The sequence below is a fragment of the Amycolatopsis camponoti genome (assembly GCF_902497555.1).
Taxonomy (GTDB): Bacteria; Actinomycetota; Actinomycetes; order Mycobacteriales; family Pseudonocardiaceae; genus Amycolatopsis; species Amycolatopsis camponoti.
Map to the genome: position 1 here is coordinate 3,061,282 of NZ_CABVGP010000002.1, position 230,686 is coordinate 3,291,967.

The window sequence follows — 230,686 nt, forward strand, 5'->3', positions numbered from 1 at the left end:
CAGAGGGAATCATGACCGACCACACGCAGCCATGGACCGGATCGACCGGCGCACGGACGCCGTCCCCGCCGGAGCGGGCCGTCGCCCGGTCACGGCGGGTCGGCTGGATCTGGTTCGCCGCGGCGATCACCGTCCTGGCCGGACTGTTCAACGTCGTGGAGGGACTGGTCGCGCTGTTCGACCGGGACTACTACGTGCTCGGCCCGTCCGGGCTGCTCGTCTTCACCTTGAACGGCTGGGGCTGGATCCACCTGATCGTCGGTGGCCTCGCCGTGCTGGCGGGCATCGCGCTGTCCACCGGCGCGCAGTGGGCGCGGGTCGTCACTATCGCGCTCGCCGGCTTCAACGCACTGGCGCAGCTGACTTTCCTGTCCGCCTACCCGTACTGGGGCATCGTCGTGATCGCCCTCGACGTCCTCGTGATCTGGGCCGTCATCGTGCACGGCGACGAATCCACCTACGAAATCTGGTGATCCGGGAGACGCGGCCGCGTCTCACCGGCCGGTGATCAGTACAGTCGTGGCCTCCGTCCGGCGTCGAACGCGAGGACCGGGGGCGATTCTCCCGACGGCCGAGAGGTTGACGTGCTCGTGCGAACGACGACCCGGTTCCGGCCGGTCCCCGGTGGCAAGGTCACGGTGCCGCGGCTGCCGGGGACCTTCGTCCCCCGACCCCGGCTGGGGGCGCTGTTCGACCGCGCCACCGTCCGGCCGGTCACGGTGGTCCGCGCCCCGGCCGGGGCCGGCAAGACCACGGCGCTGGCGAGCTGGGCCGGCGACGGCCGCACCGTCGCCTGGGTGTCGCTGGACGAGAACGACAACGACGAACCCCGGTTGTGGGCGGGGATCCTGTGCGCGCTGCGCCGCTGTCCCGCGGTGGCCGGGAAGAGCGCGGTGCACCGGCTTTCCCCGCCGTCGCCCGGGCGGCGGCGCGGTTTCCTGGCGGACCTGGACGACGCGCTCACCGGCCTGAGCCGTCCGGTGCGGCTGGTCCTGGACGACCTGCAGGAGATCTCCCACCCGGACGCGCTGGAGGCGCTCGCGGCCCTCGTGCACCGGGTGCCGTCCGGTGTCCGGCTGGTGCTGGTCACCCGCGTCGAGCCGCGGCTGCGGCTGGCCCGGCTGCACGTGGAGGGCGTCCTGTCCCGGGTGGACGCGGCCGAACTCCGGTTCACCACCAAGGAGACGACGGTCCTGCTGCGGGCCACCGGGGCCACGGTGGGCGACGACCGCGTCCGGGAGCTCACCGAGCGCACGGCGGGCTGGGCCGCCGCCCTCGGCTGGGCCGCCGTGTCCGTACGCGAAGCGGGGGACGCGGACGCGCTCGTCGCCTCCGTCACCGGGGACGAGCGCGCCGTGGCCAAGTTCTTCGCCGAAGAAGTGCTGTCGCGGCTGCCCGCGGCGACGTCGGATCTCCTGCTGTGCCTCAGTGTCTGCGACGCCGTGAGCGCGACGCTCGCCGTCCGCTTGTCCGGCCGCGTGGACGCCGGGGCGCGGCTGGACGAGCTCGAGCGCGCGCTGGGTCTCGTCGCGCGCACGCCGGCCGACACCTACCGGCTTCCGCCGCTGCTGCGGGGTTTCCTGCGTGCCGAGCTGGCCCGGCGGGACCCGGCGCGGGTGCTGCGGCTGCACGGGACCGCCGCGGCGTGGTTCGCCGGCGAAGGCCGGTTCGGGGAGGCACTCCGGCACGCCGTGGCGGGCCGTGACCGGCAGCGCGTCCTTTCCCTCGCGCGGGAGCACGCCGTGCGCCAGGCCCAGGCCGGTGACGGCGAGCCGGTGCGCGTCGCGCTCACCCACCTGGGCCCCGCGGCCGTCGCGGCGAGCCCGTCGCTGCGGCTGGCGTCGGCGCTGGAAAACATCCAGCGCGGGGACCTCGCCGGTGCCGCGGCCGACCTGGCGGGGGAGGCGCCGGGTGACGACCGGTGGCCCCTCGCCGTCCGTCATCTCGCGGTGGTGACCGGCGAGCGCCCGCCGGAGACCGCGGAGGCCGTGCCGTCCCCGGACTTCGACGCCTGGGCGAACCTCGACCTCGCCTGGCGGTCACTGCACCGCGGGGCCCGCCGGCACGCCGTCACCCGGGCGCGGGAAGCCCTGCGCCTGGCTCACGACGAGCGGCTCGACCACCTCGTGCTCCACAGCCGGCTGGCGCTGGCCGTCGCGACCGCCCTCCACGGCGAGCACCCGGCGATGCGGCGCGCCTGCACGGGCGCGCTGGCCGTCGCGCGCCGGCACGGCTGGCGCCGGTCCCCGGGCGTGGCCGAGTGCCACCTCCTGCTGGCCTACGACGACCTGATGCGCGCCGAGCCCATCGCCGCGGCCCGGGAGCTGGCCCAGGCGACGTCGGCGGAAGTGCCCGGGGGCCCGCCGCTGCTGGGACCGCTCCGCGAGTTCTTCGAGGGCATGGTGCGCTTCGACGACGGCGACCGGGGCGCGGGCTCGCAGGGCATGCGCGCGGCCCGGCACCGGCTCGCCCTCGCCGAACTGCCCCCCGAGGTCGTCGGGGTGTGCGCGGTCGCGGAGTACCACGCGGCTCTCGTCCTCGGCGAAGGGCTGCACGCCGCGGAGGTGCTCGCCTGGGTGCACGAGCGGCTGCCCGGCAGCGGCGAGCTGGCCCTCCTGCGGGTCCGGGCCCACCTCGCCGCCGACGAACCCGATGCGGCGGAAGCGGTTCTGCGGGAAACCGCCTCGGCGAAAGCGGTGCTGCCCGCGACGCCGGTCGACCGGTGCCTGGCCGAAACCGCGCTCGCACTGCGTTCGCACCGGCGGACCAAGGCACTCCACGCCCTCGACCGCGCGCTCGCCCTCGCCCGCCCGAACGGCCTCGTGCGGCCGTTCGCGCTCGCCGAACCGCGGGTCGGGCACCTGCTGATCGACCACTCGGGCGGCTTCGGCTCGCTGGACCGGTTCGCGCAGGCGGTCCGTGGCCGGCTCGTCCCGCGGACCCGGTCCAGCGGCCTGACCGACCGCGAGCAGGTGGTGCTGCGGCGCCTGCCTTCCCAGCGTTCGCTGGACGAAATCGCGTCCGACCTCACCGTGTCGGTCAACACCGTGAAGACGCACGTGCGGGCCATCTACGGCAAGCTCGGCGTGAACAACCGGCGCTCCGCCGTCGTCGTCGCCCGCCAGAACGGCTTGACCTGACAGTCATTCGTCGTCGCGGCGAGGCGCGGACAGCAGCGCGTCGGCCCAGCGGGCCCGCGGGTCGACGTCCACGAGCAGCGCCTTGGCCAGCAGGGTCGCCGGCACGGCGAGGACCGCGCCGAGCGGGCCCAGCAGCCAGGTCCAGAACACGAGCGCCAGTACCGTGACCAAAGTGGACAGACCGACCGAGCCGGCCACGAACCGCGGCTGGATCAGCGACTGCACCACGAAGTTCAGGCCGGCGTACACGACGAGCACCACGAGCAGGGAGCGCCAGCCGCCGTCGAGCAGGGCGATGAACGCGGGGGGCGCCACCCCGATCACGAACCCCACGTTGGGAACGTAGTTGGTGACGAACGCGAGCAGCCCCCACAGCACCGCGCCCGGGATCCCGAGCAGGGCGAGGGCGGTCGTGTCGAGCGCCGCGACGAGCCCGCCGAACACGGTCGTCACGAGCAGGTACCGGCGCGTGCCGGCCGCGAAACCCCGCAGGGAAGCCGAAATCCACGGCCGGTCGCGGGCGATCCGGCCGAGGCGTTGCCCCGCCCAGGCCGTTTCGGCACTGAGGAACAGCAGGAGGGCGAGCAAGAACGCCAGGTTGGTCACCAGGCCGCCGACCCCGGCGAGCAGGGAACCGGCCAGGCCGACCAGTTTCCCGGCGTCGACGGACGAGAGCATCGCGCGCAGCTGCGGTTCGCCGACGCCGAACCGGCCGAGCACGCCCAGCCCGTCGTGCAGCAGCTCGTCGAGCCGCCCGGCGTAGTGGGGGACCAGAGCCGACAGCTGCGCGACGGAGACCACGATGACGAGGAAGAAGACGAGCAGGACCGCGTAGACGGCGGCCGCCAGCACGGCGACGGTCAGCCAGCGCGGAAGTCCCTTGCGCCGCAACCAGGTCCGGATCGGATCGAGGGTGATGACGACGACGAGGGCGAGGAAGACGGGGCCGGCGAACCAGGCGACGGCCTGCACGCCGGCGAGCACGACCACCGCGGCGGCGGCGCCCAGCAGCACGACGAGCGCGCGGGGCGGGGAGCTGCCGCCGGTACCGAGGTCGTCTTCGGGCGGCCACGGTACCGGCGGCAGGTGCCCACCCGCGCCGAAGCGATCGGCGAACCCCCGGAAGGGGTGCCGGGGGGAGCGACGCCCCCGCCGCTCGCCGGCCGCGGCCCGGTTTCGCCGGGGCAAGCGGAACCGGTGGGCCGGGAAGTCGGTGAGCGAAGCTCGCACCATGCGGATCCTCCGGAATCAGGCGGCCGTGTCACGGTCGCCGATCCGGGAGGCTCGCGCGTCACCCGGCACGGGCGAGACCCGGTGCGGGACAAAAAGGTGTGGCTCGGTGCGGCTGACGCCTGGAGGGTGAGCCGCTGGGTCGCCGTGTCGACCTGCTCGGTCGATTCGACCTCGACGCCGAGGTGATCCATCACCGTCTCCTGGCCCGATCCGGGACGAGATCGACCGCCGGGTCCGCGAACTCCTCCGGGAGCTGACCGCGGTCTGAACCGCGATGCTTCAGGAAAGCGTCTCGGCGGTGGCGGTCAGGACCGCGCGGCCGAGGATGTGGCCCGCCATCGTGAAGCCGAGGACGGCCGGGGTCGCGTCGGCCGGGACGCCGATCGAGGCGACCGCGAGGGCGTGCACCACGACGAAGTAGCGGTGCGGTCCGTGCCCGGCGGGCGGGGCGGCGCCCAGGTAGTGCGGCACGCGGGCGTCGTTGGGCAGCTGGAAAGCGCCTTCCGGCAGGCCGGAGCCGGTGGCGTCGCCGGCGCCCTCGGGCAGCTCGGCGACGGTGGCGGGGATGTCGGCGACCGCCCAGTGCCAGAACCCGGAGCCGGTGGGGGCGTCGGGGTCGTAGACGGTGACGGCGTAGCTCCGGGTGCCTTCCGGTGCGCCGCTCCAGGACAGCTGCGGCGAGAGGTCCTTGCCTCCCGGGACTCCCGAAGACCACTGCTCGAGGGGCCAGGCGGCGCCGTCGGCGACCGAGGTGCTGGTGACGGCGAAGGCGGCCGCCTCCGGGAGACGGGCGAACGGGTCGTTGACGGTCATCTGAGGTTCCTTCCAAGGAGTGACGTCATCGACGATAGCACAGATAATCGATTATCTGAGTCAACATCTATGCTGTGCCCATGGCTCAGATGCTGTCGGAGCAGGTCTACGCACACCTGCGGGACGCGATCATGCGCGGCGACTACGCGCCCGGCGAGGCGCTCAAGCCCCAGGACCTCGCCCGGGACCAGGGTGTGAGCCTGGCCGTCGTGCGCGAGGCGCTCGTGCGGGTGGTCGGCGAGGGCCTGGCCGACCGGCTGCCGAACCGCGGCTTCGCCGTCCCGGCGTTCTCCGACCGGCGCTGGCAGGAGATCACGGAGGCGCGCCGGACCGTCGAACCGGTCGTGCTGCGCCTTTCCGTCGAGCGCGGCGACGTCGACTGGGAGGCTCGCGTGCGGGCCGCGCACCACCGCCTGGCCCGCACCGAGCCGTACGCGCCGGGCGAGGGTGAGTACTACAGCGGTGCTTGGTCCGAGGCGCACCGGACGTTCCACCGCACCCTGCTGGAGGGGTGCGGCAACGCCGCCCTGCTCGAGACCTTCGATCGGATGTGGGCCGCGAGCGAGCTGGCTCGCCGGTGGTCTTCGCAGCGGGCGCCCGAACGGGACGCCGTCGGTGAGCATCGCGGCCTGGAGGAGGCGGCTCTGGACCGTGACGCCGACTCCGCGGCGGCACTGCTCGTCCGGCACCTCACTCTGACCGCGGCGGCCCTGGAGAGCTGAATTCGCCCCGGCGACCGAGACGAGGCAGGGGCTCAGTCGGCCGGTGTCAGCGGCGGCCGGACGGGTCGGGTGCCCACGTGGCCACCGGGCCGCGCTGGCGCGGTGCGGGTCCGGACGTGTCGTCCGAGGGCGCCGGGGTGTACACCGGCTGGCGGAACAGGTTGCCGTACCGGCTTTCCTGGGGCGCGGTGAGCGCTCCGGGGCGGGGTTCTTCGGCGATGGGGTGGCTGAACAGCGAACTGTCCATTGTGGAAGCGGTAATGGGGGGTCCTTTCGAGGACGCCACGGGAAGCGGCGTGGTTCCGGCGCCGGTCACGGCCGCTCACCATCAGGGTGCTCGCGTGCCGCAACCGGATCCTTCGGGCCGGGCGACTTCTCCGTCGTGGAAATCCGACGGGGTGGAAGGGGGCCGAGGACGGCGCGGGTTCTCCGACTCGCGCACGAAATGCTCTCGGGCACCACCCAGCGTACACGACGTCTTCGCGGAGTGTGTTATGACTGGCACCTAGCAAAGGGGCCACTGTGCACCAGCTCACTCTCGGCGTCATCGCGCGTTCACGGAAAGAGAACGAACGGCGGTTGCCGATCCACCCGCACCACCTCGACCGGATCGACGCCGATCTCCGGCAGTCCATCTACCTCGAACACGGCTACGGCGAACCCTTCGGCGTGCCCGATGAACGCTTGGCGGCCGACGTCGCCGGGCTGCGCACGTGCGAGCAGCTCATCGCCGAATGCGACGTCGTCCTGCTGGCCAAGCCGTTGCACGAAGACGTTGCCGAGCTGCGGTCCGGCCAGGTGCTGTGGGGCTGGCCGCACTGCGTGCAGGACGTCGAGCTGACCCAGCTGGCCATCGACCGGAAGCTGACGGTCATCGCGTTCGAGGCGATGAACCACTGGCGGCGCGACGGTTCGTTCGGCTTGCACGTCTTCCACAAGAACAACGAGCTGGCCGGGTACTGCTCGGTGTTGCACGCGCTGCAGCTGGTCGGGTCGACCGGCGACTACGGCCGCCGCCTGCGGGCCGTGGTGATCGGCTTCGGCGCGACCGCGCGCGGCTCGGTGACCGCGCTGAACGCCCACGGGATCCACGACGTCGACGTCCTGACCGCGCGCGGTCTCAGCGCGGTCGGCTCGCCGATCCACTCCGCGACGATGGTGCACATCGACCACGACGCGAACAACCCGGGCGACCTGCGCCGCAGCCACGCGATCACCGACCACGGCCGGGTCCCGCTCGCCGGGTTCCTCGCCGAGCACGACATCGTCGTCAACTGCGTGCTGCAGAACACCGCCGAGCCGCTGACGTTCCTGATCGAGGAGGACCTCGCCGCGTTCACGCCCGGCAGCCTCGTCGTCGACGTCTCCTGCGACGAAGGCATGGGCTTCAGCTGGGCCCGGCCCACGACGTTCACCGAGCCGACGTTCCCGATCGGCGACGGCCTCACCTACTACGGCGTCGATCACAGCCCGTCGTACCTGTGGAACTCGGCGACCTGGGAGATCAGCGAAGCCCTGCTGCCGCACCTGCGGGCAGTCCTTTCCGGACCGTCCACATGGGACGAAAACGAGACGGTCCGGCGCGCGGTGGAGATCCGCGACGGCACGATCGCCAACCCCGCGATCCTGTCCTTCCAGGACCGCGCACCGGAGTACCCGCACCCGCGCCGCTGAGCGTCCACGTCGTCCACCGTCCGTCGCGGCCGAGAGGGAAGAGAGACCACGCCGGACGGCGGGACGACGTTTATCCGTTGTGACCAATACGACTTCGCCTCAGCCGGGCTGCGGGGCCAAGCGTGGTGTGGTCATGAATCCGAGAACCAGAGTTCTTGTCGTCCTGATGTTCGCGTTGTCGGTGGTGCTGGCGGGTGTCACGCCGGCGCCGGCGGCCCCGGCCCAGACTGTGGAGCTGGCGGCGCCGGCCGGCAGTGGTCTTCCGCCGTATGTCGCGGTGATCAAGCCGGTGTCGGCTGAGCGGCTGGGGTCGAGCTGGCATGAGGGGTGTCCGGTCGGTCCGGATCAGTTGCGGTTGGTGAGCTTGCCGTTCGTGGGGTTCGACGGTGGGGTGCACCGGGGTGAGCTGGTCGTGAACGCCGATCGTGCGGTCGAGGTGGCGCGGGTGTTCGCGGATCTGTATTTCGGGCGGTTCCCGATCGAGCGGATGGAGACGGTGGAGAAGTACGACTCCGACGATGATGCGTCGATGGCGGCGAACAACACGTCGGCGTTCAACTGCCGGGCGATCACGGGGGGTACGGCGTGGTCGAATCACTCGTATGGGCGGGCGATCGACGTGGACACGGTGCAGAATCCGTACATTTCCGGTAGGGGTGCGGTGTATCCGCCCAATGGTGCGCCGTATGTCGATCGGTCGCAGGCGTTGCCGGGGATGATCCACGCGGGTGATGTGGCGGAGCGGGCGTTCACGACGCGGGGTTGGACGTGGGGTGGGTCTTGGGACACCCCGATCGATTACCAGCACTTCGAGAAGCCCTGACACCAGCGGCCGACGCGCCCGGGATCGCCGGCGGCGGTTCCGGGCGTGGTGTCCGCGCGGGTGGGGGCCGCCGTGTCAGACTGCCCGGCGATGCACACCCCAGCCGATCTCGCCGACCTGCTCGAATGTGAACACCGCAGCGTCCTGAAGCAGGCCGCGGACCTGCCCGGCGCGCCTCGTCCCGTGCACGATCCGGCCGCCGGACGGCGGGGCCGCGCGTCCGCCCGGGTGATGCTCGCCCGCCTGCGCGCCGAAGGCCGTGACGTCTTCGAGATCGACACCCGGGACCCCGTCGCCGCCGCCGAGACCACCGCCGCGGCGCTGTGGTCGGGCGCGGCGGTGATCCACCAGGCCGTCCTCCACGACGAGGACTTCTCCGGCGTCGCGGACTTCCTGATCCAGGACGGCGAAGGCCGCTACGAGGTCCATGACGCGGAGCCGGCCCGGCAGGCGAAACCCGCGGCCGTGGTCCGGCTGGTCGCGTTCGCGGACGCGCTGCGGCGGGCCGGCTGGCCGACCGGTCCGCACGTGCACCTGCGGCTGGGCGACGGCGGCACCCGGACGCTGCGGGTCGAGGACTTCCGGCCCCTGGTCGAGCGGCTGCGCGCCCGGCTGCGCGACCGTCCGACGGTGCTGCCGGTGCCGCTGTGGGCCGACGAACGCCCGGCCTGCGCCGGCTGCGGGTACGCCCGCCACTGCGCGTCGGCCCGCGAAGCCGACCGCGATCTCCTGCTCGTGGCCGGGATGCGCGGCGACCAGCGCCGCAAGCTGACCGCGGCCGGGCTGGGCACCATCGAGGCACTCGCGGCGGCGGCACCCGGCGACCGGCCGCGGGACCTCTCCGCCACCGCGTTCACGACGCTGCGGGCGCAGGCCGCGCTGCAGGTGCGGCAGGACACCACCGGCGAGGTCAGCTACGAGATCGTCGACCCCGACGCCCTGGCGGCCCTGCCGGAGCCCGCGCCGGGCGACGTCTTCGCCGATCTCGCGGGTGATCCGCACGCGCTGGCCGGCGAAGGGCTGGAGTTCCTCTTCGGCGCGCTCACCCCGGGCGGCGACCGGCGGTTCACCCCGTTCTGGGCGCACAGCCGCGCCGAGGAGAAGCGGGCCTTCGAGGAGTTCGTGGACTTCGCCGCCGCGCGGGTCGCCGAGCACCCCGGCTCGCACGTCTACCACTACGGGCCGTACGAGGTCACCGCGATCAAGCGGCTCGCCGCCGTGCACGGGACCCGCGAGGAGACCGTCGACCAGCTGCTGCGCGGGGGCGCGCTGGTGGACCTGCACACGGTGGTCCGCAAGGCGTTGCGCGTTTCGCAGCGGTCCTACTCGATCCGGCACCTCGAGCCGCTCTACCGTCCCGGCACCCGCGAGGGCGACGTCAAGACCGCGCTGTCGGACGTGGAGGCCTACGAGGAGTACCTGGTGCTCGCGCGGTCGGCGGAGCCCGGCCGGGCCGAGGAGGTCCTGCGCGGCATCGCCGGGGACAGCGAGGAGGACTGCGTCTCGGCACTGCGGCTGGTCGAGTTCCTCCACCAGGTCCGGGCGGACGCCGGCATCGAGCTCGCGGCGCCGGCCGAGGAGTCCGCCGAAGACGCGCTGCTGCGCGCGGCGGAGGAGGACGTCGCCGCCGAGCGCCGGGCCGAACGCGCCGAGCGGCTGGCCGCGCTGGTCGACCCGCTGCTCGACGGGCTGCCGGACGACCCGGCCGAGTTCACCGGCGACGAGCGGGCCCGCGCGCTGCTGGCGGCGGCGGTCGGCTACCACCGCCGCGAGACCAACCCCGCGTGGTGGGAGTACTTCCGCCAGCTGGCCGCCCCGCTCGGCGACCTCGAGGTCGACACCTCGTGCACCGTGCCGGTTTCGCTGGAGGCGGGGGAGTGGGTCCCGCCGGCCGGGCGCGTCCGCACCGCGAAGCGGACCCTGGTCCTGGCGTGCGACCCGGACCGGCCGCACCCGTTCGCGCCGGGCGACGAGGTGCGGCTGCGCTACGCCGGAACCACGCGGGACGCCAAGGTCGCGGCCGCGTCGGCGGTGGAGCTGACCCTGGAGGAGAGCTGCCCGCCCGACGCGACCACCGCCGACCGGCCGGTCGCGGTGCTGCCCGGCAGCCCCGTGCGGCCCTCGCCCAAGGACGAGGCGGTCGCCGACCTCGCGCAGCTGGTCGGCGACGCCCTCCCGGCGCTGCCGCGGCACCCCGGCGTCGACCTGCTCCGGCGGACCTCGCCGCGGCTGCGCGGCGGGGCGGACCTGCCGGAGCCGGGGGCGGACCTGATCGCCGCGGTGATCGACGCGGTCGAAGCCCTCGACGGCTCGACGCTCGCGGTCCAGGGGCCGCCGGGGGCGGGCAAGACGTTCCTGGCCGGCAAGCTGATCGCCCGCCTCGTGCGGGCCGGGCGCACCGTCGCCGTCACCTCCACCAGCCACAAGGCCGTGGAGAACGTGCTGAGTGCGGCGAAGAAGAGCGCGCCGGAGCTGCCCTGCGCCAAGCGCGCGAAGCGGACCCCGGACCCGGCCGCGCCGTGGGAGCAGCCGAAGAGCAACCCGGCGCTGGTGAAGTGGCGGGAGGAGCACGACACCGGGCACCTGGTCGGCGGTACGGCGTGGACGTTCGCCAACGCCGCGGTTCGCGAAGAGCCGTTCGACCTGCTGATCATCGACGAGGCCGGCCAGTTCGCCCTGGCCGACGCGCTGGCGGTGTCGATGTGCGCGAAGAACCTGCTGCTGCTGGGCGACCCGCAGCAGCTCCCGCAGGTGGTGCAGGGAACCCACCCGGCGGGCGCGGAGGCGTCGGCGCTGGGTCACCTGATCGGCGAGGCCGACATCATGCCGGCGGCGCTGGGCTACTTCCTCGACGAGACGCGGCGCATGCATCCCGCGGTGTGCGAGCCGGTGTCGAACCTGTCCTACGCCGGGCGCCTGCACGCCCACCCGTCGGCCGCCGAGCGTGCTCTCGAGGACGTCCCCGCCGGGCTCTACCTGGCCGAGGTCGACCACCACGGCAACACGACCCGCTCGGTGGAGGAGGCCGCGGCGGTCGTCGACATCGTCGCTTCGCTGGTCGGTCGCCGGTGGACGGACCATGCCTCCGGCCGCCCGCTGGCCGACACCGACATCGTCGTGGTGGCCCCGTACAACCTGCAGGCGCGGACGGTGACGCGAGCGCTGGCGGACGCCGGTTTCCCGGGCGTGCGGGTGGGCACGGTCGACCGCTTCCAGGGCCAGGAGGCCCCGGTGGTGATCACGACCATGACCTCGTCCTCGGCGGTCGACCTGCCCCGTGGCCTCGACTTCCTGTTGTCCCGCAACCGCTTGAACGTCGCGTTGTCGCGGGCCCAGGTCCTGGCGGTCCTGGTGTGCTCGCCCAGGCTGGTGGAGGCGGACATCCGCACGGTGGAGCAGATGCGGCTGGTGGCGGGCATGATCGGCTTGCTGGCCGGGGCCCGGCCGTGGCCTGGTGATCTCCCGCCCGCCGGACAATGACCGGGCGCCCCGGTGCTCAGCCGGCGGCGGTCAGGGTGCGCAGCTGCTGGAACGACTGCCGAATCGCGTCGCGCAGGTCGAGGTCGTCGTCGGCGGCCCACCGTTCGAACGCGACCCGGTGCACCGCGGCGCCGGCTTCGGCGGCCAAGACCGCTTCGGTGTCGTCGACGCCCCGACGTCGAAGCCCGTCCGCGAGAGCGGCCGACATGTGGGCGAGCTTGATCAGTTCCCGTTCGCGGAGGTCGGCGTTGGCCATGATCACCGCGTGCCGCTGCCGCGCGCGCTCACGATCCTGCCCGACCAGGTCGGCCGCGGCGTCCAGCGCGGCCGCGACGACCGCCAGTGTCGACGCCGTGGCGGGCGCGGCTTCCAAGGCGGCCAGCGACTTCTCCGCCATCTCGCCCGCTTTGTCGAAGAGGACCTCGCGCTTGTCGGCGAAGTAGCGGAAGAAGGTCCGGGCGGTCACGCCGGCGCGGTCGGCGATGTCGGCCACCATGGTCTGGTCGAAGCCGTGTTCGAGGTACAGGGTCGACCGCACCGAATCCCGGTCCGGCCCCGACGTTCATGGTGTTCGCGACCCTTCGAGACGACACGGACTTCGCCGAGTTCGCCGCGCTGAGAGACGCCGAGCAGAAGCAGCTGGAAGTCCTGCGCGCGGAGGGCAAGATCGGCGCCCACTACGTTTCCCCGCCCGGCGCGCGACGTTCGTCGAGGTCATCGCCGCCGACGAGCAGCAGGTCGCGCAGACGCCGGCGACGCTGCCGTTCGCCCGGTTCTTCGACGCCGAGGTCTACCCGACCACGCCTCCGGACGCGGCCGAGGCCGCCCACCGGGCGCGCTCGTGAGCCCGCGGGCTCACCGGCGCACGAGTTCGCGGCCCAGGTCGTCCCGCAGGTGGACCTCGATGAACACCCGCAGGTAGCGGTCCTTCGCCAGCTCATCGAAGGCGTCCACCAGGGACCGGTCCGGTTCGCCGGTCAGGTGCACGATGCGCCAGAGGTTGAGCGGAGCGTCCTCCGGGCCGGCGACGGAGTGCTCGACGTCGAAGATCGGCTGGCCGGCGCCGGCGGTGAAGACGCGGCCGTCCGGCGCTTCGAAGCGTTCGGCGCCGATGAAGAACGCCCGCCGGTTCTCGTGGTCGAGGCGCACGTGCTCGATGATCGTGGCGAACCGGGCGGGGTCGGCCCACCGGCACTGGTCCGACACGCGCGTGAAGTCCTCGAAACGGCCGTGGCGCACGCTCGGGAACTTCTCGGCGCTGCCGGCCTTCACGACCGTCGGGATGTACTTGTCCGGCGCCGCGGCCTTGCGGACCTCCATGTCCCACAGCTGCGCGCCGGTGTAGGCGAACGGCGGCCGCACGTCGTACCGCTCGCGCAGGACGTCGTTCACCGGGATCGCCGGCAGCTCGACCGAAGTCGTTTCCGGCGCCGCCCACGCCTGCTCGAAGATCTCTTCGTGGTTCACGCCTTCTCCTGTCCGGCAACGGTTTCGTGGATCCATGCGGTGACTTCCGCCCAGACCGGGTGGTCCGGCCGGACGACGTCGAAGTGGGTGCCGCCCTCGACCTCGACGTAGCGGGCGGACCCGCCCTCGGCGGTGACCTTCCCGGTGTAGCGACGGCTCCACTCGGCGGGCACGGCTTCGTCGGCGGTGCCGTGCACGGCGAGGACCGGGACACCCGCGCCCGCCAGTTCCAGCGGGGAGGTCCAGGCGTAGTGCCCGGCCACCAGCAGCGGCACGATCCCTTCGCCGACGGCCTCCGCGACTCCCGCCCACGCTTCGGGGCGCGCGGGCTCGGGGGCGTCCTTCGGGGGCTCGGCGTCCGGGTTGGCCAGGACCTTCCCGAAGCCGGCCGCGTCGGCCGCTTTCAGGTCGAGCGCGCCGGCCAGCGACACCAGGCCGATCGGCGTGATCTTCGGGCGGGCACCGGGAGCCTCGGGCGGAAGCGCGCCGCGGTGGGCGGCCCACGCGGCGAGGTGCCCGCCCGCGGAGTGCCCGAGGAGCACGACGCGGGCGGTGTCGAGCGCCGGGTCCATGCCGTCGAGGGCGTCGACGGCCGCGGCGACGTCGAGGAAGGTGCCCGGCCAGCCGCCGCCGGGCTCGCCGATCCGGCGGTACTCGACGTTCCACACCGCGTAGCCCCGGGCGACGAGGGTCGTCGGCGACGCCGGTGATCTGGCGGCGGTCCCAGACGGCCGTCCAGTAACCCCCGTGGATGAGGGCCACGACGGGGAACGGGCCGTCGCCCTCGGGCAGGTACAGCTCGCCGACCTGCGACGGCTCGGGACCGTAGGCGACGGTGCGGACCCGGCGGGGGCCGTCTTCGGCGTCGTCGTAGCGCACGCCGCGTTCGGCGCCGACGAGGCCGCCGATCGTGGCGAAGAAGGCCGCGATCGCGGGCCGGTTCCCGCCCTTGGCCTTCGACTCGTCCCACGCGGCGTCGTCGGCCCACTCGACGAAGTCCAGCCACGTCCGCTCGTCGAGGCGGACCAGACGGGCGGCGAGGAAGCCACGCCGGTCCTCGCGGAACGCCGCCACCATGCCCGGCCGGGCGGCCAGCATCGCCGCGGTGTTCTCCGGTGCCACGGTGAAGGTGGTCAGCTCGATGACCGACATCGTCAGCTCCTCGTGCTCGGTCGATTGGTCCAGATTCATGATAGTCACAAATCATGACTAAATCTGCCGCTGTGGCCCGCGACACGCTAGGTTCGGCGTGTCCCTGACGCCTGCCCGGACGGAGATTCCGATGCCCACCATCACGACCCCCGACGGTGTGGAGATCTTCTACAAGGACTGGGGAACGGGTCAGCCGATCGTCTTCAGCCACGGCTGGCCGCTGACCTCCGACGACTGGGACACCCAGATGCTGTTCTTCGCCGGGCAGGGCTACCGCGTCATCGCCCACGACCGGCGGGGCCACGGCCGCTCGTCCGACGTCGCCGACGGCCACGACATGGACCACTACGCGGACGACCTGGCCGCGCTGACCGCCCACCTCGACCTGCGCGACGCGGTCCACATCGGACACTCGACCGGCGGCGGCGAGGTCGTGCACTACCTCGGCCGGCACGGCGAGGACCGGGTCGCCAAGGCCGCCATCCTCGCCGCGGTCCCGCCGCTGATGGTGCAGACCGACGCCAACCCGGGTGGCCTGCCCCGGAGCGTCTTCGACGACCTGCAGGCCCAGCTGCTGGCGAACCGGTCCGAGTTCTACCTGTCGCTGGCGGCCGGCCCGTTCTACGGCTACAACCGGCCCGGCGCCGAGCCGTCCGAGGCGATCATCCGCAACTGGTGGCGCCAGGGCATGATGGGCGGCGCGAAGGCGCACTACGACGGCGTCGTCGCGTTCTCCCAGACCGACTTCACCGCCGACCTCGAGAAGATCACCGTGCCGGTGCTGGTCATGCACGGCGACGACGACCAGATCGTCCCGTACGCCGACTCGGCGCCGCTGTCGGCGAAGCTCCTGCGCAACGGCACGCTCAAGACGTACGCGGGCTTCCCGCACGGCATGCCGACCACCCACGCGGACACCGTCAACGCCGACCTGCTGGAGTTCATCCGGTCTTGATCACGCGGAACGCGCGCGGCGACCGTCAGAGCAGCCCGGCGGTGGCCGCGTGCGCGGCGGCCGCCGCTCGCGACGACACCCCGAGCTTGCCGCGGATGTTCGACACGTGGCGGTGCGCCGTGTGGGCGCTGATCCCGAGCCGGCGGGCGATCTCCTGGTCGCTCAACCCTTGCGCGACCAGGCGCAGCACGTCGAGCTCGCGTTCGGAGAGCTCGGGGCGCGTCGAGTCCGCCCGGCGGGCTCGACGCCCGGCGCCGAGGAACTCCCGCACCGGGCGGACGAGCGACTCCACGTCCCCGCGCCACGGCAGGTGGTCGGTTCCGTCGAGCGGGACGAAGCCGGCGCCCGGTATGCGGGCGGCGACGTCCTGGCCCAGGGTGAACGGGATCGCGCGGTCGTCGCGGCGGTGCAGCACGAGGGTCGGGACCTCGATCGCGCTCAGCCGGTCCCGGACGTCGAACTCGTACACGGCTGCGAGCGAGCGCACCGCTTTCTCCGGGGTCAGGCCGGCGCGCTGGAACCGGACGAAGTCGTCGCGCTCGGCCGCGGTCGCGGTCGGCAGGAACAGGTCGGCGAGGATGCGGGAGCCCACGCCCCAATGCCGTCCGACGAGCGCCAGCAAGGAATCCCGCGCTTCCGCCGGGGCGATCCCGGCGCCGCGGGCGTAGCTGCCGTACAGGACGAGCCGCTCCACGCGGTCCGGGTGGGCCGCCGCGTACGCCATCGCGGCGCAGCCCCCCGACGAACCGCCGAACAGGCTCACCTTCTCGCCGGTCGCGTCGACGACGGCGCTCAGCGCGGCCACCTCGTCGGCGAGCGAGGTGACCAGCGGCCCGGCGGGGTCGGACATGCCGACGCCGGGCCGGTCGTAGCGGACGAGCGTGAACCGGTCGCCGAGCAGCCCGGCGAACCGCCGGAACAACGGGTCCCGCCAGTCCAGCTCGAGGTGCCCGCTCCACCAGCCGCCGACGACGAGGGGCGGGCCCTCGCCCACGGTGGCCCAGGCGATCGCGCGATCGTCCGGGCCACCGGTGAACCGCACGACTTGGTCCTGCCCCGGCATTCCCCGAGCGTAAGCGGTTTCGCGGGCCGGTGTGGCCGGTTCGGGCCAGTGCCCGGAATGGCACGAGCGGGTGATGCGGCGGGCGGGCCGTGGCTGGTGTGCTGTGGCCCATCGGCGGTGCGAAGGAGGCTCGATGACCGGAGGGGACAGCGTGGGGGTACGGGACGGGTTCGGGGAACGGTTCGGGGCGGCGCTGTACGAACCGTTCCTGCGCCGGGGGGAGCGGCTGGGGCTGGCCGGGCGGCGCGCGGAGCTGCTGCGGCGCGTGCACGGGCAGGTGGTCGAGATCGGCGCGGGGACCGGTCTCAACGTCCGGCACTACCCGCTGGCGGCCGAGGTCGTGCTGACCGAGCCCGTCCCGGCGATGTACCGGCGTCTCGAAAAGAGCGTCCGGGGCCGGGCCGGGATGCGGCCGGTGCGGGCGTCCGCCGACGCGCTGCCGATGGCGGACGCCAGCGTCGACACGGTCGTGTCGACGCTGGTCCTCTGCACGGTGCCCGACGTCGATCGCGTGCTGGCCGAGCTGGTGCGGGTACTGCGGCCCGGCGGGCGGCTGCTGTTCTGCGAGCACGTCCGCGCCGAGGACCCGAAGCTCGCGCGGAGGCAGGCGCGGTTCGCGGGGCCGTGGGCGGCGTTCGCGCAGGGCTGCCGGTGCGACCGCGACACCGTCGCGCTCGTCAAGCAGCGGTTCGACATCGAGGACCTGAGCACGGCGCACTGGCGCGGGATGCCTTCGGTGGTCCACCCGCTGATCATCGGGACGGCGACGCCCGCCCGGTGAAGCCGGGCAGACCCGGTGACGCCGACCGCGTGATCGCGATGGCCCGGACCGCCGCCGACCCCGCCGACCTCGCCGACCTCTCCGGCCTCCGAACGGGCGGCGCGGCTCCGGCGAACTAGTGTGGTGGGCATGGCACGGCATGAGGTAGCCCGCCGTGGATGAGCGGACCGCGACGGAGCTGATCGAGCGGGCCCGGGCCGAGACGGCGCGCTTGGCGGAGGCGCTGGCGAGGCAACGGGACGAGATCGTCGCGGCATCGGAGTTCACCAGCGCCGACGACGAGCACGACCCGGAAGGCGCGACGATCGCCTTCGAGCGGGCGCAGGTCCAGGCGCTGCTGCGGCAGGCCCAGGACGAGCTGGCAGCGCTCGCCCAGGCCGCCGACCGGGTGCGCGCGGGAACCTACGAGGTGTGCGAGCGCTGCGGCGGCCCGATCGCCGAGGGCCGGCTGATGGCCCTCCCGGCGACGCGGAGGTGCATCACGTGCGCTGACCGGAGGTGACGGCGACAGCCGCGGTCGGCCGATCGTCGACGCTGGTGGCCGTGGACGTGCGTCACCCGCGCGAACCGCAGGTGACGCCGTCAGCCGGGACCCTCGCCGGTGGGGGAGGGCGCGCCGAGCATGCGGGCGGCCAGCTCGGCGTACGACTCGCCGAGAGCCTCAGGTGAGTCCGCGCCGTCGAGGCGGTACCAGCGGACCAGGTCGATGCCGAGCGACAGGATCGCGCGCACCGCGCGGTCGATGTCGGGCACGTCGAAGACGCCCTCCCGGGCTCCGCGTTCCACCGCCGTCCGCAGCATCGCCGAGAACCGCTGGCGGAGGTCGAGAACCTCGCCGAGGTGCTCCGGGGCGAGCGCCGCCAGCTCGTACTGGCAGACCCTCGCCACGGTGTGGTGGCGGGCGTGCCACGACACGTGCCCGGCGACCAGCCGCCGGACGTGGCTCCGGGCGTCGCCGTCGTCCTGCTGGGCCGCCAGCACCGCGAGCGCGCGCTCGTGACCGGTGCGCGCGATGTGGAACAGCACCGCCTCCTTCGAGGCGAAGTGCACGTACAGCGAACCGGGACTGAGGCCGACGACGGCCGTGATGTCGCGGGTCGTGGTGGCGTGGAAACCCTTGCGGGCGAAGCACTGCACGGCCGAGGACAGCAGCGCGCGGGCCACCGGGGAGGTGTGCTCACCCCAGAACTCGCCGGGGATCGACTCGGGGCCGAGGTCGGTCGTCAGCTCCATCGCGGCCGCCACCGGATATCTCCCGCCGCCGCGACGGCGCTCTGTCCCTGACATCCCGGACCCCTCCCGATGCCGGACTTGACACGTCCCGGCCCCGCGGTCATGGTAACTGGGCGCTCAGTCAGTGAAAGGGTGAGGCCGGGATGGGACGAGCACAACCCACCGTGGTGGTCGAGGGCTTCTCCTACCTCGAATGCCCGAGGTGGCACGACGGCCGGCTCTGGGTGTCGGACTTCTACACCGAGCGGGTCGTGGCGATCGACGGCCGCGGCGGCACCGAAGTCGTCGCCGAGGTCCCGGGGCAGCCGTCCGGGCTCGGCTTCCTGCCCGACGGGCGCCTGCTCGTCGTGTCGATGCGCGACCACCGCGTCCTCGTGCGCGACGGATCGGGGCGGCTGACCGAGCACGCCGACCTGTCCGGCGTGGTGTCCGGGGTGCTCAACGACATGGTCGTCGACGACCGCGGCCGCGCCTGGGTCGGCAACTTCGGCTTCGACCTCATGGGCGGCGCGCCTCTGCGCTACACCACGCTCACCCGCGTCGACCCCGACGGGAGCGTCTCCGTCGCCGCCGAGGACCTCGGGTTCCCCAACGGCATGGTGATCCTGCCCGGCGGCGTACTGGTCGTCGCCGAGACCTTCGCCGGGCGGCTGACCGCTTTCGACATCGGCGCGGACGGCGAGCTGAGCGGGCGCCGTGTCTGGGCGCAGTTCGGCGAGACGCCGCGGACCGACGACGTCGGCGAGGCGGTGCAGCGCCTCGAAGTGGCCCCCGACGGCATCTGCGCCGACGCCGAAGGCGCGATCTGGGTGGCCGACGCCGTCCACAACCGCGTCCTCCGGGTCGAGGAGGGCGGCCGGATCCTCGACGAGGTCGACGCCGGCACCGGGGTCTTCGCCTGCATGCTCGGCGGCGACGACGGGCGGACGCTGTTCCTCTGCGCCGCACCGTCCTTCGCCGAGCACGAACGCCGTCCGGTGCGCGAAGCCCAGCTCCTCGCGGTCGACGTCGAGGTCCCGCACGCCGGCCTGCCCTGATCCGCCGAGCCGAACGGAGGACCTCATGGAGGTCTCCTGCGCTTTCCCGACGGCACTGGACTCGCCGGAAAACATCGTCGTGGCCGAAGAACTGGGCTACGCGCGGGCGTGGGTCTACGACACGCCGCAGCAGAGTCCCGACGTGTGGATGACCCTCGCGCTGGCCGCCGAACGGACCGAGCGGATCGGGCTCGCCCCCGGCGTGCTGGTGCCCAGCCTGCGGCACCCGATGGTCAACGCGGCGGCGACCGCTACCCTCGCCGCGCTGGCACCCGGCCGCGTCGCGGTCTCCTTCGGCACCGGGTTCACCGGCCGCCGCGCCATGGGGTACCGCGCGATCCCGTGGTCCTACATGGAGTCCTACATCCGGGCCTACCGCGGTCTCCTGCGGGGCGACGTCGTCGAGTGGGAAGGGGCGCGGATGCAGATGCTGCACCCCGGCGGGCACGCGCCGGCCCGGCCCGTCGACGTCCCCGTCCTGATCGGGGCGCTGGGCCCGAAGGGGCACCGGGTGGCCAAGGAGCTCGGCGACGGGCTGTACGTCACGCTGCAGCTGCCCGAGTTCGCGACCGAGTACTCGTGGGTGCCCTACCTCGTCTGGGGCACGGTCCTCGACGAAGAAGAGACCACCGACACCGAGCACGCGCGCCAGGCCGCCGGACCCGGCTGGGCCCTGGCCTACCACGGCGCGTACGAGTTCGGCGGCCCCGACGCCGTGCGCGCGCTCCCGGGCGGTCCGGAGTGGATGGACGTCGTGGAGCGGACGCCGCCGGAGCGGCGGCATCTGGCGGTCCACACCGGGCACTGCGTGGAGCTGGGGGAGGCCGACCAGGCGGCCTGGAACGCCGGCGGCCACCGCATGGTGCGGGACGTGACGATGAGCGGAACGCGCGAGCAGATCCGGCAGCGGCTGGACGAAGCCGCCGCCCGGGGCGTCACGGAAATCGTGTTCCAGCCCTGCGGGCCCGACATCCGGGGCGAGCTGGAGCGATTCTTCGACGCCGCGAAGAGCTAGCTAAGCGGCGTTGTACCGGCGCGCCGCGGGGGTTTCTTCGAGGGTGACCCGGCCGAGGTGGGCCAGGACGTCCAAGTGGGCCTCGATCTCCATGACCGCGGACAGCTGGTGTTCCAGCTGCAGCGCGTCGAGCTGCCTGCGGTGCCGGGTCCACGGCAGCCGCCGCGCGACCTCGTAGGCCGTCGTCGCGCCGGCCACCAGCAGCTCGTTGACTTCGTCGAGCCGCTCGCGGTGGTGGTCGAGCAGCTCCCGCACGCGCGCGTGGGTACTCGGGCCGACCGCGCCGTGGGCCGGCAGCAGAACCTGGTCCGGCCGGCCGAGCAGGAGCTTCAGGGACGAGATGTACGAGCGCAGCGGCGTCGGCTCGGGCGCGACTTCGAAGCCCAGCGACGGCGTGATCCTCGGCAGCACGTGGTCGCCGGCGAACAGCACGCCGGCCGGGGAGTGGGCGTAGACGACGTGCCCGCGCGTGTGGCCCGGGGTCGCGATCGCCTCCAGCTCGCCGGCGGCCAGCGGGATCCGGTCGCCGTCGCGGAGCCAGCCGTCGGGTGGGCCGTAGGGCGTCTCGGCGCCGGACATGTCGATCGCGAGCACCCGCTCGGCCAGCTCGTCCGCGCCGCAGCGGGCCAGCAGCTCCGGGTGGTTGGGAAACGGGTTGGTGGTGTCGAAGCCGTCGATGCTGAACCGCTCGTTCTCACCGATCAGCAGCCGGACGCCCAGCGGCTCACGCCACGCGAAGGCCTGCGTGTAGTGGTCCCAGTGGTGGTGCGTCGCGAGGCAGGTCCGCACGTCGCCGAGCCGGTGGCCCAGCTCGGCCAGCGCCGCCGTGACGGCGTGCTCGTTGGCGGGGCTCGCCCAGCCCGGGTCGATCAGCACCAGGCCGTCCGGGCCTTCGAGCACGTAGGCGTTCACCGTGGACAGGCCGGCGATCGGCAGCGGCAACGGGATGCGGTGGATGCCGGGCGCGACCGCGTGCGCCCCGGGCGTGGTCCAGTCGTCCGGCTGGTCGATCGCGTTCGCGGGCATGCGCCTGTCCTGGTCGGTTGTGAAGCGTACGCAATGACTTTAGTGGCTGATCCCGCCCGCGCACCTGTGACATATCTCGTCGGGAATCGCCCGGTCAGGGTGCGTCGTAGCGCGGGACGACGGCGAACACCTCGAGGTCGCCGGGCGCGCCCTTCGCGCGGAACTTGCGCCGCCGCCGGACGGTGAACCGGGCGGTGTCGACCTTCGCCAGCACGTCGCCGGTGACGAGGACTTCGCCGCCGGCCGCCGCGTCGGCGACCCGGGCCGCGATGTTCACGTCGACCCCGAAGTAGTCGCGCCCGACCTTGCGCGGGTGCCCGGTGTGCAGGCCCGCCCGCAGCCGGGGCCGGTAGCCGCCTAGATCGATCGCGCTGACCGCGCCACACGTCTCGTACGCCGCCTCGACCGCGGCCGCCGGATCGCCGAAGACGGCCATCAAGCCGTCGCCGAGGCCCTTGACGACCCGGCCGCGGTGGCGGGCGATCGTCGCCTCGCTCGCGGTCGACACGGCGCGCAGCAGCTCGAGCGCCCGCGCGTCGCCGACGTCGAGGGCCCAGCTGGAGAAGCCGACCAGGTCGGTGAACACGATCGTCGTCTCGCCGGTGTCGCCGTCGCGGCCCTGGGCGACGGCCTGCCAGACCTGGACGGCCGCGAGCCCGAGCTCACGCATCGCGCTGGGCTGCTCGGCCTTCGCTTCGGCCAGCAGCCGGGCGACCCGGTCCGACGGGTGGCCCGCGGTCGTCGACAGCGCGTCACCGAGGTCGCGGTCGCCGGGGATCAGGCGCCGCACCGCCCGCGCGGAGCGCACCAGGCCCGGGCGCTGGTCGGCCGCCCGCAGCCGGTCGACGAAGCGGGACACCTTCCGGGCACGGTCCGGCCGGTCGTCGTGGCTGTCGGTCACCGGCCGCATGCTACCGGCCGGTGTGGACCACGGACCCGCGAAGGCAACGCGGGTCACGTGCCCGGTGGAGCGTCCACAGTGGAGGAACCCGCCGGCTCCCGAACCGGCGGCGGGTATCGAGCGGGGACGGTCCGCGAGACCGGACATTCCGCGGAGAATGCCGGGCGGCCGGAAGCCCGGCCGCCGGGAGGGCATCCCAGCGGTGTCCCACGGGGGTGGCGTTCCCGCTGGTCCGGTGGGGTGGGACTGTCCCGGCGTCCCGAGTCGGGCGCCGACCCGAGACCGGCCGGGCGACCACTGCCAGCCTCCTCGCCATGCGAAAACTCGCTCTGGCCGTCGCGGCGCTGCTGGTGTTCCCCACCGCGTCCGCGGTCGCGGCCGAACCCGTCGCGGTGTGCGGACACACCACCGCCCAGCCCACCCTGAAGCAAGGGTCTTCCGGCGCCGAAGTCGCCGAGGCCCAGTGCGAACTGAACCTGGCCACCAAGGCCAGCCGGTACACGCCGATCGGCGCGGACGGCTCCTTCGGCCCGGCCACCGACGCCCGCGTGCGCGTGTTCCAGCGGTGCGCCGCGCTGAGCGTGGACGGCCAGATCGGGCCGAACACCTGGGCCGCGCTGAACTCGTGGTCCGCGCGGCCCCGGAAGTGCGCCACCCAGGGCACCTCCGACGCCGCGCAGAGCGTGGTGTGCGGTCTGTCCACCGCCCGCCCGACCCTGCAGAGCGGGTCCACCGGCGTGGACGTCAAGGAACTCCAGTGCCGGTTGAACCTCGCCATGGAGCCGGGCCACTACCCGCCGCTGACGGTCGACGGCAACTTCGGCGACGGCACCCGGAACCGGGTGATCCAGTTCCAGCACTGCGTCAACGCCAGTGCCGACGGCGTCGCCGGGCCCACGACCTGGGCGAAGGTGACCGATTGGTCCAGCCGCAACACCTACTGCACCCCGCCGAAGCCCGCCGGGCACCCGATCGACGGCGTGGACACGGCGAAGTACCAGCACCCCGGGGGTGCGCCGATCAACTGGGGCGCGGTGAAGGCGTCCGGGGTCGAATTCGCGACCGTCAAGGCGACCCGCGGCCTCAACACGACCGACGAGTACCTGGCCACGGACCTGCCCGCCGCGCGTAACGCCGGCCTGGCCGTCGGGCCGTACCACTTCTACACGGGTACCGCGGCCAACACCGGCGGGGCGCAGGCCGACCGGTTCATCGCCGCGGTGAAGGCCACCGGGTACACCGGCAAGCGCGCCGGCGACCTGCCGCCCGTGTTCGACCTGGAGTGGAAGGACGACGGCTCCGGCGGCTGCCCGCCCTTCGTCACCGTCGCCGACGCCAAGGCCTGGCTGGACAAGGTGCAGGCGGCGTTCGGCCGGACCCCGATCATCTACACCCAGAAGTCGTTCCTGGACGCGTGCCTGGGCGGCACCACGGCGCTCGCCGCGTACCCGATGCAGCTCGCCGACTACCGCCAGTCCGTCACGCAGCCGGCGCTGCCCGCCGGGTCGAAGACCTGGCTGATGTGGCAGTACACCGACGCGGCCATCCCCGACGGCATCCCCGCGCCCGCGACCGGGGACGTCTTCAACGGCACCCAGGCCGCTCTCGACCAGCTCGCCAACCGCTGAATCCCCGCTAGGAAAGGACGACAATGAGTCTCCCCATGAGCCGCCGCACGATGCTCCGCGGCGCGGTGGTGGTCGGCGCGGCCGCGGCGGTCAGCCCGCTGCTGCTGTCGGGCACCGCCCAGGCGTACACGTGGTCGCGCACCCTCGTGCAGGGCAACACGGGCGCCGACGTCACCGAACTCCAGATCCGCGTCGCCGGCTGGGCGGCCGACTCGGCCAGCCACAGCCGGGTTTCGATCGACGGCGAGTTCGGCCCCGGCACGGCGGCCGCGGTCCGCCGGTTCCAGGCGGCTTACGGCCTCGGGGCCGACGGCGAGGTCGGCCCGGCCACCCAGTCCGCGCTCAACGCGCTGGAGCAGAGCGACGGGTCCACCGCGCACTTCAACTTCAGCGAGTTCACCGACCGGGTGAGCGGCACCTTCAACGGCGGCAAGGTCAGCGCGGCCACCGCCAAGGAGAACGCCCGCCGCTGCATGTACAAGCTGGAGGCCGTGCGCAAGAAGCTCGGGAACAAGCCGATCACGGTGAACTCCGGGTTCCGCAGCATCGCGCACAACGCCGAGATCGGCGGCGCCAGCGACAGCATGCACATGTACGGCACCGCCGCCGACCTGGACGTGCCGGGCGTGGCCAACAAGACCGTCTACCAGAAGGCCGAGACCAGCGGGTTCTCCGGCCTGGAGACCTACAACACCGACCACCAGCACGTGGACAGCCGGGCCGACCTCGGCCGCGCGTGGTGGTGGGAGAACGGGACGGTCTGACTGGCGACTGGGGGTCTGACGCCGGAAACCCCGCCCTCGGGGGTTTCCGGCGTCAGCCATTCCCGGACAGTGCCGCGAAGCCCGCGCCCTCGGCCCCATTCCCCGGGGCCGCCACCTCGGAGGGCGCGGGCTTCGCCCTCAGTGCGACAGCGGGTTCTCCAGCGCCGCCGAGCAGGACGGCCAGTCGTGGAAGTCGTGGTGCGCGCTCCACAGGCGGTGCGCCGCGTCGATGTTCCAGGCCGGGTCGAACGCCTGCCGCGGCGTGCCGCCGAGGTCCAGCAGTCGGGCGTCGGAGATCTGGAAGACGCCCCAGTTGCGGCTGCCGTTCGTGTTCGGCAGCACCCACAGCGGATCGAGGAACGAGGCGCAGCGGGCGATCGCGACCGCGGTGTCCGGCGCTTCGGTGAACACGGCCCGGACCCGCTGTTCCACCTGGTCCGCCGACCAGCCCGCCAGACTCGTCCGGTGGTCGTAGAGCGCGGTCTTGGTGGCCTCGTCGACGACGCCGCGCGCGGGCAGGCCGGCCAGCACCTGGAACGCGGTGACCCGGCGCAGCGTCTCCGGGCCGAACGAGCCGTCGACCGAGAGCCGCCCCTGGGCCGAGACCAGCAGGTTCTGCACTTCGGTGACGCATTCGTCGTGCTGGCCCATGCTCACCGGCGGCTGGCAGCCGGGGGAGAACAGCACCCGGTCGGCGTACCGGCCGGGTGCCTGCTCGGACCCGTCGGCGGTGACCCAGACCAGGCCGCCGGCCAGCAGGGCCACGGTCGCGACGGCCACGGCGTACCAGCGCCGTCGTGGCGACCGGGCGACGTCTTCGCCGGTCGTCCCCGGGGTCTCGGCGTGCTCCGGCGGCGCCTCGTCGACCCGGCCGGCGTCGGCCAGTGCCCACAGCTGGTGCAGCTCGCGCAGTTCCTCCGCGGACGCGCCGCAGACCTTGGCGAACGAGTGGACCACGCGGTAGTCGGCGGGCACGCTCTTGCCCGAGCAGTACCGGTGCAGGCTGGAGCCGCTGGCCCCGGCCAGCCGGCCCAGACGTTCGTAGCCTTGCCCGCTGCGGTCCTTCAACATGCGCAGATAGGCGGCGAACTTGTCCATGTGCGGTGTCACGGTGACGGGACCACCTCGCTCCGGGCAGCGGATGAGGGACGGAAGTTAACACCGTCCCGCCCCCAGCCGGGCGGAAACCGACGGATTGCTCCACTCGGCGGCTCACGGCCCGGCCGAGTGGTGGCAACGTGCCGTCACACCAACGCTTCCCGGCGGCACCGGGGTGCGGTGGTCTCCGGTCAGCGGCGGCCGGTGGCGAGGATGACGAGGAACTGGCCGCCGCCCGGCTCGACGGCGGCGGTCACCGGCAGGTCCGGTACCAGCCGGGAGAACCGGTCCACCAGCCAGTCCGCCGCCTCCTGGGCGTCCTGGCGGGTCGGGGAGCGCGCCACCATCTCGCGGCCGCCCTTGCGCTCCAGCCTGCCGGCCACGGTGATCAGCGGCGCGGGTTCGACGACGTGCAGGCGGTCCGGCCAGGCGATGACCACCTTGACCGCGCCCTTGCGGGTGTTGCAGCCGCGGTGCGCCAGCCGCTCGGCGACCTTGGCCTTCCGGTCGGCGGTCCGGCTGTCGACGCTGGGTCCGCGCGGGTCGTTCACCGACATGCCGGGGTCGACCGGCTCGTCGCACACCCAGCACCGCCAGCCGTCGCGTTCGGCCACGTCATCGAGGAGGCTCACCCGGGCAAACTAGCCTGCCCGGGCGCCGGCGCCGTCCCCGGGCACGGTGATCCACGGAACACACGCGTGCGTCCGGGAGTTGTGCGTGGCATGAGCCAACTCGTGGACCGCACGATCACCGCCCTCCGCTCCGAGCACGACACCCTCGCCGCCCTCGTCCGCACCCTCACCGACGACCAGCTCGCCGTCACGAGTGGCGCGTCGGAATGGACCGTCGCCCAGGCCCTTTCCCACCTCGGCAGCGGTGCCGAGATCGGCCGTGCGCCGATCGCGCGGGCCGCCGGCGAGACCGTGGCGGCCGAAGACAACCAGACGATCTGGGCCCGCTGGGACGGGTCCACCCCGCGCGCGCAGGCCGAGGGCTTCCTGGAGCACAACGGCCGCTGGCTCGAAACGGTCGAGGCGTTCACGCCCGAGCAGCGTTCGTCGCTGACCGTCGACCTCGGCTTCCTGCCGGAGCCGGTCCCGCTGGCGACCGCCGTGGGCATGCGCCTGTCCGAGGTGGCCAACCACTCGTGGGACGTGCGCGTGGCGTTCGACCCGGACGCCGGGGTGGACGCCGGCTCGGCCGCGGTGCTCGTCGACCTCCTGGCCGGGCCGGTCGGGTTCATGCTGGGCTTCCTCGCCAAGCCGGCCGAGCTCGAGAAGCCGGTGTCCCTCGCGACCCCGGGCGGCGGCCTGGTGATCGACGACGGCGTCACCGTGGTGGACCACCTCGAGGCGCCGTCCGCGACGTTCACCGGGCCGGCGGAAGCGCTGGTCCGGTTGATCAGCGGCCGGCTCAAGGCGCCGTACGACCAGGGTGTCACCGTCGAGGGCAGCGTCTCGCTCGACGACCTGCGCCGGGTGTTCCCCGGTTTCTGACCGGCCCGGCGATCCCTTCCGGGTGATTCCCGGCGCGCCACGGGAATGGGGCAGCGGTCAGGACAGCGCATCCGCCTTGCGAAGGAGCACCGAGCGTTCGCGCTCGTTGGTGCACAACCGGGCCGCCAGCTCCAGCTCGGTGCGTGCCTCCGGGTGCCGGCCGAGGCGGGTCAGCAGCTCGCCTCGCACCGTCGGGACCAGGTGCGACCCCGGGAGCCGGTCCGCGGCGATCAGCTCGTCCACGATCGCCAGGCCGTGCTCCGGACCCGACGCCATCGCCACCGCGACCGCCCGGTTGAGCTCGACCACGGGCGAGGGCGCCACCCGGCCGAGTGCCTCGTACAGCACCACGATCCGGTCCCAGGCGGTCGCCTCGACCGAGGGTGCCGACGCGTGGACGGCCGCGATCGCGGCCTGCAGGCCGTACGGGCCGAGGCCGCGAGGCGACGCCTTGGCCAGCGCGGCCAGCCCGCGGTGGATCGCCGAGAAGTCCCAGCGGCGCCGGTCCTGGTCCTCGAGCAGGACCGGCGCGCCGTCCGGGCCCGTCCGGGCCGGGAAGCGCGCGGCCGTCAGCTCGCACAACGCGAGCAGGCCGTGCACCTCCGGCTCGTCCGGCTGCAACGCGGCCAGCGTGCGGGCCAGCCGGATCGCCTCGTACGCGACGTCGGGGCGCAGCAGCCGGTCGCCCGAGGTGGCCGTCGACCCCTCGGTGAAGATCACGTAGAGGACGCTGAGCACGCCGCCCAGCCGCTCCCGGCGCTCGCCGGCCGCCGGCAGCTCGAACGGCACCCCGGCCGCCGCGATCGTCTTCTTGCCCCGGGTGATGCGAGCCTGCACCGTCGGCACGGGCACGAGGAACGCGCGTGCGATCTCCTCGCTCGACAGGCCGGCGACCACCCGCAGGGTCAGCGCCACCCGGACCTCGGGGGAGAGCACCGGGTGGCAGCTGATGAACATCAGGGCCAGGACGTCGTCGTCGATCCGGTCGGGGTCGGCTTCCGCGCGGGCCTCGGCCTCCGGGCCGGCCGCCAGCAGGGCGTAACGGTCCTGGAGGGCGGTCCGGCGGCGGATCGCGTCGATCGCCCGCCGCCGGGCGGTGGCCCGCAGCCAGCCGGCCGGGTTGGCCGGCGCGGTGACCGGCCACGACACCAGCGCCTCGGCCACCGCCTCCTGGGCCGCGTCCTCGGCCAGCCCGAAGTCGCCGGTGAACCGGGTCAGCGCGGCGACGATCCGCGCCGACTCGATCCGCCAGACGGCCTCGACATCGGCGGTGTCCATCAGCCCCGCTCGGGCATCTCGTCGTCGCCGGCCACGCGGCGGACCTCGATCTTGGACCCGCGGACGGCCGGCATCCGCTTGGCCCACTCGACCGCTTCCTCCTTCGAGGCGACGTCGAGCATGAAGTAGCCCCCGAACAGCTCCTTGGTCTCCCCGTACGGCCCGTCGGTGACCACCGGGGTCTCGGCGCCGAAGTCGACCACGACGCCGCGGCTCGGCAGGTCCAGCCCCTCGGCGGCGAGGAGGACACCGGCCTTGAGCATCTCTTCGATGTACTCGCGGGTCGCCGCCATCGACTCCTCGATGGCGTCCAGCATCGCCGCGTTCGAGTGGTCGGTGCCCCGCATGATCAGCATGTACTTCGACATCGTGTTCTCCTCGTCCGCGTGGCCGCCTCTCGGCCTTCGCCCCCTTGTGTCGAACGGGCGGCGCCCGGATCAACACGGCGGCGGAAAACTTTTTCGCCGCGGCGCTGCCGGGTCTCGCTCACCCGAGTTCGCCGAGCAGCCGGCGCGCGGCCTCGGCCGCTCCGTCGGTGCGCATCGCGGCGCCCAGCGCCGCCGCCCGGGCCCGGGTCTCGGGGGCGAGCGCCGTGTCGAACGCGGCGCTCAGGGACTCGACGGTCGCCGTCGGGCCGTCGAGGGCCGCGCCGACTTCGCGCGCCGCCACCTGCCCGGCCCAGTACGGGTTGTCCGCCAGGCGGATGGGGACCACCACCTGCGGGACGCCCGCCCGGGCGGCCGTCTGCGTCGTGCCCGCGCCGCCGTGGTGGACCACCGCGGCCAGCCTGCCGAACAGGCGCTGGTGGTTGACGTCGCCGATGGCGAAGCAGTCGGCCACGTCGAGGTCCGCCCAGCCGCGGGAGACGAGGACGCGGTGACCGCGGGCCCGGGCGGCCTCGACGGCCCAGCGGGCGATGTCCGGCGACGGGCGGATGCTGCCGAAGCCCACGTAGACCGGCGGCGCGCCGGCGTCCAGGAACGCCACCAGCTCGGCCGGCAGCGGGCGCTCGTCCTCCTGGGTCCACGCCCCGGTCTGGACCACTTCGAGGCCCGGGGTCGCCGGCCACGGGCCCAGCACCGGGTCCGCGGCCAGCCACGGCCGCTCGGAGTAGACGTGGCCGCGCACGTCGTCCACCGGCGGCAGGCCGAGCGCGGCCCGGTGGCCGTTGAGCGGCTCGCGGAACTGCTCGTTGACCCGGTGGGCGTCCCGCTCCCAGCGCGTCCCGTTGTCGGCGTCCGCCGGCTCCGGCCAGCCCGGCCGCGGGGGCGGCGCGTGGTGCGGCGACGGCAGGTTGACCGCCGCATAGGTCACGTACACGTAGCGGATGCCCGCGGCTTCGGCCACGGACCGCGCGGCGACCTGTGCGAGACCGGCGGCCACCAGCGCGTCGCATCCGGCGGCCGCCGCGGGGAAGACGTCGAACTGCGTGTCGAGCAGCTCGGTCCGGTACCGGGCCAGCTCGGCCGCCGACGGCGGAGCCGTCGCGCGCATCAACGCCCGCACCGGCGGCCCGACCGGCACCGGCTCGATCCCGAGGCCGCCCAGCCGGTCCGCGAACTCTTCGTCCGGTGGGACGCACATCCGCACGTCCGCGCCGAGCGCCCGCAGCCGCACCGCGAGGGCCACCAGCGGATCGACGTCGCCCCGTGTCCCGTACGTCGACAGCAGCACTCGCATTCGCGCCCTCTTCGTTCTCTTCGCAGACGTTTCGGCCGTGCCGCGGGGAGTCTAGCGGCCGCCCCGGTGATCGACTGCCTCTCGCGCCGACCCGTCTTCGGTGACTACTGTCAAGGGGCATAAGGGCTCCTGACCGTCAACAGAACTTGAGGGCCACTCGATGCCTGTTTCGTCCGCCCCCACGCCCGATGTTTCGATCATCCTGCCCTGTGCCGGACTGGGAACGCGTTTCGGAGCGCCGTACGCGAAGGAACTGCATTGCCTGGCGCCCGGGGTCACCATCCTGGACCGCAGCCTGGAAGCCGTCGTCGAGCTGGTGAAGAGCGGGCTCACCGTGCGCGTGGTCGTCGTGTTCGGGCCGCACAAGCTGGACACCGTGAAGTACCTCGCGCGCTACGCCGGGACTTTTCAGCTGGTCTTCGTCTACCAGGACGACGCGTCCGAGCCGGGGCTCGACGGGGCGATCCGGTGCGCCTTGCCCATGACGCGGGGACCGGTGGCCCTCGTGCTACCTGACATCGTTGTCAGCGGGGTGGGCAGCCTGCTCGACGCCCTGCGCCAGACCGAGGTGGCGGGCTGGAGCGTGGTGGCCACCGAGGAGTCGGATCCCGGCACGCTGCGGCAGATGGGCGCGCTGAGCGTGGCCGTCTCGCCGGATGCGGTCGTGACCGTCGCGGCGGCCGCGGAAAAGCCGGCGGATCCTTCGGGCTACAACGCGCTTTGGGGCATGGTGGCGGTCGCCGAGGACCAGGCCCACCGGCTGCCGGATGTGGCGCGGAGGGACGCGGACAGCCCGCTCGCCGGCGCCGTCGCCCTCATGGTGAAGCGGATCGTCAACTACAACACCACCGACGGCTGATCGTCCACAATGGACTTTGCGAGGAGAAGCATGCTCGACGACGTGATGACGGCGCTCGACACGGTCCTGCCCCGGCTGGCCGCGGTCACCGGCACCCCCGGGGTCGCCGTCGCGGTGGCGACGAGCGACGAGCTGCGGACGGCCGCGACCGGGTTCGCCGACCTGGCCGCGAGGACGCCGATGACCGCCGGGACGCCGGCGCCGGCGGGCTCGCTCACCAAGCCCGTCACGGGATTGGCCTTCATGCAGCTGGCCGAGGCGGGCGCGCTCGGCCTGGACACGCTCGTCGACCAGGTGCTGCCCACCGGGCTGCGCGGTCCCGGCGCGGCGCCCGTCACCACCGCCATGCTGGCCGCCCACGAGGCCGGCTACTACAGCGACATCGTCACCGCCACGGCGCACACGGCGCCGGCCGAGCCGGTCCTCGACTACGTCCGGCGCCGCCACGAGATCGGGCGCGCCGTGGAGTACGGCGGGGTGCTGCCGCTGGTGACGGCGCCGGGGTCGTACTCCTATTCGAGCTTCGGCGTCGGGGTGCTGGGCGGCGTGGTCGAGCACGTGACCGGCGAACCGTACGGTGCCCGCGTCCACCGGGAAGTGTTCGCCCCGGCCGGAATGACGGACACGAGCATCGACGACGGCACGCGGAACCCGTGGGCTCCGGGCACCGGCGGCGCGACCGGGTACCTGGCATTCGGCGACTGGTGCCTGCCGAGCCCGCCTCTGCGCACCTCGGCGTACCCGGGGGTCGGGATGTACACGAGCGCCACGGATTTCGCGCGGTTGCTGCAATCGTTGCTGCGCACCGCCCGGGGCGACCGCGGGCTGGTCGGGCCGGAGTCGCTCGCGGCGATGGTGACCCCGCGGACGGCGCGCCCGAGCCCGCACGGCGTCCGGTCGTTCTCCGGCCTGACGCTCGAGCTCGCCGACCCGGACCTGGGCGACGACTGGTGGTGGGGGCACACGGCGGCGTTCCCGTGGGGATTCTGGTGGGAGGCGCGGGTGTGGCCGCACCGCGACCTGGCCGCGGTCGCGGTGGGCAACCGGTGGGACATGGCCCGGTTCCACAACCCGGCGACGCGCAGCGCACCGGGCCTGGCCGTCGAGTGGGCCGGCCGCTGGGCGGCGTCCGGCGCCCCGGCGAAGCTGCCGGACATGGACGGCCGGCCCCGCTGGACCGGCCCCCGGCCGACCCCGGAGAGCTCACGCTGGATGGGGGTGCTGACCGGCGAACGCACCCACGGCCTGCTCGCCGTGGCCGACCCGCTGCCGGTGAAGACGCTGACCGAGGGAGCGCGATCTCTGGGGGATGGGGATGCGGGTGGCTGGGACCCGGAGGCGTTCGCCCGCGGGGTCTCGCAGGCACGGGCGGTGGCCCCGGACCCGGCGGCGCTCGGGGCGCTGGGCCGCGAACTGGGCCCGGCGGCGGCGCTGTGGATGCTGGAGTGCGGAGCCTCGAGCGCGGACGTGACCATGCCGGTGGGCTTCTACGCCCACGCACCACGGTGAATCAGGGCCGAAGGCGGCCAGCCCGGCATCCCGATGTGGCGTTGGTGCGTAGGGCGCCGCATCGGGTGCTCGGGCCGGGACAGGGCGGAGCGGCGGGAAAGCGCGTGACCGGCCGGCCTCAGCGCAGCCGCACCTCCACCGCGACCCGGTGCCGCCCCCGAGGCAACCGCACCCATTCCGGCTCCGCCACCGGCCGCACGTCGGGAAAGCGGTCGAACAAACCCCGCAACGCCACCTCGGCCTCCACCTTCGCCAAGGCCACCCCCAGGCAGAAGTGCGGCCCCCAGCCGAATCCCACGCTGCCCTCGCGGCCGCCGTGCTCGGCTTGCCAGCGGATGTCCGCCTGGTGCGGGTGGGTGAACTGGGCCGGGTCGCGGTTGGCCGCTCCCAGTACCGCCTGGACCGCGTCGCCCGCGCTGATCTTCACCCCGCCCACCTCCAGATCCGTTGCGGCGTAACGGAGCCGGGCCAGCTGGACCGGGCCGTCGGTGCGGACCAGCTCGCGGACCGCCGCCGGCCACAGCTCCGGCTCCTCGCGCAGCAGCTCCCGCTGGGCGGGGTCGCGCATCAGCGCGAGGGCCCCGTTCGACAGCATGTGCGCCATCGTCTCGTGCCCGGCGAGGACCAGGAACACCACGAGCGCCACCGCGTCGACGTCGGTCAGGTCGTCCTGGGCGACGACCTGGCTGAGCAGGTCCTCCCGCGGCTCGGCCCGGCGGCGGTCGACCAGCGCATGACAGTAGGCGAACATCTCGCCCAGCGTCGGCGTGATCCGCGCCGGGTCGCCTTCGACGAGCACCTTGCCCCAGCGCCACCAGTCCGCCCAGTCCGCTTCGGGCACTCCGACCAGCTCGCACACCACCGCCATGGCCAGGGGGTAGGCGTACTCGTCGATCAGGTTCACCGTGCCCGGCGCCGCGCCGAGGTCGTCGAGCAGGCCGTCGACGATCTCCCGCACCCGGGGGCGCAACGCTTCGACCCGAGACGCGCCGAAGGCGTGGCTGATGCTGCGGCGCAGCCGGGTGTGCTCGGCGCCGTCGAGGCTCAGCAGGCTCGCCCGCAGGTACGGCAGGTGCTCCGGCGGCGTGCCCAGCGCGAGGAACGCCTCCTCCTGCGTCTGCGCGCCCTGCCCCGGCAGGCCGGTGGGATCGTTGCGCACGGCCGGATCCGACAGCACCGCGCGGACGGAGGCGCTCCCGGTCACCAGCCAGCCTTCCTCGCCGTTCGGCAGCCGGGCCCGGCAGACCGGCGATTCGGCGAGGATGCGGTCGTAGCCGCGCATCGGGTCGTCGAGGACGGCCGGATCACGCAGGTCCACCACGGGTTCGGACGACATGGATCTCCTGTCAGCCTTTGAGCGGGCCGCCGTTGATGGCGACGCGGTGGCCGAAGCGGGTGTACGGGTAGTAGTCGTACGTCGCGTGGTGCTGGACGCAGCGGTTGTCCCAGAACACCAGCGTGTTCGGCTCCCACCGCACCCGGCACGCCAGCATCGGCCGGTTCGGCACGACCGAGAACAGCAGGTCGAGCACCGCCTGGCTCTCGTCCGCCGACAGCTGGGGGATGCGCGAGGTGTAAGCCGGGTTGACGTACAGCAGCGGCCGGTCGGTTTCCGGGTGCCGCACCACCACCGGGTGCTCGCTGACCGGCGGCTCGTACCCCTCGGGGATCTTGTGGCCGCGGAAGGCGTGCGCGCCGTCGTGGATCGCGGTCAGCCCGGTCAGCAGTTCCTTCAGCTTCGGCGAAAGCATGTCGTACGCGAGGTGCATGTTCGCGAAGAGCGTGTCGCCGCCGCTGCCCGGCTCGGGCATCCGCGTGATGTGCAGCATCGAGCCCAGCGACGGCTCGGCGTCGGCGGTGCCGTCGGCGTGCCAGCCGTTGCCGAACACGGTCGCCGACTCGGGGGCGGTCGCGACCTCGAGGATGTACGGGTTGCCGTGCTCGGGCGGCGGGTTCACCGGCCGCAGCTCGCCAAAGCTCGCGGCCAGGCGCTGGTGGTCGTCCGGCGTGATGTCCTGGTCGCGGAACACCAGCACGTGGTGGTCCAGGAAGGCCGTCTTCAGCTCGGTGAGCTGCTCCTCGGTCAGCTCCCGGGTCAGGTCGAGGCCGGTGACCTCGGCGCCGATCACCGGGGTGAGCCCCCGCACCGCCAGTGTCCGGTGGTCGCGCGCCGGTCGCGTCGTGATCCGCTTGACGGCGTCGAGTTCGTACTGCTCCATGGTTTCCTTTCCTCCCGTGGGTCTCACAGTCCGATGGCCGCGGCCACCGCGGTGACGTGCGGTGCGCGCACGATGCCGTAGTGGGTCGCCGGCAGTTCGTGCCACTGGCTCGGTTCGGGCAGGAGCGCCCGCCAGCCGCCGCGGTCGGCGACCGGCAGGCCGGGTTCGGGTTCGGCGGCGAGCCAGACGTGGCTGGGTGTCGCGCGCAGGTGCGGCAGTTCGTGCCCGGCCATGCTGCGCAGGTTGGCCCGGCACGCGCGGGCGAGCCGCCGGGCGTGCTCGCCCGCGGCACCGCCGGAGGCACCCAGCTCGCGTTCGAACACCGTTTCCAGCTGCGCGTCGCTGTAGTCCGCGGCGCTCGCGCCGGGTGGCGGCGGGTCGATGAGGTGCAGCGCCCGCACCGGCTGTCCGGCCGTCTCGGCCTCGGCGGCCATGCCGGCCGCCACCCAGGCGCCGAACGACCAGCCGGCCAGCTGCCGGGTGTGGCCGGGGAACCGCGCTCGCAGGGCCGCGTGGTAGCGCCGGGCCCGGTCCGCCACCGGCCAGCCGGGCGGTTCCGGCCGGCTCAGCGCGGGGTCCGCGATCACGCAGACGCCGAGTTCGGGCGCCAGGGCCTCGACGAGCGGGCGGTACGCGTGGACGTCCCCGCCGACGGGGTGCACGAGGCACACGACTTCCCGGCCGGCCCCTTCACGCCAGACCTGCACCACCACTTCGCCGGTGTCGGCGGCTTCGGACAGCTTCGCCAGCAACGCGGCCATCGTCACCTCCGGGCCGAGCCAGGCGAGGTCGAGGTCGACGCCGAAGAGGCGTTTCACCGAGTCGACGACGTCCAGCAGCGTCAGTGAGTCGGCGCCCAGGTCGTAGAGCGGCACGTCCGGGTCGAGCTCGGCGACGCCCAGCAGGGCACGCACTTCCTCGGCCAGCTGGGCTTCGGCGTTCTCGGCCGGTTGCGCGGTGCCGGTCGTGGTGTCGCGCTGGTGGAACTCGCGGGCGGCTTCGAGCCCGGTCGTCGCGACCAGCAGCTGCGGCAGCCCGGAGTCCAGCGCGCGGGCGAAGGTGCGGCGGCCTTCGTCGACGCTCAGGCCGACCGCCAGGTGCGCCTGGTGCCGGGCGTCGGTTTCCAGGGCGGTGACGGCCATGCCGCTGTCGCGCCAGACGTCCCAGCCGATGGAGAGCCGGGCGGTCGGGCCGTCGCGGTGGGCGAGTGCGTCGAGGAACCCGTTGGCGGCGGCGTAGTCGAGCTGGCCGGTGCCGCCGAACTGCGCGGACAGCGACGAGCAGTAGACGGCGAACGCGGGCCGGTGGCGTTCGACGAGCCGCTCGGTGAGGAGGGCGCCGGCGAGCTTGACGGACTGGGTGTCTTCGCCGCGGGTCGCGATGAGGCCGCCGCCGGGGGTGCCGGCCGCGTGCACGATCCCGGCGAGGGGCGCGCCGATGCGGGCGTCGACCTCGTCGGCGGTGATCTTCGTGAGGTCGGCGGCGAGGAGGTCGACGCGGTCGGCCCACGGCTTGAGCGCTTCGGGCAGGTGGGGCTCGCGTGCGAGCAGGACGACCCGGCCGGTGGTGCGGGTCAGCAGCTCCGCGGCGACGGCGGTGCCGATGCCGCCGGTGCCGCCGAGGACCAAGTGGGTCCCGTCGGTGGCCACCGGCTCGCCGGCCGGGACCGGTGCGCTGTCCTGCGTCCACCAGAACCCGGCCCGCAGGGCGACGCGCTCGGGCGGGGGCGGGCCGGTGAGCAGGCCGGCGAGGGGATTCAGGTCGGGGCCGGGCAGGTCGACCCAGTGGCCGGGCACGCCGGTTTCCTGCGGGCCGACGGCGGTGATCCCGGCGAGCAGCCCGGCTTCGGGCCGCGTGACGGCGGTGTTCGCGGGCGCGGCCCCGGCGGACACCCACCACGTCCGGAGTGGACGGTCGTGGCCGGCCCGCAGGAGAGCGGCCGGGGTGTCGACGCACGCTCGGCGCGCGTCGTCGAGGGACGCTTCGGTGACCGGCCCGGTGATGCCGAGGGGGAGGGTGTGGAGCCAGTCGATTTCGGTGTGGGGCAGGGCATCGAGGACTTGGCGCAGGTCCGCGGGGTCGGCGGGGTCGGCTTCGAAGGTGTCGGGGCCGAGGCGGGCGAACGCCGCTGCCGCGTGCACGCGCACGACGCGCGGGTAGACGGCGTCGAGGGCGGGTGCGGTGAGCGGGCCCTCGCCGGAGATGACGAGGACGCGGTCGGTCGGGGTGGTGGCGACGGTGGCGGTGGTGGCCCGGCGGTGGCGGACCCAGGTGGGCTGGTGCAGCCACTCGCTTTCGGGTCGCCGCGTGACGGAGTCGCGACGAGGGAACCCGAACTCCCGGACGGCGAAGGCGGGCGGCGGAAAGTCCCACGGCGCGGGGGCGGGGGACTGGCCCCAGTCCACGGAGGCGCCGCTCAACCAGGCGGCCGCCATTTCGGCGGCCCCAGAGACGGAGCTTTCACGCGAGAGTGCGGAATCGGCGGCTGCGTTTTCGCGGAGAGGTGCCACCGGGCCGGGGGCGGCGCTCTCCCGTGAAAGTGCGGTAGCGGGGGTGGCGTAGCCGCGGCGCGGTGCCGCGGAGCCGGGGCTTTCCCGTGAAAGCTCCGCGTCGGGGATCTCCTGTGGCTCGGCCGTGCGCAGCCACCCGACCGCCGCGGCCGCGTCCTCGCACGCTGCCGCCATGCGCCAGCGTTCCTCCGGGCGGCCCGACTGCAGGTGCCGGAGTACGTCCACATAGGACGATGGCCGCGCCGTCAGGTACTCCGCCACCCGGGCCGCCTCCCGGCGCAAAGCCGAGGCGCTGCGGGCCGAAAGCACCAGGCACCGCGCCGGTTCCGGGCGCGACGGCGGCATCGGGCGGACCGACTCCAGCACGACGTGGGCGTTCGTCCCGCCGATGCCGAAGCTGCTCACCCCGGCCACCCGCGGCCCCGCCGGCCACGGCTCGGCCCGCGTCGGCACCCGGAACGGCCCCAGGTCCAGCGCCGGGTTGGGCGCGCGGAAGTCGACTGTCGGCGGGAGGACGCCGTGGTGGACCGCCAGCGTCGCGCGGATCAGGCCGACCACCCCCGCCGCCGCGCCCAGGTGGCCGATCTGGCTCTTCACCGAAGAAAGCGCGCACGCGACGACGTCGGGCATCGCCTCGCGCAACGCCGCCACCTCGATCGGGTCGCCCAGCCGCGTCCCGGTTCCGTGCGTCTCGACGTACCCGACGTCGGCACCCGTGCGACCGGCTCGCCGCAGCGCCGCCTGGACGGCCGAGCGCTGCCCGGCCGGGGACGGCGCGCTGTACCCCTGCTTCACCGCGCCGTCGTTGGTCAGCGCCGAGCCCGTGAGCACCGAGTACACCGTGTCGCCGTCACGACGCGCCGCCGAGAGCCGCTTCAGCACCACCACGCCGACGCCGCTGCCGCCCACCGTGCCGTCCGCGTCGTCGCTGAACGGGCGGCAGTGCCCGTCCGCCGAGAAGATGTGCTGCGGCCGGTACCGGTACCCCTCGGCGAGGGTGACGTCGACGAGCACCCCGCCCGCCAGCATCACGTCCGCCTCGCCGCCGCGCAGCATCCCGGCGGCCTGGTGGACGGCGACCAGCGAGCTGGAGCACGCCGTCTGGGTCGTCAGCGCCGGGCCGGTCAGGTCGAGGTGGTAGGCGACCTTCGTGGCCAGGAAGTCCTTCTCGTGGTGCAGGGCGAGCTGGAAGCCGTCCGGCAGCGCGGCCGGGTCCGCCTCGCGCAGCATCTGCTGGAAGTACGTGTTCTCCCCGCAGCCCGCGATCAGCCCGACGCGGCCCGTCGCCCCGCCGGCGTGGGCCAGCGCTTCGACGCACGCCATCAGCAGCTGCCGCTGCTGCGGGTCCATCAGCGCCGCGTCGCGGTGGCTGATCCCGAAGTGCTCCGGGTCGAAGTCCAGGGGCCCGGCCAGGAGACTGCGCGCGCCGACCAGGCCGTCGGCGGCCGGGAACTCTTCGATGCCCCGGCGGCCGGTGACGACCAGGTCCCAGAACGCCGCCAGGTCCGGCGCGCCGGGCAGCCGGACGGCCATGCCGACGACGGCCACCGGCTCGTCGGCCGCCGCCTCGGCGGAAGCGCGCGCCGGGGCCGGGCCGCTTTCGAGGTGCCGCGTCAGGTCCCGGAGCGTGACGTGCTCGAAGAGGTCCGCCACGGTGAACCGGTACCCGGCTTCGGCGCAGCGCAGGTGGAACCGCATCAGCGACAACGAGCTGGCGCCGGCGGCGAAGAACGTCTCCTCCGGCCCGATCGGCGTGCCGGTCACCTCCTCGAACAGCGCCGCCAGCTCGCTCGAGGGACGCGTGGACGTCCGCAGCAGATCCTCGCCCGGCGTCGCGGAAACCGCGTCCCGGTCGAGCTTCCCGCTCGGCGTGCGCGGCAGGGCGGCGACGACGCGGAAGCGGTCGACCCGCGCGTGCGGCGGCAGCAGCGGCACGAGGTGCTCGCTCAGCTCCGCGGCGGCCGGCGTCCGGCGGCATTCGAGGAACGCGGTCAGGCGGTCGCCTTCGGCCGCGACGACCGCGTTGACGACGTCGGGGTGCCGCAGCAGCGCCGCCTCGACCTGCCCCAGCTCCAGCCGGTGCCCGCTGAGCTTGACCTGCCGGTCGGCCCGGCCGTCGAAGTGCAGCAGCCCGGCGCGGTCGAAGTGCGCGAGGTCGCCGCTGCGGTAGTACAGCTCGGGCAGTTCGGCGAACTTCTCCGGCGCCGCTTCGCCCAGGTAGCAGCGGTTCGCCGCGAGACCGCCGATGAGCAGCTCGCCGACCTGGCCCGGCGGCAGGGGCGCGCCCGCGGCGTCGGCGACCCGCAGCACCGCGTTCGCCACCGGACGGCCGATGGCGGGCCGGTCCGGCCAGTCCGCGGGATCGCCGTCGAGGGTCAACGCGCTGACGACGTGGGTTTCGGTCGGGCCGTAGTGGTTGTGCAGGCGCGCGCCGGGCAGCCCGGCGAACCAGCGGCGGATCGCCGGCGTGCACACCAGCTGCTCGCCGGCGGTGATCACGTCCCGCAGCCGGGACGGGTACCGGCCGAGCCGGACGCCGTGCTCGGCGAGCAGCTGCAGGGCGACGTACGGCAGGAAGATCCGTTCGATGCCGGCGGTTTCCAGCTGCGCCAGCAGCGCGGGGACGTCGTGGCGCCATTCCGGGCGGACCAGGTGGAGCCGGCCGCCGCCGCACAGCGTCGTGAAGATCTCCTGGAACGACACGTCGAACGACAGCATCGAGAACTGCTGGGTCGCCGCGGGCGGTGCGGCCTGCCACTGCAGCAGGTTGGCCAGGGTGCGGTCCGGGACGCGCACGCCCTTGGGCACGCCGGTCGAGCCCGAGGTGAACAGCGTGTAGAGCGGCCGTCCGGCGTGCCGGGCCGGGACGTCCGGCACCGCGCCGTCGGAAAGCGTGACGAACCGCCGCTCGATGTCCGCGCCGAACGTTTCCCCCGGCGCGAGCAGGACGCAGCGCGGCCGGACGCGGTCGAGCATGGCGTGCAGCAGTTCCGGCGGGTACGCGGGGTCCAGGGGGACGGCGGTGATGTTCAGCCGGGCCAGGGCGAGGAGCGCGACGACGTGCTCGGCCGACGGCCGGAAGTACAGCGCGATGTCCGTGGCGTCCGCGGGCAGGGTGGCCGCGAGCCGGGCCGCGTGCGCGTCCAGCTCGGCGTAGGTCAGTGTCGTGTCACCGATGAGCGCCGGGGCGCCGGGCGTCCGCGCGACCTGACGCGCGAACCCGTCCGCGATGGTCTCCCACGTCAGGTCCGCGGCGGCACCCCGGCCGTGGTCGCGGTGGTCCGGAATCCGGGCGTCGCCTTGCAGGGCGCGGTCGAAGACTTCGCCGAGGGCGGTCGCCTCGGCTTCGGTGAAGTGGCCTTCGCCGTATTCCCACAGGCAGTCGAAGCCGTCGGCGCGTTCCACCACCGACAGCGTGAGCGCGCACTTCGCCTCGGCCGCCTCGATCCACTGTGGACTGAACGAGCAGCCGGGCCGCCGCAGCGCCCCGAAGTCGGTGTTCTCCAGGACGAACAGGTAGTCGAAGGCCGCGTAGCCGGGGTCGAGGTCGGCGAACGCGACGTCCTGGTGATCCAGCGCGGCACCCGACGCTTCGCCGAGCCGGCGGAGCTGGGCGCCGAGGTCTTCGTCCGGGTCCACGGTCAGCGGCAGCCGCACGGTGTTGGCGAACATGCCGACACTGTCTTCGAACGCCCGCACCGGCCGGTTCGCCACCGGCGCGGCGATCCGGGGCCGAGCCCGCCCGGTCACCGCGTACAGGCTCCACGCGAACACGCCGAGCAGGAGCTGGAACCGGGTCAAGCCCAGGTCACCGGCCCACTCGTCGACGCGCTCGCGTCCGATGCGGGTGGTGTGCAGCCGGCCGGCCGGGGAAGCTTCGCCGAGCGGCTCGGCGTCGTCGGTGCGGTCGGTCAGCAGGTCGCGGTAGCGGGGGGAGGCGAACCACCGGGACTGCCACGCGGCGAAGTCGAGCGGCGTGTGCGCCTCCGGCCGCGGCGAGGCGCCGGACAGCTCGCGGAACAGGATGTTCAACGACCAGCCGTCGACCGCGATGTGGTGCAGGCACAGCAAGAACGTGCCGTCGGCCCGCCAGGCCGCGCGCAGCATCCGGCCCGACGCGAGATCGAAGGGCGCGGTGAAGAAGTCGTCGCCCGGCTCGGTCCACGGGTCGTACGGCGCCTTCGCGACCTGCCGCAAGCCGCCGGGGGTGGCTTCGAACGCGGTGCGCAGCGCCGGGTGCCGCTCCACCAGAGTGCGCACGTCCCGGCGCAGCGCCTCGACGTCAGGTGCGCCGGAGACCTCGAACGCGAGCGGCACGTGGTAGGCCGTGGAGGCCGGGTTCCGTTGCTGCAGCAGCCAAAGCCGCTGCTGTTCGCTGGTGGCCGGTGCCGTGGTCGCGGTCGTCGGTGGGCCCGGCTCCGGGTACGCCGCCCGCCCGGCCGCGGAGACGGCGGCGGCGAGATCGGCGAACGTCCCGCGCTGGACGACCGAAGGCGCGAGGTCCGCGCCCCAGCGTTCGCGGATCGCGAACCGCAGCCGCAACGCCTTGAGCGAGTCGCCCCCGGACCGCAGCCACGTGTCGCCGGGATGCAGGCCCGGGACGGCGAGCGTCTCGGACACGACGTCCAGGACTTCGCGCTCCCACTCGGTCGCCTCACCACCGGTCTCCGGCCGCCACGGCGCGAACCCACCGGCCAGCAGCGCGGCTTCGTCGACCTTCCCGTTGGCGTTGCGGGGCAGCTCGCCGACGCGGAACACGTGCTGCGGCCGCATGTAGGCCGGCACGGTCTCGCCCAGGTGCGCTTCGAACGCGTCGAAGGACAGGTCGCCCGCCACGATGAAGGCGAGCAGCTCGGCCGTGGCCACGTGCCGCACGGCCACGTGGACCTGCCGGATCTCCGGGTGCGCGAGGAGCCGCTGCTCCAGCTCGCCCGGCTCGATCCGGAACCCGCGGACCTTCACCTGCCGGTCGGTCCGCCCGGCGTAGGCGAAGCGCCCGCCCGGCAGCACGCGGACCAGGTCACCGGTGCGGTAGAACCGCGCGCGGCCCTCGTCGAGCCACGGCAGCCGGACGAACCGCTGCCCGGTCTCCGCGGGCAGGCCGCGGTAGCCGAGCGCGACGCCGGCGCCCGACAGGTACAGCTCGGCCAGCTCACCTTCGGCGGCCACGCGCTCGTCCGCCGTCACCGCGACCGCGCCGGTGCCGGGCAGCGGGCGGCCGATCGGCACGACGTCGCCGTCGAAGCCGCGCGGAATGGCGTAGCTGAGCGCGAACGTCGTCGTCTCGGTCGGGCCGTAGCCGTTCTGCAGCCGCGTCGGCGCGTCCGGGTTGGCCCGGTACCAGCGGCGGATCACCGGCGCGTTGAGCTGCTCACCGCCGATGACGACCCGCCGCACGGTGGCGAAGCTGTCCGGCACGGTCTCGGCGACCGCGTTGAACAGCGTCGCGGTGACGAACATCGTGTCGACGCGCTCGCGGACCAGTGCGTCGGCGAACGCCCGCGGGTCGCGGACCGTGTCGTCGTCGAGGATCACGCAGGTGCCGCCGGTGAGCAGCGGGACCCACACCTCGAAGCTGATCGCGTCGAACGCGGGGTTGGCCAGGCAGGCGTACCGCGTGCCGTGGTCGAGCCAGCCGGGCTCGGCGAGCCGCAGGACACCGGCGTCACGCACCTCGACGCCCTTGGGCCGGCCGGTCGTGCCGGAGGTGTAGAAGAGGAACGACGCCGGCGCGGGTTCGGCGGGCACCCCCGCCCCGGCGGTTCCGGACAGCAGCTCGGCCGGCGTGACGCCGGGCCCGTCGTCGCTGACGACGGCGGCCGCGCCCGCGTCGGCGAGGATGACGTCGCGGCGCGCGGGCGGGCTTTGGCGGTCGAGCGGCACGACCTGGCCGCCGAGGCGCAGCACGCCCAGCATGACCTGGACCAGCTCCGCCGAGCGCGGCAGGCCGACGGCGACCGCGTCACCGGGGCGAACACCCCGGCGCGACAACGATTCCGCGACGGTGGCGGCGCCCGCGTTCAGCTCGGCGTAGGTGAGCAGCCGGGCCCCGTCGGACACGGCGACGGCGTCGGGGTGCCGCAGCGCCCGGTCGTGGACGCGGCGGGCGATCGAGGTCATCGGGCCGCCAGCTCGGCGCTGATCAGCTTGGCGACCAGCGGCAGGGCGTCGCTTTCGAGCATGTCCCAGTGCCCGCAGTCCGCCGGGACCACCTCGAACTCGCCGCGGGCGCGGCGGCGCCAGAACTCCACCGAAGCGGACACTGTGCCGGGGTCCGCGCCGTCGCCGACGGCCTGCACGAACACGACCCGCGCCGCCGTCCCGCCGGGATCGTGCTCGCGCGCGGTCAGCCGGTTGTGGTTGTACGTGCGGTGGTAGCGCTCGATCTGCGCGTCGTCGATCCCCGGGTACATCCCGTTGAAGCGCACCAGCTTCTCGCGGAACTCGGCCACCGGCACCGGCTCGATCGCCGCCTTCGCGGCCGGGTCGTCGGTGGGGGTGGTGTCGAGCAGGACGACGCTGACGCGCGGGTGGTGCTCCGCGAGCCGGCGGCCCATCTCGTGGGCGACCAGGCCGCCGTACGAAAGTCCACAAAGGACCAACGCTTCATCGGCACGCGGGTCCACGAGCCGCAAGTACTCCTCGGCCATCGCCTCGACGCTCGGCAGCGGCTCCTCGCCGGCGTTGAGCCCGGGGGACTGGATCCCGAGGACACCGGCGTCCTCGGGCAGCAGGGCGCTGAGCGGCAGGTAGCAGAACGCGGTCCCGCCGGCCGGGTGGACGCAGACGACGCGGGCCGCGCCGGTGCCGCGGCGGAACTCGATCAGGCTGCCACCTTCCGGCGGGCGGTCCGTGCGCAGGAGCGCGGCCTGCGCCTCGATGGTCGGGTGGAGGATGACGTCCCGGATCGGCAGCTCGCGGCCGAGCTCCGAGCCGATGGCGTGGGCCAGCTTGATCGCCGAGATCGAGGTGCCGCCGACGTCGAAGAAGTCGTCGGAGACGCCGATCGCGGTGTGCAGCAACAAGGTTCGCCAGATCCGCAGCAGGGCCAGCTCGACGTGGTCGCGCGGGGCGGCGGTGTTGACCGGGTCGTTCGACGCGCCGGCCCGGGCGTGCGCCAGGACGGCGTCGCGGTCGAGCTTGCCGCTGCGGCTCAACGGGAGCCGGTCGAACTCGGCGAACACGGACGGGATCATGTAGTCCGGCAGCCGGCCGGCCAGCGCCGCGCGCCACTCGTGCGGGGTCCGGCCACCGCCGCCCGCGACGCCGGCGACGAGCCGGGGCTCGCCCTCGCGATCGACCAGCACGGCGGCCTCCCGGACACCGGGCACGGCCAGCAGCGCGGCCGCCACCTCGCCGGGTTCGATGCGGAACCCGCGCAGCTTGATCTGGTCGTCGCGGCGCCCGGCGTACTCGGCTTCGCCGCCGGGCAGCCACCGGGCCAGGTCACCGGTGCGGTACATCCTTTCGCCGGCCGCGAACGGGTCCGCCACGAACCGCTCGGCGGTCAGGCCCGGCCGGTGCAGGTACCCGCGGGCCAGGCAGTCGCCGGCCAGGAAGACCTCGCCCACCACGCCCGGCGGCACCGGGCGCAGCCGCTCGTCCAGGAGGTACAGCCGCGAGCCGGGCAGCGGCCGCCCGATCGGCGCCGGACGTTCGGACGGCCGGGGGCCGAAGTGCGCGGTGGCGTAGAGCGTGGCCTCGGTCGGTCCGTAGCCGAAGCAGATCCGCAGGCCGGGCAGCGCCGCTTCGAACCGCGCGAGGGCGGCGTCGGGCAGCGGTTCGACGCCGGTGAGGACCTGCCGCAGCGCGAGCCCGGCCACCCGGGCGGGGTCTTCGTCGATCCACCGGACGTAGGCGGGCGGCAGGAACGCCTGGACGACACGGTGTTCCCGCAGCCAGGCCATCAGCGCCGCGGGGTCGGGCCGGACGTCCTCGGGCACGACGTGCAGCACGGCGCCGGTGGTCAGGGGGAGCAGCAGTTCGTGCACCGAGGCGTCGAAGCCGATGCTCGACCACGCCGACGTCGCTTCGCCGGGCGTCGCGCCGAAGCGGTCGAGCCACTGGTCGAACAGGGCGAGGACGCTGTGGTGGGTCACGGCGACGCCCTTCGGGCGCCCGGTCGACCCCGACGTGTAGATGACGTACGCCGTCTCGCCGGAGCCGGTCGTGACCGGGGTGCGGGCCTCGTCGCCTTCGGTTTCGAGAGCCGCGATGTCGTCGGCCAAGATCAGTACCGGCCGCGCGTCCTCGACCATCGCCGCGCGCCGGGCGGCGGGCTGCGCCGGGTCGAGCGGGAGGTAGGCGGCGCCGGTCTTCAGCACACCCAGCACGGCGACGACCAGCTCGGCCGACCGTCCACTGAGGACGGCCACGACCCCGCCCGGCCCGGCCCCGCGGGTCCGCAGGGCGTTCGCCAGCTTCGTGCTGCGGCGGTCCAGCTCGCCGTAGGTGAGGGTCCGGCCGTCGCACACGAGCGCGGCGGCGTCCGGGGTGGCGTCGGCGTGGCCGGTGAAGCGCTCGACGAGCCCGCCGGGACGCCGGTTCGGCCGGGGTCCGGTGCTCCAGGCGGTGAGGATCTCGTGGCGTTCGGCGTCGTCGAGCAGTTCGTAGCTCGCGATGTCCGCGTCCGGGCGGGTGGCCAGCTGGTCGAGCAGCCGGACGAGGTACCGGCCGTACCGCTCGGCGGTCGCGTGGTCGAAGAGGGCGACGGCGTAGTCGAGGTGCCCGGTGACGCCGTCGTGCTCGTCGGCGAGGCCGAGGGCGAGGTCGAACTTCGCGGGGGCGTGCTCGACCTCGAGGGGTTCCGCCGCCACACCCGGCAGTTCCAGGAGGTCGTGCTGGGTCGGCACCCAGGCGAACATCGTCTGGAACAGCGGCGTGTGCGCCGGGCTGCGCGGCGGGTTCACCAGCTCGACGACCCGCTCGAACGGCAGCTCGACGTGCTCGATCGCGCCCCGCAGGGCCGCCCGGACCTGCTTGAGCAGGACGGCGCCGGTCCGCGGACCCGGCAATTCGGCGCGCACGGCCAGGGTGTTGACGAAGAAGCCGATCGTGTCGGGGTACTCGCCGCCGGCGCCGCGGTTGGCGGTGGGGACGCCGACAACGATGTCAGTTTGCGCGGAAAGGCGGGACAACAGGATGAACCAGCAGGTCAGGATGGTGGAGTAGAGCGTGACGCCGTGCTCGCGGGCCACCGCCTTCAGCCTCGCGGTGAGGTCCGGCCCGAGGGAGACCGGCACCCGGGCGCCGCGGTGGTCCTGCCGGGCGGGGCGCGGGCGGTCGGCGGGCAGCTCCAGCACCGGCGGCACACCGTCGAGCCGGTCCTGCCAGTACGCCTCGTGGGGCGCCGGGCCGGCACCGGTCAGCCAGTCCTGTTGCGCCCGGGCGTGTTCGCGGTAGGGCCGCGCCGGCGGCAGGTCCGCCGGTTCGCCGCTCACTTGAGCGGCGTAGAGCATGCCCAGCTCGCGCAGCAGCAGGCTGCGGGACCAGCCGTCGAAGACGACGTGGTGGATGGTGATCAGCAGGACGTGGTCCTCGTCGCCGTCCGCCAGCAGCCGGGCCCGGGCCAGCGGCGCACGGGACAGGTCGAACGGCTCGAACGGGTCGGTGCGCCGCAGCTCGGCCGCTTCGCCCGGCCGGCCGGCGACATCGGTGAAGCCACAGGGAAAGCCGTGACCGGCGGGTTCGACGATCTGCACGGGCGCGCCGTCTTCGACGACGATCCGGGTGCGCAGGGCTTCGTGACGGTCGGCGAGCGCGTCGAAGGCCCTTCGCAGCGCCTCGCGATCCAGCGGGCCCCGCAGGGTGAAAGCCATGGTCTCGTTGTAGGCCGGTCCGGCCCCGTCCAGCTGGGAGACGGTCCAAAGGCGCTGCTGACCGGACGACAGCGGTGCGGACACTCGCATCGAGGGCATGCCTTTCCGGGCGTGGCGGGCGAACCGGTACCGCGGTGTGCCGTCGCAGCCGAGGTCGGGGAAACGCTCTCTGTCTGTCCGGACAGTTAACACCACACCATCGGGTGAGGACGAGGGGTGACGGAAGTTTGCCCGGAAGTCCCCGCGGTGGCAGCCGCGAGGGCCGGCGTCAGATCTTGCGGTACCGGCTTTCGAACAGGGCGAACACCCCGAAGACCGCGATCCCGGCGGCCAGCGCCAGGAGGAGGAACTGCCCGTACGGCTGGACCGCGAGCGTCCGGAGCGCGGGGTCCAGGCCGCCGGCCTTGGCGGGGTCGTACTCGACGGCGGCGACGACGAACATCGCGCCCACGGTGCCGTAGGCGACCGCCATCGCGCACCAGCCGACCTGGCCGAGCCGCTCCGTCGACCGCCGCACCGCCGGGGACGCCCCGCCGAAGTCGAGGTCGTGGACGAACTTCTTCCGGAGCCCGCGGTAGCCGAGGAACGCGGCCACGGCGATCACGGCGCCGCCGGCCGTGATCACCGCGGCGGCGCCCCAGGGTTCGGCCAGCACCGTGGCGACGATCGAGCCGGCCTTGCCGGAGCCGCCGGTCGCGGTCTTCGCGGCGCTGTAGGTGACGAGGCCGTACAGGACGACCTCGACGCCGCTGGTCGCCCGCCGCACCCACCGCCGTCGCGATGGGGCGTGCCGGTGGCCCGCGATCGCCTCCGTGAGCTGCCACAGCGCCAGCACGCCGGTGCCGGCGGCGATCAGCCAGAGCAGCCACGCACCACCGCCCGAGGCGACGATCTGCAGGGCGCCGGCCTTGTCGGCCTTTTCGTTGTCGCCCAGCGCGACCTGCGCCGCCAGCCACGCGACGACGAGGTGGACGAAGGCGTAGCAGGTCAGGCCGATTCGGGCGAACAGGCTGAATCTTCTGATGTCGGGCACCCGGGAATCCTGGTCCACTCCGGCCCGCTTGGCCAGGGCCGAGCCGGGGGGAGGGGTGCCGGGTCTGTCACAAGAAGCCCGCGGACCGGCCGGTACGACCCTCCGGTCAGCCGTGACGCCGCAAAGTCGGGCGGCGCCGGGTCTGCCACGAGAAGCCGCGGACCCGCCGGTCAGTCAGCGACGCCGACAAGTCGTACGGCGCCGGACACGATCAGCGGCGCGTCCGACCCGCCGCCCTCCCGGGGCTCGAACCGGCCGACGGCGAACCTCGGCGAGGAGGCCGGCGGCCGGGCGGCACCCTGCCCGGCCGGCCCCGGCGCGGGCTCATTTTCCCGCCTGCGGCCCGATCATCGAGTTCACGTCGATCGACCTCGGGATGGCGCCGAGCTGCAGCAGCAGGTCCGGGACCCGTTGCAGGCGCCGCGAATCCAGCGTCGAGCCGTAGCCCGGCAGGGTGAGCAGCTTGGCGGTGTCCTCGTCGATCTTCGCGAACCGCACCAGCAGCGGCTCGACCTGGGCGCGGTCGTTCAGGGCTTCGTGGGTGCCCTTCTGCATCGCGCGCTGGAACGCGGCCAGCGTCTTCGGGTTGTCGTGCACCCACTTCCTCGTCGCGCCGTAGCCGGTCAGCGGGAAGTCCTGGGTCGCCCCGGTGTTGATGTCGATCACCGGGATCGCGCCCGCCGTCTTGGCGGCCTGCGTGATGTACGGCTCCGGCAGGTACGCGGCGTCCGCGTCGCCCTGCTGCAGCGCCGCGGCGATGTTCGGCAGCGGGATCAGCACCCATTTCACCTTGCTGAAATCCACGCCGTGATCTTGCATCACCGAGCGGGTGAGGAGATCCGAAGCGGTGTTCTTGGCCGTGATGGCGATCTTCTTGTCCGCCAGGTCGTAGACGGTCTTCACCGGGGAATTCGGAACCGTGACGATCGCATTGGACTTGGCGTTGACCGAGGTCGCGTCGGCGACCAGCTGCATGTCGGCGGCGCCGGTGCTCTTCGCGGTGAAGAACGGGGGGTAGGTCGAGAACGCGATGTCGGCTTCGCCGGAGATCGACTTCGTCAGCGACGCCTGGCCGCTGGCGGCGATGACGGAGTCGACGCTGAGGCCTTCGGCCTTGAAGTAGCCGTTGTCCTGGGCCAGCCAGAACGGCGCGAGGTCCGTGGTGGGCAGGATCGAGACCTTCAGCGTGGTCTTCTCCAGACCACCGCCGCCGGCTGGAGAACTCGTGCTGGCCGAACCCAGTGCGCCGCAGCCGGTGACGGCCAGGAGGGCGGTGACGGCGAGGGCGGCTTGACGAGCGCGAACACGGCCACCGCCGCTGGTGATTCCAAACAAGACCTTGCTCCTCGAAGGAGATGACGGTTGATCTACCGATCGAGGGAAGATCCGTGAATCATTCCCCGGTTCCTGTCAAGCAGGCCACTGTAGGCACCCCCAGATCGGTTGACAATGCAAGATGCACAGTGCAAGGGGGTTTTCACCAGAATGGCGGCACGAATACCTGATCGACGATCTTGGTTCACTCGCTTGATCGTGCCGAATTCTGCGGATCGGTGCGGTCGGAAGAGGGATTGCTGCCGAATCCGGGTGGCGCGGCGGCCGGGATCGCGGATTCGACGGCACTGGTCCGATCGGGGACGGAGGGCGCCCAGTTTGCGATTAATCGCAAAACCCGCGCGCATCCGGTGTGGACAGTTGTGCGGGCCCGGCGCGTCGTGGTCGGCGCTTCGGAGATCGGATTCGGAAACCGGCCGGTCGCGCACCTCGCCGGCCTGCGGAAAACGTGGCCCGGCGGGCACCGGGCAATGCAAAAGACATTTGATCGACGCTCGCGTGCCCGGCGCCCGCGGGCCCTGGCGAATTCATCTCATCGAAATCAAATGGTTGCCATCGTTGTTGCGTTCGGCACGGTATAATCGTCGGCTTGAGCCAATTGTGGGGACGCTCGCGGAGGGGTCGGCGAGGTGGTCGCGGCGGCACTGTCGAAATCTTCGAACGGCTCCGCCGTGGACGCGAAACGGCCGCAGCCGGGGAAGTGACCCGGCTGCGGCCGCGGGGGCGGATACCCTCAGTTGTACCCCATTTCGTCGGGTGAAACCCGGATCTCCCCGCTTTTGTCCGGGCTGGGGACGCTGATGGACTTCGAAACCGTGCTGGCGCTGCCCGCGGCGGCCGCCGCGGAAGCACCCGGGATGCTGACAGTGAAGACGCTCAACGCGACCGCGGCGCCCAGGGCGGCCGCTCGATGAACCCGCATCATTCCTCCGGTGGTCGATCGTGCACGAATGACTGTTCGGGATGGCGGACCTTTTGTGGTGCCGGAGCGACCGGCGGCCGGCGGGCAGATGATGCCCTGTCAATGCCGGGTGGTGGAATCACGCTGTGATCACAGAACGGGAAAATTCATCGAAATGGACGGTTTCCGGAGGGGCTGCGGCTGCCGATCCGGGCTGCCCAAGCATACCTCTTGTTGGGTAACGTTTTTCCTTCTATTATCGCCGGTGTGCGACCGCTCACGGACGGTTCCGAGCTTCTGGTCGGTCGGGATGACGAGCTGTCCCGGCTGGCCGCCTGGATTCGTGAAGCGGTCCAGGGCCGTGGCCGCGCGGTGCTGGTGGACGGCGAGCCGGGCATCGGAAAGTCCGCACTGGTCCGCGCTTCCGTCGCCGTGGCCGAGGAGGCCGGCTGCCAGGTGTTTTGGGGAGCCGGTGACGAGCTCGGGCAGGCGCTGCCGCTGCTGCCGCTCCTGGACGCCCTGCGGATCGCGCCGGTGACACGGGATCCCCGTCGTGACGCCATCGCCGAGCTGCTGGGCGGCGAAGCCGTCGCGGGCAAGGGTGCCGACCTAGCCGCCGCGGCCGCCGAGCAGCTGATCGCGCTGGTGGACGAGCTCTGCCAGGCCGGCCCGGCCGTGCTGGTCGTCGACGAGCTGCAGTGGGCCGATCGCACGACGGTCGCGGTGTGGGCCCGGATCGCCCGCTCGGTCCGGCGGCTTCCGCTGCTCCTGGTCGGGGTGCTGCGTCCGGTGCCGCGCCGCGACGACCTCCGGTCGCTGTTCCGGGTCGTCCCCCCGGCCGAGCGGCTGCGCCTGGGCCGGCTGGCGGAGCCGGCGGCCCTCGAGCTGGTGGCGGAGCTGGCCGGCGGCAGACCCGGCACCCGGCTGGAGGAGCTCGCCGCCGGCGCCGCCGGGAACCCGTTGTACCTCACCGAACTACTCGACGCGCTGTCCCGGAGCTCGTGCGTGGAAGTCGACCCGGCGGGCGTCGCGGAGCTGACCGGCACGGCCACGCCGGACTCCCTGCCGGAGGCGATCGCGGACCGGCTGGGCTTCCTGTCCGAGGCGGCGCGGACCGTGCTGCGGGCGGCGGCGCTGCTCGGGGACGGCTTCTCGGTCGCGGACCTGGTGACCGTGACGAACAGCTCGCTCGCCGACCTGATGCCCGCCCTCGACGAGGCCCGTGCCGCCGGCGTGCTGGTCGCGGCCGGGGACGACCTCGCGTTCCGGCACACGCTGATCCGCCGGGCGTTGTACGACGAGATGCCGACGGCGGTCCGGATCGCCTGGCACCAGTCCGCCGCCTGGGCGTTGGCCGAGGCGCGCGCGCCGGTGGAGCGGGTCGCGCGGCAGCTGCTGCCCATGGTGTCCACAACGGACAGTCGCGTGCCGGTGCCCGCCTGGGCCGTGAAGTGGCTGCTCGACGTGGCCACGCCGCTGATCGGCCAGGCTCCCGTGGCCGCCGTCGCGCTCCTGCGCCGGGCGGTGCGGGACGCCCCGCTCGACGACGCCGTGACCGGCGCGCTGGCCTGCCGGCTGGCCGACGCGTACTACCGGGTGGGCAACGTCGCCCAGGCCGAGCGGATCGCCTGCCGCGCACTGGACCGCGTCCGCGACCCCGACGTGGTCGTCGACCTGCACACGACGGTCGTGCAGTGCCACGGGATGACCGGCCGCTCCGCGGAGTCCCTCGCCACGCTGAACGAAGCCTTGGAGCAACCGGGCCTGGAAGCCCGGCACCGGGCCAGGCTGCTGGTGCTCATCGCGCGCACGCACCGCGACCTCGGCGAGGTCGACACCGCGGGCCGGGTCGCCACCGCGGCGCTGGCGGAGCTCGGCGCGGTCGAAGACCGCTGGGCGACCGGGTGGGCGCTGCACGTGCTGAGCCTGGTCGCGATGATGCGCGGCGACTGGACGGGCGCCCTACCGCTGTTCGAGCGCGCGATGGTCATCGTGCGGGGCGACCCGGCGCTGATCGACCTCACCCTGCTGCTGCGCATCAACCAGTCGGTCACCTTCGGCGCGCTCGACCGCTACACCGACGCGCTCGCCGCGGCCGGGCGGGCGCGGGAGCTGGCCGACCGCACCGGCAGTGCCGTGCGGCTGAACCAGGTCCAGAGCGCGCTCGGGCAGCTGCTGCTGGGGGCCGGCCGGTGGGACGACGCGCTGGCCGAGGTCGACGTCGTCCCGGACGAGCGCAAGGACCCGAGCGTGGTGTGCTGCGACCACGGCGTCGCCGCGATCATCCACTTCCACCGCGGCGAGACGGCGGCGGCGCTCAAGCACCTCGAAATCGCGGAGCCGTACTCGGAGCGCATCGGCGACCGGGTCGTGGAGCCCCTGGTGCGGGCCCGCTGCCTCGCCTTCGAGCACGCCGGCGTGCCCGAGCAGGCGCTCAGCGTGCTGACCGACGTGCTGACCGGCGAAGACGCGGGGGAGGACCTCCTGGGCGACGCCGCGCGGCTGGCCACGGCGATCGGCGACCGGGGAACGGCCGCGGAGATCGAGGCCAGGGCCCGGGCGATCGCCGACGGCTCCACAGTGCCGCACCGGCTGGCGCTGGCCCTGTACTGCCGCGGTCTGCTCGAGCAGGACCCGACGGCGTTGCTGCGAGCCGCCGACGGCTACCGCGACGCGGGCCGGCCGCTGTCCCGCGCCAAGGCGCTGGAAGCGGCCGCGTTCGCCTTCGCGAGCGCCGAGGCCGAAGACCGCGGCCCGGCGCGGGCTGCCTTCACCCACGCCGTCGACCTCTACGCGGAGCTGGACGCGCAGTGGGACGTGGCGAGGCTGCGCGCCCAGTTCCGGGTGTTCGGCATCCGGCGCGGCCCGACGGCGAAGCACCGGCAGGCCACGCACGGCTGGGACAGCCTGACCCCGACCGAGGGCAAGATCGCCGCGCTCGTGGTGGAAGGCCTGTCGAACCCGCAGATCGGGGGCCGCCTCTACCTGTCCCCGCGCACGGTCGGCACGCACGTGTCGCACATCCTGACCAAGCTCGGGGTGAACTCGCGCATCGACATCGCGCGGGAAGCCGGCCGCAACCAGACCGCCTCGGGCTGAGCCCGGGGCGGTCCGGTGTCCTAAGTGGATGGTCAGGCGGCCTCCGGCGCGCTGTCGTGGGGAAGCACGGTGAGAGCGCGCGGCACCGGCGCCGCCGGCGTCCGGCGCGTCACCGCGAGGTGCCCGCTGACGACCTGGCCGAGCAGGATCGCCAGCACCAGCAGCAACGGCGTCCGCCAGGTGCCGGTGAACGTGTGCAGCCACCCGCAGGCCAGCACCCCGAACCCGGCGATGACGTAGCCGACGCCCTGGACCACCGCGGACAGGGCGAGTGAGCTGCCCTTGCTGCGCAACGAGATCGTCGTCAGCCCGAACGCGAGCGCTCCCATGCCCGTGCCGGTCGCCGCCGCCCACAGCCAGGGCGCGGCCGCCGGGGCGAGGAGCAGGCCGGCGACGCCGATGACGTTGGGCACGGCCAGCGTGACGACGAGCAGGGTCTGGTTGCGCCACCGGCGGGTCCAGCCGGGGACGAGCCACATCATGGGCAGCCCCATGGCCATCGACAGCGCGAGGCACGCACCCGCGGTCGCCGCCGGGACTCCCGCGCTGCGCAGGATGCCCGGGAGCCAGCCCATGACCAGGAACGTCACCGTCGAGATGAGCCCGAAGTGGATGGTCAGGGCGGAGGCGGGCACCCATCCGGAGGCTGCTCGCGGCGACACGAACTCGCCGGGGGTGCGCCGCCACACCTGCTGGGCCAGCAGGGCCACGACCGCCCAGAGGCCGAGGCCGATCCGCCACGAGGACGACAGCACCACCGCGGGCGTGACCAGGGCGCCGGCGGTACTGCCGAGCCCGAGTCCGAGGGTGAAGGCGGCGGACCCGTTGGCCAGCAGCGGGAGCATGGTGCCGAGCACGGCGATGGCCAGGCACGCGAGCGCGGTCCCGACCAGGAGGGGTATCGAGCCGCCGAGCACCCGGCCGGCCAGTGACAGCACCAGTCCGAGGAGGGCGACGGTGACGGTCCGGTGCGTGCCCAGGCGGCCGCACAGCCACGGTGTCGCCCAGCCGCCGAGGCCGATCGCCCACAGGGGCAGCGCGACGAGCACGGCGGCGACGAGGGCACTGGCGACGGAGATGTCCGGGAGGGCCGCACCCAGGCTGGTCACGGCCGGTCTCAAGTTGATGGCGAGGACGAAAATCACGGCCGTGGAGACGGTCGTAGCACGGAACATCGCTCCTCCTCGGGGGTGGAGGTCCGGAGCGGCGTACTCCGTAGAGCAATGTTTCTTGACACATGTAAAGCAGACATCCGTCACCTGACGGATGTACGAAGTTCCGTTGCGACGCAACGGTTGTGAGGAGTTTCGGGCGCCCGGCGAATGGGCGTGCATCGGCACGGCCGGACGAAGCTCCCACCCGGGAGTGGTGTGGTTAAAACACGCTGGATCGCCGGGATCAGTGGAAGATTCCACCCTCTCTTCCGCCCGGAACGCGCACTTAGAGTGACACGCGCACCGAGCGCCGGGCCCCGTCTCCGGGGCCGGACCCGCCGACCGAAAGAGCCGAACCATGCCTGAACAAGCGCGCGTCCCCGGAGCCGCTCGCGGAGGCGACGCCGTGCACGGGCTGATGCAGCCGCGGCCGCTCACGATCGCGCACATCCTCGACCGCGCGGAGCGGCTTTTCGCGCACAAGCCCGTCGTGACGGCCGGTTCCGAGCGGCTCACCTACGCCGACGTGGCCGCCGACGCCCGGCGCCTCGCCACCGCGCTGGACACCCTCGGTGTCCCGCCCGGCGCCCGGGTCGCCACCTTCGCGAGCAACAGCCGGCGCCACCTGGAGCTCTACCTCGCGGTACCGGCCACCAAGCGGGTGCTGCACTCGATCAACATCCGGCTGCCGGCGGAGCACCTCGAGTACATCGTGAACCACGCCGAGGACGACGTCGTGTTCGTCGATCGCGGGCTGCTGCCGCGCATCTGGCCCAGCGTCGACCGGCTGCCGCCGGTGCGGCACTGGGTGGTCCTGCCCGACGGCACCGACACCGCGATCCCGGCGGACCCCCGGATCTCCCACTACGACGAGCTGATCGCCGCGGCCGAGCCGTTCGCGGGCCCGTTCGAGGACGCGTTCACGCTCGCGGACGAGAACCTGGCCTCCGGGCTGTGCTACACGTCCGGGACGACCGGGCCGCCGAAGGGCGTGCTCTACAGTCACCGCTCGACGGTCCTGCACTGCCTGGGCACGCTGGCCGCCGGTCTCATCGGCCTGAGCGAGAGCGACGTCGTGCTGCCGATCGTGCCCATGTTCCACGCCAGTGCCTGGGGCCTGCCCTACGGCGCGATGATGGCGGGCGCCGCCCTGGTCCTGCCCGGCGCGTCGGCGGACCCGGACCACCTGCTGCGGCTGATGGCGGCCGAGCGGGTGACCGTCGCCGGGGCCGTGCCCACCGTCTGGACGAGCCTGGCCCCGCGGCTGGCGGCGTACGACCTGAGCGCCACGCGGTTCCTGCTCGGTGGCGGCTCCGCCGTCCCGCCGGCGCTGTCGGAGACCTACCGCACCGCGATCGGCGTGCCCATCACCCATTCCTGGGGGATGACGGAGGTCAGCCCCGTCGGCGTCATCGGGGGCACGCGCACCCAGCACCGGGACGCGAGCGAGGCGGAACAGCTGGCGGTGCGGGCCGCCCAGGGCCAGCCACTGCCGCTGGTGAACGTGCGGGTCGTCGACGTCGAGACGGGCCAGGAGCTGCCGCGCGACGGCGAGGCCGTCGGCGAGCTGCAGGTGGCCGGCCCGTGGGTGGCGGGTGCCTACTACCGCGTGGACTCCGAAAGCAGCTTCACCGGCGACGGCTGGCTGCGCACCGGAGACCTGGCCACCCTCGACGCCGAGGGCTACCTGCGGCTCGTGGACCGGATGAAGGACCTGATCAAGTCCGGTGGCGAGTGGATCTCGTCGGTCGAACTGGAAGGCGCCATCGCCTCCCACCCCGACGTCGTCGAGGTCGCCGTGATCGCCCGGCCGGACCCGCGGTGGATGGAACGCCCCGTCGCGTACGTCGCCCTGCGCGAAGGCAGCGCGGCGACGGCCGAGGACCTCCTGCGGCACATCACGCCGATGGTCGCCAAGTGGTGGCTGCCCGACGAGTTCGTCTTCCTGGCCACGCTGCCCAAGACGGGCACCGGCAAGCTCTCGAAGATCGCCCTGCGGGACTCGGCGCGGATCGCCTGAGGCGCTTCACGATCGCGTGCTCGCCCGCAGCTGGTGCAGCCGGAGCCCGAGCCGCAGCTCCAGGTCGTTCTCGCGCCGCCAGTCGAGGCCGAGGACGGTACCGGCCCGGTCCAGCCGCTTGAGCAGGGTGTTGACGTGCAGGTGCAACGCCCGGGCCGTCGCCGCGACGTTCGCGTGGTGGACGTAGTAGGCGCTCAGGGTGTCGACGAGGCCGGTGCCCCGCCGCCGGTCGTAGTCGAGGAGCGCACCGATGGAGCCGGCGAGGAAGCCGTCGAGCTCGCCGGCCCGTTCGGGGTCGAAGACCATGGCGTACAGCGCGTACCGGCGCGTGGTGGTGCCCAGGTCGGTGTGCCCGAGCGCGCGCACCACCGCGCCGCAGCGCCCGGCGAGGGAGAAGGCGCGGGACCAGTCGTGGTCGACCGCCCGTTCCCCGATGACGACGAGCGGGCCGCCCAGGGTGCGTCGCAGTCCACTGTGGACTTCCTCGGCGGTCCGCTCGTCGTCCCCGCCCGGGAGGACCAGCGTGGCCCGGCCCAGGTGCTCGCCCGCCAGTCCGCCGCGGTTCCGGGCGATGTCGTGCAGGTGGCGCGCGAGGTCGGTCGCCGCGACGGTGGGGGAGTCCGCGACGAGGACCAGGTCCAGGCCGTCGACGTCGATGTTGCGGGCCCGGGCGCGGGCGCGCTGCGCCGTGCTGATCCCGGGCCCGCCGACCATGAGCTCGGTCAGCAGCTCGCCGCTCAGCCGCTCGCCGGCGTCGGCGACGGCCCGCTCCTTGAGGATGAGCAGCCCGAGGATGTGGGTGGCGCGCTCGACGGTGCGCAGGTCCATCGCGTCCGGGACGTCCTGGCCGTCGGCGGGTTTCCGGTTCCAGGCCAGCGCGCCGAGGTAGCTGTCGCCCGCCTGGATCGCGGCGACGCTGAGGGCGGCGCCGTCGGCACCGGCCGCGAAGGTGCAGCGGCCCGAGCGCCGCGCGTCCTCGACGGCGCCGGAAAGGGCGGCCTCCGACGGGCCCGGGCACGGGTTCGACGCCGAGTCCCGGCGGGCGACCGCGGCGCCGGTGTGGTCGAGCAGCGTGACGCTCCCGCCGAGCTGGTCGGCGAGGAGCTGCGCGACGTCGCCCGGTGTCCCGCCGCCCAGCACGGCACCGGTCAGTGCTTCGTGGATCGCTTGCGCCCGTTCGCTCTTCCGGTACGCGACCTGGAGTTCCTGCAGCGCGGTCCGGCTCTCCTCGTAGAGCCGGGCGTTGTCGAGGGCCACCGCGGCGTGATCGGCGAACGCGTTCAGCAGCGCGATTTCGTCGGCCTGGAACGACCGCTCTGAGCGGTCCGCGGCGAACAGGGCGCCCACCGCTTCGCCCCGGATGACCAGCGGCACCCCGAGCAGCGCGACGAGCTCCTCGGTCGTGACCAGGCGGTCGAAGTCGGGATCGTGCTCGATCAGGGTCGACGCGGCGTAGTCGCGCACCCAGTGCGGGCTCCGGGAGGCCAGCACCTTGCCGCCCAGCCCCACCCTCGTCGGGATGGCCGCCGCGAGGAAGGTGGGGGAGACCGTGCCTTCCGCCGCGCGGGCCGACAGCCTGCCGTCGGCGCCGACCAGCGAGAGGTACGTGAAGTCCGTGCCGATCAGGTCGTGGGCGTGGTGGACGATCGACTGCAGGACCTCGTCGAGGCCGCCCAGCGCGGTGAGCGACTTGACGGTCGCGTACAACGACGCCAGTTCCCGCTGCCGGCGTGTCTCCGCCGTACCGGATCCGTTGGCCACAGTGCTCTCCAGGTTCGGATTCGGGTGGACGAAAGCGCCACCGATTCGGGGGCAGGAGTGGGTGGTCCACACCTCAACCCCAGCGTAACGGGCGCCCTAACATGACCGCCATCACCGGGCTGCGCTCAACGACGAAGGCGGCATCCATGACAGTTCCCCTCACCCAACCCGAAGGACAGCCCGGCCACGCCGACGCCGGTTCGTCCCCGGTTCGGCGCCGGGCCTTCCGCAAGCTGCTGGCCGCGGGGCTCGTCGGCAGTTCGATCGAGTGGTACGACTTCTTCCTCTACGGCACCGCGGCCGCCCTGGTGTTCCCGAAGGTGTTCTTCCCGCACTCCTCGGCGCTGACCGGGACCCTGCTCGCCTTCAGCACGTTCTGGGCGGGCTTCGTCGCCCGGCCGGTCGGCGGGGTGCTCGCCGGGCACCTCGGCGACAAGTACGGGCGCAAGCCGGTCGTCGTCGCCTGCCTGGCGGTGATGGGGGCCGCGACCTTCCTGATCGGCTGCCTGCCCACGGCGGCGTCGGTCGGAGCGCTGGCCCCGACGCTGCTGGTCATCCTGCGCTTCATCCAGGGGCTCGCGACCGGCGGTCAGTGGGGCGGCATCGTGCTCCTGCTCACCGAATCCGCCGGGCCCAAGCGACGCGGCTTCGCCGGGACGTTCGGCCAGACCAGCGTTCCGGTCGCCGTGATCCTGTCGAACCTGATCTTCGTGGCGGCCAGCGGCCTGATGCCGGACGCCGCGTTCCTCAGCTGGGGCTGGCGGATCCCGTTCCTGCTCAGCGTCGTGATGTTCTCGGTGGTCCTCTACATCCAGGCCAAGGTCGAGGACACGCCGGAGTTCCGCGAGCTGCAACGGGAAGCGAAGTCCGACGGCCCGGCGGTCCGGGCTCCGCTGGCGCAGGTCCTGCGCAGCAAGTGGGGCACCATCCTGCTCGGCTGCGGGCTCCTGTCCGCCACCAACAGCCTGTTCTACGTCAGCATCTCCGGGCTGTTGAGCTACGGCACCGGTTCTCTGGGGCTCAAGCGCAATTCCCTGCTCGCGGTCGTGCTGCTCGCGTCCGTGGCGATGCTCGTGGTCATCCCGTGGTCCGGCCACCTCTCGGACAAGGTGGGCCGCCGGCCGCTGATCCTGATCGGCGGTCTGGGCGTCGCGGTGTGGGCCTTCCCGTACTTCGGGCTCGTCGGCACCGCCTCGCTGCCGCTGATCTTCGTCGCGGTGACGGTGGGTTTCATCTTCCAGACCCTCACCTACGGCCCGATCGCGAGCTTCCTCGGCGAGCTCTTCGCACCGGGCGTCCGCTACTCCGGCGCGTCGCTGGCCTACCAGCTGTCCGCGATCATCGTCAGTGGCGGCACGCCGTTCCTGATGACCGCCCTCATCGCGGGGACCGGGAACACCCTGGCGGTCGCCGGCTACATCACGCTGATGGGGCTGGTCACCTTCGCCAGCGCGTGGTTCCTGCCGGAGACGAACCCCGCCGAGGTCCGTGCCGATCCGCACGCCGTCCCCGGCACGCACCTCTACTCGGCGAAATGAGGCAGGAGTGAAAAGGACAACGCGCCGGCTGGCCCTGCCGGTGATGACGCTCCTGGTGGCGACCGCGGTGGCCGGGCCGGCGTCGGCGACGACGACGGCGGTGCCGGGGTGCGCCGCGCTGAACCAGCTGAAGATCCCCGCGTCGGTGATGAGCCTGCCGACGACCGGCGGCCGGGTCACGGCGGCGGTGGACACGACCGCCGTCGTCAGCGGCAAGACGATCCGGTTCTGCCAGGTCGACGCCGACCTCTTCCCCGTCGACCCCGCCGCGCCGTCCATCAAGATGCGCCTCGACCTGCCGTCGGAGTGGAACCACCGTGCGCTGATGTTCGGTGGCGGCGGCTACAACGGCACGATTCCCGATCCGGCGTCGAACGTGCCGTTCGGCCCGGCCGACCAGCCGGTGCCGCTGGCCCGGGGGTACGCGACGTTCGCGAGCGACTCCGGCCACCAGCAGAACCCGGCGTCCCCGCCGTCACTGGACGGGTCGTTCGGCGCGAACGACGAGGCCCTGGTGAACTTCGCGGCCGGCGACGCCCTCAAGAAGACCCTCGACGCGAGCCGGTTCCTCATCCGGCGCGGTTACGCGGCTTCGCCCGCGGAGGTGTTCTTCTCCGGCGGGTCGACCGGCGGCCGCGAAGCTCTCAACGTCGCCCAGCGGTGGCCGACGGCGTTCGACGGGGTGATCTCGGCCTTTCCGGCCTGGAACAACATGGCCGAGATCCTCGACCTGGGGTACCTGGTGCAGGTTCTTTCGCGCCCGGGCGCGTTTCCCGGGGTGGACAAGCAGACGTTGCTCTACACCAGCGTCATCTCCGCGTGCGACGGGCTGGACGGCCTCCGGGACCAGGTCGTCTCGAACCCGGGTGCGTGCCACTTCGATCCTCGTTCGCTCCGCTGTCCGGGCGGCGCCGACACCGGCCCGGCGTGTCTGTCGGATCCGCAGATCGGGGCGGTGACCGCCATGTCGTCGCCGTTCCGGTGGCCGTACCGGATCGCCAGCGGCGAAACGCAGTACCCGGGCTTCCCGTTCCTGTCGGGGGCGGACATGCGGACGCCGTTCCTCGGCTTCGGCACCACGGCACCGGCCAATCCCATGCCGGTCACGAGCGGCTACGGGATGCAGTACTGGGACCAGTGGGTCAAGTACTTCCTGACCAGGGACCCGCAGTACAACTCGCTCGACGTGGATCCCCGGCACCCGGGGAAGTGGCTCGACCGGATCAGCGCACTGTCCACAATAGAGGACCGGAACAACGCGGACCTGGGCCCGTTCGCCCGGGCCGGCGGCAAGCTGATCCTGCTCCACGGAGCTGCGGACGAGCTGGTCTCGCCGTACTCGACGACGGACTACTACCAGCGGGTGCGCGAGACGGTGGGCCCGCGGGCGACCGACGCCTTCCTGCGGTACTACGTCGTGCCCGGAGCGAACCACGCGAACTTCGGCACCCCGGCGGTGGCCGCGGCGTGGGATTCGCTCTCGGCGCTGGAGCGCTGGGTCGACCGGGGGCAGCCGCCGGCGAACCCGGTCGTGACGGACCTCAGCCACGCTCGCACCCGGCCGCTCTGCGCGTACCCGGAGTGGCCCCGGTACCGCGCCGGCGATCCGAACCTGGCCTCGAGTTTCGTCTGCACGCGCTGAGCGCGTTGCGTGGGCGGCCTTCCGGTGAGGAGGGCCGCCCGCGTCAGGGGCTCGCTCGGCGGGGTCCGGACCGGGCTTCGCCTGCGCGTACTGAAACCGGTGCGCGGGCGGCCTTCCGGCGAGGGAGGCCGCCCGCTCACTCCGCGGCTTCGACGTCCGCCTGCTCGTCGGTGATCGAGTCGAGGATCTCCGCCGCGATCGCGCGGGCCGCCGGCCTCAGTTCCTTGCTCAGCGCGTAGAACAGCTCCTGCGCCGGCTCGGCGGGCCAGTCCGCCGGCAGGTGCTCGCGGGGCAGCCGGGGGTCGTCGCGGATGGTCTGCAGCCAGTCGGACTCCAGGAGCAGGTCGCGGGCCAGGCTGTCCGGTGCCTGGGACTCCGGGTCCTGCCAGCGCGCCAGGAACGCCCGGTAGCGCGCGGCCAGGCCGTGGGTGTCCCAGGCCTCCCGGACGATCCCGGCGACCTCGGTGGGCGGCAGTGCCCGGGCCTGGAACACCTTCACGTGGGCGTCCGCGCCGAGGCCGTCGAGCAACGGGACCGGGTCGACCTCGCCCGGGGCGATCCACAGGCCGCCCTGCAAGCTCCCGAAGCCGGCCCACAGCAGTCTCGACCGCAGGGCGTGCCGCTGGCGCTGCCACGACTCGGGCATCGAAAAACCCAGCAGCGTCCAGGTGCCGTCCCACTGCCGGTTGACCGCGCCGGCCCGCCAGATGCGCAGCTCGCCGTCGTGCAGGATCGCGCGCGACCGCTCGGTGAGGCCGAAGTAGACGTGCCGCCCGCGGCGCGCCCGGTGCAGCAGGCCGCGCCGGGCCATGCGGCTCAGCGTGGACCGGGTGGCGTGCTCGGAGACGCCGACGCGCTCGAGCACGTCGAGCACACTCGCGGTGGCGACGTGGATCCGGCGGTCGAGGACGTGGCCGCCGAAGAACGTGAGCAGCAGCGTCTGCGGACGCGGGGTGTCGGCGCCGATGCCCTCGGCGGCGGAGACGGCCGGATCACTCACGCCGCGAGCATAAGCCCCCACCTGATGTTGGGCAGTGTCTTGACGGTGGTCACCAAAGTGCTTAACGTTCCTCGCGGCGTGACGTGGGTCACGTGGGGTCGGCGACGAGGCAGGATGCGATGGCGGACAACCTCCGATCGCGGGCGCAGCTGCGCCGCGCGGTGCTCTCCAGCTACTTCGGCAGCGTGATCGAGTACTACGACTTCCTCCTCTACGCGACCGCGTCGGCGGTGGTGTTCAACAAGGTCTTCTTCTCGAACCTGGATCCGGTGCTCGGCACGGTCGCCAGCCTCGGCACGTTCACCACCGGCTACCTGGCGCGGCCGATCGGCGGGATCGTCTTCGGGCACTTCGGCGATCTGCTGGGGCGCAAGCGGATGCTCGTGATCACGATGTCGATGATGGGCATCGCGAGCACGCTGATCGGCGTCCTGCCGACCTACGCGCAGATCGGCGTGTGGGCGCCGGTGCTGCTGATCGTGCTGCGCGTGCTGCAGGGCATCGCCGTCGGCGGCGAGTGGGGCGGCGCGGTGCTGATGTCGGCCGAGCACGCGACCAGCCGTCGCGGCCTGTGGGCGAGCTTCACCAACGCCGGCGCGCCCAGCGGGATGGTGGTCTCCACGCTGCTGCTCACCTTGATGGGCGCGGTTACGACCGACGAACAGTTCCTCGCGTGGGGCTGGCGGGTGCCGTTCCTGCTCAGCGTCGTGCTGCTGGCCATCGGCCTGTTCATCCGGCTGAAGGTCGACGAGACCCCGGTGTTCGCCGCGGCCGACCGCTCCGCCGGGGCGCCGCTGCTGGAGGTGCTGCGCCGCCACCCGAAGAACCTGCTCCTGGCCATCGGCGTGGGTTTCGGCGCGTTCGTCGCCCAGGGCACGCTCACCACGTACGTCCTTTCCTACGCCGTCCACGCGGGATTCACCCGCCAGACCGTGCTCAACGCGATCACGGTGTCCTCGGTCGGCGCGGTGGCCGGCATCATCGGCTTCTCGGCGCTGTCCGACCGCGTCGGGCGGCGTCCCGTCGTCATCGCCGGGGCGCTGGCCACCGGCGTCGTCGGCTTCCTGTTGTTCCCGCTGATCGACAGCGGTTCGGCCGGGCTGCTGACGCTGGCCCTCGTGCTGGGGCAGTCGATCGCGCACCCGGCGATGTACGGGCCGCTGGCCGCGCTGTACACGGAGCTGTTCGCCACCCGCACCCGCTACACGGGCGCGTCCCTCGGCTACCAGATCGCCGGGCTCGGCGCGGGGATCGGCCCGGTGGTGTTCGCGGCCGTGGCCGGTTCGGGCACGGGGGTGATCTCCGCGGTGATCGCGGCCTGCTGCCTCGTCACGGTGCTGTGCGTGCTCGTGCTGCGCGAAAGTCACCAAGTCGACCTGGCGGACCCGGCCGGGGTACCGGCCGGGAGCGCGTGATGGCGGTTCGGATTACAGTCGGGTCTGTTGCGCGGCACCGCCCGCCGCCTCCGAGCGAAGGAGTTCGCATGCAAGGCGTAGACCCCTCGGTGCCGCCCAGTGGCACGGGCTGTGCGGACTGCGACGCCGCGGACCCGCAGGGCTGGTGGTTCCACCTTCGCCGGTGCGGCGAGTGCGGCCACATCGGGTGCTGCGACTCCTCGCCCGGTCAGCACGCGAGCGCCCACGCGGCGGCCGCGGGGCACCGTTTCGTGCGCAGCTTCGAGCCCGGCGAAGAGTGGTTCTGGGACTACGGCGAGCAGGCGATGTACGAGTCCGGCCCGGAGCTCGCCGCCCCGGCGCACCGCCCGCTCACCCAGACCGCGCCGGGGCCGGCCGAACGGGTCCCGGAGGATTGGCCGCAGCGCCTGCACCGGTGACCGGGCGTCCCGGTCAGCCGGTGTTGTCGGCGTAGTTCACCGTGACGTTCTTGAAGCCGAGCGACTGCAGCAGGCCGACCAGCATCGCCTTGGTGTTCCGTTCCGCGTCGGCGATCAGCGTGCTCTTCGCGGCCGCGCCCTCGATCTGCTTCTGGGCGAGCTGGTAGAGCGCCTGCTGCGAGTTCGGGTTCCCGCTGAGGAAGTCGTTGATCCGGGTGAACAGGCCCTGCTGCTGCGCGTAGACGTAGGACTCCTTGGTGTCCAGGGTCGCCGGCTCGAGCTGGGCGTGCGCCAACGTGATCGTGGCGGACAGGCGGTCGTCGGAGACCTGGACCGCGTTGCCCTTCAGCCGCGAAAAGTCCACGTAGGCGTTGTCCGTGCCGACACCGATGAACAGCGTGTCGCTGCCCGCGAGGAAGCTGGGCAGGATCGAGCTGGTCTTGATGTCCACGACCACCTGGAACGACCCGCTCGCCGCCTCGTAGCGCGACAGCTCGACGATCGACTGCAGCAGCACCGGACCGGAGCGCTCCTCGGTCTTTTCGGCGAACGGGTTGCGCAGCTGGGGTAACAGGTGAACCGCCGACGCGACGAGTACCGCCACGGCCAAAAGAACCACTGCCGCCGCGATCGCGACCAGTCGTCTGCCCCATGCGCCCATGGCGGGAAGGTTACCCACTCCGCTGCGCGGTCAAGCGGGCGCGGCGGTACCGTGATCGGCCTACGTGGTCGGACCTCCGAGAAGGGGAAGCTTCGTGCGCAAGTCCGTGTGGCTGTGGGTCCTGCTGGTCATCCTCGCCATCCTGGTGCTCGGACTGATCTTCGGCGGCTATCGCAAGGGTGAGAAGCTCGGTGCGCCCGATGTCCACAGTGGACATTCGGATTCGGTTGTCCTGCCGCACAGTTCCGGCGGCGTTCGGCTCTCGCCTCGCTGAACGTCCTCGGTCAGCGAGGCGCGGAATCCGGGAACGGGCCGTCGCCGAGGATGCCGGAGCGGTCGGGCACGCCGGCGGCGACGCGCATCCGGGCGAACTCGACGGCCAGCGCCCGGGGCGGGAAGTGGGCGTTGAGGCCGCTGGGGTTGGGCACGACCCACACGCGCGCGCCGCCGATCGTCGCGTCCTGCGGGCCGAGCCGGGCGCGCGGGAGCCCGAACGCCGCCCGGTAGCCGGTGACGCCCAGCATCGCCAGCCACCGCGGCCGGATCGCCCCGACGCGTTCGGCCAGGTCCCGGCCGCCCGCGACGAGCTCGTCGCGCGACAGCTGCGCGGCACGGGCCGTCGGCCGGCGCACGATGCTGGTGATGCCCAGCCCCCAGCCCAGCAGGAGCCGTTCCTCCTCCGCGCGCAGCTGCCGGGGCGTGAACCCCGCGCGGTGCAGCGCGGGCCAGAACCGGTTGCCCGGCGTGTGGAAGCTGTGCCCGGCCGCCGCCGACGTCAAGCCGGGGTTGATGCCGACGAACACCACACGCAGGTCTTCGTCGAGCACGTCCGGCAGGACGGCGGTGTCCGGAACGGTCACCGGGCGGTGCCCGGCGCGGCGCTCACGGGGTGAGGTCCATCATGTCGTCGTCCTTGATGTTCTTGAGCGACGGCGGGTCGAGGTCGCCGCGCTCGAGGGCCGCCCAGTCTTCGGCGGTCGGGTTCTTGTAGAAGCCGCCGTAGCCCGGCCATTCGCCGGTGCGCGCCGCGTCGCGCGCGCCGTGCATCTCGGCCGCGTCCCACTTGTCGATCGGCTTGGTGGTCACGTGGTCGGTGCCGGGCACCGTGTGGCCGCCCGCCGGGGTGGCGGCGCCGGCCTGCGGGTTGTACCGCATGCCCTCGCCGCTGGAGTGCATGTCGTCGACCATCTTGTGGTACGAGTCGTCGGCGATGTCCAGCCGCTTCTGCTCGTCGTCGTAGGCCTTCCGGTCCGGGTGGTTCGGGTCGGCCTTGATGGCGTCGCGCCGATCCTGTTCGGCCTTCGCCGCGTCCGCGGTGTCCTTGTCGTACAGCGGGTGGTCCTCGTGGTGGACGTGGTTCTTGTCGTTCCCGTGGTAGACCTGGTCCGAGAAGCTGTGGGTGGCGTCGTTCCCGTCCACGTTCTTGTGGAAGCCCTGCTGGTGCCCGTAACCGAGCTGGTTGAGCTGGACCGCGGTGCTCGGGTCGTTGGCCTCGATGGCGTTGCGCTGCGCGTTCCGGTACGAGCCGAGGCGGTCGTTGTAACCGAGGCTGTCGTCGTCCTTCGTCTTGGGCGCGTCCCGGACGTCGCCCTTGGTGAAGCCTGATTCGTGGTTGGCGCCGCCCTTGCCCGTGCCCGGGTGGTACCGGTGGTTGGCGTAGTCCTCGTAGTACGCGTTGGCGTTGTTCTCCAGCGGTTTGCTGTCCTTGTCCTTGCGCGAGCCCTTGGCGGCGCCGTTGTCGGCCAGGATGTCGTAACCGGCGGCGTGCTCGGACTGGTGCGTCTTGTCCCCGTCGATCTTGTAGTCGTGCTTGTCGTCGAGGCGCTTGCGCTCGGCGTTCCGGTCGCCGTAGGTGCCTTCCGGGTACTTGCGCTTGCTCGTCGACGGCCCGGAGTTCCCCCGGGCGTAGGGGTGCGCCTGGGCCTTGGCGGCCGCGGCCGCACAGGGCGTGGTCCGCGTCGGGCCCAGGCCGAGCGGGTCGGTCATCGCGGTCGGGTTGCCGACGTAGGCCAGCGAGTCCGGCGACGGGGTCAGGCCCAGCGGGTCGTGGGAGAGGAACCGCCCGGTCTCGGGATCGTAGTAGCGGTACCGGTTGTAGTGCAGCCCGGTCTCGGGGTCGTGGTACTGGCCCGGGAACCGCAGCGGGGTGCTCGCCGTGCCACCGGCCGAGACCCGCGGGCCCCACAACGCCGTGTGCAGGTGACCGGCCAGGGCCCCGGTGTCGTCGACCAGCTCCGCGGGCGCCCCGACCAGGTCGGGGACGATCGCGTGGAACCGGTCCCCGCCGCCCGCGCCGAGGACGCGTTCGGTCTGCGTGAGCGCCAGCGGTGAGCCGGGCGCGTACTCCCACACCGTGGCGACCGGCGGCCGGCCCGGTCCACTGTGGACCTGCTCGGCCGGTACCTGCCCGTCCCAGGCGAACTCGACCTGCTCGGCGACTCCGCCGGTCGCGTCCAGGCGCTGCTTGGCGACCCGGCGGCCGAACGGGTCGTAGCGGTAGCGCCACACCGCGCCGTCCGGCGTGCGCACGCCGAGCAGCCGGTTTTCCGCGCTCCACTCGTAGGTCCAGCGCTGCCCGCCGCGCTCGCGCGCGACGACGCGGCCTTCCCCGTCGTGGCGGTAGGCGGTGGGGCCCGCGGCGGTGAGCAGGGTGCCGGTGTAGGTGCGGGGCCCGCCGGCCTGGGGCGCGCCGGACCAGCCGGCCCCGGTGACGGCGCCGGTCACGTCGTAGTCGTAGTTCTCCTGCCACCGCGGGCCGCGCACGGCACGGACCCGTCCGGCGGCGTCGACATCGAGGGTGCGCTGTCCGGAGATCAGGTCGGTGACGCCGGCGAGGTAGCCGTCGGGCAGGTAGCCGTATTCGCGCCGCTGCACGGTTTCCGCGCCGCGGAGCACCGTCTGCGCCGACAGCTGCCCGGTGGGCGTCCAGTCCTGGCGCAGCTCGGCCACCGGCCCGGCGCCGCCCTGCAGGCTGCGCACGGTTTCCCGGCCCGCGGCGTCGTAGCCGAACCGCAGCGTGCGCCCGGCGGTGGCCAGCACGGTCGGGCGGGCGGCGACGTCGTAGCCGACCACCGACTCCGCGCCCGAGGGCGTCCGGCGGCCGACGCGGCGGCCGAGCGCGTCGTACCGGGAGTGCACGACCCGGCCGTTGATCGACTCGGACAGCACGCGGCCGAGCGCGTCGTAGGTGAACCGGACCTCGGTGTGCGCGTTGGCCGCCGTGAGCATCCGGTCGGCCTCGTCGTAGGTGAACACGACGACCTCGTCGGCGCTGCTGCGCCGCACGACCCGGCCCACGCTGTCCCGTTCGAAGGTGATGGTCTGCCCGGCGCCGTTGGTGCGGAGCACCAGCCGCCCCGCGGCGTCGTAGCCGTAGCGCAGGACGCGCCCGTTGTAGTCGGTCTCGCCGATCTTCCGGCCCGCCGCGTCGTACTCGTAGCGCCACACCAGGCCGCGCTCGTTGGTGACCGAGGTGAGCCGCAGTTCGGTGTCGTAGCCGTACTTCAGCGTGCCGCCGTCCGGCGCCCGCTCGCTGACCGGCACGTCGAACTGGGCGTACTCGATGCGGCTGACGCCGCCGCGCGCGTCGGTGCGCTCCTCGAAGCTGCCGCGCGCCGTCGACGCGAACCGCTCGACCGCGCCGTCGGCGTCGCGCGTCTGCACGGGGTTGCCGGCGGCGTCGCGGACCACGGTGCTGGTGTTGCCCGCCGGGTCGGTCTCGCTGGTGATGTTGCCGAGCGCGTCGTAGCCGTAGCGCCACACGGCGCCGTCCGGCTCGGTGACGAGCAGGGGGAGCCCGGCGGCGTTGGACTGGATCCGGGTGACTCCGCCGAGGGCGTCGGTCACCGAGTCCACGGTGCCGGTGAAGGGATCGTAGGTGTAGGAGGTCGCCGCGCCGGCCGGGTCGACGGTGCGGGCGAGGCTGCCGCGACGGTCGTATTCGTACCGCCACACGCCGCCGTCCGGACCGGTGACCGCGACGGGCCGGTGCCGCTCGTCGTAGGCGTAGACGACGCGGCCGCCGTCGGGCCGCGTCACCGCGACGAGGTTGCCGATCTCGTCGTAGTCCCAGCGCGTGACGTGGCCGAGCTCGTCGGTCTCGGCGACGACACGCCCGAAGCGGTCCCGCTCGGCGCTGGTGCTGTTGCCCAGCGCGTCGGTCTGCCCGATCACCCGCATCCGCTCGTCCAGCCGGTAGCGGGTGACGGCGCCGAGCGAGTCGGTGACGGTCGTGAGGCCGGGCTCGTAGGCCAGCGCGGTGTTCAGGTAGCCGCCGGTGCCCTGGGCGCGCACGCAGCGCCCCTGGGAGTCGTAGCCGTAGCCGTACCAGCGGCCGTTGACGTCGTCCCAGCGCGTCAGCCTGCCGTCGGCGTCGTAGGTGAACTTCTGCGGGGTGCCGACGGCGTCGACGAACTCGACCAGCCGGCGCGCGGAGTCGTAGCTGTATTCGGCCAGCGGGACCGGCGCACCCGCGGTGCGCAACGCCGTGACCAGGCCGTCGGCGCTGTCGATCTCGACGCGGTAGCCGCCGGAGTGCTCGATCGCCACCGGGACGCCGTCGCGGTGGCGCAGCACGATCCGGTTGCCCGCGCCGTCCACGACCGCGCGCAGCGGCAGCGTGGTTTCGCCGCGAGGGGCGGCGAAGTAGCGCATGCGGTCGGACTGCGGGTCGGCGACGATGAAGCCGTGGCGGACCCGGCGCAGCGCCAGGTACGGACCGCTCTCCGGCACCACGGCCTCGACCCCGCGCGGGACCGGGTAGCGCAGCAGCGTGCCGTCGGACAGGGCCAGGTGCAGCCCGTCCGGCTCCACCTCGAGCCGCTCGTCCAGGGTCGAGGCCCACGTCGGGCCGAACAGCCGGCCCGCCCGGTAGGTCGACAGGTGCGTCCGCTCGATGACGAGCGGCAGCGCGCCGGGCAGCGAGACGTCCTCCTGCACCAGCATCACGGCGCCGGTCGCGACGTCGATCGGGTCGCCGCAGTCGGTCTTGTCCTTCGTCTGGGTGGTGTGCTCGTCGGGTTTGGCGTTGTTGTCCTTGATCCGGGACCCGTCGCCCTTGGGGTCGCCCTTCGGCGTACCCGAGGGCGTGGTGTTCCCGTCCGGGCCCTTCGACGCCGGTGGGGGCGTGGGGTCGGGGCTCTTCGGCGTGTCGTCCGGGCCCTTCGACGCGGGGGGCGGGTCGGTCTTCGGCGGCGCGTCCGCACCCGACGCGTGGGTGCCGTCGCCGTCGCCCTTGGCTCCCGACGGCGTGGTGTTCCCGTCGCCGCCCTTCGGCGTCGGCGGCGGGTCGGTCTTCGGCGGCGGCGCGTCCGGCCCGCCCTTGCCCTTGGGGCCGCCCAGGTCCTTGGGGTTGCCCTTGATGTCGATGCTCTTCGGGGGCGGCGCGGCCTTGCCCGGCTTGATGTTCTTCAACGCCTTGGCCGCGTCACCGAAGAGGTCGCCGGCGCGCTTGAGCAGCGGGACCAGCGCCTTCAACGCGGTGACCAGCCGCTTGACCAGGTCGGCGATCTTGGACGCGGTCTTCGCGACGGCGCCGATGACCTGCGGGACGACCCAGGTGAGGCCGATGCCGAGGGTGAAGATCACCTGCAGTGCCCAGCTGATCAGGTGCCCGATCAGCTCGGCGATGATGTCGCGCACCAGTGCCCGGACCGCGGCGACGACTTCACCGGCGGTCTTGACGCCGCTGGAGGCGCCTTCGCAGCCCTTTTGCGCGGTTTCGAGCAGGGTGACGGTGTCTTGGGCGCGCTGGCGGTAGGTGTCGCCGGCGTTCCCGGTCCAGGACGCGGTGTCGGCCTTGACCATCGCGGTCAGGTCTTCCCCGACACTGCCCAGTTCGGTGGCGACGTTCTTCCAGGTCTCGGATTGGGCGGCGATCTCGTCGGCGTTGCCGGTGAGGCCGTTGAGAGCTTCCTTCAAGGGGCCGACGTGCTCCATCAGCCAGGCGACCCCGGCGGCGAGGATCGCCCCGAACGGGTCCATGGCCATGGAGAGGGCGTCCAGGGCGGTGCCGACGGCGCCCATCGCGACCGACGCCCAGTCGCCGCTCTCGATCGCGGACTTCAGATCGGCCGCGGACTCCAGCAGGGAGATCCCCGAGTACGCCGTCGTCGAATCCTTCGTCTCCGCGACCAACGGGTTGCTCACGTGCCGACCGTCCCCTCCACCTGCTGTGTGCCCACGTCTGAAGTTAACAAGCGGTGTCCACGAGGTGCTCGCGAACCCCGGGGAATGCCTTTTCAACCAGCCGATCGTGCCCTCGGGCCGGCGACGTCACAGTCGCCAGGACCGGCTTCGTCAGCGGCCGAGCAGGCGGGCGCTTTCCTCGGCGCGCCGCAGCGCGGCCAGCAACGCGGCCCGGCCCGTGTGGTCGATGTCCTCGGTGAGCGCGCCGGCGGCGGCTTCCCCGCCCCGCTGGAGCTTCTCGACCAGGTCGCGGTGGACCGCGGCCAGGCGCGCGGCGTCGAAGTCCGGCCGGACGAAGGTGAGCAGCAGCCGGACCTCGTCCTCGCACCGCTCGTAGCCGTCCAGGAGGTGCCGGTTGCCCGCGGCCGCGACGATCGACCGGTGGATGGCGCTGTGCGCGCCGGTCAGCTCGCGCCACGGCGGGCTCGGTGCCTGCCGGGCCAGTGCCTCGAGCCGCTCCACCTCGGTCAGCACGGGGCCGAGGTCGGCGCCCGCGGCCAGGGCCATGCGCAGGGCGCCGAGCTCCAGGACCTTGCGGTAGTCGAAGACCTCGTCGATGCGCCGCTTGCTCAGGGGCGCGACGACCGCACCCCGGTTGCGCTCGTGGGTCACCAGGCCGCGTTCGACGAGCAGCCGCAGCCCCGAACGGATCGTGTGCCGGCCGACGTCGAAGCGTTCCGCCAGGTCCTCTTCGCGGAACCGGGTGCCGACCGGGTGGACGCCGTCCAGCAGCTCGTCCCGCAGCGCCCTCGCGACCCGCTCCGGCGCGGTCTGCGCACCGGCCGGGTCGGTCACGGTTCCCCTCGCTTCACCGGCCGGACGATACAGGGAGAGATTGTGCTACAAAACGACCTGGTCGGCCGGCTGCCGCGCGCCGGTCCGCTCCGCGCCGACCCCGGCCGCCACGACGAACAGCACGCCGGCCGCCGCGCCGGGGTTCGGGACCTGGCGGAGCACGACGAACCCGATCGTCAGGGCGATGGCCGGTTCCAGGCTCATCAGCGTCCCGAACGCCGAGGTGTTCAGCCGTCGCAGCGCGAGCATCTCCAGGCTGAACGGGACCACCGGCAGCAGGATCGCGAGCCCGAGGCCGACGAGCAGCAGTTCCCCGGTCAGGTGCCCGAACACCCCGGGCCCGTAGGCGAGCGTCGCCACGATCCCGGCCACCGGCATCGACACGGCGAGCCCGCGCACGCCCGCCACCTCGTCGCCCACCCGTTGCGTCAGCAGGATGTACGCCGCCCAGCACACCGCGGACGCGAGTGCGTAGCCGACGCCGACCAGGTCGGCGCCCCCTCGCCACGGTTCGGTCAGCAGGACGACGCCGATCGCGGCGAGCACGGGCCACAGCCGCTTGCCGCCGCGGCCCCGCGTCACGGCGACGGTGAGCGGGCCGAGGAACTCCAGCGCGCTGGCCGTGCCGAGCGGCAGGCGGGCGACGGCCTCCATGAACAGCATGGTCATCCCCGCCGTGACCACGCCCAGCCCGCAGCAGGCCAGGAAGGTGGCCCGCCGGAACGACGACGGCCGGGGCCGGACGACGACGAGCAGCAGCACGCCGGCCCACGCCAGCCGGAGCCACGCCGCGCCCTCGGGACCGATGCGGTCGAACAGGCCGACGGACACGGCGAGCCCGAGCTGGACGCAGAGCATGGCGGCGACCGCGAAGGCCGCGCCGGTTCGGGTGGAGGAGAGCACGGACCCAGCAAAACCGACCCAGACCGTTCGTGTCCACGTGCCAATCGTGGATGTATTGTTCACGAATCATGGACACTCGTCGGTTGCGGTTCCTCCTGGAGCTGTCCCGTCACGGCTCGATGCGCGCGGTGGCCGACGTGCTCGGCACCACGACGTCGACGGTCTCGCAGCAGATCGCCGTGCTGGCGAAGGAAACCGGTGCGCCGCTGCTCGAGCCGGACGGCCGCCGCGTGCGGCTCACCCCCGCCGGGCGGCGCCTGGCCGAGCACGCCGTGACGATCCTCGCCGCCGTGGAGGCCGCTCGCGCCGACCTCGACCCCGGCGCAGAACCGGCCGGCACGGTGCGCGTCGCCGGGTTCGCGACGGCCGTGCGGCGCTCCCTGCTCCCGGCGGCCACCGCGCTCGCCGACCACCACCCGCGCGTGGACCTGCGGATCAGCGAGTACGAACCGCACGAGGCCTTCGCCGCGCTGCTGGCCGACGACATCGACCTCGCCCTGACCTACGACTACGACCTCGCCCCGGCCGTCACGGACCCCGCGATCACCGTGAGTCCACTGTGGACGGCACGGTGGGGCCTCGCCGTCCCGGCGGCCGACGCGGCCCGTGCGCGGGGCGAGAACACCGGCGCGGTCTTCGAGGCGTTCCGCGACCACGACTGGATCGTCAACTCCCGCAACAGCGCCGACGAGGACGTGATCCGCAGGCTGGCCTCGACAGCGCGCTTCACCCCGCGCATCACGCACCGCGCGGACAGCCTGGAGCTGGTCGAGGACCTCATCGCGACCGGCCCGGCACCCGCCGTCGGCCTGCTGCCGTCCGGCCGCGCCCTGCGCTCCGGGGTCGCGCTGCTCCCGCTGGCGGGCCCGGACGTGCGGCAGCGCGCCTTCGCGTGCACCCGTCGCGGGCGCGAGGTGTGGCCGCCGCTCGCACTCGTTCTCGGGCTCCTGGCTCGCTGAACCGCGGCCGGATGGTCCGGCACCCGAAGGGATCCGGGTGCGCTGCGTCCGTGACCGCGGTCAGTCCTGGCGCCGGGGCCGCAGCGCGGAGGGCTCGCCCCGCTCGAGCGCGGCGACGTGCTCGGCAAGGGTGAACGTCTCGCCGAGGGTCGCTCCGGCGTCGAGCCGTGCGATGACCGCGTTCTCGGCCTGCTTGATCGCGAGCGCTCCGTCGAGGAGATCGCCGATCCGGTCCGGGGCCACGACGATGAGGCCTTCGCCGTCGGCGAGGACGAGGTCGCCGGGGTTCACCGTGACGCCACCGCAGGTGACCGGCACCTGCAGTTCGCCGAGCTTCGCCGACGTTCCGGACAGCGGAGTCACGAAACGGCTGTACAGCGGGAGCTCGCAGCGGCCGACGTAGGCCATGTCCCGGTAGCCGCCGTCCACGACGATGCCGCCGAGGGACCGGGCCAGGGCGCCGCGGGCGAACAGCTCGCCGCCGAGGGCGATCTCGCGCGCGCCACCGTCGACGACGATCACGTCGCCGGCCGAGGCCGATTCGACGGCTTGGAGCACGCCGAGGAAGTCGTCGCGGCACCGGACCGTGAAGGCGGGCCCGAAGATCCGCGACCGGGCGGACCGGGCGCGGATCGCGCTGTGCACCACCCTGGTCGTCTTGTCGACATCGCAGAGGGCGGTCGTGTCCACCGCGAGGAACTTCTGGGCGAGCTCGTCGTTCACCGGCATTTTCGCGATGCTACTGGCGATCCGCCGTGAGGTCCGCGCGCGGCTTCGCCTACCCGGGAAGGAGAACCGCCCGGCCGCTGACCTGTCCGGCTCGCAGCCGCGCGAAGGCTTCGACCGCCGCGCCGAGCGGGAACTGCTCCGTCTCCACCCGGACGCTGCCCGCCCGGGCCAGGGCGATCACCTCGCGCAGCTCGCGGCCGCTGCCCCAGAACGGGAGCGAGACCGACGCGCCCGGGGGGAGGGGACCCGGCTTGGTGACGGTGAGCTTCCCGCCGCCGCTGCCGACGATCGCCAGCGCACCGCCGGGACGCAGGACTCCCGCGGCGAGGGACAGCGTCGGGTCGCTGCCGACGAAGTCGAGCACCGCGTCGGCGCCGCCGGTTTCGCGCCGCAGGACGGTCGCGGTGTCGGTCCTCGTCAGCAGGGTCCGGTGGGCACCGGAGCGGTCGGCGAGAGCCAGTGCGGCTTCGCGGACGTCGACGGCGAACACCCGGGCCCGCGTGGTGGCGCGCAGGATCTGGATCGCCACGTGCCCGAGCCCGCCGACGCCGATGACCACGACGGCGGCGTCGTCCGCCAGCTTCAGCCCGGCCACCGCGTGGTAAGGCGTGAGCCCCGCGTCGGTCAGCGGAGCCGCCTGGGCGGCGTCGAGATCGCCGATCGGCACCAGGTGGCGGGCGTGCGGGACGAGCACGTACCGCGCCATGCCGCCGTCGCGGCCGAGGCCCGCCCCCGACCACGGCAGCTCCGCGCGCCGGTCGCAGTAGTTGTCCTCGCCCGCGGCGCAGCGCCGGCAGGCGCCGCACCCCCAGGGCCCGTACACGGCGACCCGGTCGCCGACCGCGAGACCCTCGGCCGCGAAATCGCCGGCCGCGACGTGCCCGGCGATCTCGTGCCCGAGGGTGAACGGCGGCCGGTAGGGGAGCGCGCCCGGTGCGGCGTCGAGGACGTGCAGGTCGGAGTGGCAGATCCCGGCCGCTTCGACGCGGATCAGCACCTCGGTGCCGGTCGGTTCGGGCACTTCGGCGTCGACGAGTGACGGCGGGTCGCCCCACGCCGTGAGGCGCAGGGCCGGGGTCTTGCGCACCGGGCTCACAACGCCGACCATACAGAAATGAACTCAGTTCAGGAAGCAGGGTGGGCGGACAAGGTGGTGCTCGTGACGGGCGCCGGATCGGGGATCGGGGCCGCGGTGGCGCGGAAGCTGGCCGGTGCACGGCAGCTCGTGCTCGCCGACCGGGACGTCGCGGCGGCGGAGCGGGTCGCCGCGCCGCTGGCCGGCGCGCGAGCGGCCGAAGTGGACGTCTCGGACCCGGATCGCGTCGACTGGCTGGTGGCCGGGATCGAGCGCGACCACGGCGGTCTCGACGTCGTCGTGCACGCGGCCGGCGTCGACGATCCTCAGGCGAAGCAGTGGATCGCGGACGCGTGGGAGGCCGGGCGGCCGCCGGAGGTGACCGCGGCGCTGGACGTCCGGTCCTGGCGGCGGGTCATGGGCGTGAACCTCGACGGCACGTTCCACGTCCTGCGCGCCGCGGTCCGAGTCATGGTGCCGCGCCGCGCGGGTGCCGTGGTCGTCGTCGGGTCGTCGTCCGCGTTCGACGCCCCCGTGGGCTATCCCCATTACTCCGCCTCGAAAGCCGGGGTGCACGCGTTCGCGCAGGCGGTGGCGAAAGAGGTCATCCCGTTCGGCGTGCGGGTCAACGTCGTGGCGCCCGGGCCGACGGAGACCGGGATGGCCGCGCGGACGCCCGACGCCCTTCGCCGCGCTTTCGCCGAGTCCGGCGGCGGGGCGTACGCGACGCCCGAAGAGATCGCCGACGTGGCTCTGTTCCTGGCCGGGAAAAAGCGGCCAACCTGGCCGGTTCGGTGGTACTGGCCAACGGTGGCCGCTTCACCGCCTGACGGGCTTGTCAGCGGCGGAGTCGGCCGCTACTGTCACCTGAACTGAGTTCACTTCGTCCTCAAGGGAGAGGGTAGACGTGGATCAATTCCTGCTCGTGCTCGTCAGCGGGATCGCCAGTGGCGCGATCTACGGCCTGATGGGCCTCGGCCTGGTGATCGTCTACCGGGCCACGGACGTCGTGAACTTCGCGCTCGCCAGCCTCGCGACCCTGGGCCTGTACGCCGCGATCACGTTCCACGACAACGGCGCCGCGGTCATCGTCGGCGTCCTCGGCGCGGTCGTGGTGACCGTCGTCGCCGGGCTGCTGGTCCGCGAGGTGGTGATCCGGCCGCTCGGCCAGGGCCGGCTGTTCGCCGCGCTCGTGGTGACCATGGGCGTCGCGCTCATCGGCGAAAGCGTGATCAGCTCGGTCTGGGGCACCCAGCCCAAGTCGTTCCCCAGCATCGTCGACGGCACCGTGCGCGCGGGCGACCTCGCGATCCCGGCGCAGAGCCTGCTGACCATCGCGGTGGCCGGGGTGGCGATGGGCCTGGTCGCGTTCCTGTTCGGCCGGACCACCACCGGCTCGGCGATGCGCGCGGTCGCGGAGTCAGCCGACACCGCGCAGGTCGTCGGCATCAGCGCGCAGCGGATCGCGCGCCTGGCGTGGGCGCTGGGCCTCGGCCTCGGCGCGCTCGCCGCGTGCCTCTACGCCCCGAAGGTCGGCCTGGCGCCGGCCGTGCTGTCCGCACCGCTGTTCCGGGCCTTCGCCGGCATCTTCCTGGGCGGGCTCAACAGCATGTACGGCGCGGTCGTCGGCGGCCTGGTCGTCGGGGTGCTGGAGAACCTCGGCGCGAGCTACGTCTCGGCGAGCTTCCGCGACACCTTCGTCTTCACGTTCACCGTCCTCGTGCTGCTGATCCGGCCCCAGGGCCTGTTCGGCACGCGCACTTTCCAACGGGTTTGAGGTACGCCATGACCTTCCTCGGCTCCCGGGCCGCCCGGGCCCTGCTCGGGCCTCTCGCCGCGGTCGCGCTGATCGTGGTGCTGAACTCCGGCGCGATCCCGCCCTACCAGGCGTATTCGGTCGCGCTGGCCGCCGTCTACACGATCGTCGTGCTGTCCGTCGGCCTCCTCGCGGGCTGGTCCGGCGTCTGGTCGGTCGGGCACCCGGCGTTCTTCGCGGTCGGCGCGTACTTCGCCGCCTACGGCAGCGGCCACGGCTGGTCCCTGGAGACGATCGTCGTCGGCACCGTCGTGTCCAGCGCCGTGCTCGGCGGCTTCCTCGGGTACGCGGGCGCCCGGTTCTCGACGCTCTACATCGCCTTGCTCACCCTCGCGTTCAGCCTGGTGTCGCTGGAGGTCATCAACCGCTGGACCGACGTCACCGGCGGCGACCAGGGCGTCCCGGTGTCGCCCGTGGACACCGTCGCCGGCGTGCTGCCCAGCGGGGGAGCGGAAGCGCAGACGCTCGCCGTCGGCGCCGCCGGGGTGTGCCTCGCGATCGCCGTCCTGGCCAAGGGTTCCGCGCTGCGGATGCGCCTGGTGGCGGCGAAGTCGCACCCGCTGGTCGCGCAGTCGATCGGGATCGCGCCCGAGGCCCAGTCGGCGCTCGCGTTCGCCGTGAGCGCCGCGTTCACCGGGTTCGCCGGAGTGCTGCTGGGCCTGCTCGGCGGGTTCGTCAGCCCCGACCCGTTCTCGCTCAACCTCGGCATCTCGCTCATCTCCTCGTGCGTGCTCGGCGGGGTCGGCAGCGTGCTCGGCGCCGTCGTCGGCGGCGGGTACCTCGCCTGGTCGCCCACGCTGGCCTCGTCCGTCGGGCTGCCCCAGCCGGTGGTCCAGGGCCTGGTCCTGATCGCCGCACTGATCTTCCTGCCGAGCGGGGTGGTGCCGTCTCTCGGCAAGCTCGCCCGGAAGTTCGCCCGGCCGCCGCGTCCCGTCCCGGCCACCGTGCCGGAACCCGGGCCGGGGCACCGGGAACCCGCCGGGACGCCGTTGCTGACCTTGACGGACGTGTCCGTGCGCTTCGGCGGCTTGAAGGCCTTGGAGGGCGCGTCGCTCTCGGTCCGGCGGGGCGAGGTGCTCGCGGTGATCGGCCCGAACGGTGCCGGCAAGACCACGCTGATGAACGTCCTTTCCGGACTCACCGGCGGCGGCAAGGTGAGCGGTGGCGCGGAGTACGACGGCAAGCAGCTGCTCACCACCCGGGCCACCGCCCGGCGGCGGCTCGGGATCGGCCGCACCTTCCAGCACGCGGAGACGTTCGGCGAGCTGACCGTCCTGGAGAACGTCCTGTGCACGCACCGCCGGATCACGCCCCGGCACCGCCGGGTCGCCGGCGAGCTGCTCGCCCGCGTCGGCCTGACCGACGTCGCCGGCCGGTACCCGGCGGAGCTGCCGTTCGGGCTGCAGAAGCGGCTGGACCTCGCCCGGGCGATGGCCGAGGAGCCCGCGCTGCTCGTCCTGGACGAACCGTTCGGCGGCTTGGACGCCGACGAGCGCGCGACCGCGGCCCGGCAGATCGAGCGCCTGCGCGACGGCGGCGCCGCGGTGCTGGTCATCGACCACGTGCTGGACGACCTCTTCGCCGTCGCCGACCGGGTCGTCGCCTTCGACTTCGGCCGGCCGATCGGCGAAGGACCGCCGGCGGAGGTGCTGCGCGACAGCGCGGTGCAGGCGTCGTACCTCGGCACGACGACCACGCGAGCCGCGCTGCCCGCCCGCGCCGCCGGCAGCCCGGTCGTGGTCCGGCTGGCCGGCGTCGAACACCACTACGGCGGGGTCGCGGCGCTGCGCGGCATCGACCTGGACGTCCACGAGGGCGCCGTCCTCGGGATCGTCGGCGCGAACGGCGCGGGCAAGAGCACCCTCGGCCGGATCCTGCACGGCTCGCTGCGGCCGTCGGGCGGGACGCGCGAGGCGAGCGCCACCGGCGTCCGCGCGGTGCGCACCAGCCTCGTCCCGGAGGGCCGCGCCCTGTTCAAAACCCTTTCCCTGCGCGAAAACCTCGAAGTCGCCGCGTACTCCGTGGGCCTGAAAGGTGCGGCGCTGCGGGCGAAGCTCGACGAGACGGCCGAGTGGCTGCCGCCCCGGCTGCGCGACCGGCTGTCGGTCCAGGCCGCCGGGCTCAGCGGCGGCGAGCAGCAGATGCTCGCCATCGCCCGCGCCCTGATGGCCGGCCCGGACGTCCTCATCGTCGACGAACCGGCGCTCGGGCTCGCGCCGGCGCTGGTCGACGAGGTGTACGCGCGCCTCGGCGAGCTGGCCGAGGGCGGGCTGACCGTCGTCCTGCTGGAACAGCTGCTGAGCCGCGCGATGGCGACCTGCCACGACGTGGTCGTGCTGCACGAAGGAGTCGTTGCGGCGCACGGCCCGGCGGCCGATCCCGCGTTCGCGACGCGGGCCGAGTCCGCCTACTTCGGCGGCGAGCACGCGGTCGCACTGGGCGTGCGTGACGTGACGACGCTGGAGGCGTGATGCTGATCGATCCGGCCTTGTTGACCGAGACCGCGGAGCAGCGCGAACTCCGGGCCGTGACCAGGGACTTCTTCGCCACGCATGGGAGCGACGACGCGCTGGGGAAACGCATGGCCGGGGAGCTGGGGGTCCAGGGGCTCGCGATTCCCGAGGCACGCGGCGGCGCCGGGTACTCGTTCGCCGACCTGGCCGTGGTGCTGGAGGAGGCCGGACGCGCGTTGTGCGCTCCGGGGCTGTTGCCGACGGTCGTCCTCGCCGCCCACACGCTGCTGCTCTGCGGGGACGAGCGCTACCTGCCCGGCATCGCCGACGGCACCCTGAGCGCCGCTGTCGCCTTCGACGGCGACGTCCAGGCCCGCAACGGAACGCTGTCGGGTTCGGCGGACTTCGTCCTCGACGGCGCGGACGCGGACCTGGTCCTGGTCCGCGCGGGGGACCGGCTGTACGCCTGCGAGGCCGTGTCCGGAACGCCGTTGCGGGTGCTCGACGAAACTCGGCCGCAGGCGCGGCTCGAGTTCCGGGACACGCCGGCCACGCCGATCGGGACGGCGGACGTCGTGCCGCGGGTGCTCGACATCGGGCGGACCGCGCTCGCCGCCGAACAGCTCGGCGGCATCGGGCACGCCCTCGACGCCACGGTGTCCTATGTGGAGCGACGCAGGCAGTTCGGCCGTCCGATCGGGTCGTTCCAGGCGGTCAAGCACCGGCTGGCGACGCTCCTGGTGGAGTACGAGGCCGCGCGTTCGGCCGCGGCGTACGCCGTCGCCTGCGTCGCGACCGAGTCGCCGGAGCTGCCGGTGGCGGCCGCGGCGGCCGCCACGGTGTGCACCGGCGCGTACCGGCTGGCGGTCGCCGAATACGTCCAGCTGCACGGCGGAACCGGCTTCACCTGGGAGCACCCGGCCCACCGGTACGTCCGGCGCGCCCGGGCGGACGAGGTGCTGTTCGGCACGCCCCAGGACCACCGCGCGCGCCTCGCCGTCGCATTGGGACTTTAGCCACCCGGACGCCGGTTGACAGCGGCCGCGTCCGACCTATTCAATCAAACTGAAGTCAGTTCAGTTAGGAGAACGAGATGGCCGTGGAAGACGAGATCCAGTTCGAGCGCGACGGGAACGTGGCGCGGGTCTGGCTGAACCGCCCGTGGAAGAAGAACTGCGTCACCGTGCCGATCCTGGAACGGCTCGACGAGATCATCACCGAGGTCGACAAGGACCCGGACCTGCGCGTGCTGGTCCTGCGCGGCCGCGGGGGCACGTTCTGCTCCGGCTTCGACCTCGACAGCCTGCAGGCCGAGTACATCGGCAGCTCGACGGCGATGGAGGTGGCCGTCATCTCCGCGAAGATCTGCGACCGCCTGTACTCGATGAACACGCCGTCGGTCGCGGTCCTCGAGGGCTACGTGACCGCCGGCGGGTTCGAGCTGATGATCTCCTGCGACTTCGCGATCGCCTCGGACGACGCCAAGATCGGCGACTTCCACATGCGCCGCGGGCTCTTCGGCGGCGCCGGTCCGATCTACCGGGTGCCGCGGATGATCGGCATCCGCAAGACCAAGGAGCTGATGCTCACGGGCAAGCTGCTCTCCGGCGTCGAAGCCGCGGACTTCAACCTGATCAACAAGTCCGCTCCCGCGGAGCGGCTGGACGAGACGGTCGAGGAGTTCATCGGGCAGCTCACCGACAAGAGCCCGTTCCAGATGCGCATCACCAAGATGACCATCGACCGCAGCCTCGACGCCGACACGCAGTCGCTGATGGTCATGGAGCACCTCGCGGTGGGCGTGACGCTGAACTCCGACGACGCGGCCGAAGGCGTCGCCGCGTTCCTGGAGAAGCGCGAACCCAAGTGGACGGGGCGCTGAGCGATGGTTCCGACGGGGGTGACTCTGCCCGCCGAGGGCGTGCTGTGGACCTGGACCGTGCAACGGTTCGCGCCCAAGTCGCCCCCGTACGTCCCGCCCGGCGACGGCTTCCGGCCGTTCGCGCTCGGGTACGTCGAGCTGGACGGCGGCCCGCGCGTGGCCGCCGTGCTCGACGTCCCCGAGACGGGTGTCCATATCGGAATGCGCCTGCGCGTCGAAGAGACGACGGGTGTCCCGCACGCCAAGCCGGTCGAGGAGGAGCAGTGACCGACGACGTCCTGATCTGCGGCGCCGCCCGCACCCCGTTCGGGCGCTCCGGGCGGTCCGGCCGGGAGCACGCCGTCGCCGCCGCGACGGCCGCGCTGGCCGACGCGGGGATCCCGTGGTCCCGGGTCGGCGCCGCGTTCGGCGGCAGCGACGCCGCCGGGCTCGCCGACACCCTGGTCGCCGACCTCGGACTGACCGGGATTCCGTTCGTCAACGTCAAGAACGGCTGCGCCACCGGCGGCAGCGCGCTCGTCTCGGCGGTCAACGCGATCCGCGGCGGGATGGCCGACGTCGTCCTCGCGGTCGGCTTCGACAAGCACCCGCGGGGCGCGTTCGACCCGCGGCCGGAGGACTGGGGCCTCGACGACGCCTACGGGCGTGACGGCCTCATGGTGACCACGCAGTTCTTCGGCATGAAGATCCGGCGGTACGCGCACGACTTCGGCATCACGCCGCGGACGCTGGCGCTGGTGGCGGAGAAGGCGTACCGCAACGGCAGCCTGACCCCGGAAGCCTGGCGCCGCCAGGAGATCAGCGCCGACGAGGTCCTCGCCTCGGGCCTGGTCAACGACCCGCTGACCCGCTTCATGTTCTGTTCTCCGGGGGAGGGCGCGGCGGCGCTGGTCCTGTGCTCTCCTTCGGTCCCCACCCGCGACGCGGTCACGCTGCGGTCGGCGGTCGTGCGGACCCGCCGGCGTGGCTCGTTCGAGGTGTTCAGCCCGTCGATCGACGCGGGTGAGCCCACCAGCGTCAGCCGGGACGCGGCCACGGCGGCGTTCGAGGGGGCCGGCCTCGGACCGTCCGAAGTGGACGTCGCCCAGCTGCAGGACACCGAAAGCGGCGCCGAGGTCATGCACCTCGCCGAATGCGGGTTCTGCGAGGACGGCGAGCAGGAGAAGCTGATCGCCTCCGGGGCGACGGAGATCGGCGGGACGCTGCCGGTCAACACCGACGGCGGCTGCATCGCCAACGGCGAGCCGATCGGGGCGTCCGGGCTGCGGCAGGTCTACGAGGTCGTCCAGCAGCTGCGCGGCCGGGCCGGCGCGCGGCAGGTGCCGGGCGGGCCGCGGATCGGGTTCACCCACGTCTACGGCGCTCCCGGGGTCAGCGCGTGCACGGTGCTGGCCCGATGACCGGGCCGGCGGAGTTCCGTGCCGAAGCGCGCGCCTGGCTGTCCACTGTGGCCGATCCGCGGACCTCGGCGACCTGGGGGACGGGCGACGACTCGGTGGCGGTGTTCGAGAACTGGACCGAAGACGAGGAACGCGCGCACACCGCACGCGGCCAGGACTGGGAACGCACCCGGTTCGACGCGGGCTGGGGCGCGCTGGGCCGCGCGCCGGAGTCCGGCGGTCGCGGGCTGCCCGCGTTCTACGAACAGCTCTACCGGGCCGAGGAAGCCGCGTTCGACGTCCCGCGCCGCAGCGAGATCTTCCCGGTCACCCAGCACCTCGTCGCCCCCGCGATCGAGATCTGGGGCACCGAAGCGCAGAAACAGCGCTGGCTGCGGCCGATGCTGCGGACCGACGAACTGGCCTGCCAGCTGTTCTCGGAAACCGAGGCCGGGTCCGACCTGGCCGCCGTCCGGACGAAAGCGGTCCGCCGCGGCGACGAGTGGGTGCTCGACGGCCACAAGGTGTGGACGTCCGGGGCCCGCGTCGCGACGTGGGGTGTCGCGGTGTGCCGCACCGACCCCGAGGCACCCAAGCACGCCGGGATCACGGTGTTCCTGGTGCGCATGGACGCGCCGGGGGTCACCGTGCGGCCGATCCGGCAGATGACCGGCGGCGCGAGCTTCAACGAGGTCTACCTCGACGGCGTCGTCGTGCCGGACACCGACCGCCTCGGCCCGGTCGGCCAGGGCTGGAAGGTGACGCTCAGCGTGCTGGCCGCCGAGCGCCTGGATTCGGGCTCGCTCGGCCTGGACAACGCCGACCGCGCGATCGAGCTGGCCCGGCACAGTCCCCTGTCCGACGTCGAGCGGCAGCAGACCGCCGACCTGTTCGTGCGCACGCTCGTCCAGCGGCTCATCGGCCTGCGCGTCACCGCGGCGCTGGCCGCGGGGCGGGAGCCCGGGGCGGAGGCCTCGGTCGGGAAGCTCTACGCCACCGAGACGATGCGGCGGACCAGCGACCTCGTCGTGCAGCTGCTCGGGCCGCGGCTGGTCGCGGACACCGGCGAGTGGGGCACCTTCGCCTGGACCGAGCACCTGCTCGGCGCGCCCGGCTACAGCATCGCCGGCGGGTCGGACGAGATCCAGCGGACCATCCTCGCCGAGCGCGTGCTCGGCCTGCCGAAGGAGCCGTCCCGGTGAGCCTGGCCGATCAGGTCCGCGAACGCCTCGGCGGTGAGCCGGTGGTCCTGCCGGGCGGGCACTCCGGGCTGACGTACACGGTCGAGGACAAGTACGTCGTCAAAGCGGTGCCGCCGGGGCAGAAACCGGTGGGCCGCAACGACGTCCTGCGCCAGGCGCGGGTGCTTGGTGCTCTCGCGGGCTCGGCCGTGCCGGTGCCGCGCGTGATCGTCGCGGACGAGACGTGGTTCGCCATGGAGTTCGCCGCCGGCGAGGCGATCGAGCCGGTCCTCGACGAGCACACCCTCGCCCCGGAGCTGGCCCGCACCCGGATGCTCGAGGCGGCCCGTCTCCTGCGGCTGCTGCACGACGCCGGACCGGTGCCCGGCGAGCCACCCGCCACCGCCGCGGGTGAGCTGGAACGCTGGAGCCGCACCATGCACGCCGTCCCGGCCGAACTCCGGCCGGGCGCCGAGGACCTCCTGCGGCTGCTCGCCGAGAACGTGCCGGACGACCTGCCACCCGTGCTGGTGCACGGCGACTTCCGGCTCGGGAACGTGCTGTTCGCCGGAGACCGCGCCACCGCCGTCGTGGACTGGGAAATCTGGAGCACCGGCGATCCCCGCACCGACCTCGGCTGGTTCCTGCTCTTCGCCGACCACCGCAACTTCCCGGCTTTGGGCACCCCGGTGCCGGGCCTGCCGAGCGAGGCCGAACTCCTCGACGTCTACGGCGAGCCCCTGCCGGACATGGCGTGGTTCCGGGCGCTCGGGCGGATGAAGATGGCCGCGATCATGGGCCACAACCTGCGCCGCCATCGCGAAGGCAAGCACCACGACCCGGACCAGGAGCGGCTGCCGCCGACCATCGCCGCGATGATCCGGTCCGCCGCGGACATTCTGAGGAGCTGACCATGGATTTCGCGTTTTCGGCCCGCGCCACCGAACTGCAGGACCGCCTGAAGTCCTTTATGGACACGCACGTCCTCCCGGCCGAGCCGGTGTACGACCGGCAGCTCGCCGAGGCGGACGACCCCCACGCGCTGCCACCGGTCATGGTGGAACTCAAGGAGAAGGCCCGCGCCGAAGGACTGTGGAATCTCTTCCTCTCCCACGGCGGCTGGGGCGCCGGGCTGACCAACCTCGAGTACGCCCCGCTGGCCGAGCTGATGGGCCGCTCGATCATCGGCAACGAGGTGTTCAACTGCTCCGCCCCGGACACCGGAAACATGGAGCTGCTGTCCCTCTTCGGCACCGCCGAGCAGCAGGAACAGTGGCTGAAACCGTTGCTGGACGCCCGGATCCGGTCGTGCTTCGCGATGACCGAGCCCGACGTCGCCAGCTCCGACGCACGCAACATCCGCACCCGCATCACCCGCGACGGCGACCACTACGTCGTCGACGGCCGCAAGTGGTACACCTCCGGCATCCTCGATCCCGACTGCGCGCTCATCATCCTGATGGGCGTCAGCGACCCCTCCGCGCCGACCTACCGGCAGCAGAGCATGGTGCTGATCCCGCGCGACGCTCCCGGCGTCACCGTGCTGCGCGACCTGCCGATGTTCGGCTACACCGACCGCCTCGGCCACGGTGAGGTGCTGTTCGAGAACGTCCGCGTACCCGCGGCGAACCTGCTCGGCGGCGAGGGCGAGGGATTCGCGCTCGCCCAGGGGCGGCTCGGCCCCGGCCGGATGCACTACGCGATGCGCGCGGTCGGATTCGCCGAACGCGCGTTGCAGCTTTTGTGCGAGCGGACGCTCTCGCGCGTCGCGTTCGGCGGGCCGCTCGCCGACCAGGGCGTCGTGCGGGAGTGGATCGCGCGCAGCCGGATCGAAATCGAACAGCTGCGGCTGCTCGTGCTCAAGTCGGCCTGGCTGATGGACACCGTCGGCAACGCCGCCGCCCGGCTGGAAGTCGCCGCGATCAAGGTCGCCGCGCTCGACGTCGCGCACCGCGTCGTCGACCGGGCGGTGCAGGCCCACGGCGCGGCGGGGGTCAGCGACGACACCGTGCTGGCCCGGCTGTTCTCGATCACCCGCGCGCTGAAGATCGCCGACGGCCCCGACGAGGTCCACCTGCGCACGGTCGCGCGGCAGGAACTGGCCCGGTACAAGGAGAAGGCGCAATGAAGGTTCTCGACGGACAGGTCGCCGTGATCACCGGCGGTTCGCGAGGCATCGGCCTCGGCATCGCGAAGGCGTTCCGCGCCGCCGGGGCACACATCGTCATCGCGGCGCGCAAGGCCGACGGGCTCCGGGATGCCCGCGCGGAGCTGCTCCGCGGCGAAGGCACCGGGGACGTCCTGGACGTCGTCGCCAACGCCGGCGAACCCGAGCAGGCCGAGCGCTGCGTCGCCGACACGATGGTCCACTTCGGACGCGTCGACGTCCTGGTGAACAACGCGGCGACCAACCCGTACATGGGTGACCTGCTCGAGCTGGACCTGCCGCGCGCCGAGAAGACCGTTCGGGTCAACCAGTACGGCATGATCGCCTGGAGCCGCGCGGCCTGGCACGCCTGGATGAGCGAGCACGGCGGCACGATCGTCAACATCGCTTCGGTGGGCGGGCTGATCGTCGACCCGCAGATCGGCTACTACAACGCCACCAAGGCCGCGATGCTGCTGATGACCCGGCAGCTCGCCTACGAACTAGGCCCGAAGGTCCGCGTCAACGCGATCGCCCCCGGCGTGATCAAGACCGAGCTGGCCCGCGCCGTGTGGGAGGCGCGCGAGCCGGTCCTCACCGCCAAGCTGCCGCTGCGCCGGCTCGGCACCACCGAGGACGTCGGCAACGCGGCGCTGTTCCTCGCGAGCGAGGCGTCGTCGTGGATGACCGGGCAGGCCCTGGTCCTGGACGGCGGCGCGACCGCCCTCCCGATCGCCGTGGACGCCTGATGTTCTCCCTGGCCGGCAAGACGGCGGTGGTGACCGGGGCGTCGTCCGGGCTGGGTGCGCGGTTCGCGTCGGTGCTGGCGGAGGCGGGCGCGACCGTGTTCGCCGCCGCGCGCCGGGCCGACCGGCTGGCGGCTCTCGGCCCCGGTATCCACGCGGTGACCTGCGACGTCTCGGTCGCCGCGGACCGGGTGCGGCTGGCCGAGACCGCGGGCCGCATCGACGTCCTCGTCAACAACGCGGGCGTGCCGGGGGAGCAGCGCGCCGAGAAGGAGAGCGCGGACGACTTCGCCGCCGTGCTCGCGGTGAACCTGGTCGCGCCGTTCCACCTGTCCCGGCTGATGGCCGCGAGCGGCGACGGCGGCAGCATCGTCAACGTCGCGTCGATCCTCGGGCTCGTGTCGGCCGCGCCACTGGGCGGAGCGAGCTACGCCGCGTCCAAGGCCGGGCTGATCGGGCTCACCCGGGAGCTGGCCGGGCAGTGGGGTGCCGGCGGCGTCCGCGTCAACGCGCTGGCGCCGGGCTGGTTCCGCTCGGAGATGACCGAGGACCTGTTCGCCGACGAGCGTTCGCGGCGCTGGGTGGAGCGCAACACGATGCTCGGCCGCGGCGGCGACCCCGGCGAGCTCGACGGCGCGCTGCTGTTCCTCGCCTCCGACGCGTCCTCGTACTACACCGGCCAGGTCATGGTGGTCGACGGCGGCTGGACCGCGCGGTGAGCGTGCTCCTGACCGTCGAGGACGGGGTGGCGCACGTCCGGCTGACCCGCGGCCGGGGCAACCCCATCGACCTCGCGACCGCGGAGGGTCTCCTGAAAGCGGCCCGGCGGTGCGGGCCGAACGTCCGCGCGGTGCTGCTCACGGCGGCGGGCCCGGCGTTCTGCGTGGGTGGCGACCTGCGGGAGTTCGCGGCGGCCGGCGACCTCCGCGCCCACCTGGACCGGGTCACCGGCGCCCTGCACGACGCCCTCCGCGTCTTCGCGGGGCTCGACGCCCCGGTGGTCGCCGCCGTGCGGGGCGCGGTCGCGGGCGCCGGGCTCGGGCTCGTCGGGGCCGCCGACCTGGTGGTCGCCGCGGAAGACGCCACCTTCGTGGCGGCCTACACGAGGATCGGCTACACGCCCGACGCGGGCGTCACGTGGTCGCTGCCCAGGCTCGTCGGGCCGCGCCTCGCGCTCGACCTGCTGCTGACGAACCGGCGCCTGTCCGCGGCCGAGGCCCGGTTCGCCGGCCTGGTCACCAGCGTCGTCCCGGACGCGGACCGCACGGCGGCCGAGCTCGCCCGGCAGCTGGCCGGGACCGCGTCCGGTGTCACCAAGCGCCTGGTCCGGCAAGGGCTGTCGGCGTCGTTCGACCGTCAGCTGGACGACGAAGCCCGGGCCATCGCCGAGGCGGCGGTCTCCCCGGAGGGCCGCGCCGGTGTCGCGGCGTTCCTCGGCCAGGCGTTGTGACATGAATTCAGGTGAGGATTACGCTTGGGACTCGCACGGTGACGCGGACGAGAGGACAGGCCATGACGGGGGCGAGGCTCGTGGAACCCGACGAGGGGCCCCGGTCCAAGCGCGGCGCCATCCTGGCCGCGGCGATCGAGTACTTCGGCGAGACGGGCTACGAGGCCACCAAGTGGTCGGCCGTGGCCGGCCGCGTCGGGATCGGGCAGACCGCGCTCTACCACTACTTCGAGTCGAAGGCGCACTGCCTGCTGACCATCATGCGGCTGGAGCTGCAGCGTTCGCGCGACCAGTTCGTCGAAGCGACCGAGGGGGAGACCGACCCGGTGGCGGCGCTGCGGGCCGCGGTGGGCGCGGCGTTCGCGGTGTCCGAGGCCGAGATCCTCCAGATGCGGATCCTGCAGAACAACATGGTGCTGCTGGCCGGGCCCCGCGCGTCCAAGCGCGAGGAGACCGAGCGCCGGGCGGCGCGCGAGCTGGTGCAGAGCATCGAGCGCGACTGGACCCGGCTGCTGACCCAGGGCATGTCGCAGGGCGCGTTCCCGGTGCGGGACGCGCACACGCTGGCGCTGGCCCTGCTGGGGCTGATCGTCAGCGTCTGGCGGTGGTACCGGCCGACCGGGTCGACGCCGCTGGACGAGGTGCGGGAGCTCATCGAGGGCTGCTGCCTCCGCATGGTCACCGAATAATCCCGGCCGGCAGCAGCGGCCCCGGATCGGCACCGTTTTTCCGCCGACCCTCCATTTCGGATAGTTCTCCGCGTCCCTTGTCCGTCCGGGACCCGGCAGCTAAAGTCAAACTGAACTGAACTCAGGTTGCTAGGAGCAGTCATGCGCCTCCGCTCGACGCCCGTCAAAGTTGCCAGCGTCGCCGCGACCCTGATTCTCGCCGCCACAGCCTGCGCGAGCGCGAACTCGGCCGGAGCGAACGACAAAGAGATCACCATCGGAGCGTGGTACCCGCTTTCCGGCGCGGTCAGCGCCTCCGGCGTCCCGCAGCGCGCCGGCGCGGACGCCTACTTCAAGATGATCAACGACCGCGGCGGGATCAACGGCCGCAAGGTCAACTGGATCGTCAAGGACAACGCGTTCGACCCGCAGCAGACCGTCCAGATCGCCCGCGAGCTGATCGGCCAGGACAAGGTCTCGGCCATCGTCGCGGCCAACGGCACCTCGCAGGCCGAAGCCGCGTTCCCGTTCGTGCTCCAGCAGTCGAAGGTGCCGATCCTCAACGAGCTCGGCGGCCTCGACTCCTGGTACACCCCGCCGCGCCCGAACCTGTTCGGCACGCAGACCCTCTACGAGGACCAGGCCGCCGCGCTCGGCGACTGGGTCGCCAAGGACGGCCGCAAGAACGTCGTCGTGGTGCACAGCGACCCCGCCGCCTTCGTCAAGGTCGCCCAGGCCGCCCAAAGCGTCGCCAAGAAGGCCGACCCGGCGATGAACGTCGGCCTGCAGCCGGTCAAGTTCCAGTCCACCGACTACAGCCCGGTCGTCAGCCAGGTGAAGGGGAAGGCGCCGGACGCCGTCATCCTGATCCTCGCCTCGCCCGAAGCGGCCGCGTTCATGAAGGAAGCGAAGCTCCAGGGCCTCGCCGCGCCGACCTACAGCTACGCCCCGGTCGCCGCGCAGTCCACGCTCACCCTGGCCGGCGCCGCCGCCGAGGGCGCCCGTGCCGTCCAGCTCGTCAAGTCCCCCAACGACGACGACCCGGCGGTGAAGGAGTTCCGCGACGCCATGGCGAAGTACGAGCCCGGCCAGCCCGCCGACTTCATCGCGCTCTGGGGCTGGGCGGGGGCGAAGGTGTTCGCCCAGATCGCGCAGACCATCCCGGGCCCGGTGACGTCCGAAGCACTGGCGAAAGCCTACGAACAGGCCAAGAACATCGATCCCGGCGTCGCCCCCGTGATGAGCTTCGGCCCGGACCGCCACATGGGCACGCGAGACGTGCAGAAGGTCGTCGTCAAGAACGGCAAGTGGACCTCCGAAGGGGACTTCTACACCCCGCCCGCCCGCTGAACCACCGCCGACCGCTCAAGGGAGAGTGACCGTGGCGTTGCGTGAGTACCTGTCCTTCATGGACGAAGATCCGGCCAAGGCCCTCGAGCTGATGGAGCCGGACCTGCGGTTCCTGATCGCGCTGCCCTCCGGCGAGGTCGCCGGGACGTCCAAAGCGGACTTCGCCGCGTACCTCGGGAACCGGAACGCCGTGGACCGCGTGCACGAAGTCCTCCGCTACTGCGCCGACGGCGACACCGAGATGGTGTACGGCGTCGTCACCGAAGCGGGTGAACCGGTCGGCGCCTTCCACTCGGCCGCGGTCGTCTCGCCGAACGGCCTCCTGGCCCGGTACCAGTCGTTCTTCAGCACGACGTTCGCACTGGTCGACTGGCCGGAGGGAACGTGACGATGACCGAGGACTTCGACGTCGTCGTGCTCGGCGCCGGTCTGGCCGGGCTGTCCGCGGCCGTCACGGCGGCCACCGGCGGCGCGCGCACGCTGGTCGTGGAACGCGCGCCGATGATCGGGGGCTCCGCGGCGATCTCCGGCGGGTACGTCTGGGCCATCGAGGACGAGCCCGCGCTGCGCCGCGAAGACCCCGGCCCGCACCAGCGCCACGGCATGCTGGTCGTCGAGGGCTACGACGACGCGATCGCGTGGCTCTCCGGCTTCGCACCGCCCCTGACCGGGGTGGAACGGGCGCTGGCCGGGCGCGGGCACAAGTTCGACATGCCGGTGCTGCTCGCCCACCTGACCCGGGCCCTGACCGCGGCCGGCGGCCAGGTCGTCGCCGACACCCGGACCGAGACGCTGACCCGCGACGACCGCGGCTACCTGGTCGGCGTGACGACGCCGGCGGGAGAGCGGCGGATCGCCGCGCGGTCCGTCGTCCTCGCGACCGGCGGCCGGCAGGCCGACCCGGACGTCCGGGCCGCGCTCGTCGGCGGCGGGTTCGTCCCGCCACTGCGCGGCAACACCTGGTCCCGCGGCACCGGCGCGTCCCTCGCCGCCGGGCTCGGCGCGTCGGTCAACACCGCCAACACCGGCTTCTACGGCCACCTGTTCGCCGACGGCGTCGAGCCCCTCAGCCCGGTCGACCACATCGCCTTCGCGCTCTACCACAGCGACCACGGCATCCTGCTCGACCCCGCGGGCCACCGGTTCGCCGACGAGACCCGCGGCGACCACAACAACGCCATGGCCCTCGCCGCCCACGGCGGCCGCGGCCTGCTGCTGTGGTCCGAAGCCGTCCAACACGCCGCCGCCGAGACGCCGTTCATCCCCGGCAGCCCCCGCCTCGACCGCTGGGCGTTCTCCCGCGACCGCGGCGGCCACGTCGGCGTCGCCGACCACATCGACGCCCTGCCGGTGTCGTTGGACCTCGAAGCCCGCGCCCGCCTCGGCGACGGCCGCGTCTTCCACGCCGACGTCGTCCCCGCGATCACCTTCACCTTCGGCGGCGTCCAAGCCGACACCGACGGCACCGCGCTCGACACCACCGGCACCCCCCTCGAAGGCCTCTACCCGGCCGGCGCCGACCTGTCCGATGTGTATAACGAGGGTTACGGCGGCGGTCTGTGCCTCGCTGTGGTGTCCGGCCGCCGGGCCGGACGGCTGGCGGCCCGTCGAATCAGTAAGGAGGCCCACCGTGTCTGAAGCGCCGTTCCTGACGAAGTGGTTCGAGATCATGGACAGCGACACGCCGTCGCGGATCCTGGACCTCATCGACGACGACTTCACGTTCTCCATCCTGTTCTCCACCGACGGCCGCGCGACCGATTTCGCGGGTGGCCGCGAGGCGATGGAGGGCTACCTCGCCCAGCGCGAGAAGAACACGCTCACGCACCACCCCCTCGCGGTGAGCTCGACCGGGTCCGCCGAGTTCTACCTCGGCGAAGTCCGCCGCGCCGGGGAGGTCGTCGCCAACTACGTGGCCGCCGGGCAGGTCGGCGCGTCCGGGCGGCTCGAACGCCTGATCATCGGACGCTCGCCCGGCGTCCGCTTCGAGGGAGGTGCCGATGTTCACCCTGGTGCTGCTGGCCGCTAAGCCGCCGGACTGGACCCACGAGCGGTTCATCACGTGGTGGCGGACCGACCACGCCGAGCTCACCTACCGGCTGCCGGGCCTGCGGTCGTGGCGGCACACCGAGGTCGAGGCCGCGCTCGAACCGCGCTCGGAGGGCTGGGACGGCGTCTCGGTCCTCGGCTTCGACAGCGAGGAGGACCTGCGGAAGGCCTTGGCCAGCCCGGAATGGGCCGAAGCCGTGGCCCAGGTCGGCGACATGCGCGGGCGCCGGATCGCCGTCCTCGGCACCGAACGGGAGATGTTCGCCGGATGAAGGACGTCGTCCAGAGCTTCCGGAAGCGCGCCGAGCAGGCGGACTTCGTCGCCGTCGTCGACGACAGCGGTGAGCACACCGCGCGCCGGCTGCTCGCCGACGCCGAAGCCCTCGCCGAGGTCCTCGGCCCGCGTGCCACGGCGCTCGTCCAGGCCGACAACACCTGGCGCACGGTCGTCGCCGCCCTGGCCACGGGCCTGACCGGCGGTGTCCTCGCCGTGGTCAACCGGCACACGACCCGCGCCGAGTTCGCGGCGGCGTGCGACGACATCCGGCCGGACGTCGTCGTCGCCGAACCGTCCGCTGTGGACGAATGGGACTTCCCCGGCGCCGCCCGGACCGTGCTCGGCGGCTGGGTCGCCCGGTCCACTGTGGACCGGGAAGATCCGGCGCGGTGGAACGGCGGCGTGTTCATCGGCCTCACCTCCGGTTCGACCGGGCGGGCGAAGGGCGTGGTCCAGTCCGAAGCGGCGTTGCACTACGCCTGCGCCTGCACGATCGAGATCAACGGGCTCCGGCCCGGTGACGCCGTCGCGGCGATCGTGCCGCTCTCCTCGACCGCCGCGTTCTGCTTCGGCGTCTACTGCTCCCTGGTTCTCGGCGGCCCGCTGGTCCTCACCGCGAAGTGGGACCCGCCCGCGGTGCTGGCGAGGCTCGCGGAGACCGAAGCCCGCTGGACGATGTGCGTCCCGACGATGGCCCTCCAGCTGGCGGCGGCCGGGGCGGCGCCGGGCGTCCGGTCGATCACCGTCGGCGGCGGGCCGATGGACCAGCTCGCGCTGACGCGGGCCGAGACCGCGCTCGAGACGAAGATCCTGCGCGTGTTCGGGATGTCCGAATGCCTCGGCCACACCTCACCGTCTCCGGCCGAGCCCGCCGGGATCCGGCTGGGCCACGACGGCCGCCCGTTCCCCGGCACCGAGGTCCGGGCCGTGTCGCCGGAAGGGGACGTGCTCGGGCCCGGCGAGACCGGACGCGCGCAGGTGCGCGGGCCGTCGCTGTTCCTCGGGTACGCCCGCCGCGGCCGCGTCGAGGCGCCGGAGCTGACCGATGACGGGTTCTTCCCGACCGGCGACCTCGTGGTGTCCGACGTGGACGGACTGATCACGATCATGGGCCGCGAGAAGGACGTCATCATCCGCGGCGGCCGCAACATCGACGTCACCGAGATCGAGCGGGCGGTCGCCGGGTACGAGCGGCTGGCGCACGCGTGCGTGGTGCCGGTCCGCGACGACGTCCTGGGGGAGCGCGTCGCGCTGCTCGCCGTCTCCCGCGACGGTTCCCCCGTCGAGCTGGCGGATGTGACCGGCTACCTGCGCGCCGCCGGGCTGTCCAAGACGAAGTGGCCGGAGTTCGTGTACCTGGTGGACGCGCTGCCGCAGACGAAGGTCGGCAAGCTCGACCGCGCGGGCGCGCGCGAGGTCGCCGAGGGCCGGCACACGGGGGTTTCATGAGTCTCGACCGCGGCAAGTGGGCCACCGGCGGGCCGGAGACGGTCGCGCCGGGCGTCCACCGGATCCCGCTGCCCCTGCCCAACGACGGGCTGCGCGCGATCAACGTCTACGCGCTCGAAGAGGCGGACGGGCTGGTCCTCATCGACGCGGGCTGGTCGATCCCGGAGTCCCTCGCGGTGCTTGCGGAGTCCCTGGCCGGGCTGGGGCACCGGCTCGACGAGATCACCGACGTCTACGTCACCCACATCCACCGCGACCACTACACGCAGGCGGCCGAGCTCCGCCACCGGTTCGGGACGCGCGTGCACCTCGGCGCGGGGGAACGGCCGGGGCTCGAGCTGCTGACCAGGTTGCGCACGGACGTCCCGGTGACCTCCCTGGACGTCCTCCGCCGCGGCGGCGCGGCCGACCTGGCCGAGCGGATGGCTTCGGCGTACGGGGAGTTCGACCCGGCCGGCTGGGAGCCGCCGGACCACTGGCTCGACGCGGGCGTGGTGGCCCTGCGGCACCCGCTGCGGGTGGTGCCGACGCCGGGCCACACGCGCGGGCACGTCGTGTACCTCGACGAACGCCGGGGGCTGCTGTTCTCCGGCGACCACGTGCTGCCGCACATCACGCCGTCGATCGGGTTCGAGCTGGGCGAGCCGGGCCTCCCGCTCGGCGACTACCTCGACTCGCTGGCCCTGATGACGGCGTTCCCGGACACCCGGCTGCTGCCCGCGCACGGCCCGGTCGCGGCGAGCACGCACACGCGCGTCGACGAATTGCTGGCCCACCACGACAAGCGGCTCGCCGAGACCGAGGACGCCCTGGCCGCCGGGGCCACGGACGGGCACGCCGTCGCCACCCGGCTGGGCTGGACCCGCCGCTCGATCCCGTTCGGCGACCTGAACGACTTCAACCGGATGCTCGCGGTCAACGAGACGGTCGCTCATCTGGATGTGCTGGTTGCGCGTGGTCGGGTTGCTGTGTTCGAAGCGGGTGGTGTGGCGCGGTATTCCCCGGTGGCGTGATCGTGGAGTGGCTTGCGGCAGGGGATGCTCGCGGTCAACGGCCGGCGACCCGATCCTGGTCAACTACAGCGCCGTCGGCCGCGACCCGGAGCTGCACGAAGACCGGCCGGAGACGTTCGACCTCGCCCGCGAGGACAAGCAGCACCTCTCGTTCGGCCACGGGCCGCACTTCTGCCTCGGCGCCGGCATCGCGCGCGCGGTCGCGACGATCGGCCTGTCCACCCTGTTCGAGCGGTTCCCGGAGCTGAACCTGGCGGTGGAGCGCGACGAGCTCCAGCCGCTGCCGACGTTCATCATGAACGGCCACCGCGCCCTCCCGGTCCGCCTGGCCGCGGCGGCTCAGGCGGCCGACGCCGCCTGACGTCCCCGTCCCGAGTGCCCCGGCGCCCCCGAGCGCCGGGGCACTTCCACGTTCCCGGCTGGACGACACGCGTACTCAGCCGGACGACACGATTCCGTTGCCGTGTCGTCCAGCCAGGTACGCGTGTCGTCCAGCGGGGTACGCGTGTCGTCCGGCTGGGGACGAGACGGTCGCTCATCTGGACGTGTTGGTGGCGCGTGGCCGGGCCGCCGTCTCTGAAGCGGGTGGGGTGGCGCGGTATTCCCCGGCGGCCTGACCGCGGGGTAGCTTGCGGCATGGCCGACGTCGAAGACCTCGCCGGGATGCTGGTGGCCATCGCGGCGGGCGATCGCGCGCTCGTCCGGGCCGCACTCGACGCCGCACCGTCGTTGGTGACCTCGCGCTTGGCGCGCCAGGACGAGTTCTTCATCGCCGAGTGCGCTGCCCAGGTCTACGAAGGTGCCACCGCGCTGCACGCCGCGGCGTTCGCCTACGACGTCGAGACCGCGCGGGAACTGGTCTCGCGCGGCGCCGCCGTCCGGGCCCGTGATCGCCGGGGCGCCGAACCCCTGCACGCGGCGGCGAGCGGGGTGCCCGGCGCACCCCACTGGAACCCGGTGAGCCAGGCGGCGGTCATCGAGTACCTCGTCGACGCGGGCGCCGATCCCGACGCCGCCGCTCTGGGCCGGGTCACGCCCCTGCACCGAGCCGTCCGGAACCGCTGCTCGGCGGCGGTCGGGGCGCTCCTGCGCGCGGGCGCGGACCCGCGCTCGCCCACCGGCCGCGGCTCGACAGCGTCCGATCTCGCACGCCGGCCGACCGGCCGCGGCGGTGCCGGGTCCGCGGCGGCCAAGCTCGAACAGCGGATCATCCTCAGCCTCCTCGGGGAAGCCACGGCCTGACGTCAGCGAGCCGTCCAGCCGCCGTCCACGTACAGCTCCGAGCCCGTCACGAAACTCGCGTCTTCGGAGGCGAGGAACGCCACCGCGCCCGCGACCTCGTCCGTGCGGCCGAGGCGGCCCAGCGGGGTGCCGTCGACCATCGCCGTGTGGCGGGGCGTGCCCTCCCACAGCTTCCGGGAGAGCGGGGTCTCGATGAACCCCGGGTGGACCGAATTGACGCGCACTCCGCGCCCGCCCCAGTGCAGGGCCGCGTTCTTGGTCATCAGCCGGACCGCGCCTTTCGCGGCGTGGTAGGAGAAGTGCGTCCCGAACCCGCCGACCGTGCCGAAGATCGACGCGATGTTGACGATCGAGCCGCCGCCCGCGCGCTCGATCGCCGCGCCCGCGTGCTTCATCCCCAGCCAGACTCCGCGCTGGCTGACCGCGATGACCTTCTCCCAGCTTTCCAGGGTTTCCGTCTCGACCGTCGCGGGCTCGCCGATGCCGGCGTTGTTCACCAGGATCGTCAGCCGGTCCAGTTGCGCCACCGTCTCCTGCCAGGCCGCTTCCGACGTGACGTCGAGGGCCAGGCCGAGCGCGTCGGGCAGCTCCGCCGCCAGGGCTTCGCACCGCGAAGCGTCGACGTCGGTGACGACGACCCGCGCGCCTTCGTCGGCCAGCCGGCGCGTGATCGCTTCGCCGATGCCGCCCGTCGCGCCGGTGACGAGCGCGACCTTCCCGGACAACCGCATGAATCCTCCTAGGTGAGCAGGGCGAGGCCGGCGTCGATCAGCCGGGGCACGGCCGGGCCGACTTCGTCGTAACCGCCGCCGACCGTCCGGCCCGCTCGGTGGCGGGCGTGGATGCCTTCGGCGATGACGGCGAGCTTGAACCAGCCGAGGGCCTGGTAGAACGGCAGTTCCGTGAGGTCGCGGCCGGACGCGCGGGCGTACTGCCCGGCGAGGTCCGCCGCGGCGGGGAAGCCGGGGTGCGCGGTCGGGACGTGCCGGACGCCGAGCACGGGCGCCACCCGCGGGTCCCAGTACACGAGCAGCAGCCCGAGGTCGGTCAGCGGATCACCGAGCGCCGCCATCTCCCAGTCGACGATCGCCGCGATCCGGCCGGGCTCGCCCGGCGCGAGGATCGTGTTGTCCCACCGGTAATCGCCGTGCACGAGTGCGGCGCCGCTCTCCGTCGGCGCGGCCTTGACGAGCCGCTCGTGCAGGTCGTCGACTGTGGACAGGGTACGCGTGGCGACCCGGTCCCACTGGCCTCGCCAGCGCCGGAGCTGGCGGCCGAGGAAGCCCTCGGGGCGGCCGAACCCGCCAAGGCCGATCTCGGCGGGGACGAGTGCGTGCAGCTTCACCAGCTCGTCGACGAGGGCTGTCGTGTACCGGCGGACGTCGATCTCCGGCAAGGCCGCGCCGTCGCGCAGCACCGGTCCGTCCACATGCGACACGACGGTGAAGGACGCCCCGAGCACGGCGGGGTCCTCGCACGAGACGACCGTGCGGGGGACCGGGACGTCGGTGGGGCCGAGCGCCGCCATCACGCGGAACTCGCGGCCGACGTCGTGCGCGGTCGGGGTCAGGGGCCCGAGCGGCGGGCGGCGCAGCACCCAGCGGTGGGTCCCGTCGGAGACGGCGTAGGTCAGGTTCGATCGGCCGCCGTGGATCAGCTCGACCGCCAGCTCGCCGCCGAACCCGGGGATCTCCCGCTCGAAGTAGTGCCGCAGGGCGTCGATGTTCATCGGAGAGCCGCGCGGGCCTTGGACGCGCGCCGGGCGATCGCCCACCGGTGCGTCTCCGACGGGCCGTCGTAGATGCGGAACGGCCGCACCTCCCGGTACAGCCGCGAAAGCGGCGCGTCCGCCGAGATCCCGAGCGCGCCGCAGATCTGGACCGCGCGGTCGACCACCCGGTGCACGACCTCGGACACGAACGTCTTGGCGATCGACGTCTCCTGGGCGCCGGGGCGCCCCTGGTCGAGCTCCCAGCAGGCCCGCCACAGCAGCGCCCGCGCCGCTTCGATGTCGATCTCGGAGTCGGCGATCAGCTGCTGCACCATGCCGAGCTCGTCGAGCGGGCGGCCGAACGCCGAGCGGACGGCGGCGCGATCGAGGGCGACGTCCCGCGCCCGGCGCGCCACGCCCAGCCAGCGCATGCAGTGGGTGAGCCGCGCGGGCCCGAGCCGCACCTGCGCGTAGGCGAAGCCGCGGTCGACTTCGCCGAGGACGGCGTCGTCCCCCACCACGCAGCCGTCGAAGAGGACTTCGCTGTGGCCGCCGAACAGGCCTTCGTCGAGGGTCGTGATGTTCCGGACGATCTTCAGGCCCGGGTTTCCGGCGTCGACGAGGAACATCGTCGCGCCGCCGGCGTCGCCGGGCACGCCGCTGGTGCGGGCCATGCAGATCGCGAACGCGGCCCCGTCGGCGCCGCTGATGAACCACTTCCGGCCGTCGATCCGCCAGCCGCCGGGCACGCGAACCGCCGTCGTGGCGAGGGCCCGGGGGTCCGAGCCGGCGCCGGGGGCCGGTTCGGTCATGGCGAAGCAGGACCGGATCTCGCCGGCGGCCAGCGGGGCGAGGTAGCGGTGCTGCTGGCGCTCGTCGGCGACTTCGGCCAGCAGGTGCATGTTCCCCTCGTCGGGCGCGGCGATGTTCAGCGCGAGCGGGCCGAGCAGGGAGTACCCGGCCGCCTCGAACACCACGGCCTGGCCGCGCAGGTCCAGCCCCGCACCGCCCCACCGCGGCGCGACGTGCGGTGCGAAGACCCCGGCGTCGCGGGCCGCCCGCTGCAGCCGCTGCCGGAGTGGCTCCGGGCCGTCGTGCAGCACGCCGTCGCAGGCCTGCTCTTCGGGAATGACGACGTCCCGGACGAACTCCCGGACGCGCTCGGCGAACCGGGCGGTGTTCTCGTCGACGGCGAAGTCGATCGGCATCGGACCTCCGTGGCTAATGACTGTTAGCCATGAGAACGCCCGCTCCGAGCAGAAGTCAAGACAATGTGGCTAATCGGCGTTAGCCTGTTGGCATGAAGGAGGAACGTCCCCATCGCCCCGGCGACGTCGCGGCCGGGCTGCCGGCCGACCGGGCCGCGGCCATCCGCCTGGCCGCGCTGCGGCTGTTCGCCGCGCAGGGTTACCGCGCGACGACGATGGCCGACATCGGCGCCGCGGTCGGCATCCGGGGGCCCAGCCTGTACAAGCACGTGTCGGGCAAGCAGGTGCTGCTCGCGGAGCTCATGCTCGGCACGATGGAGACGCTGCTCGCGATGCACGCCGAGGCGGTCGACGGCGTCACCGACGTGCCGGAACGGCTCCGCCGGGCGGTGGAGGCCCACGTCCGCTACCACGCCCGCCACCGGCTCGAAGCGTTCGTCGGCAACCGCGAGATCGGCAGCCTCGAACAACCGGCCCGCATCCTCCGCCTGCGCAGTACGTACGAGCGCGGGTTCCGCGAGCTCATCGAACGAGGGCTGGCGGAGGGCGTCTTCACGGTCCGGTCGGCGCGGCTCGCGTCGTACTCGATCCTCGACATGGGCATGGGGGTCGCGAACTGGTTCCACGACAGCGGCGAGTTCTCGGTCGACCAGCTCGCGTACCAGTACGGCGACCTGGCCCTGCGCATCGTCGGCCGGGCCGGCTAGGCGTCGCGAGGGAGCCGCCGAGAACGGGCGGTGGGCGGCTTCCTCACGCCGCCGCCCGGAGGCCGAAGCACCCGCGGCGGTCCCGGTGGTGGGCGCGACCCCCAACGACGCGCCCGCCACCGGGTCGCCCCGGCATTCCCCCTCTTTCGCCGTGCCCCTAGGGTTCCCGATGCCGTCCTCGTTTCGTCCTCGCGCCGGCATCCACGGCTTCACCTGCGCGTTCCGGAGCCCGGCGGTGGGCGCTAGCCTGGGACACGAGGGGGGATGCGATGAGGTTCCGGATTCTCGGGACGCTGGAAGTGCGGGCGTACGGGGACCGGGTCACCCTCGCGAGCCCGCGCCAGCAGCGCGCGCTCGCCGCCCTGCTGCTCAACCCCAACTCCGTCGTGCCGGTCGAGCGCATGATCGACGCGCTCTGGGAAGACGAGCCGCCGGCGACGGCCGTGAAGCAGGTGCGCAACTGCGTTTCCGCTCTGCGGAGCCGGCTCGGCGAGACCGGCGGGATGATCGTCACCGACGGTCCCGGGTACCGCCTGCAGACCGATGGCGACGACCTCGACTCGCTCCGGTTCCGCCGGCACGTCGCGGCCGCGCGGGGACTCGCCGGGCAGGCGAAGCTCGTCGACGCCGTCGAAGAGATCCGCGCCGCGCTCGCCCTCTGGCGCGGCCCCGCGCTCGACGGCCTGCGGACGACCACCCTGGCCGGCCGGGCCGCGGTGCTCGACGAACAGCGCGCCGACGCCGTGGAGCTCGGTGCCGAATGGCGGCTGCGGCTCGGCGAAACGGGTGAGGTCGTCCGTGAGCTGACCGAATTCTGCGGCGAGCACCCGATGCGCGAGCTGTCCCACCTGCTCCTGATGCGCGCTCTCGCGAAAGAAGGCCGCTACGCCGAGGCCTCGACGGTGTTCCACGGCCTGCGCCGGCGGCTGGCCGACGAGCTCGGCGTCGACCCGAACCCCGACCTGCGCCGGCTCCACGAGCAGATCCTCGCCGAGGCCACCCCGAGCGACCTCGATCCCGAGCCGGCGGAGCCGTCGCCGGAGCGCCACCACCTCGACCGCGCGGTCACCGAGCTGGCCGAAGCCGTCACGTGGCAGTGGCGCGCCGAAGCCGAGCTGCGGTCGCTGCACCGGCCGCAGCCGATCGTCCTGCGCTGGTCGGCGGTCGCGCGGCCGGGAAGGCCGGTGGCGCGCGGCGTCCTCGACGACATCGCCGAGACGTTCGCCGCGCTGCCCGTGCGGCAGCTGGTCGTGCTCGGCGACCCCGGCTCCGGCAAGTCGGTGCTCGCCCTGATGCTGACGCTGGAACTGCTGCGCACCCGCGCCCCGGGCACCCCGGTCCCGGTCCTGCTTTCGCTGGCCTCCTGGGATCCGCGCCGCGAGCACCTCGACCGGTGGCTGGCGAACCAGCTCGCCGACAACCACCCGGCGCTGCTCAACGCCCGGGAGTACGGGCCCGGCGCCCCCACCCGGCTGGTCCTCGGCGGCCACGTCGTCCCGGTCCTCGACGGCCTCGACGAGATGCCGACCGACCTGCGCGCCGCGGCGCTCGACGCACTGGACCAGACCATGGCGGTCGGCCGCTCGCTGGTGCTGACCTCCCGGTCGGCCGAGTACGAGCAGGTCACCAGCGAAGCCGGCCCGGTGCTGGGCGCCGCCACCGTGGTGCGGCTCGAACCCGTCGCCCGGCAGGAGGCGATCACCTACCTCTCCGCGCGGGGCAGCGATCGCTGGCTCCCCGTGGCCGAGCGGCTGCGCCGGGAGCCGGACACGGCCCTGGGCAAGGTGCTGCGGACGCCGTTGATGGTCGACCTCGCGCGGATCGGCTACGGCCGTCCGGGCGCGGATCCCGCGGAGCTGCTCGCGGCCGGAGACGCGGGCGCCCTCGAAGGGCAGCTGCTCGACTCGTTCGTCCCCAACGCCTACGCACAGGTGCCGCAGCCGCCGGGGCGGAACCCGAAGACCAGCCCGACCGGGCGGTACACGGCCGAGCAGGCGACCCGCTGGCTGGGCTTCCTGGCCCGGCACCTCGAGCGGGCGCGCAGCCGCGACCTGGCCTGGTGGCAGCTCTACCGGGCGGTGCCCGCCGGGACCCGGTCGGCCCTGATCGGCACGCTGATCGCGCTGTTCTTCGTCGTCACCGGCTGGGTGGACGACGGACCGGCGCTGGCCGCGATCTACGGCCTCTCGTTCGGCGGCGCCGGCTACCTGACCCACCGCTTCGGGCGCGCGTCCGAGCCGCTGCGCACCGAACTGCGCTTCGCCGGCGCCACCGGGAAGTTCGCCGGCCGCTTCGCGATCGGTGCCGTCGTGGGTGTCCTGCTCGGCCTGGGCTGGTCGCTGGCCACCGGCCTGGTCGTGGTCCTGGCCGTCGTGTTCGGATGCGTGTTCGCGGTGCACGTGTGGCTCGCGAAACCGGTCGACGCCAGCCGCGTGTCGAGCCCCGCGACGATCCTGCGCAACGAACGGACCGGGGCGATCGCGCTGTCGGTCTCGTTCCTGGTGTCGCTGGGGCTGTTCGACGGGATGGCGTTCGCGTTCACCGCGAACACGCGGTTCCTGCCGGTGCTGGACGGCCGGTACGACGTGGCGCTGGGCATCGCCGGCGGGGTGGCGGGCGCGGCGTTCGGGTGGTTCATGGCCCGCGGTGTCGCCGCCGTCTGCTACGGCCTCGCGGGCGTGATCGCCGGCGGCCAGGTGTTCCCACCGGCACCGAACTCCCTGCTGCCGATCGTGGTCGGGGTGTGCTTCGGCGGCGGCATCGGCCTGGCGGTCCTCGTGACGCGCGCGTGGGGCAACTACTTCGTCCACCACGTCTGGCTCGCCGCGACCGGCCGCCTTCCCTGGCGGCTCATGCACTTCCTCGACGACGCCCACCGCCGCGGCGTCCTCCGCCAGGCCGGCGGCGTCTACCAGTTCCGCCACGCCCGCGTCCAGGAGCGGCTGGCCGAGATCAGCCACGACGAGCAGGAGGTTCGATGACCGGCGAGGAGATCGTGCTGGGTCCGCTGCCGAAGGGGATCACGCCGGCGGGGGAAGGCAAGGTGTGGAACGTCCTCGGCCACACCTACTCCCTCAAAGCGGCGAGCGAGTCGAGCTTCGCGTTCGAGACGCTCGACCCGCCCGGCACCGGTGTCCCACCGCACGTGCACCCGACCCAGGACGAGCACATCCACATCCTCGAGGGCGTGTTCACCCTCTACCTCGACGGCGAGTGGACGACCGCCGGCCCCGGCGACACCGTGCGGATGCCGAGGGGCCTCCCGCACGCCTACTACAACCGCAGCGAAGGCATCACCCGCGGGCTGTTCTGGGTGAGCCCGGCCGGGCGGCTTGCGCAGCTCTTCGACAAGCTGCACGACCTCGAGGACCCGGCGGAGGTCGTCCGGCTGTCGGCGCTGCACGACGTCGACTTCCTGCCGCCCGGTGCGGTCGAAGGCGCCTGAGGCTGCGGTCGTGAGTGAGAAACTGGGTTAGAATACTGTTTCTCACTCACGACCCGGCCGTGGGGGAGAGGATGCCGGCCACCCCGCGGACCGTGCGGGTGCGGTAGAGGTCGGCCACCGCCAGGTCGCCGAGGCCGGCCTTGCGGATGCCGTCGACGATCGTGAAGGCCAGCAACGAGTTGCCGCCGGTGAGGAACAGGTCGTCGTCGAGGGCGATCGGGCGGCCGAGGGCACCCGCCCACAGCTCGCCGACCCGGAGCTGCAGCTCGGTCGCTTCGGCGGCGTCGGCGAGACCGAGGTCCGCCCCGGCGGCCCGGGGTTCCGGCAGGCGGGCCGGGTCGAGCTTCCCGTTGGCGTTCACCGGCAGGCCGTCCAGCTCGGTCAGCGTGTCCGGCACCAGGTATCCGGGCAGCTGCTCCCGGAGCCGCCGGTCGAGGGCGGGCAGGTCGAGCCCGGTGCCGGCGACGTAACCGTCCAGCCGTTCCGCACCCGCGCCCGTGCCGCGCGAGCGCACGACGACGGCCGCCGCGCGGACGCCCGGCTCGGCCAGCAGCACCGCGCGGATCTCGCCGAGCTCGACGCGGTGGCCGCGGATCTTGACCTGGTCGTCGAGCCGGCCCAGGTACTCCAGCTCGCCGTCGGGCAGCACGCGGCCGCGATCGCCGGTGCGGTACCAGCGCGCGCCCGGCTCGCCGAGGAACCGGGCCGCGGTCAGCTCGGGCCGCCGGTGGTAGCCGTCGACGATGCCGGCGCCGCCGAGCAGGATTTCGCCCGGCACCCCCGGGGGCACGCGGCGGCCCCGGTCGTCGACCACGTCGACCCGCCAGCCGGGCACGGCGCGCCCGACCGAACGGCTGCCCGCCGCGGCGGCCTCGCGCGTCACCGGGTGCCACGTGCACGCGACCGTCGTCTCGGTGATCCCGTACATGTTGATCACGCGGCACCGCCGCTCCGGGTACCGCCCGAACCACTTGAGCATCAGCTCCATGTCGAGCGGCTCGCCGCTGAAGATGAGCCAGCGCACGGAAAGCCGCTCGGCGCGGTCGGCGTCGACCGCCGCCAGCTGCGTGAACACCGACGGGGTCTGGTTGAGCACGGTGACGGCCTGCGCGGACAGCAGGTCGTGCAGGGCACGCGCGTCGCGGGCGGTCTCCGCGGGCACGATGACCAGCCGGCCGCCGGTGGTCAGGCAGCCGAAGATCTCCCACACCGAGAAGTCCCAGGAGTAGGTGTGGAACAACGCCCAGCTGTCGGCGCGGCCGAAGCCGAACCCGAACACCCGGGTCGCGTCGAGCAGGCTGCAGATCTGCCGGTGCGCCACCACCACGCCCTTCGGCTTCCCGGTGGAGCCCGAGGTGTAGATCAGGTACGCGCCGTCGTTCGCGGTCCCGGCCGTCAGGAACGGCTCCGCCCGGTCCGTCCACACGCCGTCGTCGACGACGAGCGTGGGCGTCCCCAGGTCGAGAGGGGAGTCCGCGAGGACGAGCGACACCTCGGCGTCTTCGGCGATCTGCCGCAGCCGGGCGGGCGGGTTCTCCGGGGCCAGCGGGACGTAGGCGGCGCCCGTCTTCAGCACGGCGAACATCGCGGCGATCAGCAGGGGCGACCGGGCGAAGCTCAGGCCGACGCGGCTGCCCGGGCCGCAGCCGCGGGCGGCGAGCCGGGCGGCGAGGACGTCGGCCGCGTGGCCCAGTTCCCGGTAGGACACCGAGCGGTCCCCGGCCGTGACGGCCGTCGCGTGCGGGTGCGCCAGTACCTGGCGCTGGATCAGCTCGTGGAGCGTGTGTTCGCCGTCGAGCCAGTCCGGGACGGCTTCGCCGGGCAGCACCGGCTCGGGGTGCTCGCCGGTGGTCAGGTCGGCGGTGCCGATCGCGGCGCCGGGCGTCCGGGCGAACAGGTCCAGCAGGACGCCAACGCCGTGCAGCAGCCAGCGCGCCGCGGTCTCGTGGACGTGCTCGCGGCGGAAGCGGCAACGCAGGCGCCGCGGATCGGCCGGGTCGAGGTCGAGCACCAGCGGGAAGTCCCCACCGGCGACGCCGATCGCCATCGGCGCCGGCCCGTCGTCGGCCGCGGCGCCGACGAAGAGCTTCGCGCGGTAACGGGAAGCGGGCAGGTCCTCGTCCACCGGGAGGATCCAGGTCCGCGGCCGGTCCGCGTCCGGAAGGGCGATCCGCGGGGTTTCGGCGGAGAACCGGGCCAGCACCGCGGCGGTGGCGGCGGCGAGTGTCCGCACGTCCGTGGCACTCCCCGCGGGGAGGGGCGCACTGACCTCGGCGGGTCCGGATCCGGCCGGGCCGAAGGACATCCAGTCGCTCATCGCGCTCCTTCCCTTGCCGTGACGGCGAACCGCGTCGCGAGCAGGTCCAGCAGCGCGCCCGGGTCCGGCAGGAAGTACATGTGCTCGCCGGGCAGCTCGGCGACGTCGAAGCTCTCGCTGGTGATCCGCTCCCAGCCGGCCAGGTCGGCGCGGGACACGAGGGGGTCGTCCGCGCCGCGGACCGCGAGCACCGGTACCGGCAGGCGGGTGCCGGCGGGGGCCAGGTACGCCTCGCGGGCCAGCAGGTCCGCGCGCAGCGGCGGCAGCAGGATCTCCCGCAGCTCGGGCTGGGCCAGCGCGGGGTGGGCGTAGCCGATCAGCCGCTCGACGGCGGCGACGAACTCCTCGCCCTCCAGCCCGCGCAGGCCGAGATCCAGCGGGGTCACCGGATCCGGTGCGCCGCTGACGACCAGCCCGGCCAACCGGAACTCGCCCGACGCCGCGATCGCGCGGGCCGTCTCGAACGCGACGGCGGCGCCCGAGCTGTGGCCGAACAGGACGATCTCCTCGCCGACCGCGGCGGTGCGCCGGATCTGCCCGAGCGCGTGCGCGGCCGCGGCGGCGACGTCCTCGTGCGGCGGGAGGCCGAACTGCTCCTCGCGGCCGGCCAGCTGCACCGGCCGGATCTCGATTTCCGCGTCGCCGGGCGGCGTCCAGGAACGGTAGACGCTCGCGCCGGCACCGGCGAAGGGACAGCAGTAGAACTTCATGCTCACCAGACCATCCTCGTACGGGGCAGCGATGCGTTTTCCGACGTTAGTGCGGACCCCGGTGGCACCTTGCCAGTGTCAGTCCCGAATTTCGCGGGACGAGCATTCTGCCAGGACGCCGACTTCTAACCTGGCCGCAGTAAACAGAATGCCCCGCAAAAGGATTGCGCCGTTTTTCCGCTGCCGTGGCCGAGTTTCGAAGGAAAGGGAATTGTCGACGTGAAGCTGCTGGAACAGCCGGCCCCGGTGGGCACCAGGTTCGAAGCGTACGGACCGAGCAAGCTCGACGAAATCCTGAAGAGGTTCCCCGTCCCGGAAGGGCTCGCGGAGACCATCCGGCTCTTCTCCCTCGTGCTGCCGTTCCGCGTGAACGAGTACGTCCTGACCGAGCTGATCGACTGGGCGAACGTCCCGGCGGACCCGATCTTCCAGCTGGTCTTCCCCCAGGACGGGATGCTGTCGAAGGAAGATGAGCACGATCTGGCCCGCGCGGCCACCGGGCCCGGCCGGCGCGCCGAGCTGCCCGCGGTGGTGCGGCGGATCCGGCAGCGCCTCAACCCGCACCCGTCGGGGCAGCTGGAGCTCAACGTGCCCACGCTGGACGGCGACGAGCTGGGCGGGCTGCAGCACAAGTACCGCCACACGGTGCTCTACTTCCCCCAGCAGGGCCAGACCTGCCACACCTACTGCACGTACTGCTTCCGCTGGGCGCAGTTCGTGGGCGAGAAGGACCTGCGGTTCGCGGTGAAGGAGGCCGACCGGCTGGTCGAGTACCTGCGGGCCCACCCGGAGGTCACCGACGTGCTGGTCACCGGCGGCGACCCGATGGTGATGTCCGCCGAGCGGCTGCGGGTGCACCTCGAGCCGCTGCTGGCGATCCCCACGGTCCGCACGATCCGGATCGGCACCAAGTCCGTCGCCTACTGGCCGCAGCGCTTCGTGACCGACGCCGACGCGGACGCCGTGCTGCGGCTCTACGAGGACGTCGTCGCCTCCGGGCGCACGCTTTCGGTGATGGCGCACTACAGCCACGAGCGCGAGCTGGCCACGGACGTCTCCCGCCAGGCGGTCAAGCGGATCCTGGCCACCGGCGCGCGGGTGTACTGCCAGTCGCCGCTGATCGCGCACGTCAACGACGACGCCGACGCGCTGGCCGGGCTCTGGAGCACCGAGCTGGCCCTGGGCGCGGTGCCGTACTACATGTTCGTCGCCCGGGACACCGGCCCGCACGACTACTTCAAGGTCCCGCTCGCCCGCGCCCACGAGCTGTTTTCCGCGGCCTACGGCCAGCTGCCCGGGCTCGCCCGCACGATCCGGGGGCCGGTGATGTCGGCGACGCCGGGCAAGGTCGTCGTCGACGGCACGGTCGAGCTCGGCGGGGAGCGCCTGTTCCAGCTGCGGTTCCTCCAGGCCCGGCGGCCGGGATTGACCGGGCGGCCGTTCTTCGCGCGGTACACACCGGAGGCCGCCTGGCTCGACGAGCTGGAGCTGCTCCCGGATACGCCGCGGGACATCGCGGAGGCGGTCCGGTCTCAGCACCTGGTGGGGGGCGGGGGTTCGGCGAGTCCGCTCCCGGTGGACCTCGGGCTGGTCGCGGACACCCGAGGAGGCGTTCGATGACCGCCGCGCACGCTGTCTCGCCCAACCTCGCGCTGGACGAGGCCGTCAACCGCCGGCATGCGGCCGGGCAGCCGCTGATCCACCTCGGGTTCGGCGAGTCCCGGCTGCCCCTGCCGGACTTCCTCGCCGAGCGGCTGCTCGCCGGAGCGCGGCGGACCGCCTACGGGCCGGTCGCCGGTGCGGAGGACAGCCGCGCGGCCGCGGCGGGCTACTTCACGCGCCGGGGCCTGCTGACCGAAGCGGAACAGATCGTGCTGGCCCCCGGGAGCAAGCCGCTGCTGCTCGCGCTGATGGCCGCGGTCGACGGCGCGGTCGTGCTGTCGCAGCCCTGCTGGGTGACCTACGCCCCGCAGGCGCGGCTGTTCGGCCGCCCGGTGCTCGAGGTGCCCATCCCGGCCGGCTGCGGCGGCGTGCCCGACCCCGACCTGCTGCCCGGCGCGCTGCGGGCCTTCCGCGCGGCCGGCGGGCGCCCCCGGATGCTGCTGCTGACGCTGCCGGACAACCCCACCGGCACCCACGCCCCGCCGGACGTCGTGCGGCGGCTGTGCGAGATCGCCGAGGCCGAAGACCTGCTGATCGTCTCCGACGAGATCTACCGCGACATCCTGCACGACCCGGCGGACCCGTACGCGAGCCCGGCCGAGTTCGCCCCGGAGCGCACGGTGGTGACGTCCGGGCTCAGCAAGAGCCTCGCGCTCGGCGGCTGGCGGATCGGGTTCGCCCGGTTCCCGGCCACCGCCGAAGGCCGGGCGCTGCGCTCGACCGTGCTGGGGCTGGCCAGCGAGATCTGGTCCACCCTGGCCGGCCCGATGCAGGAGGTCGCGTGCCTCGCGCTCGCCGAGCCGCCCGAGGTGACCGCCCACCTGCGGGCCAGCACGCGGCTGCACGGCGCCGTGGCGGACGCGGTGCACCGGATCGTCACCCAGGCGGGCGCCGTCTGCCGGCCGCCCACGGGCGGTTTCTACGTGTACCCGGACTTCGAGCCGGTGCGGGACGTGCTGGCCGCTAAGGGGATCACGGGGTCGGCGGCGCTGCAGGAGCACCTGATCGACCGGCTGGGGGTCGCGGTGCTGGGCGGTGAGCACCTGGGCGACGATCCCGGCGCGCTGCGGTTCCGCGCCGCGACGAGCATGCTGTACGGCGCCGACGACGCCGAGCGCTGGGCCGCGTTGCGGTCGCCGTCGCCGCTCACGCTGCCGCACATCGCCGAGACCCTCGAGTCGCTGCGTGCGGCGTTCACCCGCTTGACCAGCTGAATCTCATAACGAACCCGTCAAGGCCATCTTAGGGGCGTCGTCAGCCCTTAAGATGGCCTTAACGTAGGTAAAAGGGATTGTGTCTTCCGTCGATGACCGGTCTTGTCAACCGCCGGACGGGAATCGAGGAGAACATCTAAACTCGCCGACCGTACCGTTCGGTGGGTGCGGTCACCGTACGGTCACCCGCAGTGCCACAGGATTAGGTCGCACTCACCCGTTCGTGTTGACGCTGATGACCGCCCGTTCCTAGGGTGAGTCCTGACGGTGGTGCGGCCGGTACCCGGCCCCGAAGCCACCGGATCCCGCAGCGCCCGACGACGAACCGGTGGTTTTCCCATGCCCGAAATCCAGGTCCACGACTCGGTGACCGACTCCCGTTTCTCCCCCGACCGCGAAAAGGAAATCGGGGGCGAATACCAAAGAATGTTCTCGTCCTTCTTGGAGAATTCGGACGTCTCTTCGGTGATCCTCGACGACCGGCTCCGGGTGGTCGCGGCGAACCGGGAGCTGCTGGCCCTCTTCGGCCGGAGCGCGGCCGAGGTCTGCCGCGCGGATCTACCCGGCCTGCTGCACCCGTTCGTCTCCGAGCGCGTGCAACGCCGCCTCACGCGGCTGGTGCGGGAGGGGGAGCGCGGGTTCCGCGAGCGGTTCACCCCGCTGGTGCCCGCGGCGGGCGCACTGCCGGTGACCCTGATCGCCGCGGCCCTGCCCGGACGGCGCCCGGCCGCGGCGGCGGCGCTCCTGCTGTTCCTGCCGGACCGCGTCCAGCGCCGGGGAATCGACCCGGCCGGCCGCCACCGTGCGATGAGCGAGATCGAGACGCAGATCCTGCAGGGCGTCGCGGCCGGCGCGAGCACGGCGGAACTGGCCCGCCGGCTGTACCTGTCCCGGCAGGGCGTGGAGTACCACATCCACCGGATGATGCGGTTCCTCAAGGTGAAGAACCGGACGGAGCTGGTGTCCCGTGCCTATGTCGCGGGGTTGCTGGCTCCGGATGTGTGGCCGCCGCAGGTGCTGCCGGGTTTGGCGGCCGCGGGTCAGGCTGTGGCGTCGGCGCGGTAGGGCGGCGCCAGGGCCCGGGCAGCCGGCCGGTGGTCAGGCCGCCGTGCCCGCCCGGTAGATCCGCGTCCCGGCGGGAATCGCCACCGCCAGTATCGCCGCCAGTACCACGAGCGCGATCAACGTCGCGTTCCGCTGGGGGAAGCCTGCCCCCGCGGTCACCAGATCCGGGTTGCCCCACAGGCGGCGGCACGCGGCCACCACCGAGCTGACCGGGTTCCACGCGGACACCGTCGCGAGCCAGCCCGGCAGGCCGCGCAGCGGGACGAACGCGTTCGACACGAACGAACCGACCACCATGACCAACGCGGCGATCGCGCTGATCGCCTCGGCGCCGCTCGTCGTGAGCCCGATCAGCGCGCCGAGCCAGAGCATCGCGTACGCGAACAACAGCAACAGCCCGAAGCCGGCCAGGCCGGGCAGCAGTCCACTGTGGATGCGCCAGCCGATGGTGTACGCGATCGCCGTCGTGGCCCCGATTCCGGCCGCCGCCAGCGCGAGGTCCGAGAGCGTGTGGCCGAGCAGCACCGCCGAGCGGGGGATCGGCAGCGAACGGAAGCGGTCGGCGAGCCCGCCGGCCAGGTCGTCGGCGATGCCGAGGCCGCTGGTGGCCACCAGGGTCAGGCCCACCTGCGCGGCGACCCCGGCGGTCAGGTAGTCCACGTACGGTGCGCCGCCGGGCAGGGTGATCGAGCCGTCGAAGAGGAAGCCGAGCACCAGCACCAGGCTGATCGGCATGAGCAGGACACCGACGATCTTGGCCGGCGACCGGACCGTCGCGCGCAACCGGCGTCCGGTCAAGGCCGCGACGTCGCTGAGGAGCGTGTTCATACCGCCTCCGAAGTGCGAGTGAGAGCGAAGAAGACGTCGTCGAGCGACGGGCGGCGCAACGCGAACTCCTGCACGGCGATCCCGTTCGCGTGGAGTTTTCCCGCCACCGCGGCGATTCCCGCCGTTCCGTCGGGGACGGGCGCGCTCAGCTTGCCGTCGGCGACCTCGACGGATCCGGCGACCGAAGCGAGGATTTCCCGGGCTTCACCCGTGCGCGAAGGATCGGTGACGGAGACCTCCAGCCATTCGCCGCCGACATCGCGCTTGAGCTGCTCCGGGCTGCCCTCGGCGACGACCTTCCCGGCGTCGATGACGACTACGCGGTCGGCCAGCTTGTCGGCTTCTTCGAGGTACTGCGTGGTGAGCAGCACGGTGGTGCCGGCCGCCGCCTGCTCGCGGATCGCCGCCCAGAGCACGGCCCGGCTGGCCGGGTCCAGCCCGGTCGTCGGCTCGTCGAGGAAGACGACCGGCGGGCGGGAGATCAGGCAGCTCGCGAGGTCGAGCCGGCGCCGCATGCCGCCGGAGTACGTCCGGACCTGCCGGTCGCCGGCGTCGGTGAGGTCGAACTGCGCCAGCAGCTCGCGGGCGCGGGACTTCGCGGCCGAGCGTCCGATGTGGAGCAACGTGCCCAGCAGCACCAGGTTCTCCCGGCCGGTCAGCCGGTCGTCGACGGCGGCGTACTGCCCGGTCAGCCCGATCCGGGTGCGCACCTCGGCCTGCTCCCGCACCACGTCGAGCCCGGCGACGAACGCCCGCCCGGAGTCCGGGACGAGCAGGGTCGACAGGATCCGCACGGTGGTGGTCTTGCCCGCCCCGTTGCGCCCCAGCACGCCCAGCACCGTGCCCGCCGGCACGTGCAGGTCCACCCCGCGCAACGCTTGATGACTGCCGTACCGTTTGGTCAGACCTTCGGTTTCGATTGCTGCGGTCACTCCTCGGCCTTTCTCTTCCGGCGACGGCGCGGGCCCCATTCCAGCAGTGCGCCCGTTTGCCGCCCGCCAGCAGTGGTGGCGGATTGCCAGTGGCGGCGCGGCTAGCGTCATTCCGGCAAGCCACCCCAGTGCCCGGGAACCGGGTGAGAATCGGAGGGAAGAAATGCCGGAGCGGAACGAAATTCCTCCATTCGCGGTCATTTCCGGCCGGCAGGTGTCGAACGTACTGGCCGGCAACGAGAAGAAGGTCGTCGACCTCGTCGAGGCGGCCTACCGGCTGCACGGCGCCGGGAACACGGTCAACCCGCCGTCCTACTTCCTGCGGTTCCCGGACCGCCCGGACTCCCGCATCATCGCACTGCCCGCCTCGCTCGGCGGGGATGACGGGGTGGACGGTCTCAAGTGGATTTCCAGCTTCCCCGGCAACGTGAAGAACGGGATCCCGCGGGCGTCGGCGGTGCTGATCCTCAACGACCCGGCCACCGGATATCCCATAGCCTGCCTGGAAAGCTCCATCATCAGCGCCGCGCGCACCGCCGCTTCGGCCGCGCTCGCCGCGGCGGTGCTGAGCACGGTCCGCGGCCGCCCGCGCCGCGTCGGGTTCGTCGGGACCGGCCTGATCGCCCGCTTCATCCACACCTACCTGCAGGCGACCGGCTGGGAGTTCGACGAGATCGGCGTCCACGACCTGCACGCCGGATCGGCCGACGGGTTCCGCGACTACCTCGAAGGCACCGGCACCACCGCGCGGGTCACCGGCCACGGTGACGCCGAGAGCCTGATCCGCGCCAGCGACCTGGTCGTGTTCGCCACGGTCGCCGCCGAACCGTACGTCACCGACGTCGACTGGTTCGCCCACGACCCGCTGGTGCTCAACATCTCGCTGCGCGACATCGCCCCGGAGATCGTGCTGGTGTCCACCAACGTCGTCGACGACGTCGACCACTGCCTCAAGGCGAACACGTCGCCGCACCTGGCCGAGCAGCTGACCGGCGACCGGGGCTTCCTGTCCGGCACGCTGTTCGACGTGCTGACCGGCCGCCTCGAACCGCGGGCCGGCCGGCCGCTGATCTTCTCGCCGTTCGGCCTCGGAGTCCTCGATCTCGCGGTGGCGAAGTACGTGTACGACGAAACCGCGGCGGCGGGCGAGCTCCCGGTGGTCGACGGCTTCTTCCACGAGTTGGACCGGCACCGGCCCCCGGCCCGCTGACCCGGACCGCGGCGAACCCGCCCGGCCGATTCTCTCCCGCACGAATAGGGGTTGTGCGTGCCCATCATCTCGGCTCCGCAGGAATACAACGAAGACAACCTGTACGTGGATCTCCGGCCGGCCTTCGGGCAGGCCCTGTACCTCAAGTGCGAGGCGTTCAACTTCGCCGGCTCGGTGAAGCTGAAGGCGGCGCTGGAGATGATCACGAGCGCGGAGCGGCGAGGCCTGCTCACGCCCGGTTCGACGCTGGTGGAATCCTCCTCGGGCAACCTCGGGGTCGCGCTGAGCATGATCGCCGCCGACCGCGGTTACGGCTTCGTCTGCGTGACCGACGCGCGCTGCAACGAGGCGACCCGCCGGATGATGGAAGCCTTCGGCGCCCGGGTGCACGTCGTCACCGAGCCGATCCCGGACGGCGGGTTCCTCGGCGCGCGCATCGCCCACGTGCGGATGCTGTGCGCGCAGAACGGGTTCGTCTGGCTGAACCAGTACGCGAACCGGGACAACTGGATGGCGCACTACCTCACCACCGCGCCCGCCATCGCCCGGCAGTTCCCCGGCATCGACGTGCTGTTCGTCGGCGCGGGCACCACCGGGACGCTGATGGGGTGCGCCCGGTACTTCCGCACCGCCCGCCGGGCGCCGCGGATCGTGGCCGTGGACGTCGAAGGGTCGGTGACCTTCGGCCGGGCGCCCGCGCGCCGGCTGATCCCGGGGCTGGGCACCAGTGTCCGCCCGGGCATCCTGAACGAGTCCTTTGTAGACGAAGTCGTGCACGTGTCCGAGCCGGACGCGGTACGCCGCTGCCGGGAGCTGGCCGGGCGGGGCTTCCTGTTCGGCGGGTCCACCGGCACGGTCATCGCGGGCGCGCTGGCCTGGCTCGACGCGAACACCGGGACCTCGCCGGTCACGGCGGTCGCCATCGCGCCGGACTTCGGGGAGCGCTACCTCGCCACCGTCTACGACGACGCGTGGGTGCGCGAATCCTACTGGCCCGCATACGAACCGGCGTACGAAGACGGCCGGCTGTCCGAACTGAACGCCGCGCACTGACCGGGAGAACGTCAGCATGTCGCAGAACGCATCCGGAGCCGCCCTGCCGCTGTCGGCCGCGCAGCTCGAAGTCTGGTACGCCCAGCAGCTCGACCCGGGCAACCCGATCTGGAACATCGCCGAGTACTACGAGATCGACGGCCCACTGCGCGAGGACGTCTTCACCGACGCGGTGCGCCGCGCGGTGACCGAGGCGGAGTGCCTGCGGGTCCGGTTCCACGCCGAGGGCGACACCGTGCGCCAGGTCGTCGAGCCGCTGACCGGGTCGCCGCTGACGGTGCTGGACTTCGCGGCCGAGCCGGACGCGCTGGAGTGGATGCGGGCCGACGTGCGCCGGCCGGTGGACCCGGCCGACCCGGACGCGGCGTTGTACACGATGGCCCTGCTCCGGCTGGGCGAGGAGAAGCACTACTTCTACACGCGGGCACACCACGTCCTGTGGGACGGCTTCAGCGAAGCGGTGTTCGCCCGGCGCGTCGCCGTGATCTACACCGCGCTCTTGGAAGGCGGCGACCCGGCCGAAGGCGCGTTCGAGCCGCTTTCGGTCCTGCTCGCCGACGAACAGTCCTATCTGGACTCGAAGCAGGCCGAGCGCGACCGCGAGTTCTGGGCCGGCCGGCTCCCGGAGACCCCGGAGCTCACCACCGTGGCGAGCCGTCCGGTGGTCCCCGCGGACGGCTTCCTCCGCCGCGGCGCGACGCTGGACGCGACCGCCGCCGCGGCCCTGCGCGCACTGGCGTGGGAAGACCGGGCGGCGTGGCCGACGTTCGTGATCGCCGCGATGGGCGCGTACCTGCAGCGGCTGACCGGCGGCCCCGAGGTCGTCCTCTCGCTGCCGGTGACCGCCCGCACCACCGACACGACCCGCGCGATCCCCGGCATGCGCGCCAACGTGCTGCCGCTGCCCCTGGCCATCCGCCCGGCGATGACCCGCGGCGAGCTGCTCGGCCACGTCGGCAAGGAGGTCCGCCGGACGCTGAAGCACCAGCGCCACCGCGGCCGCGAAGTGCGGGGCCTGATCGGCCTGCCGCCCACCGACACCCGGCCGTTCGGGCCGGAGCTGAACGTCGCGTCCTTCGTGGAGCAGCTGCGGTTCGGCTCGTGCCCCGGCCGCACGCACAACCTGTCCACCGCGCCGAACGACGACCTCTCCATCACCGTCTACGACACCGAAGACGGCGAGCTCGGCGTCCTCTTCGACGGCAACCCGAAGCTGTACACCGAAGCCGACCTCGACCGGCTCGCCCACCGGTTCCTCGGCTACCTCCGCGACCTGGGCGGCTGGCCGGCCGACCGGCCCCTCGGCGGGATCGACGTGCTCGACCCGGCCGAGCGCGAGCTGCTGGCCCGGTGGACCGGCACCAGCGGCGCACCGGAATTCACCGGCGTCGTCGAGCGGGTCGACGCGATCGCCGCCGCCCGGCCCGACGCGGTCGCGGTGGTCGACGACGCCGGTGAGACCACCTACGCGGACCTGGGCGGCCGCGCGGCCGCCATCGCCCGGCAATTGCGGGACCGCGGGCTGGCGAAGGGCGATCGCGTCGGCATCCTCGACGGGCCCGGCTCCGGGTTCATCGCGGCGATGCTCGGCGTCTGGGCGGCGGGCGGCGCCTACGTCCCCCTCGACACGCGCGCCCCGGCCGCGCGCACGGCCCAGCTGATCGCCGAAAGCGGGGCCACGGCGGTGATCGCGGCCCCCGGGCACCGGGAGGCCGCCGCCGCGCTCGGCGTGGACCCGGTCGTGCCCGGGGGCGCCGTCGCCGGCCGCCTGCTCGACGCGGCGGTGCCCACCGAGGCCGACGACCTCGCCTACGTCCTGTTCACCTCCGGCTCCACCGGCACGCCCAAGGGTGCGATGGTCACCCACGGCGGGCTGGTCAACCACCTCCAGGCCAAGGTCGACGACCTCGGCCTGCGCGACGACGACGTCGTGGTGCAGAACGCGCCGCTGTCGTTCGACATCTCGATCTGGCAGATGATCTGCGCCCTGGTCCTCGGCGGCCGTGTGCGGGTGGTCGGCCGGGAGGTCGCCGGCGACCCGGCGGCGCTGTTCGGCGTCACCGCACTGGAGACCGTCACGATCCTCGAGGTCGTGCCCTCGCTGCTGCGGGCCGCGCTCGACTCCTGGGACGACGGTGCCCCGGTCCCGGCCCTGCCGGAGCTGCGCGAGCTGGTCGTGACCGGCGAGCCGCTGCCCCCGGACCTGTGCCGCCGCTGGTTCTCGCGGTTCGCCGGGATCCCGATGGTCAACGCCTACGGGCCGACCGAGTGCGCCGACGACGTCACGCACGCGCTGCTCACCGCCGGCAGCCCGCTCGACGGGCCGCTGGTGCCGATCGGGCACGCCGTGCGCAACACCCGGCTCTACGTGCTCGGCGACGGCCTGCGCCCGGTCCCGCCCGGCGTCCCGGGAGAGCTGTACGTCGCCGGGCACGGCGTCGGCCGCGGCTACCTGGCCGACCCCGGCCGCACCGCCACGACGTTCCTGCCGGACCCGTTCCAGCCCGGCTCGGGCGCGCGGATGTACCGCACCGGTGACGTCGTGCGCCACCGGGAAGACGGGCAGCTGGAGTTCCTCCGCCGCCGCGACCGCCAGGTCAAGATCCGCGGGCACCGCATCGAGATCGGCGAGGTCGAGGTCGCGCTGCGCGGGCTGCCCGGCGTCACCGACGCCGTGGTCGTCGTGGGCACCGACCCGGCCGGCCAGAAGCGGCTCGTCGGCTACGTCGTCGGCGACGGCGACCCCGAGCAGTGGCGAGCCGCGACGGCCGGACGTCTCCCGGCGCACCTGGTGCCGTCGGTCTTCGAAGCGCTGCCGGCGCTCCCGCTCACGCCGAACGGCAAGGTCGACCTCAAGGCGCTGCCGGAGCCTCGCGTGGACACCGGCGCCGACGTCCGCGCCCCGCGGACCGCGAACGAAGAGCTCGTCACCACGGCGTTCGCCGAGGTCCTCGACGTGGCGCGGGTCGGCGTCGACGACAGCTTCTTCGACCTCGGCGGGCACTCCCTGCTCGGCACCCGGCTGATCGGGAAGCTGCGCCGGGCCACCGGGATCGAGCTTTCCCTCAAGGACCTGTTCGGCGCCCCGAAGGCCGCCGACCTGGCCGCGCTGCTCGACGGCCCGCTCCGGCCCCGGCCCCCGCTCGAGCGCGCGGAGCGGCCGGCGCGCATCCCGCTTTCGCCCGCCCAGCAACGGTTGTGGTTCCTCGACCGGATGGAAGGCCCGAGCGGCACCTACAACGTGCCCGCGGTGACGCGGCTGTCCGGCGACCTCGACCGCGACGCCCTCGAGCAGGCGGTCTGGGACCTCATCGCCCGCCACGAGACCCTGCGCACGGTCTTCCCCGACGACGGCGGCGAACCCCGTCAGGTGGTCCTCGCCCCCGATGCCGCCCGGCCGCCGCTGGTCCTCGTCGAGACCACCGAGGACGACCTCGCCGAAGACCTGGCCGAGGCGGGCGCGCACGTCTTCGACCTGGCGACCGAGATCCCGGTGTGTCCGACGCTGTTCGAGCTGGCCGAGCGCGAGCACGTCCTGCTCGTGGTGGTGCACCACATCGCCGCCGACGGCTGGTCGGCCGCCCCGCTGGCCCGCGACCTGAGCGCCGCCTACAACGCCCGTAAGCACGGGCAGGCGCCGGACTGGACGCCCTTGGAAGTCCAGTACGCCGACTACACGAGCTGGCAGACCGAACTGCTCGGCGCCGACGACGACCCGGGCAGCCTCGCGAACGAGCAGATCGAGTACTGGCGGGCCGAGCTTGTCGGGCTGACCACCGACCTCAACCTCCCGCTCGACCGGCCGCGGCCGGAGAACCGGACGCCACAGGGGGACACGCTCCACTTCCCGCTCGACGCGGGGCTGCACGCGGGCGTCATCGAGCTGGCCAGGACGTGCGGGGCCACGCCGTTCATGGTCGTGCAGGCCGCGCTCGCGACGCTGCTGTCCCGGATCGGCGGCAGTACGGACATCGCGCTCGTCAGCCCGGTCGCCGGACGCACCGAGCCGGTGCTCGACCCGCTGGTCGGGCTGTTCCTCAACACCGTGCTGCTGCGGACCGACCTGTCCGGGGACCCGAGCTTCCGCGCGCTGCTGGCCCGGGTGCGCGAGACCGACCTCGCCGCCTACGCGCACCAGGACGTCCCGTTCGAGCGGCTGATGGAGACCGTCCGGCCGGCCCGCTCCGGCGGCGCGAAGACGATGTTCGAGGTCATCCTGACCTTCCAGAACAACGAGCGGCCCGAGGTCGCGATGGACGGGCTGACCGGCGACTTCGCGCTGGCCACGAACGGCACCGCGAAGTTCGACCTGTCGTTCGACTTCGTCGAGGACTTCGGCGCCGACGGCACCCCGGCCGGGATGACCCTCGGCCTGGAGTACAGCACCGACCTGTTCTTCGAAGACACCGTCCGCCTGCTCGGCGAGCGCTTCCTGGCCGTGCTCGCTTCGGCCGTCGCCGATCCCGGGCAGCCGCTGTCCACTGTGGACCTGCTGGCCGCGGGGGAGCGCGAGACGCTGCTCGGGGACTGGAGCAAGCGCGCGGCCGGGGTACCGGAGCTGCTGGCCGGACTGCCGGTCGCCGTTCCCGCCCGGCCGCGTGTCTACCTGCTGGACGACCACCTCCGTCTCGTCCCGCCCGGCGTGCCGGGGTGGTGGTACGTCGCGTCGGCCCGGCCGATGACGACCACGGACACAAACCCCGTCCCGCTCGCCACGACCCTGGTGCCCAGCCCGTTCGGCAAGCCCGGCACGCGGATGGCCGCGACCGGCCGCCGCGGCCGGTGGAGCCGCTACGGCGAGCCTGAGGTGCTCGAACCGGCCCAGCCGGAGACGCCCGAGCCCGAGGTCGTCGGCCCGCGCTCCCAGGAGCCGCGCAACCCGGCCGAAGAGACGCTGTGCCGGCTCTTCGCCGAGGTGCTCGGCCGCGAGAGCGTCGGCATCGACGACAACTTCTTCGAGTGCGGCGGGCATTCGCTGCTCGTCACCAAGCTGGTCGGCCGGATCGAGGCCGTCCTGCACGCCGGGCTGACCATCCGCGAGGTCTTCGAGAACCAGACACCGGCGCAGCTCGCGGCCCGCCTCGGCGACACGAGCACCCGCCCGGCGCTGACCGCGGGCCCGCGTCCCGGCCGCGTGCCGCTGTCGTTCTCGCAGCAGCGGTTGTGGTTCCTCAACCAGTTCGAGGGGCCGGGCGCCACCTACAACATCCCGATCGCCCTGCGCCTGAGCGGGAAGCTCGACGTCGAAGCGATGCGGGCCGCGCTGCGGGACCTCGTCGAGCGGCACGAGGTGCTGCGCACGGTGTACCCGCAGGTCGACGGCGAAGGCGTGCAGCTCGTGCTGGCCGCGACCGAAGCGGAGCCGGACCTGCCGGTCGTCACCACCGGTCCCGACCGGATGGACGAGGTGCTGCGCGAGGCCGCGCGCACCGCGTTCGACGTGACGCGGGACGTGCCGCTGCGCCCGACGCTGTTCGCCGTCGCCCCGGACGAGCACGTGCTCCTGCTGGTGCTGCACCACATCGCCGGCGACGGCTGGTCGGCCGCCCCGCTGGCGCGCGACCTCGCGCGGGCCTACGCCCGCCGGCTCGACGGCCTGGCCCCGGACTGGGCGGCGCTGCCGGTGCAGTACGCGGACTACGCGCTGTGGCAGCGCGACCTGCTGGGCGACGCCGGCGACCCGGAAAGCCTGCAGGCGCGCCAGCTCGCGTACTGGAGCGAAGCGCTCGACGGCCTGCCCGGCGAGCTGCCGCTGCCGGTCGACCGGCAGCGCCCGGCGACCTCGACCTACCGCGGCGACATCGTCCCCTTTACCCTCGACGCGGACCTGCACGCCCGGCTCGACCGGCTGGCCGCCGAGACGGGCTCGACGGTGTTCATGGTGCTGCAGGCCGCCGTCGCCGCGGTGCTCGGCAAGTACGGCGCGGGCGACGACATCCCGCTCGGCACCCTGGTCGCGGGCCGCACCGACGCCGCGCTGGCCGACCTGGCCGGGTTCTTCGTCAACACGCTCGTGCTGCGCGTCGACCTCGCCGGCGACCCGGCGTTCCGGGAGCTGCTGGGCCGGGTCCGGGAGACCGACCTCGCCGGGTACGGCCACCAGGACGTCCCGTTCGAACGGCTCGTCGAGGTGCTCAACCCGCCGCGCGTGCGGGCTCGCCACCCGCTGTTCCAGGTCGCGATCACGTTGCACAGCAACGAAACCCCGCACGTGGAGCTGCCCGGCCTGACCCTGGGTGGCGAGCTGGTGCCGACCGGCACCGCCGACCTGGACCTGCACTTCGAGTTCGCCGAAGAGCGGACCGACGGCAACGCCTGCGCCGGTGTTCTTTCGCTGATCAAGTACAGCGCCGACCTCTTCGACCGCGAGACGGTGCAACGGCTGGCCGACGGGCTCGTGCGGTTCCTCGACCGCGCGCTCGCCGGGCCGGAGCTGCCGCTCAGTCAGGTCGGGGTGCTCAGCCCGGCCGAGGAACACCGGCTGCTCGTCGAGTGGAACGACACCGAGCGTCCGCTCGACTGGACCGACGTCGTCGCCCGGGTGCGCGAGTTCGCCGGGCGCTTCCCGGAGCGGATCGCGGTCGGCGACGAGCACGGCGAAACGACGTACGCGGACCTCGTCCGCCGGGCCAACGCCGTGACCACCCGGCTGCGGGACGCCGGGGCCGCGACCGGTTCGCTGGTCGCGCTGCTGGCCGAGCCGGGCGCCGGGTACGTCGCGGCGGTGCTCGGGGTCCTCGGCGCCGGCTGCGCCTACCTGCCGCTGGACGCCGCCGCGCCGGTCGTCCGGAACGCCGGCCTGCTGACCGAAAGCGCGCCGGTCGTCCTGCTGGCGGATCCGTCCCACGGGGTGCTCGCCGCCGAACTGGCCGGGGACGTCCCGGTCCTGACGCTCGACGGCGAAACCGCCGACGGCGCGCCGCTGTCCGGCGACGAGCTCGACTTGGCATACGTGCTGTACACGTCCGGGTCGACCGGCCGGCCCAAGGGCGCCATGGTGGCGCGCCGCGGCATGGCCAACCACCTGCTCGCCAAGGTCGAGGACCTCGGGCTCGGCGAGCGGGACGTGGTCGTGCACAACGCGCCGGTCACCTTCGACATCTCGGTCTGGCAGATGCTCGCGCCACTCGTCGCGGGCGGGCGGGTCCAGGTGACCGGACGTGAGTCGGCACGCGATCCCCGTGCCCTGTTCGCCACGGTGGCCGAGCACGGCGTCACCGTCCTGGAGATCGTGCCCTCCCTGCTGGCCGCCACCCTCGATGCCTGGGAGATCGAGGGTGGCGCACCGGCCCTGCCGGACCTGCGGCTGCTGGTCGTGACCGGGGAGGCGCTGCCGCCGCGATCCTGCGAACGCTGGCTCGCCCGGTTCCCCGGCGTCCCGCTGGTCAACGCCTACGGGCCCACGGAGTGCTCGGACGACGTCACGCACGCCGTGCTCACGACCGCGCCGGAGGGCTCGCGGACGCCGATCGGCTCGCCGCTGCGCAACACCGCGCTCTACGTCCTCGACGACCACCTGCGGCCGGTCCCGGCCGGGGTGCCGGGCGAGCTGTACGTCGGCGGGCTCGGCGTCGGCCGCGGTTACCTGGCCGATCCCGTGCGCACCGCCGCGACCTTCGTGCCGGACCCGTTCCGGCCGGGTACAGGGGAGCGGATGTACCGCACCGGCGACCTCGTCGTGCTGCGCGCCGACGACCGGCTGGAGTTCCTGCACCGCCGCGACGACCAGGTCAAGATCCGCGGCAACCGCATCGAGCTGGGCGAGATCGAGGCCGCGCTGCGGGCGCAGCCCGAGATTCGCGACGCGGTCGTGCAGCCCCATGGCGACGAGCTGGCCGCCTACGTCGTGCTCCACAGCGCGCTCCCCGACGACGAGCTGCGCGGACGGCTCGCCCGCGCCGTGCCCGGCTACATGGTGCCGGGGGCGTACGTCCGGCTGGAGACGCTTCCGCTGACCCCGAACGGCAAGGTCGACCGCAAGGCGCTGGTGCCGCCGAGCACCGGCGCGGCGGAACCCGGCCGGGCCCCGGAAACCGAGCGCGAACGACGGCTGCAGGCCCTCTTCGCCGAGGTGCTGCGCCGCGACGTCGGCGTGACGGACGACTTCTTCGCCCACGGCGGGCATTCGCTGCTGGCCACCCGGCTGGCCAGCCGGATCCGCACCGAGCTGGACGCCGAGGTGTCGGTCCAGGACCTCTTCGACCACCCGACGGCCGCCGGGCTCGCCGGCCGGCTGGACCGGGCACGGACCCGGGCCGCGTTGGTGGCCCGGCCGCGCCCCGGCGTGCTTCCGCTGTCGTTCGCGCAGCAGCGGCTGTGGTTCCTGAGCCGGTTCGAGGAGCAGAGCGCGGCGTACACGCTGTCCGTCGCGGTGAAGCTCACGGGACGCGTCGACACCGAGGCGCTCGCCGCCGCTTTCGACGACGTCGTCGCGCGGCACGAGAGCCTGCGGACGGTCTTCCCCGACCACGACGGCGTGCCGTACCAGGAGATCATCGAGGCGACGGGGTTGTGCACCGCCGCCGAGGTCACCGCGGGCGAGCTGGACGACGCCGTGCGCGCCACCACCCGCCGCGGGTTCGACCTGGCCGTGGAGCCGCCGGTACGGGCCACCCTGCTCAGCACCGGCGAGCGGTCGCACGTGCTGGTCGTCGTCCTGCACCACATCGCCGCCGACGGCTGGTCGTTCGGGCCGCTGACCCGCGACCTCTCCCACGCCTACGCCGAACGGCGGGCCGGGCGGGTGCCGGAGTGGGTGCCGCTGCCCGTGCAGTACGCGGACTTCGCCCTGTGGCAACGGGATCTGCTCGGTGCCGAGGACGACCCGGACAGCCTCGCCGCGCGGCAGCTGGACCACTGGCGCACCGCACTGGCCGGGCTCCCGGACCAGCTGGAGCTGCCCACCGACCACCCCCGGCCCGCCGTGGCCGACGGGCGCGGCGACCGCGTGTACTTCGAGCTGGACCCCGACCTGCGGGCCGGACTAGAACGGCTCGCCGCCGACGCCGGGGTCAGCGTGTTCATGGTGCTGCAGGCCGGGCTCGCCACGCTGCTCGCGAAACTGGGCGCCGGGGAGGACATCCCGCTGGGCACCCCGGTCGCCGGGCGCACCGACGACGCGCTGGACGACTTGGTCGGCGTCTTCCTCAACACCCTCGTGCTGCGCACCGACCTCGCCGGCGACCCGACCGTCACCGAGCTGCTCGCCCGGATCCGCGCGACCGACCTGGCCGCCTACGCCCACCAGGACCTGCCGTTCGAGCGGCTGGTCGACGTCCTCAACCCGGCCCGCTCGCAGGCCAGGACGCCGCTGTTCGGCGTGCTGCTGGTGCTGCACAACAACGCCGGGGCGAGCCTCGAACTGTCCGAAGTGGACGCCGAGGTGCTGCCGGAGGGCACCGGAACCGCGCGCTACGACCTGTCGTTCGAGTTCACCGAGCACGACGGCGGGTTCGGCGGGTTCGTCGAATACCGCACCGAGCTGTTCGAAGCCGCGACCGTGACGCGGATGGCGCACCGCCTGAGCACCGTGCTGCGGGCGATGGCGACGGACCCGGGGAAGCGGCTGGGCGCGATCGACGTGCTCGACGCCGGGGAACGCGAGCGGATCCTGGTGGCCCGCAACGACACCCCGCGCGAGCTGTCCCGGACGGCCCTGTCCGACCGGCTGCGGCAGACCGCCCGGCGGGCCTGGGACACCGTCGCGCTGGTCGCCGGCGACACCGAACTCACCTACGGCGAGCTGGACGCCCGGGCGAACGGGCTGGCCCGGCGGCTCCTCGAGCACGGCGCCGGTCCGGAGTCGGTGGTGGCGCTGCTCCTGCCGCGCTCGGCGGACCTGGTCGTCGCACTGCTCGCGGTGCTGCGGACCGGGGCCGCGTACCTGCCGATCGACCCCGGCTACCCGGCCGAGCGGGTCGCCTTCATGCTCGAAGACGCGGCTCCGGCGGTGGTCGTCACCACCCCGGGCACCGAGACGGGCAGCGCACCGCGAGTGCTGCTCGACGACGCCGTTCCGGCGGAGTCCTACCCCACTCCGCCGGACGGCGTCGTCACCCGGCCGGAAGACGCCGCGTACATCCTGTACACGTCGGGGTCCACCGGCCGCCCCAAGGGCGTCGTCGTCCCCGCCGGCGCGCTGGCGAACCTGCTGGACGACATGGTGACCCGCACCGGGATCACCGCGGCGGACCGCTTCCTGGCCGTCACCACGCCCGGGTTCGACATCGCCAACCTGGAGATCCTGGTGCCGCTGCTCGCCGGGGCGCGGCTGGTCGTCGCGGCCCGCGACGACGTCGGCGACCCGGCGGCGCTCGGCGCGCTGATCGTCCACACGGGAGCGACGATCATGCAGGCGACGCCGACGTTGTGGCAGGAGCTGGCCGAGACCGCGCCGGGCGCACTGAGCGGGCTGCGGGCGCTGATCGGCGGCGAGGCGGTCGGCCGGGCGCTGGCCGACCGGCTGGACGAGGTCACCGCGGGCGTCACCAACGTGTACGGCCCCACCGAGACGACGATCTGGTCGACCGCGGCGGACCTGACCGCCGCGCGCGGCCGCCCGGGCGCGCCGACCATCGGCGTGCCGCTGGCCAACACGCGCGTCTACGTGCTCGACGCCGGGCTGCGGCCGGTGCCGGACGGCGTCCCCGGCGAGCTGTACATCGCCGGCGCCGGGCTCGCCCGGGGCTACCTCAACCGCCCTGGCCTCACCGCGCAGCGGTTCGTCGCCGACCCGTTCGGCGCGCCGGGCACGCGGATGTACCGCACCGGCGACCTCGTGCGCTGGGGCACCGACGGGCAGCTCGACTACGTCGGCCGGACCGACCACCAGGTGAAGCTTCGTGGGTTCCGCATCGAGCTCGGCGAGATCGAGACCGCGCTCCTGGCCGTGCCGGGGGTCGGCCGGGCGACGGTGCTCGTGCGTGAGGACGTCCCGGGCGACCGGCGGCTGGCCGCGTACGTCGTCGGCGAAGGCATCGAACCGGCGGACGTGCGCGCCCGGCTGGGCCGGACGCTGCCGGACTACATGGTCCCCGCCGCGGTCGTCGTCCTGGAGCGGTTCCCGTCGACCGCCAACGGGAAGCTCGACCGCGCGGCGCTGCCCGCGCCGTCGGTCGCGGCCACCGCGGGCCACGACCGGCTGCGGACCCCGGCCGAAGACCTGCTGTGCACGGCGTTCGCCGAGATCCTCGGCGTGCCGGAGGTCGGCCTGCACGACGACTTCTTCGCCATGGGCGGCCATTCGCTGCTGGCGACGCGGCTGCTGAGCCGGGTGCGCGAGCGCGTGACCGGCGGCCTCGGCATCCGGGACCTGTTCGACCACCCCACGCCCGCGCGGCTGGCCCGGCGGATCGAGGCCGGCGCCGGCGGGACGTCCTTCGACGTCCTGCTCCCGCTGCGCCGGGAAGGGACCCGGGAGCCGCTGTTCTGCGTCCACCCGGCCGGCTGCGTCAGCTGGTCTTACCACGGGCTCGCCGCGCACCTGGCCGACCGGCCGCTGCACGGCCTGCAGGCCCGCGGGATCGTGGACGACGCCACCCTGCCCGCCGACGTCGGCGCGATGGCGGCCGACTACCTGGCGGAGATCCGGCGGGTCCGGCCGCACGGGCCCTACCACCTGCTGGGCTGGTCGTTCGGCGGCGTGGTCGCGCACGAGATCGCCTGCCTGCTGCAGGACGCGGGCGAGGAGGTCGCGCTGCTGGTGAGCCTGGACAGCGCGCCGGGCAGCGACGATCCCCTGCCGGACGACGAGGAGCTGGCGGCGATCGTGCTGCGGTTCTTCGGCTACGACGGCGACGAGGAACCCGCGCGCGGCCCCGACTTCGCCGGCCTGCGTGAGCTGTTCGCGCGGGAAGCCAACCCCCTGGGCGAACTGACCGCGGAGCAGCTGAAGCGGTGCTTCGCCGCCTGGCGCAACAACCTGAAGCTGCAGGCGGAGTTCGTGCCGCGCACCTACCGCGGCACCCTGCTGCACTTCGCCGCGGCGGCCGAGGCGGACAACCGCACCGCCGCGGCCTGGACGTCCCATGTGGACGGTGCCATCACCGTGACCGGCCTCGACGCCGGGCACGACGCCATGACCGGAGCCGAGCCGCTGCGGCGGGTCGGCGAGGCGATCGAAAAGTACCTCGCGAACGAAAGGAGCGATCGGTGACCAACCCCTTCGACGACGAGACGGGCACCTTCCACGTGGTCGTCAACGCCGAAGGCCAGCACGCCCTCTGGCCCGTTTTCGCCGACCTGCCCGAAGGGTGGGACCGCGTGCACGGCCCGGAGACCCGCGCGGCCTGCCTCGCCTACGTCGAGGAGAACTGGCGGGACCTGCGTCCGCGCAGCCTCGCCGCCAAGCACGCCGAATGACCCCCGCACCGCGAACGAAGGAAGAACGAAGATGACCAGTACCGAAACCTCCACGCGCACCGCCCGGATCAAGGAGATCGTCTGCGACGTCCTGGAGATCGACGAGGACGAGATGACCCCGACCAGCCTCTTCATCGACGACCACGGCGCCGACTCGCTGCTGGCGATCGAGATCCTCGCGTTGCTGGAGAAGGAGTTCAAGGTGACCATCGAGCAGGCCGAGCTGCCGCGGATGGTGAACCTGACCGCCGTCCACGAAGTGGTCGCAGAGAGCGCGGGCTGGTGACCGGCCACCGGGTGGTGCTCACCGGGCTCGGCGCGCTGTCGAGCATCGGCCTCGGCGCCACCGAGTTCGCGGCCGGCCTGCGGGCCGGGCGCAGCGGCGCCCGGGACATCACCGCGTTCGACACCACCGGCTTCGAGCACTCCCGCGGCTGCGAGGTGCGCGGGTTCGAACCCGGCGACTGGATCCGGAACCTGCCGGTGGAGTCGCTGGGCCGGGCCACCCGGTTCGCGGTGGCGGCGGCCCGGATGGCCCTGGACGACGCCGGCCTGGCGCCCGAGGACCTGCGGTCCCGGCGCGGGATGGTCGCGGTCGGCACCACCGACGGCGAGTCGAACGAGCTGGACGAGCTCGCCGCGGCGGGGATCGCCGGCGGGCCGGAGTCGCTGACGCCGCAGCAGGTCCGGCGGGTGCCGCCGAGCCGGCTCTCCACGGCGATCGCCCGGGAGCTGGAGCTGGGCGACGTCGAGGCGACCACCATCGCCACGGCGTGTTCGGCGGGCAACTACGCGCTCGGGTACGGCTTCGACGCGGTCAAGGCGGGCGAAGCGGAGTTCGCGCTGTGCGGCGGCGCCGACGCCATCTGCCGCAAGACCTTCGCCGGGTTCTACCGGCTGGGCACGATCGCGCCGGACAACTGCCGCCCGTTCGACGTCGGCCGCAAGGGCATCCTCACCGGCGAGGGGGCCGGCGTGCTCCTGCTGGAGACGCTGGACTCCGCGCTCGCCCGCGGCGCCCGGATCCACGCCGAGGTACTGGGGTACGGCCTGAACTGCGACGCCTACCACCAGGTGGCGCCCAACCAGGACGGCGTCGCGCAGTGCATGCGGCTGGCCCTCGAGGACGCCGGGCTCGACCCGGCCCAGGTCGACCTCGTCTCCGCGCACGGCACGGGCACGAAGGCCAACGACGTCACCGAATGCGGCGCCATCCACGACGTCTTCGGCGCCGACGCCCCGCGCACGGTGTCGCTCAAGTCCATGCTCGGCCACACCATGGGGGCGGCCAGCGCGCTCGCCGCGATCGCGGGTGCGCTGGCGATCCGCGAAGGCTTCGTGTTCCCGACCATCAACCACGTCGAGACCGACCCGGAGTGCGCGGTCGACTGCGTGCCCAACCACGCCGTCGACGCCGAGATCGACGTCGTGCAGAACAACGGGATGGCGTTCGGCGGCAACAACGCGAGCGTCGTCCTCGGCCGCTACCCGGCACTGGCCGGGTCCGGCCGCGCAGCCTAGTGAGGGAGTGAGCAGATGAGCGCAACGGCGACCGGCGCGGTGATCACCGCGTGGTCCGCGGTGTCGCCCTTCGGGATCGACCGCAAGCATTTCCTGGACGGGCTGCGCACCGGCGAGCCCGCCCGGCACACCGAGCCGGCCGAGGGCGGCGTGCCCGGCGAACGCGGCCACGCCGTCCCGGACTTCGACGTCCGGGAAGTGCTGGGCCGCAAGGGAACCCGCGCGATGGACCGGGTGACGGCACTGGCGGTCACCGCGGTGGGGCAGGTCTTCGACGCCGGGGCCGCGCCCGGCGGCACCGGGCTCGTGCTCGCCACGAGCGGGAGCACGCAGAGCATGATGGACTTCACGCGGTCGTCGCTGCTCGGGGACAAGCCCTACCACGTCGACCCGGCCCGCATGCCCAACACGGTGATGAACTGCGCCGCGGGCCGCTGCGCGATCTGGTACGGCCTCAACGGGCCGAACGTCACCCTGGCCAGCGGCCGCGTTTCGGGCTTGTCCGCGTTCCGCTACGCGACCCGGCTGATCGCCCGCGGGCGAGCGGACACGGTGCTGGTCGGTGGGGCCGAGGAGTGCTCCGGCGACCGGTCGTGGCTCGACTTCCACAGCCGCGACGGCGAACCGGCGCCCCGGCCGCTCGGCGAGGGTGCCTGCATGGTGCTGCTGGAGCGGGCCGGGTCCGCGGCCGCGGGCCGGCCGCGGGTCCTCGCGATCACCTCCCGGGTCTTCGCGGCCGACGACTCGCGCGCAGCCTTGCGAGACTGCGTGCTCGCGGCATTGGACGAAGCCGGCGTCGCCCCGGCGGCGGTGGACGTGGTCGTGCCCTCCGGGGCGGGCGGCCGGACCGGCGCGCAGGAGAGCGAAGTCCTGGACACGGTGTTCGGCGCGGGCCGGCGGCTCGACGTCGGCGCGCTGATCGGGGACACCGGTGCCGCCTCGGCGTGCTTCGGGGTGGCGGCCGCGCTCGGCGAGGCCGAGACGGGCGCGCGGGTCGCGGTGGTGACCTCGGCCGACGCCGATGGTTCCGTCGCCTGCGGTGTCTTCCGGCTGGCGGGGGACGAGCGTTGACCGGCTCGGCGAGCCCGGTCCGGGGGACGGTGGAGGTGCTGGAGAGCGGCGCGCACGCGGACGGCGGCTGGCGCTCGAAGGCCCGGTTCGGGGTCCGCGAGATCGAACCGGTCTTCGCGGGCCACTACCCGGGACTCCCGCTGTTCCCGGGCGTCTGCCTGGTCGAGTGCGTGCATCAAGGCGCGGTCGCGGCCCGGCCGCCGGGCGCCGGGGACCTGCGGCTGGCGGAACTGGGGTCCGCCCGCTTCGTCTCCGCCGTCGTCCCGGGTGACGTGCTCGAGCTGGCGCTGGACTGGAAGCGGGAGGACGGCGGCTGGCGCGTCTCGGCGAAGATCGGCACCGCGCGGGGCCGGGCGGCGACCGTCCGGCTGCACTACGCGGAGGACGCGGCGTGATCGGCGGCGCGGGCGTGCGGGAGCTGCTGCCGCACCGGTACCCGATCCTGCTGGTGGACCGGGTCGTCGAGCTGGAACCGGGGGAGCGGGTGGTCACGGTCAAGGCCGTGACCGCGAACGAGCCGTGGTACGCGACCCTCGGCGAGGACGTCACCGAGGACCAGCTCGCCTACCCGGACGTGCTGCTCGTCGAGTCCTTCGCGCAGTCGGCCGGGGTGCTCGGCGTCACCGGCGGCGCGTCCGGCGCCGGGCGGGTGACGCTGATCGGCGCGGTCGCCGGCGTCCGGTTCCACGGCAAGGTGTTCCCCGGCGACCTGGTGGAGCACCGGCTGCACGTGGTCCGCGTGTTCGACGACAGCGCGATCGTCGCCGGCGAAAGCACGGCGGACGGGCGCCCGGTGCTCAGCGTGGAGCGCATGACGCTGGCGTTCCGGCCCGAGGCGGACCTGGACACGATCGAGGACAACGGGACGGGAGAGGGATGAGCGAGGAAACGGACGCCGCCCCGCGGGTGGCCCTGGTCAGCGGCGGGTCGCGGGGGATCGGCGCGGCCGTGGTCCGGCGGCTGGCCGAGGACGGCTGGGACGTCGGGTTCTGCTATCGCTCGGACGAACGGGCGGCGACCGAGGTGGAGAAGCTGGCCGGCGAGTCCGGCGTACGCGCCCTGGGGGTGCGCGTCGACGTCGGCAGGCCGGCCGAGGTGCGGGACTGGGTGGACCGCGTCGAGGGCGAGCTGGGCCCGGTCGGGGTGGTGGTCACCTCGGCCGGGATCACCCGCGACCAGCCCCTCGCCCTGATGACCGACGACCAGTGGAACGACGTCGTCCACACGAATCTCGACGGCGTTTACCACGTCTGCCGTCCGGCGGTCTTCGCGATGATGAAACGGCGTGCGGGCTGCGTCGTGAACCTGTCGTCGGTTTCGGGGGTGTACGGGAACGCGACGCAGACGAACTATTCGGCGAGCAAGGCCGGGATCATCGGGTTCACCAAGGCGCTGGCCAAGGAGGTCGGCCGGTACGGCATCCGGGCCAACGCCGTGGCGCCGGGGATCATCGACACCGAGATGACGCGGGTGATGACGGAGTCCGCCCGCGAGAAGATGCTGAAGGCCATTCCGCTGCGGCGGTTCGGAACGGCGGACGAGGTGGCCGACCTGGTTTCCTTCCTCGCTTCGCCGCGCGCGGCCTACGTCACCGGTTCCGTTTTCCAGATCGACGGTGGAATCACCGTCTGAGTGCGAAGGAGTCCGTTCATGGCGCGCAGGAACGCGCAACCGCGGTGGTATTTCTCCCTGCGGAGCCCGTATTCGTGGTTCTGTTACCGGGAACTGCTGGAAACCGAGCCGGCGGTGCTGCACGCCGCGGAGTGGATCCCGGTCTGGGAACCGGATCCGCTCTCGGAGCGGATGCTCGCCGAGCGCGGGATCGAGCTGCCGGTGGTGCCGATGTCCCGGGCCAAGAACTTCTACATCCTGCAGGACACCCGGCGGCTCGCGAAGGAACGGGGCCTGCCGATGATCTGGCCGGTCGACCGGGCACCGGTGTGGGAGGTCGCGCACCTGGCCTACCTCGCGGCGACCGACGAGGGCATGGGGCGTCCGTTCCTCGACCGCGTCTGCGCGGCGCGCTGGGAACGCGGGGAAGACATCTCCGACCCGGCGGTGATCGGCGCGATCGCCGCGGGGCTCGGGCTCGACCCGGCCCGCTGTGCCGGGGCGGCCGGCGACGAGCGGCTGCGGGAGCGGGGGATCGACGTCCTCGCCCGGGTGGCCGACGACGGCGTCTTCGGCGTGCCGATGTTCGTCCTGGGACGCGAGAAGTTCTGGGGCACCGACCGGCTCGGCCGGTTCCTCGACGCGTGGCGGGCCCGCACCGCCACCACGCCCGCCACCACAACCGCGGAATCGGGCTCGGATGAGCGGCGGGAATTCGCCGAACTGGCCCGGGCCGTCTCGGATGGTGGACACGCGGGCGGTTGCGGATAGCCGAAAGTTGATACGGTGAGCCGAAAGTTGATAACCGGACAAAAGCCGGTGCACCGTTCAGCGGTATACGTGCGGGTGGGGTGGTTTACCGGTCGGGTGACCGGAAAGTGAAAGGCGAAAGAATTTCAAATACATTTCCTGCCCGTCCGGGACAGGCTTCTTGCCCGTGATTACCCGGCTTCCCCTGAATCGCCCGTGCAGCCCCTTGTCCGCATGACGGCCGTGTGATTTCTTGGACCTCGATCACGGACTGTCGCAGCGGACCCACCCAGCGGAGCGATCTCCGTCGTCCGGGTGGGCTCGCCGAGCGGAAACGGTAGGTGGCCCTTGTCTTCCCGGACCCCGTTCCCCCCACCGCCGGCCAGGCTGGTGGGGCGTCGGAGAGAGCTCGCCCGTTTCACCGCGAGCAGGCGGCGGGCCGAGGACGGTGACGGCCACGCGCTGCTCGTGCGCGGCCCGGCGGGGATCGGCAAGACCAGCCTCCTCGCCGCGGCGCTGCACGACGCGGCGGCGGACCTGCCGGAGCCGGGCCGGATCCTGACCGCCGCGGGGACGCGGAAGGACGCGAACACCGCCTACGGCGTCGTGCGGGACCTGTTCGCGCCCTTGGCACCGGAGGAGTCCTTGCTGCAGGGCAGCGCCCGGTTCGCCCGGCACGCGCTGAGCACGGACGCGGCGGCCTCGGCGCCCGCCGTGAGCTCCTTCGCCGTGCAGCACGGGCTGTACTGGCTGGCCGCGTCGCTCGCGACCCCGGGACCGCTCGTCCTGGTCGTCGACGACGTCCAGTGGTGCGACGAAAGTTCACTGCGCTGGCTGGAGTACCTGGTGCGCCGGGCCGGGGACCTCCCGCTGCTCGTGGTGCTGGCGCAGCGGAGCGGGACGGCGGCCGACGGTACTCTCGCCGAGATCGCGGGGGCGCACGACACGCGGACCCTCGACCTCGGCCCGCTGCCGCTCGACGCGGTGGCCGAGCTGATCCCGGAACCCCTGGCCACGCCGGACGGCCTGTTCGCCCGCACGTGCCTCGCCGAGACCGGCGGGAACCCGTTGCTGCTGCGGCGGATGCTCGGCGAGCTCTCCCGCGCGCGGACCGGCGACGAGCCGGTGTCGCTGTCGTCGGTCGCCGGTTCGGGCCGCGCCGTCCTGGCGACCTCGACCCTCGACCGGCTCTCGGCGCCCACCCGCGCCGTCGCCATGGCCGTCGCGGTGCTCGGGAACGACGAACCGGACCTGCTCGCGAAGCTCGCGGAGGTACCCGGCGCCGTCGTGTCGGCGGCCCTGGAGACGTTGCAGGCGCACGAGATTCTGCTCGACGGCACCCGGGAGTTCGTGCACGAGCTGGTCCGGGCCGCGATCCTCGACGCCGGGGGCGCCGGCGAGCCCGCGCGGTGGCGCCGCCGCGCCGCCCGGCTGCTCAGCGACGCGGGCCGGCCGGCCGAGGAGGTGGCGGGGCACCTGCTCCTGCTGCCGGAGCTCGACGAGGAGTGGATGGCCGGCATCATGCGGGAGGCGGCGAAGAGCGCCACCGGCCGCGGCGCGCCCGGCACCGCCGCGCGGTACCTGAAGCGGGCACTGGCCTTCCACCCGCACGACGTCGGCCTGCTGCTGGAGCTGGCGGCCGCGCTGGCGCCGGCGGAACCGTTCGCGGCGTTCGAGCTGCTGGAGCGGGCGCGGGTGCTGGCCACGGACGTGCGGGAGCGGGCGCGGATCGCCGTCCGGCTCGGCATGGTCGCCCTGGCCGTCCAGCGCGCGCCGGAGGCGGTGACCGTGCTGCGCGACGTCGCCGGCGAGCTGGACACCCGGCTCGGCGAACCGCGGTCCGTGGCCGACGCGGGACTGCGCACGCTCGTCGAGTCGATGGCGCTGATCACCGGGCTCGACGAGAAGGGCACGGTGCCCGCCGCGCTCGCCCGCGTCCGCGAGCAGCCCACCCCGGCCGGGGACGATCCGGCCGAGTGCCAGCTGCTCGGGATGCGGGCGGCGGCGCGGGCGCTGGAAGGCGATTCGGCGGCGACGGTGGCCGCGGAGGCGACCCGGGCGCTGCGCGTCGACCCGGCCGGGCTGGGTGGCTGGGCGGCGCTGGGGGCGGGGCTGGCGCTCCAGCTCGCCGACGAGCTGAAACCCGCGCAGGACGCGCTGGGCCGGCTGATCGAGCACGCGAGCGGCGCCGGGGACGCGTGGACGTACTGTCTCGCGCAGTGCACGCGCGCGATGTTCTGGCACTGGGCGGGCGACCTGACCGAGGCCGGGGCGGACGCGCAGGTCAGCTTCGACCTGGCCCACCAGGAGTCCTGGGGCGAGACGACCACGATGCCGCGGATCGCGCTGGCGACGGTGCTGGTCCCGCGCGGCGACGCGGCCCGTGCCGAGGAGCTGCTCGACGGCATCACCCGTCCCCGCCTCGACCGCTTCGCGCTGGAGTACCACTGGTACCTGATGGCGCGGGCCCAGGCGCGCGCGGCCCTCGGTGACTCGGACGGCGCGCTGCGGCACTTGCGTACGTGCGGCGAGAGCCTGGCCGGCGCGGGGATGGCGAACCCGGTCTTCGCGCCGTGGTGGCTGGAAGGCGCGTGCCTGCTGGCCGACCTTGGTCGCCTTTCGGAGGGCCGGGAACTGGCCGAGCACGGCCAGTCGCTGGCCGCGCGGTGGGGCACACCCCGGGCGGTGGGTATGGGTTTGCTGGCGGCCGGTGTCACGACGGACGGCGACCGGGGAGTCGAGCTGCTCACCGAGGCGGCGCGAATCTTCGAGGGCGGCCCGGGTCCGCGCGAGCACCAGCGCGCGGAGTACTCGCTGGGCCGGGCGTTGCTGGCCCGCGACGACCGCCGGGGCGCGCGAGAGCACCTGCGCCGCGCGGCCGACGGCTGCACCCGCACGGGCGACCGGCACCTGCTCGACGCGGCCCGCGCGGCCCTCCTCGCGGCGGGCGGCCGCCCGGGCCCCCAGGGAGGATCGGCCCTGGACACGCTGACCGGCAGCGAGCGCCGAGTGGCCGAGCTGGCCGCCGGCGGCGACGGCAACCGCGCGATAGCGGAGGCACTGTTCGTCACGGTGCGCACGGTGGAGATGCACTTGACGAGCGTGTACAAGAAGCTGAACGTGGGAGGCCGCGCCGATTTGGCGGCGGAGCTGAACCGGCGGGACGCCCGATGAGGGACGGCGGAAGAGGTTTCGCGGTAGCGACAGCGGAAGCCGCGTCGGCGGGCGGCGGGGGTGCTGCGGCCGCGATCCGCGCCGCCGGTCGCCGGGAGAACCTCTGTCCTAAGTGGACTCGAGCACGGCGGGCCGCGGGATGACCGTGCTCGCCGGGACCTCCGGGACCGCACTGCTCGCCGAGCGGGTCAGCGAAACCGCGCTGCTCACCGGCCTGCTCACCGACCTCGAACAAGGCCACTCCGGGATCGCCGTCGTCACCGGCCTGCCCGGCACCGGCCGCACCAGCCTGCTCTCACTGCTCGCCGCCCAGGGTGCCGGCCGGCCGATCCAAGTACTCAGCGCTCGTGGCTCGCTGACCGAGTCGGCGCTGCGGTTCGGCGTCGTCTCGCAGCTGGCCTCCGCGCTGCCCGATCGGGCGCTCGGGCGCGCCCTGGGTGAGCTGCTCGCCGCCGGGGCTCCCGGTGATCCCGGCTCTCCCGAGCTGTGGCACCCCTTCGTCGAGGCCGCCCGCCGCCGGCCCGTGCTGCTCCTGCTCGATGACGCCCACCTGATGGACGACAGCTCCAAAGCCTGGCTCGGCGCGCTGCTCCGGCGGCTGTGGCAGGTGCCGCTGCTGGTCGTCATCACGGGGGCGGGTGTCGTCCTGCCGTTCTTCGACCAGGAGACCGCGGAACCCTGGCAGCTGTCCGGGCTCAACTGGCACGCCACCCACGTCGTCCGGCTGCGCCCGCTGAGCCGGTCCGGGGTCGCCGAGGTCGTCCGCGCCCACGGGGCCGGGCCCGGTGGCGAAGACTTCGTCACCGAGCTGCACGCGGCCACCGGCGGCAACCCCGCACTGGTCCGCGTGGTGCTCGACCACTGCCGGACCGACCCGGAGCCCGGCGCGCGGCCGGACCGGCTGGCCGCGGACGCGCGCCGCGACCAGATGCTCGGGTTGCTCGGCCGGCTGCCCGACGACCTGCGGCGGCTGCTGCGCGCGTTCGTCGTCGCCGGGCACGTGCTCACCCCGGAACAGCTCGGCCCGCTCGCGGGCCGTCAGACGCTGCCGCCCGCACGGGCCTGGCGCGTGCTCGTCGGGATCGGGCTCGTGCCGGGCCGCGGGCGGTGCGCCGACCCGGGGATCGCGACCTGGGTCCTGGCCGGTATGACCCGCGCCGACCGGGCCGAGCTCTACGGAGCCGCCGCCGAACTCGCGCACCGGTGCGCTTTGCCGGAGGAGGACGTCGCCCGGCTGCTGCTCGGTGCCGGCCCGGCCGGGACCCGGTGGGCGCTCGACGCCCTCCTCGCCGCGGCGAGGAGCGTCGCCGGCCAGGCCGGGGAAGCGGCCCCGTACTACCGTCGCGCGCTGCTCGAACCGCTCGCGGACACCACCCGGGCGCAGCTCACGCTGGAGCTGGCGGCCGCCGACGGCGCGGCCCCGCACACCGGGGAGGTGCGGCTCGCCCGCGCGGCGCTGACGCCGACCGCCGGCCCGCTGCTGGGCGAACGGCTGGCCGCGGCGGACCTGCTCGTCACGCGCTGCGCCCCGGAACGGGCGGCCGGCCTGCTCAACGGGCTCGCCCCGGGGACCGCGACGCCGGATCTCGGCTCCCTGGCCGCGTTGCACTGGCTCGCCACCGATTCGCCGGACGGGGTCCCGGCACTCGGGATCCCGCCGGCGGCCTACGCCGAGGACCGCCTCGACCCCGACCGCGCGGGCGCCGCGGCCTGGCTCACCGCGACCCGGGGCACGGACCCGCGGCGGGCGCGGAAGCTGGCCAGGATCGCGCTTTCGCCGGTCCGGGGCGACACCCGCCTCTACGCGCCGAGGATCGCCGCCGCGTGGACGCTCATGGCCACCGACGACCCCCTGGAAGCGGCGGAGGCCCTCGACGGCGTGCTCGCCGACGCGCGCCGCCGGGGATCGCGGGCCGCGGCCGCGCTGGCCCTGCTCACCCGCGGCCGGCTGAGCCTGCGCCGCGGGCGCGTCCCGGCCGCCGAGGCCGACGCCGAGGCCGCGGTCGAGGGCTACCCGCTCACCCGGTGGCCGCCGCCGATGGCCCGGGCCTGGCTGGCCCTGCAGATCCTGCTCGGCCTGGCCCGCGGCGACCGCGACGCGGCGGAGCGGGCGGCCGCGACCCCGACGCGGGGGACCGCGGCCCGCCGGGGCCGCCACCACCTGGACACGCAGCTGCTGTTCGCCCGCGGCCTGCTCGACTGGACCGGGCAGCGCCCGCGGGCCGCGCTGCACCACTTCCAGGAGTGCGGCCGGATCCTGCTGAGCCGGGGGTGGGTCAACCCGGCGCTGGTGCCCTGGCGGTCGCTCGCCGGCGTCGCCCAGCGCGACCTGGGCCACCCGGAAGCCGCGGAAGAACTGGTCACGGCCGAGTGGGAGCTGGCCAGGGCGTGGGGAACCCGGACCGCGACCGGGCTGACCCACCTGTTCGCGGGCATCGCCCTGCCCGCGGGGAGCGCGTCGTTCCGGCTCACCCGCGCCGTCGAGGCGCTGCGGGACTCGCCGGAGCGGATCTGGTACGTCACCGCGGTGCTCCGGCTCGCCGAGGCGCAGCTCGACGCCGGCCAGCCGGCCGGGGTGTCCGGCCTGCTGCACGAGGCCGGGCGCCTGGCGAAGGCCTACCGGCTCGACGCCCAGTCGGCACGGGTGCGCGAGCTGACGGCCCGGCTGGCCGCGCAGCCCCGCCCGGCGGGCTCGGCCCAGCGCGCGGATCGCAAGCGGCAGGCCCTGTCGGAGACCTCGGCGCAGGTCGTCGACATGGTGGTGCAGGGGCTGCCGAACGCGGAGATCGCGCGGCGGCTGGCGGTCGGCAAGCGGGCGGTCGAGGTGCGGCTCACCCGGATCTACCGGCACTTCGGCGTCGCCGGGCGCGCCGAGCTGCGGGCGTTGTTCGCGTTGGAGGACGGGGAGTTCGGGACGCCATGCTGATCGAGCGCGACGCCGAGCTGGCGGTGCTGGCCGACCTGCTGGACGCCGGCGGCCGGGGAACCGGCTCGCTGGCGGTGATCGGCGGACGGCTCGGCTGCGGCCGCTCGGCGCTCCTGCACGCCGCGGCCGGGCTCGCCGGGAAGAAGGGGACGCGCGTGCTGCGCGCGTCCGCCGCCCCGACCGAACGCCGCTTCCCGCACGGGGTGGCCCGGCAGCTGCTGGAACCGCTGGTGGCCGAGGGCCGGGACCTGCCGGCCGAGCTGAGCCTGGTCAGCCCGCCCGAGGCGGCGGCTCTCGCGGTGGGACGGCACGCTCTCCTGCACCGGCTGTGGGTGCTGGTCGCCGAAGTCGCCGCGGACCGGCCGGTCGCGCTGCTCGTGGACGACCTGCAGTGGTCCGACGCCGAGTCGCTGGGCTGGCTGGCCCACCTCGTCAACCGGCTGCGGGCGATGCCGCTGGTGGTCGTGGCGACCGTGCTCGACGGCGACGCCGGTGCCGACCGCCCGGTGGTCGGCGACCTGGTGCGCGCGGCGGCCGTGGTCCTGCAGCCCGGGCCGTTGTCCCCGGCGGGGACGCGGGCGTTCCTCGAACGCCACTGCGGTGAACCGGCCGGCGACCGTCTCGCCGCGGCGTGCCGCGAGGTCACCGGCGGCAGCCCGATGTTCCTGGGGGCGCTGGCGGACGCGATGCTCGCCGAGGACCTCCGCCCGGCCGACGGGCAGCTCGCCGAGGTGCTGGCGCTGCGGCCGACCGGCCCGTCCCACCATATCGCCCGCTGCCTGCGCGCCCAGCCGTCCCGGGTGGCGGAGCTGGCGCGGGCGCTGACGTCGTTCGGCGAGCCCGGCGACGCCGCGGCGCTCGGGCGGCTGAGCGGGCTGGACCCGGCGGACCTCGAAGAGGCCGCCGGAGCGTTGCGGCGCCTGGGTTTGCTGGCCGCGGACGGGGTCCGGTTCGCCGGAGCCCGGATCGCCGAAGCCGTCGCGGGCACCATGACCGTGTCCGAACAGGACGAGCTGCGGCTGCGCGCGGCCGAGGTGCTCTACACCGACGGCGCGCCCCTGGAGCGCATCGCCCGGGAACTGCTCGCGACGACCGCCGAACCGGCGCCGTGGGGGACCGAGGTGCTGCGGGGCGCGGCCGCCGCCGCGGCCGACCGGGGCGAGGCCGAGCAGGCGGCCCGGTACCTGCGGCACGCCCTGCTGTACACGACGTCCGAGCGCGGCGTGCTGCTCGCGGACCTCGTCGCGGCCGAACGCGGACGCGACCCCGGCGCCACCACCCGGCACCTCCAGCAAGCGCTTCCCCTGCTGCGGACCGCGGCCGAGCGGGCGGACCTGCTCTGCCGCGTCCCCGCCCTCGCGACCGCGCGCAGCCGCGAGGAAACCGAGCTGCTGCGCGGCACGCTCGTCGAACTGGCCGCGAACGGCGGCGAGGAGGACCTCCGGGCGCGGCTGGAAGCGCGCCTTTGGTTGCACGGGCAGGACAACGCGAGCACGTTCACGGCGGCGGCGGACCGGCTGCGCCGGCTCGGCCCGGACCCGGCACCGGCGGGGCCGGGGCAGCGCGAGCTGGTGGTCGCCCTGCTGCACGCGGCCACGCAAGCCGAGACGGTGCCGCGGCGGGCGGCCGCCGATCTCGCCCACCGGGTCCTGGGCCGGGAACCCGGCGGTCCCGCGCAGATGTTCACCGTGCTGCCGCTGGTGACCGCGGTGCTGGTGGCCGCCGACGCCACCGAAGGCCTGGAGTCGTGGTTGCTGGCGGCCGCGCAGCCCGGCGCGGACGAGCCCGGGCTGGCGGCGCTGCAGGCGTGGACGAACCAGGCGAAGCTGTGGGCCGCGACGGGCAGCCCGGTGCGGGCCAGGGACCGCGCGCTCGAGGCGCTCGAACACGCCGCGCCGGACTGGTCCGCGGTGGTCACCGACTGCGTCGTCCTGCTGGCGCGCCTGGCGATCGAGCTGCGGGACGACGAACTGGCGCTGCGGGCCCGCCAAGCCGCCGCCGACGCGCGGCTGGCACCGTGGGAGCTGTCGATGGTGCACGGCGCGGTGGCGGTGACGGCCGGGGACCTGCCCACGGCGATCGAGTACGTCGAGGACTACGGCCGTCAGGTGAGCCGGGCCGGGCGGACGAACGTGGCGTGGTACCCGTGGCGCCTGCTGGCCGCGACCCTGCACAGCCGCGCCGGCCGGCGCGGGCCCGCCGCGGAGCTGGTCGAGCGGGAGTACGAGCACGCGCAGCGCTGGGGCGCCCCGGCGGCGCTCGGCCGGGCGTTGCGGGCCCGGGCGGCACTGGCGGCCGGGCCACCGGGGATCCGGCTGCTGCACGAGTCGGTGGCGGCCCTGGCGACGTCGGGGGACCGGCTGGAGCTGGCCAAGTCGCTGATCGCCCTGGGCAGGCGCCCCGGCGTCCCCGACGCGGACGACCACCTCCGCCGCGGCCGCCGGCTGCGCTTGCTGTGCGACCTCCCCGACCCGGCGCCGGGCGAGAACCCGCCCGGCCGCGCGTTCGCGAGCGACCCGGCGTTGACGACGACCGAGCAGCGCATCGTGGAGCGCGTGGCCCGCGGCGGCCGGAACCGCGACATCGCGGCCGAGCTGGGGGTGACGACGCGAGCGGTGGAGAAGCACTTGACGAGCGCGTACCGGAAGCTGCGCATCAAGGGCCGGGCCGAGCTGGTGAGGGGTACGGCGCCGGCTCCCGACCACCACGATCTGGCGGATCCCCGCGCGGGGTGACTGGGGGTGTCGTGAGTGGGAAACAGGGTTCTGGTCCTGTTTCCCACTCACGACCCCGGGTCAGAGCAGGGCGAACTTCTGGGCCGCGGAGCTGTTGCAGTCCCAGATCTGCAGCCGCGTCCCGTTGCCCGTCGCGCCGTTCGGCGAGTCGAGGCAGCGGCCGGACTGGGGGTTGCGCAGGGAGCCGTCGGCTTGCTGGGTCCACCCCTGGCCGCCGACGCCGTTGCAGTCCCACAGCTCGACCTGGGCGCCGTTCGCCGTGCCGTTGCCGACGACGTCCAGGCACCGGCCCAGCGTCCGCAGCGCGCCGCCGGACAGGTGGAACCAGTGCTGGTCCACCGCGAACGACTGGCAGTCCCACAGCTGCACGGCCGTCCCGTTCACGCCGTGGTCGTCGCCGGCCACGTCGACGCACTTGCCGCCCGGGCCGGTGATCGGGCCGCCGCCGGTGACCGAAAACTTCTGGGCCGCCGAGCTGTTGCAGTCCCAGATCTGCAGCCGGGTGCCGTTGGCGGTGGCGCCGTTCGGCGAGTCCACGCACCGGCCGGACTGCGGGTTGCGCAGCGAGCCGTCGGCCTGCTGCACCCACTTCTGGCCGCCCACGCCGTTGCAGTCCCAGAGTTCCAGCAGCGCGCCGCCCGCCGTGCCGTTGCCGACGACGTCGAGGCACCGGCCCAAAGTGGACAGTGACGAGTCCGCGTTGTGCGCCCAGTGCTGGTCGGAGGCGTTCGCCTGGCAGTCCCACAGCTGCACGGCGGTGCCGTTGCCACCGGTGTCGTCGCCCGCGACGTCGAGGCACTTGCCGCCGGGGCCGGAAACCGTGGCCGCGTAAGGCGGTGTGCCGGTCGACCCGGCATACCCGACGGAGACCACATTGGCCTGGACGGCGTCGTCCGCCGCGTCGGTCGGGTAGCCGGCGGTCATCACGCCCTCGAAGAACGAGCCGATGGACGCGTTGCTGTTGTCGCCGCCGGTGCCGAGCACGATCGAGCCCTCCTGGTGCATCGGCGTGTACCCGCCCGAGGGCAGCGCGCCGTTGTACCAGGTGGTCAGGCCGCCGCTCTGGGAGTTGCCGCCCTTGAGCGCGAACGTGGTCTGGCCGTTGTTCTTCAGCAGCGCCGTGACGAACGGCGTCGCGTTGCCGCGGTTGGCCGTGTTGGAGCGGTTCCCTTGGAACAGCCCGTTTTCGAGGTCGCCCGCCACCCACGGGCCGATCCCGGTGCACGGCGGGAAGTAGCAGGTGGTGCCGAGGTTGACGGCGTCCATGTGGCCGTTGCCGGTGTCGGCGATCTGCGCCTCGACGTTGCCGTAGTCGAAGCAGCAGCCACCGTTGACGTGCGTGCCGCTGGCGACCATGTACATGCCTTCGGGCTGGCCGTTGACCGCGACACCCGCGCCGACGTAGTGCCGGTACCCGGTGCCGGGGGAGACGTAGACGCCGTAGACCTTGTGCCCGCCCGCGGTGACCGGCAGCGCGGACGCGATCGCGGCGACGTCCTGTCCGCCCGCGGTGCCCGGGCCTTCGACCGTGAGGTCGTTGTGGCGGGGGGACTGGTCGTAGATCACCGTGATGGTGCACGTCGTCCCGGCGCAGAAGGAGTCCTGCGCGGCGGCATTGGCGTACCCGCCGGTGGCGAGCAGGCCGATGTTCGTTTCGGCGCGGTCGGAAGCGCGCTGCACGCGGTAGAGGTTGCCGGCGTAGGCCGAATAAAGGGCACGGGTGGTGCTGTGCGCGGCGACGCACTGGGTGCCGGCGGAGCCGTAGATGTCGCACGGCAGGGAGCCGGCGGCCTGGGAGGCGGTGCTCAGGCCGAGCATCGTCGCGAGGACGAGCAGGGCCGTGGTGAGGGTGGCGAGGATTTTTCGACCGCGGGGCACGGGAACCTCACTCTCGAAGCCGCAGGCGGCGACCTGCGCGGATTTTTACAACGTTGTATTTCCGGGAGAGAAGGGGGATGCGGGAGTGCGAATGGGGATGTGGGGAGGGTATGGCCGGGTTCTCGGCCGTGTCAACCGTGCACGTGCGAATGGTCCAGTCCACTACGGTGCAAGGGTTCGAAACGGGTGCGAACCGTTTCTCACAAAAGGATTTCCCGGGCAAATCCGGCGCCGCCGCGGATCAGGTCGGCATCGCCGGGAAGGACACGGCCGCTGCCGGGCCGAGGCTGGTCGGGCGCCGGCGGCCGGGCGCGCAGCCGCGCCGCCGCCGGCCGGATCGCCAGGTACCCGCACCGGCCGGGCAACGTCGCGGACGGCGGCGGTGTCGGTCGCGCGCTCGTCGCCGGGGACTCCGGTGAACAACGCGGGCCGGCTGCCGACCCCGGCCGAGCTGACCGTCCTTCAGAGCCAGGTCACGACCTGCACCTGCGCCGGCCTCAGCCAGCGGACGCGGTCGATGTTCACGACCGGGCTGAGCTTGCCTTCCTTGTCGCTGACGCGATCGGTGTGCGCGAAGAGCTCCTCGGTGGCCGCGTCGGCCGGCCAGACGGCCACGGCGGTCGCGTCGCCGAGATCGACGGCGGGCACGCTTCCCCCGGCCACCTGGACGTCCACGGACCGCACGTCCTTCGTGGCCGGCCGGCCGACGACGTTGCGGATGGTGATCCGCGGCGGCATCCGGAGCACGAGGAACCGGTACGAGCGAGCGTCGGTTCGTTTCCACTTCGTGGCGTCGATCGGCCCGTTGACACCGTTGGTGTCGAAGCCGCCCCACTCCTTGAACTGCACCTTCTGGAAGCCGATCCGGCTGATGTCGGCGAACCGCGCGAGCGCGACCTTCTCGAAGGGTGTCGCGACCACCGACGGCGAGGGCGTGACGAGAGGGTCGATCCACACGAACTCGTACGTGGATTCGCCGAACCTCGGCGTGCTGTTCCACCGCGCTTCCGTCTCCGACCTGGTGTAGCCGCGCTGCCAGCTCAAACTTTCGAACCTCGCGCTCGCCGTGCTGCCCTCGAGCCCGGCGCCGCCGCCGCTGAACCGGAGCGCCACGAGGAAGCCCAGGGTCGGGTTCTCCTGCTGTTCTTTGGCCAGTTCCGGTTCCCTCGCCGCGAACTGCTCCTGGATCCGCCGGGCGTTGCCCCGCTCGATGAGCGAGTTCAGGGCCACGCTCGCGCCGAGGATCACCAGCGCCGCTCCGGCGCCCGCTCGCTTGGCGAGCGACGTCTGCCCGCCGCCCCCCGCGCCGGCTCCCGGCGGCGCCTGCCCACCGGCTATCGGACCGCCGCCGCCACCGGATCCGCTTACGGTCAGCGTGGCGACGCGCCGGAAGTAGCGCACGGGGATCTTCTCGACGGTGCCGAATTCGGAGTAGCTCTTTCGCGTTCCCATGTCACGGAAGTTCTTTTCGAAGTACTGCTGGTCGATCGTGAGCTCGTACTTGTAGCGGAGGTTCGCGGTGACCGGAGCACCGGTGTGGTCCGCCGCGTCCTGCTGGGAGACGCCCTGGTCGTAGTCCGTCAGGCGCGGGTAGCCGGGTGGGGAGCTGAACGTTTCCCGGTTTTCGAGGTCGCCGTAGTGGTAGAGCCGCACGGTGCCGGTGGTACCGGGGTGCCCGCCCAGCACCGGAGGCGCCGGCGGAGCTTCCGGCGGGTCGCCGTTCGGGGCGCGCTGGATGGCGAGCGCGCCCTGACGTCGCTGCTGGACGACGTGGGCGAGTTCGTGCGCGACGAGGGCGCGGCCGGCCGGGGTGCCCGGCTGGTACCGGCCCGCCGCGAACGTGATGTCGTCACCGACCGTGTACGCCGCCGCGGACATCGACCGGGCCGCCGCGTCGGCGGCCGGCCCGGTGTGGATCCGGACCGGGCCGAAGTCCGGCCCCGGGCCGGGTCCGCCCGGGGCCGACGTGACGTGGTTCGCGACGGCGGTCGCCTCCCGCTCCCCGGCGTCGCCGGGCTCGCTGACCGTCGCCGCGCCCGTCCCGGCGGAGATGCCGTCCGCCACGCCGGCGAACGACTGCTCCATGGTCCGGCGGACGTCGTCCGGCAACGGCGTCCCACCGTCGTGCACAGCGGCTACCGCGGCGTTGCCCACGGCCCTGCGCAGAGCACCCGGGTGATCCGGCGCGGACGCCCTTCGCGGCGCGCGCTCCGGTTTCGCGGCTTCCGTCGCGCGTTGCCGTTCCGCTGGTTCCCGTTGCGACGAGCCCATCGTCTCCTCCTCCGGTTCCCCGGCCGGCCTGCCGGGGCCCGCTTCCGCTCGTCGACGAGGACGGCCGCGCGACGCTGCGGCTGCCGGAGTGGCGGGAGCCGCCCTGGGTGTCACGCTGGCACGGGCCGTCGACAATCCGTCGACAGTCGTCGACCGCTCCTCGGCACCACGGCCGCGACCAGCGGCGCTCCCCGGGGCCGGACGACCCACGCAGTAGGCTGAAGCGAATGAGCGCGGCATCCGGCACGGAGCACTCGATGGTCGAAACCCGGCACCAGACCCGGCTGCTCACCCTGCTGCGGGACGAGGGCCCGATGTCACGGGTCGAGCTGGGGGAGCGGCTGGAGCTGCCGCGGGCCCGGGTCGGAGCCGAGGTGACCCGGCTGGCGGAGGTCGGGCTCGTCGAGACCGCCGGGCCGTCGGCCAGCCGCGGCGGGCGGCGTTCGACGCTGGTCCGGCTCGCGGGCGACCTGCGGGTGCTCTCGGTGGACGTCGGCGCGACGTCGGTCGGTGTGGCGGTCACCGACGCATCGTGTGAGGTGCTCGCGCACGCCGTCGAGGACTGCGACGTCCGGCAGGGGCCGCACCCGGTGCTGCGGCGGGTCGCCGAGCTCGCGGCGAAGATCCGGGACGAGGCGCCCGGCCGGCTGGTCGCGGCGGGCATCGGGCTGCCGGGGCCGGTCAGCTTCGCCGAGGGGATGGCGGTCGCGCCGCCGATCATGCCGGGCTGGGACCGGTTCAACGTGCGGGACCACCTGGGCGGGCTCTGGGGCTGCCCGGTCGCGGTGGACAACGACGTCAACGCGATGGCGCTGGGGGAGCGGCACGCGGGTGTCGCGCGGTCGACCGACGACCTGATGTTCGTCAAGATCGGCACCGGGATCGGCTGCGGCATCGTGCTCGGCGGCAAGGTGTACCGCGGGGTCGCCGGCACGGCGGGCGACATCGGGCACATCCGCCTCGACGACTTCGGCCCGACCTGCGCGTGCGGTGAGGTCGGCTGCCTGGAGGCCTACTTCGGCGGCGCCGCGCTGGCCCGCGACGGGCTGGCCCTGGCCCGCAGCGGCCGCTCGGCCCACCTCGCCGAGGTGGCCACCGAACGCGGCGCGGTCACCGCCCGCGACGTCGGCCGCGCGGCCGCGGCGGGCGACTTCGGCGCGGTCAACCTCATCCGCGACGGCGGTCGCCGGCTCGGCCAGGTCGTGGCTTCGCTGGTGAGCTTCCTCAACCCGGGCATGGTCGTGATCGGCGGCGGCGTGGCCCAGCTCGGGCACCAGCTCCTCGCCGAGGTACGCGGCGCGGTCTACCGCCGTTCGCTGCCCCTGGCCACCGGCAACCTCCCGATCGTGCTGTCCGAGCTGGGCGAGACGGCCGGCGTGATCGGGGCCGCCTGGTCCGCGACGGACCGGGCCTTCACACTCAGCAGCTGACGGCTCGTGAGTGAGAAACAGCGTTAGAACACTGTTTCTCACTCACGACCCCGCGCCGTGCTCTCACCCTCGGTCGCCGGACAACTTCCCCTCGTAATGTCGGAATCGGACAGACTTTTGCATTGCCAAACCGAAAGTCTGTCCGGTTTCGCACGTCTATCCGGGTGAAAACCGGACGTAACGCGACTACATCACCTTGACGAGTGATGCGCGCCACCCTACTTTCGCTGGCTGAGAGACAAAGTCCGTGCAGGGCGCAGCAGAAGTGAGAGGCACCGTGGCCATCACCGGAACGAGGCGCGTCGACCCGGCGAGCCCCCGTACGGCGAACCTGGCCGCGGTCCTGCGGGCGCTGCGCGCCGGCCCGCTCTCGCGCACGCAGCTCGCGGCCCGCTGCGGGATCGCGAAGTCGGCGGTTCCCGGTCTGCTCACCGAGCTCGCCGGACGCGGCCTGGTCCGGCCGGCCGGCATCCTGCCCGGCAACGGACGGCCGAGCCGACTGGTCGAACTGCACGGCGAAGACGCGTACGCGCTGGCTCTGGGCATCGAGGCCGATCGGCTCTCGGCGCTGGTCACCGACCTCTCCGGCCGGGTGCTGGCCGAGCGGGCGGAGACCGTCGACGTCGCCGCGCTCGGGCTTCAGAGAGGCATGGACGAGCTCGCCGACCTCGCTCACCGGGTGCTGCCCGGCCCACCGGTCGGGGTCGCGATCTCGGTGCCCGGGCTGGTCGACTCGGCCGCGGCCGTGCTGCGGCTGGCCCCGGCCCTGCGCTGGCGCGATGCCGAGATCGCCGGCCTGATGGCAGCGCGGCTGAACCTCCCGGCCGACGCCATCGCCGTGGACAACGACGCCAACCTCGGCGCGCTCGCCGAGACGGCCGCCGGCGCCGGCGACCTGTTCTACCTCGGCGGCGGTACCGCGGTCGGCGGTGGGCTCGTCTCCGGCGGCGCCATCCTCCGCGGCGCGCGCGGGTTCGCGGGCGAGGTCGGGCACATCGCCGTCGACCCGTCCGGCGAACGCTGCTCGTGCGGCCGGACCGGCTGCCTCGAAACGAAGGCGAACCTGGCGGCCGTCCTGCGGGCGGCGGCACCCCCGGGCGATCCGCTGCACGATCCCGCCCTCGGCGTCGAAGGCCGGGTCGCCCAGCTGAAGCACCGCGTCCGGCAAGGGGACCAGCGCGCGGCCACCGCGGTCCACGACCTCGGCGTCGCCCTCGGCATCGCCCTGTCCACCGTGGTCGACGTGCTCGACCCGGACGTCGTCGTCCTCGGCGGCTACTTCGCCGAGCTCGCGGACTGGCTGGTGGAGCCGATCCGCGTCGAGCTCGCCGTCCGGCCGCTCGGCCACGCCCGGGTGGTGCCGTCCCGGCTCGGCCTCGGGGCCCCGCTCCGGGGGGCCGCGCACCTGGCCGCCGAGCGGCTGTTCGCGAACCCGACGCTCGTCGAGGAGGCCTCGGTATGAGCCTGCTTTCCGTCCGCGGCATCGTGAAGACCTTCCCGGGGGTGCGCGCGCTCGACGGCGTCGACCTCGACGTCGAACCCGGCGAGGTGCACTGCCTGCTCGGGCAGAACGGCGCGGGGAAGTCGACGCTGATCAAGGTTCTCGCCGGGGCGCACCAGCCCGACACGGGGGAGATCACCTGGCAGGGCGAGACCGTGTCGCTCGGTTCGCCGGTCGACGCGCTGCGCCTGGGCATCGCCACCATGTACCAGGAGCTCGACCTCGTGCCCGGGCTTTCGGTGGCGGACAACATCTTCCTCGGCCACGAACGCGCCCGTTTCGGCTTCACCCGGATCTCGCAGGCCCGCGACGAGGCCGCCCGCCTGATGGCCCGGCTCGGCCACCCGGGCATCCGGCCGTGGCACGAGGTCGGCAAGCTCTCCGCCGCCGGCCAGCAGCTCGTGTCGATGGCCCGCGCGCTGGCGCACGACGCCCGGCTGCTCGTGATGGACGAGCCCACCGCCGCGCTGGCCGGCGAGGAGGTCGACAACCTCTTCCGCATCGTCGGCGAGCTGACCGCCGACGGCGTCGCGGTCGTCTACATCTCGCACCGGCTCGAAGAACTGCGCCGGATCGGGCACCGGGTGACCGTGCTCAAGGACGGCCGGACCGTCGGCACCGGCCTGGACGCCGCCGCGACGCCGACCGCGGACCTCGTCGCGCTGATGGCCGGGCGCAAGGTCGAGACCGTCTTCGGGCCGCGCCACGACGGGCACGCCGACCGGACCAGGCAGGCACTCGAAGTCGAGGGGCTGACCCGGGCCGGTGAGTTCGAGGACGTGAGCTTCACCGTGCACGCGGGGGAGGTCGTCGGCATCGCCGGGCTGGTCGGGTCCGGTCGCAGCGAGCTGCTGGAGACGATCTTCGGCGCGCGCAAGGCCGACAGCGGAACCGTTGCCGCGCAGGGGAAACCACTGCGTCCCGGCAGCGTGCTCGCCGCCGTCAAGGCGGGCGTCGGGCTGGCCCCGGAGGAACGCAAGAGCCAGGGCCTCCTGCTGGACCTGCCGGTGGTCCACAACGTGACGCTGGCCAGCCTCGCCCGCTACGCGAAGTTCGGCTTCACCGAGCGCGGCAAGGAACTCGACGACGCCGGCGCCAGCCTGCGGCGCCTCGACCTCCGGCCCGCCGACCCGCGCCGGATCGTCCGCACGCTTTCCGGTGGGAACCAGCAGAAGGCGGTGCTCGCGCGGTGGCTGGTGCGCGGGTGCAAGGTGCTGCTGCTCGACGAGCCGACGCGCGGGGTCGACGTCGGCGCCCGCGCCGAGCTGTACCGGCTGATCGACGAGCTGGCGGCGACCGGCGTGGCGATCGTGCTGGTGTCCAGCGAGATCCCCGAGGTGCTCGGGCTGTCCGACCGGGTGCTGGTGCTGCGCGAGGGCCGGGTCCTCGCCGACGGGCCGTCCGCCGGCCTGACCGAGGCCGAAGTGCTCGACGTGATTCTGGAGGGGAGCGCGGCATGACCGAAACCCAAGCACCGCCACAGGAAGCGCTTCCCGTCGAACGGAAGCGGTTCGCCTTCCGGGCCGACCCGCGGCTGCTCGGCCTGGCCGGGGTGCTCGTCGTCCTGTGCCTGGTCGGCCAGTTCACCCGGCCCGAGCTGTTCTTCACCGAAAGCAACATCTCCACGATCCTGCGGCTGGCCGCGGCGATCGGCGTGGTCAGCGTCGGGATGACGTTCGTGATCATCAGCGGTGGCATCGACCTGTCCGTCGGCTCGATCGTCGCGCTCTCGAGCGTCTGGCTGACGACGCTGGCCACCCAGTCCTACGGGCCGTGGGTGATGATCCTCTGCGGGCTCGCCGTCGGCCTCGGCTGCGGGCTGGTCAACGGCGTGCTCGTCTCCTACGGCAAGGTCGTGCCGTTCATCGCGACGCTCGCGATGTACGTCTCGGCGCGCGGGCTGGCCGAGCGGATCAGCGGCCGCCGCACGCAGGTGGTCGCCGACCAGGACTTCCTCGCCTTCTTCCGCGGCGCCCTGCTCGGCATCCCGGTGCTGATCTGGCTGTTCGCGCTGGTGTTCGCGGTCGGCTGGGTCGTGCTCAACCGCACCACCTTCGGCCGCCGGACCTACGCGGTCGGCGGCAACATCGAGGCGTCGCGGCTGGCCGGCATCAACGTCAAGCGCCACCTCGCGCTCGTCTACGGCGTCGCCGGGCTGTGCTGCGGGATCGCCGCGCTCATGGTCGTCGCGCGGACGACGGCGGGCGCCTCCACGAACGGCATGTTCTACGAGCTCGACGCCATCGCGGCGGTCGTCATCGGCGGCACGCTGCTCACCGGCGGCCGCGGCTCGCTGATCGGCACCCTCATCGGCGTGCTGATCTTCACGGTGCTGTCCAACCTCTTCACGCTCAACAACCTGGACACCGACATCCAGAACATCGCCAAGGGCGTGATCATCGTGCTCGCCGTGCTCTTGCAGTTCCGGGCCAGGAAAGCCAGGACCGGCCCGTAGTCACCACCGCAACACCGATGGAGGCCGTCATGACCGAACAACCTTTCCTCGGCCGCCGGGGATTCCTGCTGGGCGGGGCCGCCGTCGGCGCCGGCGCACTGCTGGCCGGCTGCACGTCGAACACGCCGGCGGCATCGGAGTCCAACGCTCCGGTCGCCAACGCGGGGAACAACGCCCAGCCGGGCAAGCCGATCACGATCGGCTTCTCCGCGCCGGCCGCCGACCACGGCTGGATCGCGGCGATCACCAAGAACGCCAAGGCCCAGGCGCAGAAGTTCAGCGAGGTGAAGTTCAACGCCACCGAGGGCACCAACGACGTCAACCAGCAGATCTCCCAGGTGGAGACGCTGATCAACGCCAAGGTCGACGTCCTGGTGATCCTGCCCTTCGACGGCAAGGCGCTCACCTCGGTCGGGCAGCAGGCGATGGACGCCGGCATCCCGGTGATCAACCTCGACCGCGTCTTCGACACCCCGCTCGCGTATAGAACGTGGATCGGCGGCGACAACTACCGGATGGGCGTCAACGCGGGCAACTACATCGCCGCGGAGCTCAAGAAGAAGAACGTCGCGAACCCGGTCATCGGCGAGGTCGCCGGGATCGATTCGCTGCCGCTGACCCAGGAACGCAGCAAGGGCTTCGCGGACGCGCTCGGGCGGGCCGGGTTCAAGGTCGGCCCGCGCGTCTCGGCGCAGTTCACGTCGGAGTCGGGTGAGCAGCAGACCGCGAACCTCCTGCAGGGCGCGCCCAAGCTGGACGCACTGTGGAACCACGACGACGACCAGGGCATCGGCGTCAACGCGGCGATCGACACCGCGGGCCGCAAGGAGTTCATCATGGTCGGCGGCGCCGGCTCGAAGAACATGATGAACCTGATCAAGGCCGACGCTTCGCCGATCAAGGCGACCGTGCTCTACAGCCCGTCGATGGCCTCGACCGCCGTCGCCCTCGCCCGCCTGCTCGGGCAGGGCAAGGGGATCGGCGACCTGGCCGAGCACGACATCCCGGCCGAGATCACGACGTACTCCGCGGTCGTCACGAAGGAGAACGTCGACCAGTACCTCGACGTCGGCTTCGACTCCTGACCCGCAATCTTCCGCGGCTGGTCGTGAGTGAGAAACAGGGTTAGAACACTGTTTCTCACTCACGACCACCGGCACCGAAACCCAAGGAGGGGTATGAGCCCGGCACGGGAAACGATCGGGATCGGGATGGTGGGCCACGCGTTCATGGGTGCGGTGCATTCGCACGCCTGGCGCAGCGTCCACCGGTTCTTCGATCCACCGCTGGTGCCGAGACTCGCCGTCCTCGCCGGGCGCGACGAGACCCGGGCCAAGGCAGCGGCGGAGAAGTTCGGCTGGGACGCCGTCGAGACCGACTGGCGGAAGCTGATCGCCCGGGACGACGTCGACCTGGTCGACGTCTGCACGCCGGGGGACAGCCACGCCGAAATCGCGATCGCCGCGCTGGAGGCCGGGAAGCACGTGCTGTGCGAGAAGCCACTGGCCAACTCGGTCGCGGAAGCCGAGGCGATGGCCGAGGCGGCGCGGAAGGCCCGCGACCGCGGGGTCCGGGCCATGGTCGCCTTCAACTACCGCCGGGTGCCCGCGCTCGCGCACGCCAGGAACCTGGTGGCGAGCGGGGCGCTCGGCGAGATCCGGCACGTGCGGTCGGTCTACCTGCAGGACTGGCTGTCGGATCCCCAGGCGCCGATGACCTGGCGGCTGCGGCGCGAATCCGCCGGATCGGGTGCGCTGGGCGACCTCGGCGCGCACATCGTCGACGCCGCCCAGTTCGTCACCGGCGAGGTGATCACGGGCGTCTCGGCGCTGACGAACACCTTCGTGAAGCGGCGGCCGTCGGAGAACGGCGGCACGGACGACGTGACGGTCGACGACACCGCGTTGTTCCTGGCCCGGCTGTCCGGGGGAGCCGTCGCGAGCTTCGAGGCGACCCGGTTCGCGCTCGGGCGCAAGAACGCGATGCGGCTGGAGATCAACGGGTCGAAGGCGAGCCTCGCGTTCGACTTCGAGTCGATGAACGAGCTCCAGTGGTACGAGGGCACCGGCACCGAAGCGGGCTTCCGGCGGATCCTCGTCACCGAGCCGGAGCACCCGTACGTCGGGGTGTGGTGGCCGCCGGGCCACCTCCTCGGCTACGAGCACACGTTCACCCACGAGGTCGCCGACCTCCTGGCGGCCATCGGCGCGGGCACCGATCCCACGCCGGGCTTCGACGACGGCCTGCGCGTCCAGCGGGTGCTCGACGCCGTCGAACAGAGCGCGGCGGCGGAAGCGAAATGGACCGCGGTGGAGGAGACCCGATGAGCCGTCCGGTCACGTTGTTCACCGGCCAGTGGGCGGACCTGCCGTTCACCGAGGTCTGCAAGCTCGCCGCCGACTGGGGTTACGACGGCCTGGAAATCGCCTGCTCGGGCGATCACTTCGAGGTCGACCGGGCACTGTCCGAAGAGGACTACGTGCCCGGCAGGCTGGCGCTGCTGGCCGAGCACGGGCTCAAGGTGTGGGCGATCTCGAACCACCTCGTCGGCCAGGCCGTCTGCGACGACCCGATCGACGCCCGGCACCGCGCGATCCTCCCGTCCCGCATCTGGGGCGACGGCGAACCCGAGGGCGTCCGGCAGCGGGCGGCCGCGGAAATGGCCGACACGGCGAGGGCCGCGGCGAAGCTCGGCGTGGACACGGTCATCGGGTTCACCGGGTCGAAGATCTGGAAGTACGTGGCGATGTTTCCGCCGGTCACGCGCGATGACATCGATGACGGCTACGCGGACTTCGCCCGCCGGTGGAACCCGATCCTCGACGTCTTCGACGAGGTCGGCGTCCGGTTCGCGCACGAGGTGCACCCGTCGGAGATCGCCTACGACTACTGGACGACGAAGCGGGCGCTCGAAGCCGTCGGCCACCGGCCGGCGTTCGGGCTGAACTGGGACCCGTCGCACTTCGTGTGGCAGGACCTCGACCCGGTCGGGTTCATCCTCGACTTCGCCGACCGGATCTACCACGTCGACTGCAAGGACACCCGCAAGCGCCTCGACGGCCGCAACGGACGGCTCGGCTCGCACCTCGCGTGGGCCGATCCGCGCCGGGGCTGGGACTTCGTGTCCGTCGGCCACGGCGACGTCCCGTGGGAGGACTGCTTCCGGGCGCTGAACTCGATCGGCTACACCGGCCCGATCTCGGTGGAGTGGGAAGACGCCGGGATGGACCGGCTCCGAGGCGCGGCGGAGGCGGTGAAGTACCTGCGCGAGCACCTGTTCGACCAGCCGTCGGCGGCTTTCGACGCGGCTTTCAGCAACCAGAGATGAGGGAGTTCCATGTGCGGTGACTTGCCAGAGCAGCACTCCCGAAGGACGTTCCTGAACGTGGCGACGGCGGCCCTCACGGTGGGGGCGGCGGCCATCGCGCTACCCGGCACCGCGGACGCCTCCCCGGCCCGTCGGCGCGTTCCGCTCGACAAGATCAGCATCCAGCTCTACTCGCTGCGGTCGCTCCTGCAGAACGACCCCGAAGGCACGCTGTCCGCGCTGGCCGACATCGGCTACCGGAAGGTCGAGCTGGCCGGGACCTACGGCCGCAGCGCCACCGAGTTCCGCGCCATCCTCGACCGTTGCCACATCAAGGCCTCCTCGACGCACGTCGGCATCGACGGCGACCTGAACCAGGTCATCGCGGACGCGAAGATCCTCGGCAACCGCTCCGTCGTGGTGCCGTACGCGAACTTCGGCACCATCGCCGAGTGGGAGACCTTCGCGGGCCGGATGAACACCGCGGCCGTCACCTTCAAGAAGGCCGGGCTCAAGCTCGGCTACCACAACCACGACCATGAATTCCACCCGATCGACGGCGTGGTCCCGTACGACGTCCTCACCGCGAAGACGAACAAGCGTGACGTCCACCTGGAAATCGACCTCTTCTGGGCGGTGAACGGCGGCGCGGACCCGGTCGAGCTGTTCCGCCGCAACTACCCGCGCGTCACGCAGTACCACGTGAAGGACCGGACCGCGGACGGGCAGATGGTCGACCCCGGCGCGGGGGTCATCAACTTCCCGCGCATCTTCGCCGCGTCCTGCCACACCATCGGCGAGTACATCGTCGAGCACGACCAGCCGGCCGACCCGCTGAGCACCGCCAAGGTCGGCTTCGAGTACCTCCGCACCGTTCGGTTCTGACTCCCGGGGGAAAGCACATGCGAGTGTCACGTCGGTCGATGCTGGCCGGAACCGCCGCCGGGGTGCTGGTGCCCGCGATCGGCGTAGGCGCCGATTCGGCGTCGGCGGCGGGTCTGACCCGCAAGATCACGATCTACGCGGAAGCGCTTCCCGGCGGTCTCTACGGCTACGGCCTGGAGCCGGGCAAGGCCACGATTCCCGGGCCGCTGCTGGAGATCTACGAGGCCGATACCCTCGAGATCGAACTGGTCAACCGGACCGACCAGCGGCTGTCGATCCACCCGCACGGCGTCAACTACGACACCGGGTCCGACGGCGCCCCGCTCAACGCGTCGTTCAACAAGCCGGGCGAGACCCGGACCTACACCTGGAAGACGCGGACCCGGTACGAGGCCAGTGGCGGGTTCTGGATGCCGGGCAGCGCCGGCTACTGGCACTACCACGACCACGCGATGGGCACCGACCACGGCACCGGCGGCCTCGCCCGCGGGCTCTACGGCGGGCTGATCGTTCGCAAGCGCGGCGACCTGCTGCCCAGCAGCCAGTACACCGTCGTGTTCAACGACATGATGATCAACCACAAGATGGCCCCGGACACCCCGATGTTCGAAGCGCGGCTCGGCGAGCGCGTCGAATGGGTGTGCATCGGCCACGGCAGCCTGCCGCACACGTTCCACCTGCACGCGCACCGCTGGGCCGACACCCGCACCGGGATGTTGAGCGGCGCCGCCGACAACGCCCAGGTCGTCGACAACAAGAACCTCGACCCCGGCGGCTCGTTCGGCTTCCAGGTGATCGCCGGCGAGGGCGTCGGGCCGGGGGTGTGGATGTACCACTGCCACGTCCAGAGCCACTCCGACGGCGGGATGGTGGGCCTGTTCCTGGTCCGCAACGCCGACGGCAGCCTGCCCGACGGGGCGCAGGAAGCGATCGACCGGTTCAAGGAGCACGGCCACGCCGGGCACGACATGAACCCCGACGGCCGGACACACGCATGAGGAGGGGAGCCATGAAAAGACGATGGTTCGGCAGGCGCGGGGCGCTCGTGCTCGCCATCGGGGCGGTCCTCGCGGCCGGGGCCCCGCTGATCACGATGCCGGTGGCCCAGGCGGCCCCGGCGGCGAACGTCGCGGTGAACGTGCTGGTCTTCCACGGCGCCGCGGCGGACCAGAAGGACCCGGTGCTGCGTGCCGCGGACGCCATCGCGCGGCTGGGTCAGGACAACGGCATCACGGTGACGGCGTCGTCCGATCCCGCGGTGTTCAGCGCGGCGAACCTCGCCAAGTACCGCGGCGTGGTGTTCCTGTCCGCGCAGGGCGTGACGCTCTCGCGTGAGCAGGAAGCCGCGCTGCAGGCCTACATGAAGGCCGGCGGCGGGTTCCTCGGCATCTCCGACGCGGCCCGCGCGCAGGACTCGTCCCAGTGGTTCACCGGCCTGATCGGCGCGCGCCCGGTCGGCGCCCGCCCGACGCCGGAAGCCGTGGCGTCGGTGACCGCGAGCGCGGAGAACCCGCCGAACGAGACCAAGGAGAAGCTGGCCGACAACAACGAGAACACCAAGTGGCTGACGTTCGCCACGACTGGCTGGGCGGCCTACAAGATGGCCACCCCGGTCGCGGTCAGCAGCTACTCGCTGGTGTCGGCGAACGACTTCCCCGGCCGGGACCCGAAGAACTGGACCCTGCAGGGTTCGGCCGATGGGACCACCTGGACCGATCTGGACACGCGCACCAACGAGGTGTTCACCGACCGGTTCCAGACCCGGACGTTCACCTTCGCCAACACGACGGTGTACCCGAACTACCGGCTGAACATCACCGCGAACTCGGGTGAGCCGCTCATCCAGCTCGCCGACCTCAAGCTGTTCAAGGACACCTCGACGACCCCGCCGCCGCCCGAACCGGCGCCGCAGCAGGCCGTCGTCGACGTCCTCGACGCGCAGCACCCGGCCACCGCCGGGCTGCCGCAGAACTGGACGCGCACCGACCGGTGGCTCAACTGGGAGACCAACCCGGTCGGCACCGTCCACACGGTCGCGCAGGTCGAGGAGAAGGGCTACAACCCGGGTGTCGGCGCGAACGGCGCGTTCCACCCGATCTCGTGGTGCCGCGACTACGAAGGCGGCCGCTCCTTCTACACCGGCATGGGCCGCACCGAGGCGTCCTACGGCGAGGACCGCTTCCGCAGCCACCTGCTCGGCGCCCTGCGCTGGACGACCGGCATGGTGCGCGGCGACTGCCAGGCCGGGATCGCCGCGAACTACAAGGTCGAGCGGCTGACCGGCAAGAACGCGGCCGGGCAGCTCGACCAGATCGGCGAGCCGCACGGGCTCACGATCGCCCCGGACGGCAAGGTGTTCTACATCGGCAAGGCGGCCTGCCCGACCGGGCCGATCGTCAGCTGGGACGACCCGAACGTCGGCCTCGGCTGCGGCACGGTCCACCAGTGGGACCCGGTCACCAAGAAGGTCAAGCTGCTCACGACGTTGCGGGTGATGGGCAACCGGGGCAGCGGGGACGAGCTCGTCAAGAACGAAGAAGGCCTGCTCGGCCTGACGCTCGACCCGAAGTTCGCCGAGAACGGCTACATGTACGCCTACTGGATGCCGCACGAGTCGATCGACCGCGACAAGCGGATCGGCAAGCGCACGGTCTCGCGGTTCACCTACAACGCCACCGCGCAGACGCTCGACCAGGCCACGCGCAAGGACCTGCTGTCCTGGGACGTCCAGATCCACAGCTGCTGCCACGCCGGCGGCGGCATGGCGTTCGACAAGGACGGCAACCTCTACATCGGGTCCGGGGACAACAACTCCTCGGGCGGCTCGAACGGCTACTCCGGCAACAACTGGACGCTCGACTACAAGGGCATCTCGTTCCAGGACGCGCGCCGCACGGCGGGCAACACGAACGACCTGGACGGCAAGATCCTGCGCATCCACCCGGAGGCGAACGGGACCTACACGATCCCGCCGGGCAACCTCTTCCCGAACGGGCCGGCGGACAAGACGCGCCCGGAGATCTACGTGATGGGCGTCCGCAACATCTCGCGCCTGCAGATCGACCCGGTGCACGACTGGATGACCGCGGGCTGGGTCGGCCCCGACGCGTCCTCGCCGAGCCCGGAGCTGGGCCCGGCGAAGTACGAGACGGCGACCATCATCACCGAGGCGGGCAACCACGGCTGGCCGTACTGCATGGGCAACCGGCAGCCCTACCGCGACCGCAGCAGCACGAACGCCGCGGAGCTGACGGGCTGGTACGACTGCGACAACCCGGTGAACACCTCGCCGCGCAACACCGGCCTGGTGAACCTGCCGCCGATCAAGGACAACATGATCTGGTACTCGCCGGACGGCGGCGGCCCGGTCTTCCCGAAGCGGCCGGGCTCGTCCATTCCGACGTACAACGCGGCGGACGCCACCTACACCCAGCCGTACCTGCGGGGCGGCGGCCAGGCGATCATGTCGGGCCCGACCTACCACCGTTCGCTGGTCAACACGAACAGCGGCGTCGCGTGGCCGGCGTACTGGGACAACAAGTGGTTCATCGGCGACGAGTCCAACTCCCAGAACCGGGTCGCGGTGACCGTCGACCCGGCGGGCGTGCCGACGCACCAGCCGCCGGTGTTCGCCGAGACGTTCCGCCAGATCATCCCGGGCGGCTCGGGTGACACCAAGGTGCAGAGCTGGATGGACGCCAAGTTCGGGCCGGACGGCGCGCTGTACGTCCTGGACTACGGCAACGGGTTCTTCTCCCTGGACGCCAACCAGAAGCTGCTGAAGATCAGCTACACCGGCGGGGCGCCGACGCCGGCACCGGCCGCGTCGTCGGTACTGGTGCAGAACAAGGCGCTTACGGCGGCGTTCACCGGCTCGAAGTCCGGCGGCGTGTCCTACCGCTGGGAGTTCGGCGACGGCTCGGTGTCCACCCAGGCGGACCCGCGCCACACCTACCCGCGGACCGGGATCTTCACGGCCAAGCTGACCGTCACCTACGCGAACGGCGAGGCGGTGACCACGCGCACCGCGGTGAACGTCGGGTGTCTCGTGGCCGATCCGGGTCCGGTGGTGACACTGGGCGACGCGATCACGAAGGTGCCGAACCGCAACGCGGGCGGCGGCTGCTCGGTGGACGACTTCATCGATGACGAAAGCACGTGGAGCACGCACGCGGCGTTCGTCAACCACGTCGAGCAGGCCACCGAGACGCTGTCGGACCTCGGGGTGCTGAACGACGCCGAGGTGGCCGAGCTGAACGCGGCGGCCGAGGCGTCGCCGATCGGGAAGCCGGGCACCACCGGCTACGACGCCATCTTCGACGGCACAGCCGCGTCGTTGCGCGGCTGGGAACAGGCGCCATCCGGGCAGTTCACCCTGCAACCCGACGGGTCGATCCGGTCGGCCGGCGGGCTGGGCATGCTCTGGTACGCCCAGCGGCAGTTCACCGACTTCTCGGTGAAGGTGCAGTTCAAGGACATCGCCCCGGACGCGAACCGGGCCAACAGCGGGGTCTTCGTCCGGTTCCCGGATCCGCGGACGCCGCTGGCCCAGCGACCACCGGGCAGCTGCGGCACCGTCGGGTCGGCGCGGGACTCGCAGGCGTGGGTCGCGATCTACTGCGGCCACGAGATCCAGATCTACGACGGCGACTCCGGTGAGCCGCAGAAGACCGGGTCGGTCTACAACTTCGACCCGCGCCCGCTCGACCAGGCGGGAGCGCGGCCGAAGGGAACGTGGAACGAGTACGAGATCAAGGTCGTCGGGCAGCACTACACGATGATCCGCAACGGCGTGGTGATCAACGAGTTCGACAACACGCCGGGTCAGCAGTCCTCGCGCGCCGGGGACCCGCCGACCGACCTGCGGCAGTTCGTCAGCGGGTTCATCGGGCTGCAGAACCACAGTGACAACGACCTGATCGAGTTCCGCAACATCCGGGTACGGCAGCTGTAGCGCTGCTGCGGCTGGTCGTGAGTGAGAAACAGTGTTCTAACACTGTTTCTCACTCACGACCCTCCTGCTCCCTCTTCAGGAAGGTTCCTCCGGCGATGTCCCCACGACCGATCGCAGTGCTGCTGGCCGGTTTCCTGGTCTTGCTCGGCCTGGCCACCCCCGCGGTGGCGGCGCCGGTCCAGACGCTCACCTGGACCGCGAACAACAGCACCACCGAATACGCGTCCGCGCCCACCGGCGCGCTGCCCGGCGAGACCACGATCGTCTTCGAGAACAGCGAAGCCACCGGCAACACGACGGGGATGTCGCACACCCTGACGTTCGACACCTCGACGCCGGGCTACAACCACGACGTCTCCCTGAACGTCCTGGCCAACCCGTTCGACCCGCAGAACGGGCGGCACGAGGCGACCGTGACGCTCACGCCGGGCAAGTACCGGTACTTCTGCACGATCCCCGGCCACACGACGATGGTGGGGGAGTTCGTCGTCTCCGACGGCACCGGCGACACCACCGCGCCGGCGGTGACCGCCGCCGTGACGGGGAACAAGGACCAGTCCGGCAACTACATCGAGTCGGCCACGGTGACGCTTTCCGCCACCGACGCGGGATCCGGCGTGGCCTCGGTCGAGTACCAGCTCGACGGCGGCACGTGGACCGCCTACACGGCCCCGGTCGTGGTGTCCGCCGTGGGCATGCACATGCTCCACTACCGCGCCACCGATGTCGCCGGGAACACCTCCGAAGAGGGCATGGAGCACTTCACGATCGTCGCGGGGCAGGGTGATACGACCCCGCCCACGGTGACCGCGGCGATCACCGGCCAGCAGGACTCCTCGGGGAACTACGTCGACGTCGCGACGGTCAAGCTGACCGCGACCGACGCCGACTCCGCGGTGGCCTCCGTCGAGTACCAGCTGGACGGCGGGGCGTGGACCGCCTACACCGCCCCGGTCGCGGTGACCGGCGCGGGCGAGCACATGGTCCACTACCGGGCGACCGACACTTCCGGGAACACGTCCCCGGAAGGCATGTCCCACTTCACCGTCGTGAAGAGCGACACGACGCCGCCGGTCGTCACGGCTTCCGTGGCCGGCACGAAGGACGCCGACGGCAACTACGTCGGCAAGGCGACCGTCACGGTCGTGGCGTCGGACACCGGGTCCGGGGTCGCCGCGGTCGAGTACCGGGTGGACGGGGGCGCGTGGACCGCCTACAGCGCGCCGGTCGCGGTGACCGCGCCGGGTGCGCACACCGTCGGCTACCGGGCTCGTGACGTCGCGGGGAACTCCTCCGCCGAGGCGAGCGTGGCCTTCACCGTGGTCGCCGGCGGCGACACGACGGCGCCGGTGGTCTCGATGCGGGTGACGGGCGACCAGGACGGGAACTGGGACTTCGTCGGCCGGGCCACCGTGACGCTGCTCGCCGTGGACACGGAGTCGGGTGTGGCCTCGGTCGAGTACAAAGTGGACAGTGGGGCGTGGACGCGGTACGCCGCACCGGTGGTGGTGTCCGCGCTGGGCGAGCACACGGTGCGCGCACGGGCCACGGACGTCGCCGGCAACGTCTCGGCGGAGGCGCCGGGGACGTTCACGGTGGTCGCGGCCCCGCCGCCGCCGGACGCGTGCCCGGTCTCGGACACCCGCGAGACCGTGGTGATCGGCGAGGTCGACAGCCAGGTCGAGAACATCGACATCGGCAACGGCTGCACGATCAACGACGTCATCGACGAGAACGCGGAGTACGCCTCGCACGACCGGTTCGTAAAACACGTGAAGGCGGTGACCCAGGAGCTGGTCGCCAACGGCGTGCTGTCGAGCGGGGACCGCAACCGCATCGTGACGGCGGCGATCGAGTCGGACATCGGCGGCGCTCCCACCGCCGGCGCCCGGCCCAACGACGTCAGGAAGCTGCTGTAGCTGCCTGTACTTCGCGCAGGGCCTGCCGGGCGGCGGCACCGAACTCGGTGCCGCCGCCCGGTTCGCACCACCGTTCGTAGGCGAGCGCCATGACGAGCGCGCCGAGCTGCGCGGCCACGCGGGAGGCCGGATCGGGCACGCCGCGGCGTTCGAGGGCTTCGGTCATCGCCGCGGTGAGCCCGAGGCCTTTCAGCGCTTCGCGTTCCCGCAGTTCCGGGGTGGTGGCGATGACCGCCCGCCGCCGGGCGCCGAACTCGCGACGTTCGGTGGTGAAGGCTTCGCGGCCGACCGTGTCGAGAGCGTGGGCCACGGCTTCGAGCGGGGTGGCCGCGGCCGGGGCGTCGGCGATCCCGCCGGCGAGCAGCCCGGCCATCGTGTCGCCGCCGAAGAGCACCTCGCGCTTGTCCGGGAAGTGCCGGAAGAACGTGCTCTTGGTCAGCCCGGCGCGTTCGGCGATCTCGATCACGGTGGTGTCTTCGTAGCCCTTCTCCTCGAACAGGTCGAGCGCGGCAACGACGAGCCGTTCCGATGCGTGGGGTTGCCAGCGGGCCATGGACCCAGTGTACGGGACTTGGTCCCGTCACTTCGTGTACGGTGATGGGACCAAGTCCCATCACATCGGAGGTGCTCATGAGCCGCGCTGTCGTCTACGAGAAGTTCGGCGGTCCGGAGATCCTGGAGCTGCGTGAGGTGCCGGAGCCGCACGCGGGCCCGGGCGAGATCCGCGTCCGGGTCGCGGCCGCCGGCCTCAACCCGATGGACTGGGGCCTCGCGTCGCACCCCGCCTTGGCCGCGCAGTTCGGCGTCACGGTGCCGTCGGGTTTCGGCTACGACCTGGCGGGCGTCGTCGACGAGGTCGGGGCCGGCGCCACGGGTTTCACGGTGGGGCAACGCGTCTTCGGTGGCGTGATGGCTCGCGCCGCGGCGGATTTCGCGGTGGTGGCCACGCCGGCCGAGACGCTCTGGCCGACCCCGGCGGGCATCACCGACGAGGTGGCGGCGACGCTTCCGGTGGCCGGCCTGACGGCCGCGGCGGCGCTCGCGGCGATCGGCCTGCGGCCGGGCGACACGGTGCTGATCGGCGGCGCGGCGGGCGGAGTGGGCGTGTTCGCCGTCCAGCTGGCGAAGCTCGCGGGGGCCCGGGTGATCGGCACGGCCGGGGAAGGCACGTTCGAGTTCCTGCGGCGGCTCGGCGCCACGCCCGTCGCCTACGGCCCCGGACTCGCGGACCGGGTCCGGGACCTGGCCCCGACCGCGGCCACCGACCTGTTCGGCACCGAGACGGCCGAGGCGGCGCTGGCGCTCGGGGTGCCACCCGAGCGGATCTCGACGGTCGCGGCGGGCCCGAACCCGCCGGGAGGAGTGCGCGCGACGGGCGGTGTCGACGCGGCCCCAGGGGCGATGGCCCGTCTCACGGACGCGATCGTCGCCGGGGAGATCGTCGTGCCGATCGCGGCCGCTTTCCCGATCGAGAAGGTGCGCGAGGCGGTGGAACTGCAGGCGGGCCGGCACGTCCACGGCAAGATCGTGCTGACGCTGTGACCGCTCACTAGGGCAGGGAAGTCCTGATGCCGCCGATGATCAGCTCGAGCCCGGCATCGAAAGCGCGGTCCCGCTCGGCCCGCGGCCACTCGGTCTTGCGCGCCTGCTCTTCGATCGTGTAACCGTTGGCGTAGGCCAAAACGGTGTCCACCGCGACCGCCGCCCCCTCGGCCGGAACGCCCGCACCCGCCAAAGCTTCGACCAGGCGGGTGAACACCGCGACGGCCTCGTCGCCCGGGTGGTGGAACCCCGAGATCAGCCGGGCGCCGTCGCGGTGGGCCAGCATCACCTCGCGCATGCCGGATGCCGCGCCGCGCAACGACTCCTCCCAGGTGCCTTCTTCCGGCACCGAGGCGGGGCCCACCAGGGAAGCCACCATCGCGTCCAGCAACGCCTGCTTGCTCGGGTAGTGCCGGTACAGCGCACTCGCCCGCACCCCGAGCCGGCTCGCCAGGAGCCGCATCGTGAGGGCGTCCAAGCCGGCCTCGTCGAGCAGCTCGATCGCCGCCCGCAGCACCTCGGTGCGTCGCTGCCCCACGAAGTCCTCCCCCGGATCCGGGCTTGACAAGCCTGCTCCGCCTACGTGAACAATGTACACGTGAACGTTGTTCACCTCGGAATGGGGGAGCACGATGAGCAGGATTCTGGTGATCGGGGCCGGCCTCGGCGGGCTGACGCTCGCGCACGCCCTGGTCCGCGCGGGCCTCGACGTCCGCGTCTTCGAGGCCGGCGCCGGCGCCGGCGAACGCACCCAGGGCTACCGGATCGCCCTCGCGCCGCCGGCACTGGACGCGCTGCGCGCCGGCCTGCCGCCGCGGCTCTACAACCTGGCCGTGGCCACCAGCGGCAGCCTGACCGGGCCGGGACTGCTCTTCGACGAGCAGCTCACCCTGCTCGGCGACGACCTGCCGGGGCCGGAGGAGAGCCGGGCGTTCGACCGCCAGGTGCTGCGGCAGATCCTGCTCGCCGACCTGGGCGACCGGGTCTCCTTCGGCAAGCGGCTCAGGAGTTTCACCGACGACGAGACGGTCACGGCGTTCTTCGCCGACGGCACGCGAGCCACGGGTGACGTCCTGGTCGGCGCCGACGGCGGGAACTCCGCGGTGCGGCGGCAGCTGGTGCCCGAGGTCCGGCTCGTCGACGCCGACCTGTGCGGCGCGATGGGACGCACGCCCCTCGCCGAGCGCTTCCGCCGGCTCGTCCCGGGCCGCGGAACCATGGTCAAGGGCCCCGAGGTCACGCTGATGCTGGGCCGGATGCGGTTCGACCGCGAGCCGTCCGAAGCGGCCGCCGAACTCGGTTTGTCCCTGCCCCGCCGGGAAAGCTACGTGCGGTGGGTGCTGCTCGTCCCGCCCACCACCGTGCGGCGTCAGGAGGACGCTCGTGAACTGGTGCTGGACCTGATCGAGGGCTGGCACCCCGATCTCCGGGACCTGGTCCGCGACGCCGACCTCAGCGCCGTCGGCCGCTCGAAAGTCTTCGACCGCCCGATGCCGCCGTGGCCGGTGAGCCGGGTGACGCTGCTGGGGGACGCCGCGCACCAGACGCTGGCCAGCGGCGGCAACGGCGCCATGACCGCGATGCAGGACGCCATGCGGCTGAGTGCGCGGCTGGCCGAGGCCGAGCGGGGCCACCAAGACCTGCTGCCGGCGCTGGCGGAGTACCAGCGGGACCTGCTGGACCGCGGGAACGCGGCGGTCGAGGCCGGCAAGCAGGCCCTGCGCAGGTTCGTCCCGGTGGCGGAGGAGACGCGATGACCGGGCAGGTCCGTTCGGCCGACGGCACCACGATCGGCTACCGCAGCTTCGGCCGCGGCCCCGCGCTGATCCTGCTGCACGGCGGAATGCTGGCGTCGCAGGACTTCACGAAGCTCGCCACCGCGTTGGCGACGGACTTCACCGTCCACGTGCCCGACCGGCGCGGCCGCGGCCTGAGCGGCCCGCACGGCGAAGACTTCGGCGCCGGGAAGGAGGTCGAGGACCTGCGGGCGCTGGTCACCGCGACCGGCGCGTCACGGCTCTTCGGCCTGAGCACGGGTGCCTTGGTCGTCCTGCGCACGGCGCTGGTCACGCCGGGCGTGGAGCGCATCGCGCTGTACGAGCCGCCGCTGTCCGTCGACGGCTCGGTGCCGACGGGCTGGCTGCCGCGGTTCGACCGCGAGATCGCCGCCGGGAAGACCGCGGCCGCCCTGGTCACCGGGATGAAGGGCCTGGCCACCGAACCGTCGCTGTTCAGCCGGATCCCGCGCTTCGCCCTGGTCCCCGCGCTCTCGGTCGGGGCGCGGCTGCAGGGAAGCGAGTCACCGGTCGCGGCGCTCATCCCCACGCTGCACCACGACATCGAGCTGATCGAGGAGCTGGCCGACACCGCCGGGGACTACGCGAAGCTCGAAACGCGGGTCCTGCTCCTCGGCGGCACCAAGAGCGCGGAGTACCTGAAGGGCGCACTGCGGAAACTCGCCGAAGTGCTCCCGCACGCGCGAAGCCGCGCGCTGGAGGGAGCCGGCCATTCGGGACCGGAGGACGACGGCGTCCCGCTCGCCGTGGCCGGGGAGCTGCGCGAGTTCTTCGGCTACGAATAGGTCCAGTGGCCCAGCCAGGATTCGCGCCAGGCCACCGTCAGCTCGCTCACCCCGTCCACACCGGACTGGTCGACGTGCGCCTTCCAGGCCTCTTCCAGCGACGCGCACAGTTTGGACGCGGGCAGCTCGACGCCACCCGAGGAGAACTGGCGCAGGACCGACTTCGGCACCGCCAGCTTCGCCTTGCCCCGCACCACCGACTGCTCGGTCGCACGGCAGATGAGGTACTCGACGGTGGCCAGGTCACCCGCCGAGCCCGGCGTGTCCGGCGACACCGTGGGCGCGACCTGGGCCAGCGCGCGGTAGAGGCAGTCCAGCGGGGCGGCCAGGCCCCGGTGCTGACGCGCGATCTCCCACGAAACCCACACCGCGATGCAGTCGGGCATCTGGTAGGGCCGGTAGGCGAACGCGGGACCGGTGAACGTCTGGTAGTCGCCGGTCGGGTCCTGGGCGGCCGGGCCCGGCCCGTCGGGGTCGGGCGGCAGGCCGAGCCGCTTGAACAGCTCGCGCAGCAGCTTGTGCGGCCGGGCCGGGGTCGTGGACTCGCCGAGCAGCTTGCCGAGGATGCGGTTCAGCCGGTCGGCGGCCACGCCGTGGATCGCCAGCTGCAGGTGCACGAACGCGACGTCCGACAGCGTCGTGGCCGCGCAGCCGACCACGCCCACCTGGGGGTAGCGCTGCAGGAAGGCGGCGATCGCGTGCGTCGAGCCGATCCGCGCCGGCCCGACGAACGTCACCGGCAGGACCGCGCCGATCCGCTGGCGCGACCGCAGGTCGCCCTTGTACAGCGGGGAGAACTCGCCGTCGGCGTGGTAGACCTCGAACCAGTTGCCCTGCCGGTGCCCCGGCCGGGTGTCGGCGAGCCAGAAGCTGTACCCGTGCTTCTCGCACAGCTCCCGGAACCGGTCGGCCAGCTCGAACCGCGCGGTCGCGGACGCGTCCCGCAGCGCGATCGCGAACCGGACCGCCAGCGACGCGCACGGGGACGCGACCTCCTTGCGGGTGCGCAGGTCGTGGTTGCGCGTCTTGACGAGCGTCGGCAGCTGGGCCGGGCACTGCAGCGACAGCAGCGGCGCGTCGACGAGCGAGGCCGCGGCGTCGGAGATCTCCCGCACCAGGTCGCGGATCGCCAGGCCGTGCCACTCGCACACCTCGTGCGCCCCCGGGTCGATCGCGATCAGGCCCTCGAACCGCTGGGCCGACTCGTAGATGAACGTCGGGTTGGGTGAGGTCGTCTGGCGGAACACCCAGCCGCCCGCGTTCTGCTCCGGCCGTTCCGCCGGCTGGTGGCCGTCGACGCGCTCGACCACCTCGGTGCCGTCGAGGGGCTTGCGGGTGCGGGTGCCGATCACGACGCCGGCGCCGTTCGTGGCCGAGCACAGCGTCTCCAGGAAGACCGAGCTCTCGGAGTCCGCGGAGACGAGCTCGCGCAGGTAGCCGTGGCGGGCCATCGCGTGGTGCACCTCGAAGTCCACTTTGGTCACCGGCTGCCGCGCGATCTCGAAGCCGGCCCGCGCCAGGTCGGCCACGTTCCGCACGGAGATCCGCTGGTTGCGCACGTTCACCACCCTCCGGACGAGTCGAACCGGACGTCGGCTTCCAGTGGCTTGCGGCGGTCCCAGGCGCCGGAGCCCGCCCACCGCGGCGCCCCGATGCGGGACAGCGGGATCGCCGATTCGCGCCAGGACGCCTGGCCGAACAGCACGAGCGCGGCGAGCACCGGCAGCCCGACCGCGATGGTGAGGGTGACCTGGACGACCTCGCCCCGGCTCTGCGTCGCGACGGCCGCGGCGAACCCGGCGACGGCCGCGATGCTCAGCTGGACGAGCGCCTGCGGCAGCGTCCCGAGGTAGCCGAGCACGGTGCGCCGGGGTGGCAGGGACAGCCGGCTGTAGAGGAAACCCGGCAGCAGCAACAGCATGGTGATCACGGACTGGCCGTCACCGATGTGGCCGAGCGCTTCGGTGGCGGCCCGGCCGTACGGCCACGGGCTGCCGACCAGCATCCAGCCGAGGACGAACGAGACCGCCGCGACGGCCAGCGCGTAGAACGTCACGTTGAGCGGGCCGGACTTCGTGGAGTCCTTGAGCACCAGCGTCGCGCGCACCCGGACGTGGTCGCCGCGCGCGTCGCGGCCGCCGGAGCGACGCCAGTACGCCCGCGCTTCGTTGTCGGTGATGCCGTTGACCAGCACGAGGTCCTGCCCGAACTCCCGGTCGGTCAGCTCGCGCGCGGCCTCGCGCAGGTTCGCGGCGGTGAACTCCGGGTGCCGCCGCAGCGAGTTGTCCAGCTCGCCCGCGCCGGTCCGCACCGCCTCGCCGGTGGTGGCCGCGGCGGCGAGCCGGTGGCAGGCCGGGAGGCTGCGCGGGGAGAGTTCCACGCCGGACTGGCCCGCCTCCCACTTGCGGCGGCGGACCAGGTCCGCCAGCCGCCGCAACACGGTCTGGGCCTGCAGCTCCAGGATCTTGTGCCGGGCACCGTCGGCTTCCTGCAGCGGCGCGGCGTCCTGACGTTCGGCGAGGGAGAGCAGGTCCTCGGCCAGGCTCTCCACCTGGTGCTGGTCGGCGTCGGTGGACAGGTACATCCGGGAGATCTCGGCTTCCGGCGCGGTCCCGGCCACCAGGTGGTAGGACTTCAGCGTCGCCGGGATCATGGTCTCGTAGCCGACGACGTAGCCGCGCCGGCTGGAGGCCAGCCGCCGCCACTGCTCCTTCGCGACGGGCTGCCGGGCGTCGACGTTCAGCGGCGTTTCGTAGCTGAGCCGGTGCTCCTCCACCGAGTCGTCCAGCGCCACCACCAGCATGTAATCGCGGACGGCGACGTTCAGCAGGTACGCGTACTCGACCAGGAGATCCGCGCAGCCTTCGAGGATGTCCAGCGCCAGCTCCCGGCACTGGCGCCCGTACCCGGGAACCGTGCCGCCGGCCGGGGCGAGCGTGAACTCCTCCTCCGGGTGGTTCCGCTCGGTGAGCAGCGTCAGCAGCGCCTGCTGGATGAGCCACCGCGGTTCGTGCACCTGGAACAGGAAGGTGTTGAGCTCGTGCTTGGCGGTCTGGGCGTTCTCGTCACCGGCGAGGATCCCGCGCAGCAACCGGTAGAGCCCGGCGGCGACCAGCCGCGACGCCTCGTGCTGGGTGAGCCGCGGCAGCTTCTGGCCCGAGCTGTCGAAGACGTCGATGGGCGAGACGTCCCGGCGCGGCAGCCGGGCCAGCGGCACCCACAGGGACCGCTGCCGCGCCGGTCGCGAGGCCGCCCGCTCGCCGTGTTCCTGGCCGATGAGGTCCTGCAGCTGCGCGGTGGCCTGCCGCTGTCCTTCGTCGAGGAGCTTGAGACTGACGTCGACCTCGGTGCTGCGCCGGGCGGTCCCGTGTTCGACAACGGTCAGCCGCTCGGTGAGCCGGCGCACGTGGTTGAGCCGCAAGGAGGTGTCGAGCAGCGCGAGCCCGACGGCCGCACCCTGCCGCGACAGCCGAGGCGGAGCGCCGGGAATGGGGATCGTCTCGATCGCGTGCCGGAGACTCTCGATGCCGTCCACACCAGTGAGAGTAGGAGGTACGGCGACTTGATACGAGCGAAACGAAGCTATTGACCGAATGGTCGTACTGCCGGCTCCAGCCCGCCCTCAGGCGGCGCGGCGCACCTCGTCTCCCTGGTAGGGGCCCGGCTTCGGACGCACCTTCCCACCAGGGAACGCCAGCCGCAGGATCGTGCGGTGCACCGTGCCGAGCTGCTTCGACAACGGCCCTGTGTTGTACGGCAGCCCGTACCGGCGGCAGATCTCGCGAACCCGCGGCGCGATCTCCGCGTACCGGCTGCTCGGCATGTCCGGGAAGAGGTGGTGCTCGACCTGGTAGCCGAGGTTGCCGCTCAGCAGGTGGAACAGCGGGGACCCCGTGATGTTCGCCGCGCCGACGAGCTGGCGGACGTACCAGCCGCCGCGGGTTTCGTCGCGGACCTCCTCCTGGCTGAACGTGTACGTCTGGTCCGGGAAGTGGCCGCAGAAGATGATCGAGTGCGCCCACAGGTTGCGGATGATGTTCGCCGTGAAGTCGGCCCAGAACGTCGCGGCGAACGTCGCGCCGCCGTCGCGGCGGGCCGCCGCGAGCTGGGCTCGCACCGCGCCGCGACGACGCCGGCCGCGCGCCCGGTCCGCCACCACCCGGGCTCGCGAACGCGGCTCGGGGTTCGCGAGGCGGCTCACGGCGGTCGCGGCGAGCGCGCTGACCAGCGGCCAGCCGACGTAGTCCTTGAGGATCTGGTCGCGGGCCTTGCCCGAGATGCCCTTGAGGTCGTGCCGGACGTCCTTCATCGGCTTCTCGCCGGCGCGGATGGCTTCGACGTCGAGGTCGTGGACCGCGACGCCCCATTCGAAGAACGCCATCAGCAGCAGGTTGTACAGCGGCTGCGCCAGGTACGCCGGGTGCCACTTCTGGTGCGGGTCGATGCGCATGATCTCGTACCCGAGATCCTTGTCCTTGCCGCGGATGTTCGTGTACGTGTGGTGGATGTAGTTGTGCGAGTGCTTCCACGCCGCGGCCGTCGAAGCGGTGTCCCAGTCCCAAGTGGACGAATGGATGTACGGGTCGTTCATCCAGTCCCACTGGCCGTGCAGGACGTTGTGCCCGATCTCCATGTTCTCCAGGATCTTCGCGATCGCCAGGCAGCCGGTGCCCGCCGTCCAGGCCACCTTGGACCGGGAGCCGAGCAGCAGCGCCCGGCCGGCCACCGCGATCTGCCGGTGCAGCCGGATGACGCCCTTGATGTAGCGGCGGTCGCGCTCGCCGAGGTCGCCGCGGACCTGGTCGTGGATGGCGTCGAACTCGCGGGCGAGTTCGGCGAGCTGGTCCGCGCTCAGGTGGGCGAACGGGTGCGTGGTGGCGGTCATGATTTCCTTTCAGAGTTCGACCGTGACCCGGCCTTCGGCGCCGTGCACGCAGGTGCGCACGATCTCGTTGTGCTTCTCGCTGACGACGTTCGTGCGCAGGTCGCGGATCCGGCCCTCCCGGATCGGCAGCACGCACGTGTGGCAGACCCCGACCCGGCAGCCGAACGGCATGTCGACGCCCGCGTTCTCGCCCGCGACGAGGATCGGGGTGCCGGGCGGGCAGTCCGCGTCGAGGTTGCGGTGCGCGAACCGCACGGTCCCGCCCGCGCCCTCGGCGTCCTCGCCGCCGACGATCGGCTGGAACCGTTCGTGGTGCAGCCGGCCCACGTCGCCGTGGCCCTTCCAGTGCTTGTGCAGCGCGTCGAGCAGCTCGCCGGGCCCGCAGGCGTAGGTTTCCCGCTCGCGCCAGTCCGGGCACAGGGCGTCCAGGTCGGCGGGGGTGAACCGGCCGTCCTCGCTGGTGATCCGCAGCTCGAGCCGGAAACCCTCGTGCTGCTTCTCGAGCGCGGCCAGCTCGTCGCCGAAGGTGACGCCGTCCGCCTCCCGCGCCGAGTGCACGTGGACGACGTCGCGCAGGCCGGGCCCGGGCGCGAGGTGGCGCAGCATGCTCATCACCGGCGTGATGCCGCTGCCGGCGGTGACGAACAGCAGGCCGCGGTCCAGCCGGTCCGGCAGGGTGAACGATCCTTCGACCTCCCCGAGCCGCACGACCTCCCCGGGGTGGACGCGCTCGACCAGGAACGGCGAGACGACCCCGCCGTCGACCCGCTTGGGGGTGACCGAGATCAGCCCGTCCGGGCGGTCCGGGCTCGACGTCAGCGAGTAGGCGCGCCAGTGGTGGACGCCGTCGATGACCACCCCCAGCCGCACGTACTGCCCGGGCCGGTGCCCGACCCAGTCGAAGCCCGGCCGGATCAGCACGGTCGCCGCGCCACCCCGTTCGGGCTCGACGCGCTCGACGCGCCCGCGCAGCTCCCGGGTCGACCACAGGGGGTTGATCAGCTCGAGGTAGTCGTCCGGGCGCAGGGGCGTGAAGAGCCAGCGCACCGCACGCAGTGCCCGGCGCCGCAGCGGCGACGCCGGGGGACGCATTCCCACTTCAGCCATGCTCATTGAGTGTACAGACGTGCACTCAACTCGCAGCGCGGGTGATGTGAAACGTTTAAGCCAGCGGCACGCCGACGAGCCGGTAAGGGCGCAGGACGACCGGCCCGAAGAGGCCAGACGCGAGCGCCTGGCCGCGCGCGTTGGCGCCGGTGTTCGTGACGCGCACCCGCACGCGGTTGCGGCCGGGGCGCAGAGCGGCGGTCACGTCGACCCGGTACGGCGGCCACAGCCGGGACCCGCCGGCTTGGCCGTTGACCTCCACTTCGGCCACCTCGTGGACCTCGCCGAGGTCGAGCGTCCACCGCCGGCCGGGGACGGCGGGCACGTCGAACTCCGTTTCGTACCAAGCTGATCCGGAGTACCCGGCGTCGACGTCGGTCCACGAGCCGAGCGGGCGGGTGGTGACCGGCGCGCCCGGGCGGTCGAAGCGGAAGGTCCAGTCGCCGCTCACCGGGACGGAGGCGAGGGCGTCGGAAACCGTCGCCGCGCCCGAGTAGGTCCGCGCGCCGTCCGTCGCGGTGACGGTGACGCGGCCCGGCCCGCTCGCGCGCACGATCGCGCCGCGGCCGTCGATGCGCTCCACCGGCGCCGACGCGGACACCGCGTGCAGCGGCTCCCGCCCGCCGCGGAAGACCACCAGCACGGCCGCTTTCGGCTCCAGCCGCAGCGGCACCGCCGTGGTGGCGCCGGTTTTCCGCCAGACGCCGGCCGGGGCCGCCGACCCGGTGTCGGGGTCCCACACCTCGGGGGTTCCGGTCGCCGGGAACGTCGCGGTCAGCTCGACGGTGTCGGCGCGCTCGCTCACCACCACGAACGCCTGCTCGCCCCGGTTTTCCAGACGCAGCAAGCGGATGTCGGTGTGGGGCGGGTCCAAAGCGGCCGCCGCGCCACCGGCGGCGACCGCCGCGGCCGCGGCCCGGCCCGGATCGGCCGCCCGGGTGACCGAGCGCGTCGCGAACAGCTCGGCCAGCGCGGCACGCAGGCCCGGATCGTCGCCGCCGGCTTCGCGAGCCGCCGGTGTGCCGGTGACGACCACGACGCCGCCACCGCGGGCGAACCGGGTCAGCGTCCGCACCGCGCCGAGGGCCAGGACCGGCGTCTCCGGCACGACGACGATCCGGTACGCCTGCCGCCCGACGACCAGCTTCGGCCCGTTCGGCCGGGCGTGGGTCACCAGCGCGGGGTCGGCGTCGAGCGCGCCTTCGTCGAGGAGGTCGAAGTCCACCTGGACGTCTTCGAGCGCGTGCGCGGCGGTCAGGAAGGCCGTGTCGAGCACGGCCATCGCGGGAGTGTCCTGAGTGGACTCCGCGGCGCGTTGCGGTTGCAGCAGCGCGGTCCGCGCCGCGGCCGGCGCGCGGCAGGCTTCCATCAGCCTGCCGATCCAGTCGTTCAGCGGTGCGGACACCGGCCACCACGGGTTGGCGGGCTGGAACGGCGGCGGGTAGACGATCTGGTTCTCGTCGCTGAACCGCGCGTGCAGCAGCGTGTGGTTGACCCCGCGCACGGCGAAGGCGCCGACGACCTCGCGGACGAACGCCGGGGTCACCGGCCACCCGGTCCCGCCCATGGCCTCGAGGTAGACGCGCTCGAGCCCCAGCTGGTGCGCGGTGCTGGCCGGGAACCGCGACAGCGTCCGGTGGTAGCCGCGCTGGTAGTGGTCGAAGATCAGGTCGGTGCCGGGCAGCTGCGCCCACTGGTTGTTCGCGTTGAGGTTGCCGGAGCTCTGGAGCTGTTCGCCCGGGCCGTATTCGTCCCACAGCGGGTTGGAGATGAACTCGACGCCGTGGTCGGCCATCCAGGTGCCCTGGGTGCGGTAGTAGGCGGCGGCGAACCGGTTGCTCACCGCCCGCCAGAACAGGCCGCGCAGGCGGAGACCGTCGGTGCCGAGGTCGTCGTGCACCGCGGTCAGCGCGACCCCGGGGGACGTCCCGAGCCGGGCCAGCTCGGCGTCGAGGGTGGGGGACCAGGGGACGGTGTCGAAGGGACCGTGCGCCGAGGCGAGGTAGGGCTCGTCGTCGGCGAACCCGCGCAGCACCGCGTTCGCCGCCCACGGGAAACGGCGCAGGTACTCGCCCGGCACGGCGTCGAGGAACAACCGGACGGCTTCGTCGTCGAGGAGGTCGAGGTAGGCGCGGCCGGAGCCGGTGGGCGTGCTCAGCGGGCGGACGGTGAACAGGTCCAGCTGCCACCGGCCCGCCGGCGGCGTCCACGTCCCGCCCGCGCGGGCCTGTTCCGTGAGATCCACCAGCGACCGGGGATCGCCGGAGCCCGCCGGGCGGGCGGTCGCGGCGACCAGGGGCAGGCCGCCGGCGGGCAGGTCGAAGGCGTCGAGTGCGGCGGCTGTGTCGAAGGTTTCGTCGTACAGCACCGTTCCGGCGGGGTCGCGGACGGTCAGGCGGTCCCACGAGGACCGCTGGCTCGCCACCGCGCGCACCCCGACGCGGCCGGTCGCGAAGGCGATGTCGGCCGGAGCCTGCGCGGTGCCGTCCAGCGTCACGGTGAGGTGCGTGCCCCGGATCCCCACGGCCAGGACGTGGTCCGCGCTCGCGTCGAAGCCCGGTACCGGGGTGCCGCTCCGGACGAGGGAGAACGCGCCACCGGTCTGCTGCCAGACGTCGACGGCGCCGTCGGCCCGTAGATCGGCGAGGACGCCGTCGCCTTCGCTCGCGCTGTGCACCATCAGCCCGGCGGTCGCGCTCTCGACGCGGACCTTCGCCTCGACGTCGTAGTCCTGCCACTGAGCGCCGTCGCGCAGCAGGGTGACGGCGTCGCGGACCGCCGCGTCGACGAGGAGCCGACCGTCCGAAACGGACAGTCCGCGGCTCACCAGCGGCACCGGAGCGCCGCCGGTGACGGTCAGGACCTGGTGCCCGACGCCCTTGAGCCGCAGATCCGGCCGCGGCGGGTAGACGCGGCCACCGACGGTCCCGCCGTCGACGACGAACCCGCCGGCGCGCCCGCTCGGGAAGTAGTCGTCGTTGAACAGCCAGAGGTGCATGCCGTGGCGCTGGGCTTCGCGGAGGGCGAATTCGATGATGGCGAACCAGTCTTCGCTGAAGAAGGCGGGCTTCAGGGCCGAGGTTTCGAAGGGGAAGAGGAGGACTTCGTGCACGCCCTGGCCGCGCAGGTCGGCGAGCCCGGCGGCGACGAGGTCCGGGGTGACGGTGCCGTTCCAGAACCACAGCACGGTGGGCCGCGAGTCGGGCCGCGGGTCGGCGAACCGGGCGGCGGGGAAACCGGCGGCTTTCGCTTCGCCGGTTCCGGCTTCGGTCGCGTCGGCGGCGGGGACCCGGATCGCCAGTCCGGTCGCGACGGTCGTCGCCGCGGCGAACGCGAGCAGCTGCCGCCGGGACAGGCCGCCGGCCACGATCCGCACCTCGTCGTGCTCGGGCATGGCGCTCCCTCTGCGTGTATTGAAACGATTCAATAAGGAAGTAACTTACGTGACCCAGGTCACGCCCGTCAAGGACCGTTCGATGGTGAACGCGGGGTACGGTCGCGGCCGTGGACCCTCTGGTGGTGACCTTGGCCGTCGACGAGCGTGCCCAGGCCGCGTGGAACGCCCTGCGGCGCAGGTGGTTCCCGCCCGAGCGGCTGGTCGTCGACGCCCACCTGACCCTGTTCCACGCCCTCCCCGGCGAGCGGTCGGCGACAGTGGTGGCGGACTGCGCCGAGATCGCGCGGGCCACCACCCCGTTCGCGGTGACGGTGGCCGGAGCGCGATCGCTCGGGCGCGGAGTCGCTCTCGACGTCGGCTCCCCGGAGCTGGGCCGGATGCACGCGGCGCTGCGGGCTCGATGGTCGGCGTGGCTGACGCGACAGGACGCGCAACCGTTCAAGCCACACGTGACGGTGCAGAACAAGGTGGGTCCCGAGGTGGCGGCGGAGACGCTGGCCGCGGTGCGCGCGGACCCCGGCCCGGCCGCGGCGACGGCGACCGGTGTGACCGTCTGGCGCTACCTCGGCGGCCCCTGGGACCTCATCGCGGTGGAGCGGTTCACCGCCTAGTGGGGAGTGTTGCGCGCGTACTCCGTCAGCTCGCCGCGGTTCTGCAGGTTCGACTTCGCCATCAGGCTCGCCACGTGCTTTTCCACCGTGCGCGGCGAAATGTGCAGCCGGCGGGCGATGTCCTTGTTCCCCATGTTGTCCGCCAGCAGCTGCAGCACCTCGTACTCGCGCACCGTCACCCCCGCCGATCGCAGGGTCGCCGGGAGGCGGTCGGAGCCCGTGCGGCGCTGGCCCACCGGGGCGCCGATCTTGCGCAGCAGGCCGCGGCACGCGCTCGCCACCGCCGTCACCTCGGCCTGGTGGAAGTACTCCTCGGCCTCCTTGAGCCACGTCACCGGGTCACCCCAGCCGTCGGCCGAGGCGGACTCCGCCACCATCCTCAAGCCCAGGTGCCTGCTCACCGGGAACGGGGCCGCCGCCTCGATCGCCGCGGCCACGGCGGAGTCGGCTCGGTCGAGGGCACCCGCGCGGCCGTGGCGGACCGCGTCGCCCAGCAGCACGAACTGGCGGTTCCAGCGCATCCCGCTCACCGCCGTCGGCGGCCGGGCCACCTCCGGCTCCGTCCCGTCGAGCGCCTCGATCAGCAGCCGCAGGCCGTGCTGGCCGGCCAGGTGGAAGCGGCTCGGCTGGCGCTCCTCCAGGGACAGCACCTGGGCCAGCTCGCGGCGGGCGCGTTCGGCGTCCTCTTCGAGCAGGGAACAGAACACCTGCGCCAGCCCGACGCTCAGCACCAGCTCCTGCGCCGTCGCGCCGCCCTCCGCGCGGAAGTCCTCGAGCGCGCGTTCCATCCGCGGCCGGTCCGCCTGGTGAGCGGCCACCATCGCGCGCGTCATGTGCGTGTACTGCAGCAGCGCGACCAGGCCGAGCCGGCCGAGCACCGCGAGGTTCTCGTCGAGGATCGTGTCGGCCTGCGCGAACTCGCCGCGCATCGCCGCGTGCACCGCGCGGCTCGCGTCGACCGCGCAGGTGAGCGTGATCGCGCCGGTGCGCTGGGCTTCCGCGCGGGCCAGGTCGAACGTCCGCACGTCGCCCTCGGCGAGCATCCGGTGCCCGCCGAGGCGGACCAGCACCTGGGTGCGCAGGTGCGTCAGCTGGTGCTGTTCGGCCAGCCGCCGCGCCAGCTGCAGGTAGCGCTCGGCCTCGGCCAGGTCCGTCTCCAGCGCCACCATGCCGAGCACCTGCAGCGCCTGGCACGACACGAAGGGCACGCCGGCGCGCTCGGCGACCTCCCACGCCTGCTCGGCCAGCTTCCGGGCCCGCTCGGTGTGCGCCGGGCCCGGGATGTCCAGCCACAGCGTCGCTTCGACGGCGTCCAGGCCGGCCTTCTGCTCTTCGGTGATCTCGCCGCCGAGCGGGGCGCGGGCCTGCTCGATCTGGTTGAGGCACTCGTCGTGCCGCCCGCCGATGTAGGCCGCCCACGCCAGCTGGATGTGCAGGTCGACCGCCCGCTCCAGGCGGCCGATCTCGGCGAAGCGGGCGGAGAACTCGACGGCCCGGTCGAACTGCCCGGTCTGCCCGAGCGCGTGCAGCAGCGTCTCCAGCGCGTCGGCCCGGTCGTCGGGGCTCGCCGTGGCCAGGAGGTCGACGGCGCGGGTCAGCATGGTCACCGCCGTGTCGGCCGCGCCGCCGTCGAGCGCCCGGCGGCCGGCCTCGGCGAACAGCCGCCCGGCGCCCGGGTGGTCCATCGCCGTCAGCCGCAGCGCCGCGGCCAGCGCGCACAGCTCGCCGGGCAGCCCGGGGTGCAGGAGCTCGACGGCGTCCGCGGCCCGGCGCGCCAGGGTGGCCTTCGTCGACGGCACGAGCCGGGCCAACAGGGCCTCGGCGGTGAGCGGGTGGCGGAAGGCGTACCAGCCGGGTGTCGTCTCGTCGGTGGTGACCAGGTGGGCGGCGACACTCGCGCTGATGTGGTTGTGCAGCATGCGGTCGTCCATGTCGGTGACCGCCTGCACCACCGACAGCGGGAACCGCCTGCCCAGCACGGCGGCGACCGAAAGCAGCGTCTCGCCGTCCGCACCGAGCGCGTCGACGCGGGCGGCGATGCTGCTGATCAGCGCCTCCGGCACGCGCGCCTGCAGCTCGCCGACGACCTGCCAGCCGCTCGCCCCGCCGACGAGCAGGCCGTCGCCGAGCATGCCGTGCAGCAGTTCCTCGACGACGAACGGCACGCCCTCGCTGTTCTGCCACAACAGGTTCGCGACGGCGGCCGGAACCGCGGCCGGCTCGGTCTCCAGGCAGGCGGCGGCGAACTCGCGGGTGCGCTCGGCATCGAGCCGGGCCAGTTCGAAGGTGTGGCTGGACGAGCGCTGCGCCGCCGCGGTCGCCAGCCGCCGCGCCTCACCCGGTTCGCCGCGCAGCGTGCCGATCAGCATGACCCGGCTCGACGCCAGGTTGTCGACGAGGTATTCGACGATGAAGAGCGTCTCGGCGTCGGCGTTGTGCAGGTCCTCCAGCACGATCAGGCAGCCGCCCTCGCGGCCCGCCACCGACAGCAGCCGGAATACGGCTTCGGCCAGCACGAGCAGGTTCCCGTTGTCGTGCGGCCGGTCGCCGCGGTACCAGTCGGGCACGAGCCGGGCGAGCACCGGGACCAGCGGGTCGAGTTCGGGAGCGGCGGGCGGGAGGCCACCTCGGAAGTGCGAAAGCAGGGCCTCGGCCAGCGGCCGGAACGGCACCATCGGGCCGATGGAGCTGGCTCGTCCGCGTAGCACGGGGAGCCCGGTCGCCAGTGCCCGCGAGGCGATGTCGGCGGCGAGCCGGGATTTCCCGATCCCGCCCTCGCCGACAAGGAAGAAGGCCCCACCGTGGTCGGTGCGGGCCTTCTCCAGAGCCTGGGACAGTGCGCCGAGCTCCCTGTCGCGTCCGATGAGACGCGTCGACCGGATGCCCATCGCGGTCACTATATCCGGAGTGGCCACATCCGGACGTAGGTCGAATTACCGACGCCGGAAACGTCTCACTATTCGGTGAAACCGCCCGTGACGACCGTGATGTCCATCGTGGTCAGGGAGTTCTGGCTGACTCGCGCCGCCTTGCCGGACAGCGCGTGGTTGCGGGCACCGGTGCGGGACGTCCGGGGGAGGGTCAAGGCGCCGATCGGGTTGTCGGTGCCGGCGAAGTCGTGCTCGGTCATGCGGGTGGCTCCACTCTCGGTAGTGCTGGGGCGGGGAGGACTACTGGGGGAAAGCGATGCTGACGGTGAAGACGGGGGTGATGTCCAGGGTGTCGGCGCCGTTGTGGCTCAGCCGCGCGGTCCGGCCGGAGAGGGCGCGGTTGCGGGCGCCGGTCCGGGTCGGCGCCGGGAGGGTGGGGTCGCCGATGGGGTTGTCGGTGCCGATGAAGTCGTGCTCGCTCATGGCGTGTTCTCCGCTTTCGGTCGCAGGTCGGGGCGGGGGCGGACGTCAGAGGGCGAAGGTGCCGTTGGTGACGACGGTGGGGCCACCGAGCGTCTCGAGGGTCATCCCGGAGAGCCGGGGCCGGGTGCCGGCCAGTGCCTGGTTGCGGATGCCGCAGCGGTTCGCGCGGGGGAGTACCAGGGCACCGACGGTGGCTTCGACGGTCTCGGTGGTGATTTCGGGCATCGTTCGTTCTCTCCTCGGGATGGAACGGGGTGGGGACGGGTGCGGTCAGCGGGTCGGTGGTTGCAGGAGCAGGGCGGACGGGACGCGGGGGCCGAAGCCGAGGCGCAGCAGGCCGTAGCCGATGCCGGCCAGGCCGGTGAGGAGGCCGGGGGACGGGACGCCGTCGGGGGTGCCGCAGCGCGCGCCGTCCTGTTCGACGGCGGTGAGCAGCTGCCCGGTGCGGGTGGCGACGGCGGCGGCGGCACCCTGGTGGCCGGTCTCGGCGAGGAAGCCGAGCACGTCGGTGATGCCGGCTTCGCCGTGGCAGAGGCTGAGGTCGCGCAGCGGGTCCTGGGCGGCGAGGGCCGCGACCTGCTCGTCGAGGCCGAGCACGGCGGGCTGCCCGGCGTAGGCGAGCACCTGCCCGGCCAGGCCGGAGCACCAGCCGTGCCCGGTGGCGGCCTGGGCGGGGGGCAGGGTCGCGGTTTCGCGCGGGTACCCGGCCAGTGCCCAGTCGACGCCGGCCGCGCCGTGCGCGAACCCCGGGTCGGCGAGGTCGGGGTCGAGGGAGCGGATGGCGAGCTCGGCCGCGTAGGCGTCGGCCAGCAGCGCGGCTTCGCCGGACCCGGTCTGGGTGGCGACCGAGCGCAGCGCGACCAGGCCGCCGGCCAGGCCGGTGGTGTACCGCGGGGACGTCTCGGGTGTCGGGGCCGGCATGACGGCGACCGTGCGGGCGGTCAGGTCGAGCAGGTCCGGCCGGTCGAGCAGCCGGGCGAGCCGGGCCGTCGCGTAGGCGACGCCGCCGAGCCCCAGCAGCCCGCCGGGGCCGGCCGCGGCGGCGAGCTCCGGGTCGGCCTCCAGCGCCGACACCAGCCACGGCAGGCCGGAAAGCGCCTTCCCGGCCAGGTCGCGGTAGCGGTCGATGCCGGTCAGCTCGGCCAGCTGGGCGAGGAACAGCGCCACGCCCGTGTAGCCCTCGCCGAGCCCGGCGCCCATCGGCAGCACGGTCCAGTACTTCTCGTCGACGAGCTCCAGCCCCACCCAGTTGACGCGGCCGCCTGCCGACGACGCGCGGGCGATGATCGCGTCGGCGACGCCGCACGCGGCCGACAGCAGGTGCGCGGGTTCGGGGCTCTTGCTCGGCAGGACGCTGCCGGTGACGCCGGTGCCGGCGTGGGTCTCGGCCGCCGGCCGGGTGGCCAAAGCCGCGGAGATCAGCCACTCCTGGTCGCGCCGGTCGATCGTGGTCATCCCGGCGACCTTCGCGCGCACCGTCTCCAGCGGCGCTTCGCCCAGCAGCCCGGGAAGGCGGTTCCCTTCGGCGTCCCAGAGGTCCGCGGACCCGGGGCGGCCGGTGAACATCGGGACGTCACCCGCCCACAGGTCGGTGAGCTCGGCGGCGACGAGCCCCCGGCGGACCTCGTCGGTGCTGTCGTCGTGCAGCAGCCCGAACGCGTCGTCGCGCGCGTCGGCTCCGGTCAGCAGCGAAGGGTGCGTGGTCTCGTCGAGCAGCCGCGTGTAGAAGCTGGTCGGGCGGACCAGGACGCGGATCCCCGCGCCGGCGCAGCGGTCGAGCAGCCGCCCGAACTCCGCCGCGCCGGCGGAGATGGCGTCGTACCCGGCGCGGAACCCGGCCAGCAGCGCGGCCCCGTGCTCGGCCGGCTCGACGTCGACGCCGCCGAGGGTGGGCCGGTTGACGCCGGTGCCGACGCCGCCGGGCACCCGGGTCAGCCGCATCCGGTCGGTGCCGGCGTCGAGCCAGTCGACGCGGGTCAGCGCCGGGGCCGCCGCGCGGCCGCCGCCGAGACCGGAGATGTCGACCGCGCCGTGCTCGCCGACGATCATCTGCGGCAGCAGCAAGGTCCGGTGCACCGACCGCGCGAGCAGCTCGGACGCGGGGTCGACCTCGGTTTCTTCGGCCGGCAGCACCGGCTGGAAGAGCGTCTCGATGTCGATCAGCACGGGCTGGTCGCCGGCGGCGATGATGTTCTCGAAGTGCACGTCGGTGCCGTCGAGGGCGTGCAGCAGGGCGAGCAGCACGCCCTGGCGGCGGTAGAAGCGGTCCACCTCGGTGAGGTCGGTGCACGGCCGGTGCTCGACGAAGCGGAGCCAGCCGTAACCGGGGCGCACCAGGACGTCGACCGTGCGCAGCTCGAGGCCCGGCACCCGCGGGTTGAGCCAGTCCACCAGGCCGGTGAACGCCGCGTGCAGGTCGAGCGGGCGGGGCTTGTAGATGACGCGCGCGCCGCCGGCGAACCGCAGCTCGCGGACCGAGCGGCCGCGCTGGTGGGCGTCCCCGGTGCCGCCGCTGATCTCGACCAGGAGGCCGGGGTCGGCGCCGGTGAACGCGGTGAGCGCGGCCCGGTCGTCGGCGAAGCGGCCCAGCAGCTCGGTGACCGACTCGATCGCGTGCAGTGAGGCCTGCGCGGCGAGCCGGGCGAGCACCGGGTAGCGGTGCAGCAGGTCGGTGATCCCGGCCGGGGTGCCGGTCTGCCGGACGAAGCCGGCGAAGCGGTCTTCCGGCGTTTCCCCCGCGAGGACCTCGGCGCGTCGTGCCCGGCCCAGTTCCAGCACCAGCGTGCGGGCGGCGAGCCCGGCGAGCTGGTGCCCCAGCTGCGCGGCGCAGCGGCCGGCGACCGCGGCGGCGTCGACGGCGGGCGAAGCCGCTGCGGCACCGGCGATCGCGGCGCGGGCCGCGTCCGTGAAGGGGCGGAACACCGAGGCGAACGCCGTACGCCAGTGCGCGGAGCTTTCACGAGAAAGCTCGGCGTCGCTGTCGTGGGCGAGCGCCGTCTCGGCGAAGGCGGCCCACGCGGGCAGGGAGCTGTCGGTACGGCGTTCCCGCGCGGTCAGCGCCGCGGCCCACCAGGTGGGCGGGAGCGTCGTGGTCGCCGGGTTCGGCTGCGGGGGAATCACGAGATCGAGCATGCCAGCGGGTGACGCGGGTTACATGGGGGTGCTGCGCCCGCATTCCCGCCCGGTATGGGGGCGTCGTAGGGGTTCATGGGGGCATAGGCGGAGAAACGCCTGGTCGCGTAGCACGTACTTAGCCCGGATGGACGGGGCGGTTGCTCCGTTCGACCGGCGGGTTCGGCCGGGGTTGACGCGGTCTTCCGCGCGCCGATCCCCCATGCGGGGCACCCCCGGCCCACCGGACTCCGCGGTCGCGCGCGCGACCGCGTCGCTCGCGCGCGAGGCGGACCGAGGGCCGGGAGCGGCGGCGGAATGCGGGGCCGCCGCACCCATGTGCGCCGGCCCCGCGGCGATGACGATTCGTCGTGAGAAGTTCGCGGCTCGCCCCGCGGACGTTCCCCGAACGCACAGGGAGCGACGCACGATGACCACGTTCCAGATCGAGCAGACCCCCGACGGGCCCGGTGTGGCCGCCGGATCCCCGCTCAAGTTCGTCCTGTCCAGCGTCCAGTCCGACTCGCACATGTGGAACCTCGTCGCCCTCCAGCTGATCATGGAGGAGATGGGGCACGAGGTGGTCAACCTCGGCGCCTGCGTCCCGGTCGACCGGCTGCTGGCCGCGTGCCGCGCCGAGCGGCCGGACTGCCTGGTGATCAGCACCATCAACGGCCACGGCCACGTCGACGGCGCCCGGGTGATCTCCGCGCTGCGCGCCGACGCCGCGCTGGCCGGGCTGCCCGCCGTCATCGGCGGCAAGCTCGGCGTCCAGGGCGACGCCAACGCCGAGCTGGAGACCGAGCTGCTGGCGCTGGGCTACGACGCGGTGTTCCACGTCGGCGCCGGCGACTCCGGCCAGGCGATCGAGTCGTTCCGCGAGTTCGTCGCGGCGAACGTCCGGACCTTGCGGTGACCGCTGCCCGGTCGGTGTTCAGCAGCTTCGTGGCCGAGCACCGGCGCCGCCGGACCCTGCTCGTCCAGCCGCGCATGGGGTTCTCGGATCCCGTCACCATGCGCCGCGGGCTGCGCGCGGTCGCCGAAGCCGGGGTGCCGGCCGTCGGCACCGTGACGCTGGACAGCTACACCCGCACCGGGCAGCACGACCTCGCCGCCATGTCCCTCGCCTCCGGCGTCCCGCTCAACGGCTACCCGCTGGTGGCGCTCGGCGCGGCCGTCACCGCCGAGCTGGTGGACGGCCTGTACGGCCCGCGCTTCCCGGTCCAGGTGCGGCACGGGTCGGCGCAGCCGGAGGACATCTTCGCCACGATGCTCGAAGCCGGGCTCGACGCCTCCGAGGGCGGGCCGGTGTCCTACTGCCTGCCCTACAGCAGCGTGCCGCTGCGGACGGCGGCGAAGTCGTGGTCGCGCTCGGCGTCGCTGCTGGCCGGGCAGGCCGTGGAGTGCCACCTGGAGAGTTTCGGCGGCTGCATGCTCGGGCAGCTGTGCCCGCCGGGCCTGCTCGTCGCGCTGTCGGTGCTGGAGTGCCTGTTCTTCGCCGAACACGGCGTGCGCAGCGTCTCGGCCAGCTACGCGCAGCAGACCAGCCCGGAGCAGGACGCCGAAGCGCTGTGGGCGATGCGCCGGCTGTGCGCCGAAGAACTGTCCACTGTGGACCACCACGTCGTGCTCTACACCTACATGGGCCTGTTCCCGGAGTCCGCGGCCGGGGCGCGGGAGCTGGTCGCCGAGAGCGTCCGGCTGGCCGTGCGCACCGGCACCGAGCGGCTGATCGTCAAGACCACCGCGGAAGCGCACCGGATCCCGACCGTCGAGGAGAACGTCGAGGCCCTGCGGCTGGCGCACGCCACGGCGCTGGAGCAGCCCGCTCCGGCCGCGCCGCCGGCGGGGGACACCGAGGTGTACGCGCAGGCGCGGCTGCTGGTCGACGAGGTGCGCTCGCTCGCCCCGACGCTGGCCGAGGCGCTGCCGGCGGCGTTCGAGCGCGGCCTGCTCGACGTCCCGTACTGCCTGCACCCCGACAACGGCAACGAAACCCGGTGCGTGCTCGACGACGAAGGCCGCCTGCAGTGGTGGCACACCGGCCGGATGCCGCTGCCGTCCGCGCTGGGCGGCCGTCGCGGCCGCGACCGGGTCAGCGCGACCCGGCTGCTCGCCGACTTGTCCTACCACCGCCGAAGGCTCGACCCGGTCCTGTCCTGATCCGTCCCGACCAGCTGGGAGTGAAACGCCATGGAGTACACCGATCCGCCGGACCCGCGCACGCACCTGACCTCGGAGACCACGCGGCACGTGCTGGGCCTGCAGCACAAGATGCTCACCGAGGCACGCGCGTTCCTCGGCGCCCGCGGCTTCACCGAGCTGCTGCCGCCGGTGATCGGCCCGGTCACCGACCCCGGCGGCCGCGGCGCGAAGCAGGTCGACGTCGACTTCTACGGGCACCGCTACAAGCTGATGACCAGCGCGATCCTGTACAAGCAGGCGTCGCTGCTCGGCTTCTCGAAGATCTTCTACGTCGCGCCGAACGTGCGGCTGGAGCCCCTGGAGACGGCGAACACGAGCCGGCACCTGGCCGAGTTCCACCAGCTCGACGTCGAGGTCGCCGGCGCGTCCCGCGACGACGTGCTCGACCTGCTGCAGGACCTGGTGGCGCACGTGGTGCGCCGGGTCGTGGAGGACGCGGGCGACGTGCTGGAGGCGCTCGGGCGTGACTCGGGCGCGTTCGCCGACCTGCTCGGCGGCGCGTTCGGCCGGCTGTCGCACGCCACCGCCGTCGAGACCTTGCGCGAGCTGGGGCACCCGCAGAGCGAGGACGCCGAGATCGACTGGGCGGGGGAGGCGATCCTGTCGGAGAAGCACGCGCGGCCGTTCTTCCTCGTCGACTACCCGAAGGGCTCGCGGGGGTTCTACGACCGGGAAAGCGTTTCCACGCCGGGTGTCCTGCGGAACTTCGACCTGATCGCGCCGGAGGGGTACGGCGAGCTGTGCAGCGGCAGCGAGCGCGAGCACGACTACGGCCGGATCGTCACGCGGATGCGCGAGACGGGCGAGAACCCGGCGAAGTACGCGTGGTACCTCGACCTGGTCCGCACCGGCATCCCGGCGAGCGCCGGGTTCGGCCTGGGCGTGCAGCGGTTCACGCGGTACGTGGCCGGGCTGGACGCGGTGTGGCAGGCGACGGCGTTCCCGAAGCTGCCGGGGGTGGTCTCGCCGTGACCGCGTTGAGTGCCGGGGGCTTCCCGGAGGATTCGGTTCGGGCACGGGCGCTTCAGGGTGCCGCGGCGGTGTTCCCTCCCGCTTCTTCCTATGGGACTTCGCTATTCGGCGCTGCTGCTTCTTCGTCATCTGGTGATGTCTTGGACGAGGCCCGGCTGGTGCCGCCGGTGTTCGTGCCGCGGCGGCTGGAGAAGCTGATCGAGCTGGGCCGCGAGCCGCTGTACGGCGACGTCTCGCTGTCGACGTCGATCGGCGGGTTCGAGTCTTCGCTGCCGCTGTACCTGTCGGCGTTCGGATCGACGCAGGTGGCGGGCGCCGGCCTGGGTGCCGCGGCGTCGGCGCAGGCCGCGCGGCTCGGGATCCCGATGGTGATCGGCGAGAACGTCGTCCCGATGCACGGTCACGGCCGTGCGGGCGGCGCGTCGGACGGGACGCTGCTGGAGCGGATGCGGGCGTACGCGGACGCGGTGCCCGACGGGCTCGGCGGCGTGGTCGTCCAGCAGAGCACCGAGGACGCGGACGCGGAGGTGTGGAACCTCGTGTACTCGGACCCGTCGGCGGCACCGTTGCTGGAGTCCGGGCGGCTGGCGTTCGAGCTGAAGGTGGGCCAGGGCGCGAAGCCGGGTCTCGGCGGGATGACGCTGGTCTCGCCTTCGGTCGCCGCTTCACTATCCGATTTGTACACAGTGGACGCTTCGCTGGGCGCACGGGTACTGCGGAGCAGCTCGCCGGGGACGTTCACCGACGAGATCCTCCGCCAGCAGATCCGCTTGATGCGCAACAACTTCCCGCGAGCCGGGGTGTGGGTGAAGCTCCCACCCGGCCGCGATGTGGCTTCGGCGGCCTCGGTGGCTTGGGCGGCAGGGGCCTCCGCGGTGACGGTCGACGGCGCCGAGGGCGGGTCGGGCTGGGCCCCGACATCTTTCGCCTCCGTGGGGCTCCCACTGGCGGAATGCCTGGCGCGCATCGGCACGCCGGCGGGGTGCCTGCTGGCGTCGGGCCGCATGTGGGAGGGGACGCGAGTGGCGAAGGTCCTGGCACTGGGTGCCCGCGCGGCGGGCCTCGGCCGGGCGGCGCTGCTGGCGGTGGACACGGACCCGGTCGACGGGCTGGTCCGCTTCGCGGAGGCGCTGGCCTTGGAGCTGCGGCTGCTGCTGAGCGCATTGGGCCAGTACCGAGCCGACGCACTGACCCGCGACGACGTGTGGTTCCCGGGCGACGCGCCGGACCGGGTCCGTGAGCAGGTGTTGTCATGAGCCCCCAGTCGGCTGGTCTACCGCGGCCGGTCGTGAGTGAGAAACAGTGTTCTAACCCGGTTTCCCACTCACGACCCCAGGTGAGCACGGCCGGCGGTGCGTCATGACCGCGGTCGACGAGCCTCGCACCGGAGCCGGGCCGAGTGGCGCGGCGGATGGTGGCGGGATTGTGCCGGGTGCTGCGGCCGCGAGCGGTGCAGTGGCTGCCGAGCCGGGTGCCGCGGGTATGGCTGCTGCGAAGGGCGCAGCCGTTGCTGCGGCTCGGGCAGGTGCTGCGGCGCGGGGTGGTGTGGGCGGGGCCGGCATTGCCGCGGCCGAGCCCGGCATCGCCGGGAGCGGCGGTGCGAACGTGCCGGGTCCGGGCTTCGACACGACCGAGCCAGGCATCGCTGCCCGGCCCACCACCGGCGCCGGCAAAGCCCTCCCCGCTCCCTTCCTCGGCCTGGTCCTCGCGATGGGCCTCTCCTCCTTCGGGGACGCGGTCTGGCTGATCGCCCTCTCGGTCACCCTCGTCGGCACCGCCGGGCCCGCCGTCGCCGGCCTGATCCTCGCCCTCGGCTCGCTCCCCAAAGTCCTCACCCTGCTCGTCGGCGGCGCCGTCGCCGACCGGACCGGGCCGCGGCGCGTGCTCGTCACCACCGACCTGGTCCGGGCCGGGGCCATGCTCGCCGGGGCCGCCGCCGTGCTCGCGGTCGGGCCGCGGGTTCCGCTGCTCGCCGGGCTCATCGTCGTCATGGCCGTCGCCAGTGCCTTCTTCATCCCGGCCTCCGATGCGCTGCGCCCGAACCTGCTGCCGCCCGAACACCTCGTCCGCGGCAACGCCGTCTACCTCGCCGCCGTGCGGGGTGGGCAAGCCGCCGGTGGGGCGCTCGGGTCGTGGCTGGCCGGGCTCGGCGGGCTCGTCGTCGTCGCCGCGGTCAACGGGGTCAGCTTCCTCGTCTCCGCCGTCGCCGCCGGGAACACCAAGACCCTCGGGAAAGCCGAAACACGGCGAGAGCGCGTCAAGGTCAAGCAGCTCCTGAGGGACGTCGGCGAAGGTTGCCGGTACGTCGCGAAGAGGCCCGCCCTGCGGACCGCCATGATCGTCACCGGTCTCCTCGAGCTCAGCGGCGCCGGTCCGATCAACCTCGGCCTGGTCCTGCTCGGCGGCACCCGGGGCGCCGGCTGGCTGCTCACCGCCATGACGCTCGGCGCGTCCCTCGCCTTCGTCGTCTCGGTCAAGTGGCCGCCGCGCGAGAAAGCCGGGCGGCTGGCCACCGGCGGCCTCGCCGCGCAGGTCGTCTGCCTCGCCCTGCTGGCCACGACGAACCTCGCCGTCGGCATCGCCGCCTTCTTCGCACTCGGCCTGGTCGCCGGCCTCACCGCGCTCGTGCTCGTGAGCCTCGCCCAGCGGTGGTCGACACCGGAGATGCGCGGGCGCGTCATGTCGATCCTCGCGCTGTTCACCCTCGCCGCCACCCCGGTCGGCAACCTGCTGATCGGCGTGCTCACCGAGGCGATCGGCGTCCCGCTCACCATGTTCGCCCACGCCGCGGTCGCGCTCGTCGCGCTCGCCCTGCTCGTCGCCACCCCGGCACTCGGCCGGGCCGCCCTCACAGAGGAGAAGAAGTCATGACCAACCCCTTCGAAGACGAGAACGGCACCTTCCTGGTCCTGGTCAACGCCGAGAACCAGCACTCGCTCTGGCCGTCCACTGTGGACGTCCCCGAGGGCTGGCGGACCGTGCACGGCGTGGACACGCGCGCCGCGTGCCTGGAGTACGTCGAGACGCACTGGACCGACCTGCGTCCGGCGAGCCTCGTCGCCTCGATGCGCTGACCCCCCCACCCGCCGGCAGAACCGAACTGGAGCTGATCTACGTGAACGACGACACCCGGCAGCTGCTGGCGGCCTGGAACGACACCACCACCGACGTCCCGGAGGCGGGCCGCACGCTCGCCCGGCTGCTCGCCGAGCAGGCGGCCCGCACCCCGGACGCGACGGCGCTGGTGTTCGAAGGCGAGTCCCTGACCTACCGCGAACTCCACGGGAAGGCCGGCGCGCTCGCGCACCTCCTGGTCGAGCGGGGCGTGGGCCCCGGCGTCCTCACCGGCGTCTGCGCCGACCGATCCCTTGAGCTGGTGATCGCCCTGCTGGGGGTGCTCAAGGCCGGCGGCGCCTACGTCCCGCTCGACCCGGACTACCCGGCCGACCGGCTGGCCTACATGGTCGCCGACAGCGCCGCTCCCGTCGTCCTCACGCAAACCCACCACAGAAACCTGTTCGACGCCGAGACGATCTGCCTCGACACGCTCGACCTCGGCACGGCCGCCGAGCCCGAAACGACGACGTCCACGAAGGACCTCGCCTACGCCATCTACACCTCCGGCTCGACCGGCCGCCCCAAGGGCGTGCTCGTGCCGCACGAAGGCATCGTCAACCGGCTCGCCTGGACGCAGGCCGAGTACGGCCTCACCGCCGAAGACCGCGTGCTGCAGAAGACGCCGTCCAGCTTCGACGTCTCCGTCTGGGAGTTCTTCTGGCCGCTGCTGACCGGCGCCACGCTCGTCGTCGCGCGCCCCGGCGGCCACCGCGACCCGGCCTACCTCGCCGGGCTGATCCGCGCCGAGCGGATCACGACCGTCCACTTCGTCCCGTCGATGCTGCAGGCGTTCCTGCTCGACCCGGCCGCCGCGACCTGCACCGGCCTGCGCCGCGTGCTGTGCAGCGGCGAAGCACTGCCCGCCGAGCTGCGGGCGCGCTTCTTCGAGACTCTCCCGGGCGTCGAGCTGCACAACCTCTACGGCCCCACCGAGGCCTCGGTCGACGTCACGTACTGGGCGTGCGACCCGGCACAAAGGACTGTCCCCATCGGACGTCCGGTGTGGAACACCCGAACGTACGTCCTCGACGCCGAGCTGAACCCGGTCGCGCCCGGTGTGGCCGGTGAGCTTTACCTCACCGGGATCCAGCTGGCCCGCGGCTACCACGGCCGGCCGGGCCTGACGTCCGAGCGGTTCGTGGCCAGCCCCTTTGAGCCGGGGGAGCGGATGTACCGCACCGGCGACCTCGCCCGCTGGTCGGAAGACGGCGCGCTGGAGTACCTCGGCCGCACCGACCACCAGGTGAAGATCCGCGGCCTGCGCGTCGAGCTGGGCGAGATCGAGGCCGTCCTCGACCGGCAGCCCGGCGTCGGCGGCTCGTGCGTGCTGGCCCGCGAAGACCGCGAAGGCGACCAGCGCCTGGTCGGCTACGTCGTCCCGGACGGTGCCGCGCCCGACGTCGACGCCCTGCGCGCGGCCCTGGCCGGGAATCTGCCGGAGTACATGGTGCCGGCTGCCTTCGTCGTCCTGGACGAGCTGCCGCTGACCCCGAGCGGCAAGCTCGATCGCAAGGCGCTCCCCGCGCCGGACTGGTCCGCCGCCCGCACCGGCCGCGCCCCGCGCACCCCCCGCGAAGCCGCGCTCTGCACGCTGTTCTCGGAGATCCTCGGGGTCGACGGCGTCGGCATCGACGACGGCTTCCTCGCCCTCGGCGGCCACTCCCTCCTCGCCGCCAAGCTCGTCTCCCGCATTCGCGCGACGCTCGGCGTCGAGGCCGCCATCGGGGACATCTTCCGCGCGCCGACCCCGGCCGGCCTCGCCGAACTCCTCGAAGACGCACCGGAAGCACGCCCGGCCCTGACCCCGCGCTCCCGGCCCGAGCCGATGCCGCTGTCGTTCGCCCAGCGCCGGCTGTGGTTCCTCGACCAGGCCGACACCCGGAACGCGAGCTACCACATCCCGCAGGCCGTCCGCCTCGACGGCCCGATCGACGCGGACGCGCTGCGCGGGGCCGTCGGCGACGTCATCGCCCGCCACGAAACCCTCCGCACGGTCTTCACGAGCGACGGCGACGAGCCGGTGCAGCAGGTCCTGCCGTCCGCGGAAGTCCCGTGGGCCACCGGAGAGTCCACCGAGGACACTCTCGCCGCCGACCTGACCACGGCCACCGAAGCGGACTTCGATCTCACCCGCGACCTGCCGATCCGCGCCACGCTCTTCACCCTGCCCGGCGACGCGGCCGTGCTGCTGCTCGTCGTCCACCACATCGCGAGCGACGGCTGGTCCTTCGCCCCGCTCCTGCGCGACCTCTCGACCGCCTATGCCGCCCGTACCACCGGCGGAAGTCCTAAGTGGACCCCGCTGCCGGTGCAGTATGCGGACTACACGCTGTGGCAACAGGAACTCCCCGTCGAGCGCGACCTCGCGTACTGGCGTGACGCCCTGGCCGGGCTGCCCGAAGAACTCCCGCTGCCCGCCGACCGCCCGCGTCCGGCGGTCGCGAGCCACCGCGGCGGCGTCGTCCCGGTGGACGTGCCCGCCGACGTCCACCGCCGCCTGACCGAGCTGGCCGCGGCCGAAGGCGCGACGCTGTTCATGGTCCTGCAGGCGGCGTTCGCCGCCCTGCTCACCCGCCTCGGCGCCGGCGACGACGTCCCGGTCGGCTCGCCGGTCGCCGGCCGCACCGACGCCGCCCTCGACGACCTCGTCGGGTTCTTCGTCAACACCGTCGTCCTGCGCACGGCCACCGGCGGCGACCCGACGTTCCGCGAGCTGCTCGACCGCGCCCGCGAGACGTGCCTGGCCGCGTTCGAGCACTCCGAGGTGCCGTTCGAGCGCGTCGTCGAAGAGCTGAACCCGGCCCGCTCGCTCGGCCGCCACCCGCTGTTCCAGGTGCTGCTGGTGCTCCAGAACAACCTGGCCGCCGAGCTGACCCTGCCGGGCGTCCACGCGTCCGGCGAGCGCGTCGACATCGGCTACGCGAAGTTCGACCTGGCCGCGATCTTCGAGGAGCGCGACGGCGAGCTGACCGGCCTGCTGGAGTACGCGAGCGACTTGTTCGACCGCGACACCGCCGCCACGCTGGCCGGCCGCCTGCTGCGCGTCCTCACCGCTGTCGCCGCGAACCCGGACGCCCGGATCGGCGACCTCGACCTCCTCGACACGGCCGAGCGGGTCCAGGCCGAGACGGGTGGCATGCCCGCGCCCGCCGCGACGGCGATCACCTTGCACGAGCTGCTGGAGAGCCACGCCCGCCGCACCCCGGACCGCGCCGCGCTGCTGTTCGAGGACCGGGCCGTCACCTACGCCGAGCTGGACGCCCGCGCGAACGGTGTCGCCGCGCTCTTGACCGGCGTCCCGGCCGGGCGGATCGTCGCGATCTGCCTCGACCGCGGGCCCGACCTGGTCGCCGCGATCCTCGGGGTGCTCAAGGCCGGGTGCGGCTACACGCTGCTGGACCCGTCGTTCCCCGCCGAGCGGCGGCAGCTGCTGGCCGAGCAGGTCGGCACGCCGATCGTGCTCGACGACCTGTCCCAGGTGGACTCCACGGCGACCCCGCCGAACCGGGTGGTGTCACCCGCCGGACCCGCCTGCGTCATGTTCACCTCGGGCTCCACCGGCACGCCGAAGGGTGTCGTCGCCTCGCACGAAGCCGTCGCCACGACGATCCTCGGCCAGGGCTACACCGGTGCCGTCTGGCTGCAGACCGCCCCGGTGTCGTGGGACGCCTTCGCGTTCGAACTGTTCGGTGCCCTGCTCACCGGCGCGACCTGCGTCCTGCAGCCCGGCCCGAAGCCCGAGCCCGCGCTCATCGCGGACCTGGTCGAACGCCACGGCGTGACGACGATGTTCGCCTCGGCCAGCCTGCTGAACTTCCTGCTCGACGAGTACCCGGCGGTGTTCACGCAGGTCAGCGACGTCTACACCGGCGGCGAAGTCGCGTCGGTCGCCCACGTCACCAAGGCCCTCACGGAGTTCCCGGACCTGCGCCTGACCAACGCCTACGGGCCGGTCGAGAACATGATCTTCGTCAGCGGCCACCGCGTCACGTCGGCCGACTTGACCGGCGCGCCCATCCCGATCGGCGTGCCGCTCAACGGCAAGCGCGCGTACGTCCTGGACGAGCGGCTGCGGCCGGTCGCGCCCGGCGTCGTCGGCGAGCTGTACGCCGCGGGCGGCGGCATCGCGGACGGCTACGTCGGCCGTCCCGACCTCACCGCCGTCCGGTTCGTGGCGTCGCCGTTCGAGGCGGGGGAGCGGATGTACCGCACCGGCGACCTGGTGCGCCGCCGCGCCGACGGCGTGCTCGAGTACGCCGGCCGCGCGGACGACCAGGTGAAGATCCGCGGGTTCCGCGTCGAGCCGGGCGAGATCCGGACGGCGCTGGGCACGCACCCGGCGGTCACCGAGTCCGCCGTCGTCGTCCGCGAGGACCGGCCCGGTCAGAAGCTCCTGGTCGCCTACGTCGTGGGTTCGCAGGCGGACTTCCGCGCGTACCTCACCGAGCGCCTGCCGGAACACCTGGTGCCGAGCGCGTTCGTCCTGCTCGACGCGCTGCCGCTGACGCCCAACGGCAAGCTCGACCGCCGCGCCCTGCCCGCCCCCGACCGCACGACCACGAGCCGCGCGCCGCGTACCCCGCGCGAAGAAGTCCTCTGTGGACTCTTCGCCGACGTCCTCGGCGTCGAGACGGTCGGCGTCGACGACGGGTTCTTCGCCCTCGGCGGGCACTCGCTGCTCGCCGCCCGGCTCGTCGCCCGCGTCGGCGCGGTGCTCGGGGTCCGGATCGGGGTCGCGGACGTCTTCCGCGCCCCGACCGTCGCCGGGCTGGCCGCGGTGCTCGACACCGCCCGGGCCGCCCGCCCGGCCGTGGTGGCCCGGCCGCGTCCGGCCGTCCTGCCGCTGTCGTCCGCGCAGCGCAGCCTGTGGTTCGTCGAGCAGCTCGACCAGGCCGGCGCCACCTACAACGTCCCGCGCGCCCTGCGGCTGACCGGTACCCTCGACGTCGCCGCGCTGCGCCAGGCGTTCGCCGACGTCGTCGAGCGCCACGAGGCGCTGCGGACGGTGTTCCCCGACACCGACGGCGTGCCCCGCCAGGAGGTCCGCCCGCTCACCGAGCTGCCGTGGACCGAAGCGGCGGTCGACATCGCCGAGTTCGCCGCCCGCGAGTTCGACCTGGCCGCCGACCTCCCGATCCGCGCCGCGCTGGTCCCCGACGGTGACGACCACGTCCTGGTGCTCGTCACCCACCACATCGCCGGCGACGGCTGGTCCTTCGGCCCGCTGCTGCGCGACCTGTCGACCGCCTACGCGGCCCGGGTGACCCAAGAAAGTCCGAAGTGGACTCCACTGCCGGTCCAGTACGCGGACTACGCGCTGTGGCAGCGGGACCTGCCCGAGGACTCCCTGGACTACTGGGCCGACGCCCTCGCCGGGCTGCCCGACGAGATCGCCCTGCCCTTCGACCGCCCGCGCCCGCCGGTCGCTAGTCACCGCGGCGCGGTCGTGCCGGTGGCCCTCGACGCGGACCTGCACGCCCGGCTCCTGCACCTCGCCCGCGGCGAGCACGCGACGCTGTTCATGGTGCTGCAGGCCGGGTTCGCCGCCCTGCTGTCCCGGCTGGGCGCCGGGGACGACGTCGCCGTCGGCACCCCGTCGGCGGGCCGGCCGGACGCCGCGCTCGACGACCTCGTCGGCTTCTTCGTCACGACCCTGGTGCTGCGCACGGATCTGGGTGGCGACCCGAGCTTCACCGAGCTGGTGCGCCGGGTCCGGGAAAGCTCGCTCAAGGCGTTCGACCACGCCGACGTCCCGTTCGAGCGGGTCGTCGAGCGGCTGAACCCGGCTCGCTCGACCGCCCGGCACCCGCTGTTCCAGGTGATGCTGGCGCTGCAGAACAACGTCGCGGCGAACCTGGCCCTGCCCGGCCTGGCCACGTCGGACGTGCCGGTGACCACCGAGACGGCGAAGTTCGACCTCACCCTCAACCTGGAGGAGACCACCGCCGGGATCGGGGGCTACCTCGAGTACGCGACCGACCTCCTGGACCCGGGTACCGCGGCCGACCTGGCCGACCGGTTCGTCCGCCTGCTCACCGCCGCGGTCACCGCCCCGGACGCCGCGCTGTCCACTGTGGACTTACTGGCGGACCGCGAGCGCTTGGCCATCGAGACGGCGAACAGCGAGACGGCTCGGCCACTGCCGGACACTTCGGTGATCGAGCTGTTCGAGACGCAGGCCGCGGCCACCCCGGAGGCGCCCGCGCTGGAGTTCGGCGCCACGACCCTGACCTACGCCGAACTGAACACCCGGGCCAACCGGCTCGCCCACCACCTCGCGGCGCGTGGCGCGGGGCCCGAGCGGTACGTCGCCCTCGCCCTGCCCCGCGACGAACAGCTGATCATCGCGATGCTGGCCGTGCTCAAAACCGGCGCGGGCTACCTCGCGCTCGACCTGGAGTACCCGGAGGACCGGCTGGCGATGATGCTGGAGGATGCCGCCCCGGCACTGGTCCTGACCCGCGACGACCTCGTCTTCACAGATCAGACGGAGAACCTGCCGCACACCGCGTCGCCGGACAGCCCGGCGTACGTGATCTTCACTTCCGGCTCGACTGGGCGCCCCAAGGGCGTCGTCGTCCCGCGCCGGCCGCTGCTCAACTTCCTCCTCGACATGGTCGACCGGTTCGGCATCACCGCGGGCGACCGGCTCCTGGCCGTCACGACCGTCGGCTTCGACATCGCCGGCCTGGAGATCTTCGCGCCGCTGCTGGCCGGGGCGACCGTCGTCCTCGCGAGCCGCGACGACGTGCGCGACACCCGCGCGCTGGCCGCCCTCGCCGCGGACGGCGTCACGCTCCTGCAGGCCACGCCGAGCCTCTTCCACGCGCTGCTGGCCGAGCCCGTCGACCTTTCCGAAGTGCACGTCCTGGTCGGCGGCGAAGCCCTGCCCGACGACCTGGCCGTCGCGCTGCGGGCGCGGGCCGCGTCGGTGACCAACATGTACGGCCCGACCGAGACGACGATCTGGTCGACCACCGCCCGCGTCGGCGAAGGCGCGCCGACGATCGGCACGCCGATCGCGAACACCCAGGTCCACGTGCTGGACCGCGCGCTGCGGCCGGTGCCGGCGGGCGTGCCGGGCGAGCTGTACCTCGCCGGGGACGGCGTCGTGCGCGGCTACCTCGGCCGCCCGGACCTCACGGCGGACCGGTTCGTCGCCTCGCCGTTCGCGGCGGGGGAGCGGATGTACCGCACCGGCGACCTGGTCGCCCGCCGCCGCGACGGCGAGATCCGGTTCCTCGGCCGCGTCGACCACCAGGTCAAGATCCGCGGCTTCCGCATCGAGCTGGGCGAGGTCGAGGCCGTGCTGGCCACCCACCCGGCCGTCGCCCTGCGCGCGGTCGTCGTCCGCGAGGACCGGCCCGGCGACAAGCGCCTCGTCGCCTACGTGGTGGCGCACGGGAGCGTCGAGGTCGACGACCTGCGCCGGCACCTCGCCGCCGCGCTGCCCGGGTACATGGTGCCCTCGGCGTTCGTGCTGCTCGACGAGCTGCCCCGGACGCCGAACGGCAAGCTCGACCGCAAGGCCCTGCCCGCGCCGGCCCTCGAAAGCGGCGCCGGCCGGCTGCCGCGCACCGCCCGCGAGCACGCGCTGTGCGAGCTGTTCGCCGAGGTCCTCGGCGTGCCCGAGGTCGGCGTCGACGACGGCTTCTTCGACCTGGGCGGCCACTCCCTGCTGGCCACCCGGCTGGCCGGGCGGATCCGCGCGGTGCTCGGCCTCGACGTCACCGTGCGGGCACTGTTCGCGAACCCGACCGTCGCCGGACTGAGCGAGAGCCTCGGCGACACCGTCGCGGCTCGCCCGGCCGTCACGCGCCGCTCGCGCCCGGAGCGCCTCCCGCTGGCGCCGGGTCAGGAGCGGCTGTGGTTCCTGTCTCGCATGGACAGCGAGGACACGTCGTACCACATGCCGATCGCCTTGCGGCTGCGCGGCGACGTCGACGCTTCGGCGCTCCAGGCGGCACTGTCCGATGTGGCCGGCCGCCACGATGCCCTGCGGACGTACTACGCCGAGGACGAGTCCGGTCCGCACCAGGTGGTCCTGGACGACTTCGAGGTCCCGTTCGAGGTGACGACCGGCTCGGTCGCCGAAGCCGCCCGGACCCCGTTCGACCTGGCCGCCGCCCCGCCGGTGCGGTCGTGGCTGTTCAGCGAGGGCGACGAGCACGTCCTGCTGGTGCTGACCCACCACATCGCCGGCGACGGCTGGTCGATCCCGGTCCTGCTGGGCGACCTCGCCACCGCGTACGCCGCCCGCCTCGACGGCCACACTCCCGAGTGGACCCCGTTGCCGGTGCAGTACGCGGACTACACGCTGTGGCAACGGGAACTCGACACCGACATCGCCTACTGGACGAACGCTCTCGCCGGTCTGCCGGAGGAACTGGCCCTGCCGTACGACCGTGTCCGGCCGGCCACCGCCGACCACACCGGCGGGTCCGCGGCCGTCGCGATCCCGGCGGAGCTGCACTCGCGGCTGCTCGACCTCGCCGCGGGGCAGCGCGCGACCCTGTTCATGGTTCTGCAAGCCGCACTCGCCACCCTGCTGGCGCGGTTCGGCGCCGGGGACGACATCCCGATCGGCACCCCGGTCGCCGGCCGGGCGGACCCGGCCCTCGACGACCTCGTCGGGTTCTTCGTCAACACCGTCGTGCTCCGCACGGACCTCAGCGGTGCGCCGACGTTCGCCGAGCTGGTCGACCGCGTCCGCGAAGCCGACCTGAGCGCGTTCGAGCACGACGACGTCCCGTTCGAGCGCCTGGTCGAGGAGCTGAACCCGGCCCGCTCGGCGTCCCGGCACCCGCTGTTCCAGGTGATGCTGGTGCTGCAGCAGGACAACCCGCCCGTCACCCTGGCCGGAGTGGACACCGAGCCGTACGAGGTGGCCCGCGCGGTCGCCAAGTTCGACCTCACCGTCGCCCTCGAGGAACACGCCGGGGGGATCACCGGTGCCTTCGAGTACGCGACCGCGCTGTTCGACGCCGCCACCGCCGAGCGCCTGGCCGCCGCGTTCGTCCGGTTGCTGGAGCAGATCGCCGACGCACCCGCGAAGCCGGTGACGGCGTACGACGTGCTCACCACCGACGAACGCGACCTCGTGCTGACCGCGGGCAACGCCGCGCAGGTGAGCACCGAGCCCGAGGACTGCCTGCACACCGTCGTCGAACGCCAGGACCCCGACGCCGTCGCGATCCTGTTCGAGGGCGAGTCGCTGACCTACGGCGAGCTGAACGCCCGCGCCAACCAGGTCGCCCACCACCTCCTGGACGATGGCGTCCGCCGCGGCGAGGTCGTCGGCGTCCTGCTGGACCGCGGCCTCGACTTCGCCGCCGCGGTGCTCGGGGTGCTCAAGTCCGGCGCCGCCTACACCCTGCTGGACCCGAGCTACCCGGCCGAACGCCTGGCCGCGGTCACCGAGCAGGCCGGTGTCAAGCGAGTCCTGAAGACGCTGCCCGGCCACCCGGACCGCACGAACCCCGGCGTCGAGCTGACCCCGGCCGACCTGGCCTGCGTCATGTTCACCTCGGGCTCCACCGGCGTGCCCAAGGGCGTCGCCACCTCGCACCGCGGTGTCGTCGCGACGATGGGCCAGGGCTACGCGACCTTCGACGCGGACCAGGTGTGGCTGCAGTGCGCGCCGGTCTCGTGGGACGGGTTCGCGCTCCAGCTGTTCGGCGCGCTGCTCCACGGTGGCCGGACGGTCCTGCAGCCCGGCCAGAACCCCGAGCCGGACCGCATCGCGGCCCTGGTCGTCGAGCACGGCGTCACCGTGCTGCACGCCTCGGCGAGCCTGTTCAATTACCTGCTCGACCAGGAACCGCAGGTCTTCACGGTGCTGCGCCGCGCCATGACCGGCGGCGAGCCGGCGTCCGTCGAGCACGTGACGAAGGCGCTGCGCGAGTACCCGGACGTCGCGCTGATCAACGGGTACGGCCCGGCCGAGAGCATGGGCTACACGACGTTCCACCCGATCACCCCCGCCGACGTCGACGGCGTCGCCATCCCGATCGGCCGGCCGGTGGCGAGCAAGCGCGCCTACGTCCTCGACGCGCACCTCGCCCTCGCCGCGCCCGGTGTCACGGGTGAGCTGTACCTCGCGGGCCACGGCCTCGCCGACGGCTACCGCGGCCTGCCCGGCGCCACCGCCGAGCGGTTCGTCGCCTCGCCGTTCGTCCCGGGTGAGCGGATGTACCGCACCGGCGACCTCGTGCGCTGGCGCGCCGACGGTGTCCTCGAGTACGTCGGTCGCGCCGACGACCAGGTCAAGGTCCGCGGGTTCCGCGTCGAACCCGGCGAGGTCCGGGCGGTGCTGGCCCGCCACGACGGGGTCGAGCAGGCCGCGGTCGTCGTCCGCGACGGGCGCCTGATCGGATACGTCGTCGGCTCGGCCGAACCCGCTGTCCTGCGGGCGTACCTGGCCGACCGGCTGCCGGACTACCTGGTGCCGTCGGCGATCGTGCCGCTGCCCGGGCTGCCCCGCACCGCGAACGGCAAGCTGGACCGCCGCGCGCTGCCCGCGCCGGACTTCGCGGCGGGTTCGCGCCGCCGGCCGCGGACCGTCACCGAGAACGTCCTTTGTGGACTCTTCGCCGAGGTGCTCGGGCTGCCCGAGGTCGGCCTCGACGACGGCTTCTTCGAGCTGGGCGGGCACTCGCTGCTGGCCGCCCGGCTCATCGGCCGGGTCCGCGCCGTGCTCGGCGTCGAGCTGGGCATCCGCGACCTGTTCCGCACCCCGGCCGTCGCCGGGCTGGCCGAGATCCTCGGCGACGCCGCCCCGGCGCGCCCGCCGGTGACCCGGCGCGAGCGGCCCGAGCGGCTGCCGCTGTCGTTCGCGCAGCAGCGGCTGTGGTTCGTCGACCAGGCCGAGGAGGCCAACGCCGGCTACGACGTCCCCCGTGCGCTGCGGCTGCGTGGCCCGCTCGACGTGCCCGCGATGCGAGCCGCGCTGGCCGACGTCGTGGAGCGGCACGAGTCCCTGCGCACGGTGTTCCCGGCCCACGAAGGCGAGCCGTGGCAGGAGATCCTGACCGCGCCGTCGATCCCGTGGACGATCGTGGAGTCCACCGAGGACGCGCTGCCGGACGTACTCGCGGAGGCCGCGGCCCACGTCTTCGACCTGCGGACCGAGCTGCCGATCCGGGCTCACCTGGTCGAGGTCGCCGCCGACGACCACGTGCTGCTGCTGGTGCTGCACCACATCGCGTCCGACGGCTGGTCGGCCGCGCCGCTGTGGCGCGACCTGGCCACCGCGTACGCGGCCCGCCTCGACGGCGACGCTCCGAAGTGGACGCCGTTGCCCGTCCAGTACGCGGACTACACGCTGTGGCAGCGCGAAGTCCTCGACGAGCCGGAGATCGCCGGCCAGCTCGCCTTCTGGCGTGACGCCCTCGCCGGCGCCCCCGAGGAGCTGACGCTGCCCGCCGACCGGCTCCGCCCGGCCGTGGCGAGCCACCGCGGCGGCTCGGTCGAGTTCGCGCTGGGGGCGGACGTCCACCAGGGACTGGCCGAGCTGGCCCGCTCCGGTGGCGCGACGCTGTTCATGGCCCTGCAGGCCGGGTTCGCGGCCCTGCTGTCCCGGCTCGGGGCCGGCGACGACGTGCCGCTCGGCACCGCCGTCGCGGGCCGCGGCGACACCGCCCTCGACGACCTCGCCGGGTTCTTCGTCAACACCCTGGTGCTGCGCACCGACGTCGCCGGGCAGCCGACGTTCCGGCAGCTCCTGGCCCGGGTCCGCGACGCCGGGCTGGCCGCGCTGGCCCACGCCGACGTCCCGTTCGAGCGGGTCGTCGAGGAGCTGAACCCGGCACGTTCGGCCGCGCGGCACCCGCTGTTCCAGGTGATGCTGGTGCTGCAGAACAACGCCACCGCGCAGCTCGGCCTACCGGGCCTGGCCACCGAGGGGGTGACGGTCCGCCGCGACGTCGCGAAGTTCGACCTGACCGCGGGCATCGAGGAGAACCACGCCGCGGACGGCACCCCGGCCGGGCTGACGGGGCAGCTGGAGTACGCCGCCGACCTGTTCGACCCCGCCACGGCTTCCTCGATCGCCGAGCGGTTCGCACGGTTCCTCACCGCGGCCGTCGCCACCCCGGACGTCCCGGTGACCGACCTCGACCTGCTCGCCGACGGCGAGCGGTCCGCGCTGCTGGCCCAGGGCACGACGACGGCCACCGCGCCGGCGATGCGGCTCCACGAGCTGGTCGAGCGCCGGGCGGCCTGGGCCCCGGGCGCGACCGCGCTGGTCTTCGAGGGCTCGTCGCTCACCTACGGGCAGCTCGACGTCGAGGCCAACCGGCTCGCCCGGCACCTGGTCGCCGAAGGCGTCCGCCGGGGCGACCTGGTCGGTGTCCACATCGGACGCTCGCCGCGGCTGGCCGTCGCGCTGCTGGCCGTGCTCAAGGCGGGAGCGGCCTACACCGTGCTGGACACGGACTTCCCGGCCGAACGCCTGGTCGGCGCGCTGCGGCGGACGTCGGCCGCGGTCGTCCTCACCGATGGCCGCTCGTTGCCCTGGCGGCGGATCGACGTCGTCGAAGACGCGGCCGCGATCGCCGTCCGCGACGGCGGTGCCCTCGGGGTGGCGGGCAGCCCGGAGGACCTCGCCGTGGTCATGTTCACCTCCGGCTCGACCGGCGTCCCCAAGGCGGTCGCGGCCCCGCACCGCGCGGTCGTCGGCACGCTGACCGGCCAGGACTACGCCGGGTTCGGCCCGGACGACGTCTGGCTGCAGTGCGCGCCGGTGTCGTGGGACGCGTTCGGCACGCAGCTGCTCGGCCCGCTGCTCTCGGGCGGCAAAGTCGTCCTGCAGCCGGGCCAGCGTCCCGAGCCCGCCCTGATCGAGGACCTGGTCGTGGCGCACGACGTCACGGTCCTGGACGTCTCGGCGAGCCTGTTCAACTTCCTGGTGGACGAGCACCCGGCGGTCTTCACGACGGTCCGCCGCGCGATGACCGGTGGCGAGGCGGCGTCGCCCGCGCACCTGGCGAAGGTGCTGCGGTCCTACCCGCACGTCGCGGTGATCAACGGTTACGGCCCGGCCGAGACCATGGGCTTCAGCACCTTCCACGCGGTCACGGCGGTCGACGGCCCGGTCCCGATCGGCCGGCCGGTCACCGGCAAGCACGCCCACGTCCTCGACGCGCGGCTGCGGCCGGTGCCCGCCGGGGTCGTCGGCGAGCTGTACCTGTCGGGTGCCGGCACCGCTCACGGCTACCTCGGTCAGCCCGGGGCGACGGCCGAGCGGTTCGTCGCTTCGCCGTTCACGGCGGGGGAGCGGATGTACCGCACCGGTGACCTCGCCCGCTGGAACCGCGACGGCGTCCTCGAGTACGCCGGCCGCGCGGACGACCAGGTCAAGATCCGCGGCTTCCGCGTCGAGCCCGGCGAAGTCCAGGCCGTCCTGGCCCGGTACGACGGCGTCACGCAGGCTGCCGTGGTGGCTCGCGACGGGCTCCTGGTCGCCTACGTCGTCGGCACCGCCGACCCGGCCGCGGTCGCGGAGTACGCCGCCACGCAGCTGCCCGACCACCTGGTGCCGTCGGCGATCGTCCCGCTGGCGGACCTGCCGCGGACGGCGAACGGCAAGCTCGATCGCGCTGCCCTGCCCGCACCGCAGCGGGTCGTCGCCGGGCACGTCGCCCCGCGCACACCCGCCGAAGTCACGCTCGCCGCGATCTGGGCCGACGTCCTCGGCATCCCCGAGCCGGGCGTGGAGGACAACTTCTTCGCCCTCGGCGGCCACTCGCTGCTGGCGGCGAAGGTGACCGGCCGGATGCGCACCGAGTTCGGCGTCCGGCTGGGCGTCCGGGCGCTGTTCGAGGCGCCCACGATCGCGGCGCTGGCCCGGCTGGTACCGGACGCGTCCACAGTGGACTTCGCGCCGATTCCGCTCCGCGACCACGCGGCGAGGACCCCGCTTTCGCCGGTGCAGCGCGGACTCTGGTTCGCCGAACGGCTCGCGCCGGGTTCGGCGGAGTACCTGGTCCCGCTCGCGCTGCGGATCGAGGGCGACCTCGACGTCGAGGCACTGGCCGGTGCGCTGTCGGCCGTGGTGGCCCGGCACGAGGTGCTGCGCAGCCGGTTCGTCGAGGTGGACGGCGAGCCGGCGCAGGTCGTCGACCCGGTGCGGCCGCTCCCGCTCCCGGTCACCGGCGTGAGCGACGTCGAGGCGTTCGTCCGGTCGCAAGTGGACACCCCGCTCGACCTCGAACACGGCCCCGTGGTGCGCGCCGCACTCGGCCGGGTCTCGGCCGGCGACCACGTCCTCGTCGTGCTCCTGCACCACATCGTCGCCGACGGCTGGTCCATGGGCCTGCTCGCCGCCGAGCTGCGCGACCACTACGCCGGGATCCGGCCGGCCGCGCTGCCGGTGCAGTTCGGCGACGTCGCCGCGTGGCAGGCCGCCGCTTCCGACGAAGCCGGGCTCGCCTTCTGGCGCGACGCTCTCGACGGCATGCCGCACGTCGCGGAGCTGCCCGCCGACCGGCCCCGGCCGCTGGTCCGGGACATCCACGGCGCCAAGACCCCGGTGCACGTCCCGGCGGACGTCGTCGCCCGCCTGGCGGCGCTGGGTGCCGGGCAGGGCGCGAGCCTGTTCATGACCGTGCTCGCCGCGTTCGAGGTCCTGATCGGCCGCTACACCGCGATGCGGGACTTCGCGATCGGCACCCCGGTGTCCGGCCGCGCCCACCCGCAGACCGAGCCGCTGGTCGGGCACTTCGTCAACACCGTCCCGCTGCGCGCCGACCTGACCGGCGACCCGGCGTTCACGGAGCTCCTGCGCCGGGTCCGCGCGAGCACGCTGGCGGCGTTCGACCACGACGACGTCCCGTTCGACCGGATCGTCGAGCTGCTGCGCCCGCAGCGCGACCTCACCCGCACCCCGCTGGTGCAGATCGTGTTCGCGCTGCAGAACAACGAGCGGGCGGGCTGGGCGCTGCCCGGCTTGGCCGTCGAGCAGCTCGCCGTCGACACGCGGGTCAGCAAGTTCGACCTCGAACTCGCCCTCGCCCAGGACGCCGACGGTGCCTTGACCGGCATCTTCGAGTACCCGACCGCGTTGTTCGACGCCACCACGATCGAGCGGCTGGCCGGTCACTTCACGACGCTGCTCCGAAGGATCGCCGACGCGCCCGAAACCCCGGTCGGCGAGCTGGACCTGCTGAGCGACGCCGAGCGCACGCACTTGGTGCACGGCGTCAACGCCACCGAAGCCGCCTACGACGAGAGCGTCTGCCTCCACCACCTGATCACCGAGCAGGCGCGGAAGACGCCGGACGCGGTCGCCGTCGAGTACCTCGACGAGAGCATCGACTACGCCGAGCTGGAACGGCGGGCCGGCGTCCTCGCCGCGCGGCTGATCGGCCACGGCGTGGGCCCGGACGTCCCGGTCGGCCTGCGGATGGACCGCTCGATCGACCTGATCGTCGGCCTGGTCGCCATCCTCAAGGCCGGCGGCGCGTTCGTCCCGATCGAGACCGACGCACCCGAGCCCCGGGTCCTCGGCATCCTCGGCGACGCGAACTCGCCGGTCTGCCTGGTCGACGCGGGCGCGGAAACGCCGTCAGGCGGTGAAGTCGTCTTCCTCGAAGTGTCCGATGTGGACGGAGACGCGCCGGAGCTGCCGGACACCACCCACCCGGACAACCTGGTGTCGATCTACTACACCTCCGGCTCGACCGGGAAGCCGAAGGGTGTCGCGAGCAGCCACCGCGGCTGGGTCAACCGGCTGCGCTGGCACCAGGACACCTACCGGCTCCGGCCGGGCGAAGCCGTCCTGCAGAAGACGACCCTGGTCTTCGACGACGCGGCCGTGGAATGCCTGTGGCCGCTCGTCGCCGGCGGGCGCGTCGCGCTGATCCCGCCGGGCCTGCACCGCGACCCGGCCGCCATCCTGGCCGGTGCCCTCAAGCACCGGGTCGTCAACCTGCAGTTCGTGCCGAGCATGCTGACGCTGTTCCTGGAGCAGCTGACGCGAGCCGACTGTGCCGCGCTCGGGACGGTGCGCAACGTCATCACCAGCGGCGAAGCGCTCCAGCCGGAACTGCTGAAGCTGTTCTTCGACCGGCTCGGCACGACCGCGACCCTGCACAACCAGTGGGGCGCGACCGAGGTGTCGATCGACTCGACGATGCGCGTGTGCGTGCCGGCCGACCTCGAGGGCGCGGGCTCGGTCAGCGTCGGCTCGCCGATCGCCAACAACCAGATCCACGTCCTCGACGAGCACTTCCGGCCGGTCCCGGTCGGCGTCCCCGGTGACCTGTTCATCGGCGGTGTCGGCCTGGCGCGCGGCTACCTCGGCAACCCGGGCAAGACGGCGGCGGCGTTCCTGGCCAGCCCGTTCGTCCCCGGCGAGCGGCTCTACCGCACCGGCGACCGCGGCCTGCGCACCCTCGACGGCGCGCTGACGTTCCTCGGCCGCCAGGACTCGCAGGTCAAGATCCGCGGCATCCGCGTCGAGCCGGGCGAGGTCGAGCAGGTGCTCCTGGAGCTGCCGGGGGTGCGCGAGGCGGCCGTCACGGTGTGGCAGCCGACGCCGGGGGACAAGCGTCTCGCCGGGTACGTCACCGCGCAGGCCGGCGTCACGCTCACCGAAGCCGGGATCCGTGAACAGCTGCGCGAGCGGCTGCCCGTCTACCTCGTGCCGACGGCGCTGAGCGTGCTGCCCGAGTTCCCGACCACGACCAGTGGCAAGATCGACCGCAAGGCGCTGCCGGCGCCGGCAGCGGCCGGCGCCGAGTACCGGGCGCCGGAAGGCCCGGTCGCCGAGCTGGTCGCGTCGGTGCTCGGGAACGTCCTCGGCGTCGAGCGCGTGGGCGCCGATGACAACTTCTTCGACCTGGGCGGGCACTCCCTGCTGGGCGTCCGGGTGGTCGCCGAGCTGCGCAAGCGGCTCTCGGCGGACATCCCGATCCGGCTCATCTTCGACTCGCCCACGGTCGCGGAGCTGGCGGACGCCGTCACCCGCGCCACCCGCCGCGAGTTCGAAGCGATCCCGAAGCGGCCGGACGGCCCCGCGCCCCTCGCGGGCGTGCAGGTCGGCATGTGGCTGGCCGACCGGATGGCGCCGTCCAGCGCGGAGTACCTGGTGCCCAACGCGGTCCGCCTGCGTGGCGCCCTGGACGTCGACGCTCTGGCGGCCGCGCTGACGAAACTGGTCGAGCGGCACGAGATCCTCCGGACCCGGTTCGTGGAGATCGACGGCGAGCCGAAGCAGATCGTCGACCCGGCCGGTCCGGTCCCGCTGCCGATGACCGAGATCGACGCGATCGAGCCGTTCCTCGGCGCCCGGCCCATCGATCTCGCCGCCGGCCCGGTGTTCGCCGCGGCCCTCGGCCAGCTCGGCGACGACGACCACGTCCTGGTCCTCTCGGCCCACCACATCGTCCTCGACGGCTGGTCCGAAGGCCTCCTCGCCGAGGAGCTGCGCGACCTCTACGCGGGCATCGACCTGCCGCCGCTGCCGGTGCAGTACGCCGACGTCGCGACCTGGTCCCGGCCGACCGAAGCGGACGTCGAGTTCTGGCGGACGCAGCTGGCCGGCGTCCCGCAGGTCGTGCGGCTGCCCGCGGACCGCCCCCGGCCCGCGGTGCGCGACCCGCGGGGCGCGCGGTACGAGTTCAGCGTCCCGGCGGACCTGGCCACCCGGCTCGGCGAGCTGGGGGCGGAAGCCCGGGCCAGCCTGTTCATGACGCTGCTGGCCGGGTTCCAGGTCCTCGTCTCCCGGCACACCGGCCTTCGCGAGTTCGCGATCGGCAGCCCGGTCGCCGGCCGCGACCACCCGGACACCGAGCGGCTGATCGGCCAGTTCGTCAACACCCTCGCCCTGCGTGCGGACCTGACGGGCTCGCCGGGCTTCACCGAGCTGCTGGAACGCGTCCGGGAGACGGCGCTGAACTCCTTCAGCCACCAGGAGGTCCCGTTCGACCGGGTCGTCGCCGAGCTCCGGCCCGACCGCGACCCGAGCCGGAACCCCCTGGTGCAGCTGATGTTCGCGCTGCAGACGGTGTCCGAGGGCGGCTGGGAACTGGGCGACCTGGACTGCGAGCCCCTGGGCGTCGAGACCGGCGCGGCCAAGTTCGACCTCGCGATGGTGCTGCGCGAGCAGCCCACCGGCGCGGTCGACGGCGTCCTCGAATACCCCGTCGCGCTGTTCGACGAGGAGACGGTCGCCGCGTTCGCCGAGCGGTACCTCCGGCTCCTCACCGGATTCGCCGCCGACCCGCGGCGGCCGGTGGACCGCGTCCCGATGCTCGACGCGGCCGAGGTCACCCCGCTCGACGGGAACGCGCCGGGCGGGACGTTCGCCGGGCTCATCGAGTCGCAGGTGCGGCGGAATCCCGATGCCCCGGCCGTCGTGGCCGGGTCGGACTCGCTCACCTACGGCGAGCTGGACGCGGCGGCCAACCGCGTGGCCAGGGTGCTGCGGGCTCGCGGTGCCGGTCCGGAGAAGGTCGTCGCGCTGCTGCTGCCGCGCTCGGCCGACCTGGTCGTGGCGCAGCTCGCGGTCGTCAAGACCGGGGCCGCGTTCCTCCCGGTCGACCCGGGCTACCCGGAGGAGCGCATCCGGTACATGCTCGACGACGCGAACCCGGTGCTCACGCTGCGGGAGCTGCCGGTGTCCACAATGGACGACGGCCCGCTGGACGTCGAGGTCGGGCCGGAGAACGCGGCGTACGTGATCTACACGTCGGGCTCCACCGGACGGCCGAAGGGCGTCGTCGTCAGCCACGCCGGCCTCGCCACGCTGGTCGCGAACACCGTCGACGCCTACCGGGTCGGCCCGGGCGACCGGGTGCTGCAGTACGTGTCGCCGAGCTTCGACGCGTCGATCCTGGAGCTGTGCGCGTCCCTGATGACCGGCGCCACACTCGTCGTGACCCCGCCGGGCCCGCTGCTCGGCGACCAGCTCCGCGACGTCCTCGCCGAAGGGCGCGTGACGCACGCGCTGATCCCGCCCGCGGCGCTGGCCACGGTCGAGGACGCGGACCTGCCGGACTTCCGCACGGTCGTCGTCGGCGGCGACGTCTGCCCGCCGGAGCTGGTCGCGAAGTGGGCGCCGGGCCGCCGGATGCTCAACATGTACGGCCCGACCGAAGCCACGGTCGTCTCCACGGTGTCGGAACCCCTGGTGCCGGGCGAGCAGGTGACCATCGGCCGGGCACTCGAGCACACCCGGGCGTACGTCCTGGACGACCGCCTGCAGCCGGTGCCGCCGGGCGTGGCGGGCGAGCTGTACGTCGCGAGCCCGGGCCTGGCCCGCGGCTACCTCGGGCGGCCGGGGCTCACCGCGAGCCGGTTCGTGGCGAACCCGGCGGGCGGGCGGATGTACCGCACCGGCGACCTGGTCCGCCGCACCCGCGCCGGCGAGCTGGAGTTCCTCGGCCGGACCGACGACCAGGTCAAGATCCGCGGCTTCCGCATCGAGCTCGGCGAAGTCGAGTCCGCGCTGCGGGCGCACCCGGCGCTCACCGCGGCCGTCGTCCTGGCCAAGCCGGACCCGGCCGGGCAGAAACGCCTGGTCGCCTACACCGTCGGCGACGTCACCCCCGCGGACCTGCGGACCTTCCTCGGGCAGCGGCTGCCGGAGCACCTGGTGCCGAGCGCGTTCGTCGTGCTCGACGCGCTGCCGGTCAACGCCAGCGGCAAGCTCGACCGCGCCGCCCTGCCCGAGCCGGCCGAGGAGACCGCGGACTACGTCGCCCCGAGCAGTCCCGAGGAACAGCTGATCGCCGGCATCTGGGCCGAGGTGCTCGGCGTGCCCCGCGTCGGGCTCGGCGACGACTTCTTCGCACTGGGCGGGCATTCCGTGCTCGCCGCCAAGGTCCGCATGCGGCTGCAGGCCGCCTTCGGGGTGGACCTGCCCCTGCCCGTGCTGTTCCAGACCACCACGGTCGCCGCGCTCGCCGCCGTGGTCCACACCGAGATCGAGGCCGAGCTCGCCGGCATGTCCGAGCAGGAGCTCCTCGACTCCCTCTCCGAGGAGGCCAGCGCATGACCACGTTCGACATCCGCCCCGAAGCCGGCGCCGACGCCGAGCGCGCCGCGCGGCTGCGGGCCGCGGTGCTCGCGAAGCGCCTGCGCGGCCGGGCCGCCGCGCCGGTCCGCGCGTTCGGCCGGGCCGACCGCGCCGCGCCGCTCCCGCTGTCGGCGGGCCAGCAACGCCTGTGGTTCCTCGACCGCCTCGACCCGGACAGCGCCGAGTACGCGGTGCCGCTCCTGCTCAGGCTCGACGGCGCCCTCGACGTCGACGCGCTGCGCCGCGCCCTCGACGCCCTCGTGGCGCGGCACGAGATCCTGCGCACCACCTACCTGGCCGAGGACAACAAGCCGCGGCAGGTGATCGGGGCTCCCGAGCCGGTCGAGCTGCCCGTGGTCGACGGCGACCTGGACGCGGTGCTCGCCGAGTACGTGAGCCGTCCGTTCGACCTCGCGGCGGGTCCGGTGTTCCGGGCGATGCTGGTCCGCGAGGCACCCGAGCGGCACGTCCTCGCGCTCAACGTCCACCACATCGCCTGCGACGGCTGGTCCCTGCCGATCCTCCTGGAGGACCTGCGCAAGCTCTACACCGGCGCCGAGCTGCCCCCGATCGAACTGTCCTATGCGGACTTCGCCGTCTGGGAACAGTCCCGGGTGGACGTCCACGACGCCGATCTCGCCTACTGGAAGGACCGGCTCGCCGGACTCGAGACCCTGGAGCTGCCCGCGGACCGCCCGCTTCCCGCCCAGCGCGACCACCACGGCGCGTCGGCCCGCTTCACGATCCCGGCCGACGCCGCCGAGGCAGTGCTGAACCAGGGAAAGAGCACGGGGGCGACGCCGTTCGTGACGCTGCTCGCCGCCGCGTACGTCGTGCTCGGACGGCACACCGGGCGCGAGGACATCGCCGTCGGCACCCCGGTCGCCGGGCGCGGCCGGGCCGAGCTGGAGCACATGGTCGGGTTCTTCGTGAACACCGTCGTCGCCCGCGGTGACCTGTCCGGCGACCCGGACTTCGCCGCCCTCGCCGACCGCGTCCGCGCGGCCCGGCTGGCCGACCAGGCGCACGAAGACCTGCCCTTCGAGCGGCTGGTGCAGGAGCTGGCCCCGGAGCGCGACCTCGCGCACACCCCGGTCGTCCAGGTCATGTTCGCCGTCTACGACTCTTCGCCGGGGGAAGCCTCCCTGGGGGACCTCGCCGTTTCGCCGGTGGACCTGCCCTCGTCGACGGCGAAGTTCGACCTGATGATCTCCTTCGTGCGCCAGGCGGACGGGTCCGTGGAAGGCGTCCTCGAGTACGCGACCGCGCTCTTCGACCAGGCCCGGATGGACCGGATGGGCGAGCACTTCGTCCGGCTGTTCACCGAGCTGGCCGCGAAGCCCGGCGTCCGGCTGTCCGAAGTGGACATCCTCGGCGCCGACGAGCGGAAGCTGCTCCTCGAAACCTGGAACGCCACCGCCGAGCCCTACCTGCGCGGCACGCTGCACGGCCGGATCGCCGAGCAGGCCGCGTCGAACCCGGACGCGATCGCGGTCCGCTGCGGTGGCGCCGAGCTGACCTACGCCGACCTGGAAGCCCGCGCGACCCGGCTGGCCCAGCGGCTGCGGGCCCACGGCGTCGGCGTCGAAACCCCCGTCGGCGTGCTCTGCGAACGCGGGCCCCTGCTGCTGCCGGTGCTGCTGGCCGTCCTCAAGACCGGCGGCCACTACATCCCGCTGGATCCGGCCTACCCCCAGGACCGCAAGGAGTACATGCTCCGCCAGGCCGGCGCCCGCGTGCTCGTCACCACCCGCCGCTACGCCGGTGAGAACCTCGGCGACGTCGTGATCTTCGCCGACGAGCCGGTCGCCGACGACCCGGTGCCGTGGCAGGACCCGGTGGTCGACCCGGAGAACCTCGCCTACATCATCTACACCTCCGGTTCCACCGGCCGCCCCAAGGGCGTGATGATCAGCCACCGCGGCGTGCTGCACTACCTGGACTGGTGCCGCCAGGCCTACCGCGCCGACGAGGGCGACGGCGCCCCGGTGCACTCCTCGCTCGCCTTCGACCTCACCGTCACCGGACTGTTCCTGCCGCTGCTGTGCGGGACGACCGTGACGCTCGTGCCGGAGGACGAGCACCCGGTGGCCGGCCTCGCCGACGTGCTGACGAGCGGACGCAAGTTCAGCTTCGTCAAGCTCACCCCGGCGCACCTCGAACCGCTGCGCCGCTGCCTGACGCCGGAAGCCGCCGACGCCGCCGCGCACCTGGTCGTCGGTGGCGAGCAGCTCACCGCCGAGGCCCTGGAATTCTGGCGCGAGAACGCCCCCGAAGTCGTCGTGGCCAACGAGTACGGCCACACCGAGACGTCCGTGGCGAACGTGATCAACCTGCTGCCCGCCGCCGAATGCGTCACGACGCCGATCTCGGTGGGCCGCCCGATCTGGAACACCGAGGTCTACCTGCTCGACGAGCACCTGCGCCCGGTCCCGGCCGGCGTCACCGGCGAGCTGTACGCGGGCGGCGCCGGCGTCGCCCGCGGCTTCGCGGGCAACCCGGGGCTGACCGCCGCGAAGTACGTGGCGAACCCCTTCGGCCCCGGCCGGATCTACCGCAGCGGCGACCTCGCCCGCTACCTGCCGGACGGGCGGCTGGAGTTCGTCGGCCGCACCGACCACCAGGTCAAGGTGCGCGGCTACCGCATCGAGCTGGGTGAGATCGAGGCCGCGCTGGTCGGCGGCCCCGGCGTCGTCGAGGCGGTCGCGGTGGTCCGCGACGGTGCGCTCGCCGGGTACGTCTCACCGTCCACTGTGGACGTCGATGCCCTGCGAGCGCACCTGTCCGAGCGGTTGCCCGAGTACATGGTCCCGTCCACCCTGACCACTTTGGACACCGTGCCGCTGACGTCGAACGGCAAGATCGACCGCGGCGCGATGCCCGTCCCGGACGCTGCCCCGGTGTCGACGTCCGGGGTGCTCCCGCGCGACGAGCTGGAGATGGCCCTCGCCAAGCTGTGGGAGGACCTGCTGGGGAGGCGCGTCGGCGTCACCGACGGCTTCTTCGGCGTCGGCGGGCACTCGCTGCTGGCGGTGGTGCTGGTCGACCGGATCCAGGCCGAGCTGGGCGCGACCGTCGGGCTGGCCGAGGTGTTCCGCGCCCCGACGATCCGGGCCCTGGCCGACCTCATCCGCGCCGGGGGGAGCGCCGGGGGGCTGGTCGTGCCGCTCTCGCCGGGCCGCGCGGGTGTCGCCCCGCTGTTCCTGCTGCCGCCGACCGCCGGGAGCCCCTTCCCGTACCTGCAGCTGGTGGCCGAGCTGGATCCGGCGCTGCCGGTGTTCGGGCTGCAGGCGCCCGGGTTCGCGCCCGGCGAGGACCCGGTGCACACCATCGAGGAGCTGGCCGCCGCGTTCGTCGCCGACCTCCTGCCGGTCGTCGGGGATCGTCCGATCCGGCTCGCCGGCTGGTCGCAGGGCGGGTCGGTCGCGTTCGAAATGGCCGCCCAGCTGGAAAAAGCCGGCCGTGCGGTCGAGCACCTCTGCGTCATCGACGCGACCGTCCTCGGCGTCGACGACTACGGCAACCCGCTGCCCGAGGTCGACACGAGCGACCCCCTCGCGTGGTTCGGCGAGGCCGTCCTGAAGCTGGCCCCGGGTGCCGTCGACACCCTCGACGAGATGCTCGCCGAGGCGCGGGACCGCGGCATGGTTTCGGAGGTCGCGGGTAACGCCGTGGTCGAGCAGATGGCGCGCGTCTACCTCGCCGGCAAGGACGCCGTCGAGGCCTACCGCTGCCGGGCCGTCGTCGACACCGGCATCCACCTCATCACCTCCACCGGCACCCACCCGGTGAAGGGCCGCCCGGAGGTGCGGCCGGAGAGCTGGCGCGCCCGCACGCGCGGCGAGCTCACGGTGACGCCGGTTCCGGGTCACCACTGGGACATGGTCGAACCGCCGCACGTGGCGGAGCTGGCCCGGGCCGTGCTGGCCGGGCTCGCCGTGACCGCCGACGAGTGAAGGAGAACGCCATGACCGAAGACCTCGCGGTCGCCGCACCGGCCCCCGCCACCGTCACCGATCCGCGCGCGGGCAGCTACCGCGTCGACGCCCATCACGGCGAAATCCTGCAAGGGGTCTTCGTCGCCGACGGCCGCCTGCGCCGCGGGCTTGTCACCCTGCCGTGCCCGCTCTACAGCACCCGCGCCACCTTCCTGCCCACCGAGGACACCGGCACGACGGTGCGTCCCGCGTGGCGCACCAAGGCCCGCCGCGCCGCCGACCTCACCCTGGCCCGGCTCGGCACCCCGGTCCCCGGCGGCCTGCTCGACATCACCAGCGACATCCCGCTGTGCCGCGGCTTCGGCTCCTCGACCGCGGACGTGACGTCGGCGATCGGCGCGGTCCTCGCCGCGACCGGCCGACGGCTCTCACCCGCCGAGGTCGGCGCGCTGGCCGTCGAAGCCGAGACCGCGTCCGACTCGCTGATGTACGGCGGCCGGGCGGTCGTCTTCGCCCATCGCGAAGGCGAGCCGATCGAGGACCTGGGGGAGCTGATGCCCCTGTCCGTGCTGGGCTTCGGCACCAGCCCCGGCGGCCGCGGCGTCGACACGCTCGAACTCCCGCCCGCGCGCTACACGTCGTGGGAGATCGAGGCGTTCCGGCCGTTGCGCGGCCTGCTGCGGCGGGCCGTCCGCGACGGCGACGCGGGCCTGCTCGGCCGCGTCGCCACCGCCAGCACCCTGCTCAACCAGCGGCACCTGCCCATCCCCGGGCTGGACGACATCCTCGCCGCCGCCCGCGCCGCCGGGGCCGTCGGCGTGCAGGTGGCCCACAGCGGCGACGTCGCCGGCCTGCTCTTCGACGCGACCGACGCCGAGACCCCGGCCCGGCTGGAGTTCGCCGCGACCCGGCTCGACGTGACCGAAACCTGGCAGTTCGAAACCGAGAGGTGAGTCCGATGACCCTTGCCGCCCCCGTCAGCCGGTCCGTCGTGGAGGCGACCGAGCTGCCCCGGATCATCCGGATCCGGCCCAACTTCCACGTCGCCGCCTTCGGCCTGATGAAGCTGCTGCCCGCCCGGTTCATGCTCGACCGCGCCGAAGAACGCGGTGAAGTCGGTCCCGGCACGACCGTGCTCGAGACGTCGTCGGGCACCTTCGGCCTCGGCCTCGCGATGGTCTGCCGGCTGCGCGGCTACCCGCTCACGATCGTCGGCGACCCGGCCATCGACGCTCCGCTGAAGCGCCGCCTCGAACACCTCGGCGCCCGCGTCGAGATCTGCCCGGAGCCCAGCCCGGTCGGCGGGTTCCAGCGCGCGCGGCTCGACCGGCTCGAGGAGCTGCGCGCGGAGTACCCGAACCACTGGGTCCCCGGCCAGTACAGCAACCCCGACAACCCGCGGTCCTACGCGCTGGTGGCCGAGCAGCTCGCCGAGACGATCGGTGTGCCCGACTGTCTGGTCGGCGCGGTCGGCTCCGGCGGCTCGACGTCGGGCACCAGCTCGTTCCTGCGGATGCTCGTCCCGGACATGACGCTCATCGGCGTCGACACCCAGCGCAGCGCGATCTTCGGCCAGGAAGACGGGCCGCGCGTGCTGCGCGGGCTCGGCAACAGCCTGGTACCGCCCAACGTGGCGCACGAAAGCTACGACCAGGTGCACTGGATCGGCGCGGCCGAGGCGTTCGCCGCGACGCGTGAGCTGTACGCGCGGCACTGCCTGTTCATGGGCCCGACCAGCGGCGCGTCGTTCAAGGTCGCCGACTGGTTCTCGCGCCGGAACCCCGACGCCACGGTCGTCGCGTTGCTGCCGGACGAGGGCTACCGCTACCAGGACACGGTGTACTCCGACGAATGGCTGCGCGCGCAGGGGCTGGCGCACGCGGGCGCGGGGGAGCCGTACGAGGTCGTCGCGCCCGCCGAGCCGGGCGGCTCGTGGACGTGGCTGAACTGGGGCCGGCGCCCGCTGGCCGACGCGTCGTGAAGCGCACGCTGCTGCTCGTCGAGAGCAACACGACCGGCACCGGGCGGCTGTTCGCGCGGCAGGCCCGGGAGCTCGGCTTCGAGCCGGTGCTGGCCGCGGCCGACCCTTCGCGCTACCCGTACGCGGCCGAGGACGGCGTCCGCGTCGTCGTCTGCGACACGGCGGACGCGTGCGCGGTCCTGGCTTCCGACATCGGCGAACCGGCCGGGGTGACGAGCAGCTCGGAGTACTTCATCCCGGTCGCGGCGCGGATCGCGGCGAAGCTGGATCTGCCCGGCCCGGACCCGGACGCCGTGACGGAGTGCCGCAACAAGGCCCACCAGCGGGCCGTTCTCGGGGCGCCCTGCACGGTGGCGACCTCGGTGGAGGCGGCCGTCGCGGCGGCGGTGGAGTTCCCGGTGGTGCTCAAGCCGGCCGAGGGGTCCGGGAGCGTCGGCGTGCTGCGGTGCGAGACGCCGGCGTCGGTGGCCGCGCAGGCCGCGGCGCTGCTTTCGGTGACGCACAACGAACGCGGGCTGCCGGTGCCGCCGCGGGTACTGGTGGAGCCGTACGCGAACGGGCCGGAGTACTCGGTCGAGCTGTTCGGCGACGTCGTGGTGGCGGTGGTGCGCAAGCACCTCGGGCCGTCGCCGTTCTTCGTCGAGGTCGGCCACGACGTCCCGGCTTCGCTGCCTCCCGCGGACGAGACGGCGTTGATCGACACGGCCCGGGCGGCGGTGACCGCGCTGGGCCTCGGCTTCGGCGCGGCGCACGTCGAGATCCGGCTGACCCCGTCCGGGCCGCGGCTGATGGAGGTCAACCCGCGTCCGGCGGGCGGCATGATCCCGGAGCTGGTCCGCGCGGCGACGGGCGTGGACCTCGTCGCGGCGCAGGTGGCGGCGGTGCTGGGCCTGCCGCCCGACCTGCGGTCCACGCGGCGGGCCTGTGCGTCGCTGCGGTTCCTGACGGCGACGGCGACTTCGGTGCTTTCGGCCGGGGACGCCGTGACGAAGGCGTCGACGGTACCGGGCGTGGCCGAGGCCCGGCTCTACCGCGCGGACGGCACGGTGGTCCGCTCGGCGCGGGACTACCGGGACCGGGCCGGGCACGTCCTCGCCGTCGCGGACCGGCCCCGCGGCGCTCGCGCGGCGGCCGTGGCCGGGCTCGACCGGTTGCGCGCCGCCCTCGTCCCGGAAGGAGCGACCCGGTGACCCTGCGGTTCCTCATCGCCACCGTCGCGCAGACCGATCGCGCGCGCGAAGAACGGGACGAAGAGCGTCCCGAACCCCACCCGGACACCCCGGAAGGAGCACCTCGATGACCATCGCCCCAGGCGGAACCGGACGGCTCACCAGCGCCATCTCCGCCGCGGCCAGGGAGATCCTCTTCGACCGCGACACCGCACCCGCCCCCGACCCGGTCGCCGCCGAGCTCGGGCTGATCAGCCAGGTCGACCGCGCCCACGTCGTGATGCTCGCCGAACGCGGCATCGTCGACCGGGCCCGCGCCGCGGACCTGCTCAGCGGCATCGAAAGCCTGCGGAAACAAGGGTTCTCGGCCCTGCACGACGTCCCCGCGCCCCGCGGCCGCTACCTCGCCTACGAGTCCCACCTCATCGACACCCTCGGCGCCGAGACCGGCGGGATCCTCCACAGTGGACGCTCGCGCAACGACCTCAACGCCACGGTCGTCCGGCTGCGGTTGCGCGAACCGCACGAACGCCTGCTCGCCGAGTCCGACGCCCTCGGCCGCGCCCTGCTCGAGCGGGCCCGGCGCTGGGCCGAGGTCACCATGCCCGCCTACACCCACCACCAGCCCGCCGTCCCGATCACCTACGGGCACTACCTCGCCGGCGTCGCGAGCGCGCTCGTCCGGGACGTCGAAAGCCTCTGGCAGGCCGGCGCCGAGATCGACCAGAACCCGCTCGGCGCGGGCGCGGTCGGCGGCACGTCGCTGCCGGTCGACCAGCACCGCACCACCGCGCTGCTCGGCTTCGCCACCTCGATCCCGAACTCGCTGCACGCCGTCGCGTCGCGGGACCTGGTGCTGCGCCAGCTGTCCGCGGCCACCGTCCTCGGTGTCCTGCTCTGCCGCGTCTCCCACGACTTCCAGGCGTGGACGAGCGCGGAGGCCGGGCTTCTGCGGCTGGCCGACGACGTCGTCGGGTCCAGTTCGATGATGCCGCAGAAGCGCAACCCGTTCCTGCTCGAACACGTCCAGGGCCGCGCGCTGGCCCCGCTCGGCGCGTTCACCGCGTCGGCGAGCGCGATGGCGACGGCGCGGTTCACCAACGCCATCGCCGTCGGCACCGAGGCGGTGGCTCCCGCGTGGTCGGCGCTGGAGGCCGCGACCGACGCCGTCGTGCTGCTGCGGCTCGTCGTCGAGGGCGCCGAGCCGGTGCCGGAGCGGATGTACGCCCGCGCCGTCGACGGCCAGACCGCGGCCACCCACCTCGCCGAACGGCTCGTCGACGCCGGGATGCCGTTCCGCCGGGCCCACCACGAAGTCGGGGCCGTCGCGAAGGAAGCCCTCGACCACGGCCTGCCGCTGCACGAGGTCGCCCGTGTCCGGCTGGCCGGGCAGCCCGCGCACGTCCTCGCCGCGCTCGACCCGGCCGAGGTGGCCCAGCACGCGGCCCACGGCGGTGGCCCGGCGCGGGAGTCCGTGCTCGCCGCCGTCACCGAGGCCGAAGCCGCGTTCGCGCGGATCCGCGCCGCCGCCGAAGAACGCCGCTGGCGCTGGAGCCAGGCCGAAATCGGCCTCGACGACGCCGTCCGAACCCTCATCCGCTGACCGCCAAGGAGCCTGTTGTGACCACTTTCGCCGACGACCTCGCGACCCTGCGCCCGGAGACCGCGCCCGCACAGGGCACGCACGTCGAACTCCGCAGCGACACGTTCACCCTGCCCACGCCCACGATGCTGGAGGCCGCCGCGCGCGCTCCGCTCGGCGACGACGTCTACGGCGAGGACCCGACCGTGGACCGGCTGGAGCAGCTCGCCGCCGAGCTGCTCGGCAAGCAGGCCGGCTGCCTGATGCCGAGCGGCACCATGGCGAACCTGACCGCGCTGCTGGCGCACTGCCCGCGCGGCGGCAAGGCGATCGTCGGGCACGAGTCCGACGTGTACGTCTACGAAGCGGGCGGCGCGTCGCTGTGCGGCGGCATCGTCTACGACCCGCTGCCGAACCTGCCCGACGGCACGATCGACCCGGCGGCCATCGCCGAGGCGTGCGCGGTCGACCGCAGCGACCCGCAGATCGCGCCGCCGGCCGTGCTGAGCCTGGAGACGCCGCAGAACCGCTGTGGCGGGCTGCCCCTGCAGCTGGACTACCTCAGCGAGGTGTCCCGGCTGATCCGCTCGCACGGTGTCGCCCTGCACCTCGACGGCGCCCGCCTGTTCAACGCGGCCGTCGCGCTCGGCGTCAGCGCGGCCGAGGTGGCCAAGCACGCGGACACGGTGCAGATCTGCCTGTCGAAAGGCCTCTGCGCGCCGATCGGCTCGGTGCTGGTCGGCGACCGCGTGACGATCGCGGCGGCGCGCCGGATGCGCAAGATGCTCGGCGGCGGCATGCGCCAGGCCGGGATGATCGCGGCGTGCGGCATCGTGGCGCTGACGGACATGACCGAGCGCCTGGCCGACGACCACGCCCGCGCGGCGCGCCTGGCCCGCGGCCTGTCGCGCATCCCGGGCGTCCGGCTGGATCCGGGCCCGCCGCTGACCAACATGGTGTTCTTCAAGGTCCGCGACGACCGCTACACGACCCGGACGCTGATCGAGGCCGCCCGCCGCCGCGGGATCCGGGTGGAGGAGCTGGGCACCGACCGCATCCGCGCGGTGACCCACGCGGGCGTCGACGACGACGCCGTGGACCGCGCGGTCTCGGTGTTCGGCGACCTCCTGGGCCACGACGCCCTGGTGCGGTGAACCCGCGGGGCCGGGGCGGCCGCCGTCCCGGCCCGTAAGGGTTTCCTAATGCCGGATGCGCCGGTTCGCCGGCCGGCCGGGGCTAGGGTCGCGCGGGTGTCCAGATCACTGCGTGGCTTCCTCGTCGCCGTTCCGGGACTGCTGCTGGCCGGGTTCGGCACGGTGCACCCCGCCCAGCTCGACGCGGCCACCGCGCCCTGGTGGACGACGCTGCACATCATCCTGCTGCCGGTCTTCCCATTGCTGGCCGTGGCGCAGTGGTTCCTGCTGAGGGAGGCACCGCCGTGGTTGCGGTGGCCGGGCTGGGTGGCGGCGTTCGGGTACGCGGCCTTCTACGGCGGACTCGACGCGGTGGCGGGGATCGCCGGCGGCACGGTGGTCCACGCCCAGCACGGCGCCACCCCGGTCGTCGGCGCGGTCTTCACGGCCGGCGACCTGGTCGGCCACATCGGCGCGGCCTGCTTCCTCGTGGCGAGCGCGTTGATCGTCGTGGCGGCGACCTTGCGCGCGGGGTGGTGGGCGGTGCCGGGCGGGGTGGTCCTCCTGCCGGCGAGTGTGTCCTTTCTGGACAGTCACATCTTCTGGCCGCGGGGTGTGCTCACGATGCTCGCCGTCGCGGTCGGGATGTCCTGGCTGTTCTTCGCCGGGGAGCGGAGCGCGGAGCCGCGGGCCTGACCGCTGGCCACGGGGCTTGACACGCCCTCCACCGCAGCTGTACATGTTTGTACATGTTCACCCGACCGGCTCCGATGCGGGAGCGAGCGCTCGGTGCCTTCTACGGGCTCGCGATCGGCGACGCGCTCGGCATGCCGACGCAGTCGATGTCGCGCGCCGCCATCGAGCGGGCGTACGGGCCGATCCGCGGCTTCGTCGACGCCGTCGCCGAGCAGCCGATCGCCCCCGGGATGCCGGCCGGGTCGATCACCGACGACACGGAACAGGCCGTGCTCGTGGCCCGGCTCGCCATCCACGGCGGTGGCCGGATCGATGCCCACGACTTCGCCGCCGCCCTGCGTGAGTGGGAGGCGGACATGATCCGCCGCGGCTCGCTCGACCTGCTCGGCCCCTCGACCCGGCGCGCCCTCGACCGGCTCGACGCGGGCGCCGCCGCCGAGGAGGCCGGCCGGGACGGGGCCACCAACGGCGCCGCCATGCGGATCACCCCGGTCGGCATCGCGACGCCGCTGGGCGAGGGGTTCCTCGACGCCGTCGTCGCGGCGAGCCGCGTCACCCACAACACCGGGCTGGGGATCGCCGCGGCCGCCGCGGTGGCCGCCGCCGTCTCGTCCGGCGTCGCCGGGGCCGACCTCAAGACCTCCCTCGACGAGGCCGAACAGGCCGCCGCCGAGGGCGCGCTGCGCGGGCACTGGATCGCCGGCGGGGACATCGCCGCCCGCATCGCCTGGGCTCGTGGCTGGGTCCGCGGCCTGGGCCGCGCGGGGTTGGCCGACGCGCTCACCGACGTCATCGGGACGTCGGTCGCCGCGCAGGAATCCGTGGTCGCGGCCTTCGCACTCGCCGAAAACCTCGGTGACGACCCGGCCGCGGCCCTGACCCTCGCCGCCGAGATCGGCGGCGACACCGACACCGTGGCGGCCGGGTGCGGAGCGATCCTCGGCGCACACCACGGGATTTCCGGACTGCCCGCCCACCTGGTCGATAAGGTGCGCGCGGTCAACCGGCTCGACTTGGCCGTCGTCGTGGACGGCCTCCTGCAGGTGCGAGGTAACGATGGTCGAATCAGCTCAGGTCCCCGGCACGAGTGCCGCGGACACGCCGGCTAGCTCCGGGAAAGCGGGAGCGCTGGAGACCCGCGGCATCGAGCCCGTGCCCGCCGGCGAGCGCCACGGGCACCCGATGCAGCTGTTCTGGGTGTGGTTCGCCGCGAACATCAGCATCCTCGGGCTGCCGCTCGGCGCGACGCTGGTCGCGGTGCAGCACCTGGCGTTCTGGCAGGCGGCCCTCGTCGCGGTGCTCGGCGCCGCCGGGTCGTTCGCGGTCGTCGGCGTCGTCTCGATCGCCGGCCGCCGCGGCGGCGCGCCCGGGCTCACGTTGTCGCGCGCGGTCTTCGGCGTCCGGGGCAACATCGGGCCGACCATCGTGTCGCTGGTGTCCCGGCTCGGCTGGGAGACGGTGAACACGACGACCGCCGCGTTCGCGTTCCTTTCCCTGTGCGCGATCCTGTTCGGCGCGAACGCGGACGCGAAGGCCTCACCGGTGCTGACGGTCGTGGGCGTGGCGGTGTTCGTCCTGCTGACCGTGACCGTCTCCGGGCTCGGGCACGCGGTGCTGGTCGCGGTGCAGCGCTGGTCGACGTGGATCTTCGGTGCGCTCAACGTGGTCGTCGCGGTCAGCCTGGTCACGCGGATCCACTGGGGGCAGGTCTTCGCCGCCTCGCCCGCGCCGGTCGGCGCGATGATCGCCGGCGTCGGCACCATCGCCGCCGGGACCGGGATCGGCTGGGCGAACGCGTCCGCCGACATGTCGCGCTACCAGTCGCCGTCCGTCCGGGCCGGGTCGCTCGTCGCCTCGGCCGCGGCGGGCGCGGGAATCCCGTTGGTGCTGCTCATCTCGCTGGGCAGCCTGGTTTCGGCCGACGACCCGTCGCTGGCGTCCGCGGGCGACCCGGTCGCGGCCATCCGCGAGCTGCTGCCCGGCTGGATGGCGGTGCCGTACCTGATCGCCGCGTTCGGCGGGCTGCTGCTCTCGAACCACCTGTCCGTGTACTCCGCCGGCCTCACCACGCTGACCCTGGGCATCCGGCTCAAGCGGGTGTACGCCGTGGTCGTCGACATCGTCGTGACGTTCCTCGGCTCGCTGTACTTCATGCTCGTCGCCGACGGCTTCTACGGCCCGTTCATCGCGTTCATCAGCCTGCTGGCGGTGCCGATCACGGCGTGGGTCGGGGTGTTCGTCGTCGACATGGTGCGCCGGCGCGACTACGACCCGGTGGCCCTGATGGACGTGCACCGCACGAGCGCGTACTGGTACCGCGCGGGGTGCGAGCCGCGTGCGCTGCTGTCCTGGGCCGCGGCCATCGTCGCGGGCTACCTGTTCACCACGGCCGGCACCGGCGACGACGCGTGGTTCACCGGGCCCCTGGCCGGCACGTGGCTCGGCGCCAACGGACTGGGCTGGGTCGTCACGTTCGCCGTGGGTGCCGGGTTGTACGCCGCGCTCGGCGGTGCGAGGATCCGCCGATGACCGGCCGCCTCGTCCACACCGGACAGGCCATCGTCGACCTCGTGATGCGGGTCGAGGCGCTGCCTCCGCCGGGTGGCGACGTGCTCGCCTCCGACGTCCGCTTCACCGCGGGCGGCGGGTTCAACGTGATGGCCGCGGCGGCCCGTGCCGGCGCGGCGGTCGTCTACGCGGGGGAGCACGGCACCGGACGCTTCGGCGACCTGGTCCGGGAGGCCCTGACGGCCGAGGGGGTCGAGCTGGTCCAGCTCCCGGCCGCGCCGGACACCGGGGTGTGCGTCGTCCTGGTCGACGCGGCGGGGGAGCGGACGTTCATCACCGAGACCGGCGCCGAGGGCACCGTCACGGCCGAGCACCTGCGCCGCGTGCGGCCGCGGGCCGGAGACCTGGTGTACGTCACCGGGTACAGCCTCTTGCGCGAGTCCAACCGCGACGCGCTGCTGGAGTGGCTGCCCTCGGTGGGGGACCACCGGGTGCTGCTGGACCCCGGGCCCCTCGCCGCCGACGTGGCCCCGGACGTCTGGCGGGCGGTGCTGCCGCGCGTGGACATCCTCTCGTGCAATGCCGCCGAAGCCGCGATGATGTCCACTGTGGACGGAGTGGGAGACGTGCCGGTGCGGGTCACGCGCGTCGGCGCCGAGGGGTGCGACGTCGTCGAGAACGGGGTGACCGTGCGCGTCCCCGGGTTCCCGGTCGACCCGGTGGACACCAACGGTGCCGGGGACGCCCATGCCGGCGTGCTGGCGGCGGAGCTGCTGCGCGGGGAGCCACTCCTCGTCGCGGCCGAACGCGCGAACGCCGCTGCCGCGATCGCGGTCCGGCGGTATGGCCCGGCTACGAGCCCCTCCCGTGCGGAGGTCGATGAGCTACTGGTTCGCCAGCAGGAACTCGGTCACCGCGGGTAGGACCGCCTCACCGACGTGCCCCACCCCCTCGACGACGTCGAAGCGCACGGCCGACCCGTAGTCCCTGAGCGCCGCGGCCAACGTCCGGGCCCGCGACAGCCGATCGGCTCCCCCTTCGCTCGCCATCCACGCGATCGCCGCGGGGTCCGCGTCGAGTGAGCCGATCACGATCTGGACCGGGACCCGCGTGAACGACGCTTCGCCGCCGGGCAGGGCGACCCGGCCCGGCGCGCCGATCGACACCGCCGACAGGCGCTCGGGGTGGCGGTACAGGAACCGGTGGGCGAACTGCCCACCGCCGGAGAAGCCGTGCAGGAAGAACGCCGACGCGGCCGCGTTCCAGCGGTGCGCGACCTCGTCGACCATGTCCAGCAGCACCTGGTCGAAGCGGATCCCCGCGTGCTCGAGGACCTTGTAGCCGTCGATGTCGTCGGGTGCGCTGATGCCCGCCGGGAACAGCGGCGTCATGACCACCGCGCGCTCGGCCCGGGCGAGCGCGGCCAGCCCGTCGAGGTAGAACCTCGTGCGCCGGCGCGTGCCGTGGACGAACACCCACAGCTTCGGCCGCTCGTCGTCGCGGATGTCCTCCGGGACGAACAGTGTGTAGGAGAACCGCGGGTCGGCCTGCGCGGCGAAGGCCGGCGTGTACCCGGTCAGGAGCCGGCGGCCGGCGTGGTCCGGGGGCAGCTCGGCGAGCCGGACAGCGGGAGGCGTCACGCTCGCAACCTAAGAGCGGCTCGGCACCCGGGCAACGCCACCGGCGGAAAGGCAGCCTTTCACGCCGGGAAAGCCAGCCGCTCCGGCAGGCGGGCGGCCAGGTGACCGATCAGGTCGCTCGTGCGCCGCGGCACGTGGACGTCGTCGGCCAGCAGGGCGTAGATGTCGGCGGGCGGCGTCGGCACGCCGGGCAGCACCCGCACCAGCGCGCCGCTGTCCAGGTGGGACCGGACCTGCCACTCCGAGCGCATGACGATCCCGCGGCCCCGCAGCGCCCAGTCCGTCACGATGTCGCCGTCGTTGCTCGACAGGCTGCCGCGCACCCGCACCTGACGCGGCTGGGCGGCGCCGCCGAAGCGCCACACCGCGAAGTCGCCCTCGTTCTCGCGCAGCACGATGCAGTCGTGGGCGGCCAGGTCCTCGATCCGCTCGGGGACGCCGCGGCGGTCCAGGTAGGACGGTGCCGCGCACGGCACTCGGCGGTTGCGGGCCAGCCGGCGCATCCGCAGCGTGGAGTCCGGTGGCGCGCCGACGTGCACGGCCAGGTCGAACTCGCGCCGGTGCGGCCGCAGGGGCAGCGCCGAGGTGTGGAGCCGGATCCGCACGCGGGGGTGCAGCGCGGTGAACTCGCCGATGAGCGGCGCGACGTGCGTGCGGCCGAGTCCGAGGGTCGCCTGGACGACGATCGAGCCCCGCAGGTCGCCGGCGGGGTGGCTGACCAGGTCGTCGAGCTCGCGCACCTGGTCGAGGATCGCCTCGACGCGCGAGGCGTACAGCTGCCCCTCGGAGGTCAGCGTGAGCCGGCGCGCGCCGCGGTGCACGAGCCGCACGTCGAGCCGGCGTTCCAGCGCTTTCAGGCGTTTGCTCACCACCGGCAGCGACACGTCCAGCTCGCGCGCGGCGGCCGTGAGCGTCTCGCTGACGGCGACCACGTGGAAGAAGCCGAGGTCGTCGAGTCTTTCCATGGAGGAAAGGATAGGTTGCCGCCGGCGTTCTTGCCGGGGCGCCGCGCGGCCGCCCACAGTGGAGGGACCCCACGGCGAGGAGCGTCTTGTGAACCACCGCATCGCGGTCATCCCCGGCGACGGCATCGGGCGCGAGGTCGTCCCGGAAGGCCTGCGCTGCCTGCGCGCCGCCGCCGACGTCCACGGCTTCGAGCTGGAGACCACCGAATTCGGCTTCGCTTCCGCCGAGTACTGGCTGGAGCACGGCGAGATGCTGCCGCCGGACTGGCAGGACGTGCTCGCCGGCTTCGACGCGCTCTTCTTCGGCGCGGTCGGGTGGCCTGAGGTGGTCCCCGACCACGTGTCGCTCTGGGGCAGCCTGCTGAAGTTCCGCCGCGGGTTCGACCAGTACGTCAACCTGCGGCCGGTCCGGTTGCTGCGCGGCGTGCGCGGCCCGCTGCGCGGCCACGGGCCGGGCGACATCGACTTCCTCGTCGTCCGGGAGAACACCGAAGGCGAGTACTCCAGCATCGGTGGCCGCATCTTCGAGGGCACCGACCGCGAGACCGTGCTGCAGGAGACGGTGATGACCCGCGTCGGCGTGGACCGCGTGCTGCGCTACGCCTTCGACCTCGCCGCCACCCGGCCGCGCAAGCACCTGACGTGGGCGACCAAGAGCAACGGGATCTCCATCTCGATGCCCTACTGGGACGAGCGCGCGGCCGCGATGGCCGCCCACTACCCGGACGTCACCGCGGACAAGGACCACATCGACATCCTCGCGGCCAAGTTCGTGCTCAGCCCGCGGAACTACGACGTCGTCGTGGCCAGCAACCTCTTCGGCGACATCCTGTCCGACCTCGGGCCCGCGTGCACCGGCACGATCGGGATCGCCCCGAGCGCCAACATCAACCCGGACCGCACCTGGCCGAGCCTGTTCGAGCCGGTCCACGGCTCGGCTCCCGACATCGCCGGGCAGGGCATCGCCAACCCGATCGGCCAGATCTGGAGCGGCGCCATGATGCTCGACCACCTCGGCGAACCGGAAGCCGCCGCGCGGGTCGTCGCCGCGATCGAAAGCGTGCTCGACGAGCAGCCGGACGTGCTCACCCCCGACCTCGGCGGCCCGGGGACGACCGAAGGGCTCGGCACGGCGATCGCCGAGCGCATCGCCGTCGGGCAGCGGGTCACGGCATGACCGGCTTCGACCCGATCGGCCTGGAGGTCCGCTGGGACCGGCTCGCCGCCGCGACCGACGAAGCCGCGTCGACCATGCTGCGCACGGCGTTCTCGACGATCATCCGCGAGTCCAACGACTACACGGTGGTCCTGATGGACCGCCGCGGCCGCACGATGGCCGAGTCGCGGGCCGGCATCCCGGGCTTCGCGGCTTTGATGAGCACGCTGACTTCCCTTGTCCTGGAACGCTTCCCGGCCGGCGAGTGGCAGGACGGCGACGCCGTCATCACCAACGACCCGTGGATCGCGACCGGGCACCTGCCCGACATCGCCATGCTCGCGCCGATCTTCCACCGCGGCGCGCTCGCCGGCTTCACCGGCACCGCCGCGCATTCGCCGGACATCGGCGGCACGCCGTCGCTCGGCGCCACGGACCTGATGTCCGAAGGCTTGCTCATCCCGCCGCTGCGGCTGTTCCGCGCCGGCCGGGTCGAGCAGGGCGTCAAGGACTTCCTGCTGGCCAACGTCCGCCTGCCCGCCGAGCTGTGGGGCGACCTCGAAGCGCAGGCCGCCGCGCACGCGGTCGGCCGGCGACGCGCTCAGGAGTTCCTCGAGGACTTCGGCGAGCCCGACTTCGCGGGGTTCGCCGACCAGGTGCACGCCATGGCCGAGGCCGCGATGCGCGCGGCGATCCGCGAGCTGCCCGACGGCGTCTACCGGGCGGGCGTCGACGCGGACGGCGTCGAAGGTCACCCGACGCACATCGAGTGCGCGGTGACGATCAGCGGGGACGCCGTCGGGATCGACTACACGGGGACTTCCCCGCAGGTCCCGTTCTCGACCAACTCCACGCTGAACTACACCCGCGCGTACTCGGTGTACCCGCTGAAGATCCTGCTCGACCCGGCCACGCGCACCAACTGGGGCTCCTACCGGGCGATCACCGTGACCGCGCCCGAGGGCACGATCGTCAACCCCGTGTTCCCCGCGCCGGTCGTCGCCCGGCACCTGACCGGGCACCTGCTCTCCTGCGCGATCTACCGCGCGCTCGCGCCGGTGCTGCCGGACCGCGTCATCGCCGACAGCGGGGGAGCGCCCGCGCTGCGCGTCCGGTTCGCCGGGGTCGACGACGCCGGCCGCCCGTTCGCGCAGATGCTCTTCGCCAACGCCGGCATGGGTGCGTCGCAGGACGAGGACGGCCTCTCGGCGACGGCGTTCCCGACCAACTCCGGCAGCGGGAGCGTCGAGGCGATGGAAGTCGCGTCGCCGCTGAGGTTCGTCCGCAAGGAGCTGCGGGCCGGGTCCGGCGGGCGGGGACGGCGGCGCGGCGGGCTCGGGCAGGACGTCGAGGTGCACAACCCGACGAGCCGCCCGGTGCAGCTGGTGCTGCTCGGCGACCGCGAACGGCACCCGGCCCTCGGCGTCGCGGGCGGGGAGGCCGGGGCACCGGCCCAGGCCGTGCTGGACACCGGCGAGCGCGTGCCGCTGAAGTCGATTTCGCAGCTCGCACCGGGTGCCTCGGTCGTCATCTCGTTCGCCGGCGGCGGCGGGTTCGGCACCCCGGAGGCGGACCGATGAGCCGCACCGTCCGGATCGGCGTGGACGTCGGCGGCACGTTCACCGACCTGCTGCTGCACGACCCCGCCCGCGGCCTGACCTGGCCGGGCAAGCTGCCCACCACCCCGCACGCGCCGCACGACGCGATCACCGCCGGCATCACCCGGCTCCTCGCGGAGACCGGCACGCCGCCGGACGCCGTCGCCGGGGTCGTCCACGGCACGACCCTGGTGACGAACACCCTGCTCGAACGCACCGGCGCGGTCGTCGGCCTGCTCACCACCGAGGGTTTCAGCGACACCCTGGAGCTGGCCCGCGAGACCCGGTTCGACACGACCGACCTGCACGCGCGCCCGGCGTCCCCGCTGGTTCCCCGGCACCGGTGCCGCGGCGTGCCGGGCCGCCTCGCCGCCGACGGCACCGAGCTGGCACCCCTGGACGACGACGCCGTCTTGGCCGAGGTGCGGGACTTGCTGACCCACGGCGTCGAGGCGGTGGCCGTCGCGCTGCTGCACTCCTACCGCGACGACCGGCACGAACGGCGGGCCCGCGAGCTGCTCGCCCGCGCCCACCCGGACCTGCCGGTCACGCTCTCCAGCGCGGTGACCCCGGTACTCGGCGAATACGAGCGCGCGAGCACCGCGTGCCTCAACGCCTACGTCCAGCCGCTGGTGGCGCACTACCTCGACGCGCTGCGGGACGACCTGACCGCGCTGGGCATCGACGCGCCACTGCACGTCATGCTCTCCGGCGGTGGCGTCACGACCCTGGCCGACGCCAAGGAGTTCCCCGTCCGCCTGCTCGAATCCGGTCCCGCGGCGGGCGCGATCGCCGCCGCCGCGGTGGCCCGCCGGGCCGGCGAACCGGACGTCCTGTCGTTCGACATGGGCGGCACCACCGCCAAGATCGCGATCGTGAGCGGCGGCGCACCGCGGCGCAAGCACGACTTCGAAGCGGGCCGCGTCGACAAGTTCAAGCCGGGCTCGGGCCTGCCGGTGAAGCTGACCGTCGTGGACCTGATCGAGATCGGCTCGGGGGGCGGCTCGATCGCCGCCCCGGACGCGCTGGGCCTGCTCAAGGTCGGGCCGCGCAGCGCCGGGTCCGTGCCGGGACCGGTCGCCTACGGCCGCGGCGGCGAGCGGCCGACCGTCACCGACGCCGACCTCGTGCTCGGCTACCTCGACCCGGACGCCTTCCTCGGCGGCGAGATGCGGCTGCGCACCGCCGAAGTCCACAAGGCGGTGGCCCGGGAAGTGGGTGACCCGCTGGGCCTGGACGAGACCGGCGCGGCCGCGGGCATCGTCGAGGTCGCCACGGCGAGCATGGCCGCGGCCGCCCGGATGCACCTGGCCGAGCACGGCCGCGACCCCGCCGGGTTCGCGCTGGTGGCCTTCGGCGGCGCGGGACCCGTGCACGCCTACGGCCTGGCGAAGCAGCTGAAGATCGGCCGCGTGATCGTCCCGATGCGGGCCGGCGTGATGTCGGCGTACGGGTTCCTCGTCGCCGCGCCGACGGTCGACCAGTCGCGCAGCCTGCCCTCCCCACTGTCCGAAGTGGACTGGAGTCGCGTGGAGGCCCTGTACGAGGAGATGGCCGAGCAGGCCGGCGCGGTCCTCGGCACCGGGGCGCGCTCGCGGCGGTCGGCCGACCTGCGGTACCTGGGCCAGGGCTCCGGGATCGAGGTCGACCTGCCCGGCGACGGTCGTCTCCGGGACGCTTTCGAAGACGCTTACCGCGCGGCGTTCGGGCGGACGCTGGACGGACCCGTGGAGGTCGTCACCTGGCGCTTGTCGGCCCGGTTGCCCGGCCGCGACATCGAGCTCGGGTGCGAGCCCGCCGACGGCGACCCACGGCGCGGGGAGCGTGACGTGCACTTCCCCGGCCACGGCCGGCTGCGCGCGACGGTCTGGGACCGCTACCGGCTGCGGCCGGGCGCGGAAATCGCCGGACCGGCCGTCTTCGAAGAGCGGGAGTCCTCCTGCTCCTTCGGGCCGGACTGCCGGATCCGCGTCGGCGACGACCTGACGCTCTTCGTCGACCTCGGCTGAGTCACCGGCCGGCGAGCAGGTCGCCGAGCCCGCCCCGGGCGTCTTCGAGCACCAGCGCCTCGGCCCGCGCCGAGTCGCCGGCCCGCAACGCGCGCACGAGCGCGCGGTGGGTCGTGTAGCGGTCCAGGCCGAACGTGTCGTCCACGCTGACGCGTTCGATCACGCGCGAGCGCCGTTCGGGGTAGGAGAACACCCGGGTCTGGTCGAGCAGGCGGACCAGCACCGGGTTGCCGGCGCACGACTCGACGAGACCGTTGAAGAGCTGCATGGCGTCGAAGAGCCGGCCGACGTGCTTGTCCACGTCCTGCCCGGACTCGTGGCGCTGCTTGATGAGGATGAGCAGGTCGTCGGCTTCGTCGAGGATCGCGTCGAGCCCGTCCAGCTGCTCGGGCGTCGCGTGCCGGGCGGCGAAGCGCGCCACCATGCCGCGCAGGCCCACCTCGACCTCGGCGAGGTCCTGGATGGCGACGCCGCCGAACATCGCCACCTTGACCGTGCGCGGGCCGGACCGTTCGAGGAGGCCGTCCTGTTCGAGGCGCCGGATGGCCTCGCGGACCGGCGTCGGGCTGACCGACAGCTGCTCGGCGAACCCCCGTTCGGTGACCTTCTGGCCCGGGCGCAGCTCGCCGGTGGTGATCGCGTCGCGGATCGCGCGGTACACGCGGTCGGCCAGCGTGTCGGTCTGCAGTGCTTCGCCCCTCATGAGCCCAGCCTACTGGCCATCGCAAAACACGTTTGCAACTATTGACCATCTTGCTATAGCAAAAGTACGGTGGCGGGCATGCCCAAGGGAAGGTGCCGACGATGACGTTGACCACCCCGCGCGTCCGGACGGGACGCATCACGTTCTTCGTGGCTCTGGCGGTCTTCGCGCAGGAGTCGACCTGGAACCTCTACGACTCGCAGGTCCCGCCGCTGCTGCGCGAGCACGTCAGTAGCGCCGCGCTCATCGGCGCGCTGATGGGCATGGACAACCTGCTCGGCATCTTCATCCAGCCGTGGATGGGCAACCGCTCGGACGGCACCCGGACCTCGTGGGGCCGGCGCATCCCGTACCTCGTCGTCGGGATGCCGGTGGCGGCCGTGCTGTTCGTGCTCATCCCGCACGCCGCGGCCTCGCTGCCGCTGCTGATCCTGGTGATGTTCGGCTACGCCCTGGTCGCGAACTCGTTCAAGCCGATCGCCGAGTCGCTGCTCCCGGACTACATCGGCCCCGAGCGGCGCAGCCGGGCGAACGCGGCGGTCAAGATCGCCTCCAGCATCACGGTGATCGTCGCCGCGCTGATCAGCATCTTCCTGATCGACGACTTCCCGAAGCTGTCCTTCGCCATCCCGGCGGTGCTGATGCTCGTGTCGGTGGGCGTGCTCGCCTGGCGGGTGCGCGACAGCAAGTCCCCGGCCTACCGGGCCGCGCTCGAAGAGGACCGCGCCGGGCACACCGAGAACGCGCCGCGCGTGCGGATGCGGGACGTCCTGCTCGACCTCGTCCGGGACACCGAC

General features: G+C 73.3%; 159 protein-coding genes and 2 pseudogenes (1 of these 161 cut by a window edge). 104 read left to right on the top strand and 57 right to left on the bottom strand.

Features of this window, described 5'->3' with window-relative positions; translation table 11 throughout:
- Positions 1-11: 11 nt before the first annotated feature.
- Together AA23TX_RS34735 and AA23TX_RS34740 are read left to right on the top strand one after the other, a co-directional pair.
- Complete coding sequence (locus tag AA23TX_RS34735; protein WP_155546924.1) at positions 12-473, top strand: DUF7144 family membrane protein; 462 nt, start codon at positions 12-14, stop codon at positions 471-473.
- Positions 474-590: 117 nt separating this feature from the next.
- Positions 591-3,140 (top strand): winged helix-turn-helix domain-containing protein, encoded by a 2,550-nt coding sequence (locus AA23TX_RS34740; RefSeq protein WP_230862891.1) that lies wholly within the window; start codon positions 591-593, stop codon positions 3,138-3,140.
- A gap of 3 nt (positions 3,141-3,143) precedes the next feature.
- Here AA23TX_RS34740 and AA23TX_RS34745 read toward each other — a convergent pair whose 3' ends face one another.
- The 3 genes and pseudogenes from AA23TX_RS34745 to AA23TX_RS34750 all read right to left on the bottom strand — a co-directional run bounded on the left by AA23TX_RS34745 (position 3,144) and on the right by AA23TX_RS34750 (position 5,186).
- The gene (locus AA23TX_RS34745; RefSeq protein ID WP_155546926.1) at positions 3,144-4,373 is read right to left on the bottom strand and encodes an AI-2E family transporter; all 1,230 of its coding nucleotides are present in this window, start codon (positions 4,371-4,373) and stop codon (positions 3,144-3,146) included.
- A gap of 125 nt (positions 4,374-4,498) precedes the next feature.
- Positions 4,499-4,579, bottom strand: a pseudogene (locus AA23TX_RS51255) (glyoxalase/bleomycin resistance/dioxygenase family protein); the annotation flags it as partial.
- A gap of 73 nt (positions 4,580-4,652) precedes the next feature.
- Positions 4,653-5,186 (bottom strand): YbhB/YbcL family Raf kinase inhibitor-like protein, encoded by a 534-nt coding sequence (locus AA23TX_RS34750; protein WP_155546927.1) that lies wholly within the window; start codon positions 5,184-5,186, stop codon positions 4,653-4,655.
- A gap of 89 nt (positions 5,187-5,275) precedes the next feature.
- Between AA23TX_RS34750 and AA23TX_RS34755 the strand changes: the two genes are divergently transcribed.
- Complete coding sequence (locus AA23TX_RS34755; protein WP_155547502.1) at positions 5,276-5,908, top strand: GntR family transcriptional regulator; 633 nt, start codon at positions 5,276-5,278, stop codon at positions 5,906-5,908.
- Between the two features lie 46 nt (positions 5,909-5,954).
- Here the strand turns inward: AA23TX_RS34755 and AA23TX_RS34760 are convergent, their stop codons facing one another.
- Positions 5,955-6,155, bottom strand: a complete 201-nt coding sequence (locus AA23TX_RS34760; protein WP_155546928.1) for a hypothetical protein — start codon at positions 6,153-6,155, stop codon at positions 5,955-5,957.
- Between the two features lie 275 nt (positions 6,156-6,430).
- Here AA23TX_RS34760 and AA23TX_RS34765 point away from each other — a divergent pair, with 275 nt between their 5' ends.
- The 3 genes from AA23TX_RS34765 to AA23TX_RS34775 all read left to right on the top strand — a co-directional run bounded on the left by AA23TX_RS34765 (position 6,431) and on the right by AA23TX_RS34775 (position 11,885).
- Positions 6,431-7,582, top strand: coding sequence for a N(5)-(carboxyethyl)ornithine synthase (locus AA23TX_RS34765; protein WP_155546929.1), 1,152 nt, complete (start codon positions 6,431-6,433; stop codon positions 7,580-7,582).
- A 133-nt stretch (positions 7,583-7,715) separates the two neighbouring features.
- Positions 7,716-8,405 carry a M15 family metallopeptidase gene (locus tag AA23TX_RS34770; protein WP_155546930.1) on the top strand — a complete coding sequence of 230 codons (690 nt, stop codon included), beginning with the start codon at positions 7,716-7,718 and terminating at the stop codon, positions 8,403-8,405.
- Positions 8,406-8,495: 90 nt separating this feature from the next.
- On the top strand, positions 8,496-11,885 hold the full coding sequence (locus AA23TX_RS34775; RefSeq protein ID WP_155546931.1) for a TM0106 family RecB-like putative nuclease: 3,390 nt from the start codon (positions 8,496-8,498) through the stop codon (positions 11,883-11,885).
- A 16-nt stretch (positions 11,886-11,901) separates the two neighbouring features.
- Here the strand turns inward: AA23TX_RS34775 and AA23TX_RS34780 are convergent, their stop codons facing one another.
- The 4 genes and pseudogenes from AA23TX_RS34780 to AA23TX_RS50985 form a co-directional block, all read right to left on the bottom strand.
- Positions 11,902-12,423, bottom strand: a complete 522-nt coding sequence (locus AA23TX_RS34780) for a TetR/AcrR family transcriptional regulator (protein ID WP_230862892.1) — start codon at positions 12,421-12,423, stop codon at positions 11,902-11,904.
- Between the two features lie 317 nt (positions 12,424-12,740).
- Complete coding sequence (locus AA23TX_RS50495; RefSeq protein WP_230862978.1) at positions 12,741-13,352, bottom strand: hypothetical protein; 612 nt, start codon at positions 13,350-13,352, stop codon at positions 12,741-12,743.
- Positions 13,349-14,020: an alpha/beta hydrolase family protein gene (locus tag AA23TX_RS50500; protein ID WP_230862893.1), complete on the bottom strand. Its 672-nt coding sequence runs from the start codon at positions 14,018-14,020 to the stop codon at positions 13,349-13,351. Before AA23TX_RS50500 ends, AA23TX_RS50495 begins: the two co-directional genes overlap by 4 nt.
- Positions 14,021-14,369: 349 nt before the next feature.
- Positions 14,370-14,543, bottom strand: a pseudogene (locus tag AA23TX_RS50985) (hypothetical protein); the annotation flags it as partial.
- A gap of 91 nt (positions 14,544-14,634) precedes the next feature.
- On the opposite strand from AA23TX_RS50985, the gene AA23TX_RS34795 reads away from it, so the two are divergent.
- Positions 14,635-15,459 carry an alpha/beta fold hydrolase gene (locus AA23TX_RS34795; RefSeq protein WP_155546932.1) on the top strand — a complete coding sequence of 275 codons (825 nt, stop codon included), beginning with the start codon at positions 14,635-14,637 and terminating at the stop codon, positions 15,457-15,459.
- Positions 15,460-15,484: 25 nt separating this feature from the next.
- On the opposite strand, the gene AA23TX_RS34800 is transcribed toward AA23TX_RS34795, so the two are convergent.
- Complete coding sequence (locus AA23TX_RS34800) at positions 15,485-16,522, bottom strand: alpha/beta fold hydrolase (protein WP_155546933.1); 1,038 nt, start codon at positions 16,520-16,522, stop codon at positions 15,485-15,487.
- Positions 16,523-16,655: 133 nt separating this feature from the next.
- Between AA23TX_RS34800 and AA23TX_RS34805 the strand changes: the two genes are divergently transcribed.
- The 3 genes from AA23TX_RS34805 to AA23TX_RS34810 are packed head-to-tail and all read left to right on the top strand — an operon-like array spanning position 16,656 to position 17,805.
- Positions 16,656-17,303 (top strand): class I SAM-dependent methyltransferase, encoded by a 648-nt coding sequence (locus tag AA23TX_RS34805; RefSeq protein WP_155546934.1) that lies wholly within the window; start codon positions 16,656-16,658, stop codon positions 17,301-17,303.
- Positions 17,300-17,422, top strand: a complete 123-nt coding sequence (locus tag AA23TX_RS50835) for a hypothetical protein (protein WP_277875442.1) — start codon at positions 17,300-17,302, stop codon at positions 17,420-17,422. Before AA23TX_RS34805 ends, AA23TX_RS50835 begins: the two co-directional genes overlap by 4 nt.
- 35 nt (positions 17,423-17,457) lie before the next feature.
- Entirely contained in the window at positions 17,458-17,805 is a 348-nt protein-coding gene (locus AA23TX_RS34810; RefSeq protein ID WP_155546935.1) for a TraR/DksA family transcriptional regulator, read from the top strand.
- An 80-nt stretch (positions 17,806-17,885) separates the two neighbouring features.
- Here the strand turns inward: AA23TX_RS34810 and AA23TX_RS34815 are convergent, their stop codons facing one another.
- Positions 17,886-18,590, bottom strand: coding sequence for a TetR/AcrR family transcriptional regulator (locus tag AA23TX_RS34815; protein WP_230862894.1), 705 nt, complete (start codon positions 18,588-18,590; stop codon positions 17,886-17,888).
- A gap of 89 nt (positions 18,591-18,679) precedes the next feature.
- Here AA23TX_RS34815 and AA23TX_RS34820 point away from each other — a divergent pair, with 89 nt between their 5' ends.
- Together AA23TX_RS34820 and AA23TX_RS34825 are read left to right on the top strand one after the other, a co-directional pair.
- Complete coding sequence (locus AA23TX_RS34820; protein ID WP_155546936.1) at positions 18,680-19,573, top strand: SMP-30/gluconolactonase/LRE family protein; 894 nt, start codon at positions 18,680-18,682, stop codon at positions 19,571-19,573.
- 25 nt (positions 19,574-19,598) lie between these two features.
- Positions 19,599-20,588, top strand: a complete 990-nt coding sequence (locus AA23TX_RS34825; RefSeq protein ID WP_155546937.1) for an LLM class flavin-dependent oxidoreductase — start codon at positions 19,599-19,601, stop codon at positions 20,586-20,588.
- Here AA23TX_RS34825 and AA23TX_RS34830 read toward each other — a convergent pair whose 3' ends face one another.
- Together AA23TX_RS34830 and AA23TX_RS34835 are read right to left on the bottom strand one after the other, a co-directional pair.
- Positions 20,589-21,614, bottom strand: coding sequence for an MBL fold metallo-hydrolase (locus AA23TX_RS34830; RefSeq protein ID WP_155546938.1), 1,026 nt, complete (start codon positions 21,612-21,614; stop codon positions 20,589-20,591).
- A gap of 94 nt (positions 21,615-21,708) precedes the next feature.
- Complete coding sequence (locus tag AA23TX_RS34835; protein ID WP_338422531.1) at positions 21,709-22,515, bottom strand: adenylate/guanylate cyclase domain-containing protein; 807 nt, start codon at positions 22,513-22,515, stop codon at positions 21,709-21,711.
- Positions 22,516-22,829: 314 nt separating this feature from the next.
- Here AA23TX_RS34835 and AA23TX_RS34840 point away from each other — a divergent pair, with 314 nt between their 5' ends.
- Together AA23TX_RS34840 and AA23TX_RS34845 are read left to right on the top strand one after the other, a co-directional pair.
- Positions 22,830-24,143 (top strand): GH25 family lysozyme, encoded by a 1,314-nt coding sequence (locus AA23TX_RS34840; RefSeq protein WP_155546940.1) that lies wholly within the window; start codon positions 22,830-22,832, stop codon positions 24,141-24,143.
- A gap of 35 nt (positions 24,144-24,178) precedes the next feature.
- Positions 24,179-24,907 (top strand): D-Ala-D-Ala carboxypeptidase family metallohydrolase, encoded by a 729-nt coding sequence (locus AA23TX_RS34845; protein ID WP_155546941.1) that lies wholly within the window; start codon positions 24,179-24,181, stop codon positions 24,905-24,907.
- Between the two features lie 138 nt (positions 24,908-25,045).
- On the opposite strand, the gene AA23TX_RS34850 is transcribed toward AA23TX_RS34845, so the two are convergent.
- Together AA23TX_RS34850 and AA23TX_RS34855 are read right to left on the bottom strand one after the other, a co-directional pair.
- Positions 25,046-26,017 carry a helix-turn-helix domain-containing protein gene (locus AA23TX_RS34850; protein WP_155546942.1) on the bottom strand — a complete coding sequence of 324 codons (972 nt, stop codon included), beginning with the start codon at positions 26,015-26,017 and terminating at the stop codon, positions 25,046-25,048.
- Positions 26,018-26,196: 179 nt separating this feature from the next.
- Positions 26,197-26,637: a hypothetical protein gene (locus AA23TX_RS34855; RefSeq protein WP_155546943.1), complete on the bottom strand. Its 441-nt coding sequence runs from the start codon at positions 26,635-26,637 to the stop codon at positions 26,197-26,199.
- 90 nt (positions 26,638-26,727) lie between these two features.
- Between AA23TX_RS34855 and AA23TX_RS34860 the strand changes: the two genes are divergently transcribed.
- Positions 26,728-27,501 carry a maleylpyruvate isomerase family mycothiol-dependent enzyme gene (locus AA23TX_RS34860; RefSeq protein WP_155546944.1) on the top strand — a complete coding sequence of 258 codons (774 nt, stop codon included), beginning with the start codon at positions 26,728-26,730 and terminating at the stop codon, positions 27,499-27,501.
- A 57-nt stretch (positions 27,502-27,558) separates the two neighbouring features.
- Here AA23TX_RS34860 and AA23TX_RS34865 read toward each other — a convergent pair whose 3' ends face one another.
- The 3 genes from AA23TX_RS34865 to AA23TX_RS34875 form a co-directional block, all read right to left on the bottom strand.
- Entirely contained in the window at positions 27,559-28,779 is a 1,221-nt protein-coding gene (locus tag AA23TX_RS34865) for an RNA polymerase sigma factor (RefSeq protein WP_155546945.1), read from the bottom strand.
- Positions 28,779-29,147, bottom strand: coding sequence for a YciI family protein (locus AA23TX_RS34870; protein ID WP_155546946.1), 369 nt, complete (start codon positions 29,145-29,147; stop codon positions 28,779-28,781). The genes AA23TX_RS34865 and AA23TX_RS34870 overlap by 1 nt, the downstream gene beginning before the upstream one ends.
- A gap of 118 nt (positions 29,148-29,265) precedes the next feature.
- Complete coding sequence (locus tag AA23TX_RS34875) at positions 29,266-30,459, bottom strand: glycosyltransferase (protein ID WP_155546947.1); 1,194 nt, start codon at positions 30,457-30,459, stop codon at positions 29,266-29,268.
- Positions 30,460-30,619: 160 nt separating this feature from the next.
- On the opposite strand from AA23TX_RS34875, the gene AA23TX_RS34880 reads away from it, so the two are divergent.
- Both AA23TX_RS34880 and AA23TX_RS34885 read left to right on the top strand, forming a co-directional pair.
- The gene (locus AA23TX_RS34880) at positions 30,620-31,318 is read left to right on the top strand and encodes a glycosyltransferase family protein (RefSeq protein WP_155546948.1); all 699 of its coding nucleotides are present in this window, start codon (positions 30,620-30,622) and stop codon (positions 31,316-31,318) included.
- Between the two features lie 30 nt (positions 31,319-31,348).
- A complete protein-coding gene (locus AA23TX_RS34885) occupies positions 31,349-32,827 on the top strand; it encodes a serine hydrolase domain-containing protein (protein ID WP_196425665.1) in 1,479 nt (492 codons plus the stop codon).
- A gap of 118 nt (positions 32,828-32,945) precedes the next feature.
- Here the strand turns inward: AA23TX_RS34885 and AA23TX_RS34890 are convergent, their stop codons facing one another.
- The 6 genes from AA23TX_RS34890 to AA23TX_RS34915 form a co-directional block, all read right to left on the bottom strand.
- Positions 32,946-34,163, bottom strand: coding sequence for a cytochrome P450 family protein (locus tag AA23TX_RS34890; RefSeq protein WP_155546950.1), 1,218 nt, complete (start codon positions 34,161-34,163; stop codon positions 32,946-32,948).
- A 10-nt stretch (positions 34,164-34,173) separates the two neighbouring features.
- Positions 34,174-35,046 (bottom strand): TauD/TfdA dioxygenase family protein, encoded by an 873-nt coding sequence (locus AA23TX_RS34895; protein WP_155546951.1) that lies wholly within the window; start codon positions 35,044-35,046, stop codon positions 34,174-34,176.
- A 23-nt stretch (positions 35,047-35,069) separates the two neighbouring features.
- Entirely contained in the window at positions 35,070-43,676 is an 8,607-nt protein-coding gene (locus AA23TX_RS34900; protein WP_155546952.1) for a non-ribosomal peptide synthetase, read from the bottom strand.
- Entirely contained in the window at positions 43,673-47,464 is a 3,792-nt protein-coding gene (locus tag AA23TX_RS34905) for a non-ribosomal peptide synthetase (protein WP_230862895.1), read from the bottom strand. The genes AA23TX_RS34900 and AA23TX_RS34905 overlap by 4 nt, the downstream gene beginning before the upstream one ends.
- Before the next feature lie 178 nt (positions 47,465-47,642).
- Positions 47,643-48,407: a DUF1206 domain-containing protein gene (locus AA23TX_RS34910; RefSeq protein ID WP_155546953.1), complete on the bottom strand. Its 765-nt coding sequence runs from the start codon at positions 48,405-48,407 to the stop codon at positions 47,643-47,645.
- A gap of 324 nt (positions 48,408-48,731) precedes the next feature.
- Complete coding sequence (locus tag AA23TX_RS34915) at positions 48,732-49,742, bottom strand: ABC transporter substrate-binding protein (RefSeq protein WP_155546954.1); 1,011 nt, start codon at positions 49,740-49,742, stop codon at positions 48,732-48,734.
- Between the two features lie 1,168 nt (positions 49,743-50,910).
- Here AA23TX_RS34915 and AA23TX_RS34920 point away from each other — a divergent pair.
- Positions 50,911-53,742: a helix-turn-helix transcriptional regulator gene (locus AA23TX_RS34920; RefSeq protein WP_155546955.1), complete on the top strand. Its 2,832-nt coding sequence runs from the start codon at positions 50,911-50,913 to the stop codon at positions 53,740-53,742.
- 32 nt (positions 53,743-53,774) lie between these two features.
- Here AA23TX_RS34920 and AA23TX_RS34925 read toward each other — a convergent pair whose 3' ends face one another.
- Entirely contained in the window at positions 53,775-54,851 is a 1,077-nt protein-coding gene (locus AA23TX_RS34925) for an MFS transporter (protein ID WP_230862896.1), read from the bottom strand.
- 403 nt (positions 54,852-55,254) lie between these two features.
- On the opposite strand from AA23TX_RS34925, the gene AA23TX_RS34930 reads away from it, so the two are divergent.
- Entirely contained in the window at positions 55,255-56,916 is a 1,662-nt protein-coding gene (locus AA23TX_RS34930; RefSeq protein WP_230862897.1) for a long-chain fatty acid--CoA ligase, read from the top strand.
- Positions 56,917-56,922: 6 nt separating this feature from the next.
- Here the strand turns inward: AA23TX_RS34930 and AA23TX_RS34935 are convergent, their stop codons facing one another.
- Positions 56,923-58,677, bottom strand: a complete 1,755-nt coding sequence (locus tag AA23TX_RS34935; RefSeq protein WP_155546957.1) for a helix-turn-helix domain-containing protein — start codon at positions 58,675-58,677, stop codon at positions 56,923-56,925.
- Between the two features lie 146 nt (positions 58,678-58,823).
- On the opposite strand from AA23TX_RS34935, the gene AA23TX_RS34940 reads away from it, so the two are divergent.
- Together AA23TX_RS34940 and AA23TX_RS34945 are read left to right on the top strand one after the other, a co-directional pair.
- Positions 58,824-60,215, top strand: coding sequence for an MFS transporter (locus AA23TX_RS34940; protein WP_155546958.1), 1,392 nt, complete (start codon positions 58,824-58,826; stop codon positions 60,213-60,215).
- A gap of 43 nt (positions 60,216-60,258) precedes the next feature.
- Complete coding sequence (locus AA23TX_RS34945; protein ID WP_155547508.1) at positions 60,259-61,857, top strand: tannase/feruloyl esterase family alpha/beta hydrolase; 1,599 nt, start codon at positions 60,259-60,261, stop codon at positions 61,855-61,857.
- Positions 61,858-61,993: 136 nt separating this feature from the next.
- On the opposite strand, the gene AA23TX_RS34950 is transcribed toward AA23TX_RS34945, so the two are convergent.
- Complete coding sequence (locus AA23TX_RS34950) at positions 61,994-62,857, bottom strand: PaaX family transcriptional regulator (protein WP_155546959.1); 864 nt, start codon at positions 62,855-62,857, stop codon at positions 61,994-61,996.
- 119 nt (positions 62,858-62,976) lie between these two features.
- Between AA23TX_RS34950 and AA23TX_RS34955 the strand changes: the two genes are divergently transcribed.
- Both AA23TX_RS34955 and AA23TX_RS34960 read left to right on the top strand, forming a co-directional pair.
- Positions 62,977-64,272, top strand: coding sequence for an MFS transporter (locus tag AA23TX_RS34955; RefSeq protein ID WP_155546960.1), 1,296 nt, complete (start codon positions 62,977-62,979; stop codon positions 64,270-64,272).
- A gap of 68 nt (positions 64,273-64,340) precedes the next feature.
- Positions 64,341-64,691 (top strand): UBP-type zinc finger domain-containing protein, encoded by a 351-nt coding sequence (locus AA23TX_RS34960; RefSeq protein WP_155546961.1) that lies wholly within the window; start codon positions 64,341-64,343, stop codon positions 64,689-64,691.
- A 13-nt stretch (positions 64,692-64,704) separates the two neighbouring features.
- Here the strand turns inward: AA23TX_RS34960 and AA23TX_RS34965 are convergent, their stop codons facing one another.
- Positions 64,705-65,352 (bottom strand): DUF4230 domain-containing protein, encoded by a 648-nt coding sequence (locus AA23TX_RS34965; protein ID WP_196425666.1) that lies wholly within the window; start codon positions 65,350-65,352, stop codon positions 64,705-64,707.
- 94 nt (positions 65,353-65,446) lie between these two features.
- On the opposite strand from AA23TX_RS34965, the gene AA23TX_RS34970 reads away from it, so the two are divergent.
- Positions 65,447-65,626 (top strand): hypothetical protein, encoded by a 180-nt coding sequence (locus AA23TX_RS34970; protein WP_155546962.1) that lies wholly within the window; start codon positions 65,447-65,449, stop codon positions 65,624-65,626.
- 10 nt (positions 65,627-65,636) lie between these two features.
- On the opposite strand, the gene mug is transcribed toward AA23TX_RS34970, so the two are convergent.
- From mug to AA23TX_RS34990, 4 genes are all read right to left on the bottom strand, one after another.
- Complete coding sequence (gene mug, locus AA23TX_RS34975; protein WP_230862898.1) at positions 65,637-66,212, bottom strand: G/U mismatch-specific DNA glycosylase; 576 nt, start codon at positions 66,210-66,212, stop codon at positions 65,637-65,639.
- A gap of 22 nt (positions 66,213-66,234) precedes the next feature.
- Entirely contained in the window at positions 66,235-71,499 is a 5,265-nt protein-coding gene (locus AA23TX_RS34980; protein ID WP_155546963.1) for an RHS repeat-associated core domain-containing protein, read from the bottom strand.
- Positions 71,500-71,649: 150 nt separating this feature from the next.
- Positions 71,650-72,333, bottom strand: a complete 684-nt coding sequence (locus AA23TX_RS34985) for a GntR family transcriptional regulator (RefSeq protein ID WP_155546964.1) — start codon at positions 72,331-72,333, stop codon at positions 71,650-71,652.
- A gap of 45 nt (positions 72,334-72,378) precedes the next feature.
- Positions 72,379-73,236 carry an EamA family transporter gene (locus tag AA23TX_RS34990; protein ID WP_230862899.1) on the bottom strand — a complete coding sequence of 286 codons (858 nt, stop codon included), beginning with the start codon at positions 73,234-73,236 and terminating at the stop codon, positions 72,379-72,381.
- A gap of 68 nt (positions 73,237-73,304) precedes the next feature.
- Between AA23TX_RS34990 and AA23TX_RS34995 the strand changes: the two genes are divergently transcribed.
- Positions 73,305-74,195 carry a LysR family transcriptional regulator gene (locus tag AA23TX_RS34995; RefSeq protein WP_155546965.1) on the top strand — a complete coding sequence of 297 codons (891 nt, stop codon included), beginning with the start codon at positions 73,305-73,307 and terminating at the stop codon, positions 74,193-74,195.
- A 60-nt stretch (positions 74,196-74,255) separates the two neighbouring features.
- On the opposite strand, the gene AA23TX_RS35000 is transcribed toward AA23TX_RS34995, so the two are convergent.
- Positions 74,256-74,924: an RraA family protein gene (locus AA23TX_RS35000; protein ID WP_155546966.1), complete on the bottom strand. Its 669-nt coding sequence runs from the start codon at positions 74,922-74,924 to the stop codon at positions 74,256-74,258.
- Positions 74,925-74,973: 49 nt separating this feature from the next.
- The gene (locus AA23TX_RS35005; RefSeq protein ID WP_155546967.1) at positions 74,974-76,032 is read right to left on the bottom strand and encodes an NAD(P)-dependent alcohol dehydrogenase; all 1,059 of its coding nucleotides are present in this window, start codon (positions 76,030-76,032) and stop codon (positions 74,974-74,976) included.
- Positions 76,033-76,038: 6 nt separating this feature from the next.
- On the opposite strand from AA23TX_RS35005, the gene AA23TX_RS35010 reads away from it, so the two are divergent.
- The 23 genes from AA23TX_RS35010 (at position 76,039) to AA23TX_RS35120 (ending at position 97,100) form a co-directional block, all read left to right on the top strand.
- The gene (locus tag AA23TX_RS35010; protein WP_230862900.1) at positions 76,039-76,875 is read left to right on the top strand and encodes an SDR family NAD(P)-dependent oxidoreductase; all 837 of its coding nucleotides are present in this window, start codon (positions 76,039-76,041) and stop codon (positions 76,873-76,875) included.
- 31 nt (positions 76,876-76,906) lie between these two features.
- Complete coding sequence (locus AA23TX_RS35015; protein WP_155546968.1) at positions 76,907-77,776, top strand: branched-chain amino acid ABC transporter permease; 870 nt, start codon at positions 76,907-76,909, stop codon at positions 77,774-77,776.
- Positions 77,777-77,784: 8 nt separating this feature from the next.
- On the top strand, positions 77,785-80,286 hold the full coding sequence (locus tag AA23TX_RS35020; protein ID WP_155546969.1) for a branched-chain amino acid ABC transporter ATP-binding protein/permease: 2,502 nt from the start codon (positions 77,785-77,787) through the stop codon (positions 80,284-80,286).
- The gene (locus AA23TX_RS35025; protein ID WP_155546970.1) at positions 80,286-81,284 is read left to right on the top strand and encodes an acyl-CoA dehydrogenase family protein; all 999 of its coding nucleotides are present in this window, start codon (positions 80,286-80,288) and stop codon (positions 81,282-81,284) included. Before AA23TX_RS35020 ends, AA23TX_RS35025 begins: the two co-directional genes overlap by 1 nt.
- Positions 81,285-81,361: 77 nt before the next feature.
- Positions 81,362-82,150 (top strand): enoyl-CoA hydratase/isomerase family protein, encoded by a 789-nt coding sequence (locus AA23TX_RS35030; protein WP_155546971.1) that lies wholly within the window; start codon positions 81,362-81,364, stop codon positions 82,148-82,150.
- A gap of 18 nt (positions 82,151-82,168) precedes the next feature.
- The gene (locus tag AA23TX_RS35035; RefSeq protein ID WP_230862901.1) at positions 82,169-82,417 is read left to right on the top strand and encodes a Zn-ribbon domain-containing OB-fold protein; all 249 of its coding nucleotides are present in this window, start codon (positions 82,169-82,171) and stop codon (positions 82,415-82,417) included.
- On the top strand, positions 82,414-83,550 hold the full coding sequence (locus AA23TX_RS35040; protein ID WP_155546973.1) for a thiolase family protein: 1,137 nt from the start codon (positions 82,414-82,416) through the stop codon (positions 83,548-83,550). The genes AA23TX_RS35035 and AA23TX_RS35040 overlap by 4 nt, the downstream gene beginning before the upstream one ends.
- The gene (locus AA23TX_RS35045; RefSeq protein WP_155546974.1) at positions 83,547-84,731 is read left to right on the top strand and encodes an acyl-CoA dehydrogenase family protein; all 1,185 of its coding nucleotides are present in this window, start codon (positions 83,547-83,549) and stop codon (positions 84,729-84,731) included. The genes AA23TX_RS35040 and AA23TX_RS35045 overlap by 4 nt, the downstream gene beginning before the upstream one ends.
- Positions 84,728-85,621, top strand: a complete 894-nt coding sequence (locus AA23TX_RS35050; protein ID WP_155546975.1) for a phosphotransferase family protein — start codon at positions 84,728-84,730, stop codon at positions 85,619-85,621. The genes AA23TX_RS35045 and AA23TX_RS35050 overlap by 4 nt, the downstream gene beginning before the upstream one ends.
- A gap of 2 nt (positions 85,622-85,623) precedes the next feature.
- Positions 85,624-86,838 (top strand): acyl-CoA dehydrogenase family protein, encoded by a 1,215-nt coding sequence (locus tag AA23TX_RS35055; RefSeq protein WP_155546976.1) that lies wholly within the window; start codon positions 85,624-85,626, stop codon positions 86,836-86,838.
- Positions 86,835-87,605 (top strand): SDR family oxidoreductase, encoded by a 771-nt coding sequence (locus tag AA23TX_RS35060; protein WP_155546977.1) that lies wholly within the window; start codon positions 86,835-86,837, stop codon positions 87,603-87,605. The genes AA23TX_RS35055 and AA23TX_RS35060 overlap by 4 nt, the downstream gene beginning before the upstream one ends.
- Entirely contained in the window at positions 87,605-88,321 is a 717-nt protein-coding gene (locus AA23TX_RS35065) for an SDR family NAD(P)-dependent oxidoreductase (protein ID WP_155546978.1), read from the top strand. The genes AA23TX_RS35060 and AA23TX_RS35065 overlap by 1 nt, the downstream gene beginning before the upstream one ends.
- The gene (locus tag AA23TX_RS35070; protein WP_155546979.1) at positions 88,318-89,052 is read left to right on the top strand and encodes an enoyl-CoA hydratase/isomerase family protein; all 735 of its coding nucleotides are present in this window, start codon (positions 88,318-88,320) and stop codon (positions 89,050-89,052) included. Before AA23TX_RS35065 ends, AA23TX_RS35070 begins: the two co-directional genes overlap by 4 nt.
- Positions 89,053-89,114: 62 nt before the next feature.
- Positions 89,115-89,741, top strand: a complete 627-nt coding sequence (locus AA23TX_RS35075) for a TetR/AcrR family transcriptional regulator (RefSeq protein ID WP_155546980.1) — start codon at positions 89,115-89,117, stop codon at positions 89,739-89,741.
- Between the two features lie 141 nt (positions 89,742-89,882).
- The gene (locus AA23TX_RS35080) at positions 89,883-91,070 is read left to right on the top strand and encodes an ABC transporter substrate-binding protein (RefSeq protein ID WP_155546981.1); all 1,188 of its coding nucleotides are present in this window, start codon (positions 89,883-89,885) and stop codon (positions 91,068-91,070) included.
- A gap of 31 nt (positions 91,071-91,101) precedes the next feature.
- A complete protein-coding gene (locus AA23TX_RS35085; protein ID WP_230862902.1) occupies positions 91,102-91,458 on the top strand; it encodes a nuclear transport factor 2 family protein in 357 nt (118 codons plus the stop codon).
- A 2-nt stretch (positions 91,459-91,460) separates the two neighbouring features.
- Complete coding sequence (locus AA23TX_RS35090) at positions 91,461-92,708, top strand: FAD-binding protein (protein WP_155546982.1); 1,248 nt, start codon at positions 91,461-91,463, stop codon at positions 92,706-92,708.
- Positions 92,701-93,099 (top strand): nuclear transport factor 2 family protein, encoded by a 399-nt coding sequence (locus tag AA23TX_RS35095; protein ID WP_155546983.1) that lies wholly within the window; start codon positions 92,701-92,703, stop codon positions 93,097-93,099. Before AA23TX_RS35090 ends, AA23TX_RS35095 begins: the two co-directional genes overlap by 8 nt.
- Complete coding sequence (locus AA23TX_RS35100; RefSeq protein ID WP_155546984.1) at positions 93,071-93,391, top strand: EthD family reductase; 321 nt, start codon at positions 93,071-93,073, stop codon at positions 93,389-93,391. The genes AA23TX_RS35095 and AA23TX_RS35100 overlap by 29 nt, the downstream gene beginning before the upstream one ends.
- Positions 93,388-94,845, top strand: a complete 1,458-nt coding sequence (locus AA23TX_RS35105; protein ID WP_155546985.1) for a class I adenylate-forming enzyme family protein — start codon at positions 93,388-93,390, stop codon at positions 94,843-94,845. Before AA23TX_RS35100 ends, AA23TX_RS35105 begins: the two co-directional genes overlap by 4 nt.
- Positions 94,842-95,858, top strand: coding sequence for an MBL fold metallo-hydrolase (locus AA23TX_RS35110; protein WP_155546986.1), 1,017 nt, complete (start codon positions 94,842-94,844; stop codon positions 95,856-95,858). Before AA23TX_RS35105 ends, AA23TX_RS35110 begins: the two co-directional genes overlap by 4 nt.
- Positions 95,859-95,865: 7 nt before the next feature.
- The gene (locus AA23TX_RS35115; protein WP_230862903.1) at positions 95,866-96,219 is read left to right on the top strand and encodes a cytochrome P450; all 354 of its coding nucleotides are present in this window, start codon (positions 95,866-95,868) and stop codon (positions 96,217-96,219) included.
- A gap of 275 nt (positions 96,220-96,494) precedes the next feature.
- Positions 96,495-97,100, top strand: a complete 606-nt coding sequence (locus AA23TX_RS35120) for an ankyrin repeat domain-containing protein (RefSeq protein WP_155546988.1) — start codon at positions 96,495-96,497, stop codon at positions 97,098-97,100.
- 2 nt (positions 97,101-97,102) lie between these two features.
- Here AA23TX_RS35120 and AA23TX_RS35125 read toward each other — a convergent pair whose 3' ends face one another.
- From AA23TX_RS35125 to AA23TX_RS35135, 3 genes are read right to left on the bottom strand one after another with little or no spacing between them, the layout of a single operon-like run.
- Entirely contained in the window at positions 97,103-97,831 is a 729-nt protein-coding gene (locus tag AA23TX_RS35125; protein WP_155546989.1) for an SDR family NAD(P)-dependent oxidoreductase, read from the bottom strand.
- Positions 97,832-97,839: 8 nt separating this feature from the next.
- On the bottom strand, positions 97,840-98,829 hold the full coding sequence (locus AA23TX_RS35130) for a phosphotransferase family protein (RefSeq protein ID WP_196425667.1): 990 nt from the start codon (positions 98,827-98,829) through the stop codon (positions 97,840-97,842).
- Entirely contained in the window at positions 98,826-100,019 is a 1,194-nt protein-coding gene (locus tag AA23TX_RS35135; RefSeq protein WP_155546991.1) for an acyl-CoA dehydrogenase family protein, read from the bottom strand. Before AA23TX_RS35135 ends, AA23TX_RS35130 begins: the two co-directional genes overlap by 4 nt.
- Positions 100,020-100,111: 92 nt before the next feature.
- On the opposite strand from AA23TX_RS35135, the gene AA23TX_RS35140 reads away from it, so the two are divergent.
- The 3 genes from AA23TX_RS35140 to AA23TX_RS35150 all read left to right on the top strand — a co-directional run bounded on the left by AA23TX_RS35140 (position 100,112) and on the right by AA23TX_RS35150 (position 104,171).
- Positions 100,112-100,726, top strand: coding sequence for a TetR/AcrR family transcriptional regulator (locus tag AA23TX_RS35140; protein ID WP_155546992.1), 615 nt, complete (start codon positions 100,112-100,114; stop codon positions 100,724-100,726).
- A gap of 269 nt (positions 100,727-100,995) precedes the next feature.
- Positions 100,996-103,707 carry a BTAD domain-containing putative transcriptional regulator gene (locus AA23TX_RS35145; RefSeq protein ID WP_155546993.1) on the top strand — a complete coding sequence of 904 codons (2,712 nt, stop codon included), beginning with the start codon at positions 100,996-100,998 and terminating at the stop codon, positions 103,705-103,707.
- On the top strand, positions 103,704-104,171 hold the full coding sequence (locus AA23TX_RS35150) for a cupin domain-containing protein (protein WP_155546994.1): 468 nt from the start codon (positions 103,704-103,706) through the stop codon (positions 104,169-104,171). Before AA23TX_RS35145 ends, AA23TX_RS35150 begins: the two co-directional genes overlap by 4 nt.
- 46 nt (positions 104,172-104,217) lie before the next feature.
- Here the strand turns inward: AA23TX_RS35150 and AA23TX_RS35155 are convergent, their stop codons facing one another.
- Together AA23TX_RS35155 and AA23TX_RS35160 are read right to left on the bottom strand one after the other, a co-directional pair.
- Positions 104,218-106,488 (bottom strand): non-ribosomal peptide synthetase, encoded by a 2,271-nt coding sequence (locus AA23TX_RS35155; RefSeq protein WP_155546995.1) that lies wholly within the window; start codon positions 106,486-106,488, stop codon positions 104,218-104,220.
- Complete coding sequence (locus AA23TX_RS35160; protein ID WP_155547513.1) at positions 106,485-107,198, bottom strand: thioesterase II family protein; 714 nt, start codon at positions 107,196-107,198, stop codon at positions 106,485-106,487. The genes AA23TX_RS35155 and AA23TX_RS35160 overlap by 4 nt, the downstream gene beginning before the upstream one ends.
- Positions 107,199-107,417: 219 nt before the next feature.
- Here AA23TX_RS35160 and AA23TX_RS35165 point away from each other — a divergent pair, with 219 nt between their 5' ends.
- The 3 genes from AA23TX_RS35165 to AA23TX_RS35175 all read left to right on the top strand — a co-directional run bounded on the left by AA23TX_RS35165 (position 107,418) and on the right by AA23TX_RS35175 (position 111,139).
- Entirely contained in the window at positions 107,418-108,818 is a 1,401-nt protein-coding gene (locus AA23TX_RS35165; RefSeq protein ID WP_230862904.1) for a KamA family radical SAM protein, read from the top strand.
- Positions 108,815-110,074, top strand: a complete 1,260-nt coding sequence (locus AA23TX_RS35170) for a pyridoxal phosphate-dependent aminotransferase (RefSeq protein WP_155546996.1) — start codon at positions 108,815-108,817, stop codon at positions 110,072-110,074. The genes AA23TX_RS35165 and AA23TX_RS35170 overlap by 4 nt, the downstream gene beginning before the upstream one ends.
- A gap of 339 nt (positions 110,075-110,413) precedes the next feature.
- Positions 110,414-111,139, top strand: a complete 726-nt coding sequence (locus tag AA23TX_RS35175) for a helix-turn-helix transcriptional regulator (RefSeq protein ID WP_155546997.1) — start codon at positions 110,414-110,416, stop codon at positions 111,137-111,139.
- A 33-nt stretch (positions 111,140-111,172) separates the two neighbouring features.
- On the opposite strand, the gene AA23TX_RS35180 is transcribed toward AA23TX_RS35175, so the two are convergent.
- Together AA23TX_RS35180 and AA23TX_RS35185 are read right to left on the bottom strand one after the other, a co-directional pair.
- Positions 111,173-111,967: an ABC transporter permease gene (locus AA23TX_RS35180; RefSeq protein ID WP_155546998.1), complete on the bottom strand. Its 795-nt coding sequence runs from the start codon at positions 111,965-111,967 to the stop codon at positions 111,173-111,175.
- On the bottom strand, positions 111,964-112,899 hold the full coding sequence (locus AA23TX_RS35185) for an ATP-binding cassette domain-containing protein (RefSeq protein ID WP_230862905.1): 936 nt from the start codon (positions 112,897-112,899) through the stop codon (positions 111,964-111,966). Before AA23TX_RS35185 ends, AA23TX_RS35180 begins: the two co-directional genes overlap by 4 nt.
- A 163-nt stretch (positions 112,900-113,062) precedes the next feature.
- Here AA23TX_RS35185 and sbnB point away from each other — a divergent pair, with 163 nt between their 5' ends.
- The 14 genes from sbnB (at position 113,063) to AA23TX_RS35255 (ending at position 141,310) form a co-directional block, all read left to right on the top strand.
- Entirely contained in the window at positions 113,063-114,109 is a 1,047-nt protein-coding gene (sbnB, locus tag AA23TX_RS35190) for a 2,3-diaminopropionate biosynthesis protein SbnB (protein WP_155547000.1), read from the top strand.
- Between the two features lie 57 nt (positions 114,110-114,166).
- Positions 114,167-115,162 carry a 2,3-diaminopropionate biosynthesis protein SbnA gene (sbnA, locus tag AA23TX_RS35195; RefSeq protein WP_155547001.1) on the top strand — a complete coding sequence of 332 codons (996 nt, stop codon included), beginning with the start codon at positions 114,167-114,169 and terminating at the stop codon, positions 115,160-115,162.
- Between the two features lie 16 nt (positions 115,163-115,178).
- On the top strand, positions 115,179-127,316 hold the full coding sequence (locus AA23TX_RS35200) for a non-ribosomal peptide synthetase (RefSeq protein ID WP_155547002.1): 12,138 nt from the start codon (positions 115,179-115,181) through the stop codon (positions 127,314-127,316).
- A complete protein-coding gene (locus AA23TX_RS35205; protein ID WP_155547003.1) occupies positions 127,313-127,522 on the top strand; it encodes an MbtH family protein in 210 nt (69 codons plus the stop codon). Before AA23TX_RS35200 ends, AA23TX_RS35205 begins: the two co-directional genes overlap by 4 nt.
- A gap of 31 nt (positions 127,523-127,553) precedes the next feature.
- Positions 127,554-127,808, top strand: coding sequence for a phosphopantetheine-binding protein (locus AA23TX_RS35210; RefSeq protein WP_155547004.1), 255 nt, complete (start codon positions 127,554-127,556; stop codon positions 127,806-127,808).
- Positions 127,805-129,043, top strand: coding sequence for a beta-ketoacyl-[acyl-carrier-protein] synthase family protein (locus AA23TX_RS35215; RefSeq protein WP_230862906.1), 1,239 nt, complete (start codon positions 127,805-127,807; stop codon positions 129,041-129,043). Before AA23TX_RS35210 ends, AA23TX_RS35215 begins: the two co-directional genes overlap by 4 nt.
- Positions 129,044-129,058: 15 nt before the next feature.
- Positions 129,059-130,114 (top strand): beta-ketoacyl synthase N-terminal-like domain-containing protein, encoded by a 1,056-nt coding sequence (locus AA23TX_RS35220; RefSeq protein WP_155547005.1) that lies wholly within the window; start codon positions 129,059-129,061, stop codon positions 130,112-130,114.
- Positions 130,111-130,509, top strand: a complete 399-nt coding sequence (locus AA23TX_RS35225; RefSeq protein WP_155547006.1) for a 3-hydroxyacyl-ACP dehydratase FabZ family protein — start codon at positions 130,111-130,113, stop codon at positions 130,507-130,509. Before AA23TX_RS35220 ends, AA23TX_RS35225 begins: the two co-directional genes overlap by 4 nt.
- On the top strand, positions 130,506-130,994 hold the full coding sequence (locus AA23TX_RS35230; protein WP_155547007.1) for a 3-hydroxyacyl-ACP dehydratase FabZ family protein: 489 nt from the start codon (positions 130,506-130,508) through the stop codon (positions 130,992-130,994). The genes AA23TX_RS35225 and AA23TX_RS35230 overlap by 4 nt, the downstream gene beginning before the upstream one ends.
- Positions 130,991-131,746, top strand: coding sequence for a 3-oxoacyl-[acyl-carrier-protein] reductase (fabG, locus tag AA23TX_RS35235; protein WP_155547008.1), 756 nt, complete (start codon positions 130,991-130,993; stop codon positions 131,744-131,746). The genes AA23TX_RS35230 and fabG overlap by 4 nt, the downstream gene beginning before the upstream one ends.
- 18 nt (positions 131,747-131,764) lie before the next feature.
- Entirely contained in the window at positions 131,765-132,496 is a 732-nt protein-coding gene (locus AA23TX_RS35240; protein WP_155547009.1) for a 2-hydroxychromene-2-carboxylate isomerase, read from the top strand.
- A gap of 369 nt (positions 132,497-132,865) precedes the next feature.
- Positions 132,866-135,649 (top strand): helix-turn-helix transcriptional regulator, encoded by a 2,784-nt coding sequence (locus AA23TX_RS35245; protein ID WP_155547010.1) that lies wholly within the window; start codon positions 132,866-132,868, stop codon positions 135,647-135,649.
- A 112-nt stretch (positions 135,650-135,761) separates the two neighbouring features.
- Positions 135,762-138,575 carry a helix-turn-helix transcriptional regulator gene (locus AA23TX_RS35250; RefSeq protein WP_155547011.1) on the top strand — a complete coding sequence of 938 codons (2,814 nt, stop codon included), beginning with the start codon at positions 135,762-135,764 and terminating at the stop codon, positions 138,573-138,575.
- On the top strand, positions 138,569-141,310 hold the full coding sequence (locus AA23TX_RS35255) for an AAA family ATPase (protein ID WP_155547012.1): 2,742 nt from the start codon (positions 138,569-138,571) through the stop codon (positions 141,308-141,310). The genes AA23TX_RS35250 and AA23TX_RS35255 overlap by 7 nt, the downstream gene beginning before the upstream one ends.
- A 60-nt stretch (positions 141,311-141,370) precedes the next feature.
- On the opposite strand, the gene AA23TX_RS35260 is transcribed toward AA23TX_RS35255, so the two are convergent.
- Positions 141,371-143,188, bottom strand: a complete 1,818-nt coding sequence (locus AA23TX_RS35260; RefSeq protein ID WP_230862907.1) for an arabinofuranosidase catalytic domain-containing protein — start codon at positions 143,186-143,188, stop codon at positions 141,371-141,373.
- 462 nt (positions 143,189-143,650) lie between these two features.
- A complete protein-coding gene (locus AA23TX_RS50510) occupies positions 143,651-145,318 on the bottom strand; it encodes an eCIS core domain-containing protein (protein ID WP_230862908.1) in 1,668 nt (555 codons plus the stop codon).
- Between the two features lie 368 nt (positions 145,319-145,686).
- On the opposite strand from AA23TX_RS50510, the gene AA23TX_RS35270 reads away from it, so the two are divergent.
- The 11 genes from AA23TX_RS35270 to AA23TX_RS35320 all read left to right on the top strand — a co-directional run bounded on the left by AA23TX_RS35270 (position 145,687) and on the right by AA23TX_RS35320 (position 161,910).
- The gene (locus AA23TX_RS35270) at positions 145,687-146,889 is read left to right on the top strand and encodes an ROK family transcriptional regulator (RefSeq protein ID WP_155547013.1); all 1,203 of its coding nucleotides are present in this window, start codon (positions 145,687-145,689) and stop codon (positions 146,887-146,889) included.
- Between the two features lie 277 nt (positions 146,890-147,166).
- Positions 147,167-148,351, top strand: coding sequence for an ROK family protein (locus AA23TX_RS35275; protein ID WP_155547516.1), 1,185 nt, complete (start codon positions 147,167-147,169; stop codon positions 148,349-148,351).
- Positions 148,348-149,850, top strand: a complete 1,503-nt coding sequence (locus tag AA23TX_RS35280; RefSeq protein WP_155547014.1) for a sugar ABC transporter ATP-binding protein — start codon at positions 148,348-148,350, stop codon at positions 149,848-149,850. Before AA23TX_RS35275 ends, AA23TX_RS35280 begins: the two co-directional genes overlap by 4 nt.
- Positions 149,847-150,845 (top strand): ABC transporter permease, encoded by a 999-nt coding sequence (locus AA23TX_RS35285; protein WP_155547015.1) that lies wholly within the window; start codon positions 149,847-149,849, stop codon positions 150,843-150,845. Before AA23TX_RS35280 ends, AA23TX_RS35285 begins: the two co-directional genes overlap by 4 nt.
- Before the next feature lie 29 nt (positions 150,846-150,874).
- Positions 150,875-151,930 (top strand): substrate-binding domain-containing protein, encoded by a 1,056-nt coding sequence (locus AA23TX_RS35290; RefSeq protein WP_196425668.1) that lies wholly within the window; start codon positions 150,875-150,877, stop codon positions 151,928-151,930.
- A 93-nt stretch (positions 151,931-152,023) separates the two neighbouring features.
- Positions 152,024-153,172: a Gfo/Idh/MocA family protein gene (locus AA23TX_RS35295; RefSeq protein ID WP_155547017.1), complete on the top strand. Its 1,149-nt coding sequence runs from the start codon at positions 152,024-152,026 to the stop codon at positions 153,170-153,172.
- Entirely contained in the window at positions 153,169-154,173 is a 1,005-nt protein-coding gene (locus AA23TX_RS35300; protein ID WP_155547018.1) for a sugar phosphate isomerase/epimerase family protein, read from the top strand. Before AA23TX_RS35295 ends, AA23TX_RS35300 begins: the two co-directional genes overlap by 4 nt.
- Before the next feature lie 9 nt (positions 154,174-154,182).
- On the top strand, positions 154,183-155,037 hold the full coding sequence (locus AA23TX_RS35305) for a TIM barrel protein (protein ID WP_155547019.1): 855 nt from the start codon (positions 154,183-154,185) through the stop codon (positions 155,035-155,037).
- A gap of 17 nt (positions 155,038-155,054) precedes the next feature.
- The gene (locus AA23TX_RS35310; protein ID WP_230862909.1) at positions 155,055-156,035 is read left to right on the top strand and encodes a multicopper oxidase domain-containing protein; all 981 of its coding nucleotides are present in this window, start codon (positions 155,055-155,057) and stop codon (positions 156,033-156,035) included.
- Between the two features lie 11 nt (positions 156,036-156,046).
- Positions 156,047-159,991, top strand: coding sequence for a ThuA domain-containing protein (locus AA23TX_RS35315; RefSeq protein WP_439328786.1), 3,945 nt, complete (start codon positions 156,047-156,049; stop codon positions 159,989-159,991).
- 95 nt (positions 159,992-160,086) lie between these two features.
- Positions 160,087-161,910: an OmpL47-type beta-barrel domain-containing protein gene (locus AA23TX_RS35320; protein ID WP_155547021.1), complete on the top strand. Its 1,824-nt coding sequence runs from the start codon at positions 160,087-160,089 to the stop codon at positions 161,908-161,910.
- Here the strand turns inward: AA23TX_RS35320 and AA23TX_RS35325 are convergent.
- Positions 161,894-162,463, bottom strand: a complete 570-nt coding sequence (locus tag AA23TX_RS35325; RefSeq protein ID WP_155547022.1) for a TetR/AcrR family transcriptional regulator — start codon at positions 162,461-162,463, stop codon at positions 161,894-161,896. The genes AA23TX_RS35320 and AA23TX_RS35325 overlap by 17 nt on opposite strands.
- Before the next feature lie 77 nt (positions 162,464-162,540).
- Between AA23TX_RS35325 and AA23TX_RS35330 the strand changes: the two genes are divergently transcribed.
- On the top strand, positions 162,541-163,452 hold the full coding sequence (locus tag AA23TX_RS35330) for an NADP-dependent oxidoreductase (RefSeq protein WP_155547023.1): 912 nt from the start codon (positions 162,541-162,543) through the stop codon (positions 163,450-163,452).
- A gap of 7 nt (positions 163,453-163,459) precedes the next feature.
- Here the strand turns inward: AA23TX_RS35330 and AA23TX_RS35335 are convergent, their stop codons facing one another.
- On the bottom strand, positions 163,460-163,990 hold the full coding sequence (locus tag AA23TX_RS35335; RefSeq protein WP_196425669.1) for a TetR/AcrR family transcriptional regulator C-terminal domain-containing protein: 531 nt from the start codon (positions 163,988-163,990) through the stop codon (positions 163,460-163,462).
- Positions 163,991-164,084: 94 nt separating this feature from the next.
- Here AA23TX_RS35335 and AA23TX_RS35340 point away from each other — a divergent pair, with 94 nt between their 5' ends.
- Together AA23TX_RS35340 and AA23TX_RS35345 are read left to right on the top strand one after the other, a co-directional pair.
- A complete protein-coding gene (locus AA23TX_RS35340) occupies positions 164,085-165,209 on the top strand; it encodes an FAD-dependent oxidoreductase (RefSeq protein WP_155547025.1) in 1,125 nt (374 codons plus the stop codon).
- Positions 165,206-166,033 (top strand): alpha/beta fold hydrolase, encoded by an 828-nt coding sequence (locus tag AA23TX_RS35345; RefSeq protein WP_155547026.1) that lies wholly within the window; start codon positions 165,206-165,208, stop codon positions 166,031-166,033. The genes AA23TX_RS35340 and AA23TX_RS35345 overlap by 4 nt, the downstream gene beginning before the upstream one ends.
- Here the strand turns inward: AA23TX_RS35345 and AA23TX_RS35350 are convergent.
- From AA23TX_RS35350 to AA23TX_RS35370, 5 genes are all read right to left on the bottom strand, one after another.
- Positions 166,024-167,592, bottom strand: coding sequence for a hypothetical protein (locus tag AA23TX_RS35350; RefSeq protein WP_230862910.1), 1,569 nt, complete (start codon positions 167,590-167,592; stop codon positions 166,024-166,026). The two genes, AA23TX_RS35345 and AA23TX_RS35350, sit on opposite strands and share 10 nt — an antisense overlap.
- A 2-nt stretch (positions 167,593-167,594) precedes the next feature.
- A complete protein-coding gene (locus AA23TX_RS35355) occupies positions 167,595-169,568 on the bottom strand; it encodes a hypothetical protein (protein ID WP_155547028.1) in 1,974 nt (657 codons plus the stop codon).
- Between the two features lie 87 nt (positions 169,569-169,655).
- Positions 169,656-170,918, bottom strand: a complete 1,263-nt coding sequence (locus tag AA23TX_RS35360; protein WP_155547029.1) for a fatty acid desaturase family protein — start codon at positions 170,916-170,918, stop codon at positions 169,656-169,658.
- A 9-nt stretch (positions 170,919-170,927) separates the two neighbouring features.
- Entirely contained in the window at positions 170,928-172,025 is a 1,098-nt protein-coding gene (locus AA23TX_RS35365; protein ID WP_155547030.1) for a ferredoxin reductase, read from the bottom strand.
- 55 nt (positions 172,026-172,080) lie between these two features.
- On the bottom strand, positions 172,081-175,419 hold the full coding sequence (locus AA23TX_RS35370; RefSeq protein ID WP_155547031.1) for a glycosylhydrolase-like jelly roll fold domain-containing protein: 3,339 nt from the start codon (positions 175,417-175,419) through the stop codon (positions 172,081-172,083).
- Positions 175,420-175,529: 110 nt separating this feature from the next.
- Between AA23TX_RS35370 and AA23TX_RS35375 the strand changes: the two genes are divergently transcribed.
- Positions 175,530-176,033 (top strand): 2'-5' RNA ligase family protein, encoded by a 504-nt coding sequence (locus tag AA23TX_RS35375; RefSeq protein WP_155547032.1) that lies wholly within the window; start codon positions 175,530-175,532, stop codon positions 176,031-176,033.
- Here the strand turns inward: AA23TX_RS35375 and AA23TX_RS35380 are convergent.
- The 5 genes from AA23TX_RS35380 to AA23TX_RS35400 form a co-directional block, all read right to left on the bottom strand.
- Complete coding sequence (locus AA23TX_RS35380) at positions 176,030-178,921, bottom strand: helix-turn-helix transcriptional regulator (RefSeq protein WP_155547033.1); 2,892 nt, start codon at positions 178,919-178,921, stop codon at positions 176,030-176,032. The two genes, AA23TX_RS35375 and AA23TX_RS35380, sit on opposite strands and share 4 nt — an antisense overlap.
- Positions 178,922-178,989: 68 nt before the next feature.
- Positions 178,990-179,163: a hypothetical protein gene (locus tag AA23TX_RS35385; protein WP_155547034.1), complete on the bottom strand. Its 174-nt coding sequence runs from the start codon at positions 179,161-179,163 to the stop codon at positions 178,990-178,992.
- Between the two features lie 40 nt (positions 179,164-179,203).
- Positions 179,204-179,386 (bottom strand): hypothetical protein, encoded by a 183-nt coding sequence (locus AA23TX_RS35390; RefSeq protein ID WP_155547035.1) that lies wholly within the window; start codon positions 179,384-179,386, stop codon positions 179,204-179,206.
- A gap of 45 nt (positions 179,387-179,431) precedes the next feature.
- Positions 179,432-179,611 carry a hypothetical protein gene (locus tag AA23TX_RS35395; RefSeq protein WP_155547036.1) on the bottom strand — a complete coding sequence of 60 codons (180 nt, stop codon included), beginning with the start codon at positions 179,609-179,611 and terminating at the stop codon, positions 179,432-179,434.
- Between the two features lie 45 nt (positions 179,612-179,656).
- Positions 179,657-182,506: a type 2 lanthipeptide synthetase LanM family protein gene (locus AA23TX_RS35400; protein ID WP_230862911.1), complete on the bottom strand. Its 2,850-nt coding sequence runs from the start codon at positions 182,504-182,506 to the stop codon at positions 179,657-179,659.
- Positions 182,507-182,927: 421 nt separating this feature from the next.
- Here AA23TX_RS35400 and AA23TX_RS35405 point away from each other — a divergent pair, with 421 nt between their 5' ends.
- The 17 genes from AA23TX_RS35405 to AA23TX_RS35485 all read left to right on the top strand — a co-directional run bounded on the left by AA23TX_RS35405 (position 182,928) and on the right by AA23TX_RS35485 (position 222,741).
- The gene (locus tag AA23TX_RS35405) at positions 182,928-183,413 is read left to right on the top strand and encodes a cobalamin B12-binding domain-containing protein (protein ID WP_155547038.1); all 486 of its coding nucleotides are present in this window, start codon (positions 182,928-182,930) and stop codon (positions 183,411-183,413) included.
- Complete coding sequence (locus AA23TX_RS35410) at positions 183,410-184,660, top strand: methylaspartate mutase (protein WP_230862912.1); 1,251 nt, start codon at positions 183,410-183,412, stop codon at positions 184,658-184,660. Before AA23TX_RS35405 ends, AA23TX_RS35410 begins: the two co-directional genes overlap by 4 nt.
- A 30-nt stretch (positions 184,661-184,690) precedes the next feature.
- A complete protein-coding gene (locus AA23TX_RS35415; RefSeq protein WP_155547039.1) occupies positions 184,691-185,674 on the top strand; it encodes an asparagine synthetase A in 984 nt (327 codons plus the stop codon).
- A complete protein-coding gene (locus AA23TX_RS35420) occupies positions 185,671-186,930 on the top strand; it encodes a glutamate synthase-related protein (RefSeq protein ID WP_155547040.1) in 1,260 nt (419 codons plus the stop codon). The genes AA23TX_RS35415 and AA23TX_RS35420 overlap by 4 nt, the downstream gene beginning before the upstream one ends.
- A gap of 289 nt (positions 186,931-187,219) precedes the next feature.
- Positions 187,220-188,545 carry an MFS transporter gene (locus AA23TX_RS35425; RefSeq protein WP_196425670.1) on the top strand — a complete coding sequence of 442 codons (1,326 nt, stop codon included), beginning with the start codon at positions 187,220-187,222 and terminating at the stop codon, positions 188,543-188,545.
- The gene (locus AA23TX_RS35430; protein ID WP_155547042.1) at positions 188,542-188,748 is read left to right on the top strand and encodes an MbtH family protein; all 207 of its coding nucleotides are present in this window, start codon (positions 188,542-188,544) and stop codon (positions 188,746-188,748) included. The genes AA23TX_RS35425 and AA23TX_RS35430 overlap by 4 nt, the downstream gene beginning before the upstream one ends.
- 41 nt (positions 188,749-188,789) lie before the next feature.
- Complete coding sequence (locus AA23TX_RS35435) at positions 188,790-208,790, top strand: non-ribosomal peptide synthetase (RefSeq protein ID WP_155547043.1); 20,001 nt, start codon at positions 188,790-188,792, stop codon at positions 208,788-208,790.
- Positions 208,787-212,767 carry a non-ribosomal peptide synthetase gene (locus tag AA23TX_RS35440; RefSeq protein WP_155547044.1) on the top strand — a complete coding sequence of 1,327 codons (3,981 nt, stop codon included), beginning with the start codon at positions 208,787-208,789 and terminating at the stop codon, positions 212,765-212,767. The genes AA23TX_RS35435 and AA23TX_RS35440 overlap by 4 nt, the downstream gene beginning before the upstream one ends.
- Before the next feature lie 11 nt (positions 212,768-212,778).
- A complete protein-coding gene (locus AA23TX_RS35445) occupies positions 212,779-213,702 on the top strand; it encodes a GHMP family kinase ATP-binding protein (RefSeq protein WP_155547045.1) in 924 nt (307 codons plus the stop codon).
- A 5-nt stretch (positions 213,703-213,707) separates the two neighbouring features.
- On the top strand, positions 213,708-214,730 hold the full coding sequence (locus AA23TX_RS35450) for a pyridoxal-phosphate dependent enzyme (RefSeq protein ID WP_155547046.1): 1,023 nt from the start codon (positions 213,708-213,710) through the stop codon (positions 214,728-214,730).
- Complete coding sequence (locus AA23TX_RS35455; RefSeq protein WP_196425671.1) at positions 214,727-215,920, top strand: ATP-grasp domain-containing protein; 1,194 nt, start codon at positions 214,727-214,729, stop codon at positions 215,918-215,920. Before AA23TX_RS35450 ends, AA23TX_RS35455 begins: the two co-directional genes overlap by 4 nt.
- A 106-nt stretch (positions 215,921-216,026) precedes the next feature.
- On the top strand, positions 216,027-217,502 hold the full coding sequence (locus AA23TX_RS35460) for an argininosuccinate lyase (protein ID WP_155547048.1): 1,476 nt from the start codon (positions 216,027-216,029) through the stop codon (positions 217,500-217,502).
- A gap of 17 nt (positions 217,503-217,519) precedes the next feature.
- The gene (locus AA23TX_RS35465; RefSeq protein WP_230862914.1) at positions 217,520-218,635 is read left to right on the top strand and encodes a GntG family PLP-dependent aldolase; all 1,116 of its coding nucleotides are present in this window, start codon (positions 217,520-217,522) and stop codon (positions 218,633-218,635) included.
- A 96-nt stretch (positions 218,636-218,731) separates the two neighbouring features.
- A complete protein-coding gene (locus AA23TX_RS35470) occupies positions 218,732-219,310 on the top strand; it encodes a hypothetical protein (protein ID WP_155547049.1) in 579 nt (192 codons plus the stop codon).
- Between the two features lie 53 nt (positions 219,311-219,363).
- Positions 219,364-220,419, top strand: coding sequence for an ADP-ribosylglycohydrolase family protein (locus tag AA23TX_RS35475; protein ID WP_230862915.1), 1,056 nt, complete (start codon positions 219,364-219,366; stop codon positions 220,417-220,419).
- The gene (locus tag AA23TX_RS35480; protein ID WP_155547050.1) at positions 220,367-221,839 is read left to right on the top strand and encodes a purine-cytosine permease family protein; all 1,473 of its coding nucleotides are present in this window, start codon (positions 220,367-220,369) and stop codon (positions 221,837-221,839) included. The genes AA23TX_RS35475 and AA23TX_RS35480 overlap by 53 nt, the downstream gene beginning before the upstream one ends.
- On the top strand, positions 221,836-222,741 hold the full coding sequence (locus AA23TX_RS35485) for a PfkB family carbohydrate kinase (protein WP_155547051.1): 906 nt from the start codon (positions 221,836-221,838) through the stop codon (positions 222,739-222,741). The genes AA23TX_RS35480 and AA23TX_RS35485 overlap by 4 nt, the downstream gene beginning before the upstream one ends.
- Here AA23TX_RS35485 and AA23TX_RS35490 read toward each other — a convergent pair.
- Complete coding sequence (locus AA23TX_RS35490) at positions 222,703-223,458, bottom strand: alpha/beta hydrolase (RefSeq protein ID WP_155547052.1); 756 nt, start codon at positions 223,456-223,458, stop codon at positions 222,703-222,705. The two genes, AA23TX_RS35485 and AA23TX_RS35490, sit on opposite strands and share 39 nt — an antisense overlap.
- Positions 223,459-223,517: 59 nt before the next feature.
- On the bottom strand, positions 223,518-224,423 hold the full coding sequence (locus tag AA23TX_RS35495; protein WP_155547053.1) for a LysR family transcriptional regulator: 906 nt from the start codon (positions 224,421-224,423) through the stop codon (positions 223,518-223,520).
- Positions 224,424-224,511: 88 nt separating this feature from the next.
- Here AA23TX_RS35495 and AA23TX_RS35500 point away from each other — a divergent pair, with 88 nt between their 5' ends.
- Genes AA23TX_RS35500 through AA23TX_RS35510 form a run of 3 tightly spaced genes read left to right on the top strand, consistent with a single transcriptional unit; the run spans position 224,512 to position 229,186 of the window.
- Positions 224,512-225,600 (top strand): tartrate dehydrogenase, encoded by a 1,089-nt coding sequence (locus AA23TX_RS35500; protein ID WP_230862916.1) that lies wholly within the window; start codon positions 224,512-224,514, stop codon positions 225,598-225,600.
- Positions 225,597-227,159: a hydantoinase B/oxoprolinase family protein gene (locus AA23TX_RS35505; RefSeq protein WP_155547055.1), complete on the top strand. Its 1,563-nt coding sequence runs from the start codon at positions 225,597-225,599 to the stop codon at positions 227,157-227,159. The genes AA23TX_RS35500 and AA23TX_RS35505 overlap by 4 nt, the downstream gene beginning before the upstream one ends.
- Positions 227,156-229,186, top strand: a complete 2,031-nt coding sequence (locus AA23TX_RS35510) for a hydantoinase/oxoprolinase family protein (RefSeq protein ID WP_155547056.1) — start codon at positions 227,156-227,158, stop codon at positions 229,184-229,186. The genes AA23TX_RS35505 and AA23TX_RS35510 overlap by 4 nt, the downstream gene beginning before the upstream one ends.
- A 1-nt stretch (position 229,187) precedes the next feature.
- Here the strand turns inward: AA23TX_RS35510 and AA23TX_RS35515 are convergent, their stop codons facing one another.
- Positions 229,188-229,889, bottom strand: a complete 702-nt coding sequence (locus AA23TX_RS35515) for a GntR family transcriptional regulator (protein ID WP_155547057.1) — start codon at positions 229,887-229,889, stop codon at positions 229,188-229,190.
- A gap of 101 nt (positions 229,890-229,990) precedes the next feature.
- On the opposite strand from AA23TX_RS35515, the gene AA23TX_RS35520 reads away from it, so the two are divergent.
- On the top strand, positions 229,991-230,686 hold the 5' portion of the coding sequence (locus tag AA23TX_RS35520) for an MFS transporter (protein WP_155547058.1). 573 nt of this gene lie beyond the right edge of the window; only the first 696 of its 1,269 coding nucleotides appear in the window; the start codon lies at positions 229,991-229,993; its stop codon lies beyond the right edge, outside the window.

Excerpts from the sequence above, each read along its gene's own strand:
- AA23TX_RS35405 (WP_155547038.1), top strand. The coding sequence starts at position 182,928 with ATGACCACGTTCCAGATCGAGCAGACCCCCGACGGGCCCGGTGTGGCC.
- AA23TX_RS34885 (WP_196425665.1), top strand. The coding sequence starts at position 31,349 with ATGCTCGACGACGTGATGACGGCGCTCGACACGGTCCTGCCCCGGCTG.
- AA23TX_RS35210 (WP_155547004.1), top strand. The coding sequence starts at position 127,554 with ATGACCAGTACCGAAACCTCCACGCGCACCGCCCGGATCAAGGAGATC.
- AA23TX_RS35255 (WP_155547012.1), top strand. The coding sequence starts at position 138,569 with ATGCTGATCGAGCGCGACGCCGAGCTGGCGGTGCTGGCCGACCTGCTG.
- AA23TX_RS34930 (WP_230862897.1), top strand. The coding sequence starts at position 55,255 with ATGCCTGAACAAGCGCGCGTCCCCGGAGCCGCTCGCGGAGGCGACGCC.
- AA23TX_RS35200 (WP_155547002.1), top strand. The coding sequence starts at position 115,179 with ATGTCGCAGAACGCATCCGGAGCCGCCCTGCCGCTGTCGGCCGCGCAG.
- AA23TX_RS35325 (WP_155547022.1), bottom strand. The coding sequence starts at position 162,463 with ATGGCCCGCTGGCAACCCCACGCATCGGAACGGCTCGTCGTTGCCGCG.
- AA23TX_RS34815 (WP_230862894.1), bottom strand. The coding sequence starts at position 18,590 with ATGTCAGGGACAGAGCGCCGTCGCGGCGGCGGGAGATATCCGGTGGCG.
- AA23TX_RS34890 (WP_155546950.1), bottom strand. The coding sequence starts at position 34,163 with ATGTCGTCCGAACCCGTGGTGGACCTGCGTGATCCGGCCGTCCTCGAC.
- AA23TX_RS34870 (WP_155546946.1), bottom strand. The coding sequence starts at position 29,147 with ATGTCGAAGTACATGCTGATCATGCGGGGCACCGACCACTCGAACGCG.
- AA23TX_RS35295 (WP_155547017.1), top strand. The coding sequence starts at position 152,024 with ATGAGCCCGGCACGGGAAACGATCGGGATCGGGATGGTGGGCCACGCG.
- AA23TX_RS34960 (WP_155546961.1), top strand. The coding sequence starts at position 64,341 with ATGCAAGGCGTAGACCCCTCGGTGCCGCCCAGTGGCACGGGCTGTGCG.
- AA23TX_RS34940 (WP_155546958.1), top strand. The coding sequence starts at position 58,824 with ATGACAGTTCCCCTCACCCAACCCGAAGGACAGCCCGGCCACGCCGAC.
- AA23TX_RS34750 (WP_155546927.1), bottom strand. The coding sequence starts at position 5,186 with ATGACCGTCAACGACCCGTTCGCCCGTCTCCCGGAGGCGGCCGCCTTC.
- AA23TX_RS35315 (WP_439328786.1), top strand. The coding sequence starts at position 156,047 with ATGAAAAGACGATGGTTCGGCAGGCGCGGGGCGCTCGTGCTCGCCATC.
- AA23TX_RS35180 (WP_155546998.1), bottom strand. The coding sequence starts at position 111,967 with ATGAACACGCTCCTCAGCGACGTCGCGGCCTTGACCGGACGCCGGTTG.
- AA23TX_RS34805 (WP_155546934.1), top strand. The coding sequence starts at position 16,656 with ATGACCGGAGGGGACAGCGTGGGGGTACGGGACGGGTTCGGGGAACGG.
- AA23TX_RS35345 (WP_155547026.1), top strand. The coding sequence starts at position 165,206 with ATGACCGGGCAGGTCCGTTCGGCCGACGGCACCACGATCGGCTACCGC.
- AA23TX_RS35305 (WP_155547019.1), top strand. The coding sequence starts at position 154,183 with ATGTGCGGTGACTTGCCAGAGCAGCACTCCCGAAGGACGTTCCTGAAC.
- AA23TX_RS35460 (WP_155547048.1), top strand. The coding sequence starts at position 216,027 with ATGACCATCGCCCCAGGCGGAACCGGACGGCTCACCAGCGCCATCTCC.
- AA23TX_RS35415 (WP_155547039.1), top strand. The coding sequence starts at position 184,691 with ATGGAGTACACCGATCCGCCGGACCCGCGCACGCACCTGACCTCGGAG.
- AA23TX_RS35170 (WP_155546996.1), top strand. The coding sequence starts at position 108,815 with ATGACCGCCGCGCACGCTGTCTCGCCCAACCTCGCGCTGGACGAGGCC.
- AA23TX_RS35370 (WP_155547031.1), bottom strand. The coding sequence starts at position 175,419 with ATGCCCGAGCACGACGAGGTGCGGATCGTGGCCGGCGGCCTGTCCCGG.
- AA23TX_RS34995 (WP_155546965.1), top strand. The coding sequence starts at position 73,305 with ATGGACACTCGTCGGTTGCGGTTCCTCCTGGAGCTGTCCCGTCACGGC.
- AA23TX_RS35130 (WP_196425667.1), bottom strand. The coding sequence starts at position 98,829 with ATGAACATCGACGCCCTGCGGCACTACTTCGAGCGGGAGATCCCCGGG.
- AA23TX_RS35340 (WP_155547025.1), top strand. The coding sequence starts at position 164,085 with ATGAGCAGGATTCTGGTGATCGGGGCCGGCCTCGGCGGGCTGACGCTC.
- AA23TX_RS34830 (WP_155546938.1), bottom strand. The coding sequence starts at position 21,614 with ATGCCCGCGAACGCGATCGACCAGCCGGACGACTGGACCACGCCCGGG.
- AA23TX_RS35105 (WP_155546985.1), top strand. The coding sequence starts at position 93,388 with ATGAAGGACGTCGTCCAGAGCTTCCGGAAGCGCGCCGAGCAGGCGGAC.
- AA23TX_RS35390 (WP_155547035.1), bottom strand. The coding sequence starts at position 179,386 with ATGAGCGAGCACGACTTCATCGGCACCGACAACCCCATCGGCGACCCC.
- AA23TX_RS35385 (WP_155547034.1), bottom strand. The coding sequence starts at position 179,163 with ATGACCGAGCACGACTTCGCCGGCACCGACAACCCGATCGGCGCCTTG.
- AA23TX_RS35320 (WP_155547021.1), top strand. The coding sequence starts at position 160,087 with ATGTCCCCACGACCGATCGCAGTGCTGCTGGCCGGTTTCCTGGTCTTG.
- AA23TX_RS34845 (WP_155546941.1), top strand. The coding sequence starts at position 24,179 with ATGAGCCGCCGCACGATGCTCCGCGGCGCGGTGGTGGTCGGCGCGGCC.
- AA23TX_RS35160 (WP_155547513.1), bottom strand. The coding sequence starts at position 107,198 with ATGAAGTTCTACTGCTGTCCCTTCGCCGGTGCCGGCGCGAGCGTCTAC.
- AA23TX_RS35005 (WP_155546967.1), bottom strand. The coding sequence starts at position 76,032 with ATGGTCGGCGTTGTGAGCCCGGTGCGCAAGACCCCGGCCCTGCGCCTC.
- AA23TX_RS35155 (WP_155546995.1), bottom strand. The coding sequence starts at position 106,488 with ATGAGCGACTGGATGTCCTTCGGCCCGGCCGGATCCGGACCCGCCGAG.
- AA23TX_RS35055 (WP_155546976.1), top strand. The coding sequence starts at position 85,624 with ATGGATTTCGCGTTTTCGGCCCGCGCCACCGAACTGCAGGACCGCCTG.
- AA23TX_RS35485 (WP_155547051.1), top strand. The coding sequence starts at position 221,836 with ATGACCGGCCGCCTCGTCCACACCGGACAGGCCATCGTCGACCTCGTG.
- AA23TX_RS35450 (WP_155547046.1), top strand. The coding sequence starts at position 213,708 with ATGACCCTTGCCGCCCCCGTCAGCCGGTCCGTCGTGGAGGCGACCGAG.
- AA23TX_RS35510 (WP_155547056.1), top strand. The coding sequence starts at position 227,156 with ATGAGCCGCACCGTCCGGATCGGCGTGGACGTCGGCGGCACGTTCACC.
- fabG (WP_155547008.1), top strand. The coding sequence starts at position 130,991 with ATGAGCGAGGAAACGGACGCCGCCCCGCGGGTGGCCCTGGTCAGCGGC.
- AA23TX_RS35120 (WP_155546988.1), top strand. The coding sequence starts at position 96,495 with ATGGCCGACGTCGAAGACCTCGCCGGGATGCTGGTGGCCATCGCGGCG.
- AA23TX_RS35310 (WP_230862909.1), top strand. The coding sequence starts at position 155,055 with ATGCGAGTGTCACGTCGGTCGATGCTGGCCGGAACCGCCGCCGGGGTG.
- sbnB (WP_155547000.1), top strand. The coding sequence starts at position 113,063 with ATGCCGGAGCGGAACGAAATTCCTCCATTCGCGGTCATTTCCGGCCGG.
- AA23TX_RS35280 (WP_155547014.1), top strand. The coding sequence starts at position 148,348 with ATGAGCCTGCTTTCCGTCCGCGGCATCGTGAAGACCTTCCCGGGGGTG.
- AA23TX_RS35065 (WP_155546978.1), top strand. The coding sequence starts at position 87,605 with ATGTTCTCCCTGGCCGGCAAGACGGCGGTGGTGACCGGGGCGTCGTCC.
- AA23TX_RS34865 (WP_155546945.1), bottom strand. The coding sequence starts at position 28,779 with ATGGACACCGCCGATGTCGAGGCCGTCTGGCGGATCGAGTCGGCGCGG.
- AA23TX_RS35020 (WP_155546969.1), top strand. The coding sequence starts at position 77,785 with ATGACCTTCCTCGGCTCCCGGGCCGCCCGGGCCCTGCTCGGGCCTCTC.
- AA23TX_RS35045 (WP_155546974.1), top strand. The coding sequence starts at position 83,547 with ATGACCGGGCCGGCGGAGTTCCGTGCCGAAGCGCGCGCCTGGCTGTCC.
- AA23TX_RS35380 (WP_155547033.1), bottom strand. The coding sequence starts at position 178,921 with ATGGGCATCCGGTCGACGCGTCTCATCGGACGCGACAGGGAGCTCGGC.
- AA23TX_RS35290 (WP_196425668.1), top strand. The coding sequence starts at position 150,875 with ATGACCGAACAACCTTTCCTCGGCCGCCGGGGATTCCTGCTGGGCGGG.
- AA23TX_RS35140 (WP_155546992.1), top strand. The coding sequence starts at position 100,112 with ATGAAGGAGGAACGTCCCCATCGCCCCGGCGACGTCGCGGCCGGGCTG.
- AA23TX_RS34840 (WP_155546940.1), top strand. The coding sequence starts at position 22,830 with ATGCGAAAACTCGCTCTGGCCGTCGCGGCGCTGCTGGTGTTCCCCACC.
- AA23TX_RS35000 (WP_155546966.1), bottom strand. The coding sequence starts at position 74,924 with ATGCCGGTGAACGACGAGCTCGCCCAGAAGTTCCTCGCGGTGGACACG.
- AA23TX_RS35150 (WP_155546994.1), top strand. The coding sequence starts at position 103,704 with ATGACCGGCGAGGAGATCGTGCTGGGTCCGCTGCCGAAGGGGATCACG.
- AA23TX_RS34760 (WP_155546928.1), bottom strand. The coding sequence starts at position 6,155 with ATGGACAGTTCGCTGTTCAGCCACCCCATCGCCGAAGAACCCCGCCCC.
- AA23TX_RS35395 (WP_155547036.1), bottom strand. The coding sequence starts at position 179,611 with ATGCCCGAAATCACCACCGAGACCGTCGAAGCCACCGTCGGTGCCCTG.
- AA23TX_RS35135 (WP_155546991.1), bottom strand. The coding sequence starts at position 100,019 with ATGCCGATCGACTTCGCCGTCGACGAGAACACCGCCCGGTTCGCCGAG.
- AA23TX_RS35515 (WP_155547057.1), bottom strand. The coding sequence starts at position 229,889 with ATGAGGGGCGAAGCACTGCAGACCGACACGCTGGCCGACCGCGTGTAC.
- AA23TX_RS35075 (WP_155546980.1), top strand. The coding sequence starts at position 89,115 with ATGACGGGGGCGAGGCTCGTGGAACCCGACGAGGGGCCCCGGTCCAAG.
- AA23TX_RS35080 (WP_155546981.1), top strand. The coding sequence starts at position 89,883 with ATGCGCCTCCGCTCGACGCCCGTCAAAGTTGCCAGCGTCGCCGCGACC.
- AA23TX_RS35025 (WP_155546970.1), top strand. The coding sequence starts at position 80,286 with ATGCTGATCGATCCGGCCTTGTTGACCGAGACCGCGGAGCAGCGCGAA.
- AA23TX_RS35125 (WP_155546989.1), bottom strand. The coding sequence starts at position 97,831 with ATGCGGTTGTCCGGGAAGGTCGCGCTCGTCACCGGCGCGACGGGCGGC.
- AA23TX_RS35270 (WP_155547013.1), top strand. The coding sequence starts at position 145,687 with ATGAGCGCGGCATCCGGCACGGAGCACTCGATGGTCGAAACCCGGCAC.
- AA23TX_RS34755 (WP_155547502.1), top strand. The coding sequence starts at position 5,276 with ATGCTGTCGGAGCAGGTCTACGCACACCTGCGGGACGCGATCATGCGC.
- AA23TX_RS34860 (WP_155546944.1), top strand. The coding sequence starts at position 26,728 with ATGAGCCAACTCGTGGACCGCACGATCACCGCCCTCCGCTCCGAGCAC.
- AA23TX_RS35090 (WP_155546982.1), top strand. The coding sequence starts at position 91,461 with ATGACCGAGGACTTCGACGTCGTCGTGCTCGGCGCCGGTCTGGCCGGG.
- AA23TX_RS35360 (WP_155547029.1), bottom strand. The coding sequence starts at position 170,918 with ATGACCGCCACCACGCACCCGTTCGCCCACCTGAGCGCGGACCAGCTC.
- AA23TX_RS34825 (WP_155546937.1), top strand. The coding sequence starts at position 19,599 with ATGGAGGTCTCCTGCGCTTTCCCGACGGCACTGGACTCGCCGGAAAAC.
- AA23TX_RS35240 (WP_155547009.1), top strand. The coding sequence starts at position 131,765 with ATGGCGCGCAGGAACGCGCAACCGCGGTGGTATTTCTCCCTGCGGAGC.
- AA23TX_RS34735 (WP_155546924.1), top strand. The coding sequence starts at position 12 with ATGACCGACCACACGCAGCCATGGACCGGATCGACCGGCGCACGGACG.
- AA23TX_RS35430 (WP_155547042.1), top strand. The coding sequence starts at position 188,542 with ATGACCAACCCCTTCGAAGACGAGAACGGCACCTTCCTGGTCCTGGTC.
- AA23TX_RS34880 (WP_155546948.1), top strand. The coding sequence starts at position 30,620 with ATGCCTGTTTCGTCCGCCCCCACGCCCGATGTTTCGATCATCCTGCCC.
- AA23TX_RS34745 (WP_155546926.1), bottom strand. The coding sequence starts at position 4,373 with ATGGTGCGAGCTTCGCTCACCGACTTCCCGGCCCACCGGTTCCGCTTG.
- AA23TX_RS35445 (WP_155547045.1), top strand. The coding sequence starts at position 212,779 with ATGACCGAAGACCTCGCGGTCGCCGCACCGGCCCCCGCCACCGTCACC.
- AA23TX_RS35060 (WP_155546977.1), top strand. The coding sequence starts at position 86,835 with ATGAAGGTTCTCGACGGACAGGTCGCCGTGATCACCGGCGGTTCGCGA.
- AA23TX_RS34905 (WP_230862895.1), bottom strand. The coding sequence starts at position 47,464 with ATGCGAGTGTCCGCACCGCTGTCGTCCGGTCAGCAGCGCCTTTGGACC.
- AA23TX_RS35175 (WP_155546997.1), top strand. The coding sequence starts at position 110,414 with ATGCCCGAAATCCAGGTCCACGACTCGGTGACCGACTCCCGTTTCTCC.
- AA23TX_RS34965 (WP_196425666.1), bottom strand. The coding sequence starts at position 65,352 with ATGGGCGCATGGGGCAGACGACTGGTCGCGATCGCGGCGGCAGTGGTT.
- AA23TX_RS34955 (WP_155546960.1), top strand. The coding sequence starts at position 62,977 with ATGGCGGACAACCTCCGATCGCGGGCGCAGCTGCGCCGCGCGGTGCTC.
- AA23TX_RS35110 (WP_155546986.1), top strand. The coding sequence starts at position 94,842 with ATGAGTCTCGACCGCGGCAAGTGGGCCACCGGCGGGCCGGAGACGGTC.
- AA23TX_RS35145 (WP_155546993.1), top strand. The coding sequence starts at position 100,996 with ATGAGGTTCCGGATTCTCGGGACGCTGGAAGTGCGGGCGTACGGGGAC.
- AA23TX_RS34770 (WP_155546930.1), top strand. The coding sequence starts at position 7,716 with ATGAATCCGAGAACCAGAGTTCTTGTCGTCCTGATGTTCGCGTTGTCG.
- AA23TX_RS35220 (WP_155547005.1), top strand. The coding sequence starts at position 129,059 with ATGAGCGCAACGGCGACCGGCGCGGTGATCACCGCGTGGTCCGCGGTG.
- AA23TX_RS34895 (WP_155546951.1), bottom strand. The coding sequence starts at position 35,046 with ATGGAGCAGTACGAACTCGACGCCGTCAAGCGGATCACGACGCGACCG.
- AA23TX_RS34945 (WP_155547508.1), top strand. The coding sequence starts at position 60,259 with ATGACGCTCCTGGTGGCGACCGCGGTGGCCGGGCCGGCGTCGGCGACG.
- AA23TX_RS34775 (WP_155546931.1), top strand. The coding sequence starts at position 8,496 with ATGCACACCCCAGCCGATCTCGCCGACCTGCTCGAATGTGAACACCGC.
- AA23TX_RS34795 (WP_155546932.1), top strand. The coding sequence starts at position 14,635 with ATGCCCACCATCACGACCCCCGACGGTGTGGAGATCTTCTACAAGGAC.
- AA23TX_RS35010 (WP_230862900.1), top strand. The coding sequence starts at position 76,039 with ATGAACTCAGTTCAGGAAGCAGGGTGGGCGGACAAGGTGGTGCTCGTG.
- AA23TX_RS34800 (WP_155546933.1), bottom strand. The coding sequence starts at position 16,522 with ATGCCGGGGCAGGACCAAGTCGTGCGGTTCACCGGTGGCCCGGACGAT.
- AA23TX_RS35100 (WP_155546984.1), top strand. The coding sequence starts at position 93,071 with ATGTTCACCCTGGTGCTGCTGGCCGCTAAGCCGCCGGACTGGACCCAC.
- AA23TX_RS34875 (WP_155546947.1), bottom strand. The coding sequence starts at position 30,459 with ATGCGAGTGCTGCTGTCGACGTACGGGACACGGGGCGACGTCGATCCG.
- AA23TX_RS34900 (WP_155546952.1), bottom strand. The coding sequence starts at position 43,676 with ATGACCTCGATCGCCCGCCGCGTCCACGACCGGGCGCTGCGGCACCCC.
- AA23TX_RS34820 (WP_155546936.1), top strand. The coding sequence starts at position 18,680 with ATGGGACGAGCACAACCCACCGTGGTGGTCGAGGGCTTCTCCTACCTC.
- AA23TX_RS35495 (WP_155547053.1), bottom strand. The coding sequence starts at position 224,423 with ATGGAAAGACTCGACGACCTCGGCTTCTTCCACGTGGTCGCCGTCAGC.
- AA23TX_RS35480 (WP_155547050.1), top strand. The coding sequence starts at position 220,367 with ATGGTCGAATCAGCTCAGGTCCCCGGCACGAGTGCCGCGGACACGCCG.
- AA23TX_RS35030 (WP_155546971.1), top strand. The coding sequence starts at position 81,362 with ATGGCCGTGGAAGACGAGATCCAGTTCGAGCGCGACGGGAACGTGGCG.
- AA23TX_RS35285 (WP_155547015.1), top strand. The coding sequence starts at position 149,847 with ATGACCGAAACCCAAGCACCGCCACAGGAAGCGCTTCCCGTCGAACGG.
- AA23TX_RS35440 (WP_155547044.1), top strand. The coding sequence starts at position 208,787 with ATGACCACGTTCGACATCCGCCCCGAAGCCGGCGCCGACGCCGAGCGC.
- AA23TX_RS35475 (WP_230862915.1), top strand. The coding sequence starts at position 219,364 with ATGTTCACCCGACCGGCTCCGATGCGGGAGCGAGCGCTCGGTGCCTTC.
- AA23TX_RS35505 (WP_155547055.1), top strand. The coding sequence starts at position 225,597 with ATGACCGGCTTCGACCCGATCGGCCTGGAGGTCCGCTGGGACCGGCTC.
- AA23TX_RS35300 (WP_155547018.1), top strand. The coding sequence starts at position 153,169 with ATGAGCCGTCCGGTCACGTTGTTCACCGGCCAGTGGGCGGACCTGCCG.
- AA23TX_RS35365 (WP_155547030.1), bottom strand. The coding sequence starts at position 172,025 with ATGGCTGAAGTGGGAATGCGTCCCCCGGCGTCGCCGCTGCGGCGCCGG.
- AA23TX_RS35330 (WP_155547023.1), top strand. The coding sequence starts at position 162,541 with ATGAGCCGCGCTGTCGTCTACGAGAAGTTCGGCGGTCCGGAGATCCTG.